The following is a 176,466-nucleotide window of genomic DNA, read 5'->3' as shown; positions in this document are numbered from 1 at the left end:
AATCCCCACCGAAGTGGTTCATCGTTCGACTTGCATGTGTTAAGCACGCCGCCAGCGTTCGTCCTGAGCCAGGATCAAACTCTCCGTGAATGTTTTCCCGTAATCGGGACGACACACACGAGAGCGGTGCGAGAGGAGGAATAATCCCCTCGCACACAGCGTCCTCGCTGTGTTTGTTTCAAAGGAACCACGCCCCAGCCATGACGGCCGGAGACGGGGTATCAACATATCTGGCGTTGACTTTTGGCACGCTGTTGAGTTCTCAAGGAACGGTCGCTTCCTTTGTACTCACCCTCTCGGGCTTTCCTCCGGGCTTCCCTTCGGTGTTCCAAACTCTATCAGTGTTTTTCCGTCGCTCTGACCACCCTCCCGCAGGCATGCGGAAGATGATCCCGAGTTAGGATCTGACAAGTTTGGGTGCTGCCGAGTAGCAACGCTTTATCGCGCCGCCTGGTCTCAAGCAGGAGTACGACTGTACACGGAGCCCCGAAGGGCGTGCAAATCGAATAGGGTGGTGGTCTAGACCACTAGCTGGTACCTTCCAAGCGGAACCGCCACTTCATATGACATACGCTGCTGCTCAGTGCCGTCCGGGACACGCAGTGACGGCCCGTAAGCAGCTCCACTTCTGGGAGGCCTCCCATGACCACCGTGACGTCCCCTCTCGCAGGACGTGCCGTCGGACTGGCCGCAGTGCCGGATCCGGTCTTCGCCGGGGCCATGGTCGGCCCGGGTACCGCCATCGACCCCCCGCGTGAGCCTTCCGAGGTCGTGGCGCCCGTGGACGGAGTCGTCGTCTCTCTGCACCCGCACGCGTTCGTCGTGGTCGACGACAGCGGCCACGGCGTACTCACCCACCTGGGTATCGACACCGTGCAGCTCAACGGACAGGGCTTCGAGCTCCTCGTCAACAAGGGCGACACCGTGACCCGCGGCCAGGCCGTGGTGCGCTGGAACCCGGCCGAGGTCGAGGCCGCCGGCAAGTCTCCGGTCTGCCCCGTAGTGGCCCTGGAGGCCACTGCCGACTCTCTCTCCGACCTCCGCGAAGACGGTGACGTGAAGGCAGGCGACACCCTCTTCGCCTGGAGCTGATGCGTCCCGGACCGACGACCCCGCCGCCCTGCCGCCGTACTAACGGAGCAGGCGGCGACCACGACAACCACCGCGGCGGCGGGACCCGCCGCACTATCGGAGACGGGTGAGATGGAGACAACGCTGCGAGGCGTCGGCGTGAGCCACGGTGTGGCGATCGGCGAGGTTCGGCACATGGGGACGGCGGTGCTGGAGCCGCCTGCCAAGGGGATTCCCGCGGAAGAGGCGGAGCGGGAGCAGGGGCGGGCACGTCAGGCCGTGGACGCTGTGGCCGCCGACCTGACGGCGCGCGGCAACCTGGCGGGCGGCGAGGCCCAGGCGGTTCTCGAGGCGCAGGCCATGATGGCGCAGGACCCCGAGCTGATGTCCGACGTGGACCGCAGGATCGCCGTCGGCAGCACCGCCGAGCGGGCCGTGTACGACGCGTTCGCCGCGTACCGCGAGCTGCTGGCCGCGGCGGGTGAGTACCTCGCCGGTCGGGTGGCCGACCTGGACGATGTGCGGAATCGTATCGTCGCCCGACTGCTGGGCGTTCCGATGCCGGGTGTCCCGGACAGTGACGAGCCGTACGTGCTGGTGGCGCGGGATCTGGCGCCGGCCGACACGGCGCTCCTCGACCCGACCCTGGTGCTCGGTTTCGTGACCGAGGAGGGCGGGCCGACGAGCCACAGCGCGATCCTGGCGCGGGCGCTCGGTGTGCCGGCCGTGGTGGCGCTGCCGGGTGCCAGGGAACTCGCCGAGGGCACGGTGATCGCCGTCGACGGCAGCACCGGTGACATCTTCGTCAACCCGAGTGCGGAGAAGAAGGCGGCGCTGGAGGCGGCGGCCGCCGAACGGAAGGCGGCGCTGTCCGCCTCGACCGGCCCGGGTGCGACCGCGGACGGGCACAGGGTGCCGCTGCTGGCCAACGTGGGCGGTCCGGCGGATGTGCCGGCGGCGGTCGAGGCCGGTGCCGAGGGCGTCGGTCTGTTCCGTACCGAGTTCCTGTTCTTGGACGACAGCAAGAGTGCTCCTTCCGAGGAGAAGCAGGTCGAGGCCTACCGTCAGGTGCTGGAGGCGTTCCCGGAGGGCCGGGTCGTCGTGCGGGTGCTGGACGCGGGCGCGGACAAGCCGCTGGAGTTCCTGACTCCGGCGGACGAGCCGAACCCGGCGCTGGGCGTGCGCGGGCTGCGGACGCTGCTCGACCACCCCGAGGTGCTGCGCACCCAGCTGACGGCGTTGGCGAAGGCGGCCGAGGGGCTGCCGGTCCACCTTGAGGTCATGGCGCCGATGGTGGCGGACCGTGCCGATGCGAAGGCGTTCGCGGACGCCTGCCGGGAGGCGGGGCTGCGGGCCAAGTTCGGCGCGATGGTGGAGATTCCGTCGGCGGCGCTGCGGGCGCGCTCGGTGCTCCAGGAGGTCGAGTTCCTGTCGCTGGGGACGAACGACCTGGCGCAGTACACGTTCGCCGCGGACCGTCAGGTGGGTGCGGTGTCCCGGCTGCAGGATCCGTGGCAGCCCGCGCTGCTCGACCTGGTCGCGCTGTCTGCGGAGGCGGCGAAGGCCGAGGGCAAGAGCTGTGGTGTGTGCGGCGAGGCCGCGTCGGATCCGCTGCTGGCCTGTGTTCTGACGGGTCTGGGCGTCACCTCTCTCTCCATGGGCGCGGCGTCGATTCCTTATGTCCGGGCGATGCTGGCCAAGTACACGCTGGCGCAGTGCGAGCGGGCCGCGGTGGCCGCGCGTGCCGCCGACAGTGCTGACGAGGCCCGCGTGGCGGCTCAGGCGGTGCTGTCCGGCGAGTAGTCGGCCAGGGCCGTGATCGGCTGTCTTTTCAGGGGCGCTCCACCTGTGGGTGGGGCGCCCCTGGTGGTTTCAGTGGTGGTGGCCCGGTGCCGTCTCCTGGTCGCCGAGGTCGGGCGGTGCGCAGTAGTCGACGTCCGATTCCGGTGAGATGAGCTCTCCGGAATCGACGTCGGTGCAGTACGCGTCGAAGACCTCGCCGGCGGTGAGGGGCGCGAGGTTGCTGCCGCGCAGTCGCCAGCCGTAGACGCGGTCGGGGGTGCCGGGGGCGGTGGTGCGCATGACGAGTCCGCCGGGGCTGTTGGTGGCGAGGCCGAGGGCGAGGACGCTGGTGAATTCGAGCGCTTCGGCCTCGTCGAGGTGGGTGGTGCCCTCGGTGTTCTGGTCGGCGTGGAGGACGGTGACGAGGGTTTCGGGTGGTCCGGAGACGCTGCATACGAGGTGCCGGTTGCCTGCCGGGGCGGTGTCGAGGATGCGGGTGAGGAAGTGGGAGGCGCGGGTGAAGGCGGCGCGTCCGACGTCCTCTCCGCAGGTGGGACAGGGGCCGAGGCGGGCGAGGAGGGTGCTGGCGTACTCCCAGGTGGCCTGGCGTACCGCCTCGTCGACGAGGGCGGGGACCAGGTCGGTGAGGGGGCGGCCGTCGTAGGGGACGGTGGCGCCGGTGGCCGCGAGTTCGGCCGTGAAGCGGGTGCGGCTGGCCGGGTTGTCCGGGTCGAGTCCGGTGGCCGTGCAGAACTCGGCGTATTCCTCGGGGTCGAAGAGGGCGAGGGTGGTGTGGGTGCCCTCGGCGGCGCGGGTCCTGAGGAGGGCTTCCATCTGGCGGAGGTAGGTCAGGTGGTCGTCGAAGGTGAAGGTGCGGTAGCGCCGCATGGCGCGGAAGTCGTGCTCGTCGGTCAGCAGGCCGATGGTGCCGGCGATTTCGCGGCGCAGGACGCGTCGCATGGTCCGGTGGTCGGTGCGCGCCATGGTTCCCCCTGTGAGCGGTCGATCAATGCTCACTCACAGTAATCGGCGCCACTGACAATGGGGGGTGCGGAAGTCGGTCGCGGACCAGGCGGTGCTGGATTGTGCAGGTCAGAGCGATCAGGGTGCCGAATGCGGTCCAGCCCAGCGGTCCGGTGGCGATGGCGGCGGTGACGGCGAGTGGGCCGATGCTGCGCTGGGCGGACTGGGCGAGTCCGTGGACTCCGAGGTAGGCGCCCAGGGCGGTGCCGGGTGCCAGGGCGACGGAGAGCTCCCAGGAGACGGTGGCGTGGAGCATCTCGGCGACGGTGAAGGCGGCGGCCGCGGCGGTGAGCAGGAGGATGCCCGTGACGGTTCCGCCGTCGGCGGAGAGTGCCATCGCGATGCCGCCGAGGGCGAAGGCGGCGGAGAGCGGGACGAGGAGCCGGCGGGCGGCTCGGCTGGTGGTGCCGAAGCGGGCCAGGGGGACTTGGAGTCCCACCACCATCACGTTGTTGAGGACGAGCAGCAGCGGTGCGAGGCCGTGGGGGATGCGGTCGCTGTGGGCGATCCAGAGCGGCAGGCCGACCTTGAAGACGGCGTCGTCGAGGAAGAGGACGGTGTCGGTGGCGACGTAGGCGAGGTAGGTGCGGTCGCGCCAGGGGTTGGCCGGCTTCTCGGTCTTCGGCTCGGTCCTCCAGTCGGCCACCACCCGGGAGGGTGACGGGGGTTCGCCGCAGCGCAGGGTGAGCAGTGCGGCCGCGACGAAGGAGAGGCCGTCGCCCGCGAGGAGCCAGCGGTAGGCCGTGGTGGTGCCGAGGGCCAGGGCCGCGGCGGCGGCGAGACCGCCGAGGGCCCAGCCCGCGTTGGCGATGGTGCGGTTGAGGGCCTGGTAGCGGACGCGGTCGGGTCCGGCGATACGGGTGGCGTAGAGCTTGGTGAGGACGTTGGCCGCGCGGTCGCCGAGGGCGCCGACCGCCGAGACGGCGAGCAGCAGGGCGTGGTCGTGGGTGGTGAGCAGGGCGAAGGAGGCGAGGGCGCGCAGGAGTTGGAGTGCGATCAGTACGCGGGTGAGGGGCAGGCGGTCGGCGATGCGGCCGCCGAGTGGGGCGCCGGCGATGCCGATGGCGCCGGAGACGGCGGCGAGGGTGCCGACTTCGGCGAGGGAGAGGCCGGAGACGTAGGTGAAGTACAGGACGGAGACCGATGCCCACAGGCCGCTGCCGACGCGGTCGACCAGGGTGACGGCGAGCATGCGGCGTCCGTCGGGGCCTCCGGGAATGCGGCGGCGCCGCGCGGTCGCACCGGGCTTCGCTGTCAATGCTCCCCCTTGCCGTCAATTATGTATTGATACATACTTGCCAACGTGGTAACACAATATGGGATCACCGGTACGACGGCCAAGGGAATTGCCGCGTCCGTGGAGCGGGGTGTGGCCGAGGGCGCGTTGGCTCCGGAGGCGGCGCTGCCGCCGGTGCGGCGGCTCGCGGACGAGCTGGGGGTGAGTCCGGGCACGGTCGCCACGGCGTACAAGGAGCTGCGCCGGCGCGGGATCGTCGTCACGCGCGGGCGGGGCGGCACCGTGGTGGCGTCGGCTCCGGCAGTGGCGTCCAGGCGTCCACCCAGGGTTCCCGAAGGGCTCCGGGACCTGGCCGGGGGGCATCCCGATCCCGCGCTGCTGCCCGGCCTGGTGCCGCCCTCGACGCTCTCCCCCGGCGCCCGGTCGCACCGTTCGGCGCCTCGGCTGGCGCGGCTGGAGGAGGCCGTACGGGACTGGCTGGGCCCGGACGGCGTGCCGGTGGAACACGTGACGTTCGCGCACGGCGCGCTGGATCTGATCGGCCGGCTGCTGTCCGTGGAGTTGCGGCCCGGTGACGCCGTGGCCATGGAGGATCCCGGATACCACCATCTGCTCGACCTGGTCCCGGCGTTGGGGTTGCGGATCGTGCCGGTGGCGGTGGACGACGAGGGGATGCGTCCGGACGCCCTGCGCACCACGCTGCGCGCGGGCGTGCGCGCCGTGGTGTGCAGCCCCAGGGCGCAGAACCCGTACGGCGGCTGCTTCTCGGTGGCCCGCAGGGATGCCCTGGCCGGGGTGCTGCGCGAGGAACCCGATGTCCTGGTGATCGAGAACGATCACGCGTCCTCGGTGGCCGACGCCCCGCTGCACTCCCTGACCGGGGCGGGGCTCGCGCGCTGGGTGCACGTCCGGACGGTGAGCAAGTTCCTGGGCACGGACCTGAGGTGGGCGGCGGCCGTGTGCGATCCGGTCTCGCTCGCCCGGCACGACGGGCTGCTGCTTCTGACCTCGGGCTGGGTCAGTCACCTGCTACAGGAGACGGTGCTCGGGCTGATGACGGATCCGGGCACGCGCGCCTTGGTGGCACGCGCGCGTGCGACGTACGTGCTGCGCCGCGAGACGCTGGCCGGGGAGCTGGCCGGGCGCGGGATCGGGTCGCACGGGGCGAGCGGGATGAACCTGTGGGTGCCGGTGCGGGACGAGTCGGCCGTGGTGAACGGGCTGCGCTCGTACGGTTGGTGGGTGGCGGCGGGGGCGCGTTTCCGGTTGTCGGCCGGGCCGGGGGTGCGGATCTCGACCGCCGGTCTTGAGCCGGCCGACGCGGCGCGGCTGGCCTCGGACTTCGCCGCCGTGCTGGGCGAGTCCGAGGCCACCTACGGCGGGTGAGCGCGCTCCGCGGGAAGGTCAGGCGCGCTTGCGGGCCAGGTCCTCGAAGTAGCTCAGCAGGTCGAGGTTGTCGATGGAGCCGGGGTTGACGGCCTTCTCCAGGGGTGTGCCCTGGAGAAGGCGCTTGACCGGGACCTCGATGCGCTTTCCGGTGAGGGTGTGCGGGACGCCGGGGACCTCGATGACCTCGTCGGGGACGTGCCGGGGCGAGAGCTGTTCGCGGATGGCCTGCTTGATGCGGTTCAGCAGGGCCTCGTCGAGGACCGCGCCCGGTGCCAGATGGACGAAGAGGGGCATCCAGTAGCCGCCGTCGGGCTGCTCGATACCGATGACGAGGGATTCCTTGATCTCGGGGAGCCGCTCGACGACCTCGTAGATGTCCGCCGAACCCATCCGCACGCCCTGGCGGTTGAGCGTGGAGTCGGAGCGGCCGTGGATGATCACCGAGCCGCGTGAGGTGACGGTGATCCAGTCGCCGTGGCGCCACACGCCGGGGTAGGTGTCGAAGTAGCTGTCGTGGTAGCGGCTGCCGTCGGGGTCGTTCCAGAAACGGATCGGCATGGAGGGCATGGGGTTGGTGACGACCAGTTCGCCCACTTCGTCGATGACGGGACGGCCGGCCGGGTCCCAGGCCTGGAGGTCGGTGCCGAGGCCGGGTGCCTGCAGTTCGCCGGTGTAGACGGGGAGGGTGGGTACGGCGCCCGCGAAGCAGGAGCACACGTCGGTGCCGCCGCTGACGGAGGCGATCCAGAGGTCGGCCCCGCTCGCTGCGAACTCGTCGTGCAGCCAGCGGAAGCCGTCGGGGGGCAGTGGGGAGCCGGTGGTGGCGACGCACTTCACCCGGGAGAGGTCGTGGTCGCGGGAGGGGTGCACGCCGGCCTTGCGGCAGGCCATCACGTAGGCGGCGGAGGTGCCGTAGAGGGTGGCTCCGGTGCGTTCGGCGACACGCCACTGGGCGCCGGTGTCGGGGTAGCCGGGGCTGCCGTCGTACAGGACGATCGTGGTGCCCGTGAGGAGGCCGGAGACGAGGAAGTTCCACATCATCCAGCCGGTCGAGGTGTACCAGAAGAAGCGGTCCTCGGGGCCCAGGTCGCAGTGCAGGCCGAGCTGTTTGAGGTGTTCGACCAGGATGCCGCCCTGGGACTGGACGATGGCCTTGGGCAGGCCGGTGGTGCCGGAGGAGTAGAGCACCCAGAGGGGGTGGTCGAACGGGACCTGTTCGAATTCTGGCTCGGTGTCGGCCGAGGTCAGGGCCGACCAGTCCAGGGCGCCCTCGGGGGCCGGGGTGTCGAGCAGCGGGATGTGGACGACGGCGCGCAGGGTGGGCAGTTCGCGGCGGAGTTCGGCGACGATCTCGCGCCGGTCGTGTTCCTTGCCGCCGTAGCGGTAGCCGTCGACGGTGAACAGGACGACGGGTTCTACCTGCTGGAACCGGTCCAGGACGCTGCGGGCGCCGAAGTCGGGGGCGCAGGAGGTCCAGACGGCGCCCACGGCGGCGGTGGCGAGGAGGGCGACCACGGCCTGCGGGACGTTCGGGAGGTAGCCGCTGACGCGGTCGCCGGGGCGGACGCCGAGGGCGCGGAGTTCGGCGGCCAGGGAGCCCACCTGGCGGCGCAGCTCGGTCCAGGTGACCGGGCGGGGTTCGTGTGTCTCGTCGACGTACAGGAGGGCGGGTTCGTCCGCGCGGGTGGCGGCGGCACGCAGGGCGTGCTCGGCGTAGTTCAGGGTCGCGCCGGGGAACCACTCGGCGCCGGGCATGGCGCGGTCGCCGAGCACGCGCGCGTAGGGCGTCGAGAACCGCACGTCGAAGTACTCCGTGACGGCCTTCCAGAAGGTGTCCAGGTGGTCGACGGACCAGCGGTGCAGGGCCGGGTACCCGCCGTCGGCGGGGGCTCCGTGGTGTTCCGCCGCCCAGGACTGGAACCTGGTGATGCGTGCCTGGTCGATCCGCTGCGGATCGGGCCGCCAGAGCGGCTGGGGGTTCGCGGTCGACATGGGGCGGCTCCCGGGCTTCTGCGCTTTGTGTGCGTGGGACGCGCACGGGCTGGGGTGTGCGCGTGACGCGGCTGACAGGGACGATGCCATGTGATCGACTTCTACACCAGGGTGCGCTCCACATAGTCCGTGTCGTGAAGATGTGGTCCCGGCACGGGTGAACGGCAGTTGAACGGCACGCGTGTGTGGAGCGCTGAGTGGCAGGGTGAGCAGTATGGACGGTCGTGACCTGGTGCGTTCGGTAAGAGTGGTCGGTTCGAGTAGGGCGGCTCAGGGGTTGCGTACCGTACGGGCGGCGTGGCGCAGGAAGCGGATCGATGCCGCCGGGCTGCCGCCGCGGGGCGCCGAGCGGGCCCGGGTGCCGGGGCCGGTACAGGACGCGGAGCCGGGGCCGGGCGGCGGTGTGATCCGGTTCAGCCGGTCCGAGTTGCGGATCACGGTCGCGGTGAACGGGGCGGTCTTCTGGGGCTGGGACGGGGCCGGTCCCGAGCCGTCGTACGCGCTCGCGGGGCGCTGCCCGGAGCCGGATCCGCGGGCGGTCCTCGAACCGGACACGAACGGCGGCTGGCGGGTCGTGGCGGAGCGGGTGACGGTCAGCGTCTCGCGGCACGGTGCGGTGGAGGTGTGCACGCCCGGTGGCGTGATGCTGCGGCGGGATCTGCCGCCGCGGTGGTGGGAGCCGGTGGGCGGAGGTGCGGCGCGCTGGGTGCAGCGGTCGGAGGTGGCCGCGGACGCGCGGTTCTTCGGTCTGGGCGGGCGCGCCTCGGGTCCACGGCTGCGGGACGGCACGTACCGGCTGTGGAACACCGATCCCGGCCGCGCCTTCGGGCCCGGAGACGATCCGCTGTACATCACCATGCCGGTCCAGATAGTGGTGGCGGACGCGGCGGCGCATCTGGTGTTCCACGACAGCTCCTGGGACGGGACGGTGACGCTCCTGGAAGGCGAGGAGGGCGCCGGTTCCGGGCACGACCGGGCCGGGCGGTGCGAGCTGCGGATGGACGGCGGTCCGCTGCGCTGCTGGGTGATGGTGGGCACCCCCGCGCGCGTGCTGCACACCTGGGCCTCGCTCACGGGCGCGCCCGCGCTGCCGCCGGCGTGGGCGCTGGGCCATCACCACGCGCGCTGGGGTTTCGGCAGCGAGCAGGAGGTGCGGCGGATCGTCGCCGGTTACCAGGAGCGCGGTCTGCCGCTGGACGCCGTCCATCTGGACATCGACCACTACGACGCCCATCAGGTGTTCACGGTCGATCACGAGCGCTTCCCGAAGCTGCCGACGCTGGCGGAGGAGCTGCGGCGGGACGGGATCCGGCTGGTGTCGATCGTCGACCCGGCGGTGAAGGCCGAGCAGGGCAACGCGGTGTACGACAGCGGAGCGGCGCTCGACGCCTTCGTCCGTGATCCGGCGGGGCGGACGGTGGAGGGGGTGGTGTGGCCCGGGGAGACGGTCTTCCCCGACTTCACGGACGCGCGCGTGCGCGCGTGGTGGGGCGGGCTCTACGAGGAGCGGCTCGCGCTGGGCTTCGCCGGGTTCTGGCACGACATGAACGAGCCGACGTCCTTCAGCGCGTTCGGCGAGTCGACGCTGCCGCGGTCGGCGCGGCACGCTCTGGAGGGCCGCGGCGGCGACCACCGGGAGGCGCACAACGTCTACGCGCTCTGCATGGCGAGGGCTGCCTACGAGGGCCTGCGCGGACTCGCGCCCGAGGAGCGGCCGTTCCTGTTCTCCCGCTCGGGCTGGGCCGGTGTGCAGCGCTACGGGGGCACGTGGTCCGGCGATGTCGCCACCGGCTGGCCGGGGCTGCGCGCGTCCCTGTCGCTGGTGCTGGGGCTCGGGCTGTGCGGGGTTCCGTACTCGGGTCCTGACGTGGGCGGTTTCGACGGGAGCCCGTCGCCTGAGCTGTTTCTGCGCTGGTTCCAGCTGGGCGCGTACCTGCCGCTGTTCCGGACCCACGCGAGCATGCGGGCGGGGCGCCGGGAGCCCTGGGAGTTCGGGACCGAGGTACTGGAGCACGCGCGCGTGGCGCTGCTCGAACGGCGGCGTCTGCTGCCGTACTTCATGACGCTGGCGCAGCTGGCCCGGCGGACCGGAGCGCCGTACGCGCGGCCGGTGTGGTGGGGGGCGCCGGAGGACCGGGCGCTGCGCGACTGCGAGGACGCCTTCCTGCTGGGCGACGCACTGCTGGTGGCTCCGGTGCTGGATCCGGGCGCCGACCGGCGTGCGGTGCAGCTGCCGCGCGGGCGCTGGTACGACACGGTGACCGAGAAGGCGTACGAGGGGCCGGGGCAGGTGCTCGTGGATGCCCCGCTGTCGCGCATCCCGGTGCTGGCACGCGCGGGTGCCGTCCTGCCCGTGCGGGACGAGGACGGCGGGACGCTGCTGGAGGTGTGGGCCCCCGCCCGGGGGCGGACGGGCGGCGGGCTGGTCGTGCCGGACACGGGCGACGGCTGGGACGAGCCGGAGATCGAGCGTTACGTCGCCCGCTGGGAGGGCCGGCGGGTGGTGGTCCGGCGCGAGGACGAGAACGGCGTGCGCGAGCCGTCCCGTCCCGTCCGGGTCAGGGGGCTGGGATGAGCCGGAGGGCTCAGTAGCGGCCCTCGAACCACGCGCGTACGGCCACGCTGTGCAGCGGGAAGGCGAGTTCCTCGGGGCGGCGCAGCAGGTGCCAGCCCTCCGTCTCGTCGGTCGCGCCCGACGGCGGGAGGCCTTCGGCCGGGCGCTCCGGGAGGAGTCCGAACAGCAGCAGGTGCCCGTCGGGCGAGCTCATGGCGTCGACGAGCCGTACGTCGCGGGCGGCCGCGTCGATGCCCGTCTCCTCCTTGAGCTCCCGGACGACGGCGTGCCGCCAGTCCTCGCGGTCGTCGACGTAGCCGCCGGGGAGCGCGGTGCCCCCGCGCGCGGGGGCCACGGTGCGGGTGATGACGACCAGGGCGGTGCCCTTCGTGTCGTAGACGGGCTGAAGGGCGATCGCCACCGGCAGTGGGTTGCGGTAGGCGACGTGGCCGCAGGCCGGGCAGGTGCGGGGCCAGCCGGAGATTCCCTCTCCGTAGGCCGCTCCGCAGCTCGAACAGTGCGAGCCCGGAGCGGAGTTGGCAATTGGGTGCTGATTTTCGGACACGCGCGGACTTTATCCGATCAGGAGAACGGCGTCTTACGGTCACTGGAACGCCCCCTTCCGGAAGTGAACCGACACCTGGCGACCCGGAACCCGATGCGGGCGGGGCCGCGGGGTACGCCGGCATGGCCTGCCCAATTCCGGCGGCCCGTGGCACACTTCTGACGTTCCGTCAGATCTGGTGTCCTGGAGGGGCTTTGTCGCGTACACGCACACCGGCGGTCGACGGCTGGTTCACGGACGAGGGGGACGGATTCCGGCTGCTGGGAACCCGTTGTACGGCCTGCGCCTCGGTCTTCTTCCCGCGCGAGGACGTCCACTGCCGCAACCCCCACTGCGCGGGCGGCGACCTGGAGGAGGTCCCGCTCTCCCGGCGCGGACGGATCTGGTCGTACACCGACAGCAGATACCGTCCGCCGTCACCCTATGTGAGTGACCCGGAACTTCCGTGGGAGCCGTACGCGTTGATCGCCGTGGAGCTGGAGTCCGAGCGGATCGTGGTGCTGGGACAGGCGGTTCCCGGGATCACCGTCGCCGATCTGGCGGTGGGCATGGAGGTCGAGGCCGTCCCCGGAGTCCTGGGCGAGGACGCGGAGACGACCTGGACGACCTGGCACTGGCGGCCGACGGGGGTGACGGCATGACGGCGGACGTGGCGGTGCTCGGCGTGGGCATGCACCCCTGGGGCAAGTGGGGGCGGAGCTTCGTCGAGTACGGGACGGCGGCGGCCCGCGCGGCGCTCGCGGACGCCGGACTCGCGTGGCGGGACATCGGCTCGATCGTGGGCGCGGACACGGTGCGTGGCGGCTATCCCGGCTATGTGGCGGGCGCGACCTTCGCCAGGGCGCTGGGCTGGCAGGGGGCGCGGGTCGCGAGCGTGTACGCGGCGTGCGCGTCCGGGGCCCAGGCGGTCGCCGCGGCGCGGGCCCAGATCCTCGCGGGCCTCGCGGACGTGGTGCTCGTGGTGGGCGCGGACGCGGCGCCCAAGGGCTTCTTCCGGCCCGCCGGCGGCGACCGGCCGGACGACCCCGACTGGCTGCGCTTCCGGCTGCTGGGGGCGACGAATCCGACGTACTTCGGCCTGTACGCGCGCCGCAGGATGGCGGTGTTCGGGGACACCCCCGAGGACTTCGCCCTGGTCAAGGTGAAGAACGCGGCCCTGGGGGCGCTCAATCCGTACGCCCGTTACCGCAAGCGGGTCACCGCCGAGGAGGTCGCCGCCTCCCAGGTGGTCGCCGATCCGCTGCGGCTGCTGGACATCTGCGCCACGTCCGACGGCGGGGCCGCGCTGGTGCTGTCCAGCCTGGAGTTCGCGCGCCGGCACGGGGTGACGCGTCCGGTGCGGATCCGCGCGGTGTCCACGGTGACCCCGCGCTACCCCAGCACGGTGCTGGACCTGCCGGACATCGCCACGGACTCCGCGGCGGTGGTGGAGCCGGCGGCGGAGACCTTCCGGGCGTCGATCGCACGGGCCGCCTACGAGGAGGCGGGCGTCGGCCCCGAGGAGCTGTCCCTCGCCGAGGTGTACGACCTGTCCACCGCGCTGGAGTTGCAGTGGTACGAGGATCTGGGGCTGTGCGCCGAGGGCGAGGCGGCGAAGCTGCTGCGCGAGGGCGCGACGGCCCCGGGCGGCCGTATACCGGTCAACACCAGCGGTGGGCTCGCGTCCTTCGGGGAGGCGGTGCCGGCCCAGGCGATCGCCCAGGTCTGCGAGCTGACCTGGCAGTTGCGGGACGCGGCGGGCGACCGGCAGGTGGCGCACGCACGCGTCGGGATCACGGCCAACCAGGGGCTGTTCGGACACGGCTCGTCCGTGATAGCGGTGCGCTGACGGGACGGGAGTGACAGCAGAGGTCCCTACCCTGTGTGAGCACCCCGAAAGGGTGCGTGAACGTCTCATGAACTGCCCCTGGGCGTACGCCGGCGGCGTCATCATGCTCCCGTGCGCACCTGGACGGATGCTCTCCGTTTCGCCTTCCAGCCGGTGGTCAATCTGACGACCGGCGGGATCGCCGCACTGGAGATCCTCGCCCGCCCCGAGACCGGCGACATCCTCGCCGAAGCCCGCCGCGATCCCGAACTCGACGGCAGACTGGCCGTGCTGGCCCTGCGCGCGGCGGCCCGCAAGGAGACCCTGCTGCCGCTGCACATCAACGTCTTCGCGGCCACCCTCGCCGACCTGGGCGGCATCGGACCGCTTCCCGAGGCGATCCGCGAGGCAGGACGGATGCCCTGGGAGGTCACCCTGGACATCGTCCCGCCGTACACGCACGTGCCGCAGCGGGCCCTGCTGGAGGCTGTGGCGGCGCTGCGCGGCCTGGGCTTCCGGATCAGCGCGGACGGCATCGGCGACGGGGACGTGCCGCTGCGGCTGCTCACCGACCTCTCCCCCGACCTGGTCAAGCTCGACGCCTCGCTGCTCGCCCGGCCGGCCGCGGTGCGGGCGATGCGGACCCTGTGCGAGGAACTCGGCGCCCTGGTGGCCGTCGAGGGCGTGGAGACCGAACTCCAGTACTCGGCGGCGCTGTCGGCCGGGGCGCAGCTGGCCCAGGGCGAGCTGTTCGCGCCACCCGCCCGGATCCCGGTCGCGGAGGTGTACGTTCCGCCGCCCGCCCCCGCCACAGTGCCGACACCGCACTCCGGGCCGTACGTGCGGGAGTTCATCCGGCCGGCCGCGCTCCTGCCCGTCACCGCCTCCGCGTTGCAGGTGCGGGCGCTGCTGACCGGCTCCCCGGACGTCTCCGGCGTACTCCTGGTGGACCAGACGGGCACCCCCGTCCGGTCGGTGCACCGTTCCCGCTTCCTGCTGTCGATGTCCGGCCGCTACGGGCACGCCCTGTACGCGGACCGCCCCGCCTTCAAGCTGGGCGACGCACCGCGCACCGTCGGCGTCGACGCGACCGCCTGGGAGGTGCTGGACGTGGTGGCCGTCGGCGGCCGGGACCGCACCTCGGACGACGTGGCGGTCGTCGACCGGTTCGGGCGCTGCATGGGCGTCGTACGCCTCGCCGACCTCGTCCGGGCACTCGCCGAGACCCGGGTCGAGGAGGCGGCCGGGCTCAACCCGCTGACGCGGCTGCCCGGTTCGGACGCGATCACGGGCGAGGTGGACCGGTGGCTCGCGGACGGCCGGGTCTTCGCGCTGAGCTGGCTGGACATCGACCACTTCAAGCAGGTGAACGACGGTGCCGGGTTCGCCGCGGGCGACGAGCTGATCCGTTCGGTGGCGCGGGCCTTGCAGGAGGCCGCCGTAGGGCACGCGCGCGTGGGGCACATCGGCGGGGACGACTTCCTGGTGCTCGCCGACGAGGCGGGGCTGGATCGGGTCGCCGCCCTGCTCGACGCACCCTGGTCCGCGGGCGGGCGTCCGGTGACGCTGTCCCTGGCCACCGTCGTGTGCGGTCCCGGCGGTGTGGCCGACCACCGGCAGGCGGCCGCGTGTCTGGCGCCGCTCAAGAAGGCCGCCAAGGCACTGCACGGGGCGAGTTGGGTGCTGGGGCGGGCGGGGCTGCCCGGGTACGAGATCCGGCGCGGCTCGGGCGCGTACCCGGCCCAGGCCGGGTACGCGGCGGTGGAGCCGTGAGAACTGCTCTCCCGCGGGTTGCGTGTCATCGTTGCCGTCGGCGACCTTGACGCTCCCCTGGTGCCGGTGAAAACTTCCGGTGTCGGTCGACATCGCCGTACATTCTCGGCGTAATCAGGCACTGCGCCATGGGCCGCTCCTGCCTCCAGGCCCGCTCCCCATGGGCGATTCGGCCGCCACGGCACGCTCGTCACAGACGCCGGGCGGGGCGCGGGACCTTCCCTGCCTTCGGCTGACGTCGCCAAGGGAACCGTTCCTGCTCGGAGCGCCGGGGTCGATCCCCGGCCAGCGCCCTAGGAGCCGCCATGAGCAACGGAGACATATTCGTCGGCGAGGTCATCGGTACGGCCATCCTGATCCTGTTCGGTGCGGGGGTCTGCGCCGCGGTCACCCTGAGACACTCCAAGGCCCGGGCCTCGGGGTGGGTGGTGATCGCGTTCGGCTGGGGATTCGGCGTCCTCGCCGGCGCCTACACCGCCGCTCCCCTCTCCGGCGGACAGCTGAACCCCGCCGTCACCATCGGCATCGCCGTCGACACCGGGAAGTGGGGCAAGGTCTGGGTCTACCTGCTCGGCCAGCTCGTCGGCGCGATACTGGGCGCCGTCCTGACGTATCTCGTCTACCTGGCCCAGTTCCAGGCCAACGTGCCCGACGAGGAGTCGGGAGAGGAGCCGACGCCGACGCTCGGCATCTTCTCCACCATCCCGGAGATCCGGAACCCGGTGGCCAACCTCGTCACCGAGATCATCGCGACGATCGCGCTCGTCCTGCCGATCCTCGCGTTCGGACTGACCAAGGGGCTCGGCGAGTCCGGCACCACCGTGCTGGTCGTCTCGCTGCTCGTCGTCGGCATCGGGTTGTCGCTCGGCGGCCCCACCGGCTACGCCATCAACCCGACCCGTGACCTCGGCCCCCGGATCGTGCACACCTTCCTGCCGATCCCCAACAAGGGTACCTCGGACTGGGGTTACGCCTGGATCCCGGTCGTCGGCCCCCTCGTCGGCGGGGTCCTCGCGGGCCTGATCTACAACGCGGCCTTCTGACTCGGCGCGGTCCTCCGGCCCGACGCGCCCACGGCCCGCCGCGGCCCTTCCACCCACGCAGCCTTCCGACCCAGCGACCAAGGGGTACCCATGACGGACACCGCCGAGAAGTACGTCGCCGCAATCGACCAGGGCACCACGTCGAGCCGCTGCATCATCTTCGACCACGGCGGCGCGATCGTCGCCGTCGACCAGCGCGAGCACCGCCAGATCTTCCCCAAGCCGGGCTGGGTGGAGCACGACGCCACCGAGATCTGGTCCAAGGTGCAGGCCGTGGTGGCCGGGGCGCTCGCCAACGCGGGGCTGCGCCCCGACCAGTTGAGCGCGCTGGGCATCACCAACCAGCGGGAGACGACCGTCCTGTGGGACCGGGCCACCGGCAAGCCCGTGCACAACGCGATCGTCTGGCAGGACACCCGTACGGCGGCCCTGTGCCACGAACTCGGCGGCAGCGACGGCCAGGACCGCTTCCGGGAGCAGACCGGCCTGCCCCTGGCCAGCTACTTCTCCGGGCCCAAGGCGGCCTGGCTGCTGGACAACGTGCCCGGGCTGCGGGACCGGGCCGAGCGCGGTGAGATCGCCTTCGGGACCATCGACTCCTGGCTGATCTGGAACCTCACCGGCGGCCCCGACGGCGGCCGGCACGTCACCGACGTCACCAACGCCGGGCGCACCATGCTGATGAACCTGGAGACCCTCCAGTGGGACCCCGCCATCCTCGCCGCGATGAACGTCCCCGAGGCGGTGCTCCCCGAGATCAGGTCGTCCGCCGAGGTGTACGGCACCGCCGTCGGCCAGCTCGCCGGGGTGCCGGTGGCCTCCGCGCTGGGCGACCAGCAGGCGGCGGTCTTCGGCCAGGCCTGCTACGACGTCGGCACGGCGAAGAACACCTACGGGACGGGCAGCTTCCTGCTGCTCAACACCGGCGACCGGCCGGTGCCGTCCAAGAACGGGCTGCTGACGACGATGGGCTACAAGATCGGCAACGAGGCGCCCGTCTACTGCCTGGAGGGCTCGATCGCGATCACGGGCGCGCTCGTCCAGTGGTTCCGCGACCAGCTCGGCATCATCCGCTCCGCCGACGAGATCGAGACCCTGGCGGCGAGCGTCGACGACAACGGCGGCGCCTACATCGTGCCCGCCTTCTCCGGCCTGTTCGCACCCTACTGGCGCTCCGACGCCCGCGGGGTCGTCACCGGGCTGACCCGGTACGTCACGAAGGCGCACCTCGCCCGCGCGGTCCTGGAGGCGACCAGCTGGCAGACGCGGGAGGTCGTGGACGCCATGTACCAGGACTCCGGGGTGCAGATCACCACCCTGAAGGTGGACGGCGGCATGACCGGGAACAACCTCCTGATGCAGCACCAGGCCGACGTCCTCGGAGTACCGGTGATCCGGCCCCGGGTCTCCGAGACGACCTGCCTGGGCGCCGCCTACGCGGCCGGCCTGGCGACCGGTGTGTGGAACGACCTGGACGAGCTCAAGTCGCACTGGCAGAAGGACGTGGAGTGGACGCCCGCCATGGCGTCGTCGGTGCGCGACCGCGAGTACGCGAACTGGCGCAAGGCGGTGGAGAAGAGCTTCGGCTGGCTGGAGGACGGCGAGTAACCATCCCCGGGACCACGGCCCGTACCCCGGTCGGCGGGGGTACGGGCCGTGCCGCCGCCGGTCAGCCGGTGACGGACTGCCGGTGGCCCGCCGCGTACGCCATCGCGTGCCGGACGACGCCGATGAGCACCTCCTTGACCGACTCGCGGTCCCGGGCGTCGCAGAGCACGACCGGTACGTCCGGGTCGAGGTCGAGGGCCTGACGCACCGACTCCACCGGGTACCGGGCCGCGTCCTCGAAGCAGTTGACGCCGACGAGGAAGGGAATGGAACGCCGCTCGAAGTAGTCGACGGCCGCGAAGCAGTCCTCCAGGCGGCGCGTGTCGGCGAGCACGACGGCTCCCAGCGCGCCCTCGGCGAGCTCGTCCCACATGAACCAGAACCGTTCCTGCCCGGGCGTGCCGAACAGGTACAGCACCAGGTCCTCGCGCAGGGTGATGCGGCCGAAGTCCATGGCGACGGTGGTGGTGTGCTTGCCCTCGACGCCGGAGGTGTCGTCGACCGGTCGCCCGGCCTCGGTGAGCAGTTCCTCGGTGCGCAACGGCCTGATCTCGCTGACCGCGCCGACCATGGTCGTCTTGCCGACGCCGAAGCCGCCGGCCACGAGGATCTTGAGCGTGACGGGCTCGACCGGGGGCTTGCCGCGCTCAGATCGCCCGAAGATCATCGTTCTCTTCTCCTGCTTGCTGGGGTCGTTGAGGGGTTCGGGTGCCGGGTGCCGGGCGTCCGTATCCGCCGCCGCCCGGGGTCTCGACGACGAGTACGTCGTCGGGGCCGACGTCCGCGGCGTCGCTGCCGCCGAGTTCGGTGACCGTGCCGTCGGCCCGCTCCACCCGGTTGGCGCCGAGCGCGCCGGGCGCGCCGCCCGCCATACCGTACGGCGGCACACGGCGGTGCTGGGAGAGGGTGGAGACGGTCATCGGTTCGAGGAATCGGATACGGCGCACCGCACCGTCCCCGCCGTGCCAGTGGCCCGCGCCGCCGCTGCCGCGCCGTACGGCGAACTCGTCGAGGCGGACGGGCAGCCGCCACTCCAGGACTTCCGGGTCGGTGAGCCGGGAGTTGGTCATGTGGGTCTGTACGACGCTCGCGCCGTGGAAGCCGTCGCCGGCACCGGATCCGGAGGCGACGGTCTCGTAGTACTGGTGGCGTTCGTTGCCGAAGGTCACGTTGTTCATGGTCCCGGAGCCCTCGGCCTGGACGCCCAGCGCCGCGTAGAGGGCGCCGGTGATGGCCTGGGAGGTCTCCACGTTGCCCGCGACGACGGCGGCCGGCGGTTCGGGGGCGAGCATGGAACCGGGCGGTACGACGATGTCGAGGGGGCGCAGACAGCCGTCGTTGAGCGGGATGTCGTCGGCGACGAGGGTGCGGAAGACGTACAGCACGGCCGCGTTGACGACGGCGAACGGGGCGTTGAAGTTGGTGCCGAGCTGGGCGGAGGTGCCGGTGAAGTCGATGGTGGCCCGCCGGTTGTCGCGGTCCACGCGCACGCGTACCCGGATGACCGCGCCGGAGTCGGTCTCGTAGGCGTACGCGCCGTCGTCCAGGGCGTCGACGACCCGGCGGACCGCTTCCTCGGCGTTGTCCTGGACGTGCCGCATGTAGGCCTGGACGACGTCGAGGCCGAACTCCTCGATCATCCGGCCGACTTCGTCGACGCCCTTGCGGTTGGCGGCGATCTGGGCGCGCAGGTCGGCGAGGTTGGTGCGGATGTTGCGGGACGGGTAGCGGGCGTCGGCGAGCAGGCGCTGCGTCTCGGTCTCCCGGAACCGGCCGTTCTCGGCGAGCAGCCAGTTGTCGAAGAGGACGCCCTCCTCGTCGATGGTGCGGCTGTTCGCGGGCATCGAGCCGGGGGCGATGCCGCCGATCTCGGCGTGGTGGCCGCGGGAGGCGACGTAGAAGAGGATCCGGTCACCCTTCGTGGCGAAGACCGGGGTGATCACGGTGACGTCGGGCAGGTGGGTGCCGCCGTGGTAGGGGTCGTTGACGGCGTAGGTGTCGCCGGGCCGCATCGAGGCGCCGCGGCGGTGGATGACCTCTTTGACGCTGGTGCCCATGGAGCCCAGGTGGACGGGGATATGCGGGGCGTTGGCCACCAGGTTCCCGTCCGGGTCGAACAGGGCGCAGGAGAAGTCCAGGCGCTCCTTGATGTTGACGGACTGGGCCGTCGACTCCAGCCGGGCGCCCATCTGTTCGGCGATCGACATGAACAGGTTGTTGAAGACCTCGAGCAGGACCGGGTCGGCTTTCGTGTCGAGATCGGAACTCTGCGTGACCGTCGCGCGTTCCATGACCAGATGCCCGTCGTCGGTCGCCGCGGCCCGCCAGCCGTCGTCGACGACGGTCGTGGCACTGGCCTCGGTGATGATCGCCGGGCCGGTGACCGTCTCGCCGGGGGGCAGGTCCTCGCGGCGGTGGAGGGGTACGTCGCGCCAGGCGCCGCCGGTGTGGAGGCGGACGGTCTCGGGTGCGGCGGGGCCGCCCCCGTACGGGGCGAGGGCGGAGAGATCGGGGGGTTCGGTGATGCCGGTGGCTTCGACGGAGAGGGCTTCGACGACGACCGGGCGGTCGAGCGTGAAGGAGTACGTGGCGCGATGACGTTCTTCGAAGGCGTGTTTCATCGCGTCGGACTCGGTGAGTTCGACGGTGAGGGTGGTGTCGGTGCCGTCGTAGCGGAGCTGGGCGCGGCGGGTGACCTCGACGCGGTCCTGCGGGACGTCCTCGGCGAGGAGTTCGGCGCGGGCCGCGGCCTCCAGGTCGTCGGCGGTCTTGCGGATGCCCGGCATGGCGGCGGGTTCCAGGGGGGCCTCGACGGACTGTTCGCGCATGGCGGTGGTGTCGGCGAGCCCGATGCCGAGCGCGGACAGGACCCCCGCCATGGGCGGCACCAGGACGGTGCGGATGCCGAGCGAGTCGGCGACCATGCACGCGTGCTGGCCGCCGGCCCCGCCGAAGGTGGTGAGGGCGTAGCGGGTGACGTCGTGGCCCTGCTGGACGGAGATCCGCTTCACGGCGTTGGCGATGTTGGCCACGGCGATGCTCAGGTAGCCCTCGGCGACCTGTTCGGGGGTGCGGTCGTCGCCGGTCCGCTCGCGGATCTCCCGGGCGAGCCCGGTGAAGCGGTCGCGGACGAGTCCGGCGTCCAGCGGCTGGTCCCCGCCCGGCCCGAACACCTGGGGGAAGTGGGCCGGCTGGATCCGGCCGAGCATGACGTTGGCGTCGGTGACGGCCAGCGGGCCGCCGCCCCGGTAGCAGGCCGGGCCGGGGGCGGCGCCTGCCGAGTCCGGGCCGACGCGGTAGCGGGAGCCGTCGAAGTGGAGCACCGAGCCGCCGCCCGCGGCGACGGTGTGGATGTCCAGCATGGGGGCGCGCAGCCGGACGCCGGCGATCTGGGTGGTGAAGACCCGTTCGTAGTCGCCCGCGAAGTGGGAGACGTCGGTGGAGGTGCCGCCCATGTCGAAGCCGATGACCCGCTCGAAGCCGGCGAGTTGCGACATCCGGGCCATGCCGACGATCCCGCCGGCGGGTCCGGAGAGGATGGCGTCCTTGCCGCGGAACTGCCCGGCCTCGGCGAGCCCGCCGTTGGACTGCATGAACATCAGCCGTACGCCTTCGAGTTCGTCGGCGACCCGGCGGACGTAGCGGCGCAGCACGGGCGACAGGTAGGCGTCGACGACGGCGGTGTCCCCGCGCGGGACGAGCTTCATCAGCGGGCTGACCTCGCTGGACAGCGAGATCTGCGGGAAGCCGGTGCGGGCGGCCAGCTCGCCGATCGCCTGCTCGTGGGCGGGGTACAGATGGCTGTGCATGCAGACGACGGCGACGGCGCGGATCCCGTCGTCGTACGCCTCCCGGAGCGGGCCCGCCAGTGCGTCCGGGTCGGGGGCGCGCAGGACGGTGCCGTCGGCGGCGACGCGCTCGTCGGCCTCGACGACCCGTTCGTACAGCAGCTCCGGCAGGTCGATGCGGCGGGCGAAGATGCGGGGGCGGTTCTGGTAGGCGATGCGCAGGGCGTCGCGGAAGCCGCGCGTGATGACGAGGAGGGTGCGCTCGCCCTTGCGTTCGAGAAGTGCGTTGGTGGCGACCGTGGTGCCCATGCGGACGGCGTCGACGGGGTCGCCGGAGCCGTCGAGGAGTTCGCGCACGGCGGCCACGGCCGCGTCGGCGTACCGCGCGGGGTTCTCGGAGAGCAGTTTGTGGGTGAGCAGCCGGCCGTCCGGGCGCCGCGCGACGACGTCGGTGAACGTACCGCCGCGGTCGACCCAGAACTGCCAGCCTGTCACGTCACTACTCCGCTTCCGCGCCGGTCACAGCGCCCGGAGGCCGTTGATCACGTCGCGCAGAATACTCTCGTCCACCAGCTCGGCCGGGGGTACCGGCCGGTTGACATGGACGAGTTCCCCGTCGACGAGGTCTCCGATGAGGACCCGGACCACGCCGACGGGCAGATCGAGTTCCGAAGCCAGCTCGGCGACCGACTGCGGGGCGTCGCGGCAGAGCTCGACGATGTCCACGTGCTCGGGGGACAGCGTCCGGTCGTCGTCCGGATCGTCCACGTGCGGTTCCGTGACGACCACCGCGATCAGATCGAGCCGGTGCTGGGCCGCACTGGTGGTGCGGCCCCGTGTCATGGCGTACGGACGGACGACCGGTCCGGCCTCGTCGTCGAACCAGTGACTTCTTCCCTGACCGTCTCCGCTCATGTCATCCCACTACCCGCCCGAGGGCAGATCGGTACGCGGAACGGACCCCAGATGTACGCCGACCCGCTTGACCAGCAGCGTCATCTCGTACGCGACCTGACCGACGTCGGAGTCGGCGTCGGAGAGGACGGCGAGGCAGCTGCCGTCGCCGGCGGCCGTGACGAACAGGAAGGCGTCGTCGAGCTCGACGACGGTCTGCCGGACGCTGCCCGCCTCGAAGTGGCGGCCCACGCCCTTGGCGAGGCTGTGGAAGCCGGAGGCCACGGCGGCCAGGTGCTCGCTGTCCTCTCTGCTGAGGTCCTTGGAGACACCGGTGGGCAGGCCGTCGCCGGAGAGCACCACGGCCTTGCGGATGCTGGCGACCCGGTCCACGAGTTCGTCCAGCAGCCAGTTCAGCTCGCCCTTGTTCGTCGCCGTGTGGCCGGTCGCCTTCGGATCGGTCATCGACCGTCCCCCTTAGTCGTTCCTTGTGCTGTGCTGTTCCGGGAACCGTCGTCCTCGGCGTTCTCCGCACGGCCGCGCTGCCAGCCACGCTGGAGCGAGGCCATGCGGCTGCGGACCTCGTCGGCGTCGCGCTCGACGGGGTCCGGCTCGCGCACGGCGGGGGCTGCGGGTTCCTGTCGCAGCTGTGGGGCCAGGTTGGCCTGCCGTACCCGCCTGGGCAGCGGCCGGGTGCCGGAGGCGGCTTCCGGGGATGTGCTGCCGAGGGGCGGGACGGAGTCGTCGGTGCCGCTGCCGGCGGTGATCGCGGAGCGGCGGGTGCGGCGGGGCAGGGCGGGGGGTCCGGAGGGTTCGGCCGGACCGCCGGCCCGGGGCGCCGTGCGTTCCTCGGCACGGTCGGCCGAACCGACGGCACGGTCGGCCGAGCCGATGGCGCGGTGCGAGGACGGGTCGGTGCGGCGGCGGGAGGGCAGCGGGGCGAGTCCGCCCGGTTCGGCGCGACCCTGGTCCGCCCGGTCCCGCCCGTCCCGGTCCTCCCGGCCGTCCGGCTCGACGCGGCGGGAGCGCTGCTCGGTGACGGGCTTGCCGTGCGAGCTGACCAGCTTGGGGGCCCGTCGCCGGGGCAGCGGTACCGGGCCGCCGGGGTGCTCGTCGCCGAAGCCGTCCGCGGTCTCGCGGGCCGGCTGATGAAGTTCGGTCACGGCGGGCGTGATGTCGTCGGCGCGGGCGAGGGAGCGGCGGGGGCGGAACAGTCCGCCGCGCTCGCTGTCGTCGTCGGTGAGGGCTCCCGGGAAGTCCTCCAGGGCGTCCAGGTCGACGGGTGCCTCCAGCTCGACCGGGCCGTCCAGCAGCGCGGCCGGCAGCCCTGGCCGCTCTGCCGCCGTCTGGGCCGGCGCGGTGACGCGGCCCTCCTGGGGTTCGGCCTCCCTGGCCGGGCGGTCACGGTCGAGACGGAAACCGACCCCGTTGGTGTCGGGGACGTCGTCGGTCAGCAGGACGTCGGGGAGGAAGACGACGGCCGTGGTGCCGCCGTAGGGGGACGGCTGGAGCGAGACGCGGACGTTCTGCCGCTGGGCGAGGCGGCTGACCACGAACAGGCCGAGCCGGTCGGTGTCGGAGAGCTCGAACTCGGGCGTCTCGGCGAGCCGCAGGTTGGCGTCCAGGAGTGCCTCGGCCGCCATGCCGAGACCCCGGTCGTGGATCTCCAGGGTGAAGCCGTTGGCGACGCGGTCCCCGAGGACCTGCACGGCGGTGTGCGGCGGCGAGAACACCGTGGCGTTCTCCAGGAGTTCGGCCACGAGGTGGGTGAGGTCGGCGACGGCGGGGCCGGTGACGGCGACGCGGGGCAGCCGGCGGACCTCGATGCGCTCGTAGTCCTCGACCTCGGCCACGGCGGCGCGCACCACGTCCATCAGCTGGACGGGCCGGCGCCACTGCCGCGAGGGGGCGGCGCCGGAGAGGATGACGAGACCCTCGGCGTGCCTGCGCATCCGGGTGGTGAGGTGGTCGAGGCGGAAGAGGTCGGCGAGCTCGTCGGTGTCCTCGGTCCTGCGCTCCATCGTGTCGAGCAGGGTGAGCTGCTTGTGCAGCAGGACCTGGCTGCGGCGGGCGAGGTTGACGAAGACCTCGGAGACGCCGGAGCGCAGCTCGGCCTGCTTGACGGCGGCCTCCACGGCGGCGCGCTGCAGGGTGTTGAGGGCCTGGCCGACCTCGCCGATCTCGTTCCTGTCGTACTCCAGGCGCGGGACCTCTGTCTCCACGTCGACCTGTTCGCCCGTGGACAGCCTGCGCATCACGCTGGGCAGCCGGACCCCGGACGCCTCGTGCGCCTCCTGGCGCAGCAGCCGCAGGTCACGGATGAGGCTGCGGCCGACCCTGACCGACATGACCAGTGAGAACAGCACGGCGGCCAGGCCGAGGACACCGACGACGGCCGCCTGGACGAACTCGTTGACGGCGACAGGCCGGATGCGGTCCTCGAAGCGGTTGCCGACCTGGTCGTCGAGGGTGCGCAGTTCTTCGAGCACATTGCCGGCGGTGGTGTCCCAGCTCTTCGCGCTGACGTCGTTCGGCATGCCGGACCCGGCGGCGAGGACGGACTTCTCGGCGGCCAGCAGCGGGGCGGTGGTGGCGCTCCTCCAGAATCGGTCGAAGCGGTCGCGTTCACTGGCCGGCAGCACCGGGAGGCTGATGTCGTAGAGGAGGGTGCGCTGGGCTATGAGGTCGGAGATCTCGCGGGTCTCCTCGCGGGAGACCTTCCCGACCACCAGGGCGGAGCCGAGCAGGGCGTCCTCGCGGGAGACGAGCTCGCGGGCGCGGGTGATGTTGACGAGGGCGCGGGCCTGCTTGTCGATCTCGACGTCGTCGGTCCCGTCGAGGGAGCCGAGCAGCAGGTAGCAGGGGTCGACGACGGCGTCGTAGAGGGCGAGGGCCTGGGCGCGGTCCACGGTGCCCTGCTCGACGCTGCGCCGCAGCGGGTCGATGCCGTCGAGACCGTCGAGCTCGGCGGTGAGGCGTTCGCTGTCGTCGGCGTCCAGGCCGTCGCGTACCTGCTGTTCCCGGGCGTTCCTGCGGAGTTCGGCCACGGTCTCGTCGGTGGCGGCGCGCGTGCGGTCGAGCGCGGTGAGCGCGTCGGACGCGCGCGGGTCGGCGAGGTAGACCAGGGTCTGCCTGCGTTCCTGCTGGAGGGCGCGGACCGCGTCCTCGGTGGGGTAGCCGATGTCCTCGACGATCGACGACACCTGGAACATGTGGGTGACTTCGCGTCCCGTGAGCACGGCCGCGAAGCCCCAGACGGCCGTCAGGGACACCAGCGGCACGAGAAGCAGCGCCACGATCTTCCGGCGGATCGACTTCCCGCGAAAGCGCATGGCCTCCCCCAGCTCGACCCCCACCGGCCGGGGGTACACATGTACGTCAACAAACGGCGCGAGCCTACTACCGTCACACGGATAACTCGAAGAACTGTCCGGACGGTGAACTTCCGCCTCGCAGCCGGGACATGGCGGACAGACAGGATGAGTTGTCCGGGCATTGCGGGAGATTGCCACCGCGATCGCGGCGACTTCACGCGAGTGGGGCGGGAACGGCACGAAGGATCAGTTGGCCGGAATTTTTCCCCGGTTGGGAATCATCGGGCGAGTTCGTTCGTCCTTGTAGGCGGGTGATGGGTGCAGATTCGGCCACAGGTGCCGCATCTCCCATCCGGGCGGCGTAAAACAGCGCAAGCCGGGCAGCCACTGGGGAGCCGGGGTCGTCGGACACCGGTGCGAGGGCTTGCCTGGCGGTGGGGAGTGACACCTTGATGGGGACGGCTCAGCGGCGCATGGCGCCCGAGGACGGTACGGCGGCGCGCCCGACGGTGCGACAACAGCAGCCGCAGTACCGGCCGTTGTGGGTCGAGGAGCCTGCCAAGCGGTACCGGATGCCGGATCCGGTGCGGACGTCGGCGGTGCGGGCGGTGATCATCATCGCTGTCACGCTGACGCTGGCCATGGTGGCGTTCTTCTGCACGATGGCGGAGTCCTGGCTGGCGTTCCCGATGGTGATCAGCAGCGTGGCGAGCACGGTGGTGGCCACCTGGAGCGCGGTCGACGTCCTGGTGACGCGTCAGGTGTGGAATCAGCGCAACGGCGTGGTCTCGGAGCCGAGCAGCACGGCCCGCACGCTCCGCCGCGAGCGGCGCACGGCCCGGCGGCAGGAGCGGGCCGCCGCTCGTGAACAGGAGCGGATACGGCGGCGGGGCGGCCAGGCCGGACAGCTGACACACCCCTGAGCCCGCCGGATCCGTATCGGGTCATCCGTATCCGGCGGAGTAGCGGGGGCCGTCAGGCCGACGGCTTCTTGAACATCCGGGTGGCGGTGATCTCGCTGTGCACGGCCTCTCCCGCCTGCGGCTGCTGCGGCAGCCCGGGCCGGAGATGTTCCTCCACGCTGATGTACTTCAGGCCGGCCCGCAGGTCCGCGTCGTTCCGCAACCGGATGACGAGCGGGAACTCGGCCAGTGCCGTCGTGTCGAACAGGCCGGTCGTGTACAGCAGTTGCACGCCCAGCGCATCCGACACGGCCCGCTGGAGCTCCAGCAGGTAGGTCGCGTTGGCGCGCCCGATGGGGTTGTCGAGGAACAGCGTTCCCGCGTGCCGGTGCTTGTCCCGGCCCCGGTCGTTGGACCGCAGGGCGGCCATCGTGCAGTACAGGGCGATGGCCGCGGTCAGCAGCTGTCCGCCGGAGAACACGTCACCCATCTGCCCCACCGGCACCCGTTCGGCGCGCAGCACCGCGTCCGGCTTGAGGATCTCGACGGCGACGCCCTTCGGCTGGAGCGCGGCCGCGACTCCCCTCAGCAGCAGGGACATCCCGTCCCGCCGCAGGTCGGAGTTCTTCTTCACGGCGGCCCGGGTCGCCTCGTCGACGACCTCGCCGAGCCGCTCGCTGAGCGTGGCCTGGTCGGGCTCCTCGAAGCGGATACGGAGGAACTCCTGCCCGGACCACTCGCCGAGCCCCTCGGGCAGCCGGGAGAGCCGCTGGGCGGAGCGCAGGGTCGCCAGCGCGGACTCGACGAGCCCGCGCAGCCGGTCCACGATCGAGTCCCGGTTCCGTTCCAGCTGGGCCAGTTCGTCGGTCAGCACCCGCAGGCGGGGCGCGAAGGCGTCCGCCCACTTCTGGGCGTGCTCGGGCAGCGCGGAGGCGGGCAGTTCCCGGATCTGCTGGCGCGCGGGGGTCCGTACCGCCTCGTACCGGGTGGCGTTGGCGTGCCGCACGAGGACGTCGCTCGCCTCGCGGACGGCGGCCTCGGCGGCGGACAGGTCACCGGCGCAGCCGCGCAGCGACCTGCGGGCCTCGGCGGCGGAGTGCCGGGCCTCCTCCAGGCTGCCGGGGTACGGCTCGGGCTCCTCCTGCTCCTCCTCTGCGGTGTGCTCGCGCAGCAGGTCGCGGAGCATGGCGGCGATCTCCTCGATGCCGCCGGCCGCGTCCTCGGCCGCGCGGTGCGTGTCCAGCAGCTCGACGTGCGCCTCCCGGGCCTGGGCCAACGCCTCGGTGCGGGTGGCGAGTTCGGCCGTCGCCGTGCGCAGCAGCGCCTGTGCGTGCTCGGCGTCGCGCGGCTGGAGCTCCTCGGGCAGCTCGGTGTGCGCCTCGCCGTCCTCGGGGGCGTGCCGTTCGGCCTCGCCGCGGAGCCGCCCGAGCTGCTCGCTCGCGGTCGACATGCGGGTCTCCAGGAGCTGCACCAGTTCCTCCGCGCGGGCGGCGGCGGCCTGCCGGGAGGGGCCGTCGGCGCCGTCCGGCGACTGGAGCAGCTGTTCCGCGCGGGTGCGGACCTTGTTGCTGAGCCGCTCCAGCTCCGTGAGCGCGGCGCTCTCGTCGCCCTCCGAACGGGCCTGCTCGGCGCGCAGGTCGGCGCCGACGCCGACCTTCTCGTACACCTGCGAGGCGGCCCGGTAGGCCTCGCGCAGGGCGGGCAGCGAGGACTTGGGGGCGTCCTCGTCGGTCTCGGGCACGTCGTCGGGGGCGCCGGCGATCTCGGAGCGCTCGGCGCGCAGCGCGCGGGCGGTGCGGCGGGCGTCGTCGGCGGCGCGCTGGGCGGCGCGCCGGTCCTCGTCGGCGACGCGGGCGCGCTCCAGGCAGGACTGGGCGCGGGCCTCCGACTCGGTGGCCTCGTCGGCGAGTTCGCGCAGTCTGACCTGCCAGCCGGCCCGTTCGCGCAGCCGGAACGCGAGGCCGGCGAGGGCGTCAGCCGCGCGCCGGGCGCGCTGGGCGGCCTCCTGCCGTTCGTCGCGTACCTGGGCGGCCTCGGCGGCGGTCTCCTCGGTCTCCGCGCGCACGGTCCGCGCCTCGGCCAGCTCGGCCTCGGACTCCTCCGCGAACACCCGCGTGTCCCGGGCCTCCTGCGCCAGCTCCACGAGCCGTCCGGCCGGGCAGCCCGTGCGCCAGGAGGCGAGCCGGGCGGCCAGCTCGCGGTCCTTGCCGAGCCGTGCGGCGAGAGCCCGGATCTCCTCGTCGCGCTCGGTGGCCCGCGCACGCAGCGCCTGCCGCTCCTCGTCGGCGGCGCGCTCGTCGTGCATGGCCGGGTTCGGCGGTACGAGGAACACGTCGCCCGGGGTGTCAGCGGCGGGCGGGGTCGGGGCGAGCAGGGCGGCGGCCGTGCCGACGGCGACCGCGGAGCGCGGCAGCAGGGCCGCCTCGCCGAGTGTCTCGCGGGCACGCGCGTGCGTGTCGGGGTCGGTGATGATGACGCCGTCGACGAGCTCGGGGCGGGCGGCGAGCACGCGCGCGTGGTCGGCGGGGTCGACGGCCTGGGCGAGGTAGCGCCAGCCGGGCAGGGCCGGGATGCCGTGTTCGCCGAGGAACTCGACGGTGGCGAGGACGTCGGGGCCGGGCGGCAGCAGTCCGCCGTCGCCCAGGGCGCCGAGGATCCGGGAGTCGTCGGCGGCCGCGGTGCGCAGCTCGAACAGGTGCCGTTCGGCGGAACCGACGGCGTCGTCCAGCAGTTCCCGCAACTCGTCGGCGAACCGGTCGAGTTCCTCGGGGGTGAGCCTGTCGTCGCCGTCTTCGTGCCGGGGCCGCGGAATAGCGGTGCGCGAGCCGGTGAGACCCAGCAGCTCGGTGAGCCGCTCCTCCGCCGCCAGGCTCTCGGCCAGGCGCTTCTCGGAGTCGTACGTCCGCTCGGCCGCGGTCGCGGCGTCGGCGGCGCGGGCGGCGGTGAGTTCGGCGCGGGACTCCGCGGAGGCCGCCTCGCGGGCGTGCTCGCTCGCCCTGCGGGAGGCCTCGCGGGCGGTGTCCCAGGCGGCCACGGCGGTCTTCTCGGCGTCGCTCGCCGCGAGCGCGGCCCGGGCCGGGTCGGCGTCCGGGGCGCTGTCGTCGAGCCAGCCCGCGCGGACGGCCTCGGCGGTCTCCTGCTCGACCTCGCCGAGCCGCTGCCGGAGGTGACCGACCTCGCTGCGGGCGCGCTGTGCCTCGGTGGCGGCCGAGGTCGAGTCCCGGTGGGCGGAGTCGCTGACCTCCTGGAGTGCGGCGGACCGCTCCTCCTCCTCGTTGGCGAGGTGTTCGGCGCTCTCGGCGGCCGCGTGCAGGGCCCGCACGAGCTCGACGGCGGCCTTGGCACGGGCGGCGAGGGCGGGGGCCGCGTCCCGCTCGGCCTCCTGGATGGCGGCGGCCACGCGCGCGACGCGGTCGGCGGCGGCGCGGTGGCGCAGCACGGCCTCGGCGGCCTGCCAGGCGGAGTGCAGGGTGCGCGCGTCGGCCAGCTCGCGCTTCTGCGCGGTGGCGGACTTCTCGCCGACGGCCAGCGCCAGGGAGGCGTGCCGGTAGGCGAGTTCGGCGGCGATCAGCGCGCTGCGCTCCCGGGCGCCCTCGGAGTGCGTGACGGCGTAGGCGGCGGCCGTGACCCGCTGGGCGAGGTCGGCGGCGCGCACCCGCTCCTGCGCACCCCGCGCGGACAACCGCCGCGCCAGCGTGCGGGTACGGCGCTCGGCGCCGGCGTGGATGTCACGCGCGCGTGACCGCGCCTCCGCGGCCTCCACGATCCGCCCGAGAAGGTCCACCGACCCGGCGGTGAAGTCCCGTTCGGCGATCAGCTCGGCGCGCCGCCCCAGCTTGTTGCCGAAGCCGCCGACCAGGTCGGCGAGCCCGTCGGTGTCCCGGGTGTCGGTCACGGCCCGCAGCAGCAGGTCGGTGAAGTCGGAGTCCTTCTTCACCGCGAAGAGGCCGGCGGCCTCGCCCTCGTCGGCGTTCATCTCGCGCTGGTAGCGGAAGAGCTCGGGGTCCAGGCCGAGTTCGCCGAGGTGCTCGATCCAGCGGTCGTGGATCTCCTCCCAGTGCACCTCCAGATGCGGATAGAACTTGCTCGCCTCGGTGATGGCGTCCCGGAAGCCCTTCATGGTGCGCCGCCGCCCCTGCGCGCCGGAGGCTCCCTCGACGGGCGGCCGTACGGCGGTGGACTCGGCGACGGGCAGGTTGTCCAGCGAGAGTCCGGGGCCGGGCCGGAACGAGTACCAGGCCTCGGCGAACTTCCGCGGGTCGTTGGAGACCTGCCGTCCCCGCCACTCGCTCACCTTGCCGACGACCACGCACTCGCCGGTGAGGGTGTGCTGCCACTCCAGGGCGACGTGTCCGCAGTCGTCGGCGAGCAGGAACTTGCGCAGCACGCCGGAGCTGGCGCCGCCGAGGGTGTTCCGGTGCCCCGGCAGCATCACCGAGAAGATCAGCTTGAGCAGGACCGACTTGCCGCCGCCGTTCTCCAGGAAGAGCACCCCGGCGGGCGCGGGCCGGCGCGGCGGGCCGACCGGCTCCTCCTCGAAGAACTCCGCCTGGGTCGGCGCGGGGTCGGGCACGGGCTCGCCGACACCCCGCAGGTCCAGCACGGTGTCGGCGTAGCGCGCACCGGCCGGCCCGATGGAGTAGAGGCGGACCCGGGACAGCTCGTACATGGCGGACTCTCGTAAGACGTGGGAAAGGGTGGTGACGGCTCAGGAACTACTCAGGAACAGGTCAGGAGTGGAACGGCAGACCTGCGTCGGAGACCAGGTCCAGGTCCTCGGTGTCGTCGGCGGGCATCAGACTGGCCGTGCCGTCGGTGACCGGGACGACGCCGAGCTCCAGCAGCTCGGCCATGGCGGCGCTGCCGGCCATGTCCCGGACCTGGAGCTGGTAGCGGGCCGTCGTCCGGTATGTGCCGCCCTGGTCGTCACCGGTGCGCTGGAGGAACCCGGAGTCGGTGAGGAAGACGACCGCCTTGCCGATGATGCCGGTGGTGGAACCGGCCAGCCGGCGGGCGTCCTTGGTGGCGCCGGTGGCGCTGCGTCTGGCCCAGATCCGCCAGGCGGCCTCCAGGCCGGGCGCGTCCGTGGCCGGGTCGGTGTTCTCCCCCAGCTCGTCGGCCCGCTCCTCCAGGCGGCGGCAGGCCTGCCGGACGAAGGCGTCGACGCCGTTGACCGTGATCCGCCCGATGTAACCGTCGTCGGCCAGGTCCTCGGGGCGCGGGAACGCCAGGGCGGCGACGGCGAGATGGGCGAGCCCGTGCAGGAACCGGTCGCTGCCGTCCGCGGACGTGCGACGTGCGTAGTCGCCCATGCGAACGGCGAACACCGAGTCCTCGGCCGCGGCCACGGCCATCCCCGCGCGGGGGGACACCTCCAGCACCACCAGCCCCAGCCCGGCGGCCACGGCATCGGCGAGCCGCGCGAACGGAGGATCCTCCCGGTACCGCCGCAGCAGCTCGGTGTACTCCTGGTCACGCGCGGGTTGCAGCTTGGGCTGCAACCCGAAGGCGACGAGCCGAGCCGCGTCGGCGGCGTCGGCGGGCGTGACGGCAGCGTGAGCCGTCCCGGCAGACGCCTCGGCCTCGACGTACTCGCTCACAACGACAACTCCTTGATCTTGAAAACAGGGCCGGCGGGCAGCGCCCCGAAAGGGGCGCGGGGCTGTGTTGAATGTGCGGCTACCGCCGCGTGGGCGCGACCAGCCACAGACGACCCGCACCCGGCACACGACATCACGCGGCCTCGGTCCGATCCGCAGCCATCCCCACCGCATCCAGCAAAGCAGTCCCCACGATCAGATCGGCGCCCCCGAATCCGGGATCGTCCAGCTCCGTGCCGTCGTCCACCGCGAACAGCAGTTTCTCCTCGCCCTGCCGATAGGCCGTGCCCACGGCCGGGCTCGCGGCGTGCACCGCCAGCAGAGCGACGAGATAGGCCAGGTCCTCGCCGCCGACTCGCCGCGCCTCCGCCAGCAACCCCGACAGCCGGCGTGGCGCGTCAGCCGGAAGATCCAGCAGCCGCATGGCGTCGGCCAGCTGCTCCTCGCTGAACCGGCTGTCGTCCGGCGTGGCGATGAGGTCCGGCTCCGGCATCTCCGCACCCAGGTGCTCCCGCTCCACCGGCGGCGTCAGCAGTATGTCGACGAGGTCGCCCACCCGCACCGACACCGGCGTCCGCAGCCCGGTCCCGCGCGCGAAGAACGCCCCCGTGACCCGGCTCGCCTGCTCCAGCGGCAACGGCAGCAGCGGCGCGAGAAGGTGCCCGTACAGGTCCGTCCCCGACGTCGTCATGGGCGTCGCGAACGCCTGCCGGTCCTGCTCCGCGCGGAACAGCGGCCCGGCCTCCAGCAGTCGCGACTGCAACTGGGTGTGCCGCCGGATGCAGTCCTTGACGATGTCGACGAGCTCGGCGGCGCGCCGCTTGTTCTCGGGCTCCTCGGTCTCGTCGCGGGCCTTGCGGATGTTGGTGAGGATCGCGTTCTCGTGCCGGTACCGGTCGGCGACGTGGTCCAGGGCCTCGGCGATCATGTCGGGGACGGCGTTGAGCCAGTCCACCGCGCGGACGTTGCGCCGGGTGGCCTCCAGGGCCCGGCGCAGGCTCTCCGAGTACTGCACGGTCCGGTAGCGGGCCTGCTCCGCGGCGAGCTGGGCGTCGGCGAGCCGGCCGCGGTTGATCAGTACCTCGAGCTTGACCTCGGCGGCGATCTGGGCACTGGTGACGTCCGTGTCGAGGGCGCCGACGAGGACGTTGACCGCCTCGTCGGTGGTGCGGAGGTACACCGTGCCGCCGGGGCCCGGCACCTCCTCGATGAGCTTGAAGTCGTAGTCCCGGCGGACGTACGACCCGTCCGGCGCGAAGGTGCCGTACACCGCGCGGAAGCCGCGGTCGACGCTGCCGACGTTGATCAGGTTCTCCAGGACCCAGCGGGCCACGCGCTCGTGCTCGGCGACCGGGCGGTGCGGGGTCTGGGCGGAGATGCGCGGGATCAGCCGGGCGACGATCTGCTCGTGGTCGGCGCCGGTGTCGAAGTCCATGTTCAGGGTGACCAGGTCGATGGCGGAGAGGGCCACCTCGGCCATGCCGTACACCGAGTACTCGCCGGCGAGGTTCGCCTTGCGCGCGTCGAGGTCGTGCAGCGGCGCGGTGCACGCGAGCGCACGCAGCCGCCGCGCCAGCCCCTCGTCGGCGGCCGGGCCCGGTGCGGGGCGCGGCCGCGCGCTGAGCTGGGGCGGCACGGTGTCCGTCGATGCAGGCGAAGTCACGGTGCACAGACTAGGTCCTGGGTCTGACATCGACCCAAACGACGCGGGGGGGGCTCCGCCGGCGGGGCCGGGTACTGCAGGGCGGTTGTCAGAGTGCGGGCCGGTGGGCGTTGATCGCGCAGTTCCCCGCGCCCCTGAAGGGGCGCTGCAGAACGGGGCGCTTCACGGAGCGCTGTCCACCCGGCGGCGGTAGACCTCCACCACCCGGTCCAGGGAGTCCGTGAGGTAGGTCTCCAGCAGGCGCTCGGCGCCGCGCCGGTCGCCGCGTTCCAGCGACTCCAGGATCTCCCGGTTGCGGGCGAGGTACGGCTCGTGCAGGGCGTGGGGGTCGTCGACCACGTGGAAGGCGAGGCGGAGTTCCGCGAAGACGCTGCGCATCAGTTCGCCGGTGCGTTCGCTGCCGGCCAGGGCGACGAGTTCCCGGTGGAAGTGGATATTGGCCGTACCCACCGCTTTCCAGTCATCCGCGGCGGCCGCCGACTGCCCCTCGGTGACCGCCGCCGACAGGCTCTCCAGGGCGTACGGCGGCTCGCCGAGGCCGCGTACGACGGCGCACTCGACGAGGGCGCGGGTGCGGTAGATGTCCTCGACGTCCTCGACGGTCAGGACCCGGACGAAGACGCCCCGGTTGAGTTCGTGGACCAGCAGGCGTTCGTGGGTGAGCAGCCGGAACGCCTCGCGCAGGGTGTTGCGGGAGACGCCGAGCGCGCCGCCGATGCCGTCCTCGGACAGGCGGGTCCCTGGCGGGAAGTAACCGTCCGCGATGCGGCTCCTGAGGATGTCGGAGACCCGTTCGGCGGTGCTCGTCCGCCCGAGGAGGGCGCGGTCGTCGGCCAGTCCCGTCAGCTGCTCTGCCATGCCCGGAATTCAACCGCAGACACAGGAACGAAACAACGTGGGTATTGAAGGATCGTTGAACGATCCCCTACGGTGCTCATCACGCTCACCTTGTACGCCCCTTGGCAAGACCCTCGGCAAGACGCTCGGCACGGCCCCGCACCGCTCAGTCCCGCACCCTCCGTCCCTCTTCTGCGAGGTGCCCATGAGCACGACTCCTCCACCGCAGGCCCTGACCTCCGGCACGCATCCCGGCAGGGGTGAACGCACCGCCGAGGACGGCGCGTTCGGCTGGTTGCGCGCCCTCGGCCCGCGCGGCCGACGTGCGTTCGCCGGTGCTTTCGGCGGATATGCCCTGGATTCGTACGACTACTTCACCCTGCCGCTGAGCATGGTCGCGCTCGCGGCGTACTTCGGTCTGGACAGCGGCCAGACCGGCCTGTTCACCACCGTCACCCTGGTGGTCTCCGCGGTGGGCGGCGCCGCGGCGGGCGTGTTCGCGGACCGGGTCGGCCGGGTCCGCGCCCTGATGATCACGGTGGTCACCTACGCGGTCTTCACGGTGGCCTGCGGCTTCGCGCCCAACTACGAGACGCTGCTGGTGTTCCGCGCCCTCCAGGGCCTCGGTTTCGGCGGCGAGTGGGCGGTCGGCGCGATCCTGGTCGCCGAGTACGCGAGTGCCCGGCACCGCGGCCGCACGCTGGGCGCGATCCAGAGTTCCTGGGCCGTCGGCTGGGCTCTCGCCGCGATCGTGTACACGCTGGTCTTCTCGTTCGTCGGCGACGACCTGGCCTGGCGGGTGATGTTCTGGACCGGCGCGCTGCCCGCGCTCCTCGTGGTGTGGGTGCGGCGCCGGGTGCACGACGCCCCGCAGGCGGTCGCGGTGCGCGAACAGAGCCCGCGGCGCGGCTCGTTCGCCGCGATCTTCCGCCCGGGCACGGCCGACGCGCCCGGCCTGCTGCGGACCACGGTCTTCGCGGGCCTGCTGTCCACGGGCGTCCAGGGCGGCTACTACACGCTGGCCACCTGGATCCCGACGTACCTGAAGACCGAGCGCGGTCTGTCGGTGGTCGGCACCGGCGGCTATCTGACCTTCCTGATCTCGGGGGCGTTCCTCGGCTACCTCACCGGCGGCTACCTCACCGACCGGCTGGGCCGGCGCCGCAACATCTGGCTGTTCGCCGTGCTGTCGGCGGCCTGCGTGCTGGCGTACGCGAACATCCCGGGCGGCGCCAACACCCTGCTCCTGGTGCTCGGTTTCCCGCTCGGCTTCTGCATGTCGGCGATCTTCAGCGGCTTCGGTTCGTACCTGAGCGAGCTGTACCCGACGGCGGTGCGCGGCACCGGGCAGGGCTTCACGTACAACACGGGCCGCGCGGTGGGCGCGGTCTTCCCGACCCTGGTGGGCTTCCTGGCCGACAGCTGGGGCGTCGGCGGCGCGCTGGTCTTCGGCGCGGCCGGTTACGCGCTCGCGGCCCTGGCCCTGTTCGGACTGCCGGAGACGCGCGGGAAGGAACTGGCGTGAACCGTACGGAAGAGAACGTACTCACCCTGGCCACGGAAGACCTCCCGACCACGGAGGACCTCCCGACCGCGGAGGACCTCCCGGTCACCGCAGACCTCCCGGCCACGGCGGACCGCCCCGTCGTGCTCGTCGACGAGCACGCGCACGCGTGGCGCCCGAGAAGTGCCCGGGCCCGCTTCCGGGAGGGCCTCACGGGCCCCACGGCCGGGGTCGCGGCCGGTCACACGCAGGCCAACCTGATCTCGGTGCCCGCCGACTGGGCATACGACATGATGCTGTTCTGCCAGCGCAACCCGAAGCCCTGTCCGGTGCTCGACGTCACCGACGCCGGCGCGACCGGCACCGAACTCGCGGAGGGCGCGGACCTGCGTACCGATCTGCCGCGCTACCGGGTGTGGCGGGACGGGGAGCTGGTCGACGAGCCGACGGACGTGCGCGCGTACTGGCGCGACGACCTGGTGTCGTTCCTGCTCGGGTGCAGCTTCACGTTCGAGTGGGCGCTGGCCGGCGCCGGGGTGCCGATACGCCATGTCGAGCAGGGCCGGAACGTGCCCATGTACGTGACCAGCCGGCTCTGCCGTCCGGCGGGACGGCTGCGGGGACCGATGGTGGTGTCCATGCGCCCGGTGCCGCCGCAGCATCTGTCGGCCGCGATCCGGGAGAGCAGTCTGCTCCCGGCGGTGCACGGCGGCCCCGTGCACTGCGGCGATCCCTCGGCGCTCGGCATCGCCGACCTCGGCCGGCCCGACTTCGGCGACCCGGTGGACACCGAGCCGGACGACATCCCGGTGTTCTGGGCGTGCGGGGTGACCCCGCAGGCGGCGGTGGTGGCCTCCCGGCCGCCGTTCGCCATCACGCACGCACCGGGCCAGATGTTCATCACCGACGCCCGCGACGAGCAGTACCGCGTGGCCTGACAGGAGAGACAGCGCATCCATGACCTCGATCGACCTGAACGCCGACCTCGGCGAGGGCTTCGGCCGCTGGCGGCTCACCGACGACGAGCAGCTGCTGTCCGTCGTGACCAGCGCCAATGTGGCCTGCGGCTTCCATGCGGGGGACGCGGCCACCATGCGGCGGGTGTGCGAGCTGGCGGCCGGGCGCGGGGTGACGATCGGCGCCCAGGTGTCCTACCGGGACCTGGCGGGGTTCGGGCGGCGCGCGATGGACGTGCCGCCCGCCGAGCTGGCGGCCGAGGTGGCCTACCAGATCGGTGCCCTCGAGGTCTTCGCCCGTGCAGCCGGCGCGCGGGTGGCGTACGTGAAGCCGCACGGCGCGCTCTACAACCGGGTCGTGCACGACGAGGAGCAGGCCGCCGCGGTGGTCGACGGCGTGCTCCTCGCGGACGCCTCGCTGCCCGTCCTGGGGCTGCCGGGTTCCCGGGTACTGGCACTCGCGGAGCAGGCGGGGCTGCCGGCCGTCACCGAGGCGTTCGCGGACCGCGCGTACACCGACGAAGGGACGCTGGTCCCGCGCGGGCAGGAGGGCGCGGTGGTGAGCGACCCGGACGCGGTCGTGGAGCGTTCGGTGGAACTGGCGCGCTCCGGCGCGGTCACCTCGCACTCCGGCGCGCGCATCGCCGTGCGCGCCCGCTCGCTCTGTCTGCACGGCGACACCCCGGGCGCCGTGGAGCTGGCGCGCAGGGTGCGGGCGCGGCTCGCCGCGGCAGGCGTGACCGTGGCGGCCTTCGCATGAGGGCGAGCGGCACGAGGGGGAGCGACACGAGGGCGAGCGGCATGAGCGGGAGCGTGAACACGGGCGTGAACACGAACGTGAGCACGAGCCCGCAGTCGGCCTCGCCCATGACGGTCCACCTGGTCGGTGACGACGCCCTCCTGGTCGAGGTCGGCTCCGGCGCGGAGGCTCAGGCCCTGCACGACGAGTTGCTGCGCCGTCGCGCGGAGGGCTCGCTGACGGTCCGGGAGATCGTGCCCGCCGCCCGCACCGTCCTGCTCGACGGCCTCGACGACCAGGCCCGGCGGGCCGCCGAACTGACCCGCCGGGCCGCCGAACCGGCCGCCACCGCGGTCCCGCCCACTCCCCCACGCGCGCGTGCGGCCGTCGAGTTGCCCGTGCGCTACGACGGCCCGGACCTCGCCGAGGTCGCCGCCCACTGGCGGGTGCCCGAGCGGGAGGTGGCCCGCATCCACGCGGAGACCGAGTTCACGGTCGCCTTCTGCGGCTTCGCGCCCGGTTTCGGCTACCTCACCGGGCTCCCGGACCGCTACGACGTGCCGCGCCGGGCCACCCCGCGTACCGCGGTGCCCGCGGGCACGGTGGCGCTGGCCGGCCCTTACACGGGCGTGTACCCGCGGTCGTCGCCGGGCGGCTGGCAGCTCATCGGGACGACGGAGGCAGTGCTGTGGGACCACACGCGCGTACCGGCCGCTCTGCTGGCGCCGGGCACACGTGTGCGGTTCGTGCCGGTGGAGGAGGCATGACCGACCGCGCGCTCGTCGTCGTACGGGCCGGTGCGCTGACCACCGTGCAGGACCGGGGGCGACCCGGGTACGCGCATCTGGGGGTGCCCCGCTCCGGGGCACTGGACGTGCCCGCCGCGGCGCTCGTGAACCGGCTGGTCGGCAACGCGCCGGACGCGGCCGTTCTGGAGGCGACGCTCAACGGGTGCGCCGTGCGGCCGCGTTCGACCGTCGCGGTGGCGGTCGGCGGTGCGCCGTGCCCCGTCTCGGTGGGCGGGCGTCCGGCGGCCTGGGGCGCGCCCGTCGTGGTTCCGGCGGGGGAACTGCTGGAGGTGGGAGCGGCCCGGTCCGGCGTACGAAGCTATGTGGCCCTCTCCGGTGGGATCGCCGTGGAGCCGGTGCTGGGCAGCCGGGCCACGGATCTGTTCTCCGGGCTCGGTCCCGCTCCGCTGGCGGACGGCGATGTGCTGCCGCTGGGCACACCGGTGGGCCCGCAGGCACGCGTGGACGTCGTTCCGCAGCCGTCCCCGCCTGCGGAGCTCGTGCTGCGGGTGACGCTCGGCCCGCGGGACGGCTGGTTCACGCCCGCGGCCGTCCGGGCGTTCACCTCGCGCGCGTACCGCGTGTCGTCGGCGAGCAACCGTATCGGGCTGCGCACGGAAGGGCCCGCCCTGGAGCGGGCCCGTCCCGGTGAGATCCCCAGCGAGGGCATGGTCCTCGGCGCCGTGCAGGTCCCGCCGGACGGCCGTCCGGTGGTGTTCCTGGCCGACCATCCGACCACCGGCGGCTATCCGGTGATCGCGGTGGTCCGCGCCGCCGACCTCCCGGCGGCGGCCCAGGCGGTACCAGGCATCCCGGTCCGCTTCGTGGCCGTACGCCGTCGCTGAACCGCCGCTCGCCGCAGCCGAACCACCACAGCGACCTCGTCATGCCCCGCTACGCCCCGTAACGTCCCGTCACGCGGCATCGGCGGGCCGCTCCGGCGACTGGAGGGCGGCCAGCGCGGCGGAGACGGCGGCCGACGCGCTCAGGTCCAGGCGGGCGCTGGTGCCCCTGCGGCGGTGCCGCATCTCGTCGACGGCCAGCCGCAGCAGCTGGGGCAGCAGGTCGCGGCAGCGCCTGATCACCCAGGCGGTGCCGGCCGTGGCCAGCCAGAAGACACTCGCCTTCTTCGTCGGCGGCGGGAACTCGGGCTCGGGGGACGGCGCCGTCCCCGTCGCCATGCCCAGCGGGGCGAGCAGGGCGTGGAAGCGGACGGCGAGCTGCCGGTGCCCGCGCTCGCCCGGGTGCAGCCGGTCCGCGCTCCACATCTCGCGGTCGGTGAGCCAGGCGCCCTCCGCCGCGTGCAGATGGACGGCCCCGTACCGCTCGGACAGGGCGTGCACCACCATGTTGACCGCACGCCCCCGGCGGGCCAGCGGGCGGGCCAGGGCGCCCGGCAGCCCCCACATCGAACCGGGGTCGGGCAGACACGCCGTGAGCAGGGTCGCGCCCTGCGCGGTCAGGTCCGCGTAGACCTTGTCGAGCCGTTCGGCCACCGCGTGGATGTCGAAGGTGCAGCGCAGGGTGTCGTTGACGCCTATGACGACGGCGACGATGTCGGGACGCAGTTCCAGGGCGGCCGAGGTCTGGCGTTCCAGCACGTCCCGGGTCTGCGCCCCGCTGACCGCGAGGTTGGTGAACTCCACCTCCTTCGCGGCCAGTCCGCCGGCCAGCAGCGCGGCCCAGCCGCGCCACCCGTCGCCGGCGGGATCGCCCACGCCCTCGGTCAGCGAGTCCCCGAGCGCCACGAAACGAACCGCTCTCATGCCACGCCCTCCGGCACGACACGACGGACCGGTGCCGTCGTTCCGTTCTCGTCGCGACGGGACAGTACCGGCGCGTCGTGCGCGGCGAGGAACGCCTCCACGGCCGTCCCCCAGCCGAAGCACTCGGCACGCGCGCGTGCCGTTTCCCGGCGCTCGTCGCAGGGCCGCTCCAGGAGCATCTCCACCGCGTCGGCGAACGCCTCGCCGCGGTCCGCCGCGGTGGCGCCGGCGGACCCGATCACCTCGGGCAGCGCCGAGGAGGCGCTGGCGACCACGGGCGTCCCGCAGGCCATGGCCTCCAGGGCGGCCAGCCCGAACGTCTCCGCGGGCCCCGGCGCCAGGGCGACGTCGGCGGACGCCTGCAGCGCGCCCAGGCTGTCCCGGTCGGAGACATGCCCCAGGAAGGTCACCGGCAGCCTGCGCTCCCGCACCCGCTGCTCCAGACGCTCGCGCAGCGGCCCGTCTCCCGCCACCACCAGGATCACCCGGCGGCCGCGCCGTACCAGTGCCTCCACGGCGTCGATGGCGGTGCCGGGCCGCTTCTCCACGGAGAGCCGCGAGCACATGACGAGCAGTGCCTCGTCCTCGCGCGCGTACCGGGCCCGCAGGTCGGGGTCGCGCAACGAGGGGTGGCGGCCCGTCAGGTCGACGCCCAGGGGAGCGCGTACGACGTTGCGCGCGCCGATGCGGATGAACTCGCGCTCGGCGAACTCGGTGGTGCACACCACGCGCGCGTACGTGTGCGCCGTACGGATGTTGAGCGCGTCGGCGGTGCGCCGGGACATGTTCTCGGACATGCCCCAGGTGCGCAGGACGCCGTCGGCGGTCTCGTGGGAGACCATCACCGCGGGTATCCGGGCGCGCCGGGCCCAGCGGCCGGTCCAGCGCAGGGTGGTCCGGTCGGACACCTCCAGGCGGTCCGGGGCGAGGTGCTCCAGGAGGCTCTGCACCCGCTTCTTGTCGACGAGGACGCGGTAGCCGCCGGTGCCGGGCAGCAGCGGGCCGGGCAGCGTGATGACCCGGCCCTGCTCCTCGTACCGGTCCGAGTAGCGCTCGCCCGGCACGATCAGGACCGATTCGTGCCCGGCCGCCACGAAGCCCTTGCCGAGCTCGCGCAGGGCGGTGCGCAGACCGCCCGAGGCGGGGGCGACGAAGTTGGCCAGCCGGACGATGCGCAGGGGCCCCGGCGAGGTGCCGCTCATGCCGCCACCACCGGCCGGCGCGCAGCGAGCACGTCCTCGTAGTGGCCGATCAGCTGGTCGCCGACGGCGGCCCAGGTGCGGCCCTCGACCGTGGTCCGCGCGGCGTGGCCGAACGCGGCCCGCATCCCGGCGTCGGCGACGAGCGAGGCCACGGCCTCCCGTACGGCACCGGCGTCGCGCGGCGGGACCAGGAACCCGGTGCGGCCGTGGTCGACCAGGTCGATCGGGCCGCCGGCGGCGGGCGCGACGACCGGGACGCCGCTGGCCATGGCCTCCTGGACGGTCTGGCAGAACGTCTCGAAGGGGCCGGTGTGCGCGAAGACGTCGAACGAGGCGAAGATTCGCGCGAGGTCGTCGCCGGTGCGGCGGCCGAGGAAGACCGCGCCGGGCAGCGCCTCGGTGAGGTGGGCCTGAGCGGGCCCGTCGCCCACGATCACGACCTTCACGCCCTCCAGGCCGCAGACTCCGGCGAGGAGTTCGACCTGCTTCTCGGGGGCGAGGCGGCCGACGTAGCCGACGATGACCTCGCCGTTCGGGGCGATCTCGCGGCGCAGCGCCTCGTCGCGGAACTCGGGGCGGAAGCGGACGGTGTCCACGCCGCGCTGCCACAGCTGGATCCGGGGCACCCCGTGTGCCTCCAGGTCGCTGATCGAGGCGGTGGACGGGGCGAGGGTGCGGTCGGCGGCGCCGTGCACGGACCGGATCCGCCGCCAGGCGGCCGCCTCGCCGGCGCCCACGTAGGTCCGTGCGTATCCGGCCAGGTCGGTCTGGTAGACGGCGACGGCCGGGATGCCGAGCCGGGCGGCGGCGGCCATGCCGCGGACGCCGAGGATGAAGGGGCTGGCCAGGTGCACCACGTCGGGGCGGTGGTCGATCAACGCGGTGGCGAGCTTGCGGCTGGGGAGAGCCACGCGGACCTGGGGATAGCCCGGGAGCGGAAGGGAGGGGACATGGACGACAGGGCAGGGCGCGGCGGCCGCGGCGAGCCTGTTTCCGGGGGCGGGAGCCGGTGCGACGACGAGGGGAGCGTGACCGCGATCGACGAGGTGTCGGGCGGTCTGGAGCGCGCAGTGGGCCACGCCGTTCACATCGGGGGGAAAGGATTCGGTCACGATGACGACACGCATACCGGTGTTGTCGCCGCGCTGGACGTGGCCGCGTCAAAGTGGATCTTTCCGATTGTTAAACGTCCCATGAGCGTTGGCCTGCACACCCGAGCGGGCCAGCCGGCGTCCATACCCGGCTGCCCCGGCGGTCACCGGTTGTTCACCTGACGGGCAGTCGTCCGCGTATGGAACGTGTACGGGATCCCCCGTGGTTCCCGTGGTTTCGGAGGTGAAGCAGTTGTCCGTTGCAGTGATATGTCACATGGCAGCCGTGTCCGGTCCGATGCGGCTTCGTACGGCCGTCTGCACCTCCGCCTCCTCGGCGGGATCGGCGGCGAGCCGGCGGAGCTGTTCGACGACCCGGGCGTCACCGGTCTCGGCGTGCCGGGCGGCGAGTTCGCGGGTGGTCTCCTCGCAGTCCCACAGGCATTCGACGGCGAAGCCGGTGGCGAAGGAGGGATCGGTGGCGGCCAGGGCGCGGGCGGCGCGGCCGCGGAGGTGGGACGAGGCGGTCTCACGGTAGACGTGGCGCAGGACGGGCGCGGCGCAGACGATGCCTAGGCGTCCGGTCCCGTCGACGAGGGTCCACAGCGTCGGCGCGTCGGGGCCTTCCCCGCGTACGGCTTCCCGTAGCGCGGCGAGGACCAGTTCGCTGTCCTTGGTGCCGCCCCGGCAGGCCAGCATCCGGCCGGCCGCGGCGCCGAGGGGGTCGGGGCGGCGGGCCCAGCCCCGGGCGCGTTCGACGGCGGCGATACTGCGCATGCGTTCGAAGGCGTCGACGGCGGCCTCCACGACGGTCGCCGTGCCGTCGATGACCGCGGCCTCGACGAGGTTCAGCGCGTCGGGGTCGTTGCTGTCGGCGAGGTAGCGCAGGGCGGTGCAGCGGGCTCCGTCGGTGCCGTCCTTGGCGGCCTGGAGGATCTCCGGCCGGTCCTCGGGTCCGGCGACGGCGACCAGGCAGCGGGCGGCCGGCACATGGAGGGACGCGCCGCGCTCGACGCCCTGCTGGGCCCATTCGAAGACGGCCCGCACGCTCCACCCCGGACGGGGCCCGGTAGGTCGCATCTGTCGCTGCCAGCGGTCGAAACAGCCGGTTTCCTGCGCGGCACGCACCCGCGTGCCGATCGATTCGCGGGGATCCTCGGCCCACAGCCGCCAGGGCCGTGGCTCGAAGGCGTCCCGAACGGCGGCGGCCAGCTCGGCCTCGCCCTCGGCGTCCGTGGTGAAGCGCGCGAGCACCGGGGCGGCGAGGGCGCGCAGTCCCGCGTCGTCGTCGCGCAGCGCCAGCTCGTCCAGGGCCCAGGCCCAGTTGGAGCCGGTCGCGGCGTACCTGCGCAGCAGTTCGAGCGCGTCCCGCCTGCCGTAGGAGGCGAGGTGCCCGAGCACGGCCAGCGCGAGGCCGGTGCGGGACTCCTCGGTGTCGAGGACGTCCTCGGGGTCGAAGAGGTGCGCTTCGACGGCGTCCAGCTCGCCGTGCAGGTCGACGTAGAGCCGGGCGTAGTACAGGGAGCGGTTCTCCACCTGCCAGTCGTGGCGGGGATCGCGGAGCACACAGTGGTTCAGCGCCGCGAGCGCTTCGGCGCGCGGGGCGGTGAGCGCGTGCAGCGTGCCGTCGCCACGGCCCCGCTGAAGCAGGCCGAGCAGCGTACCGCTGGGCGCTATGACCGGATCGAACATGGGAAACAGCCTCACATCAAGCGTCGACGCAACCGGAGAACACGCACTACCTGGCCGCGTGACACAACGTCGGAGCGCCCGCCGTCTCTTGCTTGCTGTAGACCATTTCTCTCTGCCTCTCGTCAGTGGCCCATGCGGGCCGCATCACGGCCCGCGCGGTGCGGCAACACCTGCCCAGCCATCGCGTCCGTGAATCACGACGTCATGATGACTCGGCACTTCGACCTGCCGCGACCGAAATTTCGGCGGCCCTGTACCGCCTCCCCCGTTTTGTGTGTTTTAGCTGGTCGGAACAGATGGGTCAGGAGGTACCGAACAGTTCCAGAACCTCCGTCTTGCCGAACATCCGAGCGGTGTCGACGGCCGACGGAGTGCCCGCCGCCGGATCCGCGCCGGCATCCACCAGCACCTTGACCACTTCCGTCTCGCCCTTGAAGACCGCCCCGGCGAGGGGGGTCTGACCTCGGTCGTTGACCCGGTCCGCCTCGGCGCCCCGGGCGAGCAGCTCGCGCACCGCGTCGGCGTGCCCGTGATAGGCGGCGAGCATCACGAGGGAGTCCCCGCGGTCGTTGGTGAGGTTGGCCGGAACGCCCGCGTCGAGGTACGCCACGAGCGCTTCGGTCCGCCCCTGCCGGGCCAGATCGAAGATCTTGGTCGCCAGCTCCACGACCTCGGGGCCGGGGGCTTCGCTCATCGGCCGGACCGCCTCTCCTGTGTGCTGCGGGGACTTTCCCGGACCTGAGGGAGCGTACGGCAACGGACGGGCCGTGGGGCCGTACGAGTGAATCGCCAGCGTACTGGCCCAGGGTGAACATGACCGGATCTGCCCGAGGTAAAGATCACCCCAGTCCCCCCGAACGATCACATTCCCGCACCGGAAGGCGACCAACCCGGTCAGCCCAGGTCAGGAATGATCCACCAATTGGGTGAAATTCTGAGAATTTCACCCAATTGCACCTTTAATCGTATGGATACCTGCTGTGATCCTGGAAGAACTCATGGTGACTGTCCCCCTTCGACACCAGGAGACCTCAAATGATCCTCTCCATCTCAGGCGTCATCGTGCTCGGCATCATCGTCTTCCTCTTCTTCCGCAAGGACGGCCTGAAGCCGTCGCACGCCACGGTCTCGGCGCTCTTCGGCTTCTACCTCGCGAGTACGGCGATCGCGCCGAGCATCAAGGCAGGCGGCGAGAGCCTGGCGAGCCTGCTCGGCGGAATCAAGTTCTGACGACCCTCCCGCCCGTACGCACCGTGAGGAGACAGCAGTGGCCCGGCGCCCTCTCCCCCGCATTCTGAGCAACGGCGGCGCGCAGCTCGCCCGGAGCCGGGAGCTGGCCCGGACGGCCGCCGACAGCGCCACCGACGTACTCCATCCGCTCATCACCGTCTCGCGCGGGCTGCGCCGGCTTGCCTCGGCCGGACGGCGCAGGTGGGCGGAGACACCGAAGGACAAACGTGGGCCATTCCTGTTCCTGGTGGCCTCGGTCGTCCTGGTCGTGGCGCTGGTGCCGTACGGACCCCTGCTCGCCGTCATCACCCTGATGGCGGCGAGCGCCTGGCACGGCCGTGACCACGCCCCGCCCCCGCCGGAGGGCCCCGACGAGTCGCAGACCCAGCGGCTCCAGTCCCTGTACGAGGCCCTGGTGCCGTACTTCTCGGCCGCCGAGGACCCGGCGCCGCTGTACGCACACGGCGGGGAGTGGGAGAAGGCCTTCCTCGCCCACGAGTTCGACGACGCGGGCCGCCTCGGCCAGCTCCTGCTGCGCTACCCCGCGTACTTCCCGGACGGCGAGCCCGAGCTTCGCGCGCGGATCGAGAACCTGCTCACCGCGAAGTCCGGGCGGGGCCGCGAATACCACTTCGCGTGGGACGAGGAGGGCAACCGGCTCACGATGACCGTCCTCGCCCCGCTGCCCACCGACATCGCCGCCCAGCGGTTCGTCACCGCGCCGGGCGAGACGGTCCTCGGGTTCACCGATCCCAGCGAGGTCCAGCGCACGCTCCCGCTCGCGTACGGCGACGAGCAGCGTGACGTACCGCCGGTCGTGTGGCGCACCGGCGCCCGCTCCACCGAGCCGCACCTGCTGGTCATGGGCCGCCCCGGCAGCGGCACCTCGACCCTGCTGCGCTCCATCGCCCTGCAGGCGCTCCAGTACGGCGACGTCCTCGTCGTCGAGGGCGGCGGCACCGGCGAGTACCTGTGCCTCAACGGCCGGGACGGGGTCCTCGCCGTGGAGTGCGGGCTCGCCGGGGCGCTGGCCAGCCTGGAGTGGGCCGCGAACGAGACGGAACGGCGGCTGATCGCGTTCAACCGCGCGCGCCAGGCGGGGCATCCGCCGCCGGACGACTGCCGGCGGCCCCTGTGGATCCTCCTCGACCGCCCGAGCGCCTTCGTCCATCTGGCCTCGGCGGACGGCCACCAGGACCCGCAGGCCCTCCTGCAGGTCCCCCTCCGGCACGGCCGCGCGGCGAACGTCACCGTGGTGGTCGCCGAACAGCTCGACAGCGCGGACGTGTTGAGCGAGGCGGTACACCAGCACACGCGCGCGCGTGTGGTGCTGGGACCGGCGCTGCCGGACGAACTGGCGGCGGCACTGGGGGCGCCGCCGCACACGACTCCGTTGGCCCAGGTGCCGCCGGGGCGGGGGTATGCGCGGCTGGGGCACGGGCCGGTGCTGCGGCTCCAGGTGCCGGCGACGCCGGATCCGTACGACGACGCGACGAGCGAGGTGGACCGGGAGGCGGTGCTTGCCTTGTTGCCGCCGAGGAGCGCGGCGGTGGAGCAGCCGAGGGTGCCGATGGAAGCCGCGGTCGCTGAGGGCTGAGGTGGGGGTGGGAACGCTCACCGCGCTTGCCAGGTGCCGCCCGCGCCCACCCGTGCCGCCCCAGCGGCACGACTGCCACAGCTATGCAGGACGCGGCTGGGCAGCGCCCCGTAAGGGGCGCGGGGAACTGCGCGACCAGCCCCCACCGGCCCGCAGCCAAAGCACCACCCCGCCGCTACGCCACAAACGACCGCGGCGCCTCCGCGCCGCCCCCGCTCACCCCGGCCTCCACCAACCGCGCCGCCGCGGCCAGTCGCGTCGCCGCCTCGTCCGCCACCGCTCCTCCCACGGTGAACGGAAGGCGCACATAGCCCTCGAAGGCCCCGTCGACCCCGAACCGCGGACCGGACGGGACGCGTACCCCCACCCGCTCCCCCGCCTCCGCCAGCCGCGAGCCCGACAGGCCCCCGGCCCGGACCCACAGGGTCAGCCCGCCCTTCGGCACCTCGAACTCCCACTCCGGGAGCTCCCGCCGTACCGCCGTCACCAGCGCCTCGCGGTTCTCGCGGGCCTGGACCCGGCGCAGGTCGACGGCCTGGGCCCAGCCGCCCGTGCTGAACAGCCAGTTCACCGCCAGCTGCTCCAGCACCGGCGTGCCCAGGTCGGCGTAGGCCCGCGCGGCGACCAGGCTGCGGATCACGTCGGGAGCCGCCCGGACCCAGCCGATGCGCATGCCCGCCCAGAACGCCTTGCTGGCGGAGCCCACGGTGATGACGGTGGAGCCCGCCGGGTCGAAGCCGCACACCGGGCGGGGCATCTCCACGTCGTCGTCCAGCCACAGCTCGCTCATCGTCTCGTCGGCGACCAGCACCGTGCCCGCCGAGCGGGCCGCGTCCACCAGCCGGCGCCGCTGGTCGTCGTCGGCGAGCGCCCCGGTGGGGTTGTGGAAGTCGGCGACCACGTAGGCGATGCGAGGGGCCGCGTCCCGCAGGACCTGGCGCCAGCGGTCCAGGTCCCAGCCGTCCAGCCCCTCGGCCATCGCCACCGGCACCAGACGGGCGCCCGCCTCCCGCATCAGCTGCAGGATGTTGGCGTACGACGGCGACTCGACGGCGATGCGCTCGCCACGGCCGCCGAAGAGGTGGCAGATCGCGTCGATCGCGCCCATCGCCCCGGTCGTGACCATGATCTGCTCGGGCATGGTGGGGATCCCGCGCGCCGTGTACCGCTCGGCGATCATCGAGCGGAGGACGGGGAGTCCGGCCGGGTAGTCGCCGTGGGTGTGGGCGTACGGCGGGAGTTCCTCCAGAGCGCCCTGGACCGCGCGGGTCAGCCACGGCTCCGGGGCCGGCAGGGCGGCGCAGCCCAGGTCGATCACCGAGCCGAGCGCCTCGGGGGGCAGGGGTTCCAGGCCACGGGCCGGCAGCGGGTTGCCCGCCGGGACGGCGGTCCAGCTGCCCGCGCCCCGGCGGGACTCCAGGAAGCCCTCCGCGCGCAGTGCCTCGTAGGCGGCCGCCACCGTCGTACGGCTGACGGACAGGGCGAGGGCCAGTTCGCGTTCGGCGGGCAGCCGGGCGGCGACCGGGACGCGGCCCTCCAGGACCAGCAGCCGGATGCCGTCGGCGAGCGCGCGGTAGGCGGGCGGACGCCGGGTGCCGGGGCCGGCCGGGCGGTCCTGCTGCGAGTTGAGCAGCCGGGCGAGCTGTGCGGCCCCCACCGCCGAGGTCCACTGCGCCATGTGAATCAGTCCACCTTCCCCGAATTGGCCATGGATGGCTTTCCCTGCCAAGCCACAGAGTGACATGAGCCAGTCCACCTTTACCACCAGGGGGGTCTCCCTTGTCCACGCAAGGCCGTCTCGGGCGACGGTTGGTCCAGCTGTATGCGGGGCTCACGCTGTACGGCGTGAGTTCCGCGCTTCTCGTCGAGGCGGGCCTCGGCCTCGAGCCCTGGGGTGTACTGCACCAAGGGCTCGCCGGGCACACCGGGATCAGCATCGGCACGGTGTCGATCATCGTGGGGGCGGCCGTGCTGCTCCTGTGGATCCCGCTGCGCCAGCGGCCGGGCCTCGGCACGGTCTCCAACGTCTTCGTCATCGGCCTCGCCATGAACGCCGCGCTCGCCGTCGTCCCCGAGGTGCACGCGTTCGCGGCGCGGATTCCGCTGATGGCGGCCGGCATCGTGCTCAACGGGGCGGCGACCGGTCTGTACATCGCGGCGAGCTTCGGGCCGGGCCCCCGGGACGGTCTGATGACGGGGCTGCACCGGCGCAGCGGCCGTTCGATCCGGCTCATCCGTACGGCGATCGAGGTCGCGGTGGTCGTCTCCGGGTTCGCGCTCGGCGGGACCGTCGGCGTCGGCACCCTGCTCTACGCCGTGTCCATCGGCCCGCTCGCACAGCTCTTCCTGAAGGTGTTCGCCGTCCCGGCGGCATCCGGCCGCAGCACCGTCGTTGCCACGAGGTCACCCGGGCGCGCCATACTGCGCAGGTGAGCACGTTGATACGCCACCCGTACCTGGACCACCCCGGCCCCATCCCCTTCGCCCATCGAGGCGGAGCCGCGGACGGCCTGGAGAACACCGTGGCGCAGTTCCGGCGTGCGGTCGACCTCGGCTACCGGTACATCGAGACCGATGTGCACGCCACGGCGGACGGCAGGCTCGTCGCCTTCCACGACGACACCCTGGACCGGGTCACCGACGGCGCCGGCCGGATCTCCGACCTGCCGTGGGAGGCCGTACGGCAGGCGCGCGTGGCCGGCCGTGAGCCGCTCCCCCTCTTCGAGGAGCTGCTCGAGGAGTTCCCGGACGTCCGCTGGAACGTGGACGCCAAGGCGGAGCCGGCCCTGCGGCCGCTCCTCGACCTGATCGAGAAGACGGACTCCTACGACCGGGTGTGCGTCGGGTCGTTCTCGGAGGCGCGGGTGCTGCGGGCGCAGCGGCTGGCCGGGCCGCGGCTCGCCACCTCGTTCGGCACCCGCGGTGTGGTCGGGCTGCGGCTGCGCTCCTGGGGACTGCCCGCGGCGGTGCGGCGGTCGGCGGTCGCGGCGCAGGTGCCCGAGTCCCAGTCGGGGGTCCCGGTGGTGGACCGGCGCTTCGTGCGCGCCGCCCACGCGCGCGGGCTGCACGTGCACGTCTGGACCATCAACGAACCCGATCGGATGCACCGGCTCCTGGACCTGGGAGTCGATGGCATCATGACCGATCACATCGACACGTTGCGTGAGGTCATGCAGAAGCGCGGCGTCTGGTTCTGAGGCGCGCGGGCGGTACTGCGGCGGGAAAGGCGAGGGCACGGGTGGGCACCGAAACCGTGCGGGCGGGGGCCTCGGACGAGGTCACCGAGCTGCGGCGCGAACAGCGCGGCTGGTACTTCTACGACTGGGCGTGCTCGGTCTACTCGACGAGCGTCCTGACCGTCTTCCTCGGCCCGTACCTCACCTCGGTCGCCGACCACGCGGCGGACGCCGACGGCTATGTGCATCCGCTAGGGATCCCGGTCCGGGCGGGCTCCTTCTTCGCCTACTCGGTCTCCCTGTCGGTGATCCTCGCGGTCGTGGTCATGCCCCTGGTGGGCAGCGCCGCCGACCGTACCGGCCGCAAGAAGCAGCTGCTCGGCGTGGCCGCGTACACCGGGGCCGTGGCGACGACGGGCATGTTCTTCCTGGACGGCGACCGCTATCTGCTCGGCGGGCTGCTGCTGATCGTCGCGAACGCGGCCCAGTCCGTCGCCCTGATGCTCTACAACTCCTACCTCCCCCAGATCGCCCCTCCCGAGGAACGCGACACCATCTCCTCCCGGGGCTGGGCCTTCGGTTACGCGTCCGGCTCGCTGGTGCTGATCGTCAACCTGGTCCTCTACTCCGCGCACGACTCCTTCGGCCTCTCCGAGACGGCGGCCGTCCGCATCTGCCTGGCCGGGGCGGGCCTGTGGTGGGGCGCCTTCACCCTCGTACCGCTGCGGCGGCTGCGCGACCGGGGCGGCCGGGAGGCCGGGGCGACGGCGCCGGGGCTGCGCCAGCTGGCGGCGACCGCCCGGGACATGCGCCGCCATCCGCTGACGCTCTCCTTCCTGCTGGCGTACCTCATCTACAACGACGGCATCCAGACCGTGATCTCCCAGGCGTCCGTGTACGGCTCCGAGGAACTCGGGCTCGGCCAGTCGACGCTCATCGGCGCGGTCCTGCTGGTTCAGGTGCTGGCCGTGGCGGGCGCCCTGACGATGGGGCGGCTGGCCAGGACGTACGGGGCGAAGCGCACGATCCTCGGATCGCTGGTGGCCTGGACGGTGACACTGGCCGCCGGGTACTTCCTGCCGGCGAAGGCACCGGTGTGGTTCTTCGTCCTCGCCGGCGGCATCGGTCTCGTCCTCGGCGGCAGCCAGGCCCTGTCCCGCTCGCTGTTCTCCCATCTCGTACCGCCCGGAAAAGAAGCCGAGTACTTCGCGGCGTACGAGATGAGCGATCGGGGGATGAGCTGGCTGGGACCGTTGTTGTTCGGGATCACCTACCAGCTGACCGGAAGCTACCGCTCGGCGATCATCTCGCTGGTGGCCTTCTTCGTCATCGGGTTCGCGCTGCTCGCGCGGGTGCCGGTACGACAGGCGATCGGCGAGGCCGGCAACCCGGTTCCGCAGAAGGTCTAGAAGATCCAGCGGGAAGATCCACCGGAAGATTTAGCGTTCAACGCGGAAGGGCGGTAGTGTACGCGTTTGGCCTGCCAGGCGTACCGTTACTGCGCGTCAAAGATGCCGAAACGGTGGGTGACATCTGTTAGCAGATGTGACAAACCGGGCGCTGGTGGGTACAACAAGGGGCGGCTACGACGGCGACGCATGACCCGGAACGGGAATCTTTACCGCCGACCGGACGTTGACCGGATGACGACGACAGCGACACCTGTCCTGTGGGCGACAAGCCCGGGAGGCACGATTCATGAGTGAGCGAGCTCTTCGCGGTACGCGCCTCGTGGTGACCAGCTACGAGACGGACCGCGGTATCGACCTGGCCCCGCGCCAGGCCGTGGAGTACGCATGCGAGAAGGGGCACCGCTTCGAGATGCCCTTCTCGGTCGAGGCGGAGATCCCGCCGGAGTGGGAGTGCAAGGTCTGCGGGGCCCAGGCACTCCTCGTGGACGGCGACGGCCCTGAAGAGAAGAAGGCCAAGCCCGCGCGTACCCACTGGGACATGCTGATGGAGCGGCGCACCCGTGAGGAACTCGAAGAGGTCCTTGAGGAGCGTCTGGCGGTTCTGCGTTCCGGGGCGATGAACATCGCGATTCATCCCAGGGACAGCCGCAAGTCCGCATAGTTCCGCATAGTTCCGTGTAACGGAAGCCGACACAACAACCGAGGGCGCCGTACGTTCTGTGAACGTACGGCGCCCTCGGTCGTGGCGTGCGCGGGGATCGTCAGCGCGTCAGCGGCGGCCGCTCCCCCGTCGGCTCGTCCCCCGCCTCGGGGCCGTCGGTCCGGATCACCTCGCCCTGGACCACCTTTCCGTCCGGGCGGTGCATGCGGGCCTGCTGGAAGGCGTTGCCCAGGGTGCCGGGAGCGGCGGCGCGGAGCCTGCGGTCGAGGGTGCGTTCGGCGAGGCGGGAGACCGCCTTCTGGACCGGGGGCAGCAGGAGCAGCAGGCCGAGGGCGTCGGAGACCAGGCCGGGGATCATGAGGAGCAGGCCGCCCAGCATCATCAGGCCGTTGCCACCGCCGCGCTCCGGGGAGCCGCCGCGCTGGATCGCCTCGTTGAGGCTCTGGAAGGCGCGCCGGCCGGCGCGCTTGATGACCACGGCCCCGGCGACGAAGCCCGCCACCAGCAGCAGGAAGACGGTCATGCCGCCTGCCGCGCCCGCGACCACCGTCAGCAGCCAGATCTCCAGCACCAGCCACACCGCGAGACCCAGCGGCAGGTATCTGCTGAGCCGGGAGCGCCGGGGCCGGGTCGTGTACGGAGGGGTCTGCGCGCCAGTCGTCATGCTCCCAGTGTGCCTGGGCCCGGCTCAGTGCGGCATAAGGGGATGATCAACCGCAACTGTGAGGTTCGCCGGAGTCCGCCGGGAGGGCTCGCCCCGCCGGCCTCAGGAGGACTTGCCCTTGCCGGTCATCTTGCCCACCCGCTCGGTGACGCCCCACGAGGTGACCCGCCACAGCGCCTCGACGAGGATGTCGCGGCTCATCTTGGAGTCGCCGAACTCCCGCTCGACGAAGGTGATGGGCACCTCGACGACCTGGTAGCCGGCCTTGACCGCGCGGCGGGCCAGGTCGACCTGGAAGCAGTAGCCCTGCGAGGCGACCTCGTCCAGCCCCAGGCCCTCCAGGGTCTCGCGGCGGAAGGCGCGGTAGCCGCCGGTGATGTCCCGGAGCGGGAGATCGAGCGCGAGGCGGGAGTACAGGGAACCGCCCCGGGAGATGAACTCACGGGACTTGGGCCAGTTGACGACCCGGCCGCCGGGCACCCAGCGGGAGCCGAGCACCAGGTCGGCGCCCTTCAGCGCGGTCAGCAGGCGGGGCAGCTCCTCCGGCTGGTGGGAGCCGTCGGCGTCCATCTCGACGAGCACGCCGTAGCCGTTGTCCATGCCCCAGTGGAAGCCCGCGAGGTAGGCGGCGCCGAGGCCTTCCTTGCCCTTGCGGTGCAGCACCTGGACGTGGTCGTCCTCCGCGGCCAGTTCGTCGGCGAGCTTGCCCGTGCCGTCGGGGCTGTTGTCGTCGGCCACCAGCACGTGCGCCTCGGGCACGGCCTGGCGCACCCGGCCGACGATGGACTTGATGTTCTCCGCCTCGTTGTACGTCGGAATGATCACCAAGGCCGTGCCGAGCGGGCCGAACCGCCTCCCCTGGGCCTGTGCCGCGAGGGTCCCGTCGCCGTCGTTCACTGCTGCCCCTTCATGTCGTACGCAGGGGACCACCATAGTGGCCGCGGCCTGCGCTGACGCGACGGCTCGTTCGTATGGTGGTGTCGATTCCGCAAGAACGGGGTAAGGATGCCCGTTTCGGGCGGCCGTCATCCACGCTTTCGCCACCGTGTTCCCCCGCCGGGCCACTTGTTCCCCTGCGGGGCCACTGCGGGGCCACTCTCCTCCCCTACGGATGGGGGCCCGGCGCCCTTCGGGCCGACCTGGGACCCGCTGGCTGCGGGTCGACCGAAAGCCGTTGTCTACTGAGCGTCCGGGCCCCACCCGGGTCACACCTCCCGACCGGCCGGAACGTTCCCTCGTCGGCGCGGGCGCTGAGCCTGGCTCCCAGTGACGGTGCCCCGGTGCGGCACACCGTCCCTGACCCAGCGGCGCTGCGACGAGTGCGCGAACTGCTCCCCGGTCGGGCGTCCGGTGGTGGACTCCGCCGAACCTACCGGCCCGCTGCCGCTGGCTGTCAACAGCCGTTTGACCTGCACAGACTCCCTCAAAGCCCTGGTCAGCGCGGAGGATGCGCAGGTCGCGCGACGGGGCGGCGGCCGTCGATCACGGCCGCGCCACCCCGGGAGATCACTCGCCCGGCCGTACGAATGCGGCGGGTCACTCGCCCGGTCGTACGAACACGGTCCGGCCGCCCACCACGGTGCGCAGACAGACCGGCAGTTCGCGGCCGGGGGTCAGGTCGGGCAGGCCGGGGGTGCCGGAGCGCGGGTCGGTGGACCAGCGGGCGACCCGGTCGTCCGGCGCCTGCACCACCAGTTCGTCGGTACGCCAGACCGCGTAGTCCGCGGGCGCGCCGGGCACCAGGACGCCCGCGTCGTCCCGGCCGATCGCGCGCCAGCCGCCGCGGGTGTGCGCGGTGAACGCGGCGCGTACCGAGACCCGGTGCTCGGGCGTGTGGTGGAAGGCGGCGGCCCGGACGGTGCCCCAGGGATCCAGCGGGGTGACGGGGCTGTCGGAGCCGAAGGCGAGCGGGACCCCGGCCTTGAGGAGGGCGGCGAACGGGTTGAGGGTGCGGGCCCGCTCAACACCCAGCCGCTGGGCGTACATGCCGTCCGCGCCGCCCCACAGCGCGTCGAAGGCGGGCTGCACGGAGGCGATCAGACCGAACTCGGCGAAGGCGGCGACGTGCTCGGGCGTGAGCATCTCGGCGTGCTCGACCCGGTGCCGGGCGGCGCGGACCCGGGCCGGCCCGACCTTCTCGGCGGCGGCGCGCACACCCTCCACGACGGCGGTGACGGCGGCGTCGCCGATGGCGTGGAAGCCGGCCTGCAGCCCCGCCTCGGTGCAGGTGACGACATGGGCGGCGACGGCGGCCGCGTCCAGATAGGCGGATCCGGTGGTGTGACCGGCGTCGGCGTACGGCTCGTGCAGGCAGGCGGTGTGCGAGCCGAGGGCCCCGTCCACGAACAGGTCGCCGGCGGCGCCGAGCGCGCCGAGTTCCCGCGCCTTCTCGACATCCGCCTCCGCCCAGTAGCCGACGACCCGCGGGCCGGACAGCTCGGCGGCCAGCCGCAGCAGCCCGGTGAAGTCGTCCTCGGAGGAGATCTTCGGCCCGCCGCACTCGTGCACGGTGCCGATACCGAGGGAGGCCGCGTGCGCGAGGGCGGTGCGCTGGGCCTCGGCCCGCTGGGCGGGCGTCACGGCCGCGAACGCGGCGGCGCGTACGGCGTGGTGGGCGTCGCCGGTGAGCGGGGCGTCCTCGCGGGGCTCCGCGCCCGGGACCAGATCGAGCAGGGCCGTGGTGACGACCGCCGAGTGGACGTCGATGCGGGAGAGGTAGAGCGGGCGTCCGCCGGTGGCCGCGTCCAGCTCGGCACGGGACGGCGGGCGGCCGTCGGCCCACCGGGAGGCGTCCCAGCCGTGCCCGAGCAGGACCCTGTCGTCCGGGCGGGCGGCGGCGAACTCCCTGACCAGCGCCAGTGCCGCGGCGGGCGAGCTCGCGCCGGACAGGTCGAGGCCGGTCAGGGCGAGCCCGGTGGACGTGGTGTGGACATGGGCGTCCGTGAAGGCGGGGGTGACCAGCGCCCCGTCCAGGTCGACCACCTCGTCGACCCCGTCCGCGAAGGCGTCGGCGGCCCCCTCGGACCCGACCCAGGCGACCTGCCCCCGCTCCACGACCATCGCGGTCGCGAACGGATCGGCGGGACTGTGAACCTCGCCGCGGCGAAGGAGAACGGTCTTGGACTCGGGGGCACGCTCACTCATGGAGACCAGTCTCACCCCTCGCACCGATCACTTTGAACGAGGGGCTCCCCGAACGCGCCCCCATTCATATGCGGCTCCGCCGCGTGGGCGCGATACTCGGCTGCACTCGGAGCATGTCCCAAGGCACCCGGAGCTGTCGGCCGTGCCCACCCGTTCCGCCCTGCGGAACGCCTGCCCACGGCGGTGGCGGTGGCGGTGGCGGCGACCGTAGCGGCGGCGGGGCGGCCGTCGCGGCGGGGCCGGTGGGCCGGTGGGCCGGTGGTGGCAGCTGTAGCGGAGCGGCTCGGTCAGATCTTCGGGGGACGCGCCTCGTACGGCGTCGACAGCACCACCGTCGTCCGCGTCGACACCCCCGCCAGGCTCCGCAGCCGTGCCAGGAGTTCCTCCAGTTCGTGCGGGGTCGCCACGCGCACCTTGAGGATGTAGTTCTCGTCGCCCGCCACGCTGTGGCACGCCTCGATCTCCGGGACGCCGGCCAGCCGGTCCGCGATGTCGTCGGGGGCGCTGGGATCGAACGGTTTCACCGAGATGAACGCCGTCATGGGCAACCCCACGGCCTCCGGGTCGACGACCGCGGCATAGCCGCGGATGACGCCACGCTGCTCCAGCCGGCGCACCCGCTGGTGCACGGCCGACGTGGACAGACCCGTGGCCTTGCCCAGGTCCGTGTAGCTCATCCGCCCGTCCTTGACGAGCAGCTGCACGATTTGACGGTCCAGCTCCTCCATGGCGCAAAAACTACAGTGCGCCTGATCTCCTGGGATACCTCAGCGGCGCAGGTCATGGCCGGTTCGTGATGTGACGGACGGCAGGCTGTGAGCCATCTGAGGGACAAATCCACCGCACCGGGCACCTGCGTTCGGCATGTGACGAACGCCACAGCCCCTGAACGGGCTCCGTGATGCTCTCGTGATTACGGCCGAGATCGGACGGGAAGTGCTTGCTGTGGTCGAGGCCGCAGCGCCGTATCGGCCCAGCCCGAGGGGGAGTTACCCATGCAGAGTCTTAAGCGCCCTGGTCGTCCCGTGTCCAAGCGCCCGCAGTTGGTGGTCGAGCCCGAGCCGGAGGGCGTCGAACCCGACCTCTACGAGGCCGATGAACTGGACGCGTACGACACCTTCGAGATGTTCCGGGTGATCTGCCCGGACTGCACGCAGTCCATCGCACTGCTGGCGGACGAGGAGTTCCTGCCGGAGCACGCGCTGTGCGCCTCGCCGTGGAACCCGTTCGGTCTCACGGTCTGTGCCGGTACGGGCCGCGCGGCGGACGACGCGCCGTCGGCGGACGAGTCGGTCGAGCCGCAGGAGCAGGACACCGCCGTCCTGCTCACCCTCCCGCAGAGTCTGAACTGGCGGACGCAGCCCTTCTCGCACGTCGGCGGGCCGAGCTCGCGCCCGATGCGCGTGCCGGCGATGCGCCACGGCGGTGGCCTGGCCGTCAGCCGTCAGGCCGCCTGAGTCAGCGCACCGCGTCCCAGTACCTGCCCTGCACCATGGCCAGCAGGCTGCCGTGGTGCAGGATCAGCGTGTCCGGGTCCGCCGGGACGGCGACCTCTCCGAAGTACACCTGCCGGTAGGCGACGCGCAGCATGACGATCGCGTGCCGCAGGGCGGCGTACAGGGTGTAGAAGTCCATGTCCTGCGGGGTGCGGCCGGTGAGGCGGGCGTAGCGGGCCTCGACGTGGTCACGGCGCAGGAAGCCGGGCAGCCCCGGCTGTCCGGAGGCGGTCGTGAGGTCCTGGAAGAAGCGGTGCAGGTAGACGGTCCAGCCGAGGTCCACCTCGCGCGGGGCCGGTGCAGCCATCTCCCAGTCGAGGACGGCGACGGGGTCGAAGCCGTCGTAGAGGACGTTCCCGATCCGGGCGTCGCCCCAGCTCAGTACCGGTGTGCCGGGTTCGCTCGGCCACAGGTCCGCGAGCCGGTCGAAGGCGGCCTCGATCAGGGGCGAGCGGGCGAGTCCGGCCACCACCCAGTCGTAGTAGCGCCGTTGGGACTCGACATGCCGGTGCAGGGCGTCGCCGTCCCCGGGGAGGGCGAGGAACTCCGCCTCGGCCAGCGGGACTTGGTCGTGCAGTCGGGCCAACAGGCCGACGGAGGCGGCTTCGAGGTGCTCCCGTTCGGCGTCGGTCGCCGCGTGCAGCCAGTTCCCCTCGTAGGTGTAGGGCATGACGTCGGGCGGGACGCGCCCCTCGACCCGCTCCATCACGAAGAAGGGCGCGCCGAGCGGTCCGGGGTCCTCCTCCAGCCACAGGACGCGGGGCACGGGCACGTCCGTGCGGTCGGCGACCAGTCGCATCGTGCGGTACTGCCGGGTGAGGTCGTAGGACGGGAAGACCGTGTACGCCGACGGGTCCGCCGCCAACCTCAACGCGCAGGCGCGCAGCGGCGGTTCGGGGTGCTCGATCTCGAAGAGCAGGGTCTCGCTGGACATGCCGTTGGAGGCGGGAACCGTGACGCCGACGGCCTTGGCGCCCGGGAGCCGGGTGTCCAGCCAGGCGGTCAGCCGGCGCGTGAGGTCCTCCGGGTCGCGGGTCGTGGTGCGTGGGCGCGGTTTCGCCGTCATCCCGGCCTCCTCCTTCAGGGCGCCACCGAGTCGAAGCCGGTGAAGCCGCTCGGGTCGTGCCTGCCGAACGAGCCGTGCTCGAAGATGCCGTGGCCGGTCCGTCCGTCGAGGCGGAAGCGGGCCGCGTGGTCGGTGACGCCGTAGGCCGCGCGGGGGTGCGGCACGGTCAGGTCGTAGGTACGGCGGTCCGTCCAGGCGCGGCCCTGCCAGGTGCCGTGCTGCCAGTCATCGGCCGGCGGGTAGCCGGCGCCGACCGCGAGCGGCGAGGAGGCGAGGATCTCCACCTCCAGTTCCCGGGGTTTGCGCGGGTCGCCGAGGTGGACGACGGCGCGCTCCGGGTGGCGGGTGCCGGAGCGGTAGGTGATCTCGGTCCGCGGCCAGCCGAGTTGGCGGTCGCGCCGGTCCGGGCGGACCAGGGTGGCGTCGTTCAGGGTGCGGTAGCCGTCGGCGTCCTCCTGGGTGATGACCATCAGGAAGCGGTCCCCGAAGCGAACCGGGCACCAGATCCAGTGGAAGCCCTCGGTCGGGTGCTCCGCGGCGAGCCGCCCGCCCTCCTCCCCGGGGATCGGGCGGACGCCCCAGCTGCGGTCCCGGGTGCCGGTCCAGCCGGCCGGGTCGACGCGGTACTCCTCGCCGCCGGCCCTGACCACCCCGGACACTCCCCCGGCCTGGACGAACCTGCGGCCCTCCAACGTCAGCCGGTCGCCCCGGCGTTGCAGGTGGTGCGGCTCCCACAGGGCCGGGAAGTCGGCGGTCCACGTGAGGTCGTAGGTGAGGGAGTCGCCCTGGACGGAGTCGTCGCAGCGGAGCCGGAAGCGCCGGAGCGGCTCCTCGACCTCGATGCTCAGCGGGCCGACCGCGAGCCGCATCCGGTCGTCGCCGAGGGCGTCCGAGGCGCGGACCGCGTGCAGGGTGTCCCCGGCGCGCAGGGTGGCGTAGGCGTCGATCACCCCGACGTTCGGGTAGACGCCGAGGCCCAGGATGAGCAGGGCGCGGCCGTCGTGGTCGAGGACGTGGAAGATGCAGCGGTCGTAGGCATTCCGGTCCCCGGTGGCGACGTGCTTCATGGAGAGCGGGACCTGGTGGACGGGGTACTCGTCGAGCGGTACGGGACGGTCGTCGGCCATGGCGGGCCTCCCCGGAGGCTGGAGACGGTCCGGCTGACGGTACGTCAGAAAACAGGGGGCGGCCAGATCCGGGACCGGACGTCCACGAACTCACGCACGATTCGGGGGATCGGTGACCGGGGCGGCCGCCGCCGCGTTGGCCAGGCGTGACGACCACTTACACCGCCCTCGGCCGTCAGCGCCGGATCTTCGTGCCCCCGCCCGCCGCATCGCTGCCGCCGCCAGCGCCGCAGGACCCGCCCATCTACCGAGACCTGATGCGGACCTGGGCCGACCGGGGCCGCGCCCTGCCGGGCCGCCACGACCCGGAGTGGGTCAGGCTGGCGGCCCCGACGGTCACCCGCGGGCAGTTCAGCGAGCTCAGCGAGTTCACCGAGTTCAGCGACTTTCCGGCCCCGCCACATGACGGGCGATGACCATCCGCTGGATCTGGTTGGTGCCCTCCACGATCTGCAGGACCTTGGCCTCGCGCATGTAGCGCTCGACCGGGAAGTCCGCGGTGTAGCCGTAGCCGCCGAGTATCTGGACGGCGTCGGTGGTCACCTTCATCGCGGTGTCGGTGCAGTGCAGCTTGGCCATGGCGGCCTGCTTGGCGAACGGGCGGCCCGCGTCGCGCAGCCGGGCCGCCGCGAGGTAGAGGGCCCGGCCGGCCTCGATCTGGGTGGCCATGTCGGCGATCATGAAGCGCAGGCCCTGGAAGTCCGAGATCGGGTGGCCGAACTGCCGTCGCCCGGTGGCGTAGCCGACCGCCTCGTCCAGGGCCGCCTGGGCCACGCCGATGGCGCAGGCCGCGATGCCGAGCCGGCCGGAGTCCAGCGCCGAGAGGGCGATGGCGAAGCCCTGGCCCTCCTCGCCGAGGCGGCGCTCGTCGGAGACCCGGACGTCGTCGAAGTGGACCTGGGCGGTGGGCGAGCCCTTCATGCCCATCTTCTTCTCGGGCACCGCGCCGCTGAGGCCCTCGGCGTCGCCGGGGACCAGGAAGGCGGTGATCCCGTGTGAGCCCTCGGCGCCGGTGCGGGCCATGACCGTGTAGAAGTCGGCGATGCCGCCGTGCGTGATCCAGGCCTTGGTGCCGTTGATCACCCAGAAGTCGCCGTCCCGGACGGCCCTGGTGCGCAGCGAGGCCGCGTCCGAACCGGAGGCCGGCTCGGAGAGGCAGTAGGCGCCGAGCAGGCCGCCGCCGAGCATCGCGGGCAGGTGCTCGACCTGCTGCTGCTTGGTGCCGTAGGCGGCGAGCGCGTAGCTCGCGAGGGTGTGCACGCTCACGCCAAGGCCGATGGTGAGACGGGCCGCGGCCAGCTCCTCCAGGACCTGGAGGTAGACCTCGTAGGGCTGCTCGCCGCCGCCGTACTCGGCGTCGTAGGGCAGGCCGAGCAGGCCCGACTCGGAGAGCAGGGTGAAGACCTCGCGCGGGAAGCGCCCGGCGTCCTCCTCCTCGGCCGCCTTGGGCGCGATCTCACGCCGGGCGATCTCGCGGACCAGCGTGAGCAGGTCCCTCGCCTCGTCCGTCGGCAGTTGACGCTCCACCGGCTGCGGGTCGCGGTCGGACATGACGTCGGTCTCCTCCCTGTCGGGCGCGGCGGTCACGGCCCGTGGGATAGGAGCGGCGCCGCCTGTCGATCGAGTGCGGCCGAGGTCGGCGTTCCGGGTCTCGGAAGCTGCTGACCTGCGGCTGCGCAGTGAGTATGCCCGATCGGGGACCTCCCGTCACCAGTTAACGACCGCTTACTTCAGGAATGCCAGGACAACATTCGAAACCAGCGAAATTGGTCCGAACCATTGACCCGACTGGTCTAGTCCTCCTAAGGTTCATGACCAACGCTTTACCGCGTTCATGCCAATCGGCGCGCGTTCCCCTCTCCCCCAGGAGGAGACACCCGATGCACACCACTCACCGCTCCCGTTTCCGGGCGCTGCTCTCCGCGGCCTGTTGCGCCGTCCTCGGCGCCGGGCTGCTGGCCGGCGCGGGCACGGCGTCCGCAGCGGCCCCGTCCGCCCCGTCCGCTCCCCAGGTGCAGGCCGGCTCCAAGGTCGTCGGCTACTTCACGGAATGGGGTACCTACGACCGCAAGTACCTGGTCAAGAACGTCGAGACCTCCGGCTCCGCCGCGAAGCTCACCCACATCAACTACGCCTTCGGCAACGTCACCGGCGGCAAGTGCGCGATGGGCGACTCGTACGCGGCGACCGACCGGACCTACACCGCAGCCGAGTCCGTGGACGGCGTCGCGGACACCTGGGACCAGCCGCTGCGCGGCAACTTCAACCAGTTGCTGAAGCTCAAGAAGAAGCACCCGAACCTCAAGATCCTCTGGTCCTTCGGCGGCTGGACCTGGTCCAGCGGCTTCGGCGAGGCCGCCAAGAACCCCACCGCCTTCGCCCAGTCCTGCTACGACCTGGTGAAGAACTCCAAGTGGGCGGGTGTCTTCGACGGCATCGACATCGACTGGGAGTACCCGAACGCCTGCGGCAACACCTGCGACACCAGCGGCCGGGCCGCGTTCAAGAACGTGATGGCGGCCCTGCGCTCGAAGTTCGGGAGCAGCTCGCTGGTCACGGCCGCGATCACCGCCGACGCCACCAGCGGCGGCAAGATCGACGCGGCGGACTACGCGGGCGCGGCGCAGTACGTCGACTGGTACAACCCGATGACGTACGACTACTTCGGCGCCTGGGCCTCGACCGGCCCGACGGCACCGCACTCACCGCTGAACTCCTACTCGGGCATCCCGACGGCGAACTACTACACCTCGGCGACCATCGCCAAGCTCAGGGGCCTCGGCATCCCGGCGGCCAAGCTGCTGCTCGGCATCGGCTTCTACGGCCGCGGCTGGACCGGCGTCACCCAGGCGGCGCCCGGCGGCACGGCGACCGGCCCGGCGGCGGGGACGTACGAGCAGGGCATCGACGACTACAAGGTGCTCAAGACCAAGTGCCCGGCGACCGGCACGGTGGGCGGCACGGCGTACGCCAAGTGCGGCAGCGACTGGTGGAGTTACGACACCCCGGCGACCATCGCGACCAAGATGACCTACAAGAACCAGCAGGGCCTGGGCGGCACCTTCTTCTGGGAGCTGAGCGGCGACACCACGGGCGGTGAGCTGATCAAGGCCATCAACTAGCCCCCTCCACGGGGGACTTGGGGCGGGGGGACCACGAGCCCTCCGCCCCTTCCGCGTCAGGCGTCCCGGCGGGCCGGGGCCGGGGCGCGGTAGGACGGGTCCAGTTCCTCGATGGCGCGCAGGGTGCCGCCGAGCGTCTTGACCAGCAGCTCGCACAGGGTCTCGCGGGAGAGCACGGGCCGGTCGATCCAGTCGAGGGTGGCGCCCTCCACGCTGCACAGCCAGGCGAGCAGGCCGGTCCTGGCGAGCGGGGCGATGTCGGTACGGCCGTAGGCGCCCTCCGCGATGGTCGCGACGATCGCCTCGCGCACCCCGTCCCGGATGGCGTGCACCTCGGTGTCGAAGCCGACACCGCCGCTGACGATCGTGCGGTACGCGGCCTGGTGGTGCTCGGCGTAGCGCAGATAGCTGTCGATGGTGCGGTGGACGCGGTCCGCCTGGGGAAGCTCCAGGCCGCTCGCGGCATAGGTGACCAGGTCGGCGACGGAGTCCTGGATGATCGCCAGGTAGTAGCCGCGCTTGGACTGGAAGTAGTAGTAGATCAGCCCTTTGGCGACATGCGCCTGCCTGGCGATGTCGTCCATGGAGAGCGCGTCGTACGAGGTGTCGGCGAACAACTTCCGCCCGATGGCGATGAGTTCAGCACGACGAGCCACGGAACGCTCGGTGCCGCGCGCCCGGGGACGGGCGGCGGCACGCTGTTGACTGATATTCAAATTCGACCCTGGTCTCAACGGGCTGCGGGACATCCGCAGTATGTCAGGTCGGGTCGTGGGTCAGGTCACAGCAGACCGAGTTGGGTGACCAACATGGCGATGACCACGACAAGGGTCCAGCCCATGACGTGTTCCAGAACCTTCGGACCGTCGTCCTTGGGGCCGCCGGTACGGGCGCGGGCGGCGGTGGCGGAGTGCGTGGTCATGACGTCCACCATGCCACCGATTGCGGCTTTTGCGGTGGAGAGCTTGGTCACAGGTCAGCGGCCCCCGGGACGCCCGGAGGCCGCCGTCGCACCTGGTCAACGCACGCCGACCGCCTCGAGCGCCTTGAGCTGGGCCGGGGCCGGGGAGGCCGGGAAGTACAGGTAGCAGACGCCCCCGGTGCCGGAGACGACCTTGCCGCTGGCGTTGTACCGCTTGGTCCGCAGCCAGATGTTCTCGAACTCCCGCCGCTGGTAGACCCGCCGGACCGCGTCGTCGGTGGCCGAGAACGGGTCGTTGGCGATCACGTCGCCGTCCGCGGTGAAGCCGATCACGGTCATCAGGTGCCCGGAGGTGCCGTAGCCGGCACCCGTCAGCTCCGACGCGAGGAACGACTGTGACGTTATGGCCGGGATGCCGGCCGCGATCAGGGTCTCCAGGTCGGTGAGCGAGGCCAGTCGCGTTATCACGCCCTGGAGGTCCGGGTACGTCGACGCGTAGGCGGCGTTGAACGGCCAGTTGCCGCAGCCTCCGTACTGGTAGTCGTAGGTGTAGCGGGCCGCGTAGCAGACCTGGGGGTCGGTGTACGACGGGTCGACCCAGGCCAGCTGCGCGGCGGTCGGCCGGCCGCCCCAGTACTCGACGATCATCTGCGAGGAGGTGGGGCTGCACCAGGCCTCGCCGCCGTTGTCGTACTCGGGGTACTGGCCCTTGTGGATCTCCTGGGAGTAGCGCGGGACCTTGAGCTCCTGGGCCAGGCCCGGGGTGGAGGCGGGGACGGTGAAGCGGTCCGGGATGTCGGAGGCCATGGCGCCGAGCCGCCAGACGGTCGGGGTGAGCTTGGTGCCCGGCTTGCGGTAGAGGGTCAGGCGCAGCTGGTACGAGGTGAGGCGCAGGCCCGTGGTGGCGTCGTCGATCGAGAAGGTGTCGGTCCAGATGGTGCTCTTGCTGTCCGTCTGGCCGTCCACCGAGGTCCGCTTGATGTCCTGGTCGCCGGCCGCCCAGCGGCCCATCACGTACCAGGGGGTGTCGGTGCCGTCCGAGTAGGTGCCGTGCAGCTCGACCTTGATCCAGGTGCCGGCCGGGGTGTCCGCGTTCCAGGAGGCGATGGTCTCGGTGGCGGGGACGGCCGGCTGGTGCACCGGGCCGGTCCAGGTGGCGTACTCCCAGCTGGCGGTGGTGCCGGTGTGGGGGTCGGTGTAGGAGGTGGTGCCGGCCGGGGTGCCGATCACCACGCCGGGCCGGTCCCCGGCGACGGCGCCGACGCCCTTGGCGGTGCCGGTCTTCCAGTCGCTGTAGGTCGTCCAGGAGCGGTAGTCGACCGGGCGGGTCCCGTCCCGGCCGTGGCCGGGACGCCCGTGACCGGGACGGCCGTTCCCGGCCCTGCGGGTCTCGGTCCGGGCGGTCGCGTCGGCGTCGGTCTCCGGCGCGGCGACCGCGGGCACCGCGGGCACCACGCCCTGCGCGACGGTCGCCGCCGCGACGGAGGCGGCGGCTGCCAGAACGGTTCTGCGGGACGGCTGTTCGGCTCTGCTCATGGGCGGAGGACCCCCAGGTGTGCGCGTCACGGCTGATCCGGAGCAAGAGGCTGTGGGGCAACTATGGAGCAGGCGCCATGCCCCTGCCAGCACTTCCGCTCATGCCACGCCCACCAATATTGGTCTCGTCCACCGAAAGGGCCCCGGCGCGGTCGCCGGGGCCCTTTCCACGGTCCTCGTCGGCTCAGATGAGGTCCATGGCGGCGACCTCGTCGGGGCGGCCGTAGCTGACCGGGCCCTGGAAGCGGCGGCGGGCGGTGGCGAACCACCAGACCGTGGCCACGACCAGGACGGCGGCCAGCGCGATCGGCGCGTAGTTGAAGGAGTCGACGGTGATCGGCGAGGCCTGCGGCAGCATGAACAGGACACTGCTGAGCAGGATCCAGGTCACCGCCAGCCAGCCGACCGGCCTGCTCCAGCGGCCCAGGTTCCACGGCCCGGGCTGGAAGTCGTCGCCCAGCCGCAACCGCAGGAACACCGGCACGGCGTAGGCGAGGAACAGGCCGACGACGTTGACGCTGACGATCGCGGTGAACGCCGTGTGCGACCACCAGCCCGGCACCACCAGGGCGACCGAGCAGGCCACCGCGAGCCAGACGGCCTTGACGGGGGTCCGGGTGCGGGGCGAGACCGAGTGCCACAGCCGGGAGCCGGGCATGGCACCGTCCCGGGAGAAGGCGAAGATCTGCCGGGTGTTGCTGGTGAGGTTGGCGAGACCGCAGAAGAGCATGGCGCCGATGACGACGAGCAGCATCGCCTTGGCCCAGCCCATGCCGAGCCCGTCGATGAGGATCTGGACGGGCGGCGCGGAGGAGCTCGCCACCTTGGTGTAGTCGCCGATGCTGTACACCAGCGCGAGCATCAGGACGAGACCGGTGATCGCCGAATAGCCGATGGACCGGATGATCCCTCTGGGGGCGTTGACGGTCGCCTGGACGGTTTCCTCGGACATGTGGAAGCTGCCGTCGAAGCCGGTGAAGGTCCAGCTGGTGACCAGGAGCCCGAGCAGGCCGCCGTAAAGACCGTTGGTGAAGCCGGTGTTGTTCACGAAATGCGTCACGAAGGACGCGGACCGGTGGTGGTCCGGCATCACGATCAGTGTGCTCACGATCACCACGAGTCCGATCAGCAGCCACCAGACGGAAATCCGGTTCAGTACGGCGACGAGCTGCACGGTGTAGGTGTTGGCGAGTCCCTGGACGACGATGATCAGGGCCGTGATCAGGACCGTCTGGTGGGTGGTCGGCGTGTACGAGGGCCACTGCAGGGCGACGAAGGCCTGGATGAAGGTGGCGGCCGCGTAGCCGGTGGCCGCGGTGCCGCCGATCTGGCCCACGAAGTTCAGCCAGCCCGTGTACCAGGACCAGGCGCCCTTGTGCCGTTTGGCGAGTTTACCGGCGGAGAAATACAGGGCGCCGCTCGTCGGATAGGCGGAGGCGACTTCCGCCATGGCGGCGCCGATGCACAGCACCATCAGGCAGACGCCGATCCAGCCGAACACGAGAATGCGGGGACCGCCCGCGTTCATACCGAATCCGAAGGAGGAGAAAATACCGGAGAGGATATTGATGATGGTGAAGGAGATGGCGAAATTGTCGAAGGCCTGGAATCGGCGGGTGAGTTTCCGCGGATAACCCATCGCGTGCAGGGTCGCGTCGTCGTCGAGCGTGACGGGGTCCGCTGTGCGTTCTGACACGTGCCGGCCTTTCTCTGGGACTCTAGGAAGGGATGGGCAGGCCGCAGGCGCGGCGGGCCCGGGAGAGCTGGTCGGCCGGTTCGCCGAAGACACTCCAGGGCATGCGTGAGGCGTACGGCCCCATGGCCGTGAAGACCGCCCGGGCCTCGAACTCGCACCGGGCCATGACCAGCGCGTGCGCGAGGTAGGCCAGGTCGAGCACCGGGGTGAAGCGGTATCCGGGCACCGTGGGCAGCCAGTTGTGGTAGCTCGACAGGGCGGTGCTGCGCCACTGGGGCTGTTCCCAGACCCGCTCGGCGAGCAGCTGGGTGGGGTTGTGGCTCTCCACCAGCGCGACCAGCGGCAGCAGCCGCAGCGCCGAGCCGGCGGGGGCCCGCTGGGCGAGGAAGGCGGCGACGTCCCAGGCCGCGTTGACCGAGCCGCCGTACCGGGTGAAGAAGAAGGACAGGAAGCGGTGGTGGGCCTCGCGGTGCCAGGGGTCGAGGGCGAGGGTGTGCGCGAACAGCCGCCAGGGGCCGGGCGGGGAGGTCAGCAGGCCGCCGGGGGCGGGGTCGTGCGGGCGGTGCAGGCGGGCCATGGCCAGCTTGGCGGCCCAGGGCGTGGGGTCGGCGGGGTTCATGGCGCTGGCCCGGTCGCAGGCGGCGAGGGCGATCCGCTCCAGCGCCTCGGCGCGCTCGTCACGGGCGTCGGCCGCCCGGATCGCCCGCTGCACGGCCACCCGGGCCCACATCAGCGTGGACTCGGCACCCGGTTCCTCGGCCAGCCACCGTTCCACCAGGTCGGTGCCGGCCGCCTCGGAGGCGAGGACCAGGGAGCGGTGGGCCCGCAGGGGGAAGTCGGCACGCGTCTCGGCCAGCGCCTCACGGGCAGTCAGATATCTTCCGGCGCGCACGTCCACGCATACGCTCGCGAGCACACGGTCGTCGGCCGCCGGATGCCATACGTACTGCCCTTCGAATAACTCCGCGGCCATCTTCCCCTGCCCGTCCCCGTTCGACGCGTGCACGCTGAAGGCACCCTACTCAGGGCCGGGCGCACCGGAAACACGCGAGGTCGACATATCGGTCAGCCGGACGGAAATATCAATGCGCACGGCAAAGAACGGCCAGAAATTAGTTCAAGCCGCGACTTCCCGGGGCCGCAGACGCCCGCTATGCGCCGCACTACTAGAATGTTTCCGGAAAACACCCCACACCGCAGCACACCTGGGAACGGCCATTCACCACCTCGCCTCCGCACTCCGGGCCCTGCCGCCCTCCTGCGGCCCGGTCCGCCTCGTCGGCGTCGACGGGCACGCCGGATCCGGAAAGACCACGTTCGCCGGGCAGTTGGCCACCGCCCTGGGCGGGGCGCCGGTGCTGCACCTCGACGACATCGCCAGCCACGAGGAGCTGTTCGCCTGGACCGGCCGCCTGCTGGCCCAGGTGATCGAGCCGCTCGGCCGCGGCGGGACGGCGCACTACTCCCCCTACGACTGGCGCACCCGCCGTTTCGGCCCGCCCCGCGTGCTGCCGTCGGCCCCGGTGATCCTCGTGGAGGGCGTCGGCGCCGGCCGCCGGGCACTGCGCCCCTTCCTGGCGCGACTGCTGTGGATGGAGTTGCCGCACGAGGAGTCCTGGACGCGGGGCAGGACGCGGGACGGCGCGGAACAGCGGGACTTCTGGGTCGAGTGGGTCAGGGCGGAACGCGAACACTTTTCCGAGGACCCCTCAAGGCCGTACGCCGACCTTCTGGTGACACAGTCGCAGAAGGGATATCTGATGCTGCCGGGGCCGGTGAAGACAGTTGGACCGGACCAGGATGTCACCCACCGTGACGGGCCGTCCGCTGTGTGCTGAACTTGTGAAGACGTGCCTCCAAGAAGTTGCCCGAGTACCTCAACTCCGCTTGACCCGGGGGCCGTACAGGACTTACGTTCTGAATGAGCGGCCATCGAAGCCGCCCTGCAGACGCGAAGCCCCCGGTTGTTCCCCCGTGATCGGGGGCTTCGTTCTGCCCTTTACCCCTTTTGTGTGCGCCGCGTGCGCCCTTCCGCTCACCCTCGGTCACCGAGCCGTGTGCGCCCTTTCTGCCCCCACCTCGCCAAACGGCCTGTGCGGCACCCTTCGGCGGGCGGTGGAACCGCAGGTACGATGCCCTCGGTGCGACCTTCGAACGGCTGCTTCGCGCACCTGCAACTCCGGTCCGCGGCACAGCGGTTCGACCAACGGCGGCCATCGGGGGGAGCCCGGGGGCCAACCACGGGGGCACGGTTTGTGGGGGACGTGATGGATTTCGGCACGCAGGGCCCCGAGGCCCCGGCCGACCTCGCCTGGCTACGAGGCGTGGACGCCTACACGATGGGCGCCTATCCGCAGGCGGAGGAGGAGTTCCGCACCGCGGTGCGGATGGATCCCGGGATGGCCGACGGCTGGCTCGGGCTGCACGCGCTGCGCGTGGACACGACGACCGCGCTGCTGCGGATGTTCCGGCACCGGGACCGCTTCGGCGAACAGCGCGGCCGGCATCGCCGCACGCTGAACTCCTGGTACTGGCTGGGCTGGTGGGTGCAGCCGGTGCTGGAGAGCCCGCGCGACCTCCTCCTCGCCCACGCCTCGCACTGGCTGGACGGCCGGCACGTCCCGGAGCTCGACCGGGCCCTCGCCGGGCTCCCGCCGGTGGACGCCGACCCCCAGGTCCGCTTCCTGCACGCCTGCCGGGCCTACCTGGTCAAGGACTGGGAGCAGCTGGTACGGCACACCGACCCGCTCCTCGACGACCCCATGCTCGGCATCGAGGCGGGCCTGTTCGGCGGCATGGCCCGGGTCCGCCTCGAAATGTACGGCCAGGCCGAACCGCTGCTCTCCGCGGCGCTGATGCGCTGCCGCAGCGAACAGCCGCAGCGCAAGGAGCTGCGCTACTGGCTGGCGCGGGCGCACGAGGGCACCGGCCGCAGCGCCGCCGCGCTCCCCCTCTACCGGGCCGTGCACCGCGTCGACCCCGCCTTCATGGACACCTCCGCACGGCTGGCCGCGATAGCCGAGGGCGACGGGTACGACGACACGGCCGACTTCGCGGCGATCACCCTCACCGGCGCCGGGCAGGACGTCGTGGACGGGCCCGACCTGCTCGACCCGCTCTTCGGCACCGAGGGCCGGGACCTGCGGTTCGGGGAACCGGAGCCGCCGGCCGGGGCTATGCCGTCGGTGATCGACCCGGCGGTGCGCGAGAAGGTCGTGCCGTCGCCTCCGCTGCCGGCCGGGCCGACCGACCCCGCGTTACTCGAGGAGGCGCTCGCGGAGTTGGAGCGCATGGTCGGCCTCGAACCCGTGAAACGACAGGTCAAGGCGCTGTCCGCGCAGTTGAACATGGCCCGCCTGCGGGCCGGGCAGGGGCTGCCGGTGCAGCCGCCGAAACGCCACTTCGTCTTCTCCGGGCCGTCGGGCACCGGGAAGACCACCGTCGCCCGCATCCTCGGCCGGGTCTTCTACGCACTGGGCCTGCTCGGCGGGGACCACCTCGTGGAGGCACAGCGGGCCGACCTGGTCGGCGAGTACCTGGGCCAGACCGCCGTGAAGGCGAACGAACTCATCGACTCCGCGATCGGCGGGGTGCTCTTCGTCGACGAGGCCTACTCGCTCTCCAACTCCGGCTACGGCAAGGGGGACGCGTACGGAGACGAGGCGCTCCAGGTGCTGCTGAAGCGGGCCGAGGACAACCGGGACCACCTGGTGGTGATCCTGGCCGGCTATCCCGAGGGCATGGACCGCCTGCTGGCCGCCAACCCGGGGCTGTCCTCCCGCTTCACGACCCGCGTGGACTTTCCCTCCTACCGCCCCCTCGAACTGACCTCGATCGGCGAGGTGCTGGCCGCCGAGAACGGGGACGCGTGGGACGAGGAGGCACTGGATGAGCTCCGGTCGATCGCCGGTCACGTGGTGGACCAGGGCTGGATCGACGAGCTGGGCAACGGGCGGTTCCTGCGGACGCTGTACGAGAAGAGCTGCGCCTACCGGGATCTGCGGTTGTCCTCGTATCCGGGAGTGCTGTCGCGGAGCGACCTGGCGACGTTGCGGCTGCCGGACCTGATGCAGGCGTACGGAGAGGTGCTGTCGGGGAGGGGGCCACAGGATCCGGCGGCCGGGATGTAGGTGCCGCTGCGCCCACCCGTGCCGCCCTGCGGCACGCCTGCCCGCAGCTATGACGTGCCCCGTAAGGGGCGCGGGGAACTGCGCGACCAGCCCCCACGCGCCCGCAGGCGGACTACGACATCACCCGGCCATGACCTCCTCCGGCTCCCCGCTCCCCCGCGGCTCCGGCGCCCGCGGCACCGTCGGCTGTTCCCGGTGCGCCGGATCGCGGACCTCGCCGACGAGCAGCTCCAGGACGTCCTCCAGCGCCGCCAGCCCCAGCACCCGGCCGTTCGCGTCGGCCACCTGGGCAAGGTGGGTCGCCGCCCGCCGCATCACGGTCAGCGCGTCGTCGAGCGGCAGCTCGGCCCGTAGCGTCGTCATCGGACGCCATATCTGCTGCGGCACCGCGCGGTCGGAGTCCTCCAGGTCCAGGACGTCCTTCACATGGACGTAGCCCATGAAGGCGCCGGACTCGGCCGCGACCGGGAAGCGCGAGTAGCCGGTGCGGGCGGTGAGTTCGACGATCTGGCCCGGGGTGACCGACGGCGGGACCGTGATCAGGGACTCACGGCGCAGCAGCACGTCCGTCACCGGGCGGGAGCCCAGTTCCAGCGCGTCCTCCAAGCGCTCCCGCTCCTCGGGGTCGAGGAGCCCCGCCTGGCCGGAGTCCTCCAGGAGCCGGTTGAGCTGCTCGCTGGTGACGACGGCCTCGACCTCGTCCTTCGGTTCGACCCGGAACAGCTTGAGGATGCCCTGGGCGCAGGCGCCGAGCGCGACGGTGATCGGCCGGCACACGCGGGCGAAGGCGACCAGGCCGGGGCTCAGCCACAGCGCGGCCTTCTCCGGCGCCGCCATCGCGAGGTTCTTCGGCACCATCTCGCCGATGACCAGGTGGAAGAAGACGACCGCGGCGAGCGCGATCACGTAGCCCAGCGGGTGGATCATGCCGTCGGGCAGGTGGACCGCCTCGAACAGCGGCTCCAGCAGGTGGGCCACCGTCGGTTCGGCCACCGCGCCCAGGGTCAGCGAGCAGACGGTGATGCCGAACTGGGCCGCGGCCATCATCTGCGGGAGGCGCTCCAGGCCGTGGAGGACCTGGCGGGCCCGGGCCGTGCCGAGCGGTTCGATCTGGCTGCGGCGGACGGAGACGAGGGCGAACTCGGCGCCCACGAAGAAGCCGTTGGCCAGGACCAGCAGTGCGGCGAAGACCAGTTGGAGGACGCTCATCGGGCGGCCTCCGCGACGGCGGGGGCGGTGCGGACCAGGCGGACCCGTTCCGCCCGGTAGTGGCCGACCCTGCGGACCGACAGCCGCCAGCCGGGCAGCTCCGCCCGGTCGCCCGGCGCCGGGATGCGGCCGAGCAGGTCGGCGACCAGGCCGGCGACCGTCTCGTACGGGCCCTCGGGCACGTCGAGGCCTATCCGCTGGAGGATGTCGACCCGGACGCTGCCGTCGACGTCCCAGGCGGGCTTCCCGTCCTGGGCGGGGGCGGCGGCGAGTTCCGGGGCGTCCGGGCTGTCGTGCTCGTCGCGGACCTCGCCGACGAGCTCCTCGACGATGTCCTCCAGGGTGACCACGCCGGCCGTGCCGCCGTACTCGTCGACGACGACCGCGATGGGCTGCTCGGAGCGCAGCCGGGCGAGGAGCGGCTGGACCGGGAGGGTCTCGGGGACCAGCAGGGCCTTGCGGGCGATGCGGCCGACCGGGGTGCGCAGCCGGTCGTGGACCGAGACGGCCAGCGCGTCCTTGAGGTGGGCCATGCCGACGATCTCGTCGATCTTCTCCCGGTAGACCGGGAAGCGGGACAGTCCGGTGGCCCGGGTGAGGTTGACGACGTCCTCGGCGGTCGCCGTGTCCTGGAGCGCGCTGACCTTCACCCGGGGGGTCATGACGTGCTGGGCGGTCAGCTCGCCCAGGGACAGGGTGCGGACGAACAGGTCGGCCGTGTCCTGTTCCAGCGCGCCGGCCTGGGCGGAGTGCCGGGCCAGGGAGACCAGTTCGCCGGGGGTACGGGCGGAGGCCAGCTCCTCGGCGGGTTCGACGCCGAGGGCGCGGACCAGCCGGTTGGCGACCGTGTTCAGCGCGGCGATGACCGGGCGGAACAGGCGGGAGAAGCGGGCCTGCGGGCCGGCGACGACGCGCGCGACCTGGAGGGGCTTGGAGACCGCCCAGTTCTTGGGCACGAGTTCGCCGATCACCATCTGGATCGCCGAGGCGAGCAGCATGCCGACCACGACGGCGATGCCGGAGACGGCGCCGTCGGGGAGGCCGGTCGCGGTGAGCGGGCCGCGCAGCAGCTCGGCCAGTGCCGGTTCGGCGAGCATGCCGACGACCAGGGAGGTGATGGTGATGCCGAGCTGGGTGCCGGAGAGCTGGAAGGAGAGCTCCTTCAGCGATGCGACGACCGTACGGGCGCGCTTGTCGCCGTCGGCAGCGGCCTTCTCGGCCTCGGGCCGCTCCACGGTCACCAGACCGAACTCGGCGGCGACGAAGAAGCCGTTGGCGAGGATGAGCAGGAACGCGGCTGCCAGGAGCAGCAGGGGGGTGGTCATGATGCCGCCGCCTCCGAAGCCTCGCGGACTGCGGTAAGGCGGTCCGCGGTATGTCGGGAGGGGGCGGCGCAGGTACTACAGGACGATCCGTCCATCGCCGGAGAGGGTCACTCCTCGGGTAGCAGGAACCCCTGTGCGCCGGGCGCGCGACAGGGGCGGAGGCGGGACGTGAAAAGCCTCCGCCAACAGATTAATCAAGACAGGGGCCGCTGCGGCAGGGGCGACGGCCCGGAGACGGCCCCGAAGTTGCGTGATTTCAGCCCTGATGCTGTTCGGGGTCGTGGCTCGTGTGGGCCTCGGCGAGGGCGCGCAGGGCCTTGGCGTCGGCGATGGCGTGCTGCTTGGCGATGCCCGGCTGGATGCCGAGGGCGGGCAGGCTGGTGCCGTCGCTGAGGTTGAGGAACACCCACGGGTCACCCGGGCGGAGGTTCACCTGGAGGATCTCCGCCCATTCCAGGCGCCGTTTGCTGGCGATGTTCACGACGGTGACCCCGGACTCGTCGGCGACCACCTTCACCCGGGCCAGCTGGGCCAGCACCCAGAAGATCAGCGCGCCGGTGACGACGAAGCTGAGCTTCTCCCCCGGGCCGAGCTGTTCGAGGAGCAGGGCGACCCCGGATATGGTGACGAAGATCGCGACGCCTGCGGTGAGCAGGATCACGCGGGTGAGGCCCGGCCGGAAGGTGACGGGCAGCGAAGGAAGCTCGGACATCTCGCGCGGGACCTCAGAGACGGCAGGCGTGGATGGCCGTGGTCAGGATGGCGCGGGCGCCGATGTCGTACAGGTCGTCCATGATCCGCTGGGCGTCCTTGGTGGGGACCATGGCGCGGACGGCGACCCAGCCCTCGTTGTGCAGCGGGGAGACGGTCGGCGACTCCAGGCCGGGGGTGAGGGCGACGGCCTTCTCCAGCTGCTCGACGCGGCAGTCGTAGTCCATCATCACGTAGGTCCGGGCGACCAGGACGCCCTGGAGGCGGCGCAGGAACTGCTGGACCTTGGGCTCCTCGGCGTCGGCGCCGGTGCGCCGGACGACGATCGCCTCGGACTTCATGATCGGCTCGCCGAAGACCTCCAGGCCGGCGTTGCGCAGGCTGGTGCCGGTCTCGACGACGTCGGCGATGACCTCGGCGACGCCCAGCTCGATGGCGGTCTCCACGGCGCCGTCCAGGTGGACGACGGAGGCGTCGACGCCGCCGTCGGCGAGGTGCTTGGCGACGATCCCCTCGTAGGAGGTGGCGACCGTCTTGCCCTTCAGGTCCGCCAGGCCGGTCGCCTCGCCGGGCTTGGAGGCGAAGCGGAAGGTGGAGCGGGCGAAGCCGAGCGGCAGGATCTCCTCGGCGTTGGCGCCGGAGTCGACGAGCAGGTCACGTCCGGTGATGCCGATGTCGAGGCGGCCGGAGGAGACGTAGATCGCGATGTCGCGGGGGCGGAGGTAGAAGAACTCGACGTCGTTGACCGGGTCGACGATGCGGAGTTCCTTGGACTCCCGCCGCTGCCGGTAGCCGGCCTCATGCAGCATGTCCGCCGCAGGGCCGGAGAGGGAACCCTTGTTGGGGACGGCGATGCGCAGCATGAGGTCGGCTTCCTTCGCTTCGAAAGGGGTTCGAAAAGGGGGGGTGTCTGAAAGGGGTTCTTACAGGTGGGCGTAGACGTCGTCCAGCGAGATGCCGCGGGCGACCATCATCACCTGGACGTGGTAGAGCAGCTGCGAGATCTCCTCGGCGGCCGCTTCCTTGCCCTCGTACTCGGCGGCCATCCAGACCTCGGCGGCCTCCTCGACGACCTTCTTGCCGATGGCATGGACCCCCTTGCCGACCAGTTCGGCGGTGCGGGAGGTGGCGGGGTCGCCGTGGGCGGCCTTGTGCTGGAGCTCGGTGAAGAGCTCCTCGAAAGTCTTGTTGGACATGGTGAGCGCCAGACTACGCCAATTGCCGCGTCGCTCAGTGCCAGGGTTCAGATACTGAGCGGAGGGTGGCGGCCGTGGCGACCGCCGCCGTCACCGCCTCGTGGCCCTTGTCCTCGTTGGAGCCGGCGAGGCCCGCCCGGTCCAGGGCCGACTCCTCGTCGTCGCAGGTGAGCACGCCGAAGCCGACCGGGACGCCGGTCTCCACGGAGACCTGGATGAGGCCCTGGGTGACGCCCTGGCACACGTACTCGAAGTGCGGGGTGCCGCCGCGGATGACGACACCGAGGGCGACGATCGCGTCGTAGCCGCGTCCGGCGAGGACCTTGGCGGTGACCGGGAGCTCCCAGCTGCCGGGGACCCGGAGCAGGGTCGGCTCGTCGATCCCCAGGTCGCGCAGGGCGCGCAGGGCGCCGTCCACCAGTCCGTCCATCACCTTCTCGTGCCACTGGGACGCGATGACGGCGACCCGCAGGTCGCTGACATTGCGTACGGACAGTTCAGGTGCACCCTTGCCGCTCACGTCTCTCCTCAGTGCTGTTTCTCTACCGGTGGCCGCAGGTGGCCACGGTCTCCTACTGGTTGGCGCAGGTGGACATCGCGGGGGGCGTGTCCAGCCAGGGCAGGTCGTGGCCCATCCGGTCCCGCTTGGTGCGCAGGTAGCGGAGGTTGTGTTCGCCCGCCTGTACGGGCATCGGCTCGCGCCCGCTGATCTTGAGCCCGTGGTTCAGCAGCGCGTCGCTCTTGTCCGGGTTGTTGGTCATCAGCCGGACGCTGCGCACCCCGAGGTCGGTCAGGATCTGGGCGCCGGCGCCGTAGTCGCGGGCGTCGGCGGGCAGGCCGAGTTCGAGGTTGGCGTCGAGGGTGTCGCGGCCGCGCTCCTGGAGTTCGTACGCGCGCAGCTTGGACAGCAGCCCGATGCCCCGCCCCTCGTGGCCGCGCAGGTAGACGACGATGCCCCGGCCCTCGTCCTGGATGCGGTCCAGGGCGGCGTCGAGCTGGGGGCCGCAGTCGCAGCGGGCGGAGCCGAAGACGTCCCCGGTGAGGCACTCGGAGTGGACCCGGACCAGGACGTCCTCGCCGTCGCCGATGTCGCCGTGGACGAGGGCGACGTGCTCGACGCCGTCGGTGGTGGAGCGGTACCCGAACGCGGTGAAGGTGCCGTGCTTGGTGGGCAGGTTGACCTCGGCCTCGCGGCGGACGGTCGGCTCGGCGGCACGCCGGAAGGTGACCAGGTCCGCGATGGAGATGATCGTCAGGCCGTGCTTGCGGGCGAACGGGATCAGCTCCGGGAGGCGGAGCATCCGGCCGTCCTCACCGGCGATCTCGACGATGGCGCCGGCCGGGCGCAGACCCGCGAGGCGGGCCAGGTCGACGGCGGCCTCGGTGTGGCCGTCGCGGACCAGGACACCGCCGGGCCGGGCGCGCAGCGGGAAGACATGGCCGGGGCGGACCAGGTCCGTCGGCTCGGCCCGGCCGCTCGCCAGCAGCCGGAGCGTGGTGGCGCGGTCGGCGGCCGAGATGCCGGTGGTGACGCCGTGCGCGGCGGAGGCGTCCACGGAGACGGTGAACGCGGTCTTCATCGACTCGGTGTTGTCGCCGACCATCTGCGGCAGTTCGAGCCGGTCCAGTTCCTCGCCCTCCATGGGGGCGCAGATCAGGCCACGGCACTCGCTCATCATGAAGGCGACGATCTCGGGGGTGATCTTCTCGGCGGCGATGACGAGGTCGCCCTCGTTCTCGCGGTCCTCGTCGTCGACGACCACGATCGGCCGGCCGGCCGCGATGTCGGCGATGGCCTGCTCGACCGGGTCGAGCGTGAGGTCCTCGACGCCGTCGGTGCTGTACAGGATCGGTGCCGCGGTCATGCGGGTGCTCCTTCCAGAGCGGGCCGCGTGCCCTGGCGGGAGCGCAGCCACCAGTCGCGCAGGCCCCACAGGACGAGCGCGCCGTAGATGACGTAGACGAAGCCGGAGAAGGCGTAGCCGTTGGTGAAGTTGAGGGGGACGCCGACCACGTCGACCAGGAGCCAGGCGATCCAGAACTCGACCATGCCGCGGGCCTGGGCGTACATGGCGACGACGGTGCCGACGAAGATGTAGGCGTCCGGCCAGGGGTCCCAGGACAGGGACGGGTAGGCCTTGAAGAGCAGGGCGACGGCGACGGTGCCGGCGGCCGCGGCGGCGACCATCGCGCCGCGCTCCCGCCAGGTGGCGAAGCGCGGGACGATGTGGCCGTCGCCGGACTCGCCCTTGTTGCGGTTCCACTGCCACCAGCCGTACAGGGCGACCACCATGACGACGACCTGCTTGCCCGCACTGCCGGCGAGGTGGCCGTAGAAGGCGATGAACAGGACCAGGCCGGAGAGGAACTGCACCGGCCAGGTGAGCAGCGAGCGGCGCCAGCCGAGGGCGAGGGTGATCAGGCCGAGGATGTTGCCGATCATGTCGGACCAGATGATGTGCTGGCCGAGGAGGGTGAAGGCCTCGGAGTTCAGCCAGTTCACCGGCCCGCTCCCTGCGTGTTCGCGAGCAGGCGCTCCACGTACTTGGCGACGATGTCGACCTCGAGGTTGACCGGGTCGCCGGGCTGCTTGCGGCCGAGCGTGGTCAGGTCGAGGGTGGTGGGGATGAGGCTGACGGTGAAGTAGTCGGGGCCGGCCTCGACGACGGTGAGGCTGATGCCGTCGACCGTGATCGAGCCCTTCTCGACGACGTACCGCGCGAGGTCGGCCGGGAGCGAGACCTTGACGATCTCCCAGTTCTCGGAGGGCGTGCGCGCCAGCACCTGACCGGTGCCGTCGACATGGCCCTGCACGATGTGGCCGCCGAGGCGGGAGCCGACCGCGGTGGGCCGCTCGAGGTTGACGCGGGAGCCGACGTCCAGGGCACCGAGGGAGGAACGCTTGAGGGTCTCCGCCATGACGTCGGCGGTGAACTCGTCGCCCTCGTGCTCCACGACGGTCAGACAGACGCCGTTCACGGCGATGGAGTCGCCGTGCTGCGCGCCCTCGGTCACTACGGGGCCACGGAGCCGGAAACGGGAGGCGTCGCCGAGGTTCTCGACGGCGGTGACCTCACCCAGCTCTTCGACGATTCCGGTGAACACTTCCCGGGTCCTCCTGCCTCAATAGGGCACGGACTCCGGGGCCTGTCGACGGACGACAGAATGTACGGACAGGCACATCGGGGGCGACGCCGACAAGGCCCCGTCCGCGAGGGACGAGACCAGATACGGCGGCGCGCACACGTACATGCTCGCCCGCCGCGCACTGCCTCCCATCCGGACTTTAACCGTCGGTCCAGGAATTTCACCTGGTCAACCGGCCGCTGGAAGCGGACGGGTCGCGGACTGTAACCGCCGGTTCGGACTTTCACCGACCCCGGAGTGCGCTGCTTCTGGTACACCGCCAGTGTGCCACGCCTGATCGTGGTCCATACAGGGGAACCGTGTGGGGTGCCTCACAGCCCGCGCCGCTGGACTTCCCAGCCGGAGCTCCGTGTGCACAACTGACGCCCGGACCAGGACTCTTGACTTTGAGTCACACCTATTGACCCTACTGGTCTAGTCCTTTTAGGGTTCGAGCGGACCCGGTGGCGGTGACGACGGCCCTTGCCCGTCGCCGGGCCCGCCCAGCGCGGGCGTCAGCGGTCCGGTGCCGCGAAGAGTTCGTCCTGGGCGCGCTCGCGGGCGGTGAGCAGGGCGCCGCGCAGGACGGCCGCGCCGCCCAGGGTGCCGGCGCGCACCTCGGTGGCCAGCGGGGACATGCGGCGGAGCCGCTCCTCGACCCGGGTGGCGAGGGCCGCTCCGCCGGCGGGGCCGATCTCGCCGCCGAGGACGACGCAGCCGGGGTCCAGGATGGCGACGACGGCGGCCACGCCGACTGCGATGCGGTCGGCCAGGGCGTCGAGAAAACGGGCGGCGCGCTCCGCGGGAGGTGCCGGGTTCGGTCGAGGGTCGAGTGCAGCGCCGTCGTGGCTGGTCGCGCCCACGCGGTGGAGCCGCATATCGATACGGCCCGCGCCCCTTCGGGGCGCGATCGGGTCGCCGCCGACCGTCAGGCGGACCACCTCCTCGACCACACGGTCGGCCGACAGGCCCCCCGCCCCCACTCCGTACTCGCGCGCCAGTTCCACGATCGCCGCCGCTCCCACCAGTGAGTGGTAACCCCCGGAGCAGTCCGTCGCCGTGGGCAGGCCGGTCGTGCCCGGCACCGGCAGGAAGCCGATCTCGCCGGTGCCGCCGGACGCGCCCCGGCGCAGGGTGCCGTCCAGGACGACGGCGGCGCCGCAGCCGTCCGCCAGCCAGAGCAGGACGAAGGTGTCGCGGTCCCGGGCGGCGCCCTCCCGCTGCTCGGCGAGGGCGGCCAGATTGGTCTCGTTCTCGACACTGACCCGGGCCTGCGGGAAGCGTTCCTGGAGGGCGGCGACCAGCCGGCGGTGCCAGGTGGGCAGGCCGGCCGAGTCGCGGAGTTCGCCGGTGGCCGGATCGATGAGCCCGGGCGCCCCGATGCCCACGGTGTGCAGCTGCCCCCCGTCCCCTGACGCCCCCGCCTCCTTGGCCGCGCGCTCCACCAGCTCCACCGCCTGCTCGACGGCCGCCGTCTCCCCCTCCTCCGGGGCGACCGGCACCGACCCCTCCGCCAGCACCCGCCCCACCAGGTCGGAGACCAGCACGGAGACGCTGTCGGTGCGCACGTCGAGGGCGGCCAGATACGCGCGGTCGGCGACGATGCCGTACAGCCGGGCGTTCGGCCCCCGGCGCTGCTCGCCCGACTCGCCGACCACCGTGATCAGGCCGGACACGGTGAGCCGTTCGACGAGGTCGGCGACGGTCGGCCGGGACAGCCCGGTCAGCTGCTTCAACTGCCCTGCCGTCAGCGGGCCTTCCTGCTGGAGCAGGCTCAGCGCGAGCCGGTCGTTGATGGCCCGGGCGGTGCTCGGTGATGCGGGCATGACGGGCATCCTCCCAGATCCGTACCGGCCGGGACGGCCAGTTGACTCTCTATCTATCAGGCAGGGTCCCTGATAGTTTACGGCGGACAGCGGGGGAAGCGGGGCGGCACCCACCGGGGAGGGGCAGGACGATGAAAGACGTGGCTTACGGGCAGCACGGGGTGAAGCGCGCGCGGTACGCGGTCGCGGCCGTGTTCACCGTGCACGGTGCCGTCACCGGCTCGTTCGCGACCCGGGTGCCATGGGTCCAGGACCATGCCTCGCTCAGCGCCGGGCAGTTGGGCTTCGCGCTCGCGTTCACCGCGTTCGGCGCCTCGTGCTCGATGCCGCTGGCCGGCCGGATCAGCCACCGCTTCGGCAGCCGTACGGCGCTGCGCGGGCTGATCGCGATGTGGACGCTGTCGCTCATCCTGCCGTCGCTCGCCACGAACCTGTACCTGCTGTGCCTGGCGATGTTCGTGTACGGCGCGAGCGCCGGTATGGCGGACGTGGTGATGAACGCGCTCGGCGTGGAGATCGAGCGGCTGCTCGACAGGTCGATCATGTCGGGGCTGCACGGCATGTGGAGCGCGGGCACCCTGGTCGGCTCGGCGGCGGGCACCCTCGCCGCGCACCTGGGCACGGACGCGCGCGTGCACTTCGCCCTGGCGGCGGCCGTCCTCACCGCGCTCGGCGTCCTGGCGGCCGGCTTCGTCCTGGACGTGCGGGCCGGCGAGGACGAGGAGCCGCCGCCGCGGTTCACGCTGCCGCCCCGGTCGGCGCTGCTGATCGGCACGGTGGGCTTCTGCGCGGTGTTCGCGGAGGGGGCGAGCCTGGACTGGTCCGCGGTGTTCCTGCGGGACCGGATGGACAGTTCGGCCGGGCTCGCGGCGGCCACCACCACCGGGTTCATGCTGGCCATGGCGGTGGCTCGGATCGGCGGGGACGCGGTGGTGAACCGTTTCGGAGCGGTCCGTACCGTGCGCGCCGGGGGTGTGCTGGCCGCCTGCGGCGGGCTGCTGGTGGTCCTCGCCGGGCAGCCGGCGGTGGCGATGACCGGGTTCGCGCTGATGGGCCTCGGCATCGCGGTCGTCGTACCGCTGTGCTTCGCGGCGGCCGGACACGCCGGGCCGAACCCGAGTCAGGCGATCGCGGGCGTGGCGACGATCACCTACACTTCGGGCCTGATCGCGCCCAGCCTGATCGGGGGGATCGCCCAGGCGACCAGTCTGGTGGTGTCGTTCTGCGTGGTCACGGCGCTGGCACTGGGGCTGGTGGTGTTCGCGGGCGTGCTGCGCGCCGGGACCCGGGGGGTGCGCGCCGAGGTCAGTCCGCAGGCCGCAGCAGTTCCCGACCCACGGTCCTGAACGTCTCGCTCCAGGGCGCGGGACGCAGGGTGGCCGGGTCCAGCCGGACGAGGACCCGGGTGCCCTGCGCGTAGGTGGTCGCGCCGTCCGGCGAGCAGAAGCGGAAGCCGTAGGTCAGGCCGGTGGTGCCGAGCCGCTCCAGCCAGAGGTGGACGGCGTAGGTGCCCGACCTGGTGACCGGCGCCTGGTAGCTGATCAGCAGTTCCTTGACCACGTTGCAGGCGTCTCCGGCGGTGGCCCAGTCGCCGTCGAAGCGGACGCCGTGCTCCTGCCAGAACTCGGTCCAGGCACGCTCCACCAGCAGCGGGTAGCGGGCGTTGTGCAGCATCCCGAGCGCGTCGAGGTCGTCGAAGTGGACGCTGACCGGCAGCAGCCGGCCGTAGGAGAGGGCGGGGGCGGGCAGGGCTTCGGCGGTCACGGGTGGGGCTCCTGAGCACTGGACGAAGCGGTGGGGACACTCCATCCTAAGCGGACGCTCAGGAGCCCCGGCCGGAGAGGCACTGGTCAGCCCGCGATCGAGTCCAGCTGCTCGGCGGCCGGCCGCAGCGCCCAGAGGTCACCGCCGGGCGGTGTCTCCAGCCGCCGTACCGCCTTCTGGGCCGCCTTGTCGCCCGCGTCGGCCGCCGCGTGCACGACGTCGCTCGCCGCGTAGCGGTGGAACTCCAGCTCCGGGTACGGCCAGGCGGCCGCCCCGGTCGCGGCCGGCAGCAGGTAGTCCACCGCCTTGAACAGGCTCTGTCCGTCCGGCCCCCGGTAGCTCCAGAGGTTCACGCCGACGTGCCGGCCGATGGCCGCGAGCCGGGTGTAGGCGACCAGGTCGAAGGTCGAGTAGTGCCAGCTCCTGGTGCGGGCCAGTTCCTGCGGCTGGCTGCCGTCCCCCGAGATCTGCGGGTCGATCCGCTTCGTCCGCGCGTCCAGCACGGTCTGCCGGGCCAGCGCCTTGTCGCCGGTCGCGTAGGCGAGGGCGGCGAGCTGCATGTCGTAGAAGGTGCCGTGGTTGTTGGCGGCGGCCCCCTCCTCCTTGCCGAAGTAGCTGTTCTCCAGCCAGCCGAGGAAGTCCGTGTTCCAGCTCCGCATCCCCGCCCGGTCCCCGGCGCTCCAGCCGGGTGCCCCGGTGCCGAGGATCGCCAGGGCGTCGACCACGCTCGTGTACGACTGGGAGAAGTCGATGATCCCGATGGCCCGGCCGTCGTACTTGCACGGGATGAACTGGGCGTGGTTCAGGTTCGGGTTCATCCGGGTCGCCGGGTCGAGGAACCAGGTGCGCAGGATCTGCCCGGCCTTCTCGGCGTACTCCCGCTTGCCGGTGTAGTACCAGGCCAGGGAGAGGTCGTACGTCGAGTCGAAGACCTTCTCGACGTCCTGGCGGTCGGTGCCGCTGTCGACCTCGGGATTGCGCTGGCCGTCGCGCTGGACGTAGGGGCAGCCCCAGGGGTTGTCGGCGGTGGGGGTGGTGGTGGGCCACCAGTAGGGGGCCTGGCTGAGGTAGTCGTGGACGTCGCCGCCCGGGGCGGGCTTGGGCTTGTCGACGACCGTCCAGGGGCCCTGGTCCAGCCAGGTGTCGGCGCGGGTGGTCAGGTCGCGCAGCGCGCGCCGCAACTGCGGGTCGCCGTCGCGCAGTTCGGCCTTGGTGTGCTGGAGCCGGGCGCCGTCGAGGACGGCGGTGTCCGGGACCTTGGGCGCGGCGTGCGCGGAGGGGACGAGGACCGCCCCGAACGCCACCAGGGTCGTCAGCAGCACGGCCGCGCGGGATCTTCCACTCATCGAGTACTCCGATCAACCTGAAATCAGATATATGAACTCAGTTCATGAGTAGGACCGTGCGAGCGTAGAACCGCGAGGTAGCCGTGACAATGGTTCGGACCAGATTCACGTACAAGGAAAGCGAAGCCCACCATGGATCTCGGTGTGCGCTGGAAACTGCACGGCGACGGGCGCACGCCCGCGCCCGGAGCGGTGGTACGCCCCGACGAACGGCTCTCCTGGCCGCGCACGGTCGGGCTCGGCGCCCAGCACGTGGTGGCCATGTTCGGCGCCTCCTTCGTGGCACCCGTTCTGATGGGCCTGGACCCCAACCTCGCGATCATGATGTCCGGCGTCGCGACCGTGCTCTTCCTGCTGGCGACGCGCGGGCGGGTGCCCAGCTATCTGGGCTGTTCGCTGTCCTTCGTCGGAGTGGCCGCCGTCATCCGCGCCCAGGGCGGCACCAGCGCCACCGTGACCGGCGCGGTCTTCGTGGTCGGCGCGGCGCTGTTCCTGGTGGGGGTGGCGGTGCAGCGCTTCGGGGCGCGGATCATCCACGCCACGATGCCGCCGATCGTCACCGGCGCGGTGGTGATGCTGATCGGCTTCAACCTCGCCCCGGTCACCGCCTCCACCTACTGGCCGCAGGACCAGTGGACGGCCCTGCTGGTGATGGCGTTCACCGGTCTGGCCGTCGTCTGTCTGCGTGGTTTCTGGTCACGCATCGCGATCTTCCTGGGCCTCGTCTTCGGGTACGCCCTCTCCTGGGCCCTCGACCGGATCTTCGGCCGGATCCACTCCATGAGCCCGAGCGGCAAGGTCACCGACCACTGGCGCCTGGACCTCTCCGGTGTGGGCAAGGCCGACTGGATCGGGCTGCCGTCCTTCCACGGCCCGTCCTTCCAGTGGTCGGCGATCCTCGTCGCGCTGCCCGTCGTCATCGCCCTGGTCGCCGAGAACACCGGGCACATCAAGGCCGTCGGCGAGATGACCGGCGACCCCCTCGACGACAGGCTCGGCACGGCGATCTCGGCCGACGGCGTCGCCTCCATGCTCTCCACCGCCGTGGGCGGCCCGCCCAACACCACCTACTCCGAGAACATCGGCGTGATGGCCGCGACCCGCGTCTACTCCACCGCCGCCTACTGGGCCGCCGCGGGCTTCGCGCTGCTCTTCGGCGTCTGCCCCAAGTTCGGCGCGATCGTGGCCGCGATCCCGGGCGGGGTCCTCGGCGGCATCACGGTCATCCTCTACGGCATGATCGGCCTGCTCGGCGCCCAGATCTGGCTGCACGCCGAGGTCGACCTGCGCAACCCGCTCAACCTGGTCCCGGCCGCCGCCGGCATCATCATCGGCGTCGGCAACGTGAGCCTGAAGTTCTCCGACACCTTCTCCCTCAGCGGCATCGCCCTCGGCACCCTGGTGGTCATCCTCGGCTACCACGCCCTGCGCGCCCTGGCCCCGGCCCACCTCAAGGGCGGGGAACCGCTCCTCGACGAGGGCACCAGCTCCTACGACGACACCCGGCCGTAGGCACGCGGTCCCGCCTCCCGAGCTGCGGGTCCGCGGCGGGTCCGTTCCCCCGTTCCGGGGAAGCGTCGGGCCCGTCGGCACGCGCGCCGGGCCGGGGCTGGGACCCTTCCCCCATGGCGCAGTCGCACCACCTCACGCACCACCTCGCGCACCACCTCACCGCTCCGGTCGGCACCGTCGTCGCCCGCATGCGCACCCTGGACGCGGACCTGCCCGAGCGGGACGGCATCGCGGTCTTCAACCGTGTGTACCTCGCCGTCACGGAGGAGGTCGAACGGCGCCTGGACGCGGGCCGGTTCGCGGACCCCGGGGCCGCGGCCACCCTCGACGTGCGGTTCGCCGAGCGCTACCTGGCCGCCGTGGACACCGAGGCGGCGGGCCGCCGACCTCCGGCCTGCTGGCGGCCGTTGTTCCAGTTCCGCCGTCATCCCGGGGTGCGGCCGCTGCAGTTCGCGCTGGCCGGCATCAACGCGCACATCGGGCACGACCTGGCGCTGGCCGTGGTCGAAGCCTGCCGCACGCTCGGCTGCGAACCGGCCGACCTGGAGGACGAGTTCGACCGCGTGGGCGACCTCCTCGTCTCGCTGGAGGAACGCATCCGCGAGGATCTGATGCCGGGGCCGGACGTGCTCCAGATCGCCGATCCGCTGACCCATCTGCTCGGTGCCTGGAGCCTGGAGCGGGCCCGGGACGCGACCTGGGCGGCGGCTCGGGCGCTGTGGGCGCTGCGCGGGTTCGAGGACCTGGTCGAGGAGTTCACCGAACGGCTGGACGCGGCCGTCGGTCTGGCGGGTCGGATGCTGCTCACGCCACTGCGCGACTGAGGTGGCCGGTTCCGATCGGCCGTGAGCCCTCGCCGGAATCCCCGGACCCCCGCCTTACGTTGACGGCAGGCACCCGACTGCAAAGGAGCACCGGCATGACCACCCGGCTCGGCCTCGGCCTCCCCCAGATGCGGCAGTACTCCCTCGGCACCGACGTCCCCGACGTGGCACGCGCCGCCGAGCAGATCGGCTACGACAGCCTGTGGGTCTTCGAGCGGGCCCTGTTCCCGGAACCCGCCACCCAGGGCCTCTACAACGTCCCGGGCCTCCCCTGGCCCGACGAGTACCGCAGCGTGGCAGAGCCTCTGGTCACGCTGACCCTGGCCGCCGCGGCCACCGAGCGGGTCCGGCTGGGCAGCAGTGTGCTGGTGGCGCCGCTGCACAACCCCTTCCAACTGGCCAGGTCCCTCGCCACGCTGGACGCGGCGAGCGGCGGCCGGGTGCTGGCCGGCTTCGGCACGGGCTGGTCCCTCGACGAGTACGCGGCCGCCGGAATCCGGCCGTTCGAGGAGCGCGGCAAGGTGCTCGACGAGCTCATCGACGTGTGCCGGGCCGTGTGGGGCCCCGACCCGGTGCGTTACGACGGACAGCTCACGAAGATCGCGTCCGCCGTGGTCGGCCCCAAGCCCGCCCGGCCGATCCCGATCCTGCTGGCGGCGTCCAACAAGAAGGCCCTGACCCGGCTGGTCGACCGCGCCGACGGCTGGCTGCCGGTGGGCATGGGCGCCGAGCAGCTCGCGGCACAGTGGCAGGGCGTGCAGGAACTGGCCGCCGAACGCGGCCGGACGGAACCGCTCCAGACGGTCGTGCGGGTCAACGCCACGTACACGCCGAAGGCGTACGACGGCTCCGACCGCCGCCCCTTCCAGGGCAGCGTCGACCAGATCGTCGAGGACCTCGTGGCGCACGCGGCGGTCGGCCTGGAGGAGATCCTGATCGACCTCGAGTCCACCCCGCGGGACGCCCAGGAGCTCAAGGACGTCGCCGCCGAGGTGTACGAGAAGGCGCGGGCGGCCGGGGTCTGAGGACTCCCCGGGAAGTGCCGCTCAGGTCGTCGCTTGCCGTTGGCGCCGTCGTGGCTGGTCGCGCAGTTCCCCGCGCCCCTTCGGGGCGCTCAGTCCTCGGGAAGTTCGACCGGTGCGATCTCGTCGTAGACGTCGCCGGGGCCGGGGTTGGCCGCGTCGGTCGCTCCGCCGAAGTGGTGCATGACGCCCCAGACCGCGTTCAGCGCGGTCTGGACGGCGCCCTCGGCCCAGCCGGCCGTCCAGGAGATGTCGTCGCCCGCGAGGAAGATGCCCCGCTTGTCGGCGGGCAGCCGGTCCTGCATGAAGTGGGTGAACAGGCGCCGCTGGTAGCGGTAGTGGCCGGGCAGGTTGGCCTTGAACGCGCCCATGAAGTAGGGCTCGTTCTCCCAGGAGACGGTCACCGGGTTGCCGATGACGTGCTTGCGGATGTCGACCTTGGGATAGATCTCGCCCAGCGACTTCAGCATGACCTCCATCCGCTCGTGCGCGGACAGCGGCAGCCACTTCAGGCTGTCGTCGCACCACGTGTAGGAGAGGCAGATGACGGCGGGCCTGTCCGGGCCGTCGTCGAGGAGGTAGGTGCCGCGTGTCATACGGTCGGTGAGCGTCATCGACATGACGTCTCGGCCGGTGTCCTCGTCCTTGTCCAGCCAGAAGGGCCGGTCGACGGGCACGAACAGCTTCGAGGACTCCATGTAGTGGGTGCGCTCGATCGCGGTCCAGTGGTCGATCGGGAAGAGCGAGTCGTCGCAGGCGATCTTGGAGAGCAGCATCCACGACTGGGCGGTGAAGATCGCCGCCTGGTAGGTGCGGATGTCGCCGTTCGCGTCCGTGACCGTGATCCGGTTGCCGGTGGTGCGGTGCATCCGGGTCACGGCGGGGCGGGGCTCGCCGTTCTCGTGCAGTTTCGCGAGCGACGTCCCGTACGCCCAGTGCACGATCTTCTCCGGCTCGCGCTCCCAGAGCCGCAGCGGCAGCTGCTGGGAGCCGCCGACGATGCCGCGGTGGTGGTCGTCGGCCTCGGTGTAGACGACCCGCAGGATCTCCAGGATGGAGTTGGGGAAGTCGGTGTCCCAGCCGCCGGTGCCGAAACCGACCTGGCCGAAGATCTCGCGGTGCCGGAAGGACTTGAAGGCGTCGGAGTCGCAGAGGAAGCCGTAGAAGGTCTGGTTGTCGAGCTTCTCGACGAGCTTCGCCCAGATCTCGCGGATGCGCGGCACGTCCCGCTCACGCATCGCGCGGTTCATGTCGGAGAAGTCGGCGCCCTCGTCCAGGCACTTGTTCCAGGCGGCGGCGACGTCCCGGTAGACCTGCGGGAGATCGTCGATCGTCTCGGCGTAGTGCGACTCGCCCTTGAGGTCGACGACGGTCGAAGGGGTCGCCTCCGCGAGGGGGTTGGGGAAGGGCCGGGTCTGAAGGCCCACCAGGTCGATGTAGTGCTGGAGGGCGGTGGAGGAGGGCGGGAAGCGCATCGCGCCCATCTCGGCGGTCAGCGACGGGTCGCAGCCCTCGAAGCCGACGGTCCGCAGCCGGCCGCCGATCTCGTCGGCCTCGTAGACGACGGGCTTCAGGCCCATCTTCATCAGCTCGTACGCGGCCACGATGCCGGACATGCCGCCGCCGATGACGGCGACCTCGGTGCCGTGCTCGGTCGCGGGTATCTGGCCGAGGCCCGCCGGGTGGGCGAGGAAGTCGTCGTAGGCGTAGGGGAAGTCCGGGCCGAACATGGTGATCGGCGGCTGCTGCGCGTCGGTGTGCTCGACGGCGTTGGGCACCGTGGACGTCATGGGGTACGGACTCCTTGCGAAAAGCGAAAAGTAGTGAAAAGTCTTGAGAAGGGCGGGGAAGGTCAGGCCAGGGACCCGTAGAGGCCGGGGCGGCGGTCCTTCAGGTACGGGTTCGCCTCGCGGGAGGCGGCGAGGAGGGCGGGGTCGACGTCGGCGAGGACCAGCTCCTCACCGCGGCCGGCCCGGGCGCGGGCGACCCCGTCGGGTCCGGCCAGCGCGGACAGCCCGAAGAACTCGAACTCGCCTTCCTGGCCGATGCGGTTGGCGTAGGCCACGTACATCTGGTTCTCCCAGGCCCGCACCGGGACCAGGGACTCGGCGACGAGCTCGAACGGGTGCATGTTCGCCGTCGGGACGAGCAGCAGGTCGGTGCCGGCCAGGGCGTGGGCGCGGACCAGCTCCGGGAACTCCACGTCGTAGCAGATCATGATCCCGACGGTGAGGCCGTTCAGCTCCGCCTGGACGACCGGCTGGTCGCCCGGGGTGAAGTGGTCCCGCTCGAAGCCGCCGAAGAGATGGGACTTGCGGTAGTTCGCCAGCCGGGTGCCGTCGGCGGAGATCAGCTGGGCCGAGTTGTGGACGGTGTCGCCGTCGCGCTCCGGGTAGCCGTAGGCGATCGCCAGGCCGTGCCGGTGGGCCAGCTCGGCGATCGCATCCGCGCTGTCGCCGTCGGCGGGCTCGGCGAGGCGGGCGATGTCGTCGCCGATCGCGTAGCCGGTCAGGAACATCTCCGGGGCGACCAGCAGCGCGGCGCCCGCGGCGGCGGCCCGGCCGGCGGTCTCGTCGAGCACCTTGAGGTTCTCGACGGTCGAGCCGGGGCGGCCGGAGCTCTGGAGCAGGGCGGTGCGCATGCGGGTCCTCACCGGGTACGGAGGGGTCTGGGGGCCAGTTAGACCGTACGGTCGGCGGGCCGGGCCGGACAAGAAGGAGCCGTTGCGCGCCGGTGAGCGGTTCGTTGCGTGCGCCGGGTGCCCGGCGGCGATTCGTTGCGCGGGGCCGGGGCTCAGATCTCCCGCAGCCGCTCCACGATCTCCTTCAGCAGCTCGGGGTCGGCGCCCGGACCGGCCGGCTCCACCCGGCGCGGCGCGTCGATCCGCACCAGGCCGGCCTCGGCGAGGTCGCCGAGCAGCACGCGTACGACGGTGAGCGGCAGGTCGGCGTCCGCGGCGAGCTCCACGACCGGCCGGGCGCCGCGCCGCACCAGGGCGAGCAGGGCGGTGCGGGCATGGTCGACGTCGGGCCGGCCCGTGTCCGCGTCCGTGTCCACAGCCGTGACCTGGGACATCAGATCGATGGAGTGCCGGCCGGAGGGTTCGGTACGGCCCCGGGTCACGGTGTAGGGGCGGACCAGCGAGCCGGTCTCGTCCTCGTACCAGTGCTCGTCGCTCACCGCGGTCGTCAGGGGGCCGAGCGCGCGGCGGCGTCCAGGTGCCGGCCGAGGCGACGGACGAGCAGGGCCATCTCGTGGGCCAGCTGGCCGACGTCGGTACGGACGTCGCTGAGGACGGCGAGCCGGCTGCCGTGTCCGGCCGGGGTGACGAAGAGATAGGCGTCGTCGAGCATCACCATGGTCTGCCGCACCTCCCCGGCGCCGAACCGGTCCCCCGCCGAGCGGGCCAGGCTGTGGAAGCCGGAACAGACGGCCGCGAGGTGCTCGATGTCCCGCCGCCGCATCCCCTCGGAGTGGCTGAGCGGCAGCCCGTCGGCGGTGAGCAGCACGGCCTGCCGGACGTGGTCGGTCCGGGCGACGAGATCGTCGAGAAGCCAGCCGAGATCGCTTCCGGGCCGATCCGACCCGGCGCCGGGTCCCGCGTCGGCGGGGGGCTGTGGGCCGGAGGCGGAGGCCGGGGCCGGGGCCGAGGCCGAAGCTGGGGCCGAAGCCGGGGCCGAGGCCGGGGTGGAAGCCGACGCCGGAGTCGGGTCGGGTGGCTGGGGGTGGTCGTCACTGGTCATCGTCGGCACGCGTCCCTTCCTCGGTGTGGTTCGGCTCCTCGGGTCCGGTCGGCACTCCCCTGCGGCCCCGGTCCAGGCCGCGCTGGAAGGCGCCGAAGACGGCCCGCATCTCGTCGGCGTCCAGATCGCGCGCGACCGGCCGGTCGGGAGCGGGCGGGCCCGCGCGCAGTTCGGGCGCGAGGGAGGTCTGACGGGTGCGGGTGGGCAGGGCCGGCGAGGTTTCGGGCGACGGGTCGTCCGACCGGGCCGCGGGCGCCTCAGGAGACGAGGCATCCGTTCTGCCCTGCGGCGACTCCGCCTCACAGTCCGTACGGCGCGCGCCGTGCGCCGCCGCCTCCCCGGCGGCCGCCGCACCTCCGGCCGCCGCACCTCCGGCCGCCGTAGCGCTGGCCGCCGCACCTCCGGATGCCGCACCTCCGGATGCTGTGCCTCCGGCCGCCGTAGCGCTGGCCGCCGTACCTCCGGCCGCCGTACCTCCGGATACCGGCAGCACGCCGACCGCCGATGCCGGTCGGTCTCCCCCGGGTGCGGGTGCGCGCCCGTGTTCCGCCGCGGCTGCCCGTCGCCCGAACTCGCCTCCCCGGCGGCCGCCGTCCGGCTCGACCTCCGCCAGCACCGCCCCCGGCAGCAGCACCACCGCCGTCGTCCCCCCGTACGGCGACTCCCGCAGGGTCACCTCGATGCCGTGCCGGGCGGCCAGGCGGCCCACGACGTAGAGGCCGAGCCGGTCGTGGCGGGTCGGGTCGAAGGCGTCGGGGTCGGTGAGGGTGCGGCGGGCCCCGGCGAGCTGGTCCGCGTCGAGGCCGAGGCCCCGGTCGTCGATCTCCAGGGTGAAGCCGTGGCCGACCCGGCCGGTGCGCAGGGTGACCTGGGTGTGCGGCGGCGAGAACACCGTGGCGTTCTCGAGGAGCTCGGCGAGCAGGTGCACGACGTCGGCGACGGCGTCCGCGGCCACGCCCACCTCGGGCATCGGCGGCACCACGACCCGCGGGTAGTCCTCGATCTCGCCGACCGCCGAGGACACCACGTCGGCGACCGGCACGGGCCGCCGCCAGCGCCGTCCGGGGGCCGCGCCGGAGAGGATGATCAGGCTCTCCGCGTGCCGGCGCATCCGGGTGGTGAGGTGGTCGATGCGGAACAGCTCGCCCAGGACGACCGGGTCGTCGGTACGCCGTTCCAGCGTGTCGACGAGTTTCAGCTGGCGGTGGACGAGGGCCTGGTTGCGGCGGGCGATGTTGAGGAGGACCGCGAACAGGCCCCGCCGCAGCGTGGCCTGCTGGACCGCGGCCTCGACGGCGGCCAGCCGCGCCCGGTTGAACGACCGGCCGACGTCGCCGATCTCGTCGTCCCCGGCCTCGCCGGCGGCCAGCGGCGGCGCCTCGGTGACGGCGTCCACGTCCTCGCCGGCGCTCAGCCGCTCCACCAGGGCGGGCAGTTGGCGCGCGGTCAGCAGGTCGGCCGCGTCCCGCAGGGTCTCCAGGCGGCGCGAGATGCGGCGCGCCCCGCGCACCGCGAACCACAGCGACAGGCCCACCGCCGCGAGGCCGGCCACGCCGACGACGGCCGCCTTGGCCAACTCCCGGTAGGCGAAGGCCCGTCCGCGAGCGGCGGAGTTCTCGGCCGAGTGCGTGCACAGCAGCATGTACTGCTCGACGGCCCGGTCGGTGGTCGACCGCCAGGTGCCCGCGGCGACGGCCGCACCGGCCCGGTCCGCGCCCGCCCGCAGCAACGCGTCCTCGCCGCTGACCAGCGAGCGGTGCAGCGCGCCGTGTTGGAACGTCTCGAAGAGCGCCCGTGAGTCCGCCGGCAGGTCCGGGACGTAGGTCCGCTCGAAGACCCGCCGGTCCTCGATGGTCGCGGTGAGGGTGCCGTACTGCGCGTCGGTGAGCCGTCCGGCGGCCCGCGCCCCCGCGACCAGCGCGTCCTCGCGCGAGACGAACTCCCTGACCCGCACCAGCTCGACGACGACCTGGGACTCCCGGGCCAGCTGTCCGGCCTGGAGCGCGGTGAGGGTGGACTCGACGTCGAAGCCGGGCGCCACGAGGTCGCTGTAGCCGGCCACGGCGCGGTCCCAGGAGATCTTCCGGGACAGCACCTGCCCGCGCAGGCTCTCCAGCCTGCCGGTGGCGGTCACCATCGCGTCGAGCGCCTGCCGCTGCCGGTCGCTGAGGCGCCCGCGGTCGCCGTCCCGGATCGCGACCCGCATGGCGTCCACCGCGCGGTCGGTGCGCCGCTGCTGGGCGAGCAGGTCGGCGGCGGCCGCGGTGTCCAGTCGCGCGCCCAGGTAGGCCGCCGACAGCCGCCGTTCGATCTGGATCTGCCCGACGGCGGTGTCGACGGGGGTGCCGAAGTCGTCGTACACCCCCTGGAGCCGGATCAGCGCGCGTAGCTCGGCGGTGACGGACACCATGGCGAAGCTCCACAGGGCCGTCAGCGCGACGGCCGGGGCGAGCGCGAGCGCCACGATCCGCGCACGGACGGTGGTGGGTCGGCCGAGGGGCCAGCGCATGGGTTACCTACCGGTGTTACCAGCCAGTAAGGGGGCCCGCACAACTTACGGGACCGTCACCCTGACCGCAATGGTTGCCCCGGGTAACCCCTGGTTACGGCTCGACGGCGAACGTGGTGACGACGGCCGCGTGGTCGGAGGGCCAGTCGTTGCCCGCCGCCTCGGGCCAGGGCGCCGGGGAGCCGGTGACCCAGGTCCGGGAGTCGAGTACGCGCAGCCCCCTGTGCAGCACGTAGTCGATCCGGTCCTGCGGTTCGGGCCGCCCGCTGCCGTCCTCGTGGACGGGGTGGATCGGCGACCAGGTGTGGCCGGGCGCGGCTGCCGGGTCCGGGTGCGCCTCCCGGTAGGAGTCGCGGAACCCGGCCTCCTCGGCGGCCCTGGTCACCGGCCATGCGACCGCGGCCCAGTCCAGGTGGGACGGGCAGTTGAAGTCGCCCACCAGCACCACGGGCACGCCTCCGTCCCCGATCCGCCGCAGGGCCTCCGCCATCTGCCCCAGCCGCACCTCCTCGTGGGCGATCAGCTCGTCGGCGCCGAGCCCGTCGAAGTGGAACTCGTAGGGCCCGTACGGCGTGTAGTGCAGGTGCACGGTCCAGATCTCGACCTCGCGGCCGGGGCGGACGGCGATCCGCACCCCGGCGGCTCCGTAGAAACCGACGTCCGGGTCGCCCAGGCGGGCGGTGATCGGGTAGCGGCTGATGATCCCGAGGTTCTCGCCCGCCGTGTGGTGGTGCCAGCCGAGGGCCTCGGCGAGCTCCCGCGCGCTGGTCCCGGCGGTCTCCTGGAGGCCGACGACGTCCGCGCCGGCGTCCATGATCGCCTTGACCTGCTTGGCGCGGTGGTCGTCGATCCGGCCGCCGCCGAGCCACAGGTTCCAGGACATCACCCGCAGTTCCGGTACGGCCATCTCGCTCAGCTCCTTCGGGGTGACCCCGACCAGCGTGTCACGGACGGTCCGGCCGGGCGCGCCGCCGATCGGGGCGAGCGAGGGCACGGCCAGGACGGCACAGCCGGCGGCCTCGGCCGAGGCGACCCCGGTCTCGGTGTCCTCGACGGCGACACAGGCCGCCGGGTCGACGCCGAGGGCGCGGCAGGCGGCCAGGTACGGGTCGGGGGCGGGCTTGGTGCGTCCGGTGTCGTCGGCGGTGACCGAGGCGGCGAACCGGCCGGCGCCGAGGGCGTCGAGGACGAGGTCGGCGACCGCGCGTGGGGACGCGGTGACCAGGGCGGTGGGGACGTCGGCCGCGGCCAGCGCGTCGAGCAGGTCCAGGGCGCCGGGGCGGGGCACGATGCCGGTGCGGACGCGGTCCGCGAACTCCCGGTGCAGCCCGGCCGCCAGAGCCGCGGCCGGGCGTCCGGTGGCCGCGGCGAGCCAGTCGGCGGTGTGCTCCACCGGCCGGCCGAGCACCTCCGGTTCGTCGGCCTCGGTGAGCGGCCGCCCGGCGACCTGTTCCACCGCCTCCCACCACAGTCGCTCGGTGTCGACGAGCGTTCCGTCCATGTCGAACAGGACGGCCTGGAGCGGGAGTCGCGGGTGGGGGGTCACGTTGTCGTCATTCCTCACTGATGGCTGGTGAATGCACCACTGGCTCGTGAGTGCACCGCTGGCTTGTGGACGCGTTACTTCTGGGCGCGCTCCGCCACGAGCACCGGTCGCTCGGGCAGCGACACGCTCACCGCGGATCCGGCACCCAGGTCGGCGGCGTCGTGGGCGGGCAGGTCGGCCTTGGCCTCGGTGCCGTCCGCGAGCCGTACGGTGACCCGCACGACCGCGCCCAGGAAGGCGGTGGCGACGACGGTGGCCGTACCGGCCCCGTCCGCGCGCACCTGGACCGCCTCGGGCCGCACCAGCACGTCGACCTCGCCCGCGCCCGGCGCCTGCCCGTCGGCCGGCAGCCGCTGCCCGAGCACCTCGACCGTGCCGTCCTTGACCGTCCCCGGGATCCGGCTCATCGTGCCGACGAACTCGGCGACGAAGGCGGTGGCCGGACGGCCGTACAACTCGGCGGGCTCGGCGCACTGTTCGAGCCGCCCGGCGCGCATCACGGCGACCCGGTCGGCGATGGACAGCGCCTCCTCCTGGTCGTGCGTCACGAACAGGGTGGTGATGCCGAGCTCCAGCTGAAGCCGGCGGATCTCCTCGCGGAGGCTGAGCCGGACCTTGGCGTCCAGGGCGGACAGCGGCTCGTCGAGGAGGAGCACGCGGGGTCGCAGGGCGAGGGCGCGGGCGAGCGCGATGCGCTGCTGCTGGCCGCCGGAGAGCTGGTGCGGGAACCGCTCCCCCTTGTCGCCGAGCCCGACAAGCTCCAGCAACTCGGCGGCGCGAGCCCGCCGTTCACTCGTGCGCACCTTGCGCATACGCATACCGAAGGCCACGTTGTCGACGGCGTTCAGATGCGGGAAGAGGCTGTACGACTGGAAGACCATCCCGGCGTCACGGCGGTGGGCCGGGACGTGGGTGACGTCCTCGCCGTCGACCAGGACGGCGCCGGAGTCGGGGTGCTCGAAGCCGGCGAGCATGCGCAGCGCGGTGGTCTTGCCGCAGCCGGACGGGCCGAGCAGGGCCAGGAACTCGCCCGGCTGTACGGTCAGGTCGAGTCCGTCGAGGGCGACGGTGGCGCCGAACTCGCGCCGCAGCGACCGGAATTCGACGGTCGCAGCCTTCTCAAGGGTGGCGGTGGTCATGGTGTGTCATCCCCGGGAGGAAGCGGTTCGGTCACGGCCGCCGGCACCGGCGAGCGCGAGGAGCAGGGCCCAGGTCACCAGGAGACTGAGCACGGAGACGGCGACGGACATCTGGGCCTGGGAGCCGCCGACGTTGTAGATCCACACGGCGAAGGGCTGGTAGCCCAGCAGCGAGGCGACCGTGAACTCACCCAGCACAAGGGCCAGGGTGAGGAAGGCCGCGTTGAGCAGCGCCCCGCGCAGGTTGGGCAGCACGGCCCGCACGAGCGCCTGCGGCCAGTTCGCCCCGCAGCTGCGGGCCGCCTCGACGAGGGTCCGCACGTCGATCGCGCGCAGCCCGGCGTCCAGCGCCCGGTAGACGAAGGGCAGGGCCATCACGACGTACGCGAGGACCAGGACGACCGGGAAGGTCGGGTTCTGGATGGCGACGAAGGTCTCGAACAGCGGGGTCCGGGAGAGGTAGTCCGGGCCCCACTTGAGCACGGTCGCGATGCCGGCGACGAACGCGATCGGCGGCACCACCAGCGGCAGGGAGCAGAGGATCTCGACGACCGGGCGCAGCTTGGGCGCGCTGAGCCGCAGGGCGACCATGGCGGGCACCATCAGCAGCAGCACGACGGCGATGGTGGCGACGGCCAGTTCCAGTGAGAGGACCAGACTGGAGAGGAAGCCGTCGGCGGACAGGATCTGGCTGTAGGCGTCGAAGGTGACGCCCTGGCCGGGCACGTCGACCGTGAAGACGACGGAGGCGCCCAGCGGGACCAGGAAGTAGAGGGCGGCCAGGCCGAGGACGGCCCAGCGCCAGGGGGTCAGGCGTCGAGCCATCGGGCGCTCCGTCGTTGCAGGGGCAGGTACAGGGCCATCACCACGCCGGCCACCAGCACCATGTCCAGGCTCAGGGCGAGGGCCACGTTCTCCTGGCCGACCAGGACGTTGCCGGAGATGGCGTCGGCGATCTGGAGGGTGACCAGCGGGACCGCGCTGCCGACCATCGCGGCGGCGGTGGCGTAGGCGGCGAAGGCGCTGCCGAAGAGCAGCACGAGCCCGCCGAGCAGCGAGGGCGCGAGGACCGGCAGGGCCACGAACCGCCAGTACTGCACGCCGGTGGCGCCGTTGTTGAGGGCCGCCTCCCGCCACTGCGTCCGCAGCCCGTCCAGGGCCGGGGTGATGGTGAGGACCATCAGCGGGATCAGGAAGTACAGGTAGACGAGGACCAGGCCCCAGAAGCTGTAGAGGTTCCAGCCGTGGTCCGTGAGGTGCAGGTGTGTCGTCAGCACACCGGCGTTGCCGAGGGTCGCGACGAACGCGAACGCCAGCGGCACACCGCCGAAGTTGGCGAGCACGCCGGAGGCCGTGAGCACGGCCTCGCGCAGCGCCCGGGAGCGCGAGCTGACGACGGCCTGCGCGAGCGGCAGCCCGAGGGCGGCGGCGATGAGGGCGGAGAGCGCGGACAGCTTGACGCTGCCGACGAGGGCGGTGAGGTACGGCCCCTGGAGGGAGTCGCTGAGGTTCCGCCCGGTGTACGAGGACACCCCGCTCGTCGGGTCCTTGACGGTGAACGCGCCGTTCAGCATGGCCACGGCCGGCAGCCCGAAGGCGACGGCCGTGAAGGCGAGGAGCGGGACGACGGCGAGCCAGCCGGGGGCGCGGCGCCGCCGCTTCTGGGAAGCGGCGGACGCCACGTCGGCCCGCGTGAGCGTGGCCGTCATCCGGAGACGGCCTTCGACCAGCCCGTCGCGAGGACCGTCTTGGCCTTGTCCTGCTGGGCCTCGGTCGGGAAGGTCGGCGTGCCGGTGACCGCGGGGAGCTTGGCGGCGGCGGTCTTGTCCAGCGTGCCGGCCTTCTCCATGGAGCTCATCAGGACCGGGCGGGCGTAGCCCTTGAGCCACAGGTTCTGGCCCTCGGTGCTGTACAGGTACTCCTGCCACAGGCGGGCGGCCGCCGGGTGCGGGGCGTCCTTGTTGATGGCCTGGGAGTAGTACTGGGCGTACTGCCCGTCGCTCGGGATGGTGACCTTCCAGTCGACACCCTTGGACTTGAACTCGTCGGCGTAGCCGGCGTTCAGGTAGTCCCAGTCGATGGAGATGGGCGTCTCGCCCTTCTCGACGGTGGCCGGGGTGGACTCGACGGGCGTGTAGTTGCCGTTCTTCTTCAGCTTGGCGAAGAAGTCGAGGCCGGGCTGGATGTCGTCGAAGGAGCCCTTGTTGGCGAGCGCCGCCGCGTACACGCCACCGAACGCCGAACCCGACTTGGTCGGGTTGCCGTTGAGGGCGACCTGGCCCTTGTACTCCGGCTTGAGCAGGTCGGCGAAGGTGGTCGGGCAGGTCTTGACCCGCTTCGCGTCGCAGCCGATGGAGATGTAGCCGCCGTAGTCGTTGTACCAGCGGGCCTGCGGGTCCGCCTGGCCCGTGGGGATGTCGGAGTACGAGGTCACCTTGTAGGGCGCGAGCAGCCCCTGCTGGGCGGCGCTGAGCGCGAACGACGAGCCGAGGTCGAGCACGTCCGGCGCGCGGTCCTGGCCCTTGCGCGAGGTCACCGCGGTGATCTCGTCCTGGCTGGAGCCGTCGGGGCTCTCGTCCTCGATCTTGATGCCGTACTTCTTCTTGAAGCCGTCGATGATGGCGCCGTAGTTCGCCCAGTCGCGGGGCACCGCGATGATGTGCAGCGTGCCCTCCTTCTTGGCGGCGGCGACCAGCTTGTCCATGCCGCCGAGGTCGGCGGCGGAGGCGGCGGTGGCGGCGTTCTTGCCGTCGGAGGTGGTGGACGACGTGTTGTCGGGGGCGGCGCCGCAGGCGCTGAGGGCAAGCGCGGCTACGGCGGCGAGGGAGCCGCCGAGGAGGGCGGTTCTCGGCAGGGACACGGTCACGGTCTCTCCAGGAGTACACACGAGGGTGGGTGGCGCTGTGGGTGGCACCGGGCGAACTTGTCTGAACAAGTTGGCCCTAGTACGCCCGGCGCGGGTGTCGGGAATGTGAACACCGCATAAACCATGAGCCCCAATTCCCTGCACAGTCCTGGCCGGTTCGGGGCTGACACGAATCACCCAGGAGCGTCGATTACCCTGGTCACGCTGTGCACAGCCGCCTACTCAGAGGGGAAGCATGACGGCGCGACACGAGGAGATCGCCGACGAGCTGCGGCGCGCCATCGACCGTGAGGAGTACACCGTGGGCAGCCGGCTGCCCTCGGAGACGGAACTCGCCGCGGAGTACGCCGTCTCCCGCGGGACGGTCCGGCAGGCGGTCGCGGCGCTCACCGCCGAGGGGCTGATCGGCTCCCGCCAGGGCGCCCGCCGGGTGGTCCTGGCCAGCCGCCGCAGCCAGAGCTTCGCGGAGCTGCGCAGCTTCGCGCAGTGGGCGAAGGCGATGGGCCGCGAGGCGACGGGACACGTGGTGTCCCAGGACTACCGGCCCGCCGCCCAGGAGGACGCGGTCCGCCTCCAGCTCCCCGCCGGAACCCCGGTGTTGCACGTGCTCCGGGTGCGGGGCCTGGACGGCGAGCCGGTGTTGCTGGAGCGGACGGTGTACGCGGACTGGATCTCCCCGGCGGTCGAGGCGATAGAGCCCGAGTGCCCGTCGGTCACCCAACGGCTCTACGAGGAGACCGGGTTGGTCTTCGCGTACGGCGAGCACGTGATCGACGCGGTGGCGGCCGGGGCGCAGGACGCGGAACTGCTCGGCATCCGCCGCACGAGCCCGCTGCTGCGGGTACGGCGCGTGACGACGACGCGGGAGGGCCGTCCGGTGGAGTGGTCGGACGACCGCTACCGCTCGGACGCGGTGAGCTTCAGCGTGCACAACTCCATCGGCAACAACGCCCTGGCCAGGAAGACCGCGGAGTAGGAGCGGTGCGGGCCGTGCGGGGCGTCTTCGACGGTGCTCACGGGTTCCTGAGATAGCGGTCCGTCTCCCAGGTGGTCACCTGGGTCGTGTAGGCGTGCCACTCGGAGTCGGCGAGCACGGCGTGGTCGTGGACGACGTCCTCGCCGAGCAGCGCGGCCAGCCGCCGGTCGGCACGGGCCGCGGCCGCCGCCTCCGCGAGGGTGGCGGGCAGCGGCGCCGGGGCCCGGTCCGCGGGCGGCAGGTCCAGGCCGTCCTCCAGGCCCGCGGCGACGGCGGCGAGCGCGGCGGCCAGCGCCAGGTACGGGTTGGCGTCCGCTCCGGGGGTGCGCAGCTCGATCCGGCTGGAGTGCGGGGTGTCCACCAGCGAGCGGACGGCGACGGTACGGTCGTCGCCGCCCCAGTCGGCCCGGTGCGGGGCGTAGCCGCCGGGCTCGAAGCGCTTGTACGAGTTGACGGTGGGCGCCCCGAAGAGGGTCAGCCCGGGCAGGTGCCGCACCAGGCCCGCCACGGCGGCCCGCGCGGTCCTGCTCGCCGCTCCCGCCTCGGGCGCGAACGCGGGCTCGCCGTTCTGCCACAACGACAGGTGAATGTGCGCGGAGCTGCCCGACCGCCCGTTCAGCGGCTTGGCCATGAAGGTCGCCAGCAGGCCCTCGCGGCGGGCCAGTTCACGTACCGCGTAGCGCAGCCGGAAGGCGTCGTCGGCCGCGGTCAGCGCGTCCTGGTGAGCGAGGTTCAGCTCCACCTGGCCGGGCCCGTACTCGGTGAGCACGCTCTCGACGGGCACGAACGCGGTCAGCTCGTCGGTGAACCGGCCGAGCAGCGGGTCGAGTTCGTTCGCCAGCTCCAGCGAGTAGGCGTGCAGGCCCTGCGGGAGCGGACCGCCGTCCGGGCGCAGCAGGTAGAACTCCAGCTCCAGGGCGGCCCGGACGCCGTACCCGAGCCCGGCCAGGTGGTCCAGGACCCGGCGCAGCACCGCGCGGGGCGAGGCCGGCGAGGGCGCGCCGTCGTGGCCGTACACGTCGGACAGCACCTGTCCCGCCCCCGGCCGCCAGGGCAGCGGCCGGTAGGTGGCCGCATCGGGTACGGCGTAGGCGTCCGGGTAGCCGCGCTCGGGGGCGCCGAGTCCGGCGGCGGTCTGCACCTCGCCGAGGGCGTTCCAGGCGAGCGAGCCGTCGCAGAAGCCGACGCCCCGGCCGGCGGCGGCCTCGGGGTAGCGGGCCGCGGGTATCCGCTTGCCCTGTACCCGGCCGTAGGGGTCGGACCAGGCGACCTCGACCTCGCGCAGGGAACCGTCGGCGAGCGCCGCGGCGAGGGAGCCGTTCGGCTGCTTCTGCTGTGTCATGCGGGCTGCTCCTCGGCCGTCGCGCTCGGATGGGCGCTGATCGTACGGCTGCCCAGGGCGCGGACCAGGGACAGCCGGCCCGCTCCGGAGGCACCCGAGCGGTGCGCCCGGCTCAGCCCGGCGCACCCGACGAGAAGCGCCGCAGCAGCGGGGACAGCACCAGCACCGACTTGGTCCGCTCCACGAACGGCTCCCCCGCGATCCGCTCCAGCACCCTCTCGAAGTGCCGCATGTCGGAGGCGAAGACCTGCACGACCGCGTCGGCCTCACCGGTGACCGTCGACGCGGCCACCACCTCCTGGTAGCGCTCCAGGCCCCGCTGGATGGTCTCCGGGGACGTGTTGCGTCGGCAGTAGATCTCGACGAACCCCTCGGTCTCCCAGCCGAGGGCCGCCGGATCGACCCGCACGGTGAACCCGGTGATCGCCCCCGTGGCGCGCAGCCGGTCCACACGCCGTTTCACGGCGGGCGCGGACAGGCCGACCAGTTGCCCGATGTCCGCGTAGGAGCGGCGGGCATCCTCGGCGAGGGCGTGCACGATGCGTTCGTCGAGATCGTTCAGCAAGGGGTCGTTCAGCTCTCAGGTGGTGCAGGACGGGACCGGCGACAGCCGTACACGAAGTAGAACACGAGCCCGACGGCGCCGACCCCCTAGCTCCAGCTCGCGTGCAGCGGCTTCCCCTCCGCGTACCCCGCCGCGCTCTGGATCCCGACGATCGCCTTCTGGGCGAACTCCTCCAGCGACCCGGCACCGGCATAGGTGCACGACGACCGCACGCCCGCGATGATCGAGTCGATCAGGTCCTCCACGCCCGGCCGGGCCGGGTCGAGGAACATCCGGGACGTGGAGATGCCCTCCTCGAAGAGCGCCTTGCGGGCCCGGTCGTAGGCCGACTCGTCCGACGTGCGGTTGCGCACCGCGCGCGCGGAGGCCATGCCGAAGGACTCCTTGTACAGCCGCCCGTCGGCGTCCTGCTGGAGGTCGCCCGGGGACTCGTAGGTGCCCGCGAACCAGGAGCCGACCATCACGTTGGACGCACCGGCGGCCAGCGCCATGGCGACGTCACGGGGGTGCCGGACACCGCCGTCGGCCCAGACGTGCTTGCCGTACTTCCTCGCCTCGGCGGCACACTCCAGGACCGCCGAGAACTGCGGCCGGCCGACGCCGGTCATCATGCGGGTGGTGCACATGGCGCCGGGGCCCACGCCGACCTTGATGATGTCCGCGCCGGCGTCGACAAGGTCCTTGACCCCTTCGGCGGAGACGATGTTGCCGGCCGCGATCGGGACGTGCGGGTCGAGGTCGCGGACCAGCTTGATCGCGCTGATCATCGACTCCTGGTGGCCGTGCGCGGTGTCGATGACGAGCGTGTCGACGCCCGCGTCGAGCAGCTGCTTGGCCTTGTCCGCGAAGTCGCCGTTGATGCCGACGGCGGCGGCGATCCGCAGCCTGCCCTGGGCGTCGGTCGCCGGGGTGTACAGGGTGGCGCGCAGGGCGCCCTTGCGGGTGAGGATGCCGGCCAGCTTGCCGTCGCCGTCGACCGCCGGGGCGTAGCGGCGGTTGGCGCCGTCCAGCTTGTTGAAGGCCTCGCGGGGGTCGATGTCCGCGTCGAGCAGCAGCAGGTCGCGGGACATGACCTCGGCGAGCTGCGTGAAGCGGTCGACGCCGGTGAGGTCCCGGTCGGTGACGACACCGACGGGGCGGCCGTCCTCGTCGACGACGACACCGGCGTTGTGCGCCCGCTTGGGCAGCAGGGCGAGCGCGTCGGCGACGGTCTGGTGCGGGGCCAGCACGATCGGGGTGTCCAGCACCAGGTGCCGGCTCTTCACCCAGGTGATGACATCGGTGACCACGTCGATCGGGATGTCCTGCGGGATCACGACGAGTCCGCCGCGCCGCGCCACCGTCTCGGCCATCCGCCGGCCCGCGATCGCGGTCATGTTCGCGACGACCAGCGGGATCGTGGTGCCCGTGCCGTCCGGCGAGTTGAGGTCCACGCCCTGACGCGAGCCGACCGCGGAGCGGCTCGGCACCATGAAGACGTCGTCGTACGTCAGGTCGTACGGGGGCTGGAGGTCATTGAGGAAACGCACGTGCCGCACATCCCGGTCGATCAGAGGTGACCCCCGGACCGGCCGGCCAGGGGGAAAAGCACGTACTTCATTCTCCCATGCGGACCGGTACGTCATGCCCGGGACGAAGGTCCAGGCAGGTCAGGGCTCATTTGGAGGAAACTACGGGAGCAACGGTGAGTTCACTGAGGGGCCAGGGTGACGGTCAGCGCGGGTTCGTCGGCGGACGCGTCGGTGAACACCCGCCGGGCCGTCTCCCACTCGTCCGGTCTGGTCCGCGCGTATCCCTGCCACCCGGTGACGACGACCAGGAGCCCGCGTCCGACCGCCTCCGGCGGCCACAACGAGGTGTCGCCGAGGCTCTCGGTGAGGGCGTCCCAGTTGCGCCCGAACCAGTCGGGCAGCCCGAGGCCGGAGGCGACCCGCTCCATGAGGCCGGCCTTGTCGGCGACCCCGGTGAGGTCGAGCGTGAGCAGATGCGGGCTCGTCGTCATCTCAGTGGCGTCCAAGTGAGGAGGTGGGACCGGTCTGTTCGGCCAGCCAGGCCGCCGCCGAGCGGGTCCAGGTCGAGGCCTCGCCCGCGCCGTGGGCGAGGCCCAGGCTGTGCGGACCGTGGGGATAGACGTGCACGGTGTGCGGCACGTCGTTGGCGGCCAGGGCCGTGGCCAGGCGGTAGGTGTGCTCCGGCCAGACGTACGGGTCCTCCGCCGTGTGCCAGAGGAAGAACGGCGGCGCCGCCGGGGTCACCAGCGCGTCGAGCGAGGTGGCCCGGCGCAGCTCCGGCGAGGCGTCCTCGCCCAGCAGGACGATCCGCGAGGGCCGGTAGGTCTCGGTCTCCATCGAGGTGATGGCGTAGCCGAGCACGGCGAACTGCACCGACGTCCGCACGTCGTGGTCCGCGGCCAGGGCCGCCAGACCCGCGAGATGCCCGCCCGCCGAGAACCCCACGAGCCCGATCCGGTCGGCCCCTTCGGCGCGCAGGCGCCGGATCTCGGCGCGCAGCGCCTCCAGGGGCACCGGATGCCGGACGTCGAGGGGGTAGCGGAAGACGCTCGCCGCCAGGCCCAGCCCCAGCCCGGTGAGCCACTCGGCGACCGGCTCGGCCTCGTGTCGGGCGTGCTGCACGTAGCCGCCGCCCGGCAGCACGATCACATGCGCGGACATATCTGTGTCATTGTCCTCTCTGGCCGGCTCCGGGGAGCGCGGGCAGGTCGTCAAGGAAGTCGTCGGACGGCACGAAGAAGAGGGTGCCGGTGATCGCGGTGGAGAAGTCGAGGATCCGGTCGTGGGTGGCGTCGGCGGTGCCGAGGAACATGTTCCGCAGCATCTGCTCGATGACGTCCGGCGTCCGGGCGTACCCGATGAAGTAGGTGCCGAACTCGCCGCCGCCGGGGCTGCCGAACGGCATGTTGTCCCGCAGGATCTGCTGTTCCTCGCCGTCCGGTCCGGTGATCGTGTTCAGGTCCACGTGGGAGGCGGGCTCGCCCAGTTCGAGGTTGGTGGCCTTGGTACGCCCGATGATCCGCTCCTGCGTCTCGGCGGGCAGCGCGTTCCACGCGTCGAGGTCGTGGACGTACTTCTGCACGATCACATAGCTGCCGCCGGCATGGCCGGGGTCCTCCGCCCCGATCAGGACGGCCCGCCGGGCGGCGGCGCCGACCGGGTTCTCGGTGCCGTCGACGAAGCCCAGCAGGTCGCGGGCGTCGAGGTACTTGAAGCCCGGCACCTCGTCCTCGACGGTCACCGCCTCGCGCAGCCGGCTCATGAGCTCGGCGGCGAGTCCGAAGCACAGGTCGAACCGGGTGGCCCGGATGTGCAGGAGGAGATCGCCGGGGGTGGCGACCGCGGTGTGCCGGGACCCCTGCAGCGGCCGGAAGGGGTGCAGGCCCGCCGGGCGGGGGTGGTCGAACAGGCGGTCCCAGGCCGCGGAGCCGATCCCCGCCACACAGCTCAGCGCGGCTTCCGGGGTACCGAACCCGAAGCTGCGCTCCAGCGCGCGGAGATCGCCCAGCACCTCCCGTGCCGTCTCCTCGCCGCCGGGGCGGACGGTGAGCACCAGGAAGATCGCGGCGGTGGTCAACGGGCCGAGCACCGGCTGCGGTTCGGCTCCCGGCACGGACTGGGGTTCAGTGGTCAACGCGTCCTCCCGATGCGATCGGCACTCGGCCTGTCGTACACATACTCGGGGTTGACGGCGTTCAGTCGATGAAGACGCTCCACGCGACGGCGTTGAGATTGTCGGAAAGAAAGATGTCCGTCCCGCCGATCCGCTTCTCCCAGCCCGTCGGCATCAACTCGGCGGCGCGGGCGACGACCCTGTCCATCCACACCTTGAGCTGCGCCTGCTTGTTGTTGTCCGGGAGCCCGGCGCCGGCCTCCCGCAGGTCGACCGTACGCAGCGCCTCGGCCGCGGCGGAGCGCAGGTCGTGGAGGTACTCGCGGTTGGTCTGCACGTCCTCGGGCGTGCCGAAGAGGTCCATGTGTCCGGAGACGACGGTGTCGAAGTCGTACTCCAGCATCTGGTCCATGGCGTCGAAGTACGCGGGCACGTGGGCGGCGAAGAGCAGGCGGAAGAACGGCGCGTTGCGGACCGAGAAGCTGTCGATCGCGGCCAGGACCCGCTGTTCCGGGAGATGGATGAAGAGGTTGCCCGCCTGGTGCCAGTCGCCCTTGTACTCCAGGACGATCCGCTCGCCGTCGACGGTCAGCTCGTGCCGGGTCCCGCTGAACGTCTCGGTGGGCAGCGGCCGCCTGCTGTCCCGCGCCTCTTCGATGAACCTGCCGGTGAGCTCGTGGGCGACGATCCGCACGCCGTCCCGGGCCAGCAGGTGCGCGGCGCCGATGTGATCGGCGTGCGCGTGGCTGTAGATCAGGTGGGTGACCGGCCTGGGGGTCACCTCCTCGATGCCCTGCAGCAGCCGGTCGTCCAGGTCCAGCGGGGCGTCGACGACCACCACGCCCTTCCTGGTCACCAGGAACACGGTGTTGTCGACGCCGCTGGTGACGCCGTAGGCACCACCGCCCAGCTCGGTGACCAGGTAGCCGGACGGGGGGATGTCCGGACCGCGGGCGAAATCGGGGATGGGGGCGAATGCGGTCATGGTGGTCTCCTTCTGCCGTGAGTGCGGCTCGCGCACCGACCGATCCTGATCACAGCATGAGCCTCCGCGGACGCGGCATCACATGAACGCGTGAGGACCGCGCCCCCCGGACCGGCCCCCGGACCGCCCTCGCGGCCCGGCCCGGTGCTGCTCACAGGGTGCGGAGGAAGTCCGCGAGGTGCCGGGCGACCAGGTCCGGCGCCTCCAGTGGGGAGAGGTGGCCCACGCCGTCCAGCTCGGTGAGGGTCGCGGTGGGGATCAGCGGAAGCAGGTGCTCGCGCAGCACCTGCGGCGGGTCGACCTTGTCCGCGCCGCCGGCCAGCACCAGCACGGGTACGTCGATCTTCCCGACGCTGCCGGAGAGGTCCTCGACCAGTCCCTGCCGCGGCCAGGCCGAGCGGGCGGCTTCCGCCGCACCGGAGCTGTCCTCCAGGACCTGGCCGCGCAGGGCGCCGCCGAGGGGCCGGCCGGTCAGCACCTGGTCGATGCTCCGGCCGATGGTCTCCGCGCTGTCGTAGGCGTGCGAGAGGGCCTCCTGGAACTCGGGCGTCACCCCGACCGGGGCGGGCGGCGCGGGCGCGACGAGCACCAGGCCCCTGAGCCCGGCCGGGCGCCGGGAGGCCAGGGCCTGGGCGACCTTTCCGCCCATGGAGTGGCCGACGACGACGAACTCGTCGTAGCCGAGCCGGCCGACGACCTGCTGGGCGTCGTCGGCGAGCTGCTCGATGCCGTACGGCCCGGGCACGGCGGCGGACGCGCCCCAGCCGCGATGGTCGTAGGCGACGAAGGCCTGGGTGGGGCCGAGGAGTTCGAGGACCGGCCGCCAGGTGCGACGGGAGCCGCCCCAGTAGTGGAGGAGGACGAGGGCCGGTCCGTCGCCCTCGCGGACGTGGCCGTAGACCTGACCGCCCTGGACGTCGAAGTACCGGCCGATCGGGGTGGATGCGCTCATGGATCCGATCGTCGTCCGGCTCTGCCCGGCCGGAAACGGGCTCGTCCGCCACGGTCCGCAACTTTCGGGACAGCCCGGAACCGACGCGATCCGGCGCGGTGCACCGGAGGCCGCTTTGTTGCGGTCGTAGTATTCGAGCCATGGTCCCTCATCGTGTCGCGGTCCTGGCGCTGCCCGGTGTGCTCCCCATCGACCTGGGCATCCCCACCCAGATCTTCAATCCGCGGCCCAGCACCCCGTACCGGCTGACGGTCTGCGGCGCGACCCGCGGCAGTGTCACCACCAGCACCGGGTTCACGGTCGGCACGACGGCCGGACTGTCCGCGCTGGCCCGCGCGGACACGATCATCGTGCCGGGATACGACGACTACCGACGGCCACCCGCACCCGAGGTCACCGCGGCCCTGCGGCGCGCCTTCGGCCGCGGCGCCCGGATCGCCTCCATCTGCACCGGCGCCTTCGCCCTCGCGGCCGCCGGTCTCCTCGACGGCCGAACGGTGACCACCCACTGGGCAAGCGCCGACGACCTCGAACGCCTCCACCCCCGCCTGCGCGTCGACCGCAACGTCCTCTACATCGACGACGGCCGCCTCCTCACCTCCGCCGGGGTGACCGCCGGCATCGACCTGTGCCTCTACCTGGTCCGCAAGGACCTCGGCGCGGCCGTCGCCAACGAGATCGCCCGGGAACTGGTCGCCGCTCCGCACCGGGACGGCGGCCAGGCCCAGTTCATCGACCGGTCGCTGCCCGCCGCCACCGCCCACACCCTCGCCGGCACCCGTGACTGGGCCCTGCGCCACCTCGACGAGGCGCTCCCGCTCGACGTCCTCGCCCGGCACGCCCGGGTCTCCCCGCGCACCCTGGTCCGCATGTGGCGGCAGGAGACCGGGGTCTCCCCCCACCAGTGGCTGCTCACCGCCCGCGTCGGCCACGCCCGCGAGCTCCTGGAAGTCACCACCCTGAGCATCGAGCAGATCGCCGCCCGGAGCGGTCTGGGCAGCGGCACCAACCTCCGCGCCCGCTTCCGGGACGCCGTCGGCACCACGCCCACCGCGTACCGGCGTGCGTTCCGTGCGACCGGCGACGCCGCCTGAGCGCGGCCGCGGCACGGAGAATTTCCCGAAGAATCTCTCGGAAGAATCTTTCGCCCGGCGGAATAGACAGACCTGTCCATGCGGTTTACCAGGCAAGTTAGACAGACCGGTCTACTCAACAAGGACCTCCGAACCGACGCTCTTCGGCCCCGTCCCCGCGAAGGATCTCCGATGAACCACCTCGCACCGCACGAACGCACCGAGCGCACCAGGGCGTCTCACCGGCCGATCCCGCCGCGCGTCGCGTTCTACCTGCTCGCCTCCGTCGTCGTCTCCTTCCTCGCCGCCTCCAGCGCGCCCACCCCGCTCTACGCGACCTACCAGGCCGAGTGGGGGTTCACCCCGATCACCACCACGGTCGTCTTCGGCGTCTACGCGATCGCCGTCCTCTCCGGCCTCCTGGTCCTCGGCAAGCTGTCCGACCACGTCGGCCGCCGCCCGGTCCTGATCGCCGCGATCGCCGCCCAGGCCGCCGCGATGCTGCTGTTCACCACCGCCGGAGGCGTCGGCGAACTGCTCTTGGCCCGCATCGTCCAGGGCCTGTCCACCGGCGCCGCCCTCGGCGCGGTCGGCGCCGCGATGATGGACCTCGACCGCTCCCGCGGCACCCTGGCGAACGCCTTCGCCCCCGGCCTCGGCACCGCGACGGGCTCTCTGCTCAGCGGCTTCGTCGTGCAGTACCTGCCCGCCCCGACCCACGCGATCTACCTCGGCCTGCTGACCGTGTTCGTGGCCCAGGCGGTCGCCGTCGCCCTGATCGACGAGACCGTCACCAGGCGGCCGGGCGCCCTGGCCAGCCTGGTGCCCGAGATCAGGCTGCCGCGCACGGTCCGCGGCGCGGTCCTGGCCGCCGCACCCGTCATCTTCGCCGTCTGGGCACTCGCCGGGTTCTACGGCTCCCTGGGCCCCGCCCTGGTCCGCACCCTGGTCGGCTCCACCTCCGCCGTCTACGGCGGCCTCGGCCTCTTCGTCCTCGCGTTCGTCTCGGCCGGTTCGATCCTCGCCCTGCGCAAGGCACAGGCCACGACCGTGATGTACACCGGCATCGGCGCGCTCGTCGCCGGAGTGGCCCTGACCCTGGTCGCCGTGGACCTGAGCGCGCCGGCGCTGTTCTTCGTCGGCACGGCCGTCGCCGGCGCCGGCTTCGGCAGCGGCTTCCAGGGCGGCATCCGCACCGTGCTGCCGCTGACGAAGCCCCACGAGAGCTCCGGTGTGCTGTCCCTGCTGTTCGTCGTCGCCTACCTCGGCATGGGCGTCCCCTCGGTCGCCGCCGGCGCCCTGGTGGTGCACGGGGGCGGGCTCGTCCCGACCTCCGAGGAGTACGGCGCGGTGATCATCGCCCTGGCGCTGCTGGCCCTCTCCGCCCTGCTGGTGCGGCACGGCAGGCCGCAGAGCGGGCCCGGCGTGAAGGTGGCGTCCGGCGGCCCGCAGGCGGTCCCGGTCCGGGCGGAGCAGCCCGAGAGCCTCACACAGGCACGATGACCGAGTAGACCGGTCTGGTCAGCCATGCATCAGCCATGGACCCGAAATCTGGAAGGGACGGGAAGGTGAGTGGCATGACGAAGGCGTCGACCGCTGCCAAGGCCCCCACCGCACGGGAGCGGCTGCTCTCGGCGGCGAACGAGCTGTTCTACGCGGAGGGCGTGCAGACGGTCGGGATCGACCGGATCATCGAGCACGCCGGGGTCGCCAAGGCCTCGCTGTACAACACCTTCGGCGGCAAGGAACAGCTCATCCGGGCCTACCTCGACTCCCGGCACGCCAAGCTGACCGAGCGGCTGCTGCGGGGGGTCGACGGCGCCGACACCCCGCGGGACCGGCTGCTGGCCGTCTTCGACGCCCAGGCCGAGCTGTTCACCGAGCAGGACTACCACGGGTGCGCCTTCGTCGCGGCCAGTGCGGAGGCCAAGCACGGCAGCGCCATCGAGGAGGCCTCCGACGCCTACCGGGCCTGGGTCCGGGCCCTGTTCACCGGCCTCGCCCGGGACGCGGGCGCCCCGGACCCCGAGGCACTCGCCCGCCGGCTGCACCTGCTGTACGACGGGGGCGGGGTGTCCGCGCGGATGGACCGCGACCCGTCGGTGGGCGCGGTCGCCCGGGAGGCGGCCGCCATCCTCATCGACGCGGCACTGCAGCCCCGCTCCTGAGGGCCGCACCACCTCTCCCCGCACCACCTCTCCCCGCTCCGGCTCGTCACCAACTTCCGTACCGTGCACGGACATCGGAGCGACGACGCGACGGACGCCGAGAAGGCTCCATCGCGAGAAGGCTCTATGGGGTGACGGCCCCACCCGCCGCGGCAGCGTTGTCAGACCGGCTGCCGCGGCGATGCCATGATCCCGGCAGCCCGGTCAGGGACCGTCCGGGTCCGCGCGGTTCAGCGCGGGCTTGGGGGTGGTCCCGGCCGTCATCAGGTAGTCGGCGGCCGAGGTGTCGGTGACGAGGCTGGTGACCAGCCCCGACCGCAGCACCGCGTCGATCGCGGCCGCCTTGCGCTGCCCGCCCGCGATCGCGACGACCTCGGGGATACGGCGCAACTGGTCGGCCTTGACCGTGATGCAACGTTCCCCCAGGTCCCGCCCCACCCGGCGGCCGTCGGCGTCGAAAAGATGCGCGGCCATCTCGGCGGCGACACCGAGCGTGGCATAGTGCGCCCGCTCCTCGTCGCTGAGCATGTCGTGCACCGTGGAGATGCCGGCCTCCCAGGAGCCGATGGAGACACAGGCGACCGTGACCTTGTCGAAGTACTCGAAGGCCCGGGCGATCCCGGTCTGGTTGCGCAGCGCGGCCGCGGTGGCCGCGTCCGGCAGCAGCATCGGCGCGTAGATGGGGTGGGCGTCGCCGCCCGACACCTGGGCGGCGCGCCGGACGGCCTCGACCGAGCCGCGCTCGGAGGTCCCCGCGTCGTACACGCCCGTCAGCTGCACCACCGTGCAGGGCGGCAGCCGGTCGAGCGCGGCCGCCATGTGGATGGTGGACCGGCCCCAGGCGAGGCCGAGCACATCCCCCTCGTTCACGAGCTCGCCGAGCAGGTCCGCGGCGACCTCGCCGAGGTTCTCGGGGTCCGGGGTCTCCTCCGCCTCGGCCGGGGACTCGACCACCACGGCATGCCGCAGGCCGTAGCGGGCGCGGAGCGCGTCCGAGCGCTCGGCGTCCAGTTCGGCCGGCACGCGGATCTCGATGCGTACGAGATCCCTTTCGAGGGCAGTCTCCAGTACCCGGGCCACTTTGAAGCGGCTGACGCCGAACTCCTCAGCGATCTGGATCTTGGACTTGCCCTCGAGGTAGAAGCGGCGGGCCATGGCCGCCGCCTGCACCAGCTCTGCGGGTCCCATCCGCACGGCTGACCGGCCCGCCGACATACCCGACACGGCCATCTCCTCACTGCTGTTCACACTCTGGATACGCCGTTCATCCTTGCAGATCCGGCGCACTTGATCAGCCCTGATCGGAGCCGTTCACGTTCCCGTACCTCAGTGGTCGCACGCCCACGACGCCTGGGCGGTGGCCGCCTCCGCCTGGGTGCGTAGTGCACGTACCGCCGCTGCCGGGTCGTTTGCCCCGTACACCGCTGAACCTGCCACAAAAACGTCGGCTCCGGCGTCCGCGCACCGCTCGATCGTCGACGCGGAAACTCCACCGTCGACCTGCAGCCACAGCTCCAGTCCGTGCTTGCTGATCAACTCCCGGGTGCGGCGGATCTTCGGCAGCATGATGTCGAGGAACGACTGGCCGCCGAAGCCCGGCTCGACCGTCATGATCAGCAGCATGTCCAGCTCGGGGAGCAGGTCCTCGTACGGCTCGATGGGCGTGGCGGGCTTGAGCGCCATGGAGGCCCGGGCGCCCTTAGCCCGGATCTCCCGCGCGAGCCGTACGGGCGCGGCGGCCGCCTCCACGTGGAAGGTGACGGAGGAGGCACCCGCTTCGACGTACTGCGGCGCCCACCGATCAGGGGCCTCGATCATCAGGTGGCAGTCCAGCGGGGTGTCCGTAGCACGGGCCAGGGACTCTACGACCGGCACGCCGAGCGTGAGGTTCGGGACGAAGTGGTTGTCCATGACGTCGACGTGGAGCCAGTCGGCGCCTTCGACCGCCTTCGCCTCGTCCGCGAGGCGGGCGAAGTCGGCGGACAGGATGCTGGGGTTGATCTGCACGGCCATGCCCCAAGCGTGCCATGCCCCGACGGGGTGGGCCGAATGGGGTTCGGGGGCGGTTGCGGTCGTGGGTCCGGTGCGGGTGGGTGGGGGTTGCTCGCGCAGTTCCCCGCGCCCCTTACGGGGCGCTTCGCCCGCCGCTTCTCCCGGGCGGCACCCGGCCGGCGCCGCTGAGCGTCCCCACCCCCACCTCAGCCTCAGCCAGTCCTCCGGATCAACGCCAGATACATCGCGTCCGTGCCGTGCACATGGGGCCACAGCTGGACATCCGGCCCCTCCCCCAGCTCCGGCACCCCCGGCAGCAGCGGACGCGCATCCACCAGCTCCGTCTCCGGCCGCTGCTTCAGCACGTCCTGCACCACCGCCCGCGTCTCCGCCAGATGCGGGGAACAGGTCGCGTACCCGACCACCCCGCCCACCCGTACCGAGTCGATCGCGGTACGCAACAGCGCACGCTGCAGCGGAGCGAAGTTGTCGAGGTCCTCGGGACGGCGGCGCCACCGTGCCTCCGGGCGGCGGCGCAGCGCGCCCAGCCCCGTGCAGGGTACGTCCATCAGGACCCGGTCGAAGGTGCCGGGGAGCCACGGCGGCCGGGTGCCGTCGGCGGCGATGACCTGGTACGGCCCCGGGTTGCCGTGCAGCGCCTTCGCCACCAGCCCGGCCCGGTGCGGCTGCTTCTCGGAGGCGAGCAGCACGGCCCCCCGCTCGGCGGCGAGCGCGGCGAGCAGCGCGGCCTTGCCACCGGGTCCGGCACAGCCGTCCAGCCACTTCTCGTCGGGGCCCTCGACCGGCACGTTGGCGAGCGCGAGGGCGACCAGCTGGCTGCCCTCGTCCTGCACACCGGCCCGGCCCTCCTGCACGGCCGTGATGGCGCCGGGCTCCCCGCCCTCGGTGAGCCGCACGGCGTACGGCGACCAGCGCCCCCGTTCGGCGGCCTCCTCCCCGAGGAGTTCCTCGGTGGTGGCCCGCCCGGGCCGGGAGACCAGCGTCACCTCGGGCCGCTCGTTGTCGGCGGCCAGCAGTTCCTCGATCCCCGCGCGTCCACCCCCCAGCGAATCCCAGAGCGCGGAGACGACCCACCGCGGATGCGAGTGCACCACGGCCAGGTGGTCCTCGGGGTCCTCCTCGTAGGACGGCGCGACCCGTGCGATCCAGCCGTCGAGATCGTCCTGCGTGACCTTGCGGAGCACGGCGTTGACGAACTTGGCCCGTCCGTCGCCCAGCACCACCCGGGCCAGCTCGACGGAGGCGGAGACGGCGGCGTGGCTGGGAATCCGCGTCCCGAGCAACTGATGGACACCCAGACTGAGCACGTCCAGCACCGGCGGGTCCACCTCGCGCAGCGGCCGGTCGACGCACTCGGCGATGATCGCGTCGTACGTCCCCTGCCTGCGCAGCGTCCCGTACACCAGCTCGGTCGCGAGCGCGGCGTCCCGCCCGTCGAAGTCGCCCTTCTCCCGGGCCTTGCGCAGCAGTGGCGGCAGCACGAGGTTGGCGTACGCGTCCCGCTCGTCCACGGCGCGCAGCGCCTCGAAGGCGAGGATGCGGACGGGGTCCCTCTGGGGACGACGGTAGGGCTTGGCGGGCCTGCGCGGCCGCCGGGACTGCTCGCTCACGAAAAAGGTGCTCCGGGTATGAGGATGAGGCGACTCCCAGCGTACGCCGCGCACGCCGGAAAGCCGCTGCTGGGAGACGGCGCTCAGGCGCCGAGGGACTCCCCGGTGCCGATGCGCACGCCGCGCGCCCAGTCGGCGGCCCGCATCGGCTTCTTGCCCTGGGCCTGCACCCAGAGCAGTTCCACCGCGTACGACCCCGTCCCCACGTGCACGCTGTTCTTCCCCACGGCGATCTGGGCCGGGGCGAGGTCGGTCCGCTCGGGCACCGGCGTGACCTGGATGAGCTTGAGCCGCTCACCACGGAAGGTGGTCCAGGCGCCAGGGGCCGGGGTGCACCCCCGCACCACCCGGTCGACCCGCAGCGCCGGCGCCGACCATTCCACCTTCGCGTCCTCGACGGTGATCTTCGGCGCGAGGGTGATGCCCTCCCCCGGCTGCGGTACGGCCTTGAGCGTGCCGTCCTCGATGCCGTCCATGGTCGCGGCGAGCAGCCCGGACCCGGCGAACGCGAGGCGGGTCAGCAGGTCACCGCTGGTGTCGGTGGGCCGGATCTCCTCGGTGACGGTCCCGTAGACGGGCCCGGAGTCGAGCCCTTCCTCGATGAGGAACGTGGAAGCGCCCGTGATCTCGTCGCCGCCCATGATGGAGTGCTGCACGGGAGCCGCCCCGCGCCAGGCGGGAAGCAGCGAGAAGTGCAGGTTGACCCACCCGTGGGCCGGCACGTCCAGCGCGACCCGCGGCAGCAGCGCGCCGTACGCGACCACCGGACAGCAGTCCGGCCCGATCTCCCTCAGCCGCTCCAGAAACTCCGGATCGCGCGGCTTGAGCGGCCTCAGCACCTCGATCCCGGCCTCCATCGCCCGCTCGGCCACAGGCGAAGCGACCAGCCTGCGCCCCCGCCCGGCCGGCGCGTCGGGCCGCGTGACCACCGCGGCCACCTCGTGCCGCCCCGAGGAGATGAGAGCGTCCAGAGCGGGAACGGCGACTTCGGGAGTACCGGCGAAGACAAGCTTCATGGGCGACTGCGACCCTCTCGAACGACATCAACACGGGCAACGCACAAGTCTATGCCGCCCCGATCAACCACCACCCCCAGACCACAACCCCGCAGCCTGACACCCCACGGCCCCCGCAGACCGCACAGCACGAACGCCGAACCCGAACAGCGACGGCGGCAGGCCGCACGCCGCAGGCCGCAGGCCGCAGGCCGCAGGCCGCACACGGCACACGGCACACGGCACACGGCACACGGCACACGGCACACGGTCGACCACAACCAACGGTCGGCCGCCGACGGCGAGTACCCCCGCAGGTCGCCCGACCTCTCTGCCGACTGGGACGGGCGGTGCGCGGGTGGGAGAACTCTCCGGTGGCGCGAACCCCGCCGCACGGCGTACGCATATGCCCATACGCCCCCACACCGTGACCAGCGGAGCGCCCACGCGTTGGTCAAGAGAGAGTTGACCACAACGGGCCGCAGACGCGGCCCATTCCTTTCAACGCCGGTTCGAGAGGCTTGTTCATGGCCGACCACGCAACCCACGACGCCCAGGCCCGGGCCAGCCTGCACTTGCTGGTGCGGGACATCGAGCGGGTCCGCCGACAGGTGGACGCACTACGCACGCTCACCGCCCAGTTGGGCAACGTCTACCGCCCGCGCCGCTCCGGCCCGTCCACGGGCTTCGTCGTCTACGGACGCGCCCCCGCCCCGACGGTCCGTCTCGCCCAGGAACTCCGGGACAGTGTCGAGACCCTGGTCACGGCCGCCGTGGACTTCGACCGTTCACTCGGCTTCTCGTGGGACGCGGTGGGCTCCGCCCTCGGAGTCACCAAGCAGGCGGTGCACCGCCGTTACGGCGCCCGTCGCGCCGCCACCCAGACAACGGCCACGGCCACCGCTACAGCCACGGCCACGGCCACGGCCGAGCCCGAGCGGTCCACGGAACCGTCGGGCACCCGCACGATCAACGTGGGCGGCGGCCTGCCCACGATGCCGACGGTCCCCGCCGCCCGCTCCATGCCGACCCAGCCGACCGCCGGCAGCCCCACCCTCCGCGACGAGGCCAGGCCGACAGCCTTCCCCGGCCCGCGCAACGGCTGACGCACCCAGCGGCCGACCGACACCACGGCTGACCCGAAGGGCCGACCCGCCCGCCCCTGCCCTCCCGGCAAGCATCCGGGAGGGCAGCCGTCTGCCGGTCACCCGATGTCCGGCGGATCGATCCGCACCCGAACCGCCTCCCCGCCCCCGCCCCCGCCTCCACTCCCGCTCCCCCGCGCCATCCGGGCCGCCTGAGCCGACTTCAGCGCGGCGGCGAGCGCCGCCCCACTTCCCGGCGGCACCCGGACCAGCGCCCGCTCCCAGTGCTCCCCCGGCGGCGGCGCGCCCGCCCGTCGAGGCGCCCCGGCCCGCACCACGGGCACCGGAACCGGCCCCAACACCTCGGCGTCCGAAGGCAGTTCGGCCGTACCGAGGAACTCGGCGAGCGCCTCCGCCGTCCCTGAGACCGCCGCCATCCGCGAGACCGGCGGAAACCCCAGCTCCGCCCGCTCGGCCAGCTCCCGTACCGCGTGCCCGACGGGATCCCACCGCACCAGCGCCTGCACGGGCCGCAGTGTCGGCTCCGCGACGACGACCACGGTCCCGCCGTCTCCCTGGGGCCGCACCAGCGCCCCGGCCGCGATCCACCGGCGCAGCGCGTCCTCACCGGCCCGCAGATCCGGCCGTCCCAGCATGGCCCAGCCGTCCAGCAGCAGGGCCGCCGCGTAGCCGCCCTCGGCGACCGGCTCCGCGCCCGGGGTGCTCACGACCAGTGCGGGTGTCCCCGGCACGGTGTCCAGCACCTGCTCACGCCCCGAGGTACGTACGGGTACGGCGGGAAAGGCCCGCCCCAGTTCCTCGGCGGTCCGTCGGGCCCCGACCACCTGGGCGCGGAGCCGGAAGCCGCCGCACTCGGGGCAGTGCCAGTCGCTCTCCGTTCGCCCGCACCACCCGCACTCCAGCGCCCCGGCATCCCGCGCCTCCAACGGACCGGCACAGTGCCGGCAGCGCGCCGGCGCCCGGCACTGGGCGCAAGCCAGTCGCGGCACGTACCCCCGTCGGGGCACCTGTACCAGCACCGGTCCGTGCCGCAGCCCGTCCCGGACGGCCTGCCAGGCGAGCGTCGGCAACCGCGCGGCCCGCGCGGCCTCGTCCCGTGCCAGGTCCCCGTCGCCGACCGTCCGCACCAGCGGCGCCGCCCGCCGTACCTGCTCCCGTCCCGCCACCAGGGGCCGCGCCCAGCCGTTCTCCACGAGTTGCGCGGCCTCCACCGTGCAGCTCCAACTCCCGAGCAGAAACCCGCACTTGTCCAGGGCCGCCCGCAACAACAGCACATCCCGCGCATGCGGCTGCGGGGCGTGCTGTTCGCTGTGGCTGTCGTCCCCGTCGTCCCAGATCGCGACGAGCCCGAGATCCCGGACCGGCGCGAACATGGCCGCCCGCGTCCCCACGACCGCCCGCACCGAGCCGCGGCTGACGGCGAGCCACTGCGCGTACCGCTTCTCGGGCCCGGCATCGGCCGTGAGCAGCGCATGCCGTCCCGCGCCCAGCACATCGGTCAGCGCGGCATCGACCCGCGCGGCGGCCCGCCCGTCCGGTACGACGACGAGCGCGCCGCGTCCCGAGGCCAGCGTGGCGGCGACGGCCCGGGCGATCTCGGCGCTCCACTCCGGTCCCGGCAGGGCGTTCCACACCGCACGTGGTGCGCCGCCGGCGGCCAGTGACTCCACGAAGGCGGCCCCGTGCTCGTACCGCGCCCAGGAACCGGGGTCGGGCACGGTCGGGCGCGGCAGCGGCTCGGGCGACGGCCGCTTCTCGGCCCGTGCGCTGCGCGGCGGCACCGCCAGTTGCAGCACATCGGCGAGGCTCCCCGCGTACCGGTCGGCGACCGCCCGTGCGAGCCGCAGCAGCTCCTCGCTCAGCACCGGCTCGGGCGACACCACCTGGGCCAGCGCGGCCAGCGGCCCCGAGTAGTCGGACTCGGCGAGGCGCTCCACCAGGAACCCGTCGATCAGCCCCCCGCCCTCCCGTCGCCCGTCCCGCACCCGGTGCCGCCCGGCCCCGAACCGCACCCGCACCCGCACCCCCGGCTGTGCTTCGGCGTCCAGCTCGGCGGGGACGGCGTAGTCGAAGTAGCGGTCGAGGTGGAGCACACCCTTGTCCACGAGCACCCGCGCGACCGGCAACCGCTCGGCCAGCGCGGCCCCCCGCCAGGTCCGCGGTTTGGCCCGGGGCACCTTGGCCCCTCGCACGCTCTCCCGAATGAGCGCGAGCTGCTCCGGCGGCGCCCCTGCGGCGCCCTCGCCCCCCTGCCCGTTCTCGCTGCTCACCCTTGCATTCTTACCAAACGCCACTGACAACCGGCGCCGCCGAACCTCCCGTATGACGAACCGTCCCCATGACGCGCCGAAGGCCCGGCTCCCTCGAAGGGAAGCCGGGCCTTCGTCGAGGTGGCTCCGGGGTTACAGGCCCGCGGCCTTGCGCAGGGCGTCCACGCGGTCCGTGCGCTCCCAGGTGAAGTCGGGGAGCTCGCGGCCGAAGTGGCCGTACGCGGCGGTCTGCGAGTAGATCGGGCGGAGCAGGTCGAGGTCGCGGATGATGGCGGCCGGACGCAGGTCGAAGACCTCGTCGATCGCCTTCTCGATCTTCTCGGCGTCGATCTTGGCGGTGCCGAAGGTCTCCACGAAGAGGCCGACGGGCTCGGCCTTGCCGATCGCGTACGCGACCTGGACCTCGCAGCGGGACGCCAGACCGGCGGCGACCACGTTCTTCGCGACCCAGCGCATGGCGTAGGCGGCCGAGCGGTCGACCTTGGACGGGTCCTTGCCGGAGAAGGCGCCGCCACCGTGGCGGGCCATGCCGCCGTAGGTGTCGATGATGATCTTGCGGCCGGTCAGGCCGGCGTCGCCCATCGGGCCGCCGATCTCGAAGCGGCCGGTCGGGTTGACCAGCAGACGGTAGTTCTCGGTGTCGAGCTTGATGCCGTCGTCCAGCAGCGCCTTCAGCTCCGGCTCCACGACGAACTCGCGGATGTCGGGCGCGAGCAGCGACTCCAGGTCGATGTCCGAGGCGTGCTGGCTGGAGACCACGACCGTGTCGAGGCGGACGGCCTTGTCGCCGTCGTACTCGATGGTGACCTGCGTCTTGCCGTCGGGGCGCAGGTAGGGGATGGTGCCGTTCTTACGGACCTCGGAGAGGCGCTTGGAGAGGCGGTGCGCCAGGAAGATCGGGAGCGGCATCAGCGTCGGCGTCTCGTCCGTCGCGTAGCCGAACATCAGGCCCTGGTCACCGGCGCCCTGCTTGTCGAGTTCGTCCTCGTCGCCCTCGACACGGTTCTCGTACGCCGTGTCCACGCCCTGGGCGATGTCCGGGGACTGCGCGCCGATCGAGACCGAGACGCCACAGGAGGCTCCGTCGAAGCCCTTCTTCGAGGAGTCGTAACCGATCTCGAGGATCTTGTTGCGGACCAGCGTCGCGATGTCCGCGTACGTCTTGGTCGTGACCTCGCCGGCCACGTGCACCAGGCCGGTGGTGATCAGCGTCTCGACGGCGACCCGTGAGGTCGGGTCCTCACGCAGAAGCGCGTCGAGAATGGTGTCGCTGATCTGGTCAGCGATCTTGTCGGGGTGACCCTCGGTCACGGACTCCGAGGTGAACAGGCGACGGGACACAACGCTCCCTGGGGTTGCAGCGGCTGCTGGCTGATCATTGGCGGACAACACGGGGGCTGCACCCGGGCATCGTCCGAGAACAGTTTATCGGTCGCACTCCGCCGCCGGCCCACCTGTCTCGACACTCGGGAGTGCTGTGACCTGCGGCACGGGCATTCTGCCCAATGGTCGGCGGCCTTGGCCAGAGTCACCGCACCGTAATGTCACACCCGGGAAAGTTGACATATGGCTGAAATAAGTTAACCCAAACGGGCCGCCACCAGATCCCACACGGTGTCGGCGAGAGCCTCCTTCGGCCCGTGCGGCACAGGCGTCTCGCTGCCGTCGGCGCCGAGCACCACGGCCTCGTTCTCCTCGGAGCCGAAGGTCTTGCGCTCGCCCACCTCGTTCACCACGAGCAGGTCGCAGCCCTTGCGCGCGAGCTTGGTCCGGCCGTTGGCGAGGACGTCGTCGGTCTCGGCGGCGAAGCCGACGATCACCTGTCCGGTCCGCGCCCGGTCGGCCGAGATCTCCGCGAGGATGTCCGGATTCCGCACCAGGACGATCGGTTCGGGATCCTGGCCGTCCTTCTTCTTGATCTTCCCGGCCGCGTAGACCGCGGGGCGGAAGTCGGCGACGGCGGCGGCCATCACCACGGCGTCGGCGTCGGCGGCCGCCTTCAGCACCGCCTCGCGCAGCTGTACGGCCGTACCGACCGGGACGACGTCCACGCCGGCCGGGTCCGGCAGCCCTGCGGTGTTCGCGGCGACCAGCGTCACCCTGGCCCCCCGGGCGGCGGCCGTGCGGGCGAGGGCGTAGCCCTGCTTGCCGGAGGAGCGGTTGCCGAGGAAGCGGACGGGGTCGAGGGGCTCGCGGGTGCCGCCGGCGGAGACGACGACGTGCCGGCCGGCCAGGTCGGGCTCCGCCACTCCTCTCGCGAGGACGCGACGGCAGACCTCGAAGATCTCCCCCGGGTCGGGCAGCCGGCCCTTGCCGGTGTCGACGCCGGTGAGGCGGCCCACCGCCGGTTCGACCACGACGGCGCCGCGGCGGCGCAGCGTGGCCACGTTCTCCTGGGTGGCCGGGTGCTCCCACATCTCGGTGTGCATCGCGGGGGCGAAGACAACCGGGCAGCGGGCCGTGAGGAGGGTGTTGGTGAGCAGGTCGTCGGCGAGGCCGTGGGCGGCCTTGGCGAGCATGTCGGCGGTGGCGGGGGCGACGACGACCAGGTCGGCGTGCTGGCCGATGCGGACGTGCGGGACCTCCTCGACGTGGTCCCAGACCTCGGTGGAGACGGGGTTGCCGGAGAGGGCGGACCAGGTGGCGGCGCCGACGAAGTGCAGCGCGGAGGCGGTGGGCACGACCCGGACGTCGTGACCCGACTCGGTGAACCTTCTCAGCAGCTCACAGGCCTTGTAGGCGGCGATGCCGCCGCTGACCCCCAGCACGACCCTCGGCTTGTCCACGTCACTCCCCGCACTTGGCTCCCGCACCGGCTCCGGCGCACGTCTCCATCACACACCACAGGCCCGGCAGTCGGGCTGCCGGGCCTGTGGATAAGTCAACTGCAATACGAAAGTACTACTGCGCCGGGCCTTCGATGGCCTCGGAGGTCAGCAGACCCGCGTTGATCTCGCGCAGGGCGATGGAGAGCGGCTTCTCGTGGACGTGGGTGTCGACGAGCGGACCGACGTACTCGAGGAGGCCCTCGCCGAGCTGCGAGTAGTACGCGTTGATCTGGCGGGCACGCTTGGCCGCGTAGATCACGAGGCTGTACTTCGAGTCGGTGGCCTCGAGGAGCTCGTCGATCGGAGGGTTGATGATGCCCTCGGGCGCGGTGATGGAAGAGGACACGCTCTGCCTTCCGATGGATGGGAAAGATTCAGTCTGAATGATCAGCAACGATCACACAACGTCCATCAAGGCTAGCAGCTCGCGCGCCACGTCCTCGACGGAGGTGTTGACCAGTGTCTCGTCGAACTCCGGCTCGGCCGCGAGCTCGATCTTGGCCGCGTCCAGCCGGCGCTCGATCACCTCGGGCGCCTCGGTGCCGCGTCCGGTGAGCCTGCGCACCAGCTCCTCCCAGGAGGGCGGAGCCAGGAACACCAGCCGGCCGTCCGGCATGGTCTCGCGGACCTGCCGGGCGCCCTGGAGGTCGATCTCCAGGAGGACCGGCACACCGGATTCGAGGTGTTCGAGGACCGCGGCACGCGGGGTGCCGTAGCGGTTGCCGGCGAATTCGGCCCACTCCAGGAGTTCGCCGTTGGCAATCAGCTTGTCCATCTCCTCGTCGGAGACGAAGAAGTAGTGGACTCCGTGCTTCTCGCCCGGGCGGGGCCTGCGGGTGGTCGCCGAAACCGAGAGCCAGACCTCGGGGTGTTCCTTGCGCATATGGGCGACGACCGTGCTCTTGCCGACCCCGGAGGGGCCGGAGAGCACGGTCAGCCGCGGACGTACGTCCGGGGGCTCGGGGGTCGTCCCCCGGAATGTTGCAGCCATGCAGCGATTATTCCAGCAATCGCCGGCCGCCCGGGACGGCTGTCCCGGACGGCCCGGTGATCAGGAACCGGTGCTGCCGAACTCGCGCTCCAGGGAGGCGATCTGGTTGGACCCGAGGCCACGCACGCGGCGGCTCTCGGAGATCCCGAGTCGCTCCATGATCTGCTTGGCGCGGACCTTGCCCACGCCCGGCAGGGACTCGAGCAGGGCGGAGACCTTCATCTTGCCGATGACGTCGTTTTCCTGGCCCTGCTTGATGACCTCGTGAAGAGAGGCGCCGGAGTGCTTGAGTCGATTCTTGACCTCGGCCCGCTCCCGGCGAGCCGCGGCGGCCTTTTCGAGCGCGGCTGCGCGCTGTTCAGGGGTAAGGGGCGGAAGAGCCACGCCTACGTCACCTCGGATGTCGAACTGTCGGATACGGACCGGTGAGGAACCTAGTCGCCCCACACCTGGGGAGCTACGAGCAACACGCTTGCCCGTTGACTCTGCTCGGAGACTAGCGGGCAAGTCCGCCGGAGTCAGCGAGAACAGCGGAAAAGTCCTGGTCAGCCTCCGTCAGGCCAGACATTTCAGACATACTGCCCAGGATTTGAGGATGTATTCACGTTCGGGCAGGCGCCGAAGCGCCCGCCGCGGCACTCCTCGGAGTCCTCACCGACCTGCGACGACGTCCCGGATCTCACCCGCGAACCGTTCCGCGGCCGCCCGCAGGGCCCCGACGTCGGGACCGTGACGCAAAACACCTCGGCTCACGTTTGGAACCACGTTGCGCACCGCCGCCCCGAAGACTTCGGGAAGGTCGGCCGCCGTCGCCCCCTGCGCACCGACGCCCGGCGCGAGGAGCGGACCGTTGATGTCGAGGTCGTACGACGACAGGTCGCCGACCGTGGCACCGACAACGGCGCCGAAGGATCCCAGCGGCTCCTCCCCCGCGTTCTCGGCGGCCAGGTGGGCCAGCACGGTGGCGCCGACCGTACGACCGTCGGCGCGCACCGCGTGCTGCACCTCGGGGCCCTCCGGGTTGGAGGTGAGCGCCAGCACGAACAGGCCGGCCCCGCTCTCCCTGGCCAGCGCGACGGCCGGGCTGAGCGAGCCGTAGCCGAGGTACGGCGAGACGGTCAACGCGTCCGAGAACAGCGGGGCGTCCTTGTGCAGATAGGCCTCCGCGTACCCGGCCATGGTCGAGCCGATGTCGCCGCGCTTGGCGTCCATGACGACCAGCGTCCCGGCCGCCCGCGCCTCCTGCACCACCCGCTCCAGCACGGCGATTCCGCGCGAGCCGAACCGCTCGAAGAAGGCGCTCTGCGGCTTCATCACGGCGACCCGGTCGGCCACCGCCTCGACGACGGTACGGCTGAACCGCTCCAGCCCCGTGACGTCGTCGTTCAGACCCCACTCGGAGAGCAGCGAGGCATGCGGGTCGATACCGACGCACAGCGGACCGCGCTCGTCCATCACACCGCGCAGCCGCGCGCCGAAGGGCTCCAACGGGCTCATACGGTCTTCCTCACATCGGCGCCGACGGCGTCGGCGAGAGTGGCGTACGGGCTGGTACGCAGGCGCGCCGCGAGACCCTTGTGGACGGCACGGCCCCAGAAGGGGCCCTCGTAGATGAAGGCGCTGTAGCCCTGGACCAGCGTGGCACCGGCCAGGATGCGCTGCCAGGCGTCCTCGGCGTTCTCGATGCCGCCGACGCCCACCAGGGTGATCCGGTCGCCCACGCGCGCGTACAGCCGCCGCAGCACCTCCAGGGAGCGCGCCCTGAGAGGCGCCCCGGAGAGCCCGCCGGTCTCCTTCACCAGGGCGGGATCGGAGCGCAGCCCCAACCCCTCCCGCGCGATGGTGGTGTTGGTGGCGATGATCCCGTCCAGGCCCAGCTCCACGGCCAGGTCGGCGACGGCGTCGACGTCCTCGTCGGCGAGGTCGGGCGCGATCTTCACCAGCAGCGGCACCCGGCGGTTCGCCGCCACGCGGTCGGCGGCCTCGCGCACGGCCGTCAGCAGCGGCCGGAGGTGATCGACGGCCTGGAGGTTGCGCAGCCCGGGCGTGTTCGGCGACGACACGTTCACGACCAGGTAGTCGGCGTACGGCGCGAGCCGCTCGGCGGACTTCACGTAGTCGCCGACGGCCTCGGCCTCCGGTACGGCCTTGGTCTTGCCGATGTTGACGCCGACGACGGTCCTGAAGACGGCCTCACGGGTGGCGAGCCGCGCGGCGACGGCCAGCGAACCGTCGTTGTTGAAGCCCATGCGGTTGATGAGCGCCCGGTCCGCGACGAGCCGGAACAGCCGCTTCTTCGGATTACCCGGCTGCGCCTCCCCGGTCACGGTCCCGATCTCGACGTGGTCGAACCCGAGCATCGACATCCCGTCGATCGCGACGGCGTTCTTGTCGAACCCGGCGGCAAGCCCGAACGGCCCGTGCATCCGCAGCCCGAAGGCCTCGGTACGCAGCTCCTTGTACCGGGGAGCGAGGGCGGCGGCGACGAAGGTACGCAGCACGGGGATGCGAGCAGCGAGCCGGATCCACCGGAAGGCCAGGTGGTGGGCCTGTTCCGGGTCCATCCGCTTGAAAACGAGGTTGAAGAAGATCTTGTACATGGAGTCCTCATGCGGAGGGGGACACCGTCACCGGTGCCCCCCTTCATAGACGTCTGGGCAACGCGCCCCTTCAGGGGCGCGGGGCGGTATTCGATATGCGGCTCCGCCGCGTGGGCGCGACCAGCCACAACCGGCCCGCAGCCTCACTACGACCTGCTCAGTCCCGCGCGGCCGTCAAACGCTCCGCATGCTCCTGCAGCGACCGCACCCCCACATCCCCGTGGTTCAGCGCGTCGATCCCCTGCACGGCCGCCGCCAGCGCCTGCACGGTCGTCAGACACGGCACCGACCGCGCCACCGCGGCTGTCCGGATCTCGTACCCGTCCAGACGACCCCCGGTGCCGTACGGCGTGTTGACGATGAGGTCCACCTCGCCGTCGTGGACGAGCTGCACGATCGTCTTCTCACCGTTGGGGCCGACCCCCTCCGACTGCTTGCGCACGACGGTCGCGTTGATGCCGTTGCGCTTGAGCACCTCGGCCGTGCCTGACGTGGCCAGCAGTTCGAAGCCGTGCGCGACCAGCTCACGCGCCGGGAAGATCATCGACCGCTTGTCGCGGTTGGCGACGGAGATGAACGCGCGGCCCTTGGTGGGCAGCGGCCCGTACGCCCCGGCCTGCGACTTGGCGTACGCCGTGCCGAAGACGGAGTCGATGCCCATCACCTCGCCGGTGGAGCGCATCTCCGGGCCGAGGACGGTGTCCACACCCCGCCCGTGGATGTCCCGGAACCGCGACCACGGCATGACCGCCTCCTTCACGGAGATCGGCGCGTCGAACGGCAGCTCGCCGCCGTCACCGCGGGCCGGCAGCAGCCCCTCGGCGCGCAGCTCGGCGACGGTCGCGCCCAGCGAGATCCGGGCGGCGGCCTTGGCCAGCGGCACCGCGGTCGCCTTCGAGGTGAAGGGGACCGTACGGGACGCGCGCGGGTTGGCTTCGAGGACGTAGAGGATGTCCCCGGCCATCGCGAACTGGATGTTGATCAGGCCGCGGACGCCGACACCCTTCGCGATGGCCTCCGTCGAGGCCCGCAGCCGCTTGATGTCGAAGCCGCCGAGCGTGATCGGGGGCAGGGCACAGGCGGAGTCGCCGGAGTGGATGCCGGCCTCCTCGATGTGCTCCATCACGCCGCCGAGGTACAGCTCCTGGCCGTCGTACAGCGCGTCGACGTCGATCTCGATCGCGTCGTCCAGGAACCGGTCGACGAGCACCGGCCGGGAGGGGCTGATCTCGGTCGACTCGGCGATGTAGGTGGCGAGGCGGGTCTCGTCGTAGACGATCTCCATGCCACGGCCGCCGAGCACGTAGGACGGCCGGACGAGCACCGGGTAGCCGATCTCGTCGGCGATGGCCTTGGCCTCGGCGAAGGTGGTGGCGGTGCCGTGCTTGGGCGCCGGCAGGCCGGCCTCGGCGAGCACGCGCCCGAAGGCGCCCCGGTCCTCGGCCGCATGGATAGCTTCCGGCGAGGTGCCGACGATCGGCACGCCGTTGTCCTTCAGCGCCTGCGACAGGCCCAGCGGGGTCTGGCCGCCCAGCTGCACTATCACACCGGCGACCGGACCGGCCTGCTGCTCGGCGTGCACGATCTCCAGCACGTCCTCCAGCGTCAGCGGCTCGAAGTAGAGCCGGTCGGAGGTGTCGTAGTCGGTGGAGACGGTCTCCGGGTTGCAGTTGACCATCACGGTCTCGTACCCGGCGTCGGACAGCGCGAAGGACGCGTGCACGCACGAGTAGTCGAACTCGATGCCCTGGCCGATGCGGTTGGGACCGGAGCCCAGGATGATGACGGCCGGCTTCTCGCGCGCCGCGACCTCGGTCTCCTCGTCGTAGGAGGAGTAGAAGTACGGCGTCTTCGCGGCGAACTCGGCGGCGCAGGTGTCGACCGTCTTGTAGATCGGGCGCACGCCCAGCGCGTGCCGGACCTCGCGGACGACGTCCTCGCGCAGGCCGCGGATCTCGGCGATCTGCTGGTCGGAGAAGCCGTGCCGCTTGGCGTCCGCGATCAGCTCGGCGCTCAGCTCCGGCGCCTCGGCCAGCTCGTCGGCGATCTCCTTGATCAGGAAGAGCTGGTCGACGAACCACGGGTCGATCTTCGTGTACTCGAAGACCTCCTCGGGCGTGGCACCGGCGCGGATGGCCTGCATGACGGTGTTGATCCGGCCGTCGGTGGGCCGTACCGCCTCGCGCAGCAGGGTCTCCTTGTCGCCGGGCTCGCCGACGAAGGTGAACTGGCTGCCCTTCTTCTCCAGCGAGCGCAGCGCCTTCTGGAAGGCCTCGGGGAAGTTGCGGCCGATGGCCATCGCCTCGCCGACCGACTTCATGGTGGTGGTCAGCGTGGAGTCGGCGGACGGGAACTTCTCGAACGCGAAGCGCGGGGCCTTGACGACCACGTAGTCGAGCGTGGGCTCGAAGGAGGCCGGGGTCTCCTGCGTGATGTCGTTGGGGATTTCATCGAGGGTGTAGCCGACGGCCAGCTTCGCCGCGATCTTCGCGATCGGGAAGCCGGTCGCCTTGGAGGCGAGCGCGGAGGACCGCGACACGCGCGGGTTCATCTCGATGACGATGACGCGGCCGTCCTCGGGGTTCACCGCGAACTGGATGTTGCAGCCGCCCGTGTCGACGCCGACCTCACGGATGACGGCGATGCCGATGTCGCGGAGGATCTGGTACTCGCGGTCGGTGAGGGTCATCGCCGGGGCGACGGTGATCGAGTCGCCGGTGTGCACGCCCATCGGGTCGAAGTTCTCGATGGAGCAGACGACCACGACGTTGTCGTGCTTGTCGCGCATCAGCTCCAGCTCGTACTCCTTCCAGCCGAGGATGGACTCCTCCAGGAGCACCTCGGTGGTCGGGGAGAGCGTGAGGCCCTGGCCGGCGATCCGGCGCAGCTCCTCCTCGTCGTGGGCGAAGCCGGAGCCGGCGCCGCCCATGGTGAAGGAGGGTCGGACGACGACCGGGTAGCCGCCGCCGAGCTCCTCGACGCCCGCGATCACCTCGTCCATGGTGTGGCAGATGACGGAGCGGGCCGACTCGCCGTGGCCGATCTTGCGGCGGACCTCCTCCACGACCTCCTTGAAGAGGTCGCGGTCCTCACCCTTGTTGATGGCCTCGACGTTGGCGCCGATCAGCTCGACGCCGTACTTGGCGAGGACACCGTTCTCGTCCAGCGAGATGGCCGTGTTGAGGGCCGTCTGACCACCCAGGGTCGGCAGGAGCGCGTCCGGGCGCTCCTTGGCGATGATCTTCTCGACGAACTCGGGCGTGATCGGCTCGACATAGGTCGCGTCGGCGATCTCCGGGTCGGTCATGATCGTCGCCGGGTTGGAGTTGACGAGGATGACGCGGAGGCCCTCGGCGCGCAGGACGCGGCAGGCCTGGGTGCCGGAGTAGTCGAACTCGGCGGCCTGGCCGATGACGATCGGGCCGGAGCCGATGACCAGGACGGACTGGATATCGGTGCGCTTAGGCACGCTGGCCCTCCATCAGGGAAACGAAGCGGTCGAACAGGTAGGCGGCGTCGTGCGGGCCGGCTGCCGCTTCGGGGTGGTACTGGACGGAGAAGGCCGGCTGGTCGAGCAGCTGCAGCCCCTCCACGACGTCGTCGTTGAGGCAGACGTGCGAGACCTCGGCGCGGCCGAACTTCGTCTCGCTGACCTGGTCGAGCGGCGCGTCCACGGCGAAGCCGTGGTTGTGCGCGGTGACCTCGACCTTGCCGGTCGTACGGTCCTGGACCGGCTGGTTGATGCCCCGGTGGCCGTACTTCAGCTTGTAGGTGCCGAAGCCGAGGGCGCGGCCGAGGATCTGGTTGCCGAAGCAGATGCCGAAGAGCGGGGTCTTCCGCGCCAGGACGGCGGTCATCAGGGCCACCGGTCCGTCGGCCGTGGCCGGGTCGCCGGGGCCGTTGGAGAAGAACACGCCGTCCGGGGAGACGGCGTACACGTCGTCCTCGGTGGCGGTCGCGGGCAGCACGTGCACCTCGATGCCGCGCTCGGCCATCCGCTGCGGGGTCATGCCCTTGATGCCGAGGTCGATCGCGGCGACGGTGAACCGCTTCTCGCCGACCGCGGGGACGACGTACGCCTCCTTGGTGGCGACCTCCTCGTAGAGCGAGGCGCCCTTCATGTGCGGCTGGGCCTGCACGCGTGCGAGGAGCTCGGCGTCGGTGGTGATCGCCTCGCCGGAGAAGACACCGGCGCGCATCGAGCCGCGCTCACGCAGGTGGCGGGTGAGGGCGCGGGTGTCGATCCCGGAGATGCCGACCACGCCCTGCGCGACCAGTTCAGCGTCCAGCGAACGCTTGGCGCGCCAGTTGGAGGGCACGCGCGCGGGGTCGCGCACGACGTAACCGGAGACCCAGATGCGGCTGGACTCGTCGTCCTCGTCGTTCCACCCCGTGTTGCCGATCTGCGGGGCGGTGGCGACCACGATCTGGCGGTCGTACGAGGGGTCGGTGAGGGTCTCCTGGTAGCCGGTCATGCCGGTGGAGAACACGGCCTCGCCGAAGGTCTCCCCCACGGCCCCGTAGGCGCGGCCGCGGAAGATCCGGCCGTCCTCCAGGACGAGTACGGCGGGAACCTTGCTGGCTCCCCTGGTGGAGGTCGTCATCGTTCGGCGCCTTCCGTGCTGGGTGTCTTGATCATTGAGTTGATGGCGTCGACCCACTCGGTGTGCTCGGACGCGTGGTCCGAGCGGAATCCGGAGTCGATCAGCCGGTCGCCGTGCGCCCAGGTCACCACGAGGAGTCCGCCCTCGGTGAGGACCTTGCCCGCGATGCCCTTGCCGAGCAGGGCCTCGCGGAGCGCGTCGGCGGGGATGAAGAAGTCGGTGGCGCCGGGGCGCACGACGGCCAGGCCCGCGTCGGTCAGGGTGAGCTCGACCCGGCTGCGGGAGCCGAGGCCGCGCGCCACGATGCGGTCCAGCCACTGCCCGGCGGTGGTGGAGCCGTGGTAGCGGCCGCTCATCGTCAGTCTGGCCTCGCCGAGGTCGTCCGGCGCGGTGGGCAGCTCCGGGAGGTCGCCCTGGAGGGTGCCGCGCCACTTCCAGCCCTCGCGCATCAGCCAGTAGACGAGCGCGACGAACAGGGCGAGGCCGACGAGCCAGCCGATGCGGGCGGACCAGTCGGTGACCGCGGCCGACTTCTTCTCGTCGGCCAGCAGGATCAGAGGTGTCACGTCAGCTTCCCGTCCACGAGCGTCGCCTTGCCCCGCAGCCACGTGTGGGTGACACGGCCCGGCAGCTCGCGTCCCTCGTACGGGGTGTTGCGGCTGCGCGAGGCGAAGCCCGCGGGGTCCACCTCGCCACGGTATTCCGTGTCGACGAGGACGAGGTTGGCGGGCTCACCTGCCGAGACGGGACGACCGTGACCGGCGGCCTGTCCGATCCGCGCGGGCTTGACGGACATCCGGTCCGCGACGCCGGCCCAGGTCAGCAGGCCCGTGTCCACCATGGTCTCCTGGACCACCGACAACGCGGTCTCCAGCCCCACCATCCCCATGGCGGCCGCGGCCCACTCGCAGTCCTTGTCCTCGTGCGGGTGCGGGGCGTGGTCGGTGGCGACGATGTCGATCGTGCCGTCGGCCAGCGCCTCACGGAGGGCCATGACGTCCCGCTCGGTGCGCAGCGGCGGGTTGACCTTGTAGACCGGGTTGTACGACCGCACCAGCTCGTCGGTGAGGAGCAGGTGGTGCGGGGTGACCTCGGCGGTGACGTCGATGCCCCGGGACTTGGCCCAGCGCACGATCTCCACGGACCCGGCGGTCGACAGGTGGCAGATGTGGACCCTCGATCCGACGTGCTCGGCGAGCAGGACGTCCCGCGCGATGATCGACTCCTCGGCCACCGCGGGCCAGCCGCCCAGCCCCAGCTCGGCCGAGACGACGCCCTCGTTCATCTGGGCGCCCTCGGTCAGCCGCGGCTCCTGGGCGTGCTGGGCGACGACCCCGCCGAAGGCCTTCACGTACTCCAGGGCGCGACGCATGATCACCGCGTCGTCGACGCACTTGCCGTCGTCGGAGAAGACGGTGACCCCGGCGGCCGACTCGTGCATGGCGCCCAGCTCGGCGAGCTTCCTGCCCTCCAGGCCGACGGTGACGGCGCCGATCGGCTGGACGTCGCAGTAGCCGTGCTCCTGGCCGAGCCGGTAGACCTGCTCGACGACACCGGCGGTGTCGGCGACCGGGAAGGTGTTGGCCATGGCGAACACGGCCGTGTAGCCGCCGCTCGCCGCCGCGCGGGTGCCGGTGAGGACGGTCTCGGAGTCCTCACGGCCGGGCTCGCGCAGGTGGGTGTGCAGGTCGACGAGGCCGGGCAACAGCACCTTGCCGACAGCCTCGACGACGTCCGCGCCCTCTGCGGACAGCCCGCTGCCGACCGCCTCGATGACCTCACCGTCGATCAGTACGTCCTGCGGCTCACCGCCGAGCACCTTCGCACCACGGATCAGGATCTTGCTCATGGGTCTTACTTCTCCTCGGTGGTGCGGGCGTGGCTGACGGCGGGTTCGTTGCCGCCGAGCAGGAGGTACAGAACCGCCATCCGGATGGAGACTCCGTTTGCGACCTGCTCGACTACGGTGCAGCGCTCCGAGTCGGCGACCTCGGCGGTGATCTCCATGCCGCGGACCATCGGGCCGGGGTGCATCACGATGGCGTGCTCGGGCATCTTCGCCATGCGCTCGCCGTCGAGGCCGTAGCGCCGCGAGTACTCGCGCTCGGTCGGGAAGAAGGCGGCGTTCATGCGCTCGCGCTGCACGCGGAGCATCATCACCGCGTCGGACTTGGGCAGTACGGCGTCGAGGTCGTACGACACCTCGCACGGCCACCGCTCGACCCCGACCGGCACCAGGGTGGGCGGGGCGACCAGGGTGACCTCGGCGCCGAGGGTGTGCAGCAGGTCGACGTTGGAGCGGGCGACGCGGCTGTGCAGGACGTCGCCGACGATCGTGATGCGCCTGCCGGCCAGGTCCTGCCCTATCCCGGCGTCCCGGCCGACGAGGCGGCGGCGCATGGTGAAGGCGTCCAGGAGGGCCTGGGTGGGGTGCTGGTGGGTGCCGTCGCCGGCGTTGATGACGGCCGCGTCGATCCAGCCGGAGTTGGCGAGGCGGTAGGGCGCTCCGGAGGCGCCGTGCCGGATGACGACGGCGTCGACGCCCATCGCCTCCAGGGTCTGGGCGGTGTCCTTGAGGGACTCGCCCTTGGAGACGCTGGACCCCTTGGCGGTGAAGTTGATGACGTCGGCGGAGAGGCGCTTCTCGGCGGCCTCGAAGGAGATCCGGGTCCGGGTCGAGTCCTCGAAGAAGAGGTTGACGACGGTGCGGCCGCGCAGGGTCGGCAGCTTCTTGATCGGCCGGTCGGCGACCCGGGCCATCTCCTCGGCGGTGTCGAGGATCAGGACGGCGTCGTCGCGGGTGAGGTCGGCGGCCGAGATGAGATGACGCTGCATCTGTCAGGCTCCGTAAGGCAGTTCACATATCGGGAGATTGCGGGCAGGCATGGGCGCACCGGTGCGGTGCGGGCCCCTCGGCCTGCTACGAGGTCGGCTTGGCGCCGAGCAGCACGGTGTCGCGACCGTCCTCCTCGGCGAGCAGGACCTTGACCGTCTCCCGCAACGACGTGGGGAGGTTCTTGCCGACGTAGTCGGCGCGGATGGGCAGTTCGCGGTGGCCGCGGTCGACGAGGACCGCGAGCTGGACCGCGCGGGGGCGCCCGATGTCGTTCAGGGCGTCGAGGGCGGCGCGGATGGTGCGGCCGGAGAAGAGCACGTCGTCGACGAGGACCACCAGTCTGCCGTCGATGCCGTCACCGGGGATCTCGGTGCGGGCCAGCGCCCGCGGCGGGTGCATGCGCAGGTCGTCGCGGTACATGGTGATGTCGAGCGAACCGACGGGCGTCTTGCGGTCGGTGATCTCCTCCAGCTTGGCGGCGAGCCGCTGGGCGAGGAAGACGCCGCGGGTCGGGATGCCGAGGAGCACCACGTCGTCGGCGCCCTTGGCGCGCTCGACGATCTCGTGGGCGATGCGGGTCAGCACCCGCGCGATGTCCGGGCCCTCGAGAACGGGCCGGGCATCGGAAGCCTGCACCGCGGTGTCGGGCTTTTCCTGCTGGTTCTGCTTGTCCATACGAAACGGACCCCCTTCTCCGCCTCACGGGACGGACTTTAAAGGACGTCGGATTTGCGCCATCCACCGTATCAGGTGGCGGAGAGGCCCCTGATCACCCCCCTGGCGTAATCGGTCATCGCTACCACGGAAGAGTCGGTGCGGACCATTCGGCTTGACGCAGCAGAGTAACGCTGCGTAACCTCACAGTGAGTTACCAGCCGCGCGGCAGGAACCAAGGCCGGCCGCGTCGACACAGTGTCCGGGGAGCCATATGTCCAGCGAATACGCCAAACAGCTCGGGGCCAAGCTCCGGGCCATCCGCACCCAGCAGGGCCTTTCCCTCCACGGTGTCGAGGAGAAGTCCCAGGGGCGCTGGAAGGCCGTGGTGGTCGGTTCGTACGAGCGCGGCGACCGCGCCGTGACCGTACAGCGCCTTGCAGAGTTGGCGGATTTCTACGGGGTTCCGGTGCAGGAGCTGCTGCCCGGCACGACCCCCGGCGGTGCCGCCGAGCCCCCGCCGAAGCTGGTCCTCGACCTGGAGCGGCTGGCCACCGTGCCGGCCGAGAAGGCGGGCCCGCTCCAGCGCTACGCGGCGACGATCCAGTCCCAGCGCGGTGACTACAACGGCAAGGTGCTGTCGATCCGCCAGGACGACCTGCGCACACTGGCCGTCATCTACGACCAGTCCCCCTCGGTCCTCACCGAGCAGCTGATCAGCTGGGGCGTCCTGGACGCGGACGCTCGCCGCGCGGTGGCCACCCACGAAGAGGCCTGACCCTTACAACGACTGAGCAGAAACGTGCCGCCGGGGTGGCTGGAACTCGATGGGTTCCGGTCGGCCCGGCGGTTCTTTTTGCGATCAGAGGCGCGAGCTTCCCGGCGCTGGGCAACCGCGACGTACCGAGGGGCGCTGGGGGTACCCCCGGCCGAAGGCTGGGGGAGGAACTGCGCGACAAGCCCCACACGGCCCGCAGCCGCCCCACAACCGCACCGCCCCATCCATTGGGCGCACAGAACGCCGGAGGGCCTGCAGCATGCCTTGCTGCAGGCCCTCCGGCGTTTCGTCGGCTCACGCCTCGCGGCGCAGCGACGGCTTCAGCTCCTTCAGACGCCCCAGAAGCCCGTTCACGAACGAGGGCGACTCGTCCGTGGAGAACTCCTTGGCGAGCTGCACCATCTCGTCGAGGACGACGGCGTCCGGCGTCTCGTCGACCCAGATCAGCTCGTGCGCGCCCAGGCGCAGGATGTTGCGGTCGACGACCGGCATCCGGTCCAGCGTCCAGCCCACCGCGTACTGGGCGATCAGCTCGTCGATCCGCTTCGCGTGCACGGCGTAGCCCTCGACCAGCTGCATCGTGTACTCGCTCACCGGCGGCTGCCGGGTGTCGTCCCGGGAGAGCCGGATCCAGTCCGCGAGGACGGTCAGGACGTCGGCCCCGCGCTGGTCGCCTTCGAAGAGGATCTGGAAGGCACGCTTGCGGGCCGTGTTGCGGGCAGCCACGGTTAGCTGTTCACCCGGCCGAGGTAGTCGCTCGTGCGGGTGTCGACCTTGATCTTCTCACCGGTGGTGATGAAGAGCGGGACCTGGATCTGGTGACCGGTCTCCAGGGTGGCGGGCTTGGTGCCACCGGTGGAGCGGTCGCCCTGGACGCCCGGCTCGGTCTCCTGGATGGTCAGCTCGACGGCGGCCGGGAGCTCGACGAAGAGCACCTCGCCCTCGTGCTGGGCGACGACGGCCGTGAAGCCCTCGATCAGGAAGTTCGCGGCGTCGCCGACGGTCTTCCGGTCGATGTGCAGCTGGTCGTACGTGTCCATGTCCATGAAGACGAAGTACTCGCCGTCCATGTACGAGAACTGCATGTCGCGCTTGTCGACAGTGGCCGTCTCGACCTTGACGCCGGCGTTGAAGGTCTTGTCGACCACCTTGCCGGACAGCACGTTCTTGAGCTTGGTGCGCACGAAAGCGGGGCCCTTGCCGGGCTTGACGTGCTGGAACTCGACGACGGACCACAGCTGGCCGCCTTCGAGCTTGAGCACCAGGCCGTTCTTGAGGTCGTTCGTGGAAGCCACGGTTGCGGAATCTCCTGGACTGACGTGGACGACCCCGGGGCGCGCACCTTGCCTAGAGTGCGAGCAGCTCCTTGGTCGTGATGGTGAGTAGCTCGGGTCCGCCGTCCGCCTCGGGGCGTACGACGAGCGTGTCATCGATCCGGACGCCGCCCCGGCCCGGGAGGTGGACCCCCGGTTCGACGGTGACCGGCACGCAAGCGTCCAGTTTACCCATGGCTGAAGGGGCGAGCTGCGGGTCCTCGTCGATTTCGAGTCCGACTCCGTGTCCGGTGAGGGGCTGCAGGCCCTCCACGTGGCCCGCCGAGCCCAGTACCTGGCGGGCGGCGCGGTCGACGTCGCGGTAGGCGGCGCCGGGCACGAGGCTCTCCCGGCCGGCCCGCTGGGCGGCGAAGACGAGGTCGTAGAGCTCGATCTGCCAGTCGGCGGGCGAGGTGCCGATGACGAAGGTGCGGCCGATCTCGCAGCGGTAGCCGCGGTAGGTGGCGCCGAGGCAGACGGAGAGGAAGTCGCCCTCCTCGACCCGCCGGTCGGTGGGGCGGTGGCCGCGGCGGCCGGAGTTCGGGCCGGTCGCCACGGAGGTGGGGAAGGCCGCGCCGTCGGCTCCGTGGTCGACCAGCCGGCGCTCCAGCTCCAGGGCGAGGTGCCGTTCGGTACGGCCGACGAGGATCGACTCCAGCAGCTCGCCGAGGGCCTGGTCGGCGATCTCGGCGCCGATGCGGAGGCAGGAGATCTCCTCCTCGTCCTTGACGACCCGGAGCTGCTCGACGGCGCTGCCCAGGTCGGTCAGGCGGAGCTGGGGGGCGACGGAGGCGAGGGCACGGTGCCGGGCCACGGTGAGGTGGTGCTCCTCGACGGCGAGGGCGTCGGTGTCCTGGGCGGCGGCGAGGTCGGCGGCGGCCACGGCGGGGTCACCGCCGGGGCCCTCCAGGAGGTGCGGCCGCAGGGACTCGTCGGGGCGGGCCTCGCCGGGGCGGTCGTCGGGCGGGCCGGGGCAGACGAGGAGGTCCTCGCGTCTGCCGAGGAGCAGGACGGAGCCGGCGGGGGCGGCGCCGGCGAGGTATCTCACGTTGGCCGGGTGTGAGATGACGGCGGACTGGCTGCCGGCCGCGTGGCAGCGTTCCCTCAGCCTGGTTCGGCGGGCCGCGTACACGTCTGACATGAGTCGAGCGTAGGAGGGGTGGGCGTTTTGTGCCGGTTGAGGGGGGCCGAGTGGGGTGGCTGGGCGCCGTTGTGGGGTGCGGGTCCGTGGGACTTTTGCGCAGTTCGCCGCGCCTCTGGAGAGACCGGTCGTGTGTCGGCTGCGGGCCGGTGGGGGCTGGGCGCGCAGTTCCCCGCGCCCCTCAAAGAAAGGCCGGTGGGGGTTGCTCACGCCGTTCCCCGCGCCCCCAAGGACAAGAACAAGAAGGTAGGGGCAGTCACCCCGTTTACCAGTTCGGGGGGCTGGCTATCGCTCGTGCCAGGACCTCGTCGAGGACCCTTGCCGTGCCCGGGACGTCCAGCTGCGAGTTGTCGATGATCGGGAGGCCCGAGCCGTACCAGCCCGCCATGCGGCCGTGGATGCGGGCCACCTCCTCGTCGGTGAGGCGGCGGTTGCCCGTGCGTTCCGCGTTGCGTTCCAGGACGATGTCGAGGCCGGGGAGGAGGACGACGGGGAGCAGGCCGGGGCCGACGTGCCGCTTCCAGCCGCCGAGGCCGACGACCGGGCGGTCCGGGAAGACCGCGTCGTCGAGGATGCACGAGATGCCGTTGGCCAGGAAGTTGCGCGCGGCGAAGCCACAGGTGCGGCGGGCGAGGCGGTACTGGGCCTCGGAGTGCTCGTTCCAGCCGGACTGCGGGTCGGCGAAGCCCGAACGGACCCACTCGCGGACGTCGTCGAGGCTGATGTGGGCGGTGGGGACCCGGCGGTGGTCGGCCCAGTACTTGGCCACGCTGGTCTTGCCCGCACCGGCCGGGCCGATGAGGAGGACGGCCAGGGTGGTGGTGGTCGGGTCGGGCGCGGTGGGGGCGCTGGGGATGCCGACCGGGGCGCCCGGCGGCAGCGGGACGTGGCCCGTGGTGTCGGGCGGCGGCGGGGCCGAGGGAAGCGGGGGGACCGGAGGAACCGACGGCTGCGGCGGGGCGGCCGGCGGTGGCGGCACGGGCGGAGAGCCCTGCGGCGCTCCCGGGTGCTGTGCGGCCGGCTGCCAGCCGGTCGGTCCCTGCCCCGGCTGATGGGGCGGCGGCAGCGGAGATCCCACTGCGTGCTGCATCCGGTGCCACTCCGTCTCGTCATGTTCGGCTGCGCTCGTTACCGAACGGTACCGCCCGCGGTCGTCCTTTGGTGAAACGGCCGGGGGCGGTCCGAAGTGCCCGCGTCGCCAGGCGAATCGGGCGGAAGGAACAGCGGCGGACCTACTGCCCGACCTCGCCGTACGCGGCGAGGAGGACGGCCGGGTCCGGGCCTTCCAGGACGGTCGGTTTGCCGAGGCCGTCCAGGACGATGAAGCGGAGCAGGTCGCCGCGGGACTTCTTGTCGACCTTCATCGTCTCGACCAGCTTGGGCCACTGGTCGTAGCGGTAGTGCAGCGGAAGGCCGACCGACTCCAGGACGGTGCGGTGGCGGTCGGCCGTCGCGTCGTCCAGCCGGCCGGCCAGTCGGCCCAGCTCGGCGGCGAAGTGCATGCCGACGGCGACCGCGGCACCGTGGCGCCACTTGTAGCGTTCGTTCTTCTCGATGGCGTGGCCGAGCGTGTGCCCGTAGTTGAGGATCTCCCGCAGGCCCGATTCCTTCAGGTCGGAGGAGACGACCTCGGCCTTCACCCGGATGGAACGCTCGATCAGCTCGGCCGTGTGCGGGCCCGCCGGGGTGCGCGCGGCCTGCGGGTCGGACTCGATGAGCTCCAGGATCACCGGGTCCGCGATGAACCCGGCCTTGATGATTTCGGCAAGTCCCGAGACGTAGTCGTTGACCGGGAGCGAGTCGAGGGCGGCGAGGTCGCAGAGGACGCCCGCCGGCGGGTGGAAGGCGCCCACCAGGTTCTTGCCCTCGGCCGTGTTGATGCCGGTCTTGCCGCCGACGGCCGCGTCCACCATCGCCAGGACGGTGGTGGGGACGGCGATCCAGCGGACCCCGCGCAGCCAGGTCGCGGCCACGAAACCGGCCAGGTCCGTCGTCGAACCGCCGCCCACGCCGACGATGACGTCGGAGCGGGTGAAGCCGGACTGGCCGAGCGCCTTCCAGCAGTAGGCGGCGACCTCGGCGGTCTTGGCCTCCTCCGCGTTCGGCACCTGGATGGCGACGGCCTCGTAGCCCTGCCCGGCCAGGTCGGCACGGAGCGCGTCACCGGTCTCGGCGAGCGCCTCGGGGTGCACGACGGCGACCCGCTTGGCCTTCTCGCCGATCAACCCGCCCAGTTCGCCGAGGAGTTGCCGGCCCACCAGGACCTCGTACGGATCGGTGCCCGCCGTACCCCCGACCTGGATCCGGGTGACTGCCTCGCTCATGCTTCCTTCAACTCCAGTGCGTCCAGGGCTGCTTGGGTGACCTCTTCGGGTGTCCGGCCGTCGGTGGCGACGACGGCCGTGGCGACCTCCTCGTAGAGGTGCCGCCGGGCTTCCATCAGCTCGCGCCACTGCCTGCGCGGGTTGAGGGCGAGCAGCGGCCGGGCCGCGTTCAGGCCGGTGCGCTTGACGGCCTCCTCGACGTCCATCGAGAGGTAGACCACCCGGCGGTCGGCGAGCAGGCCGCGGATCTCCGCGTCGAGGATCGCGCCCCCGCCGAGCGCGAGGACACCCTCGTGCTCGGCCAGCGCCGCCTGGACCGCCCGTTTCTCGATCGCCCGGAACGCCGGCTCGCCCTCGGCCACGAAGATGTCGGCGATGGTGCGGCCCTCGGCGGCGACGATGTCCTCGTCGGTGTCCCGGTAGCCGACACCGAGCCGCTCGGCGAGCAGCTGCCCGACCGTGGACTTGCCCACGCCCATCGGCCCGACCAGCACCACCCTCTGCGCGGCGCTCACCGGATGGCCAGGTGGTCGAGGTACGACCGGACGTTGCGCCCGGTCTCGGCCACGCTGTCGCCGCCGAACTTCTCCGCCACCGCGTCCGCGAGGACGAGCGCGACCATCGCCTCGGCGACGATGCCGGCGGCCGGCACGGCGGAGACGTCGGAGCGCTGGTGGTGGGCCTGGGTGGCCTCGCCGGTGGTGACGTCGACGGTCTGCAGGGCACGCGGCACGGTGGCGATGGGCTTCATCGCGGCCCGCACCCGGAGCAGTTCGCCCGTGGAGAGCCCGCCCTCGGTGCCGCCGGCCCGGCCGGAGACGCGGCGGATCCCCTCGGGGGTGTTGACGATCTCGTCGTGCGCCTTGGAGCCGGGCACCCGGGCCAGTTCGAAGCCGTCGCCGATCTCGACGCCCTTGATCGCCTGGATGCCCATCAGAGCACCGGCGAGACGGGCGTCCAGCTTGCGGTCCCAGTGCACGTGCGAGCCGAGGCCGACGGGGACGCCGTAGGCCAGCACCTCGACCACACCGCCGAGGGTGTCGCCGTCCTTGTGGGCCTGGTCGACCTCCGCGACCATCGCCTTCGACGCGTCGGCGTCCAGGCAGCGCAGCGGGTCGGCGTCCAGCTTCTCGACGTCGGCCGGCACGGGGTACACGCCCTGCGGGGCCTTCACGGAGCACAGCTCGACGACGTGCGAGACGATCTCGATGCCGGTCGTCTCCTTGAGGTACGACCGGGCGACGGCGCCGAGCGCCACGCGGGCCGCGGTCTCCCGGGCGGAGGCCCGCTCCAGGACCGGCCGGGCCTCGTCGAAACCGTACTTCTGCATACCGGCGAGGTCGGCGTGGCCGGGGCGCGGGCGGGTCAGCGGGGCGTTGCGGGCGAGGCCGGCGAGGATCTCCGGGTCGACCGGGTCGGCCGCCATGACCTGCTCCCACTTGGGCCACTCGGAGTTGCCCACCATGATCGCGACCGGGGAGCCGAGCGTCAGTCCGTGCCGGACACCGCCGAGGAACGTCACCTCGTCACGCTCGAACTTCATGCGCGCACCGCGGCCGTAACCGAGCCGCCGCCGCGCCAGATGGTCCGCGACCATCTCCGTGGTGATCGGCACGCCGGCGGGAAGGCCCTCCAACGTCGCGACAAGTGCGGGACCGTGGGACTCCCCCGCGGTCAGCCAACGCAGCCTGCTCAACGATGCTCCTCAGTGCTCGCGCCCTGGTACTACTGCCCTGCGTACGCACGTCCTCGCGTACGGCGACGGCCCGACCGGGTGCGCGGCCCCGGTCCGCCACCTCCGATCCTCCCACGTCCGGGCGGTGAACCCGGTCGCCGGTCCAGCAGACGGACGCGGATCTGTCGGGTCAGCGCTCGGCGAGTGCCTTCTCACCGGCCCTGCGCATGGCGTCCAGCGGTGCCGGGGTGCGGCCGGTCATCTGCTCGACCTGGAGCACGGCCTGGTGCACCAGGAGGTCCAGGCCGCTGACCACGGCTCCCCCGAACATGGACCAGCGGGCGGCGAGGGCGGTGGGCCAGGGGTGGTAGAGGACGTCGAAGAGGGTGGTGGGGCGTTCGGGTACGGCGCCGGCGAGAGCGTCGGTGGTGCCGGCCGGGGTGGTGGCGATCACCAGCGGGGCGTGCAGGGCCTGTCCGGCGTCGGCCCAGTCGGCGGTGCGCACCTCGACGTCGAGCCGCTCGCCCCAGTGCCGCATCTCGGCGGCGCGCTCCTCGCTGCGGACGTAGGCGACGACCTCGCCGGTGCAGATCCGGGCGAGGGCGGCGAGGGCGGAGGAGGCGGTGGCACCGGCGCCGAGGACGGCGGCGGAGTCGACCTGTTCGATGCCGTGCTCGCGGAGCGCGGCGACCATGCCCGGGATGTCGGTGTTGTCCCCGAGCCGTCGGCCGTCCTCCGTGAACACGACCGTGTTGACCGCGTCGACCGAGGCAGCCGTCTCGCTGATCTCGTCGACCAGCGGGATGACCGCCCGCTTCAGCGGCATGGTCAGCGACAGCCCCGCCCACTCCGGTCCCAGCGTCCCGAGGAAGGCGGGCAGCCCCGCCTCGTCGATCTCGAAGCGCTCGTACGACCAGTCGGCGAGCCCGAGTTCGTCGTACGCGGCCCGGTGCAGCACCGGGGAGAGGGAGTGGGCGATGGGCTTACCGAGCACGGCGGCCCGGCGGGCATCAGTTGCCCGAGTTGGCATTGAATTTGTCCTTGAGCTTCTCGAATTCGGCGTTGGTCTTGGCGAATTCGGTGTTGTTCACGCCATCGGTCGCCACGAAATACATCCAGCCGTCGTCGGTCGGATTCAGTGCCGCCTTCAGTGCGTCCTCGCCGGGGTTGCCGATCGGACCGGGCGGAAGCCCCTTCTGGGTGTACGTGTTGTACGGGTCCCTGTTGCTGTTGATCTCCGACTCGCTGATGTGGATGTTGCTGGTGCCCTTCAGGTAGTTGAAGGTCGAGTCGAATTGCAGCAAACGGTTCGTCTCGGTGTTCGTGGTCTTGAGACGGTTGTAGACCACCTCCGCCATCTTGCGGAAGTCGTCGTGCGTCTTTCCTTCGGCCTGGACGAGGCTCGCGACCGTGATGACCTGCAGCGGGTTGTCCAGGTCGTACTTCTTGGCCTCCGCCGCGAGGTCGTAGTTGGCGTACTCCTCCTTGGCCGCCGCGACCATCTGTTTCAGGATCGCGTCGGGCTTCATGCCCTTGGCCGCGGGATAGGTACCCGGGTAGAGGAATCCTTCCAGCGGATCCATGATCTTGCTGCTGGTGTCCGCGTAGCTCGGCAGACCCAGGTTCTTGTACTCGGCCTTCGCGACCTTCTTGGAGGTACCCGCGGAAAGGCCGAGCTTCTTGTCGAGGGCCACGTAGACGGCCGCGGCGCGCTCGCCCGGGGTGACGATCACATTGGCCTGGCTGCTCGGGTCGAGCATGAGCAGCACACAGCTCGCGGCGGACATCTCCTTCTTGAGGGTGTAGGCGCCCGCCTGGATCCTGTCACCCTTCGGATTCTGCGTCTGCGCGGAGACGAACGCGTCGACGCTCTTGACGACGCCGGCCTCCTTCAGCCGACGGCCGATCTCGTACCCGCCCGCGCCCTTGGGGATCTGGACGGTCACGGTCTCGCTGCTGCCGCTGCCCGCGAAGTCCGGGGCCGCGCCGAAACGATTTTGGTAGAAGTGCCAGCCGAAGTAGCCGACGCCGGCCGCACCGCCGCCGAAGACCAGGCAGACCACCAGGCAGGCGCAGCCGCTGCGGCGCTTCTTGGCGCCTTTGCCGCCCTTGGCTTCCTTGCCGCGGCCACCACCGCGGCGTCCTTTCGGGTCGTCGTCCTCTTCGTCGTCGTCATCGTCGTCGGCGCCCGTGAAGAAGGGGTGCTGCTCTTCCTCCTCCTCGGCGGCGGGCTCCGCCTGCGGTTCCGGCTCGGGGCGTCGGCGGCCGGGCGGCTCCGGTGGCGGGTAGGCGTCCTCGGTGCCGTAGAGGTCGGGCTGCTCGTTGCCGTAGGCCACGGGCTGCTGCCCGTAGGGGTCGCCCGGGTCGGCGGCGTAGGGGACGTGGCCGTGGGTGCCGGTCGCGTCCCAGGTGCCCTGGTGGTACTGCTGCGGGGCATGGCCGACGTGCTGCTGGTCGTACTGCTGCTGGTCGTACTGCTGCTGACCGTACCCGTCGGCGTACTGGAGTTGGCCCTGCTCGTCGTAGTACGCGTACTGCTGCTGGTCGTACCCGCCCTGCGGGTGCTGGCCCCAGTCGCCGTACTGCTGCTGCGGCTGCTGCGGATAGTGCTGCGGCTGACCGCCGTAGGGGGACTGCTGGCCCACCTGGGCCTGCTGTCCGCCCCATCCGTCGTCCCCGTACAACGGGTCCTCCGGATGCCACGGTTCGGAGCCTGGGCCCCGGCCATACTCAGTCATCGATCCCCTAGAGCCGCGAGGCGGCGCGTCACGCGGCTGGTGGGCCGGTTGACCGTTCCGCCTCTTGCTGTGCGGTGGCTGTTCGAAAACCATCGCATCGCGCGGAACGTTACCGTATCGCGATCAGATGACTACTTCGACGCCCTCGCCGGGTGGTTTACCTGACACCCGTTCGGATTCCAGTGCCTGCTGAAGGATGATGACCGCCGCGGCCTGGTCGATGACCGAGCGGCCCTTCTTGGATTTCACCCCGGAGGCCCGTAGCCCCTGACTGGCCGTCACGGTCGTCATCCGCTCGTCGACCAGCCGGACCGGCACCGGCCCGATGCCCTTGGCCAGCTCCTGGGCGAAGGCCCGGACCTTGACCGCGGCCGGGCCCTCGCCCCCCTTGAGGGAGCGCGGGAGTCCGACGACGACCTCGACCGGTTCGTACTCCTCGACCAGTTGCCGCAGTCGGCGGTGGGCCGCCGGGATGTCCCGGCCGGGGACGGTCTCGACCGGGGTGGCGAGGATCCCGTCGGGGTCGCACGAGGCGACCCCGATCCGGGCGTCCCCGACGTCGATCGCGAGTCGACGTCCTCTGCGCATCTCCGACCGTTTCCTTACTTGGCGGTCTCGTCGACGAGGCGCTCGACGGCGTCGATGGCCTCACCGATCTCGGCCGGGTTCTGGCCGCCGCCCTGGGCGACGTCCGGCTTGCCGCCACCGCCGCCGCCGAGGGTCTTGGCGGCGGTGCGGACCAGGTCACCGGCCTTGAGGCCGCGGTCGCGGGCGGCGTCGTTGGTGGCGATGACCGTGAGCGGCTTGCCGTTGTTGACCGTGAAGAGGGCCACGACCGCGGCGCGTCCGCCCTGGATGCGGCCGCGCACGTCGAGGACGAGCTTGCGCAGGTCGTCCGGGGTGGTGCCGTCCGGGACCTGCCCGGTGACGACGGCGATCCCGCGGACGTCCTTGGCGGACTCGACGAGACCGGCGGCGGCCTGCAGCACCTTCTCCGCGCGGAACTTCTCGATCTCCTTCTCGGCGTCCTTCAGCTTGCCGAGCATGGCGGAGACCTTCTCCGGGAGCTCCTCCGGACGGCCCTTGATCAGCTCCTGGAGCTGGGCGACGACCGTGTGCTCACGGGCCAGGAAGTTGTAGGCGTCGACGCCGACGAGGGCCTCGATGCGGCGGACGCCCGAGCCGATCGAGGACTCGCCGAGCAGCTTCACCAGACCCAGCTGGGAGGTGTTGTGGACGTGGGTGCCGCCGCACAGCTCCTTGGAGAAGTCGCCGATGGTGACCACGCGGACCCGCTCGCCGTACTTCTCGCCGAACTCGGCGATGGCGCCCTGCTTCTTGGCCTCGTCGATGCCCATGATGTCGGCGCGCACGTCGAGGTCGCGGGCGAGCACCTCGTTGATCTTCTGCTCGACGTCGGTCATCACAGCCGTCGGGACGGCGGACGGGGAGCCGAAGTCGAAGCGGAAGCGGCCGGGCTGGTTCTCGGAACCGGCCTGGGCGGCCGTCGGGCCGAGCGCGTCGCGCAGCGCCTGGTGGGTGAGGTGGGTGGCCGAGTGGGCGCGAGCGATGGCCGTCCGGCGGCGGGAGTCGATCGAGGCGTGGGCCTTGGCACCGACGGTGACCTCGCCGACCTGGACGACGCCCTTGTGGACGTACACGCCCGGGACCGGCTTCTGGGTGTCGCGGATCTCGATCACGGCACCGGTGTCGACCTTGATCCGGCCGGTGTCGCCGATCTGGCCGCCGCCCTCGGCGTAGAACGGGGTGCGGTCCAGGACGATCTCGACCTCGTCGCCCTCGCCGGCGGCCGGGGAGGAGACGCCGTCGACGAGGATGCCGACGATCGTGGTCTCGCCCTCGGTGTCGGAGTAACCGATGAAGTCGGTCTCGCCGGTCTTGTCGGCGATCTCGCGGTAGGCGCCGGCGCCGGCGTGACCGGTCTTCTTGGCCTGGGCGTCGGCCTTGGCGCGGTCCCGCTGCTCCTTCATCAGGCGGCGGAAGCCGTCCTCGTCCACGGCGAGGCCCTGCTCGGCGGCCATCTCCAGGGTGAGGTCGATCGGGAAGCCCCAGGTGTCGTGGAGCAGGAACGCCTTGTCGCCGGCGAGGACGGTGCCACCGGCGTCCTTGGTCTCGGTGACGGCGGTGTCGAGGATGTTGGTGCCGGCCTTCAGCGTCTTGAGGAAGGCGTTCTCCTCGGCGACGGCGACCTTCTCGATGCGCTCGCGGTCGGTGACCAGCTCCGGGTACTGCTGCCCCATCATCCGGATCACGGTGTCGATCAGGTCGAGCACGACCGGGCCGGTGGCACCGAGCAGGCGCATGTTGCGGATGGCGCGGCGCATGATGCGGCGCAGGACGTAGCCGCGGCCCTCGTTGCCGGGGGTGACACCGTCGCCGATGAGCATCACCGACGTACGCATGTGGTCGGTGACCACGCGCAGCGAGACGTCCGAGTCGTGGGCGTCGCCGTAGCGGACGCCGGTCAGCTCGGTGGCCTTCTCGATGACGGCCATCGAGGTGTCGATCTCGTACATGTTCTGCACGCCCTGCAGAATCATGGCGAGACGCTCCAGGCCGAGGCCCGTGTCGATGTTCTTGCTGGGCAGCTCGCCGAGGATCTCGAAGTTGTCCTTGCCGATGCCCTCGCCGCGCTCGTACTGCATGAAGACGAGGTTCCAGATCTCCACGTACCGCTCGTCGTTGACGGCGGGGCCGCCCTCGACGCCGAACTCGGGGCCGCGGTCGTAGTTGATCTCGGAACACGGTCCGCAGGGGCCGGGGACGCCCATGGACCAGTAGTTGTCCTTCATGCCGAGGCGCTGGATGCGCTCCTTCGGCACGCCGACGACGTCGTGCCAGATGCGCTCGGCCTCGTCGTCGTCCTGGTAGACGGTGATCCAGAGCTTCTCCGGCTCCAGGCCGTAACCACCCTTGTCCTGGGGCGTGGTGAGCAGCTCCCAGGCGTACTTGATGGCGCCTTCCTTGAAGTAGTCGCCGAAGGAGAAGTTGCCGCACATCTGGAAGAAGGTGCCGTGCCGGGTGGTCTTGCCGACCTCTTCGATGTCGGGCGTACGCACGCACTTCTGCACGCTGGTGGCGCGCGCCCAGGGCGGCTTGACCTCACCGAGGAAGTACGGCTTGAAGGGCACCATGCCGGCCGGGACGAGGAGCAGAGTCGGGTCGTCCGCGATGAGCGACGCCGAAGGGACGACGGTGTGACCGCGCTCCTCGTAGAAGCTCAGCCAGCGGCGGCGGATCTCGGCCGACTCCATCAGTGGTCCTCATTCCGGTTGTGCGAGTACGTCGTCCTGTCATCGGCGTACTTCGGGTTGCTGCGGTTCTCGATGGCGGCGAGCCGCCGGGGCGCGGGGAGTTCGGGGTTCGCGTTGATGCCCAGCGCGTCGCCCAGCTCTTCCTCCCGCTGCGCCATGTTGTCGCGGACGTCGAGCGCGAAGCCGACCGCCCGGTCCTTGATCCGGTGGCCGGTCTCCAGCGCCTTGTTCGCGGCGGTCGCGGCGAGGCTCTCCGGGGTCAGCTGCCTCAGCTTGCGGTTGACCTTGGTGGTGGCCCAGACACCGGCGGCGACGCCGGTGGTGAACCAGAACGTGCGGCGGAACATATGGCCTGGCTCCTACTTTCCCCGGTTCTTCCGCCGTGCGGCCGGGACCGTCCGGCCCACGATCACCGTACGCCTGGGCTCCTTCACGGGCACGTCCGCCTTGCGGCCGGCCAGCGCCCGGCGCACGCCGTAGCCGAAGGCCGCGACCTTGACCAGCGGGCCGCCGAAGGTGGAGGCGACGGTCGTGGACAGCGCGGAGGCGTTGGACGTGACCTCCTGGACGTCGGACGCGATCGCGTCGACCCGGTCGATCTGGGTCTGCGCGGAGCGGACGGCAGTGGAGGCGTCGGCGAGCAGCGGGACGGCCTGGTCCGTCACGTCCGCCACCAGCTTGGTGGTCGCCTTGAGCGTCTGGGCCAGCCTCACGAGGGCCACCGCGAGGAAGGAGACCAGGATCGCCCAGAAGACGGCCACCAGGATCCCGGCCACCTCTCCACCGGACACCGCGCGCACCCGCTCCCTGTCTCGTGCCTGAACGATGTGGATCAACTACAACGTGGATCAACAACGAAAAGTCTGCACCGAGCCTATCGCGCCGGGCATGGGACTCCGTACCGGATTAGCGCGCGCGGAAGGCGGAGTTGCGGGAAGCGATTGTACGGACCGAACACGGTTAAGTACGCTCCGTGTCCCATGCGAGGTCCTCAGCGCCCCGGCTCTTCGGCGGACGGCAATCTGCCCCTGGAACTGACCGCCTTCGTGGGCCGCTCGGCCGAACTGGGTGAGTTGTCCCGGGCCCTGGAGTCCGGTCGGCTGGTGACGGTGACCGGGGCCGGCGGGGTCGGCAAGTCCCGGCTCGCGGCCCGGGCGGCGGCCGGTGCGGCGCCCCGGGACGGGGTGTGGCGGGTGGAGCTGGCGCCGGTGCGCGACCCGGAGTTCGTGGAGTACGCGGTCGTGGAGGCGCTCGGCCTGACCGACCACACCACCCGGCTGCCGCGCGAGACGCTCCTCGGTCATCTGGCGGACCGCCGGATCCTCCTCGTCCTCGACGGGTTCGAGCATCTGGTCGGCGCGTGCGCGGAGCTGGTGGCCGAACTGCTGCGGCGGTTGCCGGACCTGGCCGTGCTGGCGGTGGGCCGGCGGCCGCTCGGGGTGGCGGGCGAGCGGCTGTTCCCGCTGGCGCCGCTCGGCGAGGACGAGGCGGTGGAGCTGTTCGCCGAGCGCGCCGGGCGGCAGGGGCTGGACGTGCGGGACTGCACGGAGGTGCGGGAGGTGTGCCGGCGCCTGGACGGGATCCCGCTGGCGGTCGAGCTGGCGGCGGGGCGGCTGCGGGCGCTGTCGCCGGGGCAGTTGCTGGAGCGGCTCGACGACCGGTTCCGGCTGCTGACCGGTGGCGGGCAGGACGCGCTCCCCCGGCACCGGACGCTGCGCACGGCCATCGGCTGGAGCCATGAACTGTGCACACCCGCCGAGCGGTTGCTGTGGGCGCGGCTGTCGGTGTTCGCGCAGACCTTCGACCTGGAGGCCGCCGAGTACGTGTGCAGCGGGGACGGACTGGCGTCCGAGGAGGTCCTGGACGTGCTGGCGGAGCTGCTCGCCCAGTCGGTGGTGTCCCGTGAGGAGGCGCGGTCGGGCGTGCGCTACCGGATGCTCGACACCGTACGGGCGTACGGCGCCGGCTGGCTGGCGGCGACGGGGGACTCGGGGCGGCTGCGGCGCCGGCACCGGGACTGGTTCATGGGGCTGGCGACCTGGTGCGAGCTGGAGTGGTTCTCGCCGCGGCAGGGCGAGGTGGCCACGCGGGTCGAGGCCGAGCTGCCGAACCTGCGGGCGGCTCTGGACCACTGTCTTACCGAGCCGGACGAGGCGCATCTGGGCCAGTTTCTGGCGGGTTCGCTGTGGTTCTGCTGGGCGGGCTGCGGGCGGCTGTCGGAGGGGCGGCGCTGGCTGGAGCGGAGTCTGGAGCTGGACTCGGAGTATCCGCGGTCCCGGCTGAAGGCGCTGTGGGTGCTCGGCTACGTGGCGATCCTCCAGGGCGACGCGGTGCCCGCGCTCGCCGCGCTCCAGGAGTGCCGTGCGGAGGCCGAGCTGGCCGCCGATCCGACGGCGGTGGCGTACGCGGAGCACCGCACCGGCTGTCTGGCCCTGGTCACCGATGACATGGTGCGCGCGGAGACGCTGCTGCGCTCGGCCCTCGGCCGATACCAGGAGATCGGCGAGCTCAACAGCAATGTCCTGATGGGGCAGGTCGAGCTGGCGATGACCAGGGCGTTCCGCGGGGATCTGCCGGACGCGGTACGGCTGTGCGAGGACGTGCGCCGGGTCTGCGAGGACCACGGCGAGCGCTGGGCCCGTTCGTACGCGCTGTACGTGCTGGCGTACGCGGCCTGGCAGGGCGGCGACCACGCGGCCGCCCGGGAGCTGCTGACCGACTGCCTGGACCATGCGCACGGTTTCCGGGACCTGCTGGGCTCGGTGCTGTCGATCGAGCTCCTTGCGCTGGTGACGGTGGCTCAGGGCGATCCGGCGGAGGCGGCGGTGCTGCAGGGCGCGGCCGGGCGGATGTGGCCGTCGGTGGGGCTGCCGCTGTTCGGCTCGGCGTACTACAACGCCCCGCACGAGCTGTGCGAGGCGACGGCGCGGCGGGCGCTGGGCGACGAGCGGTACGCGGAGTGCGTACGGCAGGGGGCGCTGCTGGACCGGGAGGCGGCGGTGGCCCGGGCGCTGGACTACTTCGGGGGACGGCCGCTGGACGCGCTGCCGTCGCCGCGCGGGCCGGTACGGCAGCGGCGGGACGGCGCCGACATGCGGAAGCCCGCCGCCTCGCCCACCCGGAAGGGCGGGGAGACGGCGGGCTGACGCTGAGGTGCTACACCCGGCTGGTGATCAGCGGGCGTAGTACTCGACGACGAGCTGCTCGTCGCAGATGACCGGAACTTCCTTGCGGTTCGGCTCGCGGTCCAGGCGGAAGGCCAGGGCGCGGAGGTTCACCTGCAGGTAGCGGGGGGTCTCGCCGTCGGGGGCGAAGCCACCCTCACGGGCGATCTGGAAGAGCGTCTTGTCCTTCGAGCGGTCGCGGACCTGGATGACGTCGTCCGGACGCACGCGGTAGGACGGCTTGTCGACCTTCTGGCCGTTGACCTGGATGTGGCCGTGGACGACCATCTGGCGGGCCTGGTAGATCGTGCGGGCGATGCCCGAACGCAGGACCAGCGCGTCGAGGCGGCGCTCCAGCTCGATGATCAGGGCCTCACCGGTCTTGCCCTGCACCTTGGAGGCACGCTCGTAGGCGCGGACGAGCTGGCGCTCGGACACGTCGTACTGCGCGCGTAGACGCTGCTTCTCCAGCAGACGGACCTTGTAGTCCGAGTTCTGCTTGCGGCCGCGGCCGTGCTCACCCGGCGGGTAGGGACGGGCCTCGAAGTACTTGACGGCCTTCGGGGTCAGCGCGATGCCGAGGGCACGCGACTTCTTGACCTTGGGGCGGGACTGGTTCGCCACTGTCTCTTTCTTCCTTCTGATATTCGGCTTGTCAGGGTTGAGGGAGGTCGCAATCCGCAGCCGGGGAAACCCGCCGGGACCCGTTGCCGGGCCTGGTGGGCAGCCGCTCCCCTGGTCTGGGCACATACGTGCAGCACGCGAGTGGCCCACCGACCGGTCCCGCCGTGCGGCGGATGGTGGTGGGCTGCCCGCGACACCGATCGACGGTGCGCGACGCTCCTGGATCCCCCTGACGGGGGTTCCGGCCGACTGTCCCGCTCTGACTGCGCGGGACTCGGCGCTTCGAGGGATTCTACAGGCTGCTCAGGACCGCCTGCGACCGAGGTGCTTCCTGGTCCACTCGACGGCGTCGGCGTACCGGGCCTCGGCGCCGTGCCGGGTCGGGGTGTAGTACTCGCGGTCCCTGACGGTGTCCGGGGCGTACTGCTGCTCGGCGATGCCCTCGGGCAGGTCGTGCGGGTAGACGTACCCCTGCGCGTGCCCCAGCTTGGCGGCGCCCTTGTAGTGCCCGTCGCGCAGGTGCGGGGGCACCTGGCCGGCCAGGCCCTTGCGGACGTCCTCCATGGCGGCGCCGATCGCGGTGGTCGCGGAGTTGGACTTGGGGGCCAGGGCGAGGGCGATGGTGGCGTGGCTGAGGGTGAGGGCGGCCTCGGGGAAGCCGATCATGGCGACGGCCTGGGCGGCGGCCACGGCTATCGGGAGGGCGTTCGGGTCGGCGAGGCCGATGTCCTCGCTCGCCGAGATCATCAGCCGGCGGGCGATGAAGCGGGGATCCTCGCCGGCCTCGATCATGCGGGCCAGGTAGTGCAGGGCCGCGTCGACGTCCGACCCCCTGATGGACTTGATGAGGGCGCTGGCGACGTCGTAGTGCTGGTCGCCGTCGCGGTCGTACTTCACCGCGGCCCGGTCGACGACCTCCTCCAGGGTCTGGAGGCCGATCTGCGTCTCGCCCTTGTCGAGGGCGGCCCCGGCGGCGGCCTCCAGGGCGGTCAGGGCGCGGCGGGCGTCGCCGCCGGCGATGCGCAGCAGGTGCTCCTCGGTGTCCTCGGGGAGGGTGACGGCCTCCTTGAGACCCCGCTCGTCGGTGAGGGCCCGGCGCAGGAGCCCGCGGACGTCGTCGTCGGTGAGCGGTTCGAGGGTGAGGAGCAGGGAGCGGGACAGGAGTGGCGAGATCACCGAGAAGTACGGATTCTCGGTGGTCGCGGCGATCAGGGTGACCCAGCGGTTCTCGACGGCCGGCAGCAGGGAGTCCTGCTGGGCCTTGCTGAAGCGGTGGATCTCGTCCAGGAAGAGGACGGTCTCCTTCCCGTATCCCCCGGTGGCGCGGCGGGCGCCGTCGATGACCGCGCGCACCTCCTTGACGCCCGCGGTGATCGCGGAGAGCTCCACGAACCGCTTGTCGGTCGCCTTGGAGACGACGTACGCGAGGGTCGTCTTGCCGGTGCCGGGCGGCCCCCAGAGGATCACGGACGACGGTCCGGCGGGGCCGCCGGAGCCCGCGCCGACCAGTCTGCGCAGCGGGGATCCCGGCTTGAGCAGGTGCTGCTGGCCCACCACCTCGTCGAGGGTGCGCGGGCGCATCCGCACCGCCAGGGGGCTCCCGATCGGGTCCTTCTCCTGGCGTTCTTCTGCGGCGGCGGTGAACAGGTCGGGTTCCACGCTGAAACCCTAAGTCACGGCACTGACAATCCCGCCCGGGCCGTCGGCGGCCCCGGTGGTCAGCTGGTCCAGAAGTCCCACCAGCGGGTCAGGATCAGCATGCCGATGATGCCGATGTGCAGGACCGGCAGCACCCAGGTGAACTCACCGAAGAAGGACTTCAGCCAGTTCGGGGTCGGCAGGAAGCCCTGGCGGATGTTGAAGGAGGTCACGTACCAGAACATGGTGATCGTGGCGACCCAGGCCAGCGAGCACCACAGGCAGAGCGCGTTGATCCGGTACAGGGACTGGAACTGCAGCCAGGTGCAGAAGGCCACGCCGAAGAGGGTGCCGAAGTTGAAGGTCAGCCAGTACCAGCGCGGGAAGCGGGCGCGGGTCAGCAGGCTCATGCCGACGCAGATCACGATGCCGTAGCAGACCAGGCCGAGCATCGGGTTCGGGAAGCCGAAGGCGGCGGCCTGCTTGGACTCCATGACGCTGCCGCAGGAGACCACCGGGTTGAGGCTGCACCCGGGGGTGAACGTCTTGCCCTCGACCTTGGCTTCCAGCAGCTTGAACTTGTCGATCGTGATGACCCAGGCGGCCAGCAGGCCGGCGGCGCCGGTGATGATCAGCAGCAGCGCGAAGGCGCGGCTGCCGCCCTCGGTGCGCGGTGCCGCGGAGGCGTGCTCGGGCTCGGGCTCGGTGGAGACGTCCTTGACTGTCGTCTTGCTCATCACGCCGATTCCGTCTGTTTGAGAGTTGGAACTTCTTCGGGCAGGGGCCATTGTGCCGCACGAGGCACCCTGCCCACCGTTCGGTGGGCATAAGGAAGTACGCACGACCGCCCCGAAGAGTTCGGTTCCGGCCGATGCTCGGGACACCCGCGCGTGGCGGTCCCGGATGCGCATCGGCCGGCAGGGGGAACCGGCACCCGCCGCGTTGACGGTACGCCCCCCTGCCGGCCCCCACCGGCCGCTCAGCCCAGCCGGGACTCCAGCTCCGCCACGATCTCGTTCACGCCGATCGCCGACTGCTCGCCGGACTCCATGTCCTTCAGCTGGACGACGCCCTCGGCGAGGTCCCGTTCGCCGGCGACGATCGTGTAGCGGGCGCCGCTGCGGTTGGCGTTCTTCATGGCGCCCTTCAGCCCCTTGGCGCCGTAGGAGAAGTCCGCCGCGATGCCGACCCGGCGCAACTCCGTGACCTTCGCGAAGAGGACGCGACGCGCCTCCTCGCCGAGCGGCACCGCGAACACGCTGGTGGCGGACGGGATGTCGAGCTCGACGCCCTCCGCCTCCAGTGCCAGCACCGTGCGGTCGACGCCCAGCGCCCAGCCGACGGACGGCAGCGCGGGGCCGCCGATCATCTCGGAGAGGCCGTCGTAGCGGCCGCCGCCGCCCACCGCGGACTGGGAGCCCAGGCCGTCGTGGACGAACTCGAAGGTGGTGCGCGTGTAGTAGTCGAGACCGCGGACCAGCTTCGGGTCGTCCTCGAAGGAGACGCCCGCCGCCGTGATCAGCTCACGGACCTCCTCGTGGTACGCCTTGCAGGCGTCGCAGAGGTAGTCGCGCAGCAACGGGGCGTCGCCCAGCTGCTTCTGGACCGACTCCCGCTTGTCGTCCAGGACGCGCAGCGGGTTGATCTCGGACCGGCGCAGGGTGTCCTCGTCCAGGTCGAGGCCGCGCAGGAAGTCCTGGAGGGCCGCGCGGTACACCGGGCGGCACTCCTTGTCGCCGAGGCTGTTGAGCAGGATGCGGAAGTTGCTCAGGCCCAGCGAGCGGTACGCCTGGTCGGCCAGGATGATCAACTCGGCGTCCAGGGCCGGGTCCTCGGCACCGATCGCCTCGGCACCGACCTGGGAGAAGTGGCGGTAACGGCCCTTCTGCGGGCGCTCGTAGCGGTAGTACGAGCCGGAGTACCAGAGCTTCACGGGGAGGTTGCCGGCCTTGTGGAGGTTGGCCTCCAGGGCCGCGCGCAGGACGGACGCGGTGCCCTCGGGGCGCAGCGCCAGCCGGTCGCCGCCCTTGGTCTCGAAGGCGTACATCTCCTTGGTGACGATGTCGGTGGACTCGCCGACACCGCGCGCGAAGAGCTCGACGTTCTCGAAGCCCGGGGTCTCGATGTAGCCGTAGCCGGAGTTGCGCAGCGGGGCGGCGATCGCCTCGCGGACGGCCAGGTACTTGGCGCTCTCCGGCGGGATCAGGTCGTACGTGCCCTTGGGGGCCTGAAAGGTGCTCACGGAAGTTCTCGTCACATTCCTCGTCGGGGAGCGTCGGCTTGCGCTCCCTGGCCGGCGGCCACCTGCCGCAGATAGGCGTTGGTGGCGCGCTCCTGACCGATGGTCGTCTGGGGGCCGTGGCCGGACAGCACCACGGTGGAGTCGTCGAGCGGCAGGCACACGCGGGCCAGCGACAGCAGCATGTCGTCCATGGAGCCGCCCGGCAGGTCCGTGCGTCCGATGGAGCCGGCGAAGAGCAGATCGCCGGAGAAGAAGACCGAGGGGATCTCGGCCGTCTCCGGCATCTGGAAGGTCACCGACCCCTTGGTATGGCCCGGCGCGTGCGCGACGGAGAACTCCAGCCCGGCCAGCGCGAGTCGAGCGCCGTCGGTCAGTTCCCTCACCTCGTCCGGCTCCCCCACCGTCAGCTCGCCCATCAGCGGCATGCCGATGGACCGGCCGAGCGCCTTCTCGGGGTCGCTCATCATGTACCGGTCCTCGGGGTGGATCCAGGCCGGTACGTCGTGCGCGCCGCACACGGGGACGACCGAGGCCACGTGGTCGATGTGGCCGTGGGTGAGGACGACGGCGACGGGCTTGAGCCGATGCTTCTTCAGTGCTTCCTCGACGCCTTCGGCGGCCTGGTGGCCGGGGTCGATGATCACGCACTCCTCACCGGCGGCGGGGGCGACGAGATAACAGTTCGTCCCCCAGGCCCCGGCGGGGAACCCGGCAATGAGCACGATCGTCCTTCGTTGTGTCGATTCGGGTGGCTACAAGCTGTGGTCCAGAGCCTACCGGCGCTGCCGTTTCCTCAGCGAACCCATATACGGTACGGGGCTACACGCAGTGGTCGGCTCACACAGCGCACAGGACGCACGCGTAACCGGTCGACATATACGACACGCATGAGGAGAGAACCCGGTGGTCACCCAGGAGCAGCGGCGGCGTCAGCTCGCCCGGGAGAAGTTCTTGCGGCAGCAGCAGCGGCGTACCAGCGCACGCCGCAAGGCACGCATGCGCAACTCCGTGATCGCGTCCGTGCTCGGCGTGATCGTGATCGGCAGCGTCGCGCTGTACACGACCGGCGTGCTGAAGAACGACGACAAGGCGAACGCCAGCTCGGAGACGACGCCCAGCGCCACGCCCAGCGCCAGCAAGGCACCGGACCCGTGCGAGAAGGCCGCGGCCGGCAAGGTGGCGAAGCTGAGCTGGAAGAAGGAGCCGGCGATGACGATCGACACGTCCGCCGACTACACGCTGAAGCTGGCGACGACGTGTGGTGACATCGGCATCGCGCTGAAGACGTCGGCGGCGCCGCACACCGTGAACTCGTTCGACTTCCTCGCGTCGAAGGGCTACTTCGACCACACGAAGTGCCACCGGCTCACCACCAACGGCATCTACGTGCTGCAGTGCGGCGACCCGACGGGCACCGGCAGCGGCGGTCCCGGGTACACGATCCCCGACGAGAACCTGAAGGACAAAAGCCTGAAGGGCGGCATCTACCCGGCGGGCACGGTCGCGATGGCCAACACGGGCCAGAAGCACACCGGTGGCAGCCAGTTCTTCCTGGTCTACCAGGACAGCCAGTTGCCTGCCAGCTACACCCCGTTCGGCACTGTCGACGCCGCCGGACTGAAGGTCCTGAAGAAAATCGCCGCCGCGGGAGAGAACACGGGTCAGGGCGACGGAGCCCCGAACGCAACGGTCGTGATCAACAAGGCCACGGTCACGAAATCCTGACTACCAACTGCGAAATTTCGGTCGCGCGGGATGCGGACAGGCAACCCGCCGGTCGCCTATGTTGGCCGTGACGAAACTGTGGACGATGCCCGGGGGCGCTGAGGCCCCTCGCGGGCATCATGTGGAGGAGGCGCTGTGAGCAGCGACCCGTGGGGCCGCGTCGACGAGACGGGGACCGTGTACGTGCGTACGGCCGACGGCGAGCAGGTCGTCGGTTCCTGGCAGGCCGGCTCCCCCGAGGAGGCGCTGGCCTACTTCGAGCGCAAGTACGAGGGCCTGGTTGTCGAGATCGGCCTCCTCGAAAAGCGAGTACAGACCACCGACCTGTCCGCGAAGGACGCCCAGGCCGCCATCGACCACCTGCGCGAGCAGGTGGAGGCGCACCACGCGGTCGGTGATCTGGAGGCGCTGCGGACCCGGCTCGGCGATCTGGTGAAGACCGTCGACTCGCGTCGCGAGGAGCGTCGGGCACAGCGTGCCAAGCAGTCCGACGAGGCCCGGCAGGCCAAGGAGGACCTGGTCGTCGAGGCGGAGCAGCTGGCGCAGTCCGACCAGTGGCGGGCGGCGGGTGAGCGGCTGCGGTCCCTGGTGGACACCTGGAAGGGCCTGCCGCGTCTGGACCGCAAGTCGGACGACGAGCTGTGGCACCGCTTCTCGCACGCCCGGTCGGCCTTCTCCAAGCGGCGCAAGGCCCACTTCGCGCAGCTCGACGCGCAGCGCGAGGACGCCCGCAAGGCCAAGGAGAAGCTGGTCGCCGAGGCCGAGTCGCTGTCGGACTCGACGGACTGGGGTCCGACGGCCGCCCGCTACCGCGAGCTGATGTCGGAGTGGAAGGCGGCCGGCCGTGCCCAGCGCGAGCACGAGGACGACCTGTGGAACCGCTTCCGCGGCGCCCAGGACGTGTTCTTCGCGGCGCGCGGGTCCGCCTTCGCCGAGCGGGACGCGGAGCAGACGGAGAACCTGAAGCTGAAGGAGGAGCTGGCCGCCGAGGCCGAGAAGCTCCTGCCGATCGGCGACCTGAAGTCCGCGCGGTCCGCCTTCCGCTCGATCAACGAGCGGTGGGAGGCCATCGGTCACGTGCCGCGCGACGCGCGTCCGAAGGTCGAGGGCCGGATGCACACGGTCGACCGCGCCATCCAGGAGGCCGAGGAGGCCGAGTGGCGCCGGACCAACCCGGAGGCACGCGCGCGTGCCGCGGGTCTGACCGGCCAGCTGCAGGCCGCCGTGGACAAGCTGCGGGCGCAGATCGAGCAGGCCCGCGCCCAGGGCAACGCGTCGAAGGCGGACAAGCTGGAGCGTGAGCTGGAGGGCCGCCAGGCGCTCCTGGACCAGGCTCTGAAGGGCCTGCAGGAGTTCGGCGGCTGAGTTTCCCGACGGTTTCCGCGACATCGAGAGGGGCCCCCTACACGGCGTACGGGGCCCCTCTCGTCGTATGTCCGGTGTCCGGCTGCCGCTACGAGCGGTTGCGCGCCGAGGTCACGCGGTAGACGTCGTACACGCCCTCCACGCCCCGTACGGCCTTCAGGACGTGGCCCAGGTGCTTGGGGTCGCCCATCTCGAAGGTGAAGCGGGAGGTGGCCACCCGGTCGCGGGAGGTCTGGACGGCCGCGGAGAGGATGTTGACGTGCTGGTCGGACAGGACGCGGGTGACGTCCGACAGGAGCCGGGACCGGTCCAGGGCCTCGACCTGGATGGCGACCAGGAAGACCGAGGACTGGGTGGGCGCCCACTCGACGTCGAGGATGCGCTCGGGCTCCCGGGACAGTGACTCGACGTTGACGCAGTCGCTGCGGTGAACCGATACACCGCTACCGCGCGTGACGAAGCCGATGATCGGGTCGCCGGGCACGGGCGTGCAGCAGCGGGCCAGCTTGACCCAGACGTCGTCGACGCCCTTCACGACCACGCCGGGGTCCTGGTTGCTGCGCCGCTTGCGGCCGCGGGTGCGGGACGGCGGGACCGCCTCGTCGATCTCCTCGGTGGCCGCCTCCTCGCCGCCGAGCGCCTGCACCAGCTTCTGCACGACGTTCTGCGCGGCCACATGGCCCTCGCCGATCGCCGCGTACAGCGAGGAGATGTCCGGGTAGCGCATCTCGTGCGCCAGCGTGACCAGCGAGTCGCCGGTGAGGATGCGCTGGATCGGCAGGTTCTGCTTGCGCATCGCGCGGACGATGGCGTCCTTGCCCTGCTCGATCGCCTCGTCCCGGCGCTCCTTGGAGAACCAGCCGCGGATCTTGTTGCGGGCACGCGGGGACTTGACGAAGCCGAGCCAGTCGCGGGAGGGGCCGGCGCCGGGCGCCTTGGAGGTGAAGACCTCGACCAGGTCGCCGTTGTCCAGCGTCGATTCGAGCGGGACGAGGCGGCCGTTGACTCTGGCCCCTATGGTCCGGTGGCCGACCTCGGTGTGGACCGCGTACGCGAAGTCGACCGGGGTCGCCCCGGCCGGGAGCGCTATGACGTCGCCCTTGGGCGTGAAGACGAAGACCTCGTTGCGGGACAGGTCGAAGCGCAGGGACTCCAGGAACTCGCTGGGGTCCTCGGTCTCCTTCTGCCAGTCCAGCAACTGCCGTAGCCAGGCCATGTCGTTGAGGTGGTCGTCCTTGCCCTTGCCGGACGACTTCGGCACGTCGGTGCGGACCTTGGAGGCGCCGGCGACGGCCTCCTGCTTGTACTTCCAGTGCGCGGCGATGCCGTACTCGGCGCGGCGGTGCATGTCGAACGTGCGGATCTGGAGTTCGACCGGCTTGCCGTTGGGGCCGATGACCGTCGTGTGCAGCGACTGGTACATGTTGAACTTGGGCATCGCGATGTAGTCCTTGAAGCGCCCCGGAACCGGGTTCCAGCGCGCGTGGACGGTGCCCAGGGCCGCGTAGCAGTCGCGGACGGTGTCCACCAGGACGCGGATGCCCACCAGGTCGTAGATCTCCGCGAAGTCGCGGCCGCGGACGATCATCTTCTGGTAGACGCTGTAGTAGTGCTTCGGCCGGCCGGTGACGGTCGCCTTGATGCGGGCGGCCCGCAGGTCGGCCTGGACCTCGTCGGTCACTATGGCGAGGTACTCGTCGCGCTTCGGGGCGCGCTCGGCGACCAGCCGGACGATCTCGTCGTACATCTTGGGGTAGAGGATCGCGAACGCGAGGTCCTCCAGCTCCCACTTGATGGTGTTCATGCCCAGGCGATGGGCGAGCGGCGCGTAGATCTCCAGGGTCTCGCGCGCCTTCTTCTCCTGCTTCTCGCGCTTGAGGTAGCGCATGGTGCGCATGTTGTGCAGGCGGTCGGCGAGCTTGATGACCAGGACGCGCGGGTCCTTGGCCATGGCGACGACCATCTTGCGCACGGTCTCGGCCTGCGCGGCCTCGCCGAACTTGACCTTGTCGAGCTTGGTGACGCCGTCGACGAGCAGGGCGACGACGTCGCCGAAGTCGCGGCGCAGGTCCTCCAGGCCGTACTCGGTGTCCTCGACGGTGTCGTGCAGCAGGCCCGCCATCAGGGTGGCCGGGTCCATGCCCAGCTCGGCGAGGATGGTGGTCACCGCGAGCGGGTGGGTGATGTACGGGTCGCCGCTCTTGCGCTTCTGGCCGCGGTGCCAGCGCTCGGCGACCTGGTAGGCGCGCTCGATCTGGCGCAGGGTGGCGTTCTCGATCTTGGGGTCGTTGCTGCGGACTATGCGCAGCAGCGGCTCCAGCACCGGGTTGTACGGGTTCGCGCGCTGCACGCCGAGGCGGGCCAGGCGGGCGCGGACGCGGTTGGAGGAGCCGGAGCGTGCGGGCTGGCCGGTGTTGGGGCGGGCCACCGGACGCTCGGGAGGGGCCGGTTTGGGGCGCGAGGACTCCGCCGACTTCTCGGCCGGCGCGGACTGGGCGTGCTCGACCGGCCCACGGGTGTCGTTCTTCGTCTGCGACACGTTCGGCGCGGGCTTGGCCGCGGGGGCCGAGGCGGGCTCGGGCTTGGCGGCGGTAAGTGGCTGGGCCTCGTCTGGCAAGAGGGCTCCTCGTGCGCGATCCGGGTCCCCGGTCAGGCTCCGGATGACCCATGGTAGCGATCCCGGGCTCCGGGATCGCCTTCAGGCCGAAGTGAGAGCGGTCCACCGGGGTAACACGGGCGGCTGCCACCGGATTCCCTATCCCGGCAACAGAACCCGGAAACCCTCTTCCAAAAACTCACCAATTGGACAGATCGGGAAAATCGAGACCATTAATTCTGTTGACTCGAACATCAGCCGCTACATAAGATCCACTTCGACCCGGAAGCGGAAGAAATTGACCTATTCCGCTTTCAAAGAAAAAGAAACGGGATGAGCATGAGAATGTTCGGAAAGACAGTGGCTGCTGCGGCTCTGGCCGTGGGTATGAGCGCGGCTTTCGCGCTTCCCGCGCAGGCTGCGACCGCGGCCCCCATGTCGACGCACCGAGGTAGCTCGGGGTGCTTCAACTGGTCTTGGGCGGACGGCACCACCACGACCACCATCTACTACCACAACACGTGCAGCACGACGCAGCACCTGTGCGTGTGGTGGAAGGACGGTGCGGAGAACAACCTGCACCGCATCACCGCTGCGGGCGACGAGAAGGGACACCTCAAGGAGCCCGGCACCATCATAACCAACGACATCGAGGACTGCTGATTTCGAAATCAGCCGGATTCCGTGAATAGCACGGAAAAATGAAGCGGCCCCGGGTGCGCATTGAATCGCACCCGGGGCTACGTCGTCTCCATCTCCGCTCAGATGGTGAGCACGGCCTCCAAGGGGGCGCCCTTGAGGGCGGATTCCAGACGGGCCCGTCCGCCCAGGAAGCCCAGCTCCATCAGGACCGCGACGCCCGCGACCTCGGCGCCGGCGCGGTGGATCAGCCGGATCGAGGCCTCGGCGGTGCCGCCGGTGGCGAGCACGTCGTCGACGACCATGACGCGGTCGCCCGCGGACAGGTCCTCGGCGTGCACCTCGATCTCGGCGGAGCCGTACTCCAGCTCGTAGGCCTGCCGGAGGGTGGCTCCGGGGAGCTTGCCCGCCTTGCGCACGGGGATGAAGCCGAGCCCGGCCCGCACGGCGACCGGGGCGCCCAGGATGAAGCCCCGCGCCTCCAGGCCGACGACCTTGGTGGCGCCGGTCTCGGCGGCGATCCCGGCGAGTGCGTCGGTGACCGCGGTGAACGCGGCAGGGTCCGCGAGCAGCGGCGTGATGTCCTTGAACATCACGCCCTGCTCCGGGTAGTCCTCGACGTCCCGGATGCGGCTGAGCAGCAACTCCTTGATGTCGGTCATCGGCGCTTCCCCGAGGGCCGGCCGCGGCCGCCCCGGTTACGGGACGCGGGCTGGTTGCGCGGGCCGACGACGGCCGGAGCGGCGTCCTCGGGGTCCTCGGAACCACCGACCCGGACCTCGGCCATCTCCTCCTCGGCGGCGGCCTGGGCGCGCTTGGCGAGGACGCGCTTCTTCAGGGCCTTCATCTGCGGCTCGGCCTCCTTGAGGTCGGCGACGAGAGGCGTGGCGATGAAGATCGAGGAGTAGGCACCGGCGGCGAGACCGACGAACAGCGACAGCGAGATGTCGTTGAGCGTACCCGCGCCGAGGAAGCCGCCGCCGATGAACAGCAGGCCCGCGACCGGCAGCAGTGCGACGACCGTGGTGTTGATCGAACGGACCAGGGTGCCGTTGATCGAGTGGTTGGCGATGTCGCTGTAGGTGAAGCGGGTCTGCTTGGTGATGTCCTTCGTCTGCTCCTTGAGGCTGTCGAAGACGACGACCGTGTCGTAGAGCGAGTAACCGAGGATCGTCAGCAGACCGATGACCGTGCCGGGCGTGACCTCGAAGCCGACCAGGGCGTAGATACCGGTCGTGATGGTGATGTCGTGGATCAGCGCGACCAGGGCCGCGAGCGCCATCCGCCACTCGAAGGCGATCGCCAGGTAGATCACCACGAGGACCATGAAGATGCCGAGGCCCTCCCAGGCCTTGTTGGCGATCTCGTCACCCCAGCTCGGGCCGACCAGGTCGGAGTTGATGGACTCGGGGTCCACCTTCATCTCCGTGGCCAGCTTGGCCTTGGTCGCGTCCGACTTCGCGGTGTCCATGCCGGCGATCTGGATGCGCAGACCGCCCGTGCCGAGCTTCTGCACGACCGCATCGTGGCCGGAGGCCTCCTTCGCGAAGGTCTCCGCCTGGGACACCGAGACACTGGTCTTCGAGGTGGTGAAGACGGCGCCGCCCTGGAAGTCGATGCCCATGTTCAGGCCGCGCACCGCCAGGCCGACGATGGCCGTGATGGTGATCAGGATGGAGACGCCGTACCAGATCTTGCGCTTGCCGACGAAGTCGTAGCTGATCTCGCCGCGGTGGAGTCGGGCGCCGAGGTTGCCGAGTTTCGACATCGCTCACGCTTCCTTCGGGTCGACAGGGCCGGCGACGGGGCCGGCGGGACGGCGGGTGCGACGCAGCGGGGCCTTGGCGCCCAGGCCCTTCGGGTCGAGCCCGGACCACTTGTGGCCGCTCGCGAAGAACTTACGCCGGGCGAGGAGCGTCATCAGCGGCTTGGTGAAGAAGAAGACGACGACCACGTCGAGCACGGTGGTCAGACCGAGGGTGAACGCGAAGCCCTGGACCTTGCCGACGGTCACGATGAACAGGACGGCGGCGGCCAGGAACGACACGAAGTCGGAGACCAGGATGGTGCGCCGGGCACGCGGCCAGGCCCGCTCGACGGCGGGGCGCAGCGTGCGGCCCTCGCGGATCTCGTCCCGGATGCGTTCGAAGAACACGATGAACGAGTCCGCCGTGATGCCGATCGCGACGATCGCACCGCAGACGGCCGGCAGGTTCAGCGCGAAGTGGATCGCGGGGCCGAGCAGCGACATGATCGTGTAGGTGAGGACCGCGGACACCAGCAGCGAGGGGATCGCGACGATCGAAAGGCCGCGGTAGAAGGCCACCAGGTAGATGATGACCAGCGCGAGCCCGATGGCACCGGCGAGCAGACCGGCGTGCAGCTGCTGGCCGCCGAGGGCGGCAGTGACGGTGGTGACGCTCTCCGTGCGGAAGGAGAGCGGGAGGGCGCCGTACGACAGCACGTTCGCCAGGCTCTGGGCCTCGGTCTGGGTGAAGCTGCCGGAGATCTCCGCGGAGCCGCCGGTGATGGACTGGCTCACGGTCGGGCTGGAGACGACCTCGCCGTCGAGGACGATGCCGAACTCGTTCGTCGGCTGGGAGGCGTTCTTGGCGAGCTCGCCGGTGACGTCCGCGAACTTCTTGGATCCGCTGCCGGTGAAGGTCATCTGGACCTGCCAGCCGGAGGCGCCCTGCGTGTCGAAGACGGCCTGGGCCTTCTTGACGTCGGTGCCGTCGACGCGGGCCGGGCCGAGGACGTACTTGTACCAGACATCGTCGATCTTGCCGCAGGCCACGGTGGTGTCGCTCGGCTTGGCGGACTTGCCGGCCGTGGCGCGCTGGGTGGTCTTGGAGCAGTCCAGCGCGGTGTACTCGGCCTCCAGCTTCGAGGCCGCGGCGGAGGCGCTGGCGGAGGCGCTCGCGTCGGCCGAGGAGGTGGCGGAGGGGCTCGCCGACGAGGAGGCGGACGCCGAGGACGAAGCCGTGGAGCCGGCCTTCAGGGCGTCGGTGACCGCGCGGCCCTGGGAGGTGGCCGAGGACGACGGCGAGGCGGAGGACGACCCGGTCGCCTTCTGGGACGACGACGCGCTGCTCGACGGGGAGGTGCTCGGGGAGGCGCTGGAGCTGCCGCTGGCGGACGCGCTCGGGGAGGCGCTGGCCGTGGCGCCGACGCTGGCTTCCTGGGCCAGGACCGGGCGGAAGTACAGCTTCGCGGTGGTGCCGACCTGCTTGCGGGCCTCTGCGGAGTTGGTGCCCTTGGGGATGTTGACGATGATGTTCTTTGAGCCCTGGGTCTGGACCTCCGTCTCGGATACGCCCAGACCGTTGACACGACGGTTCATGATCGCGACCGCGGTGTCCATGTTGGTCTTGTTGATCGCGTTGGGCTGGCCCGGCTCGTTCTCCGCCTGAAGCGTGATGCTCGTACCACCGGCCAGGTCGATACCGAGACGCGGAGTGGTGTTTCCGGAGGCGAACATTCCTCCGGTGAGCGCCACGATGGCGATCAGGATGAGGGCCAGCGAGCGCCCTGGCTTGCTCTGGGCGCTCGCGCTCCGGCCCCTCTTAGGTGCTGCCACCTTCTCGTACTCCCTCTCGGGCCGCCGCGCGCCTGGTCGGTGCGGTCGGCCATGACATGGTGTCGGGATCCCGTCCGGGAAACAGACGCGCCCGGGGTGCGGGGTGCGCGTGGGACGCGCGCACCGCTCCCCGGGTCACGGCTACTTCGCGTCGGAGTCGCCGTCGGTCTTCTTCGGCTCTTCGTCAGCCTTCGCCTCGGCGATCGCGGCCTCCTCGGCCGGCCCGTCGGACTTGTCCTCCGCGTCCTCCGTCTTGTCCTCGGCGGCGTCCTTCTTCCCGAGGTCGACGGCCTTGTCGTCGGAGGCGGCGGCAGCGTCGGCGGACTCGCCGTCGGTCTCGGTGAGGGAGGAGGCGTCGTCCGGGACGACGTCGGCGTCGGACTTCAGGTCGTGCTCGACGCCGTGCACGATGCGGTTGTACTCGTCGTCCGTGAGGATGGCGCCGATCGCGTTCTTCGCGAAGAGAAGGTCGACGCCCGGGCCGGCGTCGAGGAGGACCGTGTCCTCGTTCACTTCCTTGACCGTCGCGTACATGCCCCCGATGGTGCGGACCCCGTTGCCGGGCTGGATCTCGTTCCGCATCTGCGTGGCCTGCTGCTGGCGCTTCCGGGTGGAACGCGTCATCAGGAACATGGCCGCGATGAGGACGATGAACACGAGAAGAGGCAAGCTATTCACGGGACGGAATTTCCTTCGCGCAGCCGCGGCGGTGAGCGGCCTGGATGATGGGGGTGTGGTCGGCGCCGCCCGCAAAGGCGGCATCGGCGGAGTCTAAGCGAGTCCGCGCGCATGGAACAACGCTCAGCATGGCACCTGGGTTCCTGGGCCCGCCAATGCCCCGCCGTCACGAAGAGATCACGTCTGCGGCCGAGGCCTGGTCGACGGGCGACGGGGTGTCCCGGCCGGGACCGGGGCCCTCCGGGGCCGCTCCCAGGATACGGCGTGCGCTGCACGTTCCCGTCGGTAACGGCCCGGGCGCCGGACCTGCGCGGGGTCGGGGCCGGGCGGACATGCCGCCCCGGCGCCCGGAGCACGGCCCGTCCATCTGCGAACCGTCACCGCGCCCGCGTCAGGTGCCGAACAGGTCCTGCTGGCCGGTTCCGCCCGCCGTACCGCGCGGGGCGGTCAGGCCCAGGTGGGCCCAGGCGGCGGGGGTGGCGACGCGGCCGCGCGGGGTGCGGGCCAGCAGGCCCTCGCGGACAAGGAAGGGCTCGGCGACCTCCTCGACCGTCTCACGCTCCTCCCCCACCGCCACCGCCAGTGTCGACAGGCCGACCGGGCCGCCGCCGAACAGCTTGAGCAGGGCCTCCAGGACCGCGCGGTCCAGCCGGTCCAGGCCGCGCTCGTCCACCTCGTACACGGCGAGCGCCGCATGCGCGATCTCGCGTGTGATCAGCCCGTCCGCCTTGACCTGGGCGTAGTCGCGGACCCGGCGCAGCAGCCGGTTGGCGATGCGGGGTGTGCCGCGCGAGCGGCCGGCGATCTCGGCGGCGCCGGCCGGCTCGATCTCGACGTCCAGCAGGTTCGCCGAGCGGTGCACGACCCGCTCCAGCTCGCGCGGTTCGTAGAACTCCATGTGCGCGGTGAAACCGAAGCGGTCGCGCAGCGGGGGCGGCAGCAGGCCCGCGCGCGTGGTGGCGCCGACCAGGGTGAACGGCGGCAGTTCGAGCGGGATGGCGGTGGCGCCCGGCCCCTTGCCGACGATCACGTCGACCCGGAAGTCCTCCATGGCCATGTACAGCATCTCCTCGGCGGGCCGCGACATCCGGTGGATCTCGTCGAGGAAGAGCACCTCGCCCTCCTGGAGGGAGGAGAGGATCGCGGCCAGGTCGCCTGCGTGCTGGATGGCGGGGCCCGAGGTGATGCGGATCGGGGCGCCCATCTCGGCCGCGATGATCATGGAGAGGGTGGTCTTGCCCAGGCCCGGGGCGCCGGAGAGCAGCACGTGGTCGGCGGTGGCGCCACGCGCGCGTGCGGCGCGCAGCACCAGGTCGAGCTGCTCACGGACCTTCTCCTGGCCGATGAACTCGCCCAGGTCCTTGGGGCGCAGGGCGGCCTCGACGGCCTGGTCCTCGCGGTCGGCGACGGCGCCCACCAGCCGCTCCGCGTCGGCGCCGGTGTCGGTCGGGTCGTCCCAGTTCATAAGTGATGTGCCTCAGCGGTGGTGGGGTCAGCGGGCGCGGTTGAGGGTCTGCAGGGCCGCCTTGAGCAGCTGGCCGACCTGGGGCGGGCCCCCGGCGGCCTCGGCCTGCGGGGCGACGGCGGTGACGGCCTCGTCGGCCTCCCGGGTCGCGTACCCCAGGCCGATCAGGGCGGCGTGCAGCTGATCGCGCCAGCCCTGGGTGACCGGGGCGCCGATCGCGGGGGCGCCGACGGGTTCGCCGAGCCGGTCCTTCAGTTCGATGAGCAGCTTCTGCGCGCCCTTCTTGCCGATGCCGGGGACGGCGATCAGCGCCTTCTCGTCACTCGTGGCGACCGCGCGGCGCAGCGCGTCCGGGCTGTGCACGGCGAGCATCGCCTGGGCGAGCCGCGGGCCGACGCCGCTCGCCGTCTGCAACAGCTCGAAGACCTGGCGTTCGTCGTCGTCCACGAAGCCGTACAGGGTGAGCGAGTCCTCGCGTACGACCAGTGAGGTGGCGAGTTTGGTCTGCTGGCCCATGCGCAGCCCGGACAGGGTGTTCGGGCTGCACTGGACGGCGATGCCGATCCCGCCCACCTCGACGACCGCGGAGTCCGGGGCGAGGGCGGCGACCGGGCCGCTGACGAAGGCGATCATGCCGTACGGCCTTTCGTTGCGTTGGCTGCGTGCAGGGCGACGGCCTGCTGGAGTCGGTTCTGCGCGGGGGCGCGCCAGATGTGGCAGATGGCGAGCGCGAGGGCGTCGGCGGCGTCGGCGGGCTTGGGCGGGGCGCTGAGCCTGAGGAGCCGGGTGACCATGGCGCCGACCTGGGCCTTGTCGGCGCGTCCGGAGCCGGTGACGGCCGCCTTGACCTCGCTGGGGGTGTGCAGGGCGACGGGGATGCCCCGGCGGGCGGCGCACAGCATGGCGACGGCGCTGGCCTGGGCGGTGCCCATCACGGTCCGTACGTTGTGCTGGCTGAACACCCGCTCCACGGCGACGAATTCGGGCCGGTGTTCGTCCAGCCACTGCTCGATGCCCTGCTCGATGGCGACCAGGCGATGACCGAGCTCGGCGTCCGCCGGCGTCCGTACGACCCCCACGGCGACCATGGTGAGCGGCCGCCCGGCGACGCCCTCGACGACACCGACACCGCACCGGGTCAGCCCGGGGTCCACCCCCAGTACACGCACCGCGCCCCCCTCCCTTCGGCCACCTGTTTGTGCAGGCTAGCGGGTGCCACCGACAACGGCCGACATGACGACGGGCCGACGGGTGTGTCCCGTCGGCCCGCTCGGTCGGCTCAGCCCGCGGCAGCGCTACGCGTCGACCTTCTCCATGACCTCGTCGCTGACGTCGAAGTTGGCGAAGACGTTCTGCACGTCGTCGCTGTCCTCGAGGGCGTCGATCAGCTTGAAGATCTTCTTGGCACCGTCCTCGTCCAGTTCGACCTGCATGGTCGGGACGAAGTTGGCCTCGGCGGAGTCGTAGTCGATCCCGGAGTCCTGGAGGGCGCTGCGGACCGCCACCAGGTCGGTGGCCTCGCTGAGCACCTCGAAGGACTCACCGAGGTCGTTGACCTCCTCGGCACCCGCGTCCAGGACCGCGCCGAGCACGTCGTCCTCGGACAGCTCGCCCTTGGGGACGATCACGACACCCTTGCGGTTGAAGAGGTACGACACCGAGCCCGGGTCGGCCATGGAGCCGCCGTTGCGGGTCATGGCGACGCGCACGTCGGAGGCGGCGCGGTTGCGGTTGTCGGTGAGGCACTCGATGAGCACCGCGACGCCGTTCGGGCCGTAGCCCTCGTACATGATCGTCTCGTAGTCGGCGCCGCCGGCCTCGAGACCGCCGCCGCGCTTGACCGCGGAGTCGATGTTCTTGTTCGGGACCGACTGCTTCTTCGCCTTCTGGATGGCGTCGTAGAGAGTCGGGTTGCCCTCGATGTCGACGCCGCCCATACGGGCCGCGACCTCGATGTTCTTGATCAGCTTCGCGAAGAGCTTGCCGCGCTTGGCGTCGATCACGGCCTTCTTGTGCTTCGTCGTAGCCCATTTAGAGTGGCCGGACATCTGCCTGTCTCCTTCGCGTAACCCATCCAACAACGAACGCCAGAGATCCTACTAGGACTCCGTCGCCCGGTTGGCGTGCACCATGTCGACGAACAGGGAGTGCACGCGGTGGTCGCCGGTCAGTTCCGGGTGGAACGACGTGGCGAGCGCGTTGCCCTGGCGGACCGCGACGATGTGGCCTTCGTGCTCGGCGAGCACCTCGGCCCCGGCGCCGACGGACTCGACCCAGGGGGCGCGGATGAAGACGCCCTCTACAGGATCGCCGTCGATCCCGCGTACGTCGACCGCCGCCTCGAACGACTCGTTCTGCCGCCCGAAGGCGTTGCGCCGGACGATCATGTCGATGCCGCCGATGGTCTCCTGGCCCGAGCGCGGGTCGAGGATCTTGTCGGCGAGCATGATCATGCCCGCGCAGGTGCCGTAGACGGGCATTCCGGCCCGCACGCGCGCGCGGAGCGGCTCCATCACGCCGAACAGGACGGCCAGCTTGGAGATGGTGGTGGACTCGCCGCCGGGGATGACGAGGCCGTCCACCTCGGCGAGTTCCTCGGGGCGCCTGACCGGCCTGGCCACGGCGTCGGCCGCGGCCAGGGCGATGAGGTGCTCCCGTACGTCGCCCTGGAGGGCCAGGACGCCTATGACAGGTGCGTCGATCATGTGTGCGGAACCCTTTGGCCTTACCAGCCGCGGTTGGCGTAGCGCTCGGCCTCGGGGAGGGTGTCGCAGTTGATGCCGACCATGGCCTCGCCGAGGTTGCGGGACGCGTCCGCGATGATCTTCGGGTCGTCGTAGAAGGTGGTCGCCTTGACGATGGCGGCGGCGCGCTTGGCCGGGTCGCCGGACTTGAAGATGCCGGAGCCGACGAAGACGCCCTCGGCGCCGAGCTGGCGCATCAGGGCCGCGTCGGCCGGGGTGGCGACGCCACCGGCGGAGAACAGCACGACGGGGAGCTTGCCGAGCTCGGCGACCTCCTTGACCAGCTCGTACGGGGCGCGCAGCTCCTTGGCGGCGGCGTACAGCTCGTTGTTGTCGTAGCCGCGCAGCCGGGCGATCTCGTTCTTGATCTGGCGCAGGTGACGGACCGCCTCGACGACGTTGCCGGTGCCGGCCTCGCCCTTGGAGCGGATCATGGCCGCGCCCTCGGCGATCCGGCGCAGGGCCTCACCGAGGTTGGTGGCACCGCAGACGAAGGGGGTGGTGAAGGCCCACTTGTCGGAGTGGTTGACCTCGTCGGCCGGGGTGAGGACCTCGGACTCGTCGATGTAGTCGACGCCGAGCGACTGCAGGACCTGGGCCTCGACGAAGTGGCCGATCCGGGACTTGGCCATCACCGGGATCGACACGGCCTCGATGATGCCCTCGATCATGTCCGGGTCGGACATCCGGGCCACCCCGCCGTCCTTGCGGATGTCGGCCGGGACCCGCTCCAGGGCCATGACGGCGACGGCGCCCGCGTCCTCGGCGATCTTCGCCTGCTCCGGCGTGACGACGTCCATGATCACGCCGCCCTTGAGCTGCTCGGCCATGCCGCGCTTCACACGGGCGGTGCCGGTCTCGGGGGTCTGGTTCTCACTGGTGGACACGGGTGACCTCACTCGCTGAAAGAGGGTTTCTGCAAACACCGAGGAAACGCGAGTGGACCAGGCCACAGCAAGGGCCAATGGGAAGGCAGTGGATCGTTTTCCGGTCAGGCCGTGCGCTCGACCAGGGCGGCGGGCGGTTCGTCGTCCATCTCGAAGGCCAGCGGGAAGGGGGCGTGTCCGGCCAGCCGGAACCAGCGGACCTTGCGGTGTTCACGCAGCCTGCGGGCCGCGCCGACGGCGTCGTTGTGGAACCGGCGGGCCATCGGGACCCGGCGTACGGCCTCGGCCAGCTCGCCGGCGGCTGCCTCCCCGCCGGGGGCCTCCCGCACCTCCTCGACCTGCTGCGGGTGCTCGAACACGGCCCGCAGGGCCTGGCTCAGCTCGCTCTCGGCGACCTCCCGCTGCTCCTCCTCGGCCTGCCGGGCGGCGTGCGCGGCCTCGTACAGCACGATCGAGGAGGCGGGATCCAGCACCCCCGAGGTCGCCAGCTCCTGGGCCACCGAGGCGCGCCGCAGCAACTGGGCGTCGAGAGCGGCCCGCGCGGCGTCGATCCGCGAGTGCAGCCGGTCGAGACGGCCTGCGGTCCAGCTGAGGTACAGGCCGACCACCAGGAGGGCGGCCAGGATCCAGAGCGTCCAGACGAGCGTTGCAGTCACGGGCGGAACGCTATAGGAAGCGCCCGCCACAGCGCCCCGTCAGGGGCGCGGGGAACTGCGCGACCGGCCACGACGGCGCCGCAGCCTACAGACGACCTGTCCCGGCACCTCAGATGTCGCGGCCCTCCCAGCGAAGCGTCTAGTCCCGCGCCAGCCCGAACCGCGCCCGCAACCCCGACCGCTCGTCCGCCGCCACCGCCGCCGCGCCCGCCGTCACCGTCTCGTAGACGGACAGGATGTCCGCGCCCACGGTGGACCAGTCGAAGCGCCGCACGTGCACGCTGCCGCGCTCGCGCAGCCCGGCCCGGCGCTCCGGGTCCTTAAGGAGCCGCACCGCCGCCTCCGCCAGCGCGTCCGCGTCCTCGTTGGCGAAGAGCTCGCCCGCCGCCCCCTGGTCCAGGACCTGGGCGAAGGCGTCGAGGTCGGAGGCGAGGACGGGAGCGCCGGCGGACAGGGCCTCCACCAGGATTATCCCGAAGCTCTCGCCGCCCGTGTTGGGCGCGATGTACAGGTCGAGGCTGCGCAGGAAGCGGGCCTTGTCCTCGTCGCTGATCATGCCGAGGAACTCCACCCGGGAGCGCAGCTCGGCGGGGAGGGACTCGACCGCGGCCTCCTCGTCGCCCCGGCCGGCCACCAGGAGCCGGGTCTGCGGGCGGGCCGCGAGGATCTTGGGCAGGGCCTTCATCAGGACCGGGAGGCCCTTGCGGGGCTCGTCGATGCGGCCGATGAAGCCGATCGTGTCGCCCTGCCACTCGGGGCGCGGCTCGGCCTTGGCGAAGAAGTCGACGTCCACGCCGTTGGGGATCACGACGGCGTCCCCGCCGAGGTGCTCGACGAGCGTGCGGCGGGCGTACTCGCTGACCGCGATCCGGGCGCTGATCTTCTCCAGGGCGGCCTGGAGGATCGAGTACGCGGCGATCATCGCGCGGGAGCGCGGGTTGGAGGTGTGGAAGGTCGCGACCATCGGGCCCTGGGCCGCCCAGCAGGCCAGCAGACCAAGGGACGGGGAGGTCGGCTCGTGGATGTGGACCACGTCGAACGCGCCGTCGTGCAGCCAGCGGCGCACCCGCGCGGCGGACAGGAAGCCGAAGTTGAGACGGGCCACCGAGCCGTTGTACGGCACCGGGACCGCGCGGCCGGCCGAGACGACGTAGGGCGGGAGCGGGGTGTCGTCGTCGGCCGGGGCGAGGACGGAGACGTCGTGGCCGAGGCGGATGAAGTACTCGGCGAGGTCGCGGATGTGGAACTGGACGCCACCCGGGACGTCCCAGGAGTAGGGGCAGACGATGCCGATCCTCACGACGGTCCCTTCGCGGGGTCCAGGTCGGCGAGCCACAAGCGCTGCAGCATGTGCCAGTCCTCCGGATGGTCGGCGATCCCGGTGGCGAAGGCGTCGGCCAGCGCCTGTGTCATGACAGACGTCTTCGCGGCCTTGTCACCTGACTCGGGTACCTCGATCGGGGCGTGGACGCGGCCCTTCATGACGGGGGTGTCGTCGTACCAGAGCGTCACGGGCAGCAGGATCGCGCCGGTCTGCTGGGCCAGCAGGGCCGGTCCGGCGGGCATCCGCGCGGTGTCGCCGAAGAAGCCCACCTCGATACCGGAGGCGGACAGGTCACGGTCGGCGACCAGGCAGACCAGGCCGCCGTCGCGCAGCCTGCGGGCCAGGGTGCCGAAGGCGGTGCCGCCGCTGTGCGGCAGGACCTCCATGCCGAGGCCCTCGCGGTAGGCGACGAAGCGGTCGTAGAGCGTCTCGGGCTTGAGCCGCTCGGCGACGGTGGTGAACGGGGTCTTCAGCTCGGTGGTGACCCAGGCGCCGGCCAGGTCCCAGTTGGCCAGGTGCGGCAGCGCGAGGATCACGCCCCGGCCGGAGGCGAGGCCGTCCGTGAGGTGGTGGACGTCCTTGGGGACGAAGCCGGTGCGGATCCGGTCCTCGCTCCAGGACGGAAGCCGGAAGGACTCCATCCAGTAGCGCAGATACGACCGCATCCCCGCGCGCGACAGCTCGCGCAGCCGCTCCGGGCTCGCGTCGGGCCGTACGCGCGCGTAGTTGGACTCGAGCCGCTGGACGCCCTTGCCGCGCTGCCGCCAGGCGAGGTCCGCGACGGAGTTGCCGAGGCGCACGGCGACCGGCTCGGGGAGCTTCTTGACGGTGCTCCAGCCGAGACCGTACAGACCGTCGGTGAGCCGGTCGGCGGCGCTCACTGCCCGGCCTCGCTCCCGTGGGAGGCCTTCTCCCGCTCGGCCGCGGCCTCCGCCTCGGCGGACTCGCGGCGGACCGTGACGACCCGCTGGACGAGGGTGACCAGGCTGCCCACGGCGACGATCCACAGGGCGATCGGGAGCAGGATCTGGATGCCCGGGACGCCGAACTTGTGGAAACCGGCCAGACCGGCCGCCACCAGTGAGATCACCAGACGCTCGGCGCGCTCCACGAGACCGTTGACGGCCACCGGCAGCCCGATCGACTCGCCGCGCGCCTTTGTGTACGACACCACCTGGCCGCTGGCCAGGCAGAAGATGGAGACGGCGCACAGGACGTTGTTGTTCCCGTTGCCCGCGTACCAGAGGGCGAAACCGCCGAAGATCGCGCCGTCGGCGACCCGGTCCAGGGTGGAGTCCAGGAACGCCCCCCAGCGGCTGGTGCGGCCCAGCTGGCGGGCCATGTTGCCGTCCACCAGGTCCGAGAACACGAACAGCGTGATCACGATCGTGCCCCAGAAGAACTCGCCCCGGGGGAAGAAGACCAGCGCGCCCGCGACCACTCCGGCCGTGCCGAGGAGCGTGACCGTGTCCGGGCTCACGCCCCGGCGGATGAGAAACGCGGCGAACGGTGTGAGGACACGCGTGAAGAATGCACGCGCGTACTTGTTCAGCATGGCCTTCCTGACGGTCGTTGCGCCGTGCGGCCCCTGCTGGCCACCCCGGCTGGCCCATCGTAGCCACGCGCGCGTGTGTGCGACGGGTGGGCACTCTCAGTCGGGACCGGCCGCCGGGCCGGAAGGGTCCCGCGGGCACGATCACGTCGTTCGTATGGACGCACCGTGACGGGAGTGGAAAGCTCGAATAACCGCGGGCGTCATCGGAGCCGCCACCGCACGCGGCCCGCCATGCTCGCCCGCGCCCACAGAGACCTCACCGTGCACGGGAGGCAAAACCATGGGCGACAAGGTCAAGGAACACCCCGGAGCCGCCGGCAGGGCAATGGCGGCCGACCACCCCGCGTCCGTACGGAATGTGGTGCTGGTCGGCCACTCCGGATCGGGCAAGACCACATTGGTGGAGGCTCTCGCGCTGACCGCGGGAGCGGTGAACCGGGCGGGCCGGGTGGAGGACGGCGGAACCGTCTCGGACTACGACGACATCGAGCACCGGCAGCAGCGCTCCGTACAGCTGTCGCTGGTACCGGTCGAATGGAACGGATTCAAGATCAACATCCTGGACACCCCGGGATACGCCGACTTCGTCGGAGAGCTGAGGGCCGGTCTGCGCGCGGCGGACGCGGCCCTCTTCGTCGTCTCGGCCTCGGACGGGGTGGACGGCTCGACCCGGATGGTGTGGGAGGAGTGCGCGGCCGTCGGGATGCCCCGGGCGATCGTCGTCACGCACCTGGAGGCCGCCCGCGCGGACTTCGCGGAGATGACCCGGGTGTGCGCCGAGGCGTTCGGCGCCGACGACCCCGACGCCGTGCTCCCGCTCTACACGCCCCTGTACGGCCCGCAGGGCCCGGACGGGCACGCGCCCGTGACCGGTCTGGTCGGGCTGCTCACGCAGAAGCTGTTCGACTACTCCACCGGCGAGCGCAAGGAGTCCGAGCCGGGTCCCGACCAGCTGCCGGACATCGAGGAGGCCCGCAACCGGCTCATCGAGGGGATCATCTCGGAGAGCGAGGACGAGACGCTCATGGACCGCTATCTGGGCGGCGAGCAGATCGACCTCAAGACACTGATCGAGGACCTGGAGCGGGCCGTGGCACGCGGGGCGTTCTTCCCCGTCCTGGCCGCCGCCCCGGCCGCCGACGGCGCCCGCCAGGGCCTCGGCACGGTCGAGCTCCTGGAACTGGTCACCGGCGGCTTCCCGACGCCGTTCGAGCACCCCACGCCGGGCGTCACCACCATCGACGGCAGGCCGCGCGAGATCAAGCCGTGCGACACCGGCGGGCCGCTGGTCGCGGAGGTCGTGAAGACCGCCTCCGACCCGTACGTCGGCCGGGTCTCGCTGGTCCGGGTCTTCTCCGGCACCCTGCGCCCCGACGAGACGGTGCACGTCTCCGGGCACGGCCTCGCCGACCGCGGCCACGAGGACCACGACGTCGACGAGAAGGTCGGCGCCCTGTCCACACCGTTCGGCAAACAGCAGCGGCCGGTCACGCACGTCATCGCCGGTGACCTCGCGTGTGTGGCGAAACTCGGCCGCGCGGAGACCGGGGACACCCTCTCCGGCAAGGACGACCCGCTGCTCATGGAGCCGTGGGAGATGCCCGACCCGCTGCTGCCGCTCGCCATCGAGGCGCACAGCAAGGCGGACGAGGACAAGCTCTCGCAGGGCCTGTCCCGCCTGGTCGCCGAGGACCCGACCATGCGCCTCGAACAGAACCAGGACACCCACCAGGTGGTGCTGTGGTGCCTCGGCGAGGCGCACGCGGACGTCGCCCTGGAACGGCTGCGCAGCCGCTACGGCGTCCAGGTCGACGTCGTACCGCACCGGGTGTCCCTCCGGGAGACGTTCGCCGGCCGGTCCGCCGGGCGCGGCCGGCACGTCAAACAGTCCGGCGGGCACGGGCAGTTCGCGATCTGCGAGATCGAGGTGGAACCCCTGCCGGGCGGCTCCGGCATCGAGTTCGTCGACAAGGTGGTCGGCGGCGCGGTGCCCCGGCAGTTCATCCCGTCCGTCGAGAAGGGCATCAGGGCCCAGGCCGTCAAGGGGGTCGCCGCCGGCTACCAGCTGGTGGACGTGCGGGTCACCCTGCTCGACGGCAAGGCGCACTCGGTGGACTCCTCCGACGCCGCCTTCCAGACGGCGGGCGCGCTGGCCCTGCGGGAGGCCGCGGCGGACGCGAAGATCCATCTCCTGGAACCGGTGGCCGAGGTGTCCGTGCTGGTCGGCGACGACTACGTGGGCGCGGTGATGAGCGACCTGTCCGGGCGGCGCGGCCGGGTGCTCGGCACCGAGCAGACCAGCGGCGGGCGCACCCTGATCAAGGCCGAGGTGCCGGAGTTCGAGATCGGCCGGTACGCGGTCGACCTGCGTTCCCTCTCGCACGGCACGGCGCGGTTCAGCCGTTCCTACGCGCGGCACGAGCCGATGCCGCCGCAGATCGCCGAGAAGATTCGCGAACAGGCCAAAGAGGCCTCCTAGTTGGTCTCGCACTGGACAACGGGGGACAACGGAGGACGACAACGGCCGACAACGGTCGGCGACGGTCGGCGACGGGATCGTTCGGCGGGCGGCTTCGGCCGTCCGCCGACGGTCTGTCGGTGGCTGGGGATACTCTGAGTACTTGATCAACAGGTGTGCGGAGTACGGAAGTCGGGAAGGCCGCAGAAGCGGGACGGCGGCAAGTGGGGGCGGGAATGAGCTTCGAGGACTTCTTCGGGCCACAGGTGCCCAGGCCGGGCGGCGAGGCGCAGGCACCGACCTACGCCCTGGCCTCGGCGGCCTACCGGGACACGCCTATGGAGGAGATCAAGAAGGCCGACAACGAGTGGCACCAGTCCACGGTCAACGAGGGCCGCAAGTGGGCGAAGATATTCCGGCCCAACTTCGGTGAGGCGTACTCCCAGGCGGTCATCGACCGCATGCTG

General features: G+C 71.7%; 154 protein-coding genes, 1 rRNA gene, 1 pseudogene and 1 riboswitch (1 of these 157 running past the window's edge). Of the genes and pseudogenes, 43 read left to right on the top strand and 113 right to left on the bottom strand.

Annotated elements, in window-relative coordinates:
- Positions 1-90 (bottom strand): 16S ribosomal RNA (locus ACFWPQ_RS11650); the annotation flags it as partial.
- Positions 91-642: 552 nt separating this feature from the next.
- Here ACFWPQ_RS11650 and ACFWPQ_RS11645 point away from each other — a divergent pair.
- Positions 643-1,092, top strand: a complete 450-nt coding sequence (locus ACFWPQ_RS11645) for a PTS glucose transporter subunit IIA (RefSeq protein WP_384032323.1) — start codon at positions 643-645, stop codon at positions 1,090-1,092.
- Positions 1,093-1,203: 111 nt separating this feature from the next.
- The gene (gene ptsP / locus ACFWPQ_RS11640; protein WP_384032321.1) at positions 1,204-2,874 is read left to right on the top strand and encodes a phosphoenolpyruvate--protein phosphotransferase; all 1,671 of its coding nucleotides are present in this window, start codon (positions 1,204-1,206) and stop codon (positions 2,872-2,874) included.
- A gap of 69 nt (positions 2,875-2,943) precedes the next feature.
- Here ptsP and ACFWPQ_RS11635 read toward each other — a convergent pair whose 3' ends face one another.
- Together ACFWPQ_RS11635 and ACFWPQ_RS11630 are read right to left on the bottom strand one after the other, a co-directional pair.
- Positions 2,944-3,837: a hypothetical protein gene (locus ACFWPQ_RS11635; protein ID WP_384032320.1), complete on the bottom strand. Its 894-nt coding sequence runs from the start codon at positions 3,835-3,837 to the stop codon at positions 2,944-2,946.
- 22 nt (positions 3,838-3,859) lie between these two features.
- Positions 3,860-5,134, bottom strand: a complete 1,275-nt coding sequence (locus tag ACFWPQ_RS11630; protein WP_384032318.1) for an MFS transporter — start codon at positions 5,132-5,134, stop codon at positions 3,860-3,862.
- Positions 5,135-5,179: 45 nt separating this feature from the next.
- On the opposite strand from ACFWPQ_RS11630, the gene ACFWPQ_RS11625 reads away from it, so the two are divergent.
- Positions 5,180-6,499, top strand: a complete 1,320-nt coding sequence (locus ACFWPQ_RS11625; protein ID WP_384032316.1) for an aminotransferase class I/II-fold pyridoxal phosphate-dependent enzyme — start codon at positions 5,180-5,182, stop codon at positions 6,497-6,499.
- Between the two features lie 18 nt (positions 6,500-6,517).
- Here the strand turns inward: ACFWPQ_RS11625 and ACFWPQ_RS11620 are convergent, their stop codons facing one another.
- Complete coding sequence (locus tag ACFWPQ_RS11620; protein ID WP_384032314.1) at positions 6,518-8,494, bottom strand: acetoacetate--CoA ligase; 1,977 nt, start codon at positions 8,492-8,494, stop codon at positions 6,518-6,520.
- Between the two features lie 214 nt (positions 8,495-8,708).
- On the opposite strand from ACFWPQ_RS11620, the gene ACFWPQ_RS11615 reads away from it, so the two are divergent.
- Complete coding sequence (locus ACFWPQ_RS11615) at positions 8,709-11,069, top strand: TIM-barrel domain-containing protein (protein WP_384032312.1); 2,361 nt, start codon at positions 8,709-8,711, stop codon at positions 11,067-11,069.
- Positions 11,070-11,079: 10 nt separating this feature from the next.
- On the opposite strand, the gene ACFWPQ_RS11610 is transcribed toward ACFWPQ_RS11615, so the two are convergent.
- Entirely contained in the window at positions 11,080-11,613 is a 534-nt protein-coding gene (locus ACFWPQ_RS11610; RefSeq protein ID WP_362585090.1) for an NUDIX domain-containing protein, read from the bottom strand.
- 194 nt (positions 11,614-11,807) lie between these two features.
- On the opposite strand from ACFWPQ_RS11610, the gene ACFWPQ_RS11605 reads away from it, so the two are divergent.
- The 5 genes from ACFWPQ_RS11605 (at position 11,808) to glpK (ending at position 17,844) form a co-directional block, all read left to right on the top strand.
- Positions 11,808-12,254 carry a Zn-ribbon domain-containing OB-fold protein gene (locus tag ACFWPQ_RS11605; RefSeq protein ID WP_384032310.1) on the top strand — a complete coding sequence of 149 codons (447 nt, stop codon included), beginning with the start codon at positions 11,808-11,810 and terminating at the stop codon, positions 12,252-12,254.
- Positions 12,251-13,441, top strand: a complete 1,191-nt coding sequence (locus tag ACFWPQ_RS11600) for a lipid-transfer protein (protein WP_384032308.1) — start codon at positions 12,251-12,253, stop codon at positions 13,439-13,441. Before ACFWPQ_RS11605 ends, ACFWPQ_RS11600 begins: the two co-directional genes overlap by 4 nt.
- A gap of 111 nt (positions 13,442-13,552) precedes the next feature.
- Entirely contained in the window at positions 13,553-15,193 is a 1,641-nt protein-coding gene (locus ACFWPQ_RS11595) for a GGDEF domain-containing protein (protein ID WP_384032306.1), read from the top strand.
- Positions 15,194-15,498: 305 nt separating this feature from the next.
- A complete protein-coding gene (locus ACFWPQ_RS11590) occupies positions 15,499-16,236 on the top strand; it encodes an MIP/aquaporin family protein (RefSeq protein WP_384032305.1) in 738 nt (245 codons plus the stop codon).
- Positions 16,237-16,326: 90 nt separating this feature from the next.
- Positions 16,327-17,844, top strand: a complete 1,518-nt coding sequence (gene glpK / locus ACFWPQ_RS11585) for a glycerol kinase GlpK (RefSeq protein ID WP_384032303.1) — start codon at positions 16,327-16,329, stop codon at positions 17,842-17,844.
- A 61-nt stretch (positions 17,845-17,905) separates the two neighbouring features.
- Here the strand turns inward: glpK and ACFWPQ_RS11580 are convergent, their stop codons facing one another.
- Genes ACFWPQ_RS11580 through ACFWPQ_RS11560 form a run of 5 tightly spaced genes read right to left on the bottom strand, consistent with a single transcriptional unit; the run spans position 17,906 to position 25,858 of the window.
- Complete coding sequence (locus ACFWPQ_RS11580) at positions 17,906-18,511, bottom strand: ATP/GTP-binding protein (protein WP_384032302.1); 606 nt, start codon at positions 18,509-18,511, stop codon at positions 17,906-17,908.
- Positions 18,492-22,127: a hydantoinase B/oxoprolinase family protein gene (locus tag ACFWPQ_RS11575; protein ID WP_384032300.1), complete on the bottom strand. Its 3,636-nt coding sequence runs from the start codon at positions 22,125-22,127 to the stop codon at positions 18,492-18,494. The genes ACFWPQ_RS11580 and ACFWPQ_RS11575 overlap by 20 nt, the downstream gene beginning before the upstream one ends.
- Before the next feature lie 24 nt (positions 22,128-22,151).
- Positions 22,152-22,547 (bottom strand): DUF742 domain-containing protein, encoded by a 396-nt coding sequence (locus ACFWPQ_RS11570; RefSeq protein ID WP_351719200.1) that lies wholly within the window; start codon positions 22,545-22,547, stop codon positions 22,152-22,154.
- Positions 22,548-22,556: 9 nt separating this feature from the next.
- Positions 22,557-22,991 carry a roadblock/LC7 domain-containing protein gene (locus tag ACFWPQ_RS11565; RefSeq protein WP_384032298.1) on the bottom strand — a complete coding sequence of 145 codons (435 nt, stop codon included), beginning with the start codon at positions 22,989-22,991 and terminating at the stop codon, positions 22,557-22,559.
- Positions 22,988-25,858, bottom strand: a complete 2,871-nt coding sequence (locus ACFWPQ_RS11560; protein ID WP_384032339.1) for a nitrate- and nitrite sensing domain-containing protein — start codon at positions 25,856-25,858, stop codon at positions 22,988-22,990. The genes ACFWPQ_RS11565 and ACFWPQ_RS11560 overlap by 4 nt, the downstream gene beginning before the upstream one ends.
- Before the next feature lie 434 nt (positions 25,859-26,292).
- Between ACFWPQ_RS11560 and ACFWPQ_RS11555 the strand changes: the two genes are divergently transcribed.
- A complete protein-coding gene (locus ACFWPQ_RS11555) occupies positions 26,293-26,763 on the top strand; it encodes a hypothetical protein (protein ID WP_384032297.1) in 471 nt (156 codons plus the stop codon).
- 52 nt (positions 26,764-26,815) lie between these two features.
- Here ACFWPQ_RS11555 and ACFWPQ_RS11550 read toward each other — a convergent pair whose 3' ends face one another.
- The 4 genes from ACFWPQ_RS11550 to ACFWPQ_RS11535 form a co-directional block, all read right to left on the bottom strand.
- Positions 26,816-31,411 (bottom strand): hypothetical protein, encoded by a 4,596-nt coding sequence (locus ACFWPQ_RS11550; RefSeq protein WP_384032295.1) that lies wholly within the window; start codon positions 31,409-31,411, stop codon positions 26,816-26,818.
- 61 nt (positions 31,412-31,472) lie between these two features.
- Positions 31,473-32,342: a hypothetical protein gene (locus ACFWPQ_RS11545; RefSeq protein WP_384032293.1), complete on the bottom strand. Its 870-nt coding sequence runs from the start codon at positions 32,340-32,342 to the stop codon at positions 31,473-31,475.
- Positions 32,343-32,475: 133 nt separating this feature from the next.
- Positions 32,476-34,005 (bottom strand): hypothetical protein, encoded by a 1,530-nt coding sequence (locus ACFWPQ_RS11540; protein ID WP_384032291.1) that lies wholly within the window; start codon positions 34,003-34,005, stop codon positions 32,476-32,478.
- Between the two features lie 162 nt (positions 34,006-34,167).
- Positions 34,168-34,863: a GntR family transcriptional regulator gene (locus ACFWPQ_RS11535; RefSeq protein ID WP_384032289.1), complete on the bottom strand. Its 696-nt coding sequence runs from the start codon at positions 34,861-34,863 to the stop codon at positions 34,168-34,170.
- Between the two features lie 184 nt (positions 34,864-35,047).
- On the opposite strand from ACFWPQ_RS11535, the gene ACFWPQ_RS11530 reads away from it, so the two are divergent.
- The 5 genes from ACFWPQ_RS11530 (at position 35,048) to ACFWPQ_RS11510 (ending at position 39,674) form a co-directional block, all read left to right on the top strand.
- Entirely contained in the window at positions 35,048-36,367 is a 1,320-nt protein-coding gene (locus ACFWPQ_RS11530; RefSeq protein WP_384032287.1) for an MFS transporter, read from the top strand.
- Positions 36,368-36,489: 122 nt separating this feature from the next.
- Positions 36,490-37,284 carry a putative hydro-lyase gene (locus ACFWPQ_RS11525; protein ID WP_384032338.1) on the top strand — a complete coding sequence of 265 codons (795 nt, stop codon included), beginning with the start codon at positions 36,490-36,492 and terminating at the stop codon, positions 37,282-37,284.
- Positions 37,285-37,303: 19 nt separating this feature from the next.
- On the top strand, positions 37,304-38,062 hold the full coding sequence (locus ACFWPQ_RS11520; RefSeq protein ID WP_384032285.1) for a LamB/YcsF family protein: 759 nt from the start codon (positions 37,304-37,306) through the stop codon (positions 38,060-38,062).
- A gap of 107 nt (positions 38,063-38,169) precedes the next feature.
- Entirely contained in the window at positions 38,170-38,808 is a 639-nt protein-coding gene (pxpB, locus tag ACFWPQ_RS11515) for a 5-oxoprolinase subunit PxpB (protein WP_384032336.1), read from the top strand.
- Positions 38,805-39,674, top strand: a complete 870-nt coding sequence (locus ACFWPQ_RS11510; RefSeq protein ID WP_384032283.1) for a biotin-dependent carboxyltransferase family protein — start codon at positions 38,805-38,807, stop codon at positions 39,672-39,674. Before pxpB ends, ACFWPQ_RS11510 begins: the two co-directional genes overlap by 4 nt.
- 69 nt (positions 39,675-39,743) lie before the next feature.
- Here the strand turns inward: ACFWPQ_RS11510 and ACFWPQ_RS11505 are convergent, their stop codons facing one another.
- Genes ACFWPQ_RS11505 through ACFWPQ_RS11495 form a run of 3 tightly spaced genes read right to left on the bottom strand, consistent with a single transcriptional unit; the run spans position 39,744 to position 42,924 of the window.
- The gene (locus ACFWPQ_RS11505; protein WP_384032282.1) at positions 39,744-40,595 is read right to left on the bottom strand and encodes an SGNH/GDSL hydrolase family protein; all 852 of its coding nucleotides are present in this window, start codon (positions 40,593-40,595) and stop codon (positions 39,744-39,746) included.
- The gene (locus tag ACFWPQ_RS11500) at positions 40,592-41,797 is read right to left on the bottom strand and encodes a glycosyltransferase (protein WP_384032280.1); all 1,206 of its coding nucleotides are present in this window, start codon (positions 41,795-41,797) and stop codon (positions 40,592-40,594) included. The genes ACFWPQ_RS11505 and ACFWPQ_RS11500 overlap by 4 nt, the downstream gene beginning before the upstream one ends.
- A complete protein-coding gene (locus ACFWPQ_RS11495) occupies positions 41,794-42,924 on the bottom strand; it encodes a glycosyltransferase family 1 protein (protein WP_361299195.1) in 1,131 nt (376 codons plus the stop codon). Before ACFWPQ_RS11495 ends, ACFWPQ_RS11500 begins: the two co-directional genes overlap by 4 nt.
- Between ACFWPQ_RS11495 and ACFWPQ_RS11490 the strand changes: the two genes are divergently transcribed.
- Positions 42,826-43,071, top strand: coding sequence for a hypothetical protein (locus ACFWPQ_RS11490; RefSeq protein WP_361299295.1), 246 nt, complete (start codon positions 42,826-42,828; stop codon positions 43,069-43,071). The genes ACFWPQ_RS11495 and ACFWPQ_RS11490 overlap by 99 nt on opposite strands.
- Before the next feature lie 90 nt (positions 43,072-43,161).
- Here ACFWPQ_RS11490 and ACFWPQ_RS11485 read toward each other — a convergent pair whose 3' ends face one another.
- Together ACFWPQ_RS11485 and ACFWPQ_RS11480 are read right to left on the bottom strand one after the other, a co-directional pair.
- Positions 43,162-44,580 (bottom strand): HEAT repeat domain-containing protein, encoded by a 1,419-nt coding sequence (locus ACFWPQ_RS11485; protein WP_384032277.1) that lies wholly within the window; start codon positions 44,578-44,580, stop codon positions 43,162-43,164.
- Positions 44,581-44,881: 301 nt separating this feature from the next.
- Positions 44,882-45,274 carry an ankyrin repeat domain-containing protein gene (locus ACFWPQ_RS11480; RefSeq protein WP_384032276.1) on the bottom strand — a complete coding sequence of 131 codons (393 nt, stop codon included), beginning with the start codon at positions 45,272-45,274 and terminating at the stop codon, positions 44,882-44,884.
- A gap of 341 nt (positions 45,275-45,615) precedes the next feature.
- Between ACFWPQ_RS11480 and ACFWPQ_RS11475 the strand changes: the two genes are divergently transcribed.
- Together ACFWPQ_RS11475 and ACFWPQ_RS11470 are read left to right on the top strand one after the other, a co-directional pair.
- Positions 45,616-45,810 carry a hypothetical protein gene (locus ACFWPQ_RS11475; protein WP_046731976.1) on the top strand — a complete coding sequence of 65 codons (195 nt, stop codon included), beginning with the start codon at positions 45,616-45,618 and terminating at the stop codon, positions 45,808-45,810.
- A gap of 37 nt (positions 45,811-45,847) precedes the next feature.
- Complete coding sequence (locus tag ACFWPQ_RS11470; RefSeq protein WP_384032274.1) at positions 45,848-47,407, top strand: hypothetical protein; 1,560 nt, start codon at positions 45,848-45,850, stop codon at positions 47,405-47,407.
- A 175-nt stretch (positions 47,408-47,582) separates the two neighbouring features.
- On the opposite strand, the gene ACFWPQ_RS11465 is transcribed toward ACFWPQ_RS11470, so the two are convergent.
- Positions 47,583-49,085: a PLP-dependent aminotransferase family protein gene (locus tag ACFWPQ_RS11465; RefSeq protein ID WP_384032272.1), complete on the bottom strand. Its 1,503-nt coding sequence runs from the start codon at positions 49,083-49,085 to the stop codon at positions 47,583-47,585.
- Positions 49,086-49,186: 101 nt separating this feature from the next.
- Between ACFWPQ_RS11465 and ACFWPQ_RS11460 the strand changes: the two genes are divergently transcribed.
- From ACFWPQ_RS11460 to ACFWPQ_RS11445, 4 genes are all read left to right on the top strand, one after another.
- The gene (locus ACFWPQ_RS11460; protein ID WP_384032270.1) at positions 49,187-49,840 is read left to right on the top strand and encodes a YitT family protein; all 654 of its coding nucleotides are present in this window, start codon (positions 49,187-49,189) and stop codon (positions 49,838-49,840) included.
- Entirely contained in the window at positions 49,837-50,604 is a 768-nt protein-coding gene (locus ACFWPQ_RS11455) for a glycerophosphodiester phosphodiesterase (RefSeq protein ID WP_384032268.1), read from the top strand. The genes ACFWPQ_RS11460 and ACFWPQ_RS11455 overlap by 4 nt, the downstream gene beginning before the upstream one ends.
- Before the next feature lie 41 nt (positions 50,605-50,645).
- Positions 50,646-51,992 carry an MFS transporter gene (locus tag ACFWPQ_RS11450; RefSeq protein WP_384032267.1) on the top strand — a complete coding sequence of 449 codons (1,347 nt, stop codon included), beginning with the start codon at positions 50,646-50,648 and terminating at the stop codon, positions 51,990-51,992.
- A gap of 289 nt (positions 51,993-52,281) precedes the next feature.
- A complete protein-coding gene (locus ACFWPQ_RS11445; protein ID WP_010046329.1) occupies positions 52,282-52,656 on the top strand; it encodes an RNA polymerase-binding protein RbpA in 375 nt (124 codons plus the stop codon).
- Between the two features lie 100 nt (positions 52,657-52,756).
- On the opposite strand, the gene fxsA is transcribed toward ACFWPQ_RS11445, so the two are convergent.
- From fxsA to ACFWPQ_RS11425, 4 genes are all read right to left on the bottom strand, one after another.
- Entirely contained in the window at positions 52,757-53,320 is a 564-nt protein-coding gene (gene fxsA / locus ACFWPQ_RS11440) for an FxsA family membrane protein (protein ID WP_384032266.1), read from the bottom strand.
- Positions 53,321-53,422: 102 nt separating this feature from the next.
- A complete protein-coding gene (locus ACFWPQ_RS11435; RefSeq protein ID WP_384032264.1) occupies positions 53,423-54,217 on the bottom strand; it encodes a polyprenol monophosphomannose synthase in 795 nt (264 codons plus the stop codon).
- A gap of 639 nt (positions 54,218-54,856) precedes the next feature.
- Positions 54,857-56,464, bottom strand: coding sequence for an amidohydrolase (locus tag ACFWPQ_RS11430; protein ID WP_384032262.1), 1,608 nt, complete (start codon positions 56,462-56,464; stop codon positions 54,857-54,859).
- A gap of 287 nt (positions 56,465-56,751) precedes the next feature.
- The gene (locus ACFWPQ_RS11425; protein WP_066997022.1) at positions 56,752-57,192 is read right to left on the bottom strand and encodes an Lrp/AsnC family transcriptional regulator; all 441 of its coding nucleotides are present in this window, start codon (positions 57,190-57,192) and stop codon (positions 56,752-56,754) included.
- Between the two features lie 267 nt (positions 57,193-57,459).
- Here ACFWPQ_RS11425 and ACFWPQ_RS11420 point away from each other — a divergent pair, with 267 nt between their 5' ends.
- Entirely contained in the window at positions 57,460-57,921 is a 462-nt protein-coding gene (locus tag ACFWPQ_RS11420) for a hypothetical protein (protein ID WP_384032260.1), read from the top strand.
- Position 57,922: 1 nt separating this feature from the next.
- Here ACFWPQ_RS11420 and ACFWPQ_RS11415 read toward each other — a convergent pair whose 3' ends face one another.
- Together ACFWPQ_RS11415 and ACFWPQ_RS11410 are read right to left on the bottom strand one after the other, a co-directional pair.
- Complete coding sequence (locus tag ACFWPQ_RS11415) at positions 57,923-59,026, bottom strand: phosphotransferase family protein (protein ID WP_384032259.1); 1,104 nt, start codon at positions 59,024-59,026, stop codon at positions 57,923-57,925.
- 14 nt (positions 59,027-59,040) lie between these two features.
- Entirely contained in the window at positions 59,041-60,153 is a 1,113-nt protein-coding gene (locus ACFWPQ_RS11410) for a hypothetical protein (RefSeq protein ID WP_384032257.1), read from the bottom strand.
- 146 nt (positions 60,154-60,299) lie between these two features.
- On the opposite strand from ACFWPQ_RS11410, the gene ACFWPQ_RS11405 reads away from it, so the two are divergent.
- Entirely contained in the window at positions 60,300-60,569 is a 270-nt protein-coding gene (locus ACFWPQ_RS11405) for a hypothetical protein (protein WP_384032255.1), read from the top strand.
- Here the strand turns inward: ACFWPQ_RS11405 and ACFWPQ_RS11400 are convergent.
- Positions 60,532-61,704, bottom strand: coding sequence for an acyl-CoA dehydrogenase family protein (locus tag ACFWPQ_RS11400; RefSeq protein ID WP_384032334.1), 1,173 nt, complete (start codon positions 61,702-61,704; stop codon positions 60,532-60,534). The genes ACFWPQ_RS11405 and ACFWPQ_RS11400 overlap by 38 nt on opposite strands.
- Positions 61,705-62,033: 329 nt before the next feature.
- On the opposite strand from ACFWPQ_RS11400, the gene ACFWPQ_RS11395 reads away from it, so the two are divergent.
- Complete coding sequence (locus ACFWPQ_RS11395; protein WP_384032253.1) at positions 62,034-63,275, top strand: glycoside hydrolase family 18 protein; 1,242 nt, start codon at positions 62,034-62,036, stop codon at positions 63,273-63,275.
- 56 nt (positions 63,276-63,331) lie between these two features.
- On the opposite strand, the gene ACFWPQ_RS11390 is transcribed toward ACFWPQ_RS11395, so the two are convergent.
- The 5 genes from ACFWPQ_RS11390 to ACFWPQ_RS11370 all read right to left on the bottom strand — a co-directional run bounded on the left by ACFWPQ_RS11390 (position 63,332) and on the right by ACFWPQ_RS11370 (position 68,402).
- On the bottom strand, positions 63,332-63,991 hold the full coding sequence (locus ACFWPQ_RS11390; protein ID WP_384032251.1) for a TetR/AcrR family transcriptional regulator: 660 nt from the start codon (positions 63,989-63,991) through the stop codon (positions 63,332-63,334).
- A 65-nt stretch (positions 63,992-64,056) separates the two neighbouring features.
- On the bottom strand, positions 64,057-64,197 hold the full coding sequence (locus ACFWPQ_RS11385) for an SCO1431 family membrane protein (protein ID WP_308310962.1): 141 nt from the start codon (positions 64,195-64,197) through the stop codon (positions 64,057-64,059).
- A gap of 96 nt (positions 64,198-64,293) precedes the next feature.
- Entirely contained in the window at positions 64,294-65,733 is a 1,440-nt protein-coding gene (locus ACFWPQ_RS11380; RefSeq protein ID WP_384032249.1) for a peptidase C39 family protein, read from the bottom strand.
- Positions 65,734-65,917: 184 nt separating this feature from the next.
- Positions 65,918-67,372 (bottom strand): amino acid permease, encoded by a 1,455-nt coding sequence (locus ACFWPQ_RS11375; protein ID WP_384032332.1) that lies wholly within the window; start codon positions 67,370-67,372, stop codon positions 65,918-65,920.
- A gap of 79 nt (positions 67,373-67,451) precedes the next feature.
- Positions 67,452-68,402: a hypothetical protein gene (locus tag ACFWPQ_RS11370; protein WP_384032330.1), complete on the bottom strand. Its 951-nt coding sequence runs from the start codon at positions 68,400-68,402 to the stop codon at positions 67,452-67,454.
- A 244-nt stretch (positions 68,403-68,646) separates the two neighbouring features.
- Between ACFWPQ_RS11370 and ACFWPQ_RS11365 the strand changes: the two genes are divergently transcribed.
- Positions 68,647-69,267, top strand: a complete 621-nt coding sequence (locus ACFWPQ_RS11365) for a uridine kinase (protein WP_384032328.1) — start codon at positions 68,647-68,649, stop codon at positions 69,265-69,267.
- A gap of 429 nt (positions 69,268-69,696) precedes the next feature.
- Positions 69,697-71,559, top strand: coding sequence for an AAA family ATPase (locus tag ACFWPQ_RS11360; protein WP_384032247.1), 1,863 nt, complete (start codon positions 69,697-69,699; stop codon positions 71,557-71,559).
- 120 nt (positions 71,560-71,679) lie between these two features.
- Here the strand turns inward: ACFWPQ_RS11360 and ACFWPQ_RS11355 are convergent, their stop codons facing one another.
- From ACFWPQ_RS11355 to ACFWPQ_RS11310, 10 genes are all read right to left on the bottom strand, one after another.
- Complete coding sequence (locus ACFWPQ_RS11355; protein ID WP_384032245.1) at positions 71,680-72,768, bottom strand: hemolysin family protein; 1,089 nt, start codon at positions 72,766-72,768, stop codon at positions 71,680-71,682.
- Entirely contained in the window at positions 72,765-74,093 is a 1,329-nt protein-coding gene (locus ACFWPQ_RS11350) for a hemolysin family protein (protein ID WP_384032244.1), read from the bottom strand. Before ACFWPQ_RS11350 ends, ACFWPQ_RS11355 begins: the two co-directional genes overlap by 4 nt.
- A 256-nt stretch (positions 74,094-74,349) precedes the next feature.
- Positions 74,350-74,805 carry a PH domain-containing protein gene (locus ACFWPQ_RS11345; protein ID WP_384032242.1) on the bottom strand — a complete coding sequence of 152 codons (456 nt, stop codon included), beginning with the start codon at positions 74,803-74,805 and terminating at the stop codon, positions 74,350-74,352.
- Between the two features lie 13 nt (positions 74,806-74,818).
- Complete coding sequence (hisG, locus tag ACFWPQ_RS11340) at positions 74,819-75,667, bottom strand: ATP phosphoribosyltransferase (protein WP_384032240.1); 849 nt, start codon at positions 75,665-75,667, stop codon at positions 74,819-74,821.
- A 60-nt stretch (positions 75,668-75,727) separates the two neighbouring features.
- Positions 75,728-76,000: a phosphoribosyl-ATP diphosphatase gene (locus ACFWPQ_RS11335; protein WP_030946750.1), complete on the bottom strand. Its 273-nt coding sequence runs from the start codon at positions 75,998-76,000 to the stop codon at positions 75,728-75,730.
- 34 nt (positions 76,001-76,034) lie between these two features.
- Positions 76,035-76,520 (bottom strand): 6,7-dimethyl-8-ribityllumazine synthase, encoded by a 486-nt coding sequence (gene ribH, locus ACFWPQ_RS11330; protein ID WP_384032238.1) that lies wholly within the window; start codon positions 76,518-76,520, stop codon positions 76,035-76,037.
- Positions 76,521-76,572: 52 nt separating this feature from the next.
- Positions 76,573-77,865, bottom strand: coding sequence for a bifunctional 3,4-dihydroxy-2-butanone-4-phosphate synthase/GTP cyclohydrolase II (locus ACFWPQ_RS11325; protein WP_384032236.1), 1,293 nt, complete (start codon positions 77,863-77,865; stop codon positions 76,573-76,575).
- Positions 77,862-78,503, bottom strand: coding sequence for a nicotinamide riboside transporter PnuC (gene pnuC, locus ACFWPQ_RS11320; protein WP_384032234.1), 642 nt, complete (start codon positions 78,501-78,503; stop codon positions 77,862-77,864). The genes ACFWPQ_RS11325 and pnuC overlap by 4 nt, the downstream gene beginning before the upstream one ends.
- A complete protein-coding gene (locus ACFWPQ_RS11315) occupies positions 78,500-79,105 on the bottom strand; it encodes a riboflavin synthase (protein WP_361299103.1) in 606 nt (201 codons plus the stop codon). Before ACFWPQ_RS11315 ends, pnuC begins: the two co-directional genes overlap by 4 nt.
- A gap of 156 nt (positions 79,106-79,261) precedes the next feature.
- A riboswitch (FMN riboswitch) is annotated at positions 79,262-79,392 on the bottom strand.
- Between the two features lie 249 nt (positions 79,393-79,641).
- On the bottom strand, positions 79,642-80,952 hold the full coding sequence (locus ACFWPQ_RS11310; RefSeq protein ID WP_384032233.1) for an ROK family transcriptional regulator: 1,311 nt from the start codon (positions 80,950-80,952) through the stop codon (positions 79,642-79,644).
- A gap of 131 nt (positions 80,953-81,083) precedes the next feature.
- Between ACFWPQ_RS11310 and ACFWPQ_RS11305 the strand changes: the two genes are divergently transcribed.
- Entirely contained in the window at positions 81,084-82,298 is a 1,215-nt protein-coding gene (locus ACFWPQ_RS11305) for an MFS transporter (RefSeq protein WP_384032232.1), read from the top strand.
- On the opposite strand, the gene ACFWPQ_RS11300 is transcribed toward ACFWPQ_RS11305, so the two are convergent.
- Positions 82,258-82,716, bottom strand: coding sequence for an acyl-CoA thioesterase (locus tag ACFWPQ_RS11300; protein WP_384032231.1), 459 nt, complete (start codon positions 82,714-82,716; stop codon positions 82,258-82,260). The genes ACFWPQ_RS11305 and ACFWPQ_RS11300 overlap by 41 nt on opposite strands.
- An 86-nt stretch (positions 82,717-82,802) precedes the next feature.
- Complete coding sequence (locus ACFWPQ_RS11295) at positions 82,803-84,062, bottom strand: alginate lyase family protein (RefSeq protein WP_384032229.1); 1,260 nt, start codon at positions 84,060-84,062, stop codon at positions 82,803-82,805.
- A 132-nt stretch (positions 84,063-84,194) separates the two neighbouring features.
- On the opposite strand from ACFWPQ_RS11295, the gene ACFWPQ_RS11290 reads away from it, so the two are divergent.
- From ACFWPQ_RS11290 to ACFWPQ_RS11280, 3 genes are all read left to right on the top strand, one after another.
- Positions 84,195-85,574 carry a uracil-xanthine permease family protein gene (locus ACFWPQ_RS11290; protein ID WP_384032227.1) on the top strand — a complete coding sequence of 460 codons (1,380 nt, stop codon included), beginning with the start codon at positions 84,195-84,197 and terminating at the stop codon, positions 85,572-85,574.
- Positions 85,575-85,687: 113 nt separating this feature from the next.
- The gene (locus tag ACFWPQ_RS11285; RefSeq protein ID WP_384032225.1) at positions 85,688-86,398 is read left to right on the top strand and encodes a DUF5995 family protein; all 711 of its coding nucleotides are present in this window, start codon (positions 85,688-85,690) and stop codon (positions 86,396-86,398) included.
- A gap of 95 nt (positions 86,399-86,493) precedes the next feature.
- Positions 86,494-87,423, top strand: coding sequence for an LLM class F420-dependent oxidoreductase (locus ACFWPQ_RS11280; RefSeq protein ID WP_384032223.1), 930 nt, complete (start codon positions 86,494-86,496; stop codon positions 87,421-87,423).
- A gap of 89 nt (positions 87,424-87,512) precedes the next feature.
- On the opposite strand, the gene ACFWPQ_RS11275 is transcribed toward ACFWPQ_RS11280, so the two are convergent.
- The 10 genes and pseudogenes from ACFWPQ_RS11275 to ACFWPQ_RS11230 all read right to left on the bottom strand — a co-directional run bounded on the left by ACFWPQ_RS11275 (position 87,513) and on the right by ACFWPQ_RS11230 (position 99,223).
- A complete protein-coding gene (locus ACFWPQ_RS11275) occupies positions 87,513-89,210 on the bottom strand; it encodes a flavin monoamine oxidase family protein (RefSeq protein ID WP_384032221.1) in 1,698 nt (565 codons plus the stop codon).
- Between the two features lie 62 nt (positions 89,211-89,272).
- Positions 89,273-90,061: a carbon-nitrogen hydrolase family protein gene (locus ACFWPQ_RS11270; RefSeq protein WP_384032219.1), complete on the bottom strand. Its 789-nt coding sequence runs from the start codon at positions 90,059-90,061 to the stop codon at positions 89,273-89,275.
- Between the two features lie 152 nt (positions 90,062-90,213).
- Entirely contained in the window at positions 90,214-90,600 is a 387-nt protein-coding gene (locus ACFWPQ_RS11265) for a DUF742 domain-containing protein (RefSeq protein ID WP_361299073.1), read from the bottom strand.
- 8 nt (positions 90,601-90,608) lie between these two features.
- Positions 90,609-90,995: pseudogene (locus ACFWPQ_RS11260) on the bottom strand (roadblock/LC7 domain-containing protein); the annotation flags it as partial.
- Positions 90,996-91,152: 157 nt separating this feature from the next.
- Positions 91,153-93,672, bottom strand: a complete 2,520-nt coding sequence (locus ACFWPQ_RS11255; protein WP_384032217.1) for a nitrate- and nitrite sensing domain-containing protein — start codon at positions 93,670-93,672, stop codon at positions 91,153-91,155.
- A gap of 94 nt (positions 93,673-93,766) precedes the next feature.
- On the bottom strand, positions 93,767-95,218 hold the full coding sequence (locus ACFWPQ_RS11250; RefSeq protein WP_384032215.1) for an HAD-IA family hydrolase: 1,452 nt from the start codon (positions 95,216-95,218) through the stop codon (positions 93,767-93,769).
- A 74-nt stretch (positions 95,219-95,292) separates the two neighbouring features.
- The gene (locus ACFWPQ_RS11245; protein WP_384032213.1) at positions 95,293-96,357 is read right to left on the bottom strand and encodes an ABC transporter ATP-binding protein; all 1,065 of its coding nucleotides are present in this window, start codon (positions 96,355-96,357) and stop codon (positions 95,293-95,295) included.
- Positions 96,358-96,363: 6 nt separating this feature from the next.
- Complete coding sequence (locus ACFWPQ_RS11240) at positions 96,364-97,182, bottom strand: ABC transporter permease (protein WP_384032212.1); 819 nt, start codon at positions 97,180-97,182, stop codon at positions 96,364-96,366.
- Positions 97,167-98,066 carry an ABC transporter permease gene (locus ACFWPQ_RS11235; RefSeq protein ID WP_384032210.1) on the bottom strand — a complete coding sequence of 300 codons (900 nt, stop codon included), beginning with the start codon at positions 98,064-98,066 and terminating at the stop codon, positions 97,167-97,169. Before ACFWPQ_RS11235 ends, ACFWPQ_RS11240 begins: the two co-directional genes overlap by 16 nt.
- Positions 98,063-99,223 (bottom strand): ABC transporter substrate-binding protein, encoded by a 1,161-nt coding sequence (locus ACFWPQ_RS11230; protein WP_384032208.1) that lies wholly within the window; start codon positions 99,221-99,223, stop codon positions 98,063-98,065. The genes ACFWPQ_RS11235 and ACFWPQ_RS11230 overlap by 4 nt, the downstream gene beginning before the upstream one ends.
- A gap of 235 nt (positions 99,224-99,458) precedes the next feature.
- Here ACFWPQ_RS11230 and ACFWPQ_RS11225 point away from each other — a divergent pair, with 235 nt between their 5' ends.
- On the top strand, positions 99,459-100,199 hold the full coding sequence (locus ACFWPQ_RS11225) for a GntR family transcriptional regulator (protein WP_384032206.1): 741 nt from the start codon (positions 99,459-99,461) through the stop codon (positions 100,197-100,199).
- Positions 100,200-100,236: 37 nt separating this feature from the next.
- On the opposite strand, the gene ACFWPQ_RS11220 is transcribed toward ACFWPQ_RS11225, so the two are convergent.
- From ACFWPQ_RS11220 to ACFWPQ_RS11185, 8 genes are all read right to left on the bottom strand, one after another.
- On the bottom strand, positions 100,237-101,541 hold the full coding sequence (locus tag ACFWPQ_RS11220) for a glutamine synthetase family protein (protein WP_384032204.1): 1,305 nt from the start codon (positions 101,539-101,541) through the stop codon (positions 100,237-100,239).
- A gap of 112 nt (positions 101,542-101,653) precedes the next feature.
- The gene (locus tag ACFWPQ_RS11215; protein WP_046726552.1) at positions 101,654-102,106 is read right to left on the bottom strand and encodes an Lrp/AsnC family transcriptional regulator; all 453 of its coding nucleotides are present in this window, start codon (positions 102,104-102,106) and stop codon (positions 101,654-101,656) included.
- Between the two features lie 86 nt (positions 102,107-102,192).
- The gene (locus tag ACFWPQ_RS11210) at positions 102,193-103,635 is read right to left on the bottom strand and encodes a GuaB1 family IMP dehydrogenase-related protein (protein ID WP_384032202.1); all 1,443 of its coding nucleotides are present in this window, start codon (positions 103,633-103,635) and stop codon (positions 102,193-102,195) included.
- Between the two features lie 161 nt (positions 103,636-103,796).
- Positions 103,797-104,108 carry a barstar family protein gene (locus tag ACFWPQ_RS11205; protein ID WP_361299041.1) on the bottom strand — a complete coding sequence of 104 codons (312 nt, stop codon included), beginning with the start codon at positions 104,106-104,108 and terminating at the stop codon, positions 103,797-103,799.
- A gap of 1 nt (position 104,109) precedes the next feature.
- Positions 104,110-104,778 carry an alpha/beta hydrolase gene (locus ACFWPQ_RS11200; RefSeq protein ID WP_384032200.1) on the bottom strand — a complete coding sequence of 223 codons (669 nt, stop codon included), beginning with the start codon at positions 104,776-104,778 and terminating at the stop codon, positions 104,110-104,112.
- Between the two features lie 7 nt (positions 104,779-104,785).
- On the bottom strand, positions 104,786-105,751 hold the full coding sequence (locus ACFWPQ_RS11195; protein WP_384032198.1) for a Dyp-type peroxidase: 966 nt from the start codon (positions 105,749-105,751) through the stop codon (positions 104,786-104,788).
- Positions 105,752-105,812: 61 nt separating this feature from the next.
- Complete coding sequence (locus tag ACFWPQ_RS11190; RefSeq protein ID WP_384032196.1) at positions 105,813-106,715, bottom strand: MBL fold metallo-hydrolase; 903 nt, start codon at positions 106,713-106,715, stop codon at positions 105,813-105,815.
- A gap of 151 nt (positions 106,716-106,866) precedes the next feature.
- Positions 106,867-107,667, bottom strand: coding sequence for an alpha/beta fold hydrolase (locus tag ACFWPQ_RS11185; protein WP_384032195.1), 801 nt, complete (start codon positions 107,665-107,667; stop codon positions 106,867-106,869).
- Between the two features lie 140 nt (positions 107,668-107,807).
- On the opposite strand from ACFWPQ_RS11185, the gene ACFWPQ_RS11180 reads away from it, so the two are divergent.
- From ACFWPQ_RS11180 to ACFWPQ_RS11170, 3 genes are all read left to right on the top strand, one after another.
- Complete coding sequence (locus ACFWPQ_RS11180) at positions 107,808-108,761, top strand: GlxA family transcriptional regulator (protein ID WP_384032193.1); 954 nt, start codon at positions 107,808-107,810, stop codon at positions 108,759-108,761.
- Between the two features lie 171 nt (positions 108,762-108,932).
- Positions 108,933-110,243, top strand: coding sequence for an MFS transporter (locus ACFWPQ_RS11175; protein ID WP_384032191.1), 1,311 nt, complete (start codon positions 108,933-108,935; stop codon positions 110,241-110,243).
- Between the two features lie 74 nt (positions 110,244-110,317).
- Positions 110,318-110,908: a TetR/AcrR family transcriptional regulator gene (locus ACFWPQ_RS11170; RefSeq protein ID WP_384032189.1), complete on the top strand. Its 591-nt coding sequence runs from the start codon at positions 110,318-110,320 to the stop codon at positions 110,906-110,908.
- 204 nt (positions 110,909-111,112) lie between these two features.
- Here ACFWPQ_RS11170 and ACFWPQ_RS11165 read toward each other — a convergent pair whose 3' ends face one another.
- From ACFWPQ_RS11165 to fmt, 4 genes are all read right to left on the bottom strand, one after another.
- Positions 111,113-112,156: a sugar-binding transcriptional regulator gene (locus tag ACFWPQ_RS11165; RefSeq protein ID WP_384032187.1), complete on the bottom strand. Its 1,044-nt coding sequence runs from the start codon at positions 112,154-112,156 to the stop codon at positions 111,113-111,115.
- A gap of 78 nt (positions 112,157-112,234) precedes the next feature.
- On the bottom strand, positions 112,235-112,921 hold the full coding sequence (rpe, locus tag ACFWPQ_RS11160; protein WP_384032185.1) for a ribulose-phosphate 3-epimerase: 687 nt from the start codon (positions 112,919-112,921) through the stop codon (positions 112,235-112,237).
- A gap of 191 nt (positions 112,922-113,112) precedes the next feature.
- On the bottom strand, positions 113,113-114,531 hold the full coding sequence (locus tag ACFWPQ_RS11155; RefSeq protein ID WP_384032183.1) for an RsmB/NOP family class I SAM-dependent RNA methyltransferase: 1,419 nt from the start codon (positions 114,529-114,531) through the stop codon (positions 113,113-113,115).
- An 83-nt stretch (positions 114,532-114,614) separates the two neighbouring features.
- A complete protein-coding gene (gene fmt, locus ACFWPQ_RS11150) occupies positions 114,615-115,547 on the bottom strand; it encodes a methionyl-tRNA formyltransferase (RefSeq protein WP_361299009.1) in 933 nt (310 codons plus the stop codon).
- A 506-nt stretch (positions 115,548-116,053) separates the two neighbouring features.
- Here fmt and ACFWPQ_RS11145 point away from each other — a divergent pair.
- Positions 116,054-116,632 (top strand): hypothetical protein, encoded by a 579-nt coding sequence (locus ACFWPQ_RS11145; protein ID WP_384032181.1) that lies wholly within the window; start codon positions 116,054-116,056, stop codon positions 116,630-116,632.
- A gap of 98 nt (positions 116,633-116,730) precedes the next feature.
- On the opposite strand, the gene ACFWPQ_RS11140 is transcribed toward ACFWPQ_RS11145, so the two are convergent.
- The 14 genes from ACFWPQ_RS11140 to pyrR form a co-directional block, all read right to left on the bottom strand.
- Positions 116,731-118,902 (bottom strand): primosomal protein N', encoded by a 2,172-nt coding sequence (locus ACFWPQ_RS11140; RefSeq protein WP_384032179.1) that lies wholly within the window; start codon positions 118,900-118,902, stop codon positions 116,731-116,733.
- Between the two features lie 132 nt (positions 118,903-119,034).
- Positions 119,035-120,243, bottom strand: a complete 1,209-nt coding sequence (metK, locus tag ACFWPQ_RS11135; RefSeq protein ID WP_384032177.1) for a methionine adenosyltransferase — start codon at positions 120,241-120,243, stop codon at positions 119,035-119,037.
- A gap of 239 nt (positions 120,244-120,482) precedes the next feature.
- Positions 120,483-121,688, bottom strand: a complete 1,206-nt coding sequence (gene coaBC / locus ACFWPQ_RS11130) for a bifunctional phosphopantothenoylcysteine decarboxylase/phosphopantothenate--cysteine ligase CoaBC (protein ID WP_384032175.1) — start codon at positions 121,686-121,688, stop codon at positions 120,483-120,485.
- A 115-nt stretch (positions 121,689-121,803) separates the two neighbouring features.
- Positions 121,804-122,076, bottom strand: a complete 273-nt coding sequence (gene rpoZ, locus ACFWPQ_RS11125) for a DNA-directed RNA polymerase subunit omega (RefSeq protein WP_005319902.1) — start codon at positions 122,074-122,076, stop codon at positions 121,804-121,806.
- A gap of 51 nt (positions 122,077-122,127) precedes the next feature.
- Positions 122,128-122,721 (bottom strand): guanylate kinase, encoded by a 594-nt coding sequence (gmk, locus tag ACFWPQ_RS11120; RefSeq protein ID WP_361298995.1) that lies wholly within the window; start codon positions 122,719-122,721, stop codon positions 122,128-122,130.
- Between the two features lie 60 nt (positions 122,722-122,781).
- Positions 122,782-123,105: an integration host factor gene (locus ACFWPQ_RS11115; protein WP_003977346.1), complete on the bottom strand. Its 324-nt coding sequence runs from the start codon at positions 123,103-123,105 to the stop codon at positions 122,782-122,784.
- A 267-nt stretch (positions 123,106-123,372) separates the two neighbouring features.
- Positions 123,373-124,218 carry an orotidine-5'-phosphate decarboxylase gene (pyrF, locus tag ACFWPQ_RS11110; RefSeq protein ID WP_384032172.1) on the bottom strand — a complete coding sequence of 282 codons (846 nt, stop codon included), beginning with the start codon at positions 124,216-124,218 and terminating at the stop codon, positions 123,373-123,375.
- Entirely contained in the window at positions 124,215-125,321 is a 1,107-nt protein-coding gene (locus tag ACFWPQ_RS11105) for a quinone-dependent dihydroorotate dehydrogenase (protein ID WP_384032170.1), read from the bottom strand. Before ACFWPQ_RS11105 ends, pyrF begins: the two co-directional genes overlap by 4 nt.
- Positions 125,322-125,478: 157 nt before the next feature.
- On the bottom strand, positions 125,479-128,790 hold the full coding sequence (gene carB, locus ACFWPQ_RS11100; protein WP_384032168.1) for a carbamoyl-phosphate synthase large subunit: 3,312 nt from the start codon (positions 128,788-128,790) through the stop codon (positions 125,479-125,481).
- Positions 128,783-129,925, bottom strand: a complete 1,143-nt coding sequence (carA, locus tag ACFWPQ_RS11095) for a glutamine-hydrolyzing carbamoyl-phosphate synthase small subunit (protein WP_384032166.1) — start codon at positions 129,923-129,925, stop codon at positions 128,783-128,785. The genes carB and carA overlap by 8 nt, the downstream gene beginning before the upstream one ends.
- Positions 129,922-130,491 (bottom strand): hypothetical protein, encoded by a 570-nt coding sequence (locus ACFWPQ_RS11090; RefSeq protein WP_384032164.1) that lies wholly within the window; start codon positions 130,489-130,491, stop codon positions 129,922-129,924. The genes carA and ACFWPQ_RS11090 overlap by 4 nt, the downstream gene beginning before the upstream one ends.
- Positions 130,488-131,774: a dihydroorotase gene (locus ACFWPQ_RS11085; protein ID WP_384032162.1), complete on the bottom strand. Its 1,287-nt coding sequence runs from the start codon at positions 131,772-131,774 to the stop codon at positions 130,488-130,490. The genes ACFWPQ_RS11090 and ACFWPQ_RS11085 overlap by 4 nt, the downstream gene beginning before the upstream one ends.
- A gap of 5 nt (positions 131,775-131,779) precedes the next feature.
- Positions 131,780-132,760, bottom strand: coding sequence for an aspartate carbamoyltransferase catalytic subunit (locus tag ACFWPQ_RS11080; protein ID WP_361298974.1), 981 nt, complete (start codon positions 132,758-132,760; stop codon positions 131,780-131,782).
- 85 nt (positions 132,761-132,845) lie between these two features.
- Positions 132,846-133,436 carry a bifunctional pyr operon transcriptional regulator/uracil phosphoribosyltransferase PyrR gene (gene pyrR / locus ACFWPQ_RS11075; protein ID WP_384032159.1) on the bottom strand — a complete coding sequence of 197 codons (591 nt, stop codon included), beginning with the start codon at positions 133,434-133,436 and terminating at the stop codon, positions 132,846-132,848.
- Between the two features lie 253 nt (positions 133,437-133,689).
- Here pyrR and bldD point away from each other — a divergent pair, with 253 nt between their 5' ends.
- Positions 133,690-134,193, top strand: a complete 504-nt coding sequence (gene bldD / locus ACFWPQ_RS11070; RefSeq protein WP_014671524.1) for a transcriptional regulator BldD — start codon at positions 133,690-133,692, stop codon at positions 134,191-134,193.
- A 294-nt stretch (positions 134,194-134,487) separates the two neighbouring features.
- On the opposite strand, the gene nusB is transcribed toward bldD, so the two are convergent.
- From nusB to ACFWPQ_RS11005, 13 genes are all read right to left on the bottom strand, one after another.
- A complete protein-coding gene (gene nusB / locus ACFWPQ_RS11065; RefSeq protein WP_384032156.1) occupies positions 134,488-134,919 on the bottom strand; it encodes a transcription antitermination factor NusB in 432 nt (143 codons plus the stop codon).
- A 2-nt stretch (positions 134,920-134,921) separates the two neighbouring features.
- Positions 134,922-135,488, bottom strand: a complete 567-nt coding sequence (gene efp, locus ACFWPQ_RS11060; RefSeq protein WP_046726575.1) for an elongation factor P — start codon at positions 135,486-135,488, stop codon at positions 134,922-134,924.
- Between the two features lie 52 nt (positions 135,489-135,540).
- A complete protein-coding gene (locus ACFWPQ_RS11055) occupies positions 135,541-136,647 on the bottom strand; it encodes an aminopeptidase P family protein (protein WP_384032154.1) in 1,107 nt (368 codons plus the stop codon).
- 265 nt (positions 136,648-136,912) lie between these two features.
- Positions 136,913-137,737 (bottom strand): Pro-rich N-terminal domain-containing protein, encoded by an 825-nt coding sequence (locus tag ACFWPQ_RS11050; protein WP_384032152.1) that lies wholly within the window; start codon positions 137,735-137,737, stop codon positions 136,913-136,915.
- Between the two features lie 142 nt (positions 137,738-137,879).
- Positions 137,880-138,971: a 3-dehydroquinate synthase gene (gene aroB, locus ACFWPQ_RS11045; protein ID WP_384032150.1), complete on the bottom strand. Its 1,092-nt coding sequence runs from the start codon at positions 138,969-138,971 to the stop codon at positions 137,880-137,882.
- Positions 138,968-139,450 (bottom strand): shikimate kinase, encoded by a 483-nt coding sequence (locus ACFWPQ_RS11040; RefSeq protein ID WP_384032327.1) that lies wholly within the window; start codon positions 139,448-139,450, stop codon positions 138,968-138,970. The genes aroB and ACFWPQ_RS11040 overlap by 4 nt, the downstream gene beginning before the upstream one ends.
- Positions 139,451-139,482: 32 nt before the next feature.
- Complete coding sequence (aroC, locus tag ACFWPQ_RS11035) at positions 139,483-140,667, bottom strand: chorismate synthase (protein ID WP_384032148.1); 1,185 nt, start codon at positions 140,665-140,667, stop codon at positions 139,483-139,485.
- A gap of 169 nt (positions 140,668-140,836) precedes the next feature.
- Positions 140,837-141,676: a shikimate dehydrogenase gene (locus tag ACFWPQ_RS11030; RefSeq protein ID WP_384032146.1), complete on the bottom strand. Its 840-nt coding sequence runs from the start codon at positions 141,674-141,676 to the stop codon at positions 140,837-140,839.
- Complete coding sequence (gene mltG / locus ACFWPQ_RS11025) at positions 141,657-143,384, bottom strand: endolytic transglycosylase MltG (protein WP_384032144.1); 1,728 nt, start codon at positions 143,382-143,384, stop codon at positions 141,657-141,659. The genes ACFWPQ_RS11030 and mltG overlap by 20 nt, the downstream gene beginning before the upstream one ends.
- Positions 143,385-143,507: 123 nt before the next feature.
- On the bottom strand, positions 143,508-143,972 hold the full coding sequence (ruvX, locus tag ACFWPQ_RS11020) for a Holliday junction resolvase RuvX (RefSeq protein ID WP_361291074.1): 465 nt from the start codon (positions 143,970-143,972) through the stop codon (positions 143,508-143,510).
- 14 nt (positions 143,973-143,986) lie between these two features.
- Positions 143,987-146,659, bottom strand: a complete 2,673-nt coding sequence (gene alaS / locus ACFWPQ_RS11015; protein ID WP_384032141.1) for an alanine--tRNA ligase — start codon at positions 146,657-146,659, stop codon at positions 143,987-143,989.
- Positions 146,659-147,006, bottom strand: coding sequence for a hypothetical protein (locus tag ACFWPQ_RS11010; protein ID WP_384032139.1), 348 nt, complete (start codon positions 147,004-147,006; stop codon positions 146,659-146,661). Before ACFWPQ_RS11010 ends, alaS begins: the two co-directional genes overlap by 1 nt.
- Positions 147,007-147,018: 12 nt before the next feature.
- A complete protein-coding gene (locus ACFWPQ_RS11005; RefSeq protein ID WP_384032137.1) occupies positions 147,019-147,450 on the bottom strand; it encodes a DUF948 domain-containing protein in 432 nt (143 codons plus the stop codon).
- A gap of 189 nt (positions 147,451-147,639) precedes the next feature.
- Here ACFWPQ_RS11005 and ACFWPQ_RS11000 point away from each other — a divergent pair, with 189 nt between their 5' ends.
- Positions 147,640-149,805, top strand: a complete 2,166-nt coding sequence (locus ACFWPQ_RS11000; protein WP_384032135.1) for an ATP-binding protein — start codon at positions 147,640-147,642, stop codon at positions 149,803-149,805.
- Positions 149,806-149,832: 27 nt separating this feature from the next.
- Here the strand turns inward: ACFWPQ_RS11000 and rpsD are convergent, their stop codons facing one another.
- The 5 genes from rpsD to ACFWPQ_RS10975 form a co-directional block, all read right to left on the bottom strand.
- On the bottom strand, positions 149,833-150,447 hold the full coding sequence (gene rpsD, locus ACFWPQ_RS10995; protein WP_089103239.1) for a 30S ribosomal protein S4: 615 nt from the start codon (positions 150,445-150,447) through the stop codon (positions 149,833-149,835).
- 303 nt (positions 150,448-150,750) lie between these two features.
- A complete protein-coding gene (locus tag ACFWPQ_RS10990; RefSeq protein ID WP_384032133.1) occupies positions 150,751-152,106 on the bottom strand; it encodes a replication-associated recombination protein A in 1,356 nt (451 codons plus the stop codon).
- 59 nt (positions 152,107-152,165) lie between these two features.
- On the bottom strand, positions 152,166-152,822 hold the full coding sequence (locus ACFWPQ_RS10985; RefSeq protein ID WP_384032132.1) for a vitamin K epoxide reductase family protein: 657 nt from the start codon (positions 152,820-152,822) through the stop codon (positions 152,166-152,168).
- Between the two features lie 242 nt (positions 152,823-153,064).
- Entirely contained in the window at positions 153,065-154,327 is a 1,263-nt protein-coding gene (gene hisS / locus ACFWPQ_RS10980) for a histidine--tRNA ligase (protein WP_384032130.1), read from the bottom strand.
- Positions 154,328-154,338: 11 nt separating this feature from the next.
- On the bottom strand, positions 154,339-155,049 hold the full coding sequence (locus ACFWPQ_RS10975; RefSeq protein ID WP_384032128.1) for an MBL fold metallo-hydrolase: 711 nt from the start codon (positions 155,047-155,049) through the stop codon (positions 154,339-154,341).
- 181 nt (positions 155,050-155,230) lie between these two features.
- Between ACFWPQ_RS10975 and ACFWPQ_RS10970 the strand changes: the two genes are divergently transcribed.
- Positions 155,231-156,052 carry a peptidylprolyl isomerase gene (locus ACFWPQ_RS10970; RefSeq protein ID WP_361291102.1) on the top strand — a complete coding sequence of 274 codons (822 nt, stop codon included), beginning with the start codon at positions 155,231-155,233 and terminating at the stop codon, positions 156,050-156,052.
- Between the two features lie 135 nt (positions 156,053-156,187).
- The gene (locus ACFWPQ_RS10965) at positions 156,188-157,417 is read left to right on the top strand and encodes a DUF349 domain-containing protein (protein ID WP_384032126.1); all 1,230 of its coding nucleotides are present in this window, start codon (positions 156,188-156,190) and stop codon (positions 157,415-157,417) included.
- A gap of 88 nt (positions 157,418-157,505) precedes the next feature.
- Here the strand turns inward: ACFWPQ_RS10965 and ACFWPQ_RS10960 are convergent, their stop codons facing one another.
- Positions 157,506-160,034 carry a RelA/SpoT family protein gene (locus ACFWPQ_RS10960; protein WP_384032124.1) on the bottom strand — a complete coding sequence of 843 codons (2,529 nt, stop codon included), beginning with the start codon at positions 160,032-160,034 and terminating at the stop codon, positions 157,506-157,508.
- 414 nt (positions 160,035-160,448) lie between these two features.
- On the opposite strand from ACFWPQ_RS10960, the gene ACFWPQ_RS10955 reads away from it, so the two are divergent.
- A complete protein-coding gene (locus tag ACFWPQ_RS10955) occupies positions 160,449-160,676 on the top strand; it encodes a hypothetical protein (RefSeq protein WP_217550581.1) in 228 nt (75 codons plus the stop codon).
- Between the two features lie 98 nt (positions 160,677-160,774).
- Here the strand turns inward: ACFWPQ_RS10955 and ACFWPQ_RS10950 are convergent, their stop codons facing one another.
- From ACFWPQ_RS10950 to pgsA, 14 genes are all read right to left on the bottom strand, one after another.
- Positions 160,775-161,314, bottom strand: a complete 540-nt coding sequence (locus ACFWPQ_RS10950; protein ID WP_384032122.1) for an adenine phosphoribosyltransferase — start codon at positions 161,312-161,314, stop codon at positions 160,775-160,777.
- A complete protein-coding gene (gene secF / locus ACFWPQ_RS10945; RefSeq protein ID WP_384032121.1) occupies positions 161,311-162,420 on the bottom strand; it encodes a protein translocase subunit SecF in 1,110 nt (369 codons plus the stop codon). The genes ACFWPQ_RS10950 and secF overlap by 4 nt, the downstream gene beginning before the upstream one ends.
- Before the next feature lie 3 nt (positions 162,421-162,423).
- The gene (gene secD / locus ACFWPQ_RS10940) at positions 162,424-164,232 is read right to left on the bottom strand and encodes a protein translocase subunit SecD (protein WP_384032119.1); all 1,809 of its coding nucleotides are present in this window, start codon (positions 164,230-164,232) and stop codon (positions 162,424-162,426) included.
- 141 nt (positions 164,233-164,373) lie between these two features.
- Complete coding sequence (gene yajC, locus ACFWPQ_RS10935; RefSeq protein ID WP_384032117.1) at positions 164,374-164,910, bottom strand: preprotein translocase subunit YajC; 537 nt, start codon at positions 164,908-164,910, stop codon at positions 164,374-164,376.
- A gap of 391 nt (positions 164,911-165,301) precedes the next feature.
- The gene (gene ruvB / locus ACFWPQ_RS10930; RefSeq protein WP_384032115.1) at positions 165,302-166,375 is read right to left on the bottom strand and encodes a Holliday junction branch migration DNA helicase RuvB; all 1,074 of its coding nucleotides are present in this window, start codon (positions 166,373-166,375) and stop codon (positions 165,302-165,304) included.
- 27 nt (positions 166,376-166,402) lie between these two features.
- A complete protein-coding gene (gene ruvA / locus ACFWPQ_RS10925) occupies positions 166,403-167,008 on the bottom strand; it encodes a Holliday junction branch migration protein RuvA (protein ID WP_361291127.1) in 606 nt (201 codons plus the stop codon).
- A complete protein-coding gene (gene ruvC / locus ACFWPQ_RS10920; RefSeq protein WP_384032113.1) occupies positions 167,005-167,544 on the bottom strand; it encodes a crossover junction endodeoxyribonuclease RuvC in 540 nt (179 codons plus the stop codon). The genes ruvA and ruvC overlap by 4 nt, the downstream gene beginning before the upstream one ends.
- Before the next feature lie 126 nt (positions 167,545-167,670).
- Positions 167,671-168,423 carry a YebC/PmpR family DNA-binding transcriptional regulator gene (locus ACFWPQ_RS10915; RefSeq protein WP_384032111.1) on the bottom strand — a complete coding sequence of 251 codons (753 nt, stop codon included), beginning with the start codon at positions 168,421-168,423 and terminating at the stop codon, positions 167,671-167,673.
- A gap of 51 nt (positions 168,424-168,474) precedes the next feature.
- Positions 168,475-169,080: a pyridoxal 5'-phosphate synthase glutaminase subunit PdxT gene (pdxT, locus tag ACFWPQ_RS10910; protein WP_384032110.1), complete on the bottom strand. Its 606-nt coding sequence runs from the start codon at positions 169,078-169,080 to the stop codon at positions 168,475-168,477.
- Between the two features lie 20 nt (positions 169,081-169,100).
- The gene (gene pdxS / locus ACFWPQ_RS10905) at positions 169,101-170,006 is read right to left on the bottom strand and encodes a pyridoxal 5'-phosphate synthase lyase subunit PdxS (RefSeq protein ID WP_361291139.1); all 906 of its coding nucleotides are present in this window, start codon (positions 170,004-170,006) and stop codon (positions 169,101-169,103) included.
- Between the two features lie 104 nt (positions 170,007-170,110).
- Positions 170,111-170,662: a hypothetical protein gene (locus tag ACFWPQ_RS10900; RefSeq protein ID WP_384032108.1), complete on the bottom strand. Its 552-nt coding sequence runs from the start codon at positions 170,660-170,662 to the stop codon at positions 170,111-170,113.
- A 139-nt stretch (positions 170,663-170,801) separates the two neighbouring features.
- The gene (locus ACFWPQ_RS10895; protein ID WP_384032106.1) at positions 170,802-171,962 is read right to left on the bottom strand and encodes a glycosyltransferase family 4 protein; all 1,161 of its coding nucleotides are present in this window, start codon (positions 171,960-171,962) and stop codon (positions 170,802-170,804) included.
- The gene (locus tag ACFWPQ_RS10890; RefSeq protein WP_384032104.1) at positions 171,959-172,867 is read right to left on the bottom strand and encodes a phosphatidylinositol mannoside acyltransferase; all 909 of its coding nucleotides are present in this window, start codon (positions 172,865-172,867) and stop codon (positions 171,959-171,961) included. The genes ACFWPQ_RS10895 and ACFWPQ_RS10890 overlap by 4 nt, the downstream gene beginning before the upstream one ends.
- Positions 172,864-173,541 (bottom strand): phosphatidylinositol phosphate synthase, encoded by a 678-nt coding sequence (gene pgsA / locus ACFWPQ_RS10885; RefSeq protein ID WP_361291151.1) that lies wholly within the window; start codon positions 173,539-173,541, stop codon positions 172,864-172,866. The genes ACFWPQ_RS10890 and pgsA overlap by 4 nt, the downstream gene beginning before the upstream one ends.
- A gap of 280 nt (positions 173,542-173,821) precedes the next feature.
- Between pgsA and ACFWPQ_RS10880 the strand changes: the two genes are divergently transcribed.
- Entirely contained in the window at positions 173,822-176,020 is a 2,199-nt protein-coding gene (locus ACFWPQ_RS10880) for an elongation factor G-like protein EF-G2 (protein ID WP_384032102.1), read from the top strand.
- 215 nt (positions 176,021-176,235) lie between these two features.
- Positions 176,236-176,466, top strand: the 5' end (the start) of a protein-coding gene (locus tag ACFWPQ_RS10875; protein ID WP_384032100.1) for a hypothetical protein. 1,413 nt of this gene lie beyond the right edge of the window; the window shows 231 of its 1,644 coding nt (coding positions 1-231); the start codon lies at positions 176,236-176,238; its stop codon lies beyond the right edge, outside the window.

The sequence above is a fragment of the Streptomyces sp. NPDC058464 genome, from assembly GCF_042721035.1.
Lineage (GTDB): Bacteria > Actinomycetota > Actinomycetes > Streptomycetales > Streptomycetaceae > Streptomyces.
The sequence above is the reverse complement of the archived record's forward strand: the minus strand, read 5'-3'. Positions and strand labels throughout refer to the sequence as shown.

Excerpts from the sequence above, each read along its gene's own strand:
- ACFWPQ_RS11310 (WP_384032233.1), bottom strand. The coding sequence starts at position 80,952 with ATGCCCGCATCACCGAGCACCGCCCGGGCCATCAACGACCGGCTCGCG.
- ACFWPQ_RS11425 (WP_066997022.1), bottom strand. The coding sequence starts at position 57,192 with ATGGAGGAGCTGGACCGTCAAATCGTGCAGCTGCTCGTCAAGGACGGG.
- ACFWPQ_RS11360 (WP_384032247.1), top strand. The coding sequence starts at position 69,697 with ATGGATTTCGGCACGCAGGGCCCCGAGGCCCCGGCCGACCTCGCCTGG.
- ACFWPQ_RS11415 (WP_384032259.1), bottom strand. The coding sequence starts at position 59,026 with ATGACGGCGAAACCGCGCCCACGCACCACGACCCGCGACCCGGAGGAC.
- pyrR (WP_384032159.1), bottom strand. The coding sequence starts at position 133,436 with ATGGACAAGCAGAACCAGCAGGAAAAGCCCGACACCGCGGTGCAGGCT.
- ACFWPQ_RS10880 (WP_384032102.1), top strand. The coding sequence starts at position 173,822 with ATGGGCGACAAGGTCAAGGAACACCCCGGAGCCGCCGGCAGGGCAATG.
- ACFWPQ_RS11235 (WP_384032210.1), bottom strand. The coding sequence starts at position 98,066 with ATGACGGCCACGCTCACGCGGGCCGACGTGGCGTCCGCCGCTTCCCAG.
- ruvA (WP_361291127.1), bottom strand. The coding sequence starts at position 167,008 with ATGATCGCCTTCGTCAGCGGCCCGGTCGCCGCCCTCGCCCCGGACTCC.
- ACFWPQ_RS10955 (WP_217550581.1), top strand. The coding sequence starts at position 160,449 with ATGTCGACGCACCGAGGTAGCTCGGGGTGCTTCAACTGGTCTTGGGCG.
- ACFWPQ_RS11500 (WP_384032280.1), bottom strand. The coding sequence starts at position 41,797 with ATGAGCGGCACCTCGCCGGGGCCCCTGCGCATCGTCCGGCTGGCCAAC.
- ACFWPQ_RS11080 (WP_361298974.1), bottom strand. The coding sequence starts at position 132,760 with ATGCAGCGTCATCTCATCTCGGCCGCCGACCTCACCCGCGACGACGCC.
- pgsA (WP_361291151.1), bottom strand. The coding sequence starts at position 173,541 with ATGCTGAACAAGTACGCGCGTGCATTCTTCACGCGTGTCCTCACACCG.
- ACFWPQ_RS11385 (WP_308310962.1), bottom strand. The coding sequence starts at position 64,197 with ATGACCACGCACTCCGCCACCGCCGCCCGCGCCCGTACCGGCGGCCCC.
- ACFWPQ_RS11205 (WP_361299041.1), bottom strand. The coding sequence starts at position 104,108 with ATGACGACGAGCCCGCATCTGCTCACGCTCGACCTCACCGGGGTCGCC.
- ACFWPQ_RS11505 (WP_384032282.1), bottom strand. The coding sequence starts at position 40,595 with ATGAGAGCGGTTCGTTTCGTGGCGCTCGGGGACTCGCTGACCGAGGGC.
- ACFWPQ_RS11520 (WP_384032285.1), top strand. The coding sequence starts at position 37,304 with ATGACCTCGATCGACCTGAACGCCGACCTCGGCGAGGGCTTCGGCCGC.
- ACFWPQ_RS11175 (WP_384032191.1), top strand. The coding sequence starts at position 108,933 with ATGAACCACCTCGCACCGCACGAACGCACCGAGCGCACCAGGGCGTCT.
- ACFWPQ_RS11000 (WP_384032135.1), top strand. The coding sequence starts at position 147,640 with ATGCGAGGTCCTCAGCGCCCCGGCTCTTCGGCGGACGGCAATCTGCCC.
- ACFWPQ_RS11030 (WP_384032146.1), bottom strand. The coding sequence starts at position 141,676 with ATGCCAACTCGGGCAACTGATGCCCGCCGGGCCGCCGTGCTCGGTAAG.
- ACFWPQ_RS11305 (WP_384032232.1), top strand. The coding sequence starts at position 81,084 with ATGAAAGACGTGGCTTACGGGCAGCACGGGGTGAAGCGCGCGCGGTAC.
- ACFWPQ_RS11535 (WP_384032289.1), bottom strand. The coding sequence starts at position 34,863 with ATGGCAGAGCAGCTGACGGGACTGGCCGACGACCGCGCCCTCCTCGGG.
- pyrF (WP_384032172.1), bottom strand. The coding sequence starts at position 124,218 with ATGAGCCCGTTGGAGCCCTTCGGCGCGCGGCTGCGCGGTGTGATGGAC.
- ACFWPQ_RS11055 (WP_384032154.1), bottom strand. The coding sequence starts at position 136,647 with ATGTCAGACGTGTACGCGGCCCGCCGAACCAGGCTGAGGGAACGCTGC.
- ACFWPQ_RS11270 (WP_384032219.1), bottom strand. The coding sequence starts at position 90,061 with ATGCGCACCGCCCTGCTCCAGAGCTCCGGCCGCCCCGGCTCGACCGTC.
- ACFWPQ_RS11040 (WP_384032327.1), bottom strand. The coding sequence starts at position 139,450 with ATGGGCGTGGGCAAGTCCACGGTCGGGCAGCTGCTCGCCGAGCGGCTC.
- ACFWPQ_RS11430 (WP_384032262.1), bottom strand. The coding sequence starts at position 56,464 with ATGAGTGAGCGTGCCCCCGAGTCCAAGACCGTTCTCCTTCGCCGCGGC.
- ACFWPQ_RS11615 (WP_384032312.1), top strand. The coding sequence starts at position 8,709 with ATGGACGGTCGTGACCTGGTGCGTTCGGTAAGAGTGGTCGGTTCGAGT.
- ACFWPQ_RS11335 (WP_030946750.1), bottom strand. The coding sequence starts at position 76,000 with ATGTCCAACAAGACTTTCGAGGAGCTCTTCACCGAGCTCCAGCACAAG.
- ACFWPQ_RS11380 (WP_384032249.1), bottom strand. The coding sequence starts at position 65,733 with ATGAGCAGAGCCGAACAGCCGTCCCGCAGAACCGTTCTGGCAGCCGCC.
- fxsA (WP_384032266.1), bottom strand. The coding sequence starts at position 53,320 with ATGACGACTGGCGCGCAGACCCCTCCGTACACGACCCGGCCCCGGCGC.
- ACFWPQ_RS11565 (WP_384032298.1), bottom strand. The coding sequence starts at position 22,991 with ATGACCGATCCGAAGGCGACCGGCCACACGGCGACGAACAAGGGCGAG.
- ACFWPQ_RS11255 (WP_384032217.1), bottom strand. The coding sequence starts at position 93,672 with ATGCGCTGGCCCCTCGGCCGACCCACCACCGTCCGTGCGCGGATCGTG.
- ACFWPQ_RS11370 (WP_384032330.1), bottom strand. The coding sequence starts at position 68,402 with ATGGCCGCGGAGTTATTCGAAGGGCAGTACGTATGGCATCCGGCGGCC.
- fmt (WP_361299009.1), bottom strand. The coding sequence starts at position 115,547 with ATGAAGCTTGTCTTCGCCGGTACTCCCGAAGTCGCCGTTCCCGCTCTG.
- ACFWPQ_RS11170 (WP_384032189.1), top strand. The coding sequence starts at position 110,318 with ATGACGAAGGCGTCGACCGCTGCCAAGGCCCCCACCGCACGGGAGCGG.
- ptsP (WP_384032321.1), top strand. The coding sequence starts at position 1,204 with ATGGAGACAACGCTGCGAGGCGTCGGCGTGAGCCACGGTGTGGCGATC.
- ACFWPQ_RS11485 (WP_384032277.1), bottom strand. The coding sequence starts at position 44,580 with ATGTTCGATCCGGTCATAGCGCCCAGCGGTACGCTGCTCGGCCTGCTT.
- ACFWPQ_RS11590 (WP_384032305.1), top strand. The coding sequence starts at position 15,499 with ATGAGCAACGGAGACATATTCGTCGGCGAGGTCATCGGTACGGCCATC.
- ACFWPQ_RS11275 (WP_384032221.1), bottom strand. The coding sequence starts at position 89,210 with ATGACGTCCACGGTGCCCAACGCCGTCGAGCACACCGACGCGCAGCAG.
- ACFWPQ_RS11180 (WP_384032193.1), top strand. The coding sequence starts at position 107,808 with ATGGTCCCTCATCGTGTCGCGGTCCTGGCGCTGCCCGGTGTGCTCCCC.
- ACFWPQ_RS11225 (WP_384032206.1), top strand. The coding sequence starts at position 99,459 with ATGACGGCGCGACACGAGGAGATCGCCGACGAGCTGCGGCGCGCCATC.
- ACFWPQ_RS11355 (WP_384032245.1), bottom strand. The coding sequence starts at position 72,768 with ATGAGCGTCCTCCAACTGGTCTTCGCCGCACTGCTGGTCCTGGCCAAC.
- ACFWPQ_RS10950 (WP_384032122.1), bottom strand. The coding sequence starts at position 161,314 with ATGACCGACATCAAGGAGTTGCTGCTCAGCCGCATCCGGGACGTCGAG.
- ACFWPQ_RS11560 (WP_384032339.1), bottom strand. The coding sequence starts at position 25,858 with ATGCGCTTTCGCGGGAAGTCGATCCGCCGGAAGATCGTGGCGCTGCTT.
- ACFWPQ_RS11010 (WP_384032139.1), bottom strand. The coding sequence starts at position 147,006 with ATGTTCCGCCGCACGTTCTGGTTCACCACCGGCGTCGCCGCCGGTGTC.
- ACFWPQ_RS11550 (WP_384032295.1), bottom strand. The coding sequence starts at position 31,411 with ATGTACGAGCTGTCCCGGGTCCGCCTCTACTCCATCGGGCCGGCCGGT.
- ACFWPQ_RS11395 (WP_384032253.1), top strand. The coding sequence starts at position 62,034 with ATGCACACCACTCACCGCTCCCGTTTCCGGGCGCTGCTCTCCGCGGCC.
- ACFWPQ_RS11475 (WP_046731976.1), top strand. The coding sequence starts at position 45,616 with ATGATCCTCTCCATCTCAGGCGTCATCGTGCTCGGCATCATCGTCTTC.
- ACFWPQ_RS10985 (WP_384032132.1), bottom strand. The coding sequence starts at position 152,822 with ATGAGCAAGACGACAGTCAAGGACGTCTCCACCGAGCCCGAGCCCGAG.
- ACFWPQ_RS11220 (WP_384032204.1), bottom strand. The coding sequence starts at position 101,541 with ATGACACAGCAGAAGCAGCCGAACGGCTCCCTCGCCGCGGCGCTCGCC.
- ACFWPQ_RS11290 (WP_384032227.1), top strand. The coding sequence starts at position 84,195 with ATGGATCTCGGTGTGCGCTGGAAACTGCACGGCGACGGGCGCACGCCC.
- ACFWPQ_RS11240 (WP_384032212.1), bottom strand. The coding sequence starts at position 97,182 with ATGGCTCGACGCCTGACCCCCTGGCGCTGGGCCGTCCTCGGCCTGGCC.
- ACFWPQ_RS11480 (WP_384032276.1), bottom strand. The coding sequence starts at position 45,274 with ATGAGCGAAGCCCCCGGCCCCGAGGTCGTGGAGCTGGCGACCAAGATC.
- ACFWPQ_RS11400 (WP_384032334.1), bottom strand. The coding sequence starts at position 61,704 with ATGTCCGACCGCGACCCGCAGCCGGTGGAGCGTCAACTGCCGACGGAC.
- ACFWPQ_RS11085 (WP_384032162.1), bottom strand. The coding sequence starts at position 131,774 with ATGAGCAAGATCCTGATCCGTGGTGCGAAGGTGCTCGGCGGTGAGCCG.
- ACFWPQ_RS11105 (WP_384032170.1), bottom strand. The coding sequence starts at position 125,321 with ATGTACAAGATCTTCTTCAACCTCGTTTTCAAGCGGATGGACCCGGAA.
- ACFWPQ_RS10915 (WP_384032111.1), bottom strand. The coding sequence starts at position 168,423 with ATGTCCGGCCACTCTAAATGGGCTACGACGAAGCACAAGAAGGCCGTG.
- carA (WP_384032166.1), bottom strand. The coding sequence starts at position 129,925 with ATGACGACCTCCACCAGGGGAGCCAGCAAGGTTCCCGCCGTACTCGTC.
- ACFWPQ_RS11465 (WP_384032272.1), bottom strand. The coding sequence starts at position 49,085 with ATGGCGCAGTGGACCTCGGCGGTGGGGGCCGCACAGCTCGCCCGGCTG.
- ACFWPQ_RS11600 (WP_384032308.1), top strand. The coding sequence starts at position 12,251 with ATGACGGCGGACGTGGCGGTGCTCGGCGTGGGCATGCACCCCTGGGGC.
- ACFWPQ_RS11530 (WP_384032287.1), top strand. The coding sequence starts at position 35,048 with ATGAGCACGACTCCTCCACCGCAGGCCCTGACCTCCGGCACGCATCCC.
- rpe (WP_384032185.1), bottom strand. The coding sequence starts at position 112,921 with ATGGCCGTGCAGATCAACCCCAGCATCCTGTCCGCCGACTTCGCCCGC.
- ACFWPQ_RS11420 (WP_384032260.1), top strand. The coding sequence starts at position 57,460 with ATGCAGAGTCTTAAGCGCCCTGGTCGTCCCGTGTCCAAGCGCCCGCAG.
- pxpB (WP_384032336.1), top strand. The coding sequence starts at position 38,170 with ATGACGGTCCACCTGGTCGGTGACGACGCCCTCCTGGTCGAGGTCGGC.
- mltG (WP_384032144.1), bottom strand. The coding sequence starts at position 143,384 with ATGACTGAGTATGGCCGGGGCCCAGGCTCCGAACCGTGGCATCCGGAG.
- ACFWPQ_RS11200 (WP_384032200.1), bottom strand. The coding sequence starts at position 104,778 with ATGTCCGCGCATGTGATCGTGCTGCCGGGCGGCGGCTACGTGCAGCAC.
- aroB (WP_384032150.1), bottom strand. The coding sequence starts at position 138,971 with ATGAGCGAGGCAGTCACCCGGATCCAGGTCGGGGGTACGGCGGGCACC.
- ACFWPQ_RS11635 (WP_384032320.1), bottom strand. The coding sequence starts at position 3,837 with ATGGCGCGCACCGACCACCGGACCATGCGACGCGTCCTGCGCCGCGAA.
- ACFWPQ_RS11345 (WP_384032242.1), bottom strand. The coding sequence starts at position 74,805 with ATGTCCGAGCTTCCTTCGCTGCCCGTCACCTTCCGGCCGGGCCTCACC.
- glpK (WP_384032303.1), top strand. The coding sequence starts at position 16,327 with ATGACGGACACCGCCGAGAAGTACGTCGCCGCAATCGACCAGGGCACC.
- ACFWPQ_RS11580 (WP_384032302.1), bottom strand. The coding sequence starts at position 18,511 with ATGATCTTCGGGCGATCTGAGCGCGGCAAGCCCCCGGTCGAGCCCGTC.
- ACFWPQ_RS11410 (WP_384032257.1), bottom strand. The coding sequence starts at position 60,153 with ATGGCCGACGACCGTCCCGTACCGCTCGACGAGTACCCCGTCCACCAG.
- ACFWPQ_RS11185 (WP_384032195.1), bottom strand. The coding sequence starts at position 107,667 with ATGAGCGCATCCACCCCGATCGGCCGGTACTTCGACGTCCAGGGCGGT.
- secF (WP_384032121.1), bottom strand. The coding sequence starts at position 162,420 with ATGTCGAAACTCGGCAACCTCGGCGCCCGACTCCACCGCGGCGAGATC.
- ACFWPQ_RS11285 (WP_384032225.1), top strand. The coding sequence starts at position 85,688 with ATGGCGCAGTCGCACCACCTCACGCACCACCTCGCGCACCACCTCACC.
- ACFWPQ_RS11495 (WP_361299195.1), bottom strand. The coding sequence starts at position 42,924 with ATGCGTGTCGTCATCGTGACCGAATCCTTTCCCCCCGATGTGAACGGC.
- ruvB (WP_384032115.1), bottom strand. The coding sequence starts at position 166,375 with ATGAACTGGGACGACCCGACCGACACCGGCGCCGACGCGGAGCGGCTG.
- ACFWPQ_RS11620 (WP_384032314.1), bottom strand. The coding sequence starts at position 8,494 with ATGTCGACCGCGAACCCCCAGCCGCTCTGGCGGCCCGATCCGCAGCGG.
- ACFWPQ_RS11190 (WP_384032196.1), bottom strand. The coding sequence starts at position 106,715 with ATGACCGCATTCGCCCCCATCCCCGATTTCGCCCGCGGTCCGGACATC.
- hisG (WP_384032240.1), bottom strand. The coding sequence starts at position 75,667 with ATGCTGCGCATCGCCGTCCCCAACAAGGGTTCCCTCTCCGGCCCTGCG.
- ACFWPQ_RS11280 (WP_384032223.1), top strand. The coding sequence starts at position 86,494 with ATGACCACCCGGCTCGGCCTCGGCCTCCCCCAGATGCGGCAGTACTCC.
- alaS (WP_384032141.1), bottom strand. The coding sequence starts at position 146,659 with ATGGAGTCGGCCGAGATCCGCCGCCGCTGGCTGAGCTTCTACGAGGAG.
- ACFWPQ_RS11555 (WP_384032297.1), top strand. The coding sequence starts at position 26,293 with ATGGGGACGGCTCAGCGGCGCATGGCGCCCGAGGACGGTACGGCGGCG.
- ACFWPQ_RS11145 (WP_384032181.1), top strand. The coding sequence starts at position 116,054 with ATGGCCGACCACGCAACCCACGACGCCCAGGCCCGGGCCAGCCTGCAC.
- gmk (WP_361298995.1), bottom strand. The coding sequence starts at position 122,721 with ATGGCTGCAACATTCCGGGGGACGACCCCCGAGCCCCCGGACGTACGT.
- ACFWPQ_RS11570 (WP_351719200.1), bottom strand. The coding sequence starts at position 22,547 with ATGAGCGGAGACGGTCAGGGAAGAAGTCACTGGTTCGACGACGAGGCC.
- ACFWPQ_RS11375 (WP_384032332.1), bottom strand. The coding sequence starts at position 67,372 with ATGGGTTATCCGCGGAAACTCACCCGCCGATTCCAGGCCTTCGACAAT.
- ACFWPQ_RS11350 (WP_384032244.1), bottom strand. The coding sequence starts at position 74,093 with ATGACCACCCCCCTGCTGCTCCTGGCAGCCGCGTTCCTGCTCATCCTC.
- ACFWPQ_RS11645 (WP_384032323.1), top strand. The coding sequence starts at position 643 with ATGACCACCGTGACGTCCCCTCTCGCAGGACGTGCCGTCGGACTGGCC.
- ACFWPQ_RS11445 (WP_010046329.1), top strand. The coding sequence starts at position 52,282 with ATGAGTGAGCGAGCTCTTCGCGGTACGCGCCTCGTGGTGACCAGCTAC.
- bldD (WP_014671524.1), top strand. The coding sequence starts at position 133,690 with ATGTCCAGCGAATACGCCAAACAGCTCGGGGCCAAGCTCCGGGCCATC.
- ruvX (WP_361291074.1), bottom strand. The coding sequence starts at position 143,972 with ATGCGCAGAGGACGTCGACTCGCGATCGACGTCGGGGACGCCCGGATC.
- pdxT (WP_384032110.1), bottom strand. The coding sequence starts at position 169,080 with ATGATCGACGCACCTGTCATAGGCGTCCTGGCCCTCCAGGGCGACGTA.
- ACFWPQ_RS11325 (WP_384032236.1), bottom strand. The coding sequence starts at position 77,865 with ATGACCGCGGCACCGATCCTGTACAGCACCGACGGCGTCGAGGACCTC.
- ACFWPQ_RS11295 (WP_384032229.1), bottom strand. The coding sequence starts at position 84,062 with ATGAGTGGAAGATCCCGCGCGGCCGTGCTGCTGACGACCCTGGTGGCG.
- ACFWPQ_RS11245 (WP_384032213.1), bottom strand. The coding sequence starts at position 96,357 with ATGACCACCGCCACCCTTGAGAAGGCTGCGACCGTCGAATTCCGGTCG.
- ACFWPQ_RS11050 (WP_384032152.1), bottom strand. The coding sequence starts at position 137,737 with ATGCAGCACGCAGTGGGATCTCCGCTGCCGCCGCCCCATCAGCCGGGG.
- ACFWPQ_RS11510 (WP_384032283.1), top strand. The coding sequence starts at position 38,805 with ATGACCGACCGCGCGCTCGTCGTCGTACGGGCCGGTGCGCTGACCACC.